At 70.4% G+C, this 226,673-nt stretch carries 207 protein-coding genes, 11 tRNA genes, 3 rRNA genes, 1 other RNA gene, 3 pseudogenes and 1 riboswitch (2 of these 226 cut by a window edge); of the genes and pseudogenes, 125 read left to right on the top strand and 100 right to left on the bottom strand.

Features of this window, described 5'->3' with window-relative positions; all coding sequences use genetic code 11:
• Positions 1 to 369 carry the end of an aldo/keto reductase gene (locus OG866_RS22660; protein WP_329344241.1) on the top strand. 696 nt of this gene lie to the left of the window's left edge, so only the last 369 of its 1,065 coding nucleotides appear in the window; the start codon falls outside the window, past its left edge; the stop codon is at positions 367 to 369.
• A 90-nt stretch (positions 370 to 459) separates the two neighbouring features.
• Here OG866_RS22660 and OG866_RS22665 read toward each other — a convergent pair whose 3' ends face one another.
• Complete coding sequence (locus OG866_RS22665) at positions 460 to 1,569, bottom strand: DUF6081 family protein (RefSeq protein ID WP_329337289.1); 1,110 nt, start codon at positions 1,567 to 1,569, stop codon at positions 460 to 462.
• A gap of 220 nt (positions 1,570 to 1,789) precedes the next feature.
• Between OG866_RS22665 and OG866_RS22670 the strand changes: the two genes are divergently transcribed.
• From OG866_RS22670 to OG866_RS22680, 3 genes are read left to right on the top strand one after another with little or no spacing between them, the layout of a single operon-like run.
• On the top strand, positions 1,790 to 2,722 hold the full coding sequence (locus OG866_RS22670; protein ID WP_329337290.1) for a pseudouridine-5'-phosphate glycosidase: 933 nt from the start codon (positions 1,790 to 1,792) through the stop codon (positions 2,720 to 2,722).
• On the top strand, positions 2,719 to 3,486 hold the full coding sequence (locus OG866_RS22675; protein ID WP_329337292.1) for an HAD family hydrolase: 768 nt from the start codon (positions 2,719 to 2,721) through the stop codon (positions 3,484 to 3,486). Before OG866_RS22670 ends, OG866_RS22675 begins: the two co-directional genes overlap by 4 nt.
• Positions 3,486 to 4,496 (top strand): DUF6081 family protein, encoded by a 1,011-nt coding sequence (locus OG866_RS22680; protein ID WP_329337293.1) that lies wholly within the window; start codon positions 3,486 to 3,488, stop codon positions 4,494 to 4,496. The genes OG866_RS22675 and OG866_RS22680 overlap by 1 nt, the downstream gene beginning before the upstream one ends.
• 54 nt (positions 4,497 to 4,550) lie before the next feature.
• On the opposite strand, the gene OG866_RS22685 is transcribed toward OG866_RS22680, so the two are convergent.
• Positions 4,551 to 5,738: an acyl-CoA dehydrogenase family protein gene (locus OG866_RS22685; protein WP_329337295.1), complete on the bottom strand. Its 1,188-nt coding sequence runs from the start codon at positions 5,736 to 5,738 to the stop codon at positions 4,551 to 4,553.
• A gap of 203 nt (positions 5,739 to 5,941) precedes the next feature.
• On the bottom strand, positions 5,942 to 7,483 hold the full coding sequence (locus tag OG866_RS22690; RefSeq protein WP_329337296.1) for an MFS transporter: 1,542 nt from the start codon (positions 7,481 to 7,483) through the stop codon (positions 5,942 to 5,944).
• Between the two features lie 189 nt (positions 7,484 to 7,672).
• Here OG866_RS22690 and OG866_RS22695 point away from each other — a divergent pair, with 189 nt between their 5' ends.
• From OG866_RS22695 to OG866_RS22705, 3 genes are all read left to right on the top strand, one after another.
• Positions 7,673 to 8,125: a MarR family winged helix-turn-helix transcriptional regulator gene (locus OG866_RS22695; protein WP_329344243.1), complete on the top strand. Its 453-nt coding sequence runs from the start codon at positions 7,673 to 7,675 to the stop codon at positions 8,123 to 8,125.
• Between the two features lie 125 nt (positions 8,126 to 8,250).
• Entirely contained in the window at positions 8,251 to 9,252 is a 1,002-nt protein-coding gene (locus tag OG866_RS22700; protein WP_329337297.1) for an NmrA family NAD(P)-binding protein, read from the top strand.
• The gene (locus tag OG866_RS22705; RefSeq protein WP_329337299.1) at positions 9,249 to 9,725 is read left to right on the top strand and encodes a nuclear transport factor 2 family protein; all 477 of its coding nucleotides are present in this window, start codon (positions 9,249 to 9,251) and stop codon (positions 9,723 to 9,725) included. Before OG866_RS22700 ends, OG866_RS22705 begins: the two co-directional genes overlap by 4 nt.
• A gap of 73 nt (positions 9,726 to 9,798) precedes the next feature.
• On the opposite strand, the gene OG866_RS22710 is transcribed toward OG866_RS22705, so the two are convergent.
• From OG866_RS22710 to OG866_RS22720, 3 genes are all read right to left on the bottom strand, one after another.
• Entirely contained in the window at positions 9,799 to 10,761 is a 963-nt protein-coding gene (locus OG866_RS22710) for a 3-hydroxyacyl-CoA dehydrogenase NAD-binding domain-containing protein (RefSeq protein ID WP_329337300.1), read from the bottom strand.
• Positions 10,758 to 11,543: an AfsR/SARP family transcriptional regulator gene (locus tag OG866_RS22715; RefSeq protein WP_329337302.1), complete on the bottom strand. Its 786-nt coding sequence runs from the start codon at positions 11,541 to 11,543 to the stop codon at positions 10,758 to 10,760. The genes OG866_RS22710 and OG866_RS22715 overlap by 4 nt, the downstream gene beginning before the upstream one ends.
• Before the next feature lie 126 nt (positions 11,544 to 11,669).
• The gene (locus tag OG866_RS22720; RefSeq protein ID WP_329337303.1) at positions 11,670 to 12,275 is read right to left on the bottom strand and encodes a response regulator transcription factor; all 606 of its coding nucleotides are present in this window, start codon (positions 12,273 to 12,275) and stop codon (positions 11,670 to 11,672) included.
• 331 nt (positions 12,276 to 12,606) lie between these two features.
• Between OG866_RS22720 and OG866_RS22725 the strand changes: the two genes are divergently transcribed.
• Entirely contained in the window at positions 12,607 to 13,515 is a 909-nt protein-coding gene (locus OG866_RS22725) for a beta-ketoacyl-ACP synthase 3 (protein WP_443063654.1), read from the top strand.
• Positions 13,512 to 14,045, top strand: a complete 534-nt coding sequence (locus OG866_RS22730; protein WP_329337306.1) for a flavin reductase family protein — start codon at positions 13,512 to 13,514, stop codon at positions 14,043 to 14,045. The genes OG866_RS22725 and OG866_RS22730 overlap by 4 nt, the downstream gene beginning before the upstream one ends.
• A gap of 227 nt (positions 14,046 to 14,272) precedes the next feature.
• On the opposite strand, the gene OG866_RS22735 is transcribed toward OG866_RS22730, so the two are convergent.
• The 10 genes from OG866_RS22735 to OG866_RS22780 all read right to left on the bottom strand — a co-directional run bounded on the left by OG866_RS22735 (position 14,273) and on the right by OG866_RS22780 (position 25,935).
• A complete protein-coding gene (locus OG866_RS22735; protein ID WP_329337307.1) occupies positions 14,273 to 17,086 on the bottom strand; it encodes a carbamoyl phosphate synthase preATP-grasp domain-containing protein in 2,814 nt (937 codons plus the stop codon).
• Complete coding sequence (locus OG866_RS22740) at positions 17,079 to 17,237, bottom strand: hypothetical protein (protein WP_329337309.1); 159 nt, start codon at positions 17,235 to 17,237, stop codon at positions 17,079 to 17,081. The genes OG866_RS22735 and OG866_RS22740 overlap by 8 nt, the downstream gene beginning before the upstream one ends.
• 44 nt (positions 17,238 to 17,281) lie before the next feature.
• A complete protein-coding gene (locus OG866_RS22745) occupies positions 17,282 to 19,207 on the bottom strand; it encodes a carbamoyltransferase family protein (protein WP_329337310.1) in 1,926 nt (641 codons plus the stop codon).
• A gap of 33 nt (positions 19,208 to 19,240) precedes the next feature.
• Positions 19,241 to 21,580, bottom strand: a complete 2,340-nt coding sequence (locus OG866_RS22750) for an iron-containing redox enzyme family protein (protein ID WP_329337311.1) — start codon at positions 21,578 to 21,580, stop codon at positions 19,241 to 19,243.
• 164 nt (positions 21,581 to 21,744) lie between these two features.
• Positions 21,745 to 22,776: an IopA gene (locus OG866_RS22755; protein ID WP_329337312.1), complete on the bottom strand. Its 1,032-nt coding sequence runs from the start codon at positions 22,774 to 22,776 to the stop codon at positions 21,745 to 21,747.
• 76 nt (positions 22,777 to 22,852) lie between these two features.
• On the bottom strand, positions 22,853 to 24,088 hold the full coding sequence (locus OG866_RS22760) for a sensor histidine kinase (protein WP_329337313.1): 1,236 nt from the start codon (positions 24,086 to 24,088) through the stop codon (positions 22,853 to 22,855).
• A gap of 264 nt (positions 24,089 to 24,352) precedes the next feature.
• A tRNA-Ser gene (locus tag OG866_RS22765) sits at positions 24,353 to 24,437 on the bottom strand.
• A gap of 55 nt (positions 24,438 to 24,492) precedes the next feature.
• Entirely contained in the window at positions 24,493 to 24,918 is a 426-nt protein-coding gene (gene tadA / locus OG866_RS22770; protein WP_329344244.1) for a tRNA adenosine(34) deaminase TadA, read from the bottom strand.
• Between the two features lie 56 nt (positions 24,919 to 24,974).
• Positions 24,975 to 25,520: a tRNA adenosine deaminase-associated protein gene (locus OG866_RS22775; protein WP_329344246.1), complete on the bottom strand. Its 546-nt coding sequence runs from the start codon at positions 25,518 to 25,520 to the stop codon at positions 24,975 to 24,977.
• Positions 25,521 to 25,752: 232 nt separating this feature from the next.
• Positions 25,753 to 25,935 carry a hypothetical protein gene (locus OG866_RS22780; RefSeq protein ID WP_329337314.1) on the bottom strand — a complete coding sequence of 61 codons (183 nt, stop codon included), beginning with the start codon at positions 25,933 to 25,935 and terminating at the stop codon, positions 25,753 to 25,755.
• Positions 25,936 to 26,063: 128 nt separating this feature from the next.
• Here OG866_RS22780 and upp point away from each other — a divergent pair, with 128 nt between their 5' ends.
• A complete protein-coding gene (gene upp / locus OG866_RS22785; RefSeq protein WP_059194583.1) occupies positions 26,064 to 26,699 on the top strand; it encodes a uracil phosphoribosyltransferase in 636 nt (211 codons plus the stop codon).
• Positions 26,700 to 26,813: 114 nt separating this feature from the next.
• On the opposite strand, the gene OG866_RS22790 is transcribed toward upp, so the two are convergent.
• Together OG866_RS22790 and OG866_RS22795 are read right to left on the bottom strand one after the other, a co-directional pair.
• Positions 26,814 to 27,473, bottom strand: coding sequence for a LytR C-terminal domain-containing protein (locus OG866_RS22790; protein WP_329337317.1), 660 nt, complete (start codon positions 27,471 to 27,473; stop codon positions 26,814 to 26,816).
• Between the two features lie 99 nt (positions 27,474 to 27,572).
• Positions 27,573 to 27,869 (bottom strand): type II toxin-antitoxin system VapB family antitoxin, encoded by a 297-nt coding sequence (locus tag OG866_RS22795; RefSeq protein WP_003999914.1) that lies wholly within the window; start codon positions 27,867 to 27,869, stop codon positions 27,573 to 27,575.
• Positions 27,870 to 27,973: 104 nt separating this feature from the next.
• Here OG866_RS22795 and OG866_RS22800 point away from each other — a divergent pair, with 104 nt between their 5' ends.
• Positions 27,974 to 29,572, top strand: a complete 1,599-nt coding sequence (locus tag OG866_RS22800; RefSeq protein WP_329337319.1) for a helicase HerA-like domain-containing protein — start codon at positions 27,974 to 27,976, stop codon at positions 29,570 to 29,572.
• Positions 29,573 to 29,596: 24 nt separating this feature from the next.
• On the opposite strand, the gene OG866_RS22805 is transcribed toward OG866_RS22800, so the two are convergent.
• The 5 genes from OG866_RS22805 to OG866_RS22825 form a co-directional block, all read right to left on the bottom strand.
• Positions 29,597 to 29,722: a hypothetical protein gene (locus OG866_RS22805; RefSeq protein ID WP_329337320.1), complete on the bottom strand. Its 126-nt coding sequence runs from the start codon at positions 29,720 to 29,722 to the stop codon at positions 29,597 to 29,599.
• 54 nt (positions 29,723 to 29,776) lie between these two features.
• Positions 29,777 to 30,070 (bottom strand): hypothetical protein, encoded by a 294-nt coding sequence (locus OG866_RS22810; protein ID WP_329337321.1) that lies wholly within the window; start codon positions 30,068 to 30,070, stop codon positions 29,777 to 29,779.
• A gap of 73 nt (positions 30,071 to 30,143) precedes the next feature.
• Positions 30,144 to 30,809, bottom strand: a complete 666-nt coding sequence (locus tag OG866_RS22815; RefSeq protein WP_329337323.1) for an HdeD family acid-resistance protein — start codon at positions 30,807 to 30,809, stop codon at positions 30,144 to 30,146.
• A gap of 55 nt (positions 30,810 to 30,864) precedes the next feature.
• Complete coding sequence (locus tag OG866_RS22820; protein ID WP_329337325.1) at positions 30,865 to 31,458, bottom strand: HhH-GPD-type base excision DNA repair protein; 594 nt, start codon at positions 31,456 to 31,458, stop codon at positions 30,865 to 30,867.
• A 25-nt stretch (positions 31,459 to 31,483) separates the two neighbouring features.
• Complete coding sequence (locus OG866_RS22825) at positions 31,484 to 32,188, bottom strand: siderophore-interacting protein (RefSeq protein ID WP_329337326.1); 705 nt, start codon at positions 32,186 to 32,188, stop codon at positions 31,484 to 31,486.
• 78 nt (positions 32,189 to 32,266) lie between these two features.
• Between OG866_RS22825 and OG866_RS22830 the strand changes: the two genes are divergently transcribed.
• From OG866_RS22830 to OG866_RS22900, 15 genes are all read left to right on the top strand, one after another.
• Positions 32,267 to 34,339 carry a penicillin acylase family protein gene (locus OG866_RS22830; RefSeq protein ID WP_329337327.1) on the top strand — a complete coding sequence of 691 codons (2,073 nt, stop codon included), beginning with the start codon at positions 32,267 to 32,269 and terminating at the stop codon, positions 34,337 to 34,339.
• Positions 34,332 to 34,925 (top strand): GNAT family N-acetyltransferase, encoded by a 594-nt coding sequence (locus OG866_RS22835; RefSeq protein ID WP_329337329.1) that lies wholly within the window; start codon positions 34,332 to 34,334, stop codon positions 34,923 to 34,925. Before OG866_RS22830 ends, OG866_RS22835 begins: the two co-directional genes overlap by 8 nt.
• Entirely contained in the window at positions 34,922 to 35,389 is a 468-nt protein-coding gene (locus OG866_RS22840; protein ID WP_329337331.1) for a cupin domain-containing protein, read from the top strand. The genes OG866_RS22835 and OG866_RS22840 overlap by 4 nt, the downstream gene beginning before the upstream one ends.
• 336 nt (positions 35,390 to 35,725) lie before the next feature.
• Positions 35,726 to 36,487, top strand: coding sequence for an SDR family NAD(P)-dependent oxidoreductase (locus OG866_RS22845; protein WP_329337332.1), 762 nt, complete (start codon positions 35,726 to 35,728; stop codon positions 36,485 to 36,487).
• Positions 36,488 to 36,587: 100 nt separating this feature from the next.
• Complete coding sequence (locus OG866_RS22850; protein ID WP_329337334.1) at positions 36,588 to 38,318, top strand: copper resistance CopC/CopD family protein; 1,731 nt, start codon at positions 36,588 to 36,590, stop codon at positions 38,316 to 38,318.
• 230 nt (positions 38,319 to 38,548) lie between these two features.
• On the top strand, positions 38,549 to 39,847 hold the full coding sequence (locus OG866_RS22855) for an ABC transporter substrate-binding protein (protein ID WP_329337335.1): 1,299 nt from the start codon (positions 38,549 to 38,551) through the stop codon (positions 39,845 to 39,847).
• Positions 39,844 to 40,824, top strand: a complete 981-nt coding sequence (locus OG866_RS22860) for a carbohydrate ABC transporter permease (RefSeq protein WP_329337336.1) — start codon at positions 39,844 to 39,846, stop codon at positions 40,822 to 40,824. The genes OG866_RS22855 and OG866_RS22860 overlap by 4 nt, the downstream gene beginning before the upstream one ends.
• A complete protein-coding gene (locus OG866_RS22865) occupies positions 40,821 to 41,699 on the top strand; it encodes a carbohydrate ABC transporter permease (RefSeq protein WP_329337338.1) in 879 nt (292 codons plus the stop codon). The genes OG866_RS22860 and OG866_RS22865 overlap by 4 nt, the downstream gene beginning before the upstream one ends.
• A 27-nt stretch (positions 41,700 to 41,726) precedes the next feature.
• The gene (locus OG866_RS22870) at positions 41,727 to 43,040 is read left to right on the top strand and encodes a glycoside hydrolase family 36 protein (RefSeq protein WP_329337339.1); all 1,314 of its coding nucleotides are present in this window, start codon (positions 41,727 to 41,729) and stop codon (positions 43,038 to 43,040) included.
• Between the two features lie 72 nt (positions 43,041 to 43,112).
• On the top strand, positions 43,113 to 43,319 hold the full coding sequence (locus tag OG866_RS22875; RefSeq protein ID WP_329337340.1) for a DUF4287 domain-containing protein: 207 nt from the start codon (positions 43,113 to 43,115) through the stop codon (positions 43,317 to 43,319).
• Between the two features lie 113 nt (positions 43,320 to 43,432).
• Complete coding sequence (locus OG866_RS22880; protein WP_329337342.1) at positions 43,433 to 44,176, top strand: SDR family NAD(P)-dependent oxidoreductase; 744 nt, start codon at positions 43,433 to 43,435, stop codon at positions 44,174 to 44,176.
• Between the two features lie 212 nt (positions 44,177 to 44,388).
• Positions 44,389 to 45,762, top strand: coding sequence for a phosphatase PAP2 family protein (locus OG866_RS22885; protein WP_443063655.1), 1,374 nt, complete (start codon positions 44,389 to 44,391; stop codon positions 45,760 to 45,762).
• Between the two features lie 79 nt (positions 45,763 to 45,841).
• The gene (locus OG866_RS22890) at positions 45,842 to 46,798 is read left to right on the top strand and encodes a GlxA family transcriptional regulator (RefSeq protein ID WP_329337344.1); all 957 of its coding nucleotides are present in this window, start codon (positions 45,842 to 45,844) and stop codon (positions 46,796 to 46,798) included.
• 128 nt (positions 46,799 to 46,926) lie between these two features.
• Positions 46,927 to 47,925, top strand: a complete 999-nt coding sequence (gap, locus tag OG866_RS22895; RefSeq protein WP_329337346.1) for a type I glyceraldehyde-3-phosphate dehydrogenase — start codon at positions 46,927 to 46,929, stop codon at positions 47,923 to 47,925.
• Positions 47,926 to 48,328: 403 nt separating this feature from the next.
• Positions 48,329 to 49,594 carry a TerD family protein gene (locus tag OG866_RS22900; protein WP_329337347.1) on the top strand — a complete coding sequence of 422 codons (1,266 nt, stop codon included), beginning with the start codon at positions 48,329 to 48,331 and terminating at the stop codon, positions 49,592 to 49,594.
• Positions 49,595 to 49,905: 311 nt separating this feature from the next.
• On the opposite strand, the gene OG866_RS22905 is transcribed toward OG866_RS22900, so the two are convergent.
• On the bottom strand, positions 49,906 to 50,973 hold the full coding sequence (locus OG866_RS22905; protein ID WP_329337349.1) for a TIGR02391 family protein: 1,068 nt from the start codon (positions 50,971 to 50,973) through the stop codon (positions 49,906 to 49,908).
• A 376-nt stretch (positions 50,974 to 51,349) separates the two neighbouring features.
• On the opposite strand from OG866_RS22905, the gene OG866_RS22910 reads away from it, so the two are divergent.
• The gene (locus OG866_RS22910; RefSeq protein WP_329337351.1) at positions 51,350 to 52,294 is read left to right on the top strand and encodes a pentapeptide repeat-containing protein; all 945 of its coding nucleotides are present in this window, start codon (positions 51,350 to 51,352) and stop codon (positions 52,292 to 52,294) included.
• A 46-nt stretch (positions 52,295 to 52,340) separates the two neighbouring features.
• On the opposite strand, the gene OG866_RS22915 is transcribed toward OG866_RS22910, so the two are convergent.
• From OG866_RS22915 to OG866_RS22930, 4 genes are all read right to left on the bottom strand, one after another.
• Positions 52,341 to 53,648, bottom strand: coding sequence for an SIR2 family protein (locus tag OG866_RS22915; RefSeq protein ID WP_329337353.1), 1,308 nt, complete (start codon positions 53,646 to 53,648; stop codon positions 52,341 to 52,343).
• A 486-nt stretch (positions 53,649 to 54,134) separates the two neighbouring features.
• Positions 54,135 to 54,512, bottom strand: coding sequence for a hypothetical protein (locus OG866_RS22920; protein ID WP_329344250.1), 378 nt, complete (start codon positions 54,510 to 54,512; stop codon positions 54,135 to 54,137).
• Positions 54,512 to 54,940: an ATP-binding protein gene (locus OG866_RS22925; RefSeq protein ID WP_329337354.1), complete on the bottom strand. Its 429-nt coding sequence runs from the start codon at positions 54,938 to 54,940 to the stop codon at positions 54,512 to 54,514. The genes OG866_RS22920 and OG866_RS22925 overlap by 1 nt, the downstream gene beginning before the upstream one ends.
• A gap of 46 nt (positions 54,941 to 54,986) precedes the next feature.
• Complete coding sequence (locus OG866_RS22930; RefSeq protein WP_329344252.1) at positions 54,987 to 55,394, bottom strand: NUDIX hydrolase; 408 nt, start codon at positions 55,392 to 55,394, stop codon at positions 54,987 to 54,989.
• A 107-nt stretch (positions 55,395 to 55,501) separates the two neighbouring features.
• On the opposite strand from OG866_RS22930, the gene OG866_RS22935 reads away from it, so the two are divergent.
• From OG866_RS22935 to OG866_RS22980, 10 genes are all read left to right on the top strand, one after another.
• Positions 55,502 to 56,290 carry a GntR family transcriptional regulator gene (locus OG866_RS22935; protein ID WP_329337355.1) on the top strand — a complete coding sequence of 263 codons (789 nt, stop codon included), beginning with the start codon at positions 55,502 to 55,504 and terminating at the stop codon, positions 56,288 to 56,290.
• A gap of 168 nt (positions 56,291 to 56,458) precedes the next feature.
• Positions 56,459 to 56,818, top strand: coding sequence for an SCO3933 family regulatory protein (locus tag OG866_RS22940; RefSeq protein ID WP_329337356.1), 360 nt, complete (start codon positions 56,459 to 56,461; stop codon positions 56,816 to 56,818).
• A complete protein-coding gene (locus OG866_RS22945) occupies positions 56,818 to 58,194 on the top strand; it encodes an FtsK/SpoIIIE domain-containing protein (RefSeq protein ID WP_329337357.1) in 1,377 nt (458 codons plus the stop codon). The genes OG866_RS22940 and OG866_RS22945 overlap by 1 nt, the downstream gene beginning before the upstream one ends.
• 89 nt (positions 58,195 to 58,283) lie before the next feature.
• On the top strand, positions 58,284 to 58,907 hold the full coding sequence (locus OG866_RS22950) for a DUF2637 domain-containing protein (RefSeq protein WP_329337359.1): 624 nt from the start codon (positions 58,284 to 58,286) through the stop codon (positions 58,905 to 58,907).
• A 12-nt stretch (positions 58,908 to 58,919) separates the two neighbouring features.
• Positions 58,920 to 59,111 carry a mobile element transfer protein gene (locus OG866_RS22955; protein WP_266825088.1) on the top strand — a complete coding sequence of 64 codons (192 nt, stop codon included), beginning with the start codon at positions 58,920 to 58,922 and terminating at the stop codon, positions 59,109 to 59,111.
• A 15-nt stretch (positions 59,112 to 59,126) separates the two neighbouring features.
• A complete protein-coding gene (locus tag OG866_RS22960; RefSeq protein WP_046260712.1) occupies positions 59,127 to 59,321 on the top strand; it encodes a hypothetical protein in 195 nt (64 codons plus the stop codon).
• 25 nt (positions 59,322 to 59,346) lie between these two features.
• A complete protein-coding gene (locus OG866_RS22965) occupies positions 59,347 to 59,592 on the top strand; it encodes a SpdD protein (protein WP_266825092.1) in 246 nt (81 codons plus the stop codon).
• Between the two features lie 142 nt (positions 59,593 to 59,734).
• Positions 59,735 to 61,033 carry a replication initiator gene (locus OG866_RS22970; protein ID WP_329344254.1) on the top strand — a complete coding sequence of 433 codons (1,299 nt, stop codon included), beginning with the start codon at positions 59,735 to 59,737 and terminating at the stop codon, positions 61,031 to 61,033.
• Positions 61,026 to 61,259 (top strand): excisionase family DNA-binding protein, encoded by a 234-nt coding sequence (locus OG866_RS22975; protein WP_329337364.1) that lies wholly within the window; start codon positions 61,026 to 61,028, stop codon positions 61,257 to 61,259. The genes OG866_RS22970 and OG866_RS22975 overlap by 8 nt, the downstream gene beginning before the upstream one ends.
• A 10-nt stretch (positions 61,260 to 61,269) precedes the next feature.
• Entirely contained in the window at positions 61,270 to 62,508 is a 1,239-nt protein-coding gene (locus tag OG866_RS22980; RefSeq protein ID WP_329337366.1) for a tyrosine-type recombinase/integrase, read from the top strand.
• A gap of 79 nt (positions 62,509 to 62,587) precedes the next feature.
• On the opposite strand, the gene OG866_RS22985 is transcribed toward OG866_RS22980, so the two are convergent.
• A tRNA-Ser gene (locus OG866_RS22985) sits at positions 62,588 to 62,675 on the bottom strand.
• A gap of 72 nt (positions 62,676 to 62,747) precedes the next feature.
• Here OG866_RS22985 and ffs point away from each other — a divergent pair.
• The 6 genes from ffs to OG866_RS23015 all read left to right on the top strand — a co-directional run bounded on the left by ffs (position 62,748) and on the right by OG866_RS23015 (position 71,576).
• An RNA gene (gene ffs / locus OG866_RS22990) (signal recognition particle sRNA small type) lies at positions 62,748 to 62,846 on the top strand.
• Between the two features lie 56 nt (positions 62,847 to 62,902).
• A complete protein-coding gene (locus tag OG866_RS22995; protein WP_329337368.1) occupies positions 62,903 to 65,233 on the top strand; it encodes a DNA polymerase III subunit gamma and tau in 2,331 nt (776 codons plus the stop codon).
• Positions 65,234 to 65,476: 243 nt separating this feature from the next.
• Positions 65,477 to 66,730, top strand: coding sequence for a phosphoribosylamine--glycine ligase (gene purD / locus OG866_RS23000; RefSeq protein ID WP_329337369.1), 1,254 nt, complete (start codon positions 65,477 to 65,479; stop codon positions 66,728 to 66,730).
• A 350-nt stretch (positions 66,731 to 67,080) separates the two neighbouring features.
• Positions 67,081 to 68,898 (top strand): hypothetical protein, encoded by a 1,818-nt coding sequence (locus OG866_RS23005; RefSeq protein ID WP_329344256.1) that lies wholly within the window; start codon positions 67,081 to 67,083, stop codon positions 68,896 to 68,898.
• A gap of 186 nt (positions 68,899 to 69,084) precedes the next feature.
• Entirely contained in the window at positions 69,085 to 70,584 is a 1,500-nt protein-coding gene (locus OG866_RS23010) for a N,N-dimethylformamidase beta subunit family domain-containing protein (protein WP_329337371.1), read from the top strand.
• A 92-nt stretch (positions 70,585 to 70,676) separates the two neighbouring features.
• Positions 70,677 to 71,576: a phosphoribosylaminoimidazolesuccinocarboxamide synthase gene (locus tag OG866_RS23015; protein WP_329337372.1), complete on the top strand. Its 900-nt coding sequence runs from the start codon at positions 70,677 to 70,679 to the stop codon at positions 71,574 to 71,576.
• 42 nt (positions 71,577 to 71,618) lie between these two features.
• Here the strand turns inward: OG866_RS23015 and OG866_RS23020 are convergent.
• From OG866_RS23020 to OG866_RS23055, 8 genes are all read right to left on the bottom strand, one after another.
• A tRNA-Gly gene (locus OG866_RS23020) sits at positions 71,619 to 71,694 on the bottom strand.
• 23 nt (positions 71,695 to 71,717) lie between these two features.
• Positions 71,718 to 72,326, bottom strand: a complete 609-nt coding sequence (locus tag OG866_RS23025) for a response regulator transcription factor (protein WP_329337374.1) — start codon at positions 72,324 to 72,326, stop codon at positions 71,718 to 71,720.
• 615 nt (positions 72,327 to 72,941) lie between these two features.
• Positions 72,942 to 74,147, bottom strand: coding sequence for a sensor histidine kinase (locus OG866_RS23030; RefSeq protein WP_329344258.1), 1,206 nt, complete (start codon positions 74,145 to 74,147; stop codon positions 72,942 to 72,944).
• Positions 74,148 to 74,161: 14 nt separating this feature from the next.
• Positions 74,162 to 74,941: an ABC transporter permease gene (locus tag OG866_RS23035; protein WP_329337375.1), complete on the bottom strand. Its 780-nt coding sequence runs from the start codon at positions 74,939 to 74,941 to the stop codon at positions 74,162 to 74,164.
• Positions 74,938 to 75,861, bottom strand: a complete 924-nt coding sequence (locus OG866_RS23040) for an ABC transporter ATP-binding protein (protein WP_329337377.1) — start codon at positions 75,859 to 75,861, stop codon at positions 74,938 to 74,940. Before OG866_RS23040 ends, OG866_RS23035 begins: the two co-directional genes overlap by 4 nt.
• Positions 75,862 to 75,986: 125 nt before the next feature.
• Positions 75,987 to 76,062, bottom strand: a tRNA-Gly gene (locus OG866_RS23045).
• Between the two features lie 79 nt (positions 76,063 to 76,141).
• Positions 76,142 to 76,213: transfer RNA gene (locus OG866_RS23050), tRNA-Gly, on the bottom strand.
• 123 nt (positions 76,214 to 76,336) lie between these two features.
• Positions 76,337 to 76,654, bottom strand: coding sequence for a histone-like nucleoid-structuring protein Lsr2 (locus OG866_RS23055; RefSeq protein WP_329337379.1), 318 nt, complete (start codon positions 76,652 to 76,654; stop codon positions 76,337 to 76,339).
• Positions 76,655 to 76,922: 268 nt separating this feature from the next.
• Here OG866_RS23055 and purS point away from each other — a divergent pair, with 268 nt between their 5' ends.
• The 4 genes from purS (at position 76,923) to OG866_RS23075 (ending at position 81,483) form a co-directional block, all read left to right on the top strand.
• Positions 76,923 to 77,186: a phosphoribosylformylglycinamidine synthase subunit PurS gene (gene purS / locus OG866_RS23060; RefSeq protein WP_015659417.1), complete on the top strand. Its 264-nt coding sequence runs from the start codon at positions 76,923 to 76,925 to the stop codon at positions 77,184 to 77,186.
• Positions 77,183 to 77,863 (top strand): phosphoribosylformylglycinamidine synthase subunit PurQ, encoded by a 681-nt coding sequence (gene purQ / locus OG866_RS23065; protein ID WP_329337381.1) that lies wholly within the window; start codon positions 77,183 to 77,185, stop codon positions 77,861 to 77,863. Before purS ends, purQ begins: the two co-directional genes overlap by 4 nt.
• The gene (gene purL, locus OG866_RS23070) at positions 77,860 to 80,118 is read left to right on the top strand and encodes a phosphoribosylformylglycinamidine synthase subunit PurL (RefSeq protein WP_329337382.1); all 2,259 of its coding nucleotides are present in this window, start codon (positions 77,860 to 77,862) and stop codon (positions 80,116 to 80,118) included. The genes purQ and purL overlap by 4 nt, the downstream gene beginning before the upstream one ends.
• A gap of 99 nt (positions 80,119 to 80,217) precedes the next feature.
• On the top strand, positions 80,218 to 81,483 hold the full coding sequence (locus OG866_RS23075) for a hypothetical protein (RefSeq protein WP_329337383.1): 1,266 nt from the start codon (positions 80,218 to 80,220) through the stop codon (positions 81,481 to 81,483).
• Here the strand turns inward: OG866_RS23075 and OG866_RS23080 are convergent.
• Positions 81,473 to 82,897 (bottom strand): MFS transporter, encoded by a 1,425-nt coding sequence (locus tag OG866_RS23080; RefSeq protein WP_329337385.1) that lies wholly within the window; start codon positions 82,895 to 82,897, stop codon positions 81,473 to 81,475. The two genes, OG866_RS23075 and OG866_RS23080, sit on opposite strands and share 11 nt — an antisense overlap.
• Positions 82,898 to 82,991: 94 nt before the next feature.
• Between OG866_RS23080 and OG866_RS23085 the strand changes: the two genes are divergently transcribed.
• The 5 genes from OG866_RS23085 (at position 82,992) to purM (ending at position 87,945) form a co-directional block, all read left to right on the top strand.
• On the top strand, positions 82,992 to 83,639 hold the full coding sequence (locus tag OG866_RS23085; protein WP_329337386.1) for a TetR/AcrR family transcriptional regulator: 648 nt from the start codon (positions 82,992 to 82,994) through the stop codon (positions 83,637 to 83,639).
• 19 nt (positions 83,640 to 83,658) lie between these two features.
• Positions 83,659 to 84,456 carry a maleylpyruvate isomerase family mycothiol-dependent enzyme gene (locus tag OG866_RS23090; RefSeq protein WP_329337387.1) on the top strand — a complete coding sequence of 266 codons (798 nt, stop codon included), beginning with the start codon at positions 83,659 to 83,661 and terminating at the stop codon, positions 84,454 to 84,456.
• A 53-nt stretch (positions 84,457 to 84,509) separates the two neighbouring features.
• The gene (locus tag OG866_RS23095; protein ID WP_329337388.1) at positions 84,510 to 85,253 is read left to right on the top strand and encodes an META domain-containing protein; all 744 of its coding nucleotides are present in this window, start codon (positions 84,510 to 84,512) and stop codon (positions 85,251 to 85,253) included.
• Positions 85,254 to 85,314: 61 nt separating this feature from the next.
• Positions 85,315 to 86,844 carry an amidophosphoribosyltransferase gene (purF, locus tag OG866_RS23100; RefSeq protein ID WP_329337389.1) on the top strand — a complete coding sequence of 510 codons (1,530 nt, stop codon included), beginning with the start codon at positions 85,315 to 85,317 and terminating at the stop codon, positions 86,842 to 86,844.
• A 33-nt stretch (positions 86,845 to 86,877) separates the two neighbouring features.
• Positions 86,878 to 87,945, top strand: coding sequence for a phosphoribosylformylglycinamidine cyclo-ligase (gene purM, locus OG866_RS23105; protein ID WP_329337391.1), 1,068 nt, complete (start codon positions 86,878 to 86,880; stop codon positions 87,943 to 87,945).
• A gap of 66 nt (positions 87,946 to 88,011) precedes the next feature.
• Here purM and OG866_RS23110 read toward each other — a convergent pair whose 3' ends face one another.
• A complete protein-coding gene (locus tag OG866_RS23110) occupies positions 88,012 to 88,269 on the bottom strand; it encodes a DUF3073 domain-containing protein (RefSeq protein ID WP_329337393.1) in 258 nt (85 codons plus the stop codon).
• Positions 88,270 to 88,563: 294 nt separating this feature from the next.
• The gene (locus OG866_RS23115) at positions 88,564 to 89,661 is read right to left on the bottom strand and encodes a Leu/Phe/Val dehydrogenase (protein ID WP_329337394.1); all 1,098 of its coding nucleotides are present in this window, start codon (positions 89,659 to 89,661) and stop codon (positions 88,564 to 88,566) included.
• 222 nt (positions 89,662 to 89,883) lie between these two features.
• On the opposite strand from OG866_RS23115, the gene OG866_RS23120 reads away from it, so the two are divergent.
• Positions 89,884 to 90,726, top strand: coding sequence for a hypothetical protein (locus OG866_RS23120; RefSeq protein WP_329337395.1), 843 nt, complete (start codon positions 89,884 to 89,886; stop codon positions 90,724 to 90,726).
• 525 nt (positions 90,727 to 91,251) lie between these two features.
• A complete protein-coding gene (bldC, locus tag OG866_RS23125; protein ID WP_003949541.1) occupies positions 91,252 to 91,458 on the top strand; it encodes a developmental transcriptional regulator BldC in 207 nt (68 codons plus the stop codon).
• Between the two features lie 460 nt (positions 91,459 to 91,918).
• Here bldC and OG866_RS23130 read toward each other — a convergent pair whose 3' ends face one another.
• The 4 genes from OG866_RS23130 to OG866_RS23145 form a co-directional block, all read right to left on the bottom strand.
• On the bottom strand, positions 91,919 to 92,110 hold the full coding sequence (locus tag OG866_RS23130; RefSeq protein WP_329337397.1) for a DUF6274 family protein: 192 nt from the start codon (positions 92,108 to 92,110) through the stop codon (positions 91,919 to 91,921).
• A 460-nt stretch (positions 92,111 to 92,570) separates the two neighbouring features.
• Positions 92,571 to 92,645 (bottom strand) — tRNA-Asp (locus OG866_RS23135).
• A 94-nt stretch (positions 92,646 to 92,739) separates the two neighbouring features.
• Positions 92,740 to 96,708 carry an ATP-dependent RNA helicase HrpA gene (gene hrpA, locus OG866_RS23140; protein ID WP_329337399.1) on the bottom strand — a complete coding sequence of 1,323 codons (3,969 nt, stop codon included), beginning with the start codon at positions 96,706 to 96,708 and terminating at the stop codon, positions 92,740 to 92,742.
• Between the two features lie 79 nt (positions 96,709 to 96,787).
• Complete coding sequence (locus tag OG866_RS23145) at positions 96,788 to 97,105, bottom strand: hypothetical protein (RefSeq protein WP_329337400.1); 318 nt, start codon at positions 97,103 to 97,105, stop codon at positions 96,788 to 96,790.
• A gap of 108 nt (positions 97,106 to 97,213) precedes the next feature.
• Between OG866_RS23145 and OG866_RS23150 the strand changes: the two genes are divergently transcribed.
• Positions 97,214 to 98,230 carry a toll/interleukin-1 receptor domain-containing protein gene (locus OG866_RS23150; protein ID WP_329337402.1) on the top strand — a complete coding sequence of 339 codons (1,017 nt, stop codon included), beginning with the start codon at positions 97,214 to 97,216 and terminating at the stop codon, positions 98,228 to 98,230.
• A 51-nt stretch (positions 98,231 to 98,281) separates the two neighbouring features.
• Here OG866_RS23150 and OG866_RS23155 read toward each other — a convergent pair.
• The 3 genes from OG866_RS23155 to OG866_RS23165 all read right to left on the bottom strand — a co-directional run bounded on the left by OG866_RS23155 (position 98,282) and on the right by OG866_RS23165 (position 100,642).
• Positions 98,282 to 98,355 (bottom strand) — tRNA-Phe (locus tag OG866_RS23155).
• 24 nt (positions 98,356 to 98,379) lie between these two features.
• Positions 98,380 to 98,454: transfer RNA gene (locus OG866_RS23160), tRNA-Asp, on the bottom strand.
• A gap of 88 nt (positions 98,455 to 98,542) precedes the next feature.
• On the bottom strand, positions 98,543 to 100,642 hold the full coding sequence (locus OG866_RS23165) for a CHAT domain-containing protein (protein ID WP_329337404.1): 2,100 nt from the start codon (positions 100,640 to 100,642) through the stop codon (positions 98,543 to 98,545).
• On the opposite strand from OG866_RS23165, the gene OG866_RS23170 reads away from it, so the two are divergent.
• Positions 100,628 to 100,837 (top strand): hypothetical protein, encoded by a 210-nt coding sequence (locus tag OG866_RS23170; RefSeq protein WP_329337406.1) that lies wholly within the window; start codon positions 100,628 to 100,630, stop codon positions 100,835 to 100,837. The genes OG866_RS23165 and OG866_RS23170 overlap by 15 nt on opposite strands.
• Here OG866_RS23170 and OG866_RS45260 read toward each other — a convergent pair.
• Positions 100,829 to 100,879 (bottom strand): annotated as a pseudogene (locus OG866_RS45260) (hypothetical protein); the annotation flags it as partial. The gene OG866_RS23170 and the pseudogene OG866_RS45260 overlap by 9 nt on opposite strands.
• On the opposite strand from OG866_RS45260, the gene OG866_RS23175 reads away from it, so the two are divergent.
• From OG866_RS23175 to OG866_RS23190, 4 genes are all read left to right on the top strand, one after another.
• On the top strand, positions 100,880 to 101,614 hold the full coding sequence (locus OG866_RS23175) for a hypothetical protein (protein WP_329337407.1): 735 nt from the start codon (positions 100,880 to 100,882) through the stop codon (positions 101,612 to 101,614).
• A 277-nt stretch (positions 101,615 to 101,891) separates the two neighbouring features.
• On the top strand, positions 101,892 to 102,482 hold the full coding sequence (locus tag OG866_RS23180) for a hypothetical protein (RefSeq protein ID WP_329337408.1): 591 nt from the start codon (positions 101,892 to 101,894) through the stop codon (positions 102,480 to 102,482).
• A 780-nt stretch (positions 102,483 to 103,262) separates the two neighbouring features.
• Positions 103,263 to 103,637: a hypothetical protein gene (locus tag OG866_RS23185; RefSeq protein ID WP_329337409.1), complete on the top strand. Its 375-nt coding sequence runs from the start codon at positions 103,263 to 103,265 to the stop codon at positions 103,635 to 103,637.
• Entirely contained in the window at positions 103,634 to 104,503 is an 870-nt protein-coding gene (locus OG866_RS23190) for a hypothetical protein (protein ID WP_329337411.1), read from the top strand. The genes OG866_RS23185 and OG866_RS23190 overlap by 4 nt, the downstream gene beginning before the upstream one ends.
• 50 nt (positions 104,504 to 104,553) lie before the next feature.
• Here OG866_RS23190 and OG866_RS23195 read toward each other — a convergent pair.
• The 3 genes from OG866_RS23195 to OG866_RS23205 all read right to left on the bottom strand — a co-directional run bounded on the left by OG866_RS23195 (position 104,554) and on the right by OG866_RS23205 (position 106,684).
• Positions 104,554 to 104,629, bottom strand: a tRNA-Glu gene (locus tag OG866_RS23195).
• Between the two features lie 48 nt (positions 104,630 to 104,677).
• Entirely contained in the window at positions 104,678 to 106,279 is a 1,602-nt protein-coding gene (locus tag OG866_RS23200) for a metallophosphoesterase family protein (RefSeq protein WP_329337413.1), read from the bottom strand.
• Between the two features lie 54 nt (positions 106,280 to 106,333).
• Positions 106,334 to 106,684, bottom strand: coding sequence for a metallopeptidase family protein (locus tag OG866_RS23205; RefSeq protein ID WP_329337415.1), 351 nt, complete (start codon positions 106,682 to 106,684; stop codon positions 106,334 to 106,336).
• Between the two features lie 149 nt (positions 106,685 to 106,833).
• Between OG866_RS23205 and OG866_RS23210 the strand changes: the two genes are divergently transcribed.
• The 5 genes from OG866_RS23210 (at position 106,834) to OG866_RS23230 (ending at position 114,060) form a co-directional block, all read left to right on the top strand.
• Complete coding sequence (locus tag OG866_RS23210) at positions 106,834 to 107,367, top strand: hypothetical protein (protein WP_329337417.1); 534 nt, start codon at positions 106,834 to 106,836, stop codon at positions 107,365 to 107,367.
• A gap of 231 nt (positions 107,368 to 107,598) precedes the next feature.
• Positions 107,599 to 109,812: a DEAD/DEAH box helicase gene (locus tag OG866_RS23215; RefSeq protein WP_329337418.1), complete on the top strand. Its 2,214-nt coding sequence runs from the start codon at positions 107,599 to 107,601 to the stop codon at positions 109,810 to 109,812.
• Between the two features lie 203 nt (positions 109,813 to 110,015).
• Complete coding sequence (locus OG866_RS23220; RefSeq protein WP_329337420.1) at positions 110,016 to 112,283, top strand: hypothetical protein; 2,268 nt, start codon at positions 110,016 to 110,018, stop codon at positions 112,281 to 112,283.
• Positions 112,284 to 112,331: 48 nt separating this feature from the next.
• Positions 112,332 to 113,888, top strand: coding sequence for an amino acid permease (locus tag OG866_RS23225; RefSeq protein ID WP_329337421.1), 1,557 nt, complete (start codon positions 112,332 to 112,334; stop codon positions 113,886 to 113,888).
• A 99-nt stretch (positions 113,889 to 113,987) separates the two neighbouring features.
• Positions 113,988 to 114,060, top strand: a tRNA-Lys gene (locus OG866_RS23230).
• 57 nt (positions 114,061 to 114,117) lie between these two features.
• Here OG866_RS23230 and OG866_RS23235 read toward each other — a convergent pair.
• Positions 114,118 to 114,789: a TetR/AcrR family transcriptional regulator gene (locus tag OG866_RS23235; RefSeq protein WP_329337422.1), complete on the bottom strand. Its 672-nt coding sequence runs from the start codon at positions 114,787 to 114,789 to the stop codon at positions 114,118 to 114,120.
• Between the two features lie 65 nt (positions 114,790 to 114,854).
• Here OG866_RS23235 and OG866_RS23240 point away from each other — a divergent pair, with 65 nt between their 5' ends.
• From OG866_RS23240 to OG866_RS23265, 6 genes and pseudogenes are all read left to right on the top strand, one after another.
• Complete coding sequence (locus OG866_RS23240) at positions 114,855 to 115,925, top strand: oxygenase MpaB family protein (protein ID WP_329337424.1); 1,071 nt, start codon at positions 114,855 to 114,857, stop codon at positions 115,923 to 115,925.
• A 40-nt stretch (positions 115,926 to 115,965) separates the two neighbouring features.
• The gene (locus OG866_RS23245) at positions 115,966 to 116,529 is read left to right on the top strand and encodes an NADPH-dependent FMN reductase (protein ID WP_329337426.1); all 564 of its coding nucleotides are present in this window, start codon (positions 115,966 to 115,968) and stop codon (positions 116,527 to 116,529) included.
• Entirely contained in the window at positions 116,526 to 117,245 is a 720-nt protein-coding gene (locus OG866_RS23250) for a leucine-rich repeat domain-containing protein (protein ID WP_329337427.1), read from the top strand. The genes OG866_RS23245 and OG866_RS23250 overlap by 4 nt, the downstream gene beginning before the upstream one ends.
• 99 nt (positions 117,246 to 117,344) lie before the next feature.
• A pseudogene (locus OG866_RS23255) lies at positions 117,345 to 117,776 on the top strand (GNAT family N-acetyltransferase); the annotation flags it as partial.
• A gap of 69 nt (positions 117,777 to 117,845) precedes the next feature.
• Entirely contained in the window at positions 117,846 to 119,000 is a 1,155-nt protein-coding gene (locus OG866_RS23260; protein WP_329337428.1) for a sensor histidine kinase, read from the top strand.
• On the top strand, positions 118,988 to 119,641 hold the full coding sequence (locus OG866_RS23265) for a response regulator transcription factor (protein WP_329337430.1): 654 nt from the start codon (positions 118,988 to 118,990) through the stop codon (positions 119,639 to 119,641). Before OG866_RS23260 ends, OG866_RS23265 begins: the two co-directional genes overlap by 13 nt.
• On the opposite strand, the gene OG866_RS23270 is transcribed toward OG866_RS23265, so the two are convergent.
• Positions 119,642 to 120,268 carry a GTP cyclohydrolase II gene (locus OG866_RS23270; protein WP_329337432.1) on the bottom strand — a complete coding sequence of 209 codons (627 nt, stop codon included), beginning with the start codon at positions 120,266 to 120,268 and terminating at the stop codon, positions 119,642 to 119,644.
• 107 nt (positions 120,269 to 120,375) lie between these two features.
• Positions 120,376 to 120,879 carry a MarR family winged helix-turn-helix transcriptional regulator gene (locus OG866_RS23275; RefSeq protein ID WP_329337434.1) on the bottom strand — a complete coding sequence of 168 codons (504 nt, stop codon included), beginning with the start codon at positions 120,877 to 120,879 and terminating at the stop codon, positions 120,376 to 120,378.
• Between the two features lie 68 nt (positions 120,880 to 120,947).
• Between OG866_RS23275 and OG866_RS23280 the strand changes: the two genes are divergently transcribed.
• The 5 genes from OG866_RS23280 to OG866_RS23300 all read left to right on the top strand — a co-directional run bounded on the left by OG866_RS23280 (position 120,948) and on the right by OG866_RS23300 (position 126,063).
• Positions 120,948 to 122,075 carry a dihydrofolate reductase family protein gene (locus OG866_RS23280; RefSeq protein ID WP_329337435.1) on the top strand — a complete coding sequence of 376 codons (1,128 nt, stop codon included), beginning with the start codon at positions 120,948 to 120,950 and terminating at the stop codon, positions 122,073 to 122,075.
• 64 nt (positions 122,076 to 122,139) lie between these two features.
• Positions 122,140 to 123,354 (top strand): alginate lyase family protein, encoded by a 1,215-nt coding sequence (locus OG866_RS23285; protein WP_329337436.1) that lies wholly within the window; start codon positions 122,140 to 122,142, stop codon positions 123,352 to 123,354.
• Between the two features lie 75 nt (positions 123,355 to 123,429).
• Positions 123,430 to 123,503: transfer RNA gene (locus OG866_RS23290), tRNA-Met, on the top strand.
• Positions 123,504 to 123,803: 300 nt separating this feature from the next.
• A riboswitch (cyclic di-AMP (ydaO/yuaA leader) is annotated at positions 123,804 to 123,961 on the top strand.
• 11 nt (positions 123,962 to 123,972) lie between these two features.
• Entirely contained in the window at positions 123,973 to 125,007 is a 1,035-nt protein-coding gene (locus OG866_RS23295; protein ID WP_329337437.1) for a M23 family metallopeptidase, read from the top strand.
• Between the two features lie 111 nt (positions 125,008 to 125,118).
• On the top strand, positions 125,119 to 126,063 hold the full coding sequence (locus OG866_RS23300) for an aldo/keto reductase (RefSeq protein ID WP_329337438.1): 945 nt from the start codon (positions 125,119 to 125,121) through the stop codon (positions 126,061 to 126,063).
• Between the two features lie 18 nt (positions 126,064 to 126,081).
• Here the strand turns inward: OG866_RS23300 and OG866_RS23305 are convergent, their stop codons facing one another.
• From OG866_RS23305 to OG866_RS23320, 4 genes are all read right to left on the bottom strand, one after another.
• On the bottom strand, positions 126,082 to 127,431 hold the full coding sequence (locus OG866_RS23305; RefSeq protein ID WP_329337440.1) for a PrsW family intramembrane metalloprotease: 1,350 nt from the start codon (positions 127,429 to 127,431) through the stop codon (positions 126,082 to 126,084).
• A 62-nt stretch (positions 127,432 to 127,493) separates the two neighbouring features.
• The gene (gene trmB, locus OG866_RS23310) at positions 127,494 to 128,306 is read right to left on the bottom strand and encodes a tRNA (guanosine(46)-N7)-methyltransferase TrmB (RefSeq protein WP_329337441.1); all 813 of its coding nucleotides are present in this window, start codon (positions 128,304 to 128,306) and stop codon (positions 127,494 to 127,496) included.
• Between the two features lie 170 nt (positions 128,307 to 128,476).
• Positions 128,477 to 129,688 carry an L-2-hydroxyglutarate oxidase gene (gene lhgO / locus OG866_RS23315; RefSeq protein WP_329337443.1) on the bottom strand — a complete coding sequence of 404 codons (1,212 nt, stop codon included), beginning with the start codon at positions 129,686 to 129,688 and terminating at the stop codon, positions 128,477 to 128,479.
• Positions 129,689 to 129,759: 71 nt separating this feature from the next.
• Entirely contained in the window at positions 129,760 to 131,184 is a 1,425-nt protein-coding gene (locus tag OG866_RS23320; RefSeq protein WP_329337445.1) for an MFS transporter, read from the bottom strand.
• Positions 131,185 to 131,866: 682 nt separating this feature from the next.
• Between OG866_RS23320 and OG866_RS23325 the strand changes: the two genes are divergently transcribed.
• Both OG866_RS23325 and OG866_RS23330 read left to right on the top strand, forming a co-directional pair.
• A complete protein-coding gene (locus OG866_RS23325) occupies positions 131,867 to 133,966 on the top strand; it encodes an asparagine synthase-related protein (RefSeq protein ID WP_329337447.1) in 2,100 nt (699 codons plus the stop codon).
• 250 nt (positions 133,967 to 134,216) lie between these two features.
• Positions 134,217 to 137,543, top strand: coding sequence for a BTAD domain-containing putative transcriptional regulator (locus OG866_RS23330; protein ID WP_329337449.1), 3,327 nt, complete (start codon positions 134,217 to 134,219; stop codon positions 137,541 to 137,543).
• A 12-nt stretch (positions 137,544 to 137,555) separates the two neighbouring features.
• Here the strand turns inward: OG866_RS23330 and OG866_RS23335 are convergent, their stop codons facing one another.
• Both OG866_RS23335 and OG866_RS23340 read right to left on the bottom strand, forming a co-directional pair.
• On the bottom strand, positions 137,556 to 139,445 hold the full coding sequence (locus tag OG866_RS23335; RefSeq protein WP_329337451.1) for a sigma-70 family RNA polymerase sigma factor: 1,890 nt from the start codon (positions 139,443 to 139,445) through the stop codon (positions 137,556 to 137,558).
• A gap of 292 nt (positions 139,446 to 139,737) precedes the next feature.
• Complete coding sequence (locus OG866_RS23340) at positions 139,738 to 140,508, bottom strand: TetR/AcrR family transcriptional regulator (RefSeq protein ID WP_329337452.1); 771 nt, start codon at positions 140,506 to 140,508, stop codon at positions 139,738 to 139,740.
• A gap of 378 nt (positions 140,509 to 140,886) precedes the next feature.
• On the opposite strand from OG866_RS23340, the gene OG866_RS23345 reads away from it, so the two are divergent.
• Both OG866_RS23345 and OG866_RS23350 read left to right on the top strand, forming a co-directional pair.
• Positions 140,887 to 142,266, top strand: coding sequence for an NAD(P)/FAD-dependent oxidoreductase (locus tag OG866_RS23345; RefSeq protein ID WP_329344260.1), 1,380 nt, complete (start codon positions 140,887 to 140,889; stop codon positions 142,264 to 142,266).
• A gap of 172 nt (positions 142,267 to 142,438) precedes the next feature.
• The gene (locus OG866_RS23350) at positions 142,439 to 144,079 is read left to right on the top strand and encodes an ATP-binding SpoIIE family protein phosphatase (RefSeq protein ID WP_329337454.1); all 1,641 of its coding nucleotides are present in this window, start codon (positions 142,439 to 142,441) and stop codon (positions 144,077 to 144,079) included.
• Positions 144,080 to 144,156: 77 nt separating this feature from the next.
• Here the strand turns inward: OG866_RS23350 and OG866_RS23355 are convergent, their stop codons facing one another.
• A complete protein-coding gene (locus tag OG866_RS23355) occupies positions 144,157 to 145,425 on the bottom strand; it encodes an MFS transporter (protein WP_329344262.1) in 1,269 nt (422 codons plus the stop codon).
• Between the two features lie 141 nt (positions 145,426 to 145,566).
• Here OG866_RS23355 and OG866_RS23360 point away from each other — a divergent pair, with 141 nt between their 5' ends.
• The 5 genes from OG866_RS23360 (at position 145,567) to OG866_RS23380 (ending at position 152,607) form a co-directional block, all read left to right on the top strand.
• Positions 145,567 to 146,136: a MarR family winged helix-turn-helix transcriptional regulator gene (locus OG866_RS23360; protein ID WP_329337456.1), complete on the top strand. Its 570-nt coding sequence runs from the start codon at positions 145,567 to 145,569 to the stop codon at positions 146,134 to 146,136.
• A gap of 683 nt (positions 146,137 to 146,819) precedes the next feature.
• A 16S ribosomal RNA gene (locus tag OG866_RS23365) occupies positions 146,820 to 148,345 on the top strand.
• A gap of 300 nt (positions 148,346 to 148,645) precedes the next feature.
• Positions 148,646 to 151,766, top strand: a 23S ribosomal RNA gene (locus OG866_RS23370).
• A 96-nt stretch (positions 151,767 to 151,862) separates the two neighbouring features.
• Positions 151,863 to 151,979: ribosomal RNA gene (rrf, locus tag OG866_RS23375) — 5S ribosomal RNA — on the top strand.
• Together the 16S, 23S and 5S rRNA genes form the textbook arrangement of a ribosomal RNA operon.
• Positions 151,980 to 152,058: 79 nt before the next feature.
• Entirely contained in the window at positions 152,059 to 152,607 is a 549-nt protein-coding gene (locus tag OG866_RS23380; RefSeq protein WP_329344263.1) for a GNAT family N-acetyltransferase, read from the top strand.
• 9 nt (positions 152,608 to 152,616) lie between these two features.
• On the opposite strand, the gene OG866_RS23385 is transcribed toward OG866_RS23380, so the two are convergent.
• The 6 genes from OG866_RS23385 to OG866_RS23410 all read right to left on the bottom strand — a co-directional run bounded on the left by OG866_RS23385 (position 152,617) and on the right by OG866_RS23410 (position 159,745).
• Positions 152,617 to 154,092: a TraM recognition domain-containing protein gene (locus OG866_RS23385; protein WP_329337458.1), complete on the bottom strand. Its 1,476-nt coding sequence runs from the start codon at positions 154,090 to 154,092 to the stop codon at positions 152,617 to 152,619.
• An 18-nt stretch (positions 154,093 to 154,110) separates the two neighbouring features.
• The gene (locus OG866_RS23390; RefSeq protein ID WP_329337460.1) at positions 154,111 to 155,538 is read right to left on the bottom strand and encodes an ATP-binding protein; all 1,428 of its coding nucleotides are present in this window, start codon (positions 155,536 to 155,538) and stop codon (positions 154,111 to 154,113) included.
• 14 nt (positions 155,539 to 155,552) lie between these two features.
• A complete protein-coding gene (locus tag OG866_RS23395; RefSeq protein WP_329337462.1) occupies positions 155,553 to 157,112 on the bottom strand; it encodes an SCO6880 family protein in 1,560 nt (519 codons plus the stop codon).
• Entirely contained in the window at positions 157,109 to 158,455 is a 1,347-nt protein-coding gene (locus tag OG866_RS23400) for a hypothetical protein (protein WP_329337464.1), read from the bottom strand. Before OG866_RS23400 ends, OG866_RS23395 begins: the two co-directional genes overlap by 4 nt.
• Positions 158,445 to 159,257 carry a hypothetical protein gene (locus tag OG866_RS23405; protein WP_329337465.1) on the bottom strand — a complete coding sequence of 271 codons (813 nt, stop codon included), beginning with the start codon at positions 159,255 to 159,257 and terminating at the stop codon, positions 158,445 to 158,447. The genes OG866_RS23400 and OG866_RS23405 overlap by 11 nt, the downstream gene beginning before the upstream one ends.
• A gap of 179 nt (positions 159,258 to 159,436) precedes the next feature.
• Positions 159,437 to 159,745: a hypothetical protein gene (locus tag OG866_RS23410; protein WP_003991275.1), complete on the bottom strand. Its 309-nt coding sequence runs from the start codon at positions 159,743 to 159,745 to the stop codon at positions 159,437 to 159,439.
• A gap of 333 nt (positions 159,746 to 160,078) precedes the next feature.
• Between OG866_RS23410 and OG866_RS23415 the strand changes: the two genes are divergently transcribed.
• Entirely contained in the window at positions 160,079 to 160,366 is a 288-nt protein-coding gene (locus OG866_RS23415) for a hypothetical protein (RefSeq protein ID WP_329337467.1), read from the top strand.
• A 33-nt stretch (positions 160,367 to 160,399) separates the two neighbouring features.
• Here OG866_RS23415 and OG866_RS23420 read toward each other — a convergent pair whose 3' ends face one another.
• Together OG866_RS23420 and OG866_RS23425 are read right to left on the bottom strand one after the other, a co-directional pair.
• Positions 160,400 to 160,672 carry a Scr1 family TA system antitoxin-like transcriptional regulator gene (locus OG866_RS23420; protein WP_329337470.1) on the bottom strand — a complete coding sequence of 91 codons (273 nt, stop codon included), beginning with the start codon at positions 160,670 to 160,672 and terminating at the stop codon, positions 160,400 to 160,402.
• The gene (locus OG866_RS23425) at positions 160,669 to 160,917 is read right to left on the bottom strand and encodes a hypothetical protein (RefSeq protein WP_329344603.1); all 249 of its coding nucleotides are present in this window, start codon (positions 160,915 to 160,917) and stop codon (positions 160,669 to 160,671) included. Before OG866_RS23425 ends, OG866_RS23420 begins: the two co-directional genes overlap by 4 nt.
• On the opposite strand from OG866_RS23425, the pseudogene OG866_RS23430 reads away from it, so the two are divergent.
• A pseudogene (locus tag OG866_RS23430) lies at positions 160,898 to 160,978 on the top strand (Uma2 family endonuclease); the annotation flags it as partial. The gene OG866_RS23425 and the pseudogene OG866_RS23430 overlap by 20 nt on opposite strands.
• Here OG866_RS23430 and OG866_RS23435 read toward each other — a convergent pair.
• The 4 genes from OG866_RS23435 to OG866_RS23450 all read right to left on the bottom strand — a co-directional run bounded on the left by OG866_RS23435 (position 160,975) and on the right by OG866_RS23450 (position 165,181).
• On the bottom strand, positions 160,975 to 161,262 hold the full coding sequence (locus OG866_RS23435) for a hypothetical protein (RefSeq protein WP_329337472.1): 288 nt from the start codon (positions 161,260 to 161,262) through the stop codon (positions 160,975 to 160,977). The pseudogene OG866_RS23430 and the gene OG866_RS23435 overlap by 4 nt on opposite strands.
• An 89-nt stretch (positions 161,263 to 161,351) precedes the next feature.
• Positions 161,352 to 162,635, bottom strand: coding sequence for a S53 family peptidase (locus tag OG866_RS23440; RefSeq protein WP_329337475.1), 1,284 nt, complete (start codon positions 162,633 to 162,635; stop codon positions 161,352 to 161,354).
• 350 nt (positions 162,636 to 162,985) lie between these two features.
• Positions 162,986 to 164,314 (bottom strand): S53 family peptidase, encoded by a 1,329-nt coding sequence (locus OG866_RS23445; RefSeq protein ID WP_443063554.1) that lies wholly within the window; start codon positions 164,312 to 164,314, stop codon positions 162,986 to 162,988.
• A 264-nt stretch (positions 164,315 to 164,578) separates the two neighbouring features.
• Positions 164,579 to 165,181 carry a TetR/AcrR family transcriptional regulator gene (locus OG866_RS23450; RefSeq protein ID WP_329337479.1) on the bottom strand — a complete coding sequence of 201 codons (603 nt, stop codon included), beginning with the start codon at positions 165,179 to 165,181 and terminating at the stop codon, positions 164,579 to 164,581.
• Between the two features lie 71 nt (positions 165,182 to 165,252).
• Here OG866_RS23450 and OG866_RS23455 point away from each other — a divergent pair, with 71 nt between their 5' ends.
• The 5 genes from OG866_RS23455 (at position 165,253) to OG866_RS23475 (ending at position 170,777) form a co-directional block, all read left to right on the top strand.
• Positions 165,253 to 166,167, top strand: a complete 915-nt coding sequence (locus OG866_RS23455) for an oxidoreductase (RefSeq protein WP_329337481.1) — start codon at positions 165,253 to 165,255, stop codon at positions 166,165 to 166,167.
• 156 nt (positions 166,168 to 166,323) lie between these two features.
• Positions 166,324 to 167,028: a trypsin-like serine peptidase gene (locus tag OG866_RS23460; protein ID WP_329337483.1), complete on the top strand. Its 705-nt coding sequence runs from the start codon at positions 166,324 to 166,326 to the stop codon at positions 167,026 to 167,028.
• A 22-nt stretch (positions 167,029 to 167,050) separates the two neighbouring features.
• Positions 167,051 to 168,811, top strand: a complete 1,761-nt coding sequence (locus tag OG866_RS23465) for a serine/threonine-protein kinase (RefSeq protein ID WP_329337485.1) — start codon at positions 167,051 to 167,053, stop codon at positions 168,809 to 168,811.
• Between the two features lie 48 nt (positions 168,812 to 168,859).
• A complete protein-coding gene (locus OG866_RS23470; RefSeq protein WP_329337487.1) occupies positions 168,860 to 169,867 on the top strand; it encodes a C40 family peptidase in 1,008 nt (335 codons plus the stop codon).
• Positions 169,868 to 170,069: 202 nt separating this feature from the next.
• The gene (locus OG866_RS23475) at positions 170,070 to 170,777 is read left to right on the top strand and encodes a phosphatase PAP2 family protein (protein WP_329337489.1); all 708 of its coding nucleotides are present in this window, start codon (positions 170,070 to 170,072) and stop codon (positions 170,775 to 170,777) included.
• A 15-nt stretch (positions 170,778 to 170,792) separates the two neighbouring features.
• Here OG866_RS23475 and OG866_RS23480 read toward each other — a convergent pair whose 3' ends face one another.
• Complete coding sequence (locus OG866_RS23480; protein ID WP_329337491.1) at positions 170,793 to 172,358, bottom strand: FAD-binding oxidoreductase; 1,566 nt, start codon at positions 172,356 to 172,358, stop codon at positions 170,793 to 170,795.
• A 793-nt stretch (positions 172,359 to 173,151) separates the two neighbouring features.
• Here OG866_RS23480 and OG866_RS23485 point away from each other — a divergent pair.
• A complete protein-coding gene (locus OG866_RS23485) occupies positions 173,152 to 173,976 on the top strand; it encodes a hypothetical protein (RefSeq protein ID WP_329337493.1) in 825 nt (274 codons plus the stop codon).
• A 119-nt stretch (positions 173,977 to 174,095) separates the two neighbouring features.
• Positions 174,096 to 174,269 (top strand): hypothetical protein, encoded by a 174-nt coding sequence (locus tag OG866_RS23490; RefSeq protein WP_329337495.1) that lies wholly within the window; start codon positions 174,096 to 174,098, stop codon positions 174,267 to 174,269.
• 15 nt (positions 174,270 to 174,284) lie between these two features.
• Here OG866_RS23490 and OG866_RS23495 read toward each other — a convergent pair whose 3' ends face one another.
• The gene (locus tag OG866_RS23495) at positions 174,285 to 174,623 is read right to left on the bottom strand and encodes a metal-sensitive transcriptional regulator (protein ID WP_329337497.1); all 339 of its coding nucleotides are present in this window, start codon (positions 174,621 to 174,623) and stop codon (positions 174,285 to 174,287) included.
• 200 nt (positions 174,624 to 174,823) lie between these two features.
• Between OG866_RS23495 and OG866_RS23500 the strand changes: the two genes are divergently transcribed.
• Entirely contained in the window at positions 174,824 to 175,444 is a 621-nt protein-coding gene (locus OG866_RS23500; RefSeq protein ID WP_329337499.1) for a DUF47 domain-containing protein, read from the top strand.
• 7 nt (positions 175,445 to 175,451) lie between these two features.
• Positions 175,452 to 176,450 carry an inorganic phosphate transporter gene (locus tag OG866_RS23505; protein WP_329337501.1) on the top strand — a complete coding sequence of 333 codons (999 nt, stop codon included), beginning with the start codon at positions 175,452 to 175,454 and terminating at the stop codon, positions 176,448 to 176,450.
• 108 nt (positions 176,451 to 176,558) lie between these two features.
• Here OG866_RS23505 and pstB read toward each other — a convergent pair whose 3' ends face one another.
• The 11 genes from pstB to OG866_RS23560 form a co-directional block, all read right to left on the bottom strand.
• Entirely contained in the window at positions 176,559 to 177,335 is a 777-nt protein-coding gene (pstB, locus tag OG866_RS23510; RefSeq protein WP_329337503.1) for a phosphate ABC transporter ATP-binding protein PstB, read from the bottom strand.
• Between the two features lie 41 nt (positions 177,336 to 177,376).
• Entirely contained in the window at positions 177,377 to 178,423 is a 1,047-nt protein-coding gene (pstA, locus tag OG866_RS23515) for a phosphate ABC transporter permease PstA (RefSeq protein WP_329337505.1), read from the bottom strand.
• Positions 178,420 to 179,424, bottom strand: a complete 1,005-nt coding sequence (pstC, locus tag OG866_RS23520) for a phosphate ABC transporter permease subunit PstC (protein WP_329337507.1) — start codon at positions 179,422 to 179,424, stop codon at positions 178,420 to 178,422. Before pstC ends, pstA begins: the two co-directional genes overlap by 4 nt.
• Positions 179,425 to 179,528: 104 nt before the next feature.
• Positions 179,529 to 180,653: a phosphate ABC transporter substrate-binding protein PstS gene (pstS, locus tag OG866_RS23525; protein ID WP_329337509.1), complete on the bottom strand. Its 1,125-nt coding sequence runs from the start codon at positions 180,651 to 180,653 to the stop codon at positions 179,529 to 179,531.
• 229 nt (positions 180,654 to 180,882) lie between these two features.
• Positions 180,883 to 181,305, bottom strand: coding sequence for an NUDIX hydrolase (locus OG866_RS23530; RefSeq protein ID WP_329337511.1), 423 nt, complete (start codon positions 181,303 to 181,305; stop codon positions 180,883 to 180,885).
• 51 nt (positions 181,306 to 181,356) lie between these two features.
• Positions 181,357 to 182,487 (bottom strand): CHAD domain-containing protein, encoded by a 1,131-nt coding sequence (locus OG866_RS23535; protein ID WP_329337513.1) that lies wholly within the window; start codon positions 182,485 to 182,487, stop codon positions 181,357 to 181,359.
• Positions 182,468 to 184,702 carry an RNA degradosome polyphosphate kinase gene (locus OG866_RS23540; RefSeq protein WP_443063555.1) on the bottom strand — a complete coding sequence of 745 codons (2,235 nt, stop codon included), beginning with the start codon at positions 184,700 to 184,702 and terminating at the stop codon, positions 182,468 to 182,470. Before OG866_RS23540 ends, OG866_RS23535 begins: the two co-directional genes overlap by 20 nt.
• Before the next feature lie 309 nt (positions 184,703 to 185,011).
• Positions 185,012 to 185,986 (bottom strand): hypothetical protein, encoded by a 975-nt coding sequence (locus OG866_RS23545; protein WP_329337517.1) that lies wholly within the window; start codon positions 185,984 to 185,986, stop codon positions 185,012 to 185,014.
• A 148-nt stretch (positions 185,987 to 186,134) separates the two neighbouring features.
• The gene (locus OG866_RS23550) at positions 186,135 to 187,127 is read right to left on the bottom strand and encodes an ABC transporter permease (protein ID WP_329337519.1); all 993 of its coding nucleotides are present in this window, start codon (positions 187,125 to 187,127) and stop codon (positions 186,135 to 186,137) included.
• Positions 187,124 to 188,026: an ABC transporter ATP-binding protein gene (locus OG866_RS23555; RefSeq protein ID WP_329337521.1), complete on the bottom strand. Its 903-nt coding sequence runs from the start codon at positions 188,024 to 188,026 to the stop codon at positions 187,124 to 187,126. The genes OG866_RS23550 and OG866_RS23555 overlap by 4 nt, the downstream gene beginning before the upstream one ends.
• Positions 188,023 to 188,469 (bottom strand): GntR family transcriptional regulator, encoded by a 447-nt coding sequence (locus tag OG866_RS23560; RefSeq protein ID WP_329337523.1) that lies wholly within the window; start codon positions 188,467 to 188,469, stop codon positions 188,023 to 188,025. The genes OG866_RS23555 and OG866_RS23560 overlap by 4 nt, the downstream gene beginning before the upstream one ends.
• Positions 188,470 to 188,580: 111 nt before the next feature.
• On the opposite strand from OG866_RS23560, the gene OG866_RS23565 reads away from it, so the two are divergent.
• The 5 genes from OG866_RS23565 to OG866_RS23585 all read left to right on the top strand — a co-directional run bounded on the left by OG866_RS23565 (position 188,581) and on the right by OG866_RS23585 (position 193,081).
• Positions 188,581 to 189,120, top strand: coding sequence for an RNA polymerase sigma factor (locus OG866_RS23565; RefSeq protein ID WP_329337525.1), 540 nt, complete (start codon positions 188,581 to 188,583; stop codon positions 189,118 to 189,120).
• A 58-nt stretch (positions 189,121 to 189,178) separates the two neighbouring features.
• The gene (locus OG866_RS23570; RefSeq protein ID WP_329337527.1) at positions 189,179 to 189,997 is read left to right on the top strand and encodes a zf-HC2 domain-containing protein; all 819 of its coding nucleotides are present in this window, start codon (positions 189,179 to 189,181) and stop codon (positions 189,995 to 189,997) included.
• Positions 189,994 to 190,857, top strand: coding sequence for an ABC transporter ATP-binding protein (locus OG866_RS23575; protein ID WP_329337529.1), 864 nt, complete (start codon positions 189,994 to 189,996; stop codon positions 190,855 to 190,857). The genes OG866_RS23570 and OG866_RS23575 overlap by 4 nt, the downstream gene beginning before the upstream one ends.
• Positions 190,854 to 192,374 (top strand): ABC transporter permease, encoded by a 1,521-nt coding sequence (locus tag OG866_RS23580; protein ID WP_329337530.1) that lies wholly within the window; start codon positions 190,854 to 190,856, stop codon positions 192,372 to 192,374. The genes OG866_RS23575 and OG866_RS23580 overlap by 4 nt, the downstream gene beginning before the upstream one ends.
• A 62-nt stretch (positions 192,375 to 192,436) precedes the next feature.
• On the top strand, positions 192,437 to 193,081 hold the full coding sequence (locus OG866_RS23585; protein ID WP_329337531.1) for an ABC transporter: 645 nt from the start codon (positions 192,437 to 192,439) through the stop codon (positions 193,079 to 193,081).
• 122 nt (positions 193,082 to 193,203) lie between these two features.
• Here the strand turns inward: OG866_RS23585 and mshD are convergent, their stop codons facing one another.
• Complete coding sequence (gene mshD / locus OG866_RS23590; RefSeq protein WP_329337533.1) at positions 193,204 to 194,130, bottom strand: mycothiol synthase; 927 nt, start codon at positions 194,128 to 194,130, stop codon at positions 193,204 to 193,206.
• 182 nt (positions 194,131 to 194,312) lie between these two features.
• Here mshD and OG866_RS23595 point away from each other — a divergent pair, with 182 nt between their 5' ends.
• From OG866_RS23595 to OG866_RS23605, 3 genes are all read left to right on the top strand, one after another.
• Positions 194,313 to 196,118, top strand: coding sequence for a bifunctional metallophosphatase/5'-nucleotidase (locus OG866_RS23595; RefSeq protein WP_329337535.1), 1,806 nt, complete (start codon positions 194,313 to 194,315; stop codon positions 196,116 to 196,118).
• A 428-nt stretch (positions 196,119 to 196,546) separates the two neighbouring features.
• Positions 196,547 to 196,693: a hypothetical protein gene (locus OG866_RS23600; protein WP_329337537.1), complete on the top strand. Its 147-nt coding sequence runs from the start codon at positions 196,547 to 196,549 to the stop codon at positions 196,691 to 196,693.
• 75 nt (positions 196,694 to 196,768) lie between these two features.
• Positions 196,769 to 198,544, top strand: a complete 1,776-nt coding sequence (locus OG866_RS23605) for an ABC transporter ATP-binding protein (protein WP_329337539.1) — start codon at positions 196,769 to 196,771, stop codon at positions 198,542 to 198,544.
• Here the strand turns inward: OG866_RS23605 and OG866_RS23610 are convergent.
• The 9 genes from OG866_RS23610 to OG866_RS23650 all read right to left on the bottom strand — a co-directional run bounded on the left by OG866_RS23610 (position 198,493) and on the right by OG866_RS23650 (position 208,276).
• Complete coding sequence (locus OG866_RS23610) at positions 198,493 to 199,212, bottom strand: response regulator transcription factor (protein WP_329337540.1); 720 nt, start codon at positions 199,210 to 199,212, stop codon at positions 198,493 to 198,495. The genes OG866_RS23605 and OG866_RS23610 overlap by 52 nt on opposite strands.
• Before the next feature lie 167 nt (positions 199,213 to 199,379).
• The gene (locus tag OG866_RS23615) at positions 199,380 to 200,351 is read right to left on the bottom strand and encodes an Imm49 family immunity protein (protein ID WP_329337541.1); all 972 of its coding nucleotides are present in this window, start codon (positions 200,349 to 200,351) and stop codon (positions 199,380 to 199,382) included.
• 77 nt (positions 200,352 to 200,428) lie between these two features.
• Positions 200,429 to 202,507 carry a pectinesterase family protein gene (locus OG866_RS23620; protein WP_329337542.1) on the bottom strand — a complete coding sequence of 693 codons (2,079 nt, stop codon included), beginning with the start codon at positions 202,505 to 202,507 and terminating at the stop codon, positions 200,429 to 200,431.
• A gap of 75 nt (positions 202,508 to 202,582) precedes the next feature.
• Positions 202,583 to 204,043 carry a sensor histidine kinase gene (locus OG866_RS23625; RefSeq protein WP_329337543.1) on the bottom strand — a complete coding sequence of 487 codons (1,461 nt, stop codon included), beginning with the start codon at positions 204,041 to 204,043 and terminating at the stop codon, positions 202,583 to 202,585.
• Positions 204,040 to 204,777, bottom strand: coding sequence for a response regulator transcription factor (locus OG866_RS23630; protein WP_329337545.1), 738 nt, complete (start codon positions 204,775 to 204,777; stop codon positions 204,040 to 204,042). The genes OG866_RS23625 and OG866_RS23630 overlap by 4 nt, the downstream gene beginning before the upstream one ends.
• 101 nt (positions 204,778 to 204,878) lie before the next feature.
• Positions 204,879 to 205,049 (bottom strand): hypothetical protein, encoded by a 171-nt coding sequence (locus OG866_RS23635; protein WP_329337547.1) that lies wholly within the window; start codon positions 205,047 to 205,049, stop codon positions 204,879 to 204,881.
• Positions 205,050 to 205,075: 26 nt separating this feature from the next.
• Entirely contained in the window at positions 205,076 to 206,236 is a 1,161-nt protein-coding gene (locus tag OG866_RS23640) for a S1C family serine protease (RefSeq protein WP_329337548.1), read from the bottom strand.
• 143 nt (positions 206,237 to 206,379) lie between these two features.
• Complete coding sequence (locus tag OG866_RS23645; protein ID WP_329337549.1) at positions 206,380 to 207,402, bottom strand: LacI family DNA-binding transcriptional regulator; 1,023 nt, start codon at positions 207,400 to 207,402, stop codon at positions 206,380 to 206,382.
• Positions 207,403 to 207,496: 94 nt separating this feature from the next.
• A complete protein-coding gene (locus OG866_RS23650; RefSeq protein WP_329337551.1) occupies positions 207,497 to 208,276 on the bottom strand; it encodes a winged helix-turn-helix transcriptional regulator in 780 nt (259 codons plus the stop codon).
• A gap of 118 nt (positions 208,277 to 208,394) precedes the next feature.
• Between OG866_RS23650 and OG866_RS23655 the strand changes: the two genes are divergently transcribed.
• The 9 genes from OG866_RS23655 to OG866_RS23690 all read left to right on the top strand — a co-directional run bounded on the left by OG866_RS23655 (position 208,395) and on the right by OG866_RS23690 (position 213,944).
• On the top strand, positions 208,395 to 209,276 hold the full coding sequence (locus OG866_RS23655) for an alpha/beta hydrolase (protein ID WP_329337553.1): 882 nt from the start codon (positions 208,395 to 208,397) through the stop codon (positions 209,274 to 209,276).
• A gap of 45 nt (positions 209,277 to 209,321) precedes the next feature.
• Complete coding sequence (locus OG866_RS23660; protein WP_329337555.1) at positions 209,322 to 209,576, top strand: MoaD/ThiS family protein; 255 nt, start codon at positions 209,322 to 209,324, stop codon at positions 209,574 to 209,576.
• Between the two features lie 3 nt (positions 209,577 to 209,579).
• A complete protein-coding gene (locus tag OG866_RS23665) occupies positions 209,580 to 210,683 on the top strand; it encodes a hypothetical protein (RefSeq protein WP_329337556.1) in 1,104 nt (367 codons plus the stop codon).
• Positions 210,684 to 210,862: 179 nt separating this feature from the next.
• A complete protein-coding gene (locus tag OG866_RS23670) occupies positions 210,863 to 211,591 on the top strand; it encodes an LmeA family phospholipid-binding protein (RefSeq protein WP_329337558.1) in 729 nt (242 codons plus the stop codon).
• 198 nt (positions 211,592 to 211,789) lie between these two features.
• Positions 211,790 to 211,870 (top strand): putative leader peptide, encoded by an 81-nt coding sequence (locus tag OG866_RS45265; RefSeq protein WP_350310325.1) that lies wholly within the window; start codon positions 211,790 to 211,792, stop codon positions 211,868 to 211,870.
• A 129-nt stretch (positions 211,871 to 211,999) separates the two neighbouring features.
• The gene (locus OG866_RS23675) at positions 212,000 to 212,839 is read left to right on the top strand and encodes a sulfurtransferase (RefSeq protein ID WP_329337560.1); all 840 of its coding nucleotides are present in this window, start codon (positions 212,000 to 212,002) and stop codon (positions 212,837 to 212,839) included.
• A 64-nt stretch (positions 212,840 to 212,903) separates the two neighbouring features.
• Complete coding sequence (locus OG866_RS23680; protein ID WP_007382995.1) at positions 212,904 to 213,191, top strand: DUF1416 domain-containing protein; 288 nt, start codon at positions 212,904 to 212,906, stop codon at positions 213,189 to 213,191.
• A gap of 101 nt (positions 213,192 to 213,292) precedes the next feature.
• Positions 213,293 to 213,553, top strand: a complete 261-nt coding sequence (locus OG866_RS23685) for a DUF3099 domain-containing protein (RefSeq protein WP_329337562.1) — start codon at positions 213,293 to 213,295, stop codon at positions 213,551 to 213,553.
• Between the two features lie 10 nt (positions 213,554 to 213,563).
• The gene (locus tag OG866_RS23690) at positions 213,564 to 213,944 is read left to right on the top strand and encodes a VOC family protein (RefSeq protein ID WP_329337564.1); all 381 of its coding nucleotides are present in this window, start codon (positions 213,564 to 213,566) and stop codon (positions 213,942 to 213,944) included.
• Here the strand turns inward: OG866_RS23690 and OG866_RS23695 are convergent.
• Positions 213,938 to 214,300 (bottom strand): DsrE family protein, encoded by a 363-nt coding sequence (locus OG866_RS23695; protein WP_329337566.1) that lies wholly within the window; start codon positions 214,298 to 214,300, stop codon positions 213,938 to 213,940. The genes OG866_RS23690 and OG866_RS23695 overlap by 7 nt on opposite strands.
• 151 nt (positions 214,301 to 214,451) lie before the next feature.
• Between OG866_RS23695 and OG866_RS23700 the strand changes: the two genes are divergently transcribed.
• The 6 genes from OG866_RS23700 (at position 214,452) to ygfZ (ending at position 219,228) form a co-directional block, all read left to right on the top strand.
• Complete coding sequence (locus OG866_RS23700; protein ID WP_329337568.1) at positions 214,452 to 215,192, top strand: hypothetical protein; 741 nt, start codon at positions 214,452 to 214,454, stop codon at positions 215,190 to 215,192.
• Positions 215,189 to 216,082 carry a hypothetical protein gene (locus OG866_RS23705; protein WP_329337570.1) on the top strand — a complete coding sequence of 298 codons (894 nt, stop codon included), beginning with the start codon at positions 215,189 to 215,191 and terminating at the stop codon, positions 216,080 to 216,082. Before OG866_RS23700 ends, OG866_RS23705 begins: the two co-directional genes overlap by 4 nt.
• The gene (locus OG866_RS23710) at positions 216,079 to 216,966 is read left to right on the top strand and encodes a hypothetical protein (protein ID WP_329337572.1); all 888 of its coding nucleotides are present in this window, start codon (positions 216,079 to 216,081) and stop codon (positions 216,964 to 216,966) included. Before OG866_RS23705 ends, OG866_RS23710 begins: the two co-directional genes overlap by 4 nt.
• Before the next feature lie 240 nt (positions 216,967 to 217,206).
• On the top strand, positions 217,207 to 217,782 hold the full coding sequence (locus OG866_RS23715) for an FABP family protein (protein ID WP_329337573.1): 576 nt from the start codon (positions 217,207 to 217,209) through the stop codon (positions 217,780 to 217,782).
• A gap of 32 nt (positions 217,783 to 217,814) precedes the next feature.
• A complete protein-coding gene (locus OG866_RS23720) occupies positions 217,815 to 218,252 on the top strand; it encodes a Fur family transcriptional regulator (RefSeq protein WP_194085150.1) in 438 nt (145 codons plus the stop codon).
• A 10-nt stretch (positions 218,253 to 218,262) separates the two neighbouring features.
• Positions 218,263 to 219,228, top strand: a complete 966-nt coding sequence (gene ygfZ / locus OG866_RS23725; RefSeq protein WP_329337576.1) for a CAF17-like 4Fe-4S cluster assembly/insertion protein YgfZ — start codon at positions 218,263 to 218,265, stop codon at positions 219,226 to 219,228.
• Positions 219,229 to 219,270: 42 nt separating this feature from the next.
• On the opposite strand, the gene dtd is transcribed toward ygfZ, so the two are convergent.
• The gene (gene dtd / locus OG866_RS23730; RefSeq protein ID WP_329337578.1) at positions 219,271 to 219,696 is read right to left on the bottom strand and encodes a D-aminoacyl-tRNA deacylase; all 426 of its coding nucleotides are present in this window, start codon (positions 219,694 to 219,696) and stop codon (positions 219,271 to 219,273) included.
• A 156-nt stretch (positions 219,697 to 219,852) separates the two neighbouring features.
• Between dtd and OG866_RS23735 the strand changes: the two genes are divergently transcribed.
• Both OG866_RS23735 and OG866_RS23740 read left to right on the top strand, forming a co-directional pair.
• Positions 219,853 to 220,410, top strand: a complete 558-nt coding sequence (locus OG866_RS23735) for an RsiG family protein (RefSeq protein ID WP_329337580.1) — start codon at positions 219,853 to 219,855, stop codon at positions 220,408 to 220,410.
• A gap of 181 nt (positions 220,411 to 220,591) precedes the next feature.
• The gene (locus OG866_RS23740) at positions 220,592 to 221,854 is read left to right on the top strand and encodes a GNAT family N-acetyltransferase (RefSeq protein WP_329337582.1); all 1,263 of its coding nucleotides are present in this window, start codon (positions 220,592 to 220,594) and stop codon (positions 221,852 to 221,854) included.
• Positions 221,855 to 222,073: 219 nt separating this feature from the next.
• Here OG866_RS23740 and OG866_RS23745 read toward each other — a convergent pair whose 3' ends face one another.
• Positions 222,074 to 222,256 (bottom strand): hypothetical protein, encoded by a 183-nt coding sequence (locus OG866_RS23745; protein WP_329337584.1) that lies wholly within the window; start codon positions 222,254 to 222,256, stop codon positions 222,074 to 222,076.
• Positions 222,257 to 222,444: 188 nt separating this feature from the next.
• Here OG866_RS23745 and OG866_RS23750 point away from each other — a divergent pair, with 188 nt between their 5' ends.
• Positions 222,445 to 223,353, top strand: a complete 909-nt coding sequence (locus tag OG866_RS23750; RefSeq protein WP_329337585.1) for a winged helix-turn-helix domain-containing protein — start codon at positions 222,445 to 222,447, stop codon at positions 223,351 to 223,353.
• Between the two features lie 45 nt (positions 223,354 to 223,398).
• On the opposite strand, the gene OG866_RS23755 is transcribed toward OG866_RS23750, so the two are convergent.
• Positions 223,399 to 223,587 carry a hypothetical protein gene (locus tag OG866_RS23755; RefSeq protein WP_329337587.1) on the bottom strand — a complete coding sequence of 63 codons (189 nt, stop codon included), beginning with the start codon at positions 223,585 to 223,587 and terminating at the stop codon, positions 223,399 to 223,401.
• Positions 223,588 to 223,754: 167 nt separating this feature from the next.
• Between OG866_RS23755 and OG866_RS23760 the strand changes: the two genes are divergently transcribed.
• The 3 genes from OG866_RS23760 to OG866_RS23770 all read left to right on the top strand — a co-directional run.
• Positions 223,755 to 224,633, top strand: coding sequence for a GntR family transcriptional regulator (locus OG866_RS23760; protein ID WP_329337589.1), 879 nt, complete (start codon positions 223,755 to 223,757; stop codon positions 224,631 to 224,633).
• Between the two features lie 29 nt (positions 224,634 to 224,662).
• A complete protein-coding gene (locus OG866_RS23765; RefSeq protein WP_443063556.1) occupies positions 224,663 to 225,370 on the top strand; it encodes an HAD family hydrolase in 708 nt (235 codons plus the stop codon).
• Positions 225,371 to 225,738: 368 nt separating this feature from the next.
• Positions 225,739 to 226,673: the start of a phosphotransferase gene (locus OG866_RS23770; RefSeq protein ID WP_329337592.1), read on the top strand. Its footprint extends 1,168 nt past the window's final position; 935 of the gene's 2,103 nt are visible here — the first part of the coding sequence; its start codon is at positions 225,739 to 225,741; its stop codon lies beyond the right edge, outside the window.

Here is a 226,673-nt window from a genome sequence, read left to right on the forward strand (position 1 = left end):
AGGGCCCGCGGCGCCGGTGACGACGTGGTGCGTGAAGTGGTGCGGATCGCCGAGGAGTTGGGCCGTCCGCCCGCCCAGGTCGCCCTCGCCTGGCTGCGCTCCCGCCCCGGCACCGTGATCCCGGTGATCGGCGCCACGACCGAGGAGCAGCTGCGCCAGAACCTCGGCAGCGTCGACCTCCAGCTCGGCCCCGGGCACCTGGCCGACCTGGACAAGGCCACCGCGGTGCCCGCCGGTTACCCCCATCTGTTCCTGCGCTTCCCGGCGATGACCCGCATGATCTACGGCGAGCACTGGGAGCGGGTCGACGACCGCCGGACGACGACCCGGCGCGCGGTCACCGACGACCTCTTCTCGACGCGGGACTGAGCACCGGACCGCCCCCCCCGCATCACGCGCAGCGCCCGGCCGGAATGTCCCGGCCGGGCGCTGTCCGTCGTACTCAGCTCGATCGCGCACTCACTCCGACGTCGTGATGCTGAACGACCGCACCTTCAGCGTCACGCCCTGCCCCCACAGCCGGTTGCTGAGCAGGCTCTTGTCGTCGTGGAACTTCTGCGGTGTCGGGGCGCCCTTGGCCGGGTCGTAGTAGAAGTCCGCGCTGTCCTCCAGGCGCACCAGGCCCGCCTTGTCGCGATCGTTGGCGCCGCCGCCGCCGTCCAGGAGGTTGCCGGTCGCGATGCCGCACTGCACGGAGGTGGCCGTCACCTGCTCGTCCGGGCCGCTGTGCTCGATGCGCAGGTACTTGCGGTCGAACGCATGGGTGCCGATCTTGTCCGTCGACAGCACTGTCTTGCCGTTCACCAGCCAGCTCACCCGCTTGCCGCCCTGGTCGTAGCGGATCCGCAGCTTCACGGGCTGGCCCGCGGTGCGCTTGAACACCGGCACCGAGTAGTGGAACGCGGCGTACTCGCCGCTCTCCACCGGGAGGCGCTCGTAGACGGCGTGCACCTCGTGATTGGTCACCGAGAAGTTGGCCACCGTGTGGGAGGCGTGGTCGACGGTGATCACGGTGGCGCTGGCCAGCCGCGGATCGGACTGCGGGTCGCTCACCGCCTTGCCGAACGGCTGCTCCTCGACGCCGTCGGCCTTGACGGTGACGTCCGCGTTGCAGTTCCAGGACCCGGTCGCGGGGACGGGGAAGCCGTTCGCGGAGGACACCCGGGGCTGGGCCACCCACTTGAGATGGTCACCGGTGCCGCCGCCGAAGCCGGTCGCGCTCTGGTCGGTCGTCGCGGCGAACGCGGGGCGCCCGGTGCGCGGGTTGCGGCCCGTCGGTACGACGGTGATGCCCTGGGCGTTGGAGGTGATGACGCCGTCACCCTGCGCCAGCTTGCCCTCGGGGGTGTTGGCCGAGCCGAGCAGCCAGGTCTGCTGCGCGTCGAAGCCCTTGCTGAAGTCGTCCGCGAACAGGATCTTCTCGGAGTGCGAGGCCCCGGTCCGCTCGGCGGCACCGGCGCCCGGGGTGAGCGTGAGGGCCGAGCACACGGTGGCCGCGGCCACCAGGGTCACGGCGGTGCGGCGGGAGCGGACCAGGGGACGGGTGCTGTGACCAGCCGCTGCGGGCATGGGGTCTCCTTCGTACATCGGTACGTCGACTGCGTGCATCGGTACGTCGACCGTGGTCAGCGCGGACCCGGTCGGACCGCGCGGCAGCACCGTGCTCACCACCCCTCGATTTCCACTCGAAGCACACCCGTGTCCGCGACGCCGGATCGAGCGGTCTTCGAGCCGCCGCTCCCACGCTGTGCGCGCAACCGGACAGATCCCCGACGCCAAGGGCAGGCACATGACGATCCCCGAGGAACTCCTCCAGGTCTCCGAGGAAGTGGCCACCGCGCTCGCGGAACAGCGGCCGGTGGTCGCCCTGGAGTCCTCCCTCATCACCGCGGCCCCCACCCTCGAACTCCCGCTGGCCATCGAGAAGTCCGTCCGCGACACGGGCGCCGTACCGGCGACGACCGGCGTGGCCGACGGACGCCTCCTCGTCGGTATGGACGCCGATCAGATCGAACGGATCCGCAGCGCCGAGCACGTCCAGAAGCTGAGCGCCCGCGACCTGGGCGCCGCCGTGGCGGGCGGCGGAGTCGGCGCCACCACCGTCGCCGGCACGATCGTCATCGCCGAGCGGGCCGGCATCGAGGTCTTCGCCACCGCGGGCATCGGCGGCGTGCACCGCGGCGCCACCCGCACGCTCGACATCTCGCCCGACCTCCTCCAGTTCACCCGCACCCGGATGGCCGTCGTCTCGGCCGGGGCGAAGAGCATCCTGGACGCCCGGCTGACCGCCGAGTACCTGGAGACCGCAGGCGTCCCCGTCCTCGGCTACGGCACCCCCTGGCTGCCCCGGTTCTACGTCCGGGGCGACGACATCCCGGTCACCCGCGTCGACGACCTGACCACGGCCGCCCGCGCCGCCCGCACCCACTGGCAGCTCAACGGACGGAGCACGGTCCTGCTCGCCGTCCCGGTGGACGACGCGGAGGCGGTCGACGGCGACCTGGTCGAGGCGGCCATCGCGGACGCGCTGGCCGAGGCCGAGCGCACCGGGGTCACCGGCAACAAGGTCAGCCCGTTCCTGATGCGCGCGGTCTCCCGCGCCACCGGCGGCCGCACCACCAGCGCCGGCCGCTCCATCCTCCTCGGCACCGCCCGCGTCGCCGGCGACCTGGCCGTCGCCCTCGCCGCGGAACGCACCAAGACCACGGGGGAGGAACGGTGAGCGGCGGCAGCGGGAACGGTGGTGCCGTGAGCGGTGGCGTGGCGACCGGCGGAGCGGTGAGCGGTGGTGTGTCGGGCGCTGGGCTCGTCCTGGATCTCGATGGCACGCTGGCCGACACCCCCAGGGCCATCACCGCGATCATGCTGAAGATCCTCGCCGACCGGGGCGCCCCGGCGGACGAGGCGGACGTTCGCCCGCTGGTCGGCCGGCCGCTGGAACAGAACTTCGCCCAGCTGCTCGGCCAGGCCCCCGACGGCCCCGAGATCGCCTCGGCGCTCGCCGCCTACCGGGAGCTGTTCCGCGCCCACCTGGAGGCGACCGGCCCGGCCGAACTGGCCTGCGCGGGTGTCGTCGAGGGGCTGCACGCCGCGCGCTCCGCGGGGCTGCGGCTCGGGGTCGCCACCTCCAAGCCGCGCCGGGCGGCCGACCGGGTCCTCGGTCTGATGGGTGTCGCCGGGCTGTTCGACGTCGTGGCCGGCGACGACAGCGTGCGGCACGGCAAACCCGACCCCGAGATGGCCCTCCTCGTCGCCGACGGACTAGGGCTGCCTCCGGCCCGCTGCGTGGTCGTGGGGGACGGGGTCGCCGACATGGAGATGGCCCGCGCCGCCGGGATGCGGTCGATCGGGGTCTCCTACGGGGTCGCCACCCCCGCCGAACTCCGCGCGGCGGGCGCCGAGGTGGTCGTGGACTCCTTCGCCGCCGTGCTCGCGCTCGTGACCGGGTCCACAGCGGACCGCACCACCGACGAAAGGGAGTTGTGATGACCCAGCCGACCACCGACCGCACGACCGACCGTGCGACCGTCCTGTGGCGGGACGACTTCCGGGAGGGCGTACGGACCGAGGGTCCCGACGCGCCCTGGCGGTTCGTCCAGGCCTCGGCCGAGCTCATCGCGAACGACGCCGTGATCGGTACCGGCCCGGACGGGCTGCGTCTGGTCGCGCGCGGCCGTCATCCCCGTACCGGCGAACCGGCCTTCACCCGCACCGTCGCCCGGGAGACCGGCGAGCCCGGGTCCATCCCCGGCTTCGCCGACCACGCCAAGTGGATCGCCTACGTCAACCGCCAGTCCACGGCCGGTTTCCAGGGGTTCGACACCGAGCCCGGACGGGTCCTGTCCGTCGAGGCCGTGATCTCGGGCCGCAGCTACGGCACCGCGGGCCACCCCTTCGGGGGCGCGGTCGCCGACCCGGACGACGACATCCGGCTCGCCGCCGCGATGCTCAACACCATCGACCCCGAGACCTCCGTGGCCTTCGACTTCCTGCTCACCAACAAGCACGTGTACGCTTTCTACGGCCGCACCAACTTCTCCCGCCGCCACCTCGGCGCCTACGGCTCCTTCGCCAACACCGTGCCGCTCGCCCCGCGTTCACCGGGCGACCGGCACCGGGTGCGGATCTCGCACGACCGGTCGGCGGGAACGGTGAGCTGGGTCCTGGACGGCGAGACCGTGCTGACGGTGGACCGGATCGGGCACCCGATCGACCGCGCCACCCTCACCCTCGACGAGGGCGGCAAGCTGACCGAGGTCGAACCGCGCCAACTGAGCTTCGGCATGGGCCTGATGAGCCTGCTCGACGGCTCCTGGCCCACCGGCCGCGGCCTGGTCAGGCTCTCCCGCGCCACCACCTACTACCGGCCGGACCAGGGGGCGCCGGCCGAGCAGCGCTTCGTCGACGAGGACAGCGCCGAGAGCAGCAGGCTCTTCGGCCAGGGCGCCGAACTCCGCATCGCCGACTACGTGGTGACGAGCCGACCGGCCGTCTGACCGCACACATGAGTGAGGGGCCGCCGATCGAGGCGGCCCCTCACTCATGCGCGGTCAGGACAGATCGCCGAGCGGCACCGCGAGCCGGGCCGAGCCGAACCGGCGGGCGGCCGGCTCCCACTTGAGGACGGCGTGCCCGGCCGCCGTGTTGGCGTCCCGCCAGAACCGCTGCAACTCGGCGCCGAGCGACTGGCCGCCGGTGCCGCCCGTGCGCTGGAGCCGGCCCACGGCGTCGAGCAGCAGGTCGACGGCGGCGACATGGTCGCGCTGGGCGCGGGCACCGGTCAGTTCCGTGCCGAGCAGCCCGCGGTCGGCGTCGCGCGCGGCCCGGGCCAGCAGCAGCTCGGCCGCGTCGGTCTGCGCGGAGCTGTGCGCCAGGTCGAGCTCGGCCGACACCGAGGGCGGCTGGGTGGACGGCGCCGCCGCCCGCTTGTGCGCCGTCGTCCGTGTCCAGGCGTCGAGGGCGCCGCGGACGGCACCGAGCACCGGTGCCGCGAACGTCAGACCGCTGACGTTCTTGTGCGGCACCTCCAGACAGGCGGGGCCCGCGCCGCCCGGGTCGCGCCCGGTGGCCAGCTGGCGCTGGAGGAACGTGTGGCCCTCCGGTACGAAGACCTCGTCCAGGACGACGGTGTCGCTGCCGGTCCCGCGCATACCGACCGTGTCCCACGTCCGCTCGATGCCGTACGCGGCCCGCGGGACCAGCAGGAAGCGCACCTGCGAGCGGCCCGAGGGCAGCGGGACCTGCGCGGCGAGCAGCGCGAAGTCGGAGAAGTGCACGCCGCTCACATACGGCCAGCGCCCGCTGAGGATCCAGCCGCCGGACGCCATGCGCGCCGCACCGCCGGGGACCAGGGCGCCGACGACGAGGGCGTCAGGGCCCTGCGCCCACACCGTGTCCCGGCCCTCCTCCGGCAGGAACGCGGCCATCCGGGAGAGCGAGGCGAGGATGGCGGCGCACCAGCCCGCCGAGGGATCGCGGCGCGACACCTCGGTCACGGCCGTCAGGTAGTCCTCGAAACCGCCCTCGTGCCCGCCCCACTTCGCGGGGACGAAGTGCCGCGCGAACCCGGCCTCGCGCAGCGCCTCGGCCACCTCGGGGTGGAGCACCTTCTCGCGCTCCGCGTACGCCGCGTGCCGCGCCGCAAGCTCGGGCAGCCGGTCCGGGAGCTCGGACAGGTGGGTCGGGCGCGGCCCGTTCGGGCGCTGGAGCGGCGCCTGGTACGTCGTTGTCTCCGGCACGGAGTCCTCCCCGCGATCGAGCCGCCACGCTGCTGCGACGGCAAGGGAGGGCAGCGTGGGCGCCCAGGGTCGAAGCTGCCTCGACGGTGGCTGGACGAACCTCCCGGACACGGGACGCCGGACGCCGGACCGGACGCCGGACGACGGACGGCCGTCTCTCCGGTGCGGGAGAGACGGCCGTACGGTCGTGCGGGCGCGGTGGCTCAGTCGGTCGTGCGCCGGGAGGTGAGGGAACCGGACGTCGCGTCGTCGTCCGTACCGCTCTTCTCCTCGGCGTCGGCCGGGCCCGCCTGCCGCGGCGGCTTGGCGTTGCCCGCGGCGGCGAACATCAGGCGGCCCGGGGGAAGGATGAGCGCGGCCGGGGAGGCCAGCAGATAGAGGATGACGACGGTCAGCAGCCCGGCCCCGGCGGCGTCCACGGCCTTGCCGTCGTCGTCCAGTGACCCGAAGAAGACCGTGCCCACCACGGCGATGCCGACGGCCACCCCGACCTGGATCGCGGTGTTGACCAGCGCGGCGGCGGAGCCGGCCAGCCGGCCCGGGGTCTTGGCCAGCACGGTGGCGATGAGCACCCCGGAGGTCATCGAGACGCCGAGGCCGGTGACGAGCATCCCGGGCACCAGCTGCCAGGAGTGCAGGTCCTCACCGGCGGAGCGCACGGCGAGCAGGTTGCCGGCCATGCCGATCGCCGCGAGCAGCGAGCCGACGACGGCGACGGGCCTGCCGTAGGGCCGGATCTTCGGCGCGAAGGGGCTGAAGAGCCCGACCCCCACGGCGAACGGGGCCATGGTCAGCGCGGTGTGCAGGGGGCTGTAGCCGAGGCCGGACTGGAGATGGACGGTGATCACCAGGGTGTAGCCGGTGCCGGCGAAGAAGAGCACGGCCACCGAGAGGCCGCCCATCGGCGCCCGCTCCCGCAGCAGCCCGGGGTCGATGAGCGGGGCGTGACCGCGCCGGACGACCGTCTTCTCGTACCGCCCGAAGAGCCACAGCAGGACGGGGCAGGCGGCCATCAGGACCCAGGTCCACCACGGCCAGCCCATGGTGCGGCCCTCCACCAGGGGGTAGAGCAGGGCCAGCACGGCGAGGGTGGCGATGGCGAGGCCGCGGACGTCGGTGGTGGCGGCGTGCTGGGCGCGGGAGTCGCGGCACAGGACGAACGTGCCGATCAGGGCGGCGATGCCGATGGGGACGTTGATGAAGAAGATCGGCCGCCAGTCGAGCCCGAACAGGTCGGCGTCGAGGATCACACCGCCGATGAGGGGGCCCGCGACGCCGCCGACCGAGAAGTTGAGGCCGAAGAGGGTGGCGGCCTTGTGCTGCTCCTCCGGGGGGAACTCGACCCGGAGCATGGCCAGCACCTGCGGCACCATCATCGCCGCGGACGCGCCCTGGGCGACGCGGGCGGCGACCAGCATCTCGGCGTTGACGGCGAGGCCGGTGAGCGCGGAGGTCACCACGAACGCGGCGAGGCCCCCCTGGAAGACGCGTAACCGCCCGAAGCGGTCGCCCAGTCGGCCCGCGGTGATCATTCCTGCCGCGAAGGCCATGACGTACCCCGCCACGGCCCATTCGAGCTGGGTGCTGGAGGCGTCCAGGTCTCGGCGGAGGGAGGGGAGCGCGACGTTGATCACCGTGGTGTCGACCAGGTCCATGAAGGCCGCGGACAGCGTGACGACGAACGCCGCCCAGCGCCGTGGGTTGTACGAGGTCGTGTCCGGTGCGGGTGGGGCGGAGAACGACATCGGCCGTCCCTTTCCTGATCAGTCCCGGAGCGGGGTGTCCGGTATCGTGGAGAACGGAGAGATGATTTGCTTTGAAAGCAAAGGTATTGGGGGTTGTGGCTGATGTCAACGCAGCGCGGGGCGCGGCGCGCCGAGGGGTCGGCGGGTGCCTCTGACGAGGCGGCTGGTGGCGGCGCCGGTGACGAGGAGATGAGCCGGGACGACGCCGTGCGCGCGATGCTCGTCCTGATGCCCCGCGTGGCCCAGCGGCTGAAGAAGACGACCGTCCCCGAGCGGCTGAGGTCGCTCAACCTCGCCCCCCGGCATCTCTCGCTCCTGTCGCACCTGGTCTTCGACGGCCCCGCGCTGGTGAACGAGCTGGCCGCCCGGCTCCAGGTGGCGCCGACGACGGTGAGCCTGATGGTCGCGGACCTCAGCCGCCAGGGAGTGGTCGAGCGCAAGCCGGACCCCGCCGACCGGCGCCGCACGATCGTCTCCATCTCGGACGACCCCGAGACCCAGGAGGCGATCAACGGCTGGCTGGCCCGCGGCGCCAGCTCCTGGGGCAAGGCCCTCGAACCGCTGACCCCGCGGGAACGGGCGGTGTTCGTACGGACCATGGAGGCCTACGAGCGCGGCGCCTCCGGCGAACCGGAGAGCTGACGCCCGTTCCCGGAGGGGTGCCGGGCCCGGCCTGAGTGGTCCTGGAGCGTTCTTCGAGTGGGGCCTGGTGTGTTGCGCGTCGGCGGCGGGCAACTCCGCCCGCCGCGCACTCCGGGAGGATGCGCATGCCCGAGACCGTGCTGGTCACCGGTGCCACCGGAACGGTGGGACGCCGCCTCGTCGCGGCGCTGAGCGGCCAGGGGAGCCAGGGAAGCAGGGGGAGCCAGGGGGGTGGGCGGTTCACCGTCCGCGCCCTGGTCCGTGACCCCGGGCGCACCGGGCCGCCCGAAGGCGCGGACGAGACCGTGCCCGGGGACCTGACCGACTCCGCCGCGATGGCCGAGGCCCTGCACGGCGTCTCCACCGCCTTCGTCGTCCTGGCCGCGGACGCCGGGGACGCGTTCGCGCAGGCCGCGGAGAAGACCGAGACGCTCCGTCATCTGGTCGTCGTCTCCGCGGACGCGCCCCCCGACTCCGCGGACCGCGGGCCGCTCTTCGCCCGCCATGTGCTCGGCGAGGCGCGGATGGCCGCCACCGGGGTGCCGGTCACCGTGCTCAGGCCCGCCCCGTTCGCGACCCAGGCGCTGGGCTGGGCCGCGGATCTGGCCGCCGGGGACACGGTGGGCGTCGTCCACCCCGACCTCGCCGTCCCGGTGATCGACCCGCGGGACGTCGCCGAGGCGGCCGCCGCCGCGCTGCGGGGCGTCCCGCCGGACCGGTCCCGGGTGCTGGCGCTCTCGGGGCCGCAGCTCCTCGACGTCCCCGAGCGGGTGCGCATCCTCGGGGAGGTGCTCGGCCGCGAGCTGAGCGTGGCACGGGTGGAGCCCGACGTCTGGGTGGACCGGGTCGCCCCGTTCCTGCCCGAGGCCTACGCCCGTGGCCTGCTGGACGTGGAGCGCCATCTGTACGAGCGCCGGCTGCCGGTCGTACCGGCCGTACGGGAGCTCACCGGCCGGGCGCCCCGCTCCTTCCGCACCTGGGCGGAGGACCACGCGGCGGCATTCGGTGCCCCCGGCCGGCGGCCGGCGCCGCAGCCATCACCGGCGCCGCAGCCATCGCACTCGCCACAGTCGTCGCCGTCATCGCCCTCATCGCCGTCATCGCCGTCATCCAAGGAGGCATCATGAGCACCGCCGCCGCCCGCCCCACCGCCTCGACCTCCGTCCGGCAGACCGCCCAGTCGGGGCTCTACGCGGAGGTCCAGCTCTTCTACGCCCGTCAGGTCCACCACCTCGACGCCGTCCGCGCCGAGGAGTTCGCGGCCACCTTCGCCGAGGACGCGCTGTTCGCGCACTCCCCGGACGAGCCCGCGGTCCGCGGCCGGGCCAACATCGCCAGGGAGGTACGGGCCTACAACGAGCGGCGCTTCCGGACCGACCCGGTGCAGCGCCGGCACTGGTTCACCATGCTCGACGTACGGGAGCAGGACGACGGCTCCGTCCACACCGAGTACTACGCCCTGATCGGCACCACCCGGCCGGGCGAGCCCCGCCCCGTGATCGCGCCGAGCTGCCTGGTGCGCGACGTGCTCGTCCGTGAGGACGGCGAACTGCGCACGCTGAAGCGGGAAGTGACGCAGGATCAGGAGATCGCGGGCTGACCGGACCTGACCGGACGCGGAAGCGGCGATGCGGGCCGGGCGACGTGCCCCGGCCCGCATCGTGGTCGTACGGTCAGGCCCCCGGTCCGTCGCTCTCCACCGGTCCGGACTCCCGGACCGCCGCGATGACCGCGTTCTGCCCCCGGTCGCGCCAGGCGGCGAGCCGTTGGTAGTCGTACCCGCCGAACGCCTCGTCGGCCTGGTCGAGGAGGGTCTCCTTGAGTTCCTCGTCGACCGCGGGATTGCCGAGCCCGGCCCAGCCGCGCTCCAGGCCGTCGCCCAGGTGTGCCATCAGATGGCGCAGCCCGCCCTCGCCGCCGCCCAGATGGAAGGCCCGGAAGGGACCGGTGACCGCCCACCGGGAACCGAGGGACGCGGTGACGATGTCGTCCAGCTCGCCCACCGTGACGACACCTTCGCGCACCAGGTGGATGCTCTCGCGCAGCAGCGCCGACTGAAGCCGGTTGGCGACGAACCCGGGTACGGCGCGGCGCAGCAGCACCGGTGTCTTGCCCAGACCGCGGTAGAAGTCCATGACCGCCTCGACCCGCGCCGGCTCAGCCTCCTCGGCGGCCACGACCTCCACCAGCGGCACGATGTGCGGCGGATTGAACGGATGCCCCACGATCACCCGCCCCGGCTTGTCGAGCGTGGCACCCAGGTCGGCCGGGAGCAGCGTGGACGTCGAGGACAGCAGCAGGGCGTCCGGCGCGGCTTCGGCGACCGCGCGGAAGACGTCCTGCTTCAGCGCCAGGTTCTCCAGCACGTTCTCCTGGACGACCTGGGCCCCCTCGGCGGCCTCCGCGGGGCTGCCCCAGAAGGTGAGCCGCGACGCCAGCCGTTCGGGGGGCAGCCGGCCGCCGGGCAGGGAACGGGCGTACAGCGGAAGGGCGCGTGTGACCTGTTCCTCGGCGTCCGGGCGGGTACTGCTGATCCGGACGTCGAGACCGGCGGCGGCGAACAGCGCCGTCCAGCCGAGGGCGATGGTCCCGGTGCCGAGGACGGCGACCGTGCGGGGGTTCTCGAAACCGGTCATGCCGCACTCCGCTCGTCGTCGCGGCCGGAACTGAGGATCTCCTGGTGCAGCCGCTGGATCCGGGTGCACGGCTCCACGCCGAGCTCCCGCATCAGCGTGCCGCGCAACTGCTGGAACGCCTCCAGCGCCCGCCAGGTGTGGCCGGAGCGGTGCAGGGCGGTCATCAGCAGCGCCCAGATGTTCTCGCTGAGTGGGTTGTGGGCGGCGACGGTCACCAGCTCCGCGAGGATCTCCCCGTGCCGCCCCATCCGGAGGTCGGCCGACAGGCACAACTCCAGGGCCCGGGTGCGGGCTTCGTCCATCGCGAGGATCTCGATGTCCAGGATGCGCCCGGCCGGTACGTCGGCCAGGGCCGGGCCGCGCCACATGTCCAGCGCCTGCCGCAGCAGGGCGGAGGCCTCGGCGGGTGCTCTGCGCTCCAGCGCGAGGGCGCCCGCGGCGGCCTTCTCGTGGAACCGCGCCATGTCGGACCGGCCGGGCTCGGCACCCAGCTGATAACTGCCGAACCGGGTGATGAGAACGTCTTTCGCGGTAAGCGGCGAGCCCGCCGGGAGCGCCTTCCTGATGAGCCGCCGTAATTGCATGACATAGGTCTGCAACGTGGTCTGCGCGCTGCGGGGTATGTGCTCACCCCACAGTTCCTCCATGAGCGTCGGGATCGGGACGAGATGTCCCGACCGCAGGGCGAGAAGTGCCAGGAGCTGACGGGGTTTTCCGGCGCTGGGCACCAGTGAGGTGCCGGCCAGGCGTACGTGCAGCGGACCCATTACCTCGATATCCATGACTCGGCCTTCGCTCGGAAATCAGGACGGCCTTGAGTCTGGCACGAGTAATTCGCGGTTCCCAGTGATCCCTTCATGACTCGACGGGATATTTTCATGCCTGCGGCAGGGAATATTGACAAGCTGTCAGATGAGCCCGTCCTCGCGCGCCATCCGGATGGCATCGACACGATTCCGGGCGTTCAACTTGCTGACGATCGCGGTGAGATAGTTGCGCACCGTACCCGCCGACAGATGGAGCTGGGCGGCGATGTGGCCCGCGTCGTGGCCGTCCGCCGCGCGCGCCAGCACCTCGGTCTCGCGCGGGGTGAGGATGCCGGAACCGAGGGTGAGCGCCTCCAGCGTCATGTCCTGGTCGTAGACCCGCTGTCCCGTCATGACGTCACGCACCGCGGCCGCGAGCCGGTCCGGCGGCGCGTCCTTGAGCAGCAGTCCCTCCAGTCCGGCGTCCAGGGCCCGGCGCACCACCGCGGGCCGTGCCGTGCTGGTCAGGATGAGGGTGCGGCACTCCGGCAGGGTCGCGCGCAGCTGTGCGGCGGCGGTCAGGCCGTCGGTGCCGGGCAGCCCCACGTCGATGAGGGCCACGTCGGGGCGGGTCCGCCCAGCGGTGGGCACGATCTCGTCACCGTGGCCGATCTCGGCCACCACCGTGAAGTCCGGTTCGAGATTCAGCAGGGCGACCAGCGCCCCGCGGACCATGTGCGCGTCCTCCGCGATGAGTAGACGTACCACGTCAGCGGCCTCCCCCGAGCTGCCCTTGGTCGTCGGCTGAAAAGAGCCTTGCCCAACAGTACGGCTGGTACTGACGTTGCCACAGACAACTATCAGCCAATCAAGCAAGTATGTGTTCGGGGTCGAGTCGCACTCGAGAAGTGCTCCACCGGTCGCGGTGAGGGTGCGCCGTGTTCTTTTCTCACTCCTGCGGAGTTTTCCTCGTCAGCACGGCGAAGTGGAGAAGGCGTTGACAAGAACGACAGGTATCAGGGTTTCCGATACGCCGCACCCGCGCACGAGTTCATACGGCAGGATTCTCGGCGTCGGCGGCTATCGCCCCCGCACGGTGATCGACAATGCGGAGTTGTGCCGGACGCTCGACTCCACGCCCGAGTGGATCGAATCCCGCTCCGGTATTCGTGAGCGACGCTTCGCGGCCCCCGACGAAACGCTGGAGCAGATGGCCGTGGCGGCGTCGGGCAAGGCGCTCGCCCAGGCCGGGATCGGCCCGGAGGACCTCGATTTCGTCCTGATCGCCACGATGACGAACCTGCGGCACGCCCCGCCGCTGTCGGCCCGTATCGCGCGCTCCCTCGGGGCCGACCGGGCCGCCGCGCTGGACACCTCGGCCGCGTGCTCCGGGTTCTGCCACACCCTGGCGATCGCGGCGGACATGGTGAGCGCGGGCAGTGCCCGCCATGTCCTGGTGATCGGCGCGGACCGGATGACGGACATAGTGCAGCGCACCGACCGGGGCAGCGCGTTCCTGTTCGCCGACGGCGCGGGCGCGGTGGTGGTGGGACCGTCGGACGAGCCAGGGTTCGGCCCCGTCGTACGGCGCACGGACAGCCGGTACGTCGACTCGGTCTGGATGACGGCCCCTTGGTCCGAGGGCGGTGAGCGGCCGTGGCTGCGCATCGACGGCCGGCGCATCTTCCGCTGGGCCATGGACGAGGTGGCGCCGGCCGCCGAGGAGATGCTGCGGGTCGCCGGTGTCGCCCCCGACCGGCTGGGCACCTTCGTCCCGCATCAGGCGAACGTGCGGATGATCGAGCTGATGGCGGACCGCCTGGGCCTTGGCCCGGAGACGGTCGTGGCCAGGGACGTCGTCCACACCGGCAACACCTCCGCCGCGTCGGTGCCGCTCGCGCTCGACGCCGTGCTCGCCGAGGGGCGGGTGGGCCGGGGCGACACCGCCCTGCTGATCGGGTTCGGCGCGGGGCTGAGCTTCGCCGGGCAGGTGGTGGTGCTGCCATGACCGAGCAGACCACCGGCGTTCCGCGTTCCGTGCCGGCGGAGGCGTTCCGGGCGGCCATGGCCTGTCACGCGGCCGGCGTGGCGGTCGTCACCACCAGGGACGCGACGGGGCGCCCCTGGGGACTGACGGTCACCTCGTTCAGCTCGGTGTCCCTGGAGCCGCCGCTGGTCGTGGCGTGCGTGGCCCGTCGCGCGGGCGGCTACCGGGCGTTCGCGGACTGCACGCGGTTCGTGGTGAGCCTGCTGGACGAGGAACAGGAGGAGATCGCCGCACGGTTCGCCCGTAGCGGCGCGGACAAGTTCCCCCCGCACGAGAACGAGCACGAGCACGACACCACCGCCCCCGGCATGCCCCCGGGGGTGCCGGGAGCCCTGTGCCGGCTCGACTGCCGCGTCCACGCCCGCCACCCGGCGGGCGACCACCTGCTCCTCGTCGGCCGGGTGACCGAGGCACACCACCGCGAGGGCACCCCCCTCATCCACCACCGCCGAACCTTCCACACCCTGCACCCGAACGCCGTACGGTCCTGAAGGCGGGGATGCCGAGCCGGCCACGGGCCGGTTCGCGCGGGTCGGCCGGGCCCGGGGACTCCGGGTCGGGCCGCCGGGGTCGTAGGGCTGGGGCGTGGCGGTTGGCCCGGCCCATACGCGCGGGGTCGTATCGACCGCGTCAGGGCCCGGCCGGCGGGGCGAGGAACCGGAATGGTTGCTCGCCCCGCCGGCCGGGCCCTGTCGGTGTGTCTGGTCGGTGTGTCTGATCAGTGTGTGGTGCGGGACTGCCGGGACTGCCAGTCCTGGAGCGGGCGGAGCCGGGTGCGCTCGCGTGGGCGCCGCAAGGCGTCGATGCCCTGGACTGCGGCGGCCAGGTCCCGGACCGTGGTCAGACAGGGCACTCCCTGCGCGAGGGCGGCGGCCAGGACCCCCTGGCCCTCGGCGGGAGCCTCCCCCCGGTGGTGCGTGACGACGACCAGGTCGATCTGCTCGTCGCGGACCAGTCGGGCGGCACTCGTCCGGCCGATCGCGTGGGCGACGCCGGCCTTGACGCCGTTACGCCGGAGCAGGCCCGCCAGACCGCCGGTGGCCAGCAACTCGAAGCCCAGGGCGGCCAGTTCACGGGCCGGGAAGATCACCGAGCGCCGGTCGCGGTCGGCGATGGACAGCAGGGCACGGCCCTTGGTGGGCAGCGGCCCCCCGACGGCCGCCCGGGACTTGGCGTAGGCGAACCCGAAGGCCTCCCCGACACCCATGGCCTCCCTGCCGCGGCCGGCGTTCCCGATACCGGCAGCAGCCTCCCCGCTGCCCGGCTCCGTTCCGATGCCCGTCGCCGCCCCGGTCCCCGGCAGGGTCTGGGCGACGGCGACCGGCGTGTCCGGGGGCAGGGTGGCGCCGTCGCCGGTGGGGCGCAGCAAACCCTCGGCCCGTAGCTCCGCCACGGAGGTGCCGAGCGCGATGCGTGCGGCGGCCCGCGCGAGGGGCACGCCGGTCGCCTGCGAGGTGAAGGGCACGGTCCCGGACACCCGGGGTTCGGCGCCGCGCACCTGGAGCACCCCACCGGCCAGAGCGCATCGCACGGTGAGCGCGCCGCGCACTCCGAGCGCCCCGGCGAGCACCCGGGTGGCCGCACGCACCCGTTCGAGGTCCTGGCCGCCGAGCGTGACGGCCGGCAGGACGTGCACCGCACCGGCATCCGACGCGTCGACCCACCCGAGGCGCTCCAGCACCCCGCCCAGATAGACCTCCTCCCCGTCGAACAGCGCGTCCACGGCGACCTCGACGGCATCACGCACCACCTGCCCGATCACCACGGGCCACGCACCACCGGCGCTTCCGGGCAGAGCGAGCAGAGAGGCCAACGCCCCTGCGTCCGGCACGAGTTCCGGGCTCCCGCCCCCCGTCCTGCCTTCCTCTCCCCCTCCCCATCCCCCACGCCCACCGGCCCACCCCACCGTCACCGGATACTCGACGCTCTCGGCCGCCGCCCGGGCCTCGGCCGGTGAGGACGCCGTCATGTACCGCACCGCGGAAAGCCCGGCGGTACGCAGAAGGCGCTGGAACGTGTCGTGTTCCTCGGTGGCGCGGACGGCAGACACCGGGGTGCCGAGGACCCGTACGCCCTGGTCCGCGAGGTCCCGCGCGAGCCGCGTCGCGTCCGCGCCGCCGAACTGCACGCACACCCCGGCGACGGGACCGCCGCGTCGCTCGGCGTGCACCACCTCCAGGACCGCCTCGGTCGTGAGGGGTGCGCAGTAGAACCGGTCGGCGGCCCGTTCATCCCCGTCCGGGGACGCCGGGGCGGAGCCGACCACGACGGTCTCGTGCCCCGCCGCGCGCAGGGCCGCGCACGCCTGGAGCCAGGCGTGCGCGGACCCGCCGCCGTCCTGCCCCAGGACGATCACCGCGGGCTTCGTACGCGTACGCCCGCCCGCCGGCCCCCGTCCGTCCCGGCACCGGTCCGGCCCCAGCAACGGAGGCACCGAGCGCACACCGAGGGCACACCGGATCTCCCGTACGACGTCTTCCCGCAGCCCGCGCAGCTCACCGATCCGGCGATCCCGGAACCCGTGCCGCTTGACCTCGGCGACGAGTTCCCGGGTCAGCTCGGGAGCGGCGACCAACTCGTCCGCCACTTTGCGGATCACGGAGAGCTGCTCGGCAAGCCAGGAATCGATCTCGGCGCGCCCGGCGCCGGTCACCTCAAGCGCGGCGCCCCCATGCAGACGGACCAGCGCCTCCTGGAGGGCCCCGGTGACGGTGTGGCCGACGGCCAGGGTCTCCGCTCCCGAGGGGGCGACCGCGCGGACGGCGACATGGCCGGGCGCGGGGCGGGAGCGTACCGGCGTCTCGTCGAGCGTGCGGCCGACGGCCAGTTCGGCACAGATCCCCGCCATCGGCAGACCGGTGGCGCAGGCCACGAGCGCCGCCTCGCGCGCACCCCGCGGGTCCACGTCGAGGACGGTCACGCGCCCGCTCTCGGGGTGCACCGCGCACCACAGGGTGCAGCCCCCGGCGCCCGCTCCGATCTCGCGGACCACGGCCCGGCCGACGTCGCGCAGCGTCTCGTACACCCGCGTCGTCGGTGTCCTCGCGGGCGCGACGGTGATCGTGCCGCCGCCGTCCGGCAGGTCGAAGGTCTCGAAGGCGCAGACGACCTCGATGTCGTCGTTCCGGTCGCGCACCAGTTGGAGCCCGTATCGGCGCCCGCCGGCAACGGCCGCGCCCGCCGCGACAGCCTCCGCGGCCCGGTGGAGCGCCCCGGCGTCGGCGCCGAGGAGCCGGACGCCGTACCGGTCGAGGGTGCCCGCCTCGTGCAGGGCCACGGCCGTGTCGAGGGCGACGCGTCCGTCGAGGGCCGGCAGCAGCGCGTCGGGGCGCTCCCTGGCGATGACGTTCTCGACGGACTCGGGGGTCACGGGTTCGGCGTAGGTGACGTCGGCGAACCCCGGGTCGGTGGTGACCGTCCCGGGGTCGGGGTCGACGAGGACGACCCGCAGCCCCAGGTCCGTCAGCGCCCGGCACGCCTGTGGGCCGGCCTCGAGGACCAGGACCGACCGCACGGTGCCGTGCTCAGGCACGAGGCCCGCTCCAATAGGTACGGGCGTCCGGTCGCAGCGCGCGGTTCAGGGGATCGCGCAGCAGCCGGGCGACCAGGCCGGCCGGCACGACGACGAAGAGATAGGCGACGGCGAGCAGCGCCAGGACGCAGGCGCGGCGAAGCGCATCCATGATGAGGCCTCTCAGAAGGGGGGTTCGGTCCACGAGCCCAGGGATCAGTCCAGCGGGATCAGTTCGCGCCAGTTGTCGTTCTCCGGCCAGGCCGGCTGCTCCGCCTTCTCGATGAGGAAGCCGCCGAGGGCCAGGGTGTCGATGTTGGTGCGCATGAAGCAGCGGTAGGCGTCCTCCGGGGTCGCCACGATGGGCTCGCCCCGCACGTTGAACGACGTGTTGACGAGGACGGGGCACCCGGTGAGCCGGTCGAACTCGGTCAACAGCCGGTGGAACGCGGGGTCTTGCTCCGCGTCGACCGTCTGCACCCGGGCCGAGCGGTCGACATGGGTGACCGCGGGGATGGTGGACCGGGGAACCTTCAGCAACTCCAGACCGGAGACCTGCCGGGAGCCCTGCCCGGACGCCTGCCCGTCGCCCTCCCCGGACGCCTGCCCGTCGCCCTGCCCGAGGTCGCCCTCCCCGAGGTCCCGCTCGGCGAGCTGCTGCTGGGCCGCGATCCGGGCGACGATCAGCATGTACGGGCTCGGCTGCCCCAACTCGAAGTACTCCTTGGCCCGTTCGGCCAGCACCGCGGGCGCGAACGGCCGGAACGACTCACGGAACTTGATCTTCTGGTTCATCGCGGACTGCATCGCCGGATCCCGTGGGTCGCCGAGGATGGACCGGGAGCCGAGCGCCCGCGGCCCGAACTCCATCCGCCCCTGGAACCAGCCCACGACCTTGCCCTCGGCGAGCTGCCCGGCCACCGCGCGGCTGAGTTCCTCGGCGCCGAGCCGGCGGTGCGGGATGGCGGAGGCGTCCAGATAGGCCTGGATCTGGTCGTCGTCGAACCGGGGGCCGAGGCGGGAGGCGCGCATCGCGTCGCGGCCCGTGCGGATGTGGGTCCGGGTGCGCGCCGGTCCCCGCTGGGCCAGCAGCGCCGCCCCGAGGGCACCGCCCGCGTCACCGGCCGCCGGCTGGACCCACAGTTCGTCGAAGATCCCGGCCTCGGCGAGCTTGCCGTTGGCGACGCAGTTGAGCGCCACCCCGCCCGCCAGGCACAGCCGGCTCTCCCGGGTCAGCCGGCGCGCCGTCCGCGCCAGCTTCAGCATGATCTCCTCGGTGACGGCCTGCACGGACGCGGCGAGGTCGAACTCCCGCTGGGTGAGCGGGCTTTCCGGTTCCCGGCGCGGACCGCCGAACAGCTCCTCGAAGCCGCGCCCCGTCATCACCTGGCCGTACTGGAACGCGAATCGGCGCATGTCGAGGCGGAAGGAGCCGTCGTCCTTGATGTCGACCAGCCGCTCCCGGATCAGGTCGGCGTGGACGGGCCGTCCGTAGGGGGCGAGGCCCATGAGCTTGTACTCGCCGGAGTCGACCTTGAACCCGCAGAAATAGGTGAACGCCGAGTAGAGCATCCCGAGGGAGTGCGGGAAGGACAGCTCGGCGACCGGGACGACCTCCCCGGCCACACCGTGCCAGATCGACGTGGTCGTCCACTCGCCCACCCCGTCCACGCACAGAACGGCCGCGGTCTCGTAGGGACTGGGCAGATAGGCGGACGCGGCGTGCGACTCGTGGTGCCCGAAGGCCCTGATCTCGGGGACGGGACCGGCGAACAGCGCGCCCAGCCGCTCCCGGACGGTGTCCGGCGCGCGCCGCTTCCAGCTCAGCCACTCGGGCATCACCTCCCGGAACGAGCTCCAGGAGCGCGGCGCCGTACCGAGGTAAGTCGCCAGCACCCGACGGAACTTGAGGTCCGAGCGCTCGTAGTAGGCGACAGTGTCGAGGTCGGCGAGGGAGAGTCCCGCCTCGTCCAGGCAGTAACGGACGGCGAGTTCGGGGAAGGACGGGTCGTGGCGGCGTCGGCTGAACCGCTCCTCCTGAGCGGCGGCGACGATCCCGCCGCCGTCGACCACGGCAGCCGCGCTGTCGTGGTAGTACGCGGACAGACCCAGGACGGTGGTGACGGGGGCATCAGATGCCATGGACCGAGCTCCTCGATTGTCAGTGGAGGCGGGTCAGTGGGAGGCGGGCGCGAGGCGCGCGAGGGGCGGGGTACGGCGTACGGTGCGCAGCGCTGCGTACAGTGCGGCGGCCCGGCCGGCGGGCGGGTTGAGGGAGCGCTGGCCGACCCGGACGCGTTCCCAGACCTCGGCCTCTCCGCCGGGTCCTGGGCGCGCGGGCAGCTCGTTGAGATGGCTGTCGATCGCGTCGGCCGCCCACGCCGAATGACCGGTGGCCACGTTGTCGATCGTGTTGTGGAGATCGACGAACTGGGTGCTGAAACCGTGGTGCCGCAACGCCACCCGGGCATCGCGGTAGCTGCCGCCGACCCCGGACAGCTCCATCGCCAGGTTGAGCCCGAGGATCTCCGGCATGAACTCCTCCGGGAACCGGGAGACGCTCAGCCAGAACACCGGCATGGCGAAGGCCTCGTCGCGCAGTTGGGGCCAGGCGATGAACTCGGGCGAGGCGGTGGGCGGCAGATCGATCCCCATCTGGCGCAGCAACGCACGGTAGATCCGGGGGTGGTTGAGCTCCGGCTCCCCGTTGCCCAGCTCGTCCCAGTAGGTACGGAAGAGGAAGTGCCCGGCGCGGGACGCGGCGAGCCGGTAGTCCGTGAACCCCTGGAGCCAGCCGCCGTCGATCATGATGAGCGGCGCCAACTGAAGGGTGGAGTCGATGAGTTCGTCCCGACTGGGCAGGTCCACCTGTTCCTCGTCGAAGCCCTCGGCATGCTGGTCGTGGGCCCGGGCCAGCCAGGGGCGCAGCCCGTTCTCCCGGTCCCAGCGCTCGGGCAGGGCCCCCTTCGCCGGCCGGTTGAGGGCGTAGCGGGAGCGGGCCAGCCAACGGGACGCGTAGGCGTGCGCGAACGCGCGCAGACCGGGCGAGTCGGCGCGGCTCAGGAGCAGCGGGTAGGCCTCGCGTGCGGCGCGGGGCGTGAGAGCGGGGCGCCGCACCGGAACCGGCCCGCGCGACCCGGGTGCCGCCACCGAGGCCGACGCCACCGCCTGTGACACCCCGCCCCGCCCGGGCCAGTCCGCCTGGGCCCGGTGCAGCCCGGCCTGACGGCTCGCGGTGACAGAGGGGCTCTCGGCTTCAGCCCCGTCCGGTGCGTCGGGATGCAGGACGGACCCCGGTTCGGGAAGCCCCCGTATCCACCGCCGCAGCACGGCGAGCTCCTCCTCGGTGAAGATCCGGAACATGGGCCCCTTGGGGCCGATGAGCCGCCCCAGCAGCGGACTGGACTCCGGCTTCCCGGGGCGTACGAGCCTGCTGCGGGCCAGCGCCGCGAGGAAGGGCGCGGGACCGGCGTCGACATCGGCGAACCACTCCGACAGGGGACGTCCCTCCAGCCGGAAACCGGAGTGGTAGACCGCCGCCTGCCGGGCCCGGGTGTGGATGAGCCTCCAGACCCCGTAGTCGGGGTGCAGGGACAGCGCGGTCTCCTGACGCAGCCGCTCGCTCCACTCCCGCACCTCACGCAACGCCCAGCGAAACCCCTCAAGCACCCCACCGACCGCCGCACCCGACGCCGATACGACACCGGCACCGGCATCGGCCGCGGGCGCTCCCGCCGCCTCGGCATCAGACCCCGCCGCCTCGGCATCAGACTCGGCCATCGCCGCCAACTGCGCCCGTACGGCGGCCCAGGACAGCTCGCGCCCCGGCGCCCAGCCGGCGGCCCGGGCCGCGCCCAGGTCGAGCGTCTCGTACGTCTCGTCCTTGGCGTCCGTGGCCCGCAGCGCGGCGGCCAGAGGCGGCAGCACGCCGACGTGCCGCAGGCACAGGTCGGCGCCGAGCAACTGGCAGCGGTAGGTGTCGGGCAGCCGGCTCATCGTCAGCAGCAGCGCGGGGAGCCGGAAGCTGAATCCGTCGACGGACTCGCTGCCCGCGAGCAGCACACCGGGCAGCTCCTCCGCGACACCGTGGCGCCGCAGCAGCTCACGGAAGTCGCTGCCGCGGTCGGCCAGCGGCAGCCCGACCCCGACGTCCGCGGCGTACAGGGTCAAGGTCCGCAGGACGGGTTCCGTCTCCGAGTTGCCGGGCCCCGACAGCCATTGCAGCCAGGCTCCGGCACTGAGCGCGAACGGCGCGCAGTTGCGCAGCACCCGGCGGACGGCCTCGTCGAGATCCTCCCCCGCGTCAGGGAGCACCGTGCCGAAGGCGTCGGCCTCCGCAGCGCTCCACCGGGCGGCTTCCGCGCACAGCGCGAGCAGCTCCCGTTCCGCGGTTTCGGGGTCGGGGTGGGCGTGGACGTCGGTGGACGGTAGGCCCCGGCCGTCCTCCGGGGTGAGGGGATCGGGAGCGCCCGGAGACAGGGCGCGCAGGTACAGGGTGCGATAGCGGGAGGACATGACGCAGCGGCACCTTCCCTCAGAACATCGGGTAGATGGTGTTGTCCTTGCGGCGCCTGCGGCGGTTCCTGCGCTGCTTGAACAGGGCGGCGAGCTTGCGGAACACAGTGATCACCTCACGGTGGGAGACAGGGGATCCAGCGGAAGCGAGGGCGAACCCGCGCTCAGGCGAGGGCGAACTCGGCGCGCAGAAGGTCGGCCACGACGCGCGAACCGTCGTCCGTGTGGTGCGTCTGGTCCACGAACAGCCACCCGTCCCGTTCCGGCGAAGCCCCCAGCGCCTCGTTGACGTCGAGGAACGGCACGCCGTGCTGCTTGCAGACGTCGGCGAGGCGCTGGGCGTAGGCGGTGTGCACGGCCGGGTCGAGGATCTGCTGGAACAGGTTCCACATCTGCGCGCGTTGGCTGTAGTTCTCCTCGATGAGCAGCCGCTCCTGCTCGGTGAGGCGCTTGCCGCTCCACGAGGCCGTGGCCTGGAGGGCGAACAGCACCCGGGCCCCGGTGGGGGCGGCGAGTTCGACGAGCCGGGCGAGATCGCGCCCGGTCGTGCGGGCCGCGATGTCGATCCGCTGCTCGGGATCGGCCAGCGCCCGGTCCTCCTGCCGGGCTTCCCCGCCCAGCCGCCGGGCCGCCTGGGCCAGCCGCCCCTGGGCCCACCCGGGCTGCTTGCCGCCCTGTCCGAGCGCGGGCACGCCGAGCTGCCGGAAGAACTCGCCGGAGAAGAAGAACTGGCCGTATCCGCTGTCCGCGGCGGGCAGCCCGCCGACCACGAGGTCGTTGAGGCCGGAGTAGACGACAATGTCCCGTACGGCGGGCAGTTCCCCCCGGTGCATCAGGAAGAGCAGGGTCTCCTGCGTGGAGTTGAAGGCGGGCGCGGCGAGGTTGAGCCAGGGCCGGGCCGCCGGCGCCTGGGAGAGCAGGGACGGAATGGTGTGCGCGTCGTCCGTCGCCCCGAGCCCGAAGGCGGGCGAGGCCCCCAGCATCAGGCTCACCGGACCGTCGGGCAGCTCACCCTTGAGCGAGAACGCCCCCCGCGCCGAGACCGAGTGCCGGAAGCCTCCGGCATCGGTGTTGATCACGGGGGAGCGGAAGCCGGGCCGGTTGAAGAACATGACGTACGGCGTCCAGCAGATGTCGCCGGTGGCGAACTCCTCGTAGTGGCGCATGTGCGGAGTCAGTCGTTTCTGCTGTTCCACTGGTTCCCCTCCGAGCAGACGGTGAGCCTTGACCGGCGGCCGGCCCGGAGCGGAGTCCGGCCCGGCCGCCCGGGGCTCAGAGACCGTGCTCGGGCCCGCTAGAGAGGTGCTCGAAGGTCGTCGGAGAAGTGGCGACGGTCACCGGGGGCGCGGCGGGCGGCCGCAGGGCGGGGACGCGGACGACGAGGACGAACCAGCCGTCGACGCTCTCGGTGCGCAGGCTGCCGCCGACCTGTCCGGCGCGCGCCGCCATGTGCTCGAGCCCGCTGCCGCCGTGCTGGGACTCGGAGGCGACATGGGGGCCGTCGGCGGCGGGACCGCTCACCCCGTCGTTGGCCACGGTGAGTTCGAGCTGCCGCAGCTGTCCGTCGCACGTCGTCGCCAGGGTGATCTCGCACCGGGTGGCCCGGCTGTGCCGCAGCATGTTGGTGACGGCCTCGCGCAGCACCACCGCGAGCACATTGCCGACCCGCGGTTCGATGTGCCGGAAGTCGCCCTCGGTCGTCATCTCGATGCCCGCCGAGTCGAGCACGCGCTTGCTGAGCTCGACCTCGTCGACCAGCCGTAGGGAACGCCTGCCGTGCACCACGGTGCGTACGTCGGCGAGGGCGGCGCGGGTGATCGCCAGTGACTCGGACAGCTCCTGGCGTGCCTGGGCGTCGTCCTTGCCGATCAGCCGGTTGGCCAGTTCGGTCTTCAGGGTGATGGCGGACAGGCTGTAGCTGAACAGGTCGTGCAGGTCCTGGGTGAACCGCACGCGTTCCCGGGACACCGCGACCCAGGCGGACTCCTCGCGCCGCCGGTGCAGTTCGGTGACGAGATCGACCAGCCGGCTCAGCGCGGTGGTGATCAGACCGATGGACGCGCAGGACAGCACCATGAAGGCGGCCGTGAAGAGGTCGTCCCCGGTTGCCAGGGCGGTGACGAGGACGGCCACGTTGATCACACCGAACAGCGCGTACGCCAGCTTGGCGCGCAGCAGCACCGTGCAGGCGCCGGCGAGAAAGCCGGCCAGGGCGCCCGACTGGTGGCCGAGGAACAGCACCGGGCTGAGGGAGAGCAGGGCCTGGAGGGCAAGCGTCCAGGGGAAGCGCCGGTTGACGACCTGGAGGCGGCCGCGGGCCGAGGGCGAACAGTGCGCCATCTGAAGGACGTAACAGCAGCTCACGACGGCGGAGGCGAGGGTGAGCCCCTGCGGGGTGTGCGAGACCTTGATCAGGTTTGCGACGCCGATGACGGCGAATCCGGCCAGGATGACCGACATGAGGGTCATGGCGTACTTCGGCGGCATCACCGCTGTGGACCGACGCACCGATCCTTGTCGGCGGAGGGTCTGGACGGCACCGGTGTCGCGGGGATCCGTATCCGAAGGGGACGTGGCAGCAGATCTGTCGTGGGGGACGTTCCTAACAGCACGTGGGGGGCCTCGCGTTTCTGGGGTGAGGAGTGCGGTGCGGACACGCCACTTACTTTTGCCCAAGCCGGAGACGCGACAAACGGAATTCGACCGCCCGGCGCGCTCCGTACACGCAACAGCCCCCGACCCGTTTTCCCTGGTCGGGGGCTGTTCCTCAAGCGGTAGCGGAGGGATTTGAACCCTCGGTGACTTGCGCCACACTCGCTTTCGAGGCGAGCTCCTTCGGCCGCTCGGACACGCTACCGAGGGAGACCTTACAGCAAGGTGGGGCATGGTTTGAAATCGGTATCCGGGTGCTCTCAGCGCTCCCGGAAGAACTCGGTGAGCAGGCTCGCGCACTCCTCGGCGAGGACGCCCTCGATCACCTCGGGCCGGTGGTTGAGCCGCCGGTCGCGGATGACGTCCCAGAGGGAACCGGCCGCGCCGGCCTTCTCGTCGCGGGCGCCGTAGACGACCCGGTCCACCCGGGACTGCACGAGCGCGCCCGCGCACATCGTGCAGGGTTCGAGGGTGACGACCAGCGTGCAGCCGGTCAGCCGCCACTCGCCGAGCCGGACGGCGGCCCGGCGGATCGCGAGGACCTCCGCGTGGGCGGTCGGGTCGCCGACCGCCTCGCGTTCGTTGTGCCCGGAGCCGAGGACGGTGGTGCCGTCCGGGGCCAGTACGACGGCCCCGACCGGCACATCGGGCCCGGCCTTCCCGGCCTCGTCCAGGGCGAGCCGCATCGCGGCCCGCCACAGGTCACGCACCGGGTCCGGGGGACCCCCTGAGGTCTCCCCGGTCAGCGGACGGTCTCCAGGACCTCCGAGGCGCCCAGGGCCTCGGCGATCTCGCCGAGCGCGTCCTGCGACAGGGACTTCAGCTCCTTCTCGCTGATGCCCAGGTCGTCGAGGACGCCGGGGTCGCCGACCGGGCCGTGCGGCACGGCCTCGGCGGAGCCGCCGCCCTTGTCGTCGTTGTCGTCGTTGTCGTCGTCCTCGTCCTCGCCGTCCTCGGTGCCGTCGAGGTCGAGGGATTCCAGGTCGGCGTCGTCGCCGCCGGGCTCCCTTCCGAGCAGTTCGTCGGTGAGCAGGATCTCGCCGTAACTGCTGCGGGCAGCGGCGGCGGCGTCCGAGACGTAGATACGAGGGTCGTCCTCGCCGTCGATGCGGACGACACCGAACCAGGCGTCCTCCTGCTCGATCAGCACGAGCACCGTGTCGTCCTCGGCCGCGGCTTCCCGGGCGAGGTCGGCCAGATCCGACAGCGTCTCCACATTGTCGAGGAGCTCTGTGTCGCTCGCTTCCCACCCGTCTTCGGTGCGCGCGAGCAGTGCGGCGAAGTACACCGTGACTCTCCCACTGGTCATAGGCGTGCCGGTTGGGGGTCCCCCCGGCGGAGGTCTGCGGGCGGGGAGGCATTGGCTCCGAGCCCCACCCACTCGGAATCGTGGCAGAAACGGAGCGTTCAGGGGACGTCTTCGGCACCCTGTGTCCGCCCGTTTTGATCGTCCACCAGCGGGATCGTACGCGGCTGACGGTGCGGCACACGCATCAGGCGGCCCAAGAACGGCCCAAGGCCTACCAGCGGAAGGTGCGCATGCGCATGGCGTGGCGCAGCCGTGCGGCCTTGGCGCGCCGGGGCTGGACACGGTCGCGCAGCTCCCGGGCCTCGGCGAGATCGCGCAGGAACTGGGCGCGCCGCCTGCGGCGCTCGGCGTCGGTCTCCTGTTGTGGGTCCTGCTCCGGCACAGGCACTGGCATAGGCACACCACCCCGTCACGTCCCTCCCACTTTCCCTCTGTCGGGGGGTTTGATGCCAGCGCACGGGTGAGGGGAGGTTTGCCGTTGCCGGGACGCCGGGCATGGCGGGCCCGGTTACTGTTGTGGACATGCGTCTCCACGTCGTCGACCACCCTCTGGTCGCCCACAAGCTCACCACGCTGCGCGACCAGCGCACCGACTCCGCGACCTTCCGCCGTCTCGCCGACGAGCTGGTCACCCTCCTCGCCTACGAGGCCACGCGCGACGTGCGCACCGAGCAGGTCGACATCAACACGCCGGTCGCCCGGACCACCGGCGTGAAGCTGTCCTACCCGCGCCCCCTGGTGGTGCCGATCCTCCGCGCCGGCCTCGGCATGCTCGACGGCATGGTCCGTCTGCTGCCGACCGCCGAGGTGGGCTTCCTCGGCATGATCCGCAACGAGGAGACGCTGGAGGCGTCCACGTACGCCTCGCGCATGCCGGAGGACCTCTCGGGCCGTCAGGTGTACGTCCTCGACCCGATGCTGGCCACGGGCGGGACGTTGGTCGCCGCCATCCGTGAGCTCATCAAGCGCGGCGCGGACGATGTGACGGCCGTGGTGCTGCTCGCGGCGCCCGAGGGCGTGGAGCTGATGGAACGCGAACTGGCGGGCACCCCGGTGACGGTGGTGACGGCAGCGGTCGACGACCACCTGAACGAGCACGGCTACATCGTGCCGGGCCTGGGAGACGCGGGCGACCGTCTTTACGGTGCTGCTGAGTAAGGGCGCGGTTTCGCCGTAGGGGTGCGGATGCGTTGCGACTGACGGCCGTATGTGGCTTGTCGCGCCCCGCGGCGGAGCCGCGTTTCGATACAGCCCCGCGCCCTTAAAAGCCTTTCAGCAGGCCTTCTTCGAAGAACTCGGCGCAGGCTGCGGGTTCCCCAGCGCGGCCAGCGCCTTGTCCGCCGCCGCCTTGGCCGTCAGGGACTTGAACCCGGTCCCGATGACCAGATCGACGTCGGCCCCCTTACGCCCGTCAGCCCGCGTCTCGGCCCCACCCAACTGCGTGCCCAGCACAGGCAACGACGTGCCCACAGCCGACGTACGCCCCACCAGCAGCCCCGCGCCCTTGACCTTCTTGTCGAACTCCGCGCTCGCGTTGCCCACGTCACCGATCTTGAAGCCGCGCTTCTTCAGCTCGTCCGCCGTCTTCTTGGCGAGCCCCGCGCGGGGCGTGGCGTTGAAGACGTTGACGGTGATCTGCGCCGGCTTGGGATAGTGCGACGCGGACGCGGACGCGGACGTGGACGCCGAGGCCGACGGGGACGCCTTCGTCGCGCAGTCCGCCTTGGGGCCCGCCGCGGATGCCTCGTCGTCGTTGCCGGTGAAGATGCCGATGAGCTGGAGCGTGCCCCAGCCGACGAGGCCGAGCGCGGCGACGGAGGCCACCAGCGCCAGCACGAGCCTGCCGCGCCTCCGGGGCCGGCGCATGCGCGGGTATTTGTCCCCCGTGATCCGGTACTTGCCGCCCATGCCTGGGGGAGTCAGCATGCTCATGGGCGCAGCGTAGTGCGCCGGGGCGGCGATGCCTACTAAATGATCATTGGATCCGGGTCAGGTGAACCCGAAAGGGCCAACCCTCTACAGCGTGGCCACTTAATCCAGCTCAAGCACACGCGCGTGCAGCACCTGGCGCTGCTGGAGCGCCGCCCGTACCGCGCGGTGGAGGCCGTCCTCGAGATACAGGTCGCCCTGCCACTTCACGACGTGCGCGAAGAGGTCGCCGTAGAACGTGGAGTCCTCGGCGAGCAGGGTTTCCAGGTCGAGCTGGCCCTTGGTCGTCACCAGCTGATCGAGGCGGACCGGGCGCGGCGCGACGTCCGCCCACTGCCGGGTGCTTTCCCGGCCGTGGTCGGGGTACGGCCGGCCGTTTCCGATGCGCTTGAAGATCACACGGAAAGCCTACCGGTCAAGACCTTCCGGGCGCAGCCATGGCGACGGAGTGTGATGCTGGAAAAGATGCCATGAACGGGGGCAAACCGGAACAGGTGCCTGAGATGAGTGACAGCGAGACCATGCCGCCGGCCACCGCTGCCGAGGCGCCGGGCAGTGCCCCCGCGCTTCCGAAGGAGGCCTTGGAGATCGCTTCCGGGTACGCCTTCGCCGGCCCCGCCCTCGATCTCGGCGCCCTGCTGTGGGACGGGGTGTGTCTGCCGGACGCGCAGGTCAGGATCCCGTTGCCGATGCTGAACCGGCACGGACTGGTCGCGGGCGCCACCGGCACCGGCAAGACCAAGACGCTCCAGCTGATCGCCGAGCAGCTCTCCGCGCAGGGCGTGCCGGTGTTCCTGGCCGACATCAAGGGTGACGTGTCCGGGATCTCGGCGCCGGGGCAGCCGGGTGACAAGGTGCGCAGCCGCTCGCAGGAGGTTCATCAGGGGTGGACGGCGACCGGCTTCCCGGCCGAGTTCTACGCCCTCGGCGGCATCGGGCACGGCATCCCCGTACGGGCGACGGTCACCGACTTCGGCCCGCTGCTGCTCTCCAAGGTGCTCCAGCTCAACCAGACCCAGGAGCAGTCCCTCGGCCTGATCTTCCACTACGCCGACACCAAGGGCCTCGAACTCGTCGACCTGAAGGACCTCAGGGCCGTCGTCACCTTCCTGACCTCCGACGAGGGCAAGCCCGAACTCAAGAACATCGGCGGCCTCTCCACCGCCACGGCCGGCGTGATCCTGCGCTCCCTCACCGCCTTCGAGGCGCAGGGCATGGCCGACTTCTTCGGTGAGCCCGAGTTCGACACCGCCGACCTGATGCGTACGGCGTCCGACGGGCGCGGCATGGTCTCCGTCCTCGAACTGCCCGCCGTACAGGACAGACCCGCGCTGTTCTCGACGTTCCTGATGTGGCTGCTCGCCGACCTCTTCCACGACCTGCCCGAGGTCGGCGACGCGGACAAGCCGAAGCTCGTCTTCTTCTTCGACGAGGCGCATCTGCTCTTCCACGACGCCTCGAAGGCGTTCCTCGACTCCATCACGCAGACCGTCCGGCTGATTCGCTCGAAAGGGGTCGGCGTCTTCTTCGTGACGCAGACCCCGAAGGACGTACCCGGCGAGGTCCTCGCCCAGCTCGGCAACCGCGTCCAGCACGCGCTCAGGGCCTTCACCCCGGACGACCAGAAGGCGCTGAAGGCGACGGTGAAGACGTTCCCCAACTCGGCGTACGACCTGGAGGAGCTGCTCACCGGACTCGGGACGGGTGAGGCCGTGGTCACCGTGCTCAGCGAGAAGGGCGCCCCGACCCCCGTCGCCGCGACTCGGCTGCGCGCCCCCGAGTCCCTGATGGGCCCGATCGAGCCCGCCGCCCTCTACGAGGCGGTCAAGTCCTCGCCGCTCCACGGACGTTACGCACAGGCTGTGGACAGAGAGTCGGCGTACGAGAAGCTGAACGCGACGCGGGGGGCCAAGGGCCCGGACGAGATGACGGAGCCTCCCAAGACGACCCCCAAGGCCACCCCGAAGGCCAAGGAGGACCCCTCCGTCGTCGAACAGGTCGTCGGCAGCGGGATGTTCAAGTCTCTCGCGCGCTCCGTCGGCACACAGATCGGCCGTGAGATCACCCGCTCGATCTTCGGTACGGCCCGGCGGAAACGGTAGGTCCGCGTCCGCCGGACGCGCGGCTCAGCGGCCCTGCTGCTCCTGCGGGGGCCGCTGCGGCTGCTGTTCCCGATCCTGCGGCTTGGGCGTGTTGCGGGCGGCCTCGGCGCGCAGCAGGGCGCGCAGGACGGCGTACGGGTCGACGGGCATGGCGGTCGTGCTCCTTGGGTTCGTTGCTGAAACGGCCTCTGTCGCGAGGGCCGGTCAGCAGCGCAGGACCACCGTGCGGAGGGTGAGCTGGGCGTACGACGGGCGCGGCGGCGCCGGGAGCGGGGGGCGCTCCGGGACGACGGGGGCCGGGGGCTCGGCCCGGGGCGCGGGACGCAGCGGGGCGACGGGATGCTGGGCAGCCGGTCGCAGGACCGTGTCCAGGACGTCGTACTCGGCGACCTCACTCGCCGCGACCGGCACCGCCGCGTGCGCCCCGGTGTGGGCGCCGGGCATGAGCAGCGCGAGCAGCAGGACGAAGGCGCGGAGCCAGGTTCGGGTGCTGCTCATGGTTGCTGGTCTGCCCCGGGGAGTACGAGGTTCCTCGCGTCGCCCGTCAGATCCGCCCGCACGGGTTACCCCGTCACACTTCGCGCGGCATCCGCTGGGCCCGCCCGCGCATCCGTACCGCCGTGACGATCTCGACGACACCCACGACGACCAGCCAGATCCCGCCGACCACGGTGAGGACGGCGACCGATTCGAAAGGGGAGTCGATGAGGACGATCCCGGCGATGAAAGTGACGATGCCGAGGAAGACCTGCCAGCCGCGGGCGGGCATCGACGGGTCGGAGGCGGCGGCCAGGGTCTGGGTGATGCCGCGGATCAGCCAGCCGATGCCGATCCACAGGGCGAGCAGCAGGATCGACTGCATGGGGCCGCGGAAGCAGAACAGGCCCAGCAGGATCGACAGGGCGCCGCTGATGAAGGCGAGCACGCGCAGCCCGGTCGTCTTGTGCGTGCCGAAGGCGGAGACGAGCTGGAAGACACCGCTGACGACGAGGTAGACGCCGAAGAGGATGCCGGTGGCGAGAAGCGTGGAGCCGGGCCAGACCAGTACCAGGACGCCCAGGACGAGGGAGGCGAGCCCGGTGACCAGGACCACTTGCCAGGCGGCCTTGGACAGCGCGTGCAGGGGGCCCTCGAAGGGTGGTTCCGGCTCATGGCCGCCGCGCGGAGCCTGCTGCGCGTGGACCTTGCGGTCGTCGTACTCCCGGCTCCAGGAGGAGCCGTGCGGTGCCTCGGTCATGGTCCATGCTTGGACCGCGTACGGCCGTGGCGCGCGGTGGGTTGGACCGTACGGCTTACTTCTTCGCGGCCTTGGCGGCCTTGGCGGCGGCCTTCATCTCCTGCTTGTGCGCCCGCACCTTCGTCAGCGACTCCGGTCCGGTGATGTCGGCGACGGACCGGAAGGACTTCGCCTCGCCGTAGGCGCCCGCGGCCTCCCGCCAGCCCTTCGGGGTGACGCCCAGCTGCTTGCCGAGCAGGGCGAGGAAGATCTGGGCCTTCTGCTTGCCGAAGCCGGGCAGCTCCTCCAGCCGGCGCAGCAGTTCGCGGCCGTCGGCCACGCCCTTCCAGACCAGCTCGGCGTTGCCGTCGTAGTGCTCGACGAGGTACTGGCACAGCTGCTGGACGCGCTTGGCCATGGAGCCCGGGTAGCGGTGGACCGCCGGCTTGTCGGAGAGCACGGCCGCGAAGGCCTCCGGGTCCTGGGCGGCGATCTCGTGGGCGTCGAGGTCGTCGGCGCCGAGCCGGTCGGCGATCGTCCGGGGCCCCTTGAACGCCCACTCCATCGGGACCTGCTGGTCCAGCAGCATCCCGACGAGCGCGGCGAGCGGGGAACGCCCGAGGAGCGCGTCGGCCTCGGGGTCCTGGGCGAGGTGCAGGGAGACGTCCATGTCTCCGATCATGCCGCGCCGCGGGTCAGGCCGCCCGCCAGTACCCCAGCGCGTGCAGGCGCTCCTTGGGGACGCCCAGGTCCTTGCGGACGTAGGAGGACAGGGTGCGGGTCGTCCTGGTGTCGCAGGCGATCCAGACGTACGCGTCCGGGTGGGCCCTGAGGAGGTCCGGGAGGTCGGTCTTCACCCGGGTGACCAGGTCGTCGCCGGTCCGGACGTCGTGGCGGGACGCGTCCGTGCGGAAGGGGAGGCCGTCGGTGGCGCCCTCGAACCAGATCGTCGCCGGGGACGGGTCGAGCGCGGCCAGCAGGGAGTTGATCGCGGGCAGCGAGGCCGGGTCACCGATCACGAAGACGTGCGTCGGAGAGGGGTCGGGGTGGGTGAACTCCGTGCCGTGGACCGTGGCCTCGATCGTGTCGCCGGGCTTCGCCGCGCGGGCCCAGTCGCTCGCCACGCCCTCATGGAGCGCGAACTCCAGGCTGAAGGTGCCGGCCGCCGGGTCCGGGTCGACGAGCGTGTACGCCCGCTGGTGCGGCTTGCCCGCGGCGGCGAACCACAGCCGCACCCACATCGTCGGATGCACACCGGTCGCGGCGAGCAGACCGCCGTCGGTGAGACGGAGCCGCCGGTAGTGCGGGGTGACGTCCTCGGCGCCGGTCACCGTGAGGACGAAGTCCTTCGCCCGCAGCAGTCTGAGGACCGCGCCCTCCCAGCCGTGCCCCTGCCCCATCGCCTCTTCACCCCTCGCGTACGATTTCACCACGACCTACTTAGGTGAGCCTAACCTAAAGCACAGGAGAGCCCCAGCGTGAGCGCCGAGATCTACCGAGATGCCTGGGGTGTCCCGCATCTGCGCGCCGACAGTGTGCGTGAACTCGCCCGCGCCCAGGGCCGGGTCACCGCCCGCGACCGCGCCTGGCAGCTGGAGGTCGAACGGCGCCGCGCCCACGGCACCTCGGCCGCCCTCCTCGGCGTCGAGGCCCTCCCCTGGGACCGCTTCGTCCGCCGCGCCCGCGTCGACGACACCGCGCGGCGCTGCTTCACCGACCTCGCCGCGAAAGACCCCGAAACGGCCGACTGGGTCCGGGCGTACGTCGACGGCGTCAACGAGGGTCTGGCCGAGACGGACCTCCCCCTCGGCACCCCCGGCCGCTGGGAGCCCTGGACCCCGCTCGGCGTCTGGCTCGCCACCCACATCCTCTTCGCGGGCTTCCCGGCGAAGCTCTGGCGCGAGCAGGCCGTCCGGCATCTCGGCGAGGCGGCCGTCGCACTGTTCGCCATCGACGGCCCCGGCACCTCCGGCAGCAACGGCTGGCTGGTGAGCGGCGAGCGGACCACGACCGGCCACGCCGTCATCGCCGGCGACCCGCACCGCTTCATCGAGGACCCCGGCGTCTACCAGCAGATCCACCTGTCCTGCCCGGAGTTCGACGTCGTCGGCCTCGCCGTCCCCGGCGTCCCCGGCATCGCCCACTTCGGCCACACCGGCACGGTCGCCTGGGCCATCACCAACGCCATGGCCGACTACCAGGACCTGTACAGCGAGAAACTGCGCCGCACCGGCGCCGGGGTCGAGGCCCTCGACCCGGACGGGAGCTGGCGGCGCGCCGCCCGGCACACCGAGACCATCGAGGTCGCCGGTGAGGAGCCGGTGGAGATCGAGGTCATCGAGACCGCGCGCGGGCCGGTGATCGCCGGTGGCCCGGAGGGCCTCGACGACGGATCCGAGGGGAGCGACGACGCCACCCCGCTCGCCCTCAGCCTGCGCAACCCGCCCCGGGTGACCGGTGACCTGGGCTTCAGCACCCTGCTGCCCCTCCTGCGCGCCCGCCGGGTCGCCGACGTCGACCGGGCCTTCGACCGCTGGGCCGAGCCGGTCAACGTCGTGCAGGCCGCCGACACCGAGGGCGGGCTGCTGCACCGGGTCGCGGGCCGGGTGCCGGTACGGTCCACCGCCAACCGCACCCGGATCGTCCCCGCCTGGGAGGCCGGGCACGAGTGGACCGGCTGGCACGAGATGCCGTACGGCGAACTCACCGACGGCGTCGCCGTGATGGCCAACCAGCGCGGGCCGGCCGCCCCGCTCGGCGTCGAGTTCGCCCCGCCGCACCGGGCGAACCGCATCGCCGCGCTGCTCGCGAAGAAGGAGAAGTGGACGGCCGCCGACATGCCGGCCATCCACATGGACGCCCATCTCGCCTCCGCCGAACCCCTGTTGGAGCACCTGGCGGCACTCGAAGACCTCAGCCCCGAGGCCGCCGAGGTCAGGGAGACCCTCCTCGGCTGGAACCGCCACATGGACGCGGACAGTACGGCCGCCGCCCTCTACTCGGCGGTGCGCGGCGCGGTCGTACGGCGGCTCGCGGCGCACCCCGCGTTCGCCGCGCTCACCACCGTGCCCGCCTACCCGGAGGTCCTCCTCCCCTGGCTCGGCCTCGTCCCGCGCATCGGCTACGCCCTCGAACACCTGCTGCGCGCCGAGGAGTTGTACGGCGTCGACCGGCCCGCGGAGGTGCGCGCCGCCGTCGAGGAGGTGGCCGCGGGGAACCCCGTCAAGACCTGGGGCGAGACCCACCGCCTGCTCCCCTGGCGGGCGTTGCCCGACCCGTCGTACGACGAACCGGGGCTCTCCGGCGACCACGACTGTGTGCTCTGCACCTCCGCGGTCCCGGGCCTCACCGACCTGGCCGCGCGCGGTCCCGCCGCCCGCTACGTCTGGGACCTCGCCCGGCGTGCGGACAGCCGCTGGGTGGTGCCGTTCGGTGCCTCCGGGGTCCCCGGCTCGCCCCACCACCGTGATCAACTGCCCCTGTGGCTCGGCGGCGACCTCGTCCCGGTCGTCACCGACTTCGAACAGCTCAGCAAGGAGAGCGATGTCTGACCTCTACGTCCACACGCAGGACGTCGACGACTTCGGCACCGTCCGCGTCCGGGTGCTCGACGCCAAGGCCGACGCCGGGCTGGTGCACGGCTGGGTCAGCGAGGAACGCGCCGCCTTCTGGGGCATGAACGGACTCACCGAGGACCAGGTCGCCGAGATCTACGCCCACATGGACACCCTCGACACCCACCACGCCTACCTCCTGGAGAAGGACGGCGAGCCGGTCGGGCTGCTCCAGACCTACGAGCCCGAGGCCGACCGGGTCAGCGAGTGCTACGCCGTGGAGCCCGGCGACATCGGCGTCCATCTGCTCCTCGCGCCCGCCGGAACCGACGGCGCGCGGGCGGGCTGGTCCTCCGCGCTGCTCGGCGCCGTCGCCTCGTACGTCCTGGTCGGCCTCGACCGGCGGCGGGTCGTCGTCGATCCCGACGTGCGCAACGAGAAGGCGATCGCCCGCTTCCTGCGCCAGGGATTTGTGGCGGGGGAGCGGGTGGTGCTGCCGGAGATCGACCTCCCGGACGTGTACCTGCCCGAGAAGCACGCCCAACTCGCCTTCCTGCGGCGGGAGGTAGCCTTCCCCGGGTGACCCCGGATGACCTCGTCGCCCACTACGGACTGGAACCGATCCCGCGCGAAGGGGGTCTGTTCCGCCGTACGTGGGAGGGACCCGAGCGGGCCGACGGCCGCCCGGAGGGCACCGCCATAGTCGCCCTCCTCACCGCGGCCGACCACTCCGCCCTGCACCGCCTGCCCGCCGACGAGATCTGGCACCACTACCTCGGCGATCCGCTGGAACTCCTCCTCCTCGCCCCCGACGGCACGTCCCGGACAGCGGTCCTCGGCCCCGACGTCCTCGCCGGACAGTCGGTACAGCTGACCGTCCCCGCCGGCACCTGGATGGGCGGCCGGAGCCTCGGCGCCTGGACCCTGTTCGGGTGCACGATGGCACCCGGGTTCACCTACGAGGGCTACGAACACGGGGACGTGACGGAGCTGGTGGCGCGTTATCCCGCCGAGGCGGTGCGGATCGCGGCACTGTGTCGGCCATGAGATTTGTCGAGGGGTGGGTGGTCCCGGTGTGGGGTGCGGGTCTGCGCTGCGGTGTTCACGCGGGTGATCTCCGCGGGTCTGTTTTTCTGCCGGGGGTCCGGGGGTTGTCCCCCGGGATGGTGCAGCATCCCGCCGAGGCGGCGCGGATCGCGGCACTGTGTCGGCCATGAGATTTGTCGAGGGGTGGGTGGTCCCGGTGTGGGGTGCGGGTCTGCGCTGCGGTGTTCACGCGGGTGATCTCCGCGGGTCTGTTTTTCTGCCGGGGGTCCGGGGGTTGTCCCCCGGGAAGGCGCAGCATCCCGCCGAGGCGGCGCGGATCGCGGCACTGTGTCGGCCATGAGACTCCTCGAAGGGCAGGTCGCCCTGGTCACCGGCGCGGGTGGCGGCATCGGCCGCGGCATCGCCCTGCGGTTCGCCGAGCGGGGTGCGGCGGGGGTCGTGGTGCATTGCCGTACCTCGGTGGCGGCGGCGGAGGAAGTGGCGGTGCGCGTCAGGGAGTTGGGGGCCCGGGCCACGGTGCTGCGGGCCGATCTGCGGGACGAGGAGGCGTGTCACCGGCTGGTGCGCGAGGCCGCCGAATGGGGCGGGCGACTGGACTCGTTGGTCAACAACGCCGGTGTGCAGCCCGTCCAGGCGCTGGCCGCCATGAGCGCGGACGAGTGGCGGGAGGTCGTGGACGCCAATGTGTCCAGCGTGTTCGCGTGCACGCAGGCGGCGGCCGAGGTCATGAGCGAGGGCGGGGGCGGCTCGGTGACCCACATCGCCTCCATCGAGGCCGGCCACCCCGCCGCCGGGCACGCCCACTACTCCGCCGCCAAGGCCGCCGTCGTCATGCACGCGCGGTCCGCCGCCCTGGAGTACGGCCCGCTCGGCCTGCGCGTCAACAGCGTCTCGCCCGGACTGATCGACCGGGAGGGGCTCACCGGCGACTGGCCGGAGGGAGTGGAACGGTGGCTCGGCAAGGCGCCGCTCGGCCGGCTGGGCCGCCCCGAGGACGTCGGCGACGCCTGCGCCTTCCTCGCCTCCCCGCTCGCCTCCTGGATCACCGGACAGGACCTCGTCGTCGACGGAGGAGTATCGGCGCGGCCGACCTGGTGAGTGTTCCGGCGCGCGCGTACGTACATGTTCCGGAGCGGCGGGACGGAGTACGGACGTGGAGCGTGACGGTGGCCGAGGTCGGCGACGGTTTCAAGGGCTGGTGCTGCTGGGCACCGTGCTGGTCCTGCTCCTCTTCGGCGGGGCGGGACCCGCGTCGGCCCACGCCGCCCTCCGCGCCACCGACCCCGAGGACGGAGCCGTCCTCAAGTCCGCCCCCCGCCAGCTCACCCTGACCTTCACCGAGTCCGTCGGTCTGCTCGACGACTCCTTCCGGGTCCTGGACCCGAAGAACCAGCGGATCCGCACCGGCGAGGCCGGGCATGTGCCGGGCCGCTCGGACACGGCCCGGGTGACCCTGCCGGCCGAGGGGCTCGGCGAGGGCACCTTCACCGTGGCCTGGCGGGTGGTCTCGGCGGACAGCCACCCCGTGTCGGGCGCGTTCACGTTCTCCGTGGGCAAGCCCTCGGCCACCACGGCGTCCGTGGACCCCGGCCCGGTCGAGAACCCGACGACGGCCGCCCTCTACAACATCGCCCGCTACCTGGCCTATCTCGCCGCCGCCCTGCTCATCGGCACGGCCGTCTTCCTCGCCGGCTGCCGCCCGGCCGACGCGAACATCCTGCCCCGGCTGCTGTGGGCGGGCTGGTGGACGCTGGCCGGGGCGAGTGTCGCTCTGCTGCTGCTCAGGGCGGCCTACGAGACGGGGACGGCCCCGACCCTCGACGGCTTCGGCCGGACCCTGACGACCCGCCCCGGCCAGGTGCTGCTGGCCCGGCTGGGACTGCTCGCGCTGACCGCCGGGTATCTGCGCTGGGTGCGCAGGGCGTGGAGCGCCAAGGGCACGCGGACCGTCGGCGGTGTCCTCGCCGTCGCCCTGGCCCTGACCTGGGCCGCCGGCGAGCACGCCTCGGCCGGTATCCAGGTGCCGCTGGCGATGGCCTCCTCCGTGCTGCACGTCCTCGCGATGGCGGCCTGGCTGGGCGGCCTCACCGCCCTGGTCACCACCCTGTACCGGGCGTCGGTGGTCGAGGCCGCCACGGTCGCCCGCTTCTCCCGGCTCGCCTTCGCCTGTGTGACCGTCCTGGTCGTGACCGGGGTGTACCAGTCCTGGCGAGGCCTCGGCTCCTGGGCGGCGCTGACCGGGACCTCGTACGGCCGACTGCTGCTCTTCAAGCTCACGGCGGTGGTCGTGCTGCTCGGGGCGGCCGGGCTGTCGCGGCAGTGGGCGGCACGGCTGGTGACGGTGGACGCCGAGAGCGTCGTACGCGCGTCGGAGCGGGTGCCGGAGCCGGCGGGCGGGCCGCCGCTGCCTCCGGCGGCAGAGGCAGCCCGCCCCTCGGAGGGGATCGGGTACCGGCGAGGGCTGCGGCGGTCCGTGGCCGTCGAGGTCACCGTGGGGGTCGTCGTGCTGGTGCTGACGACCGTGCTGACCGGCACGCTGCCCGGGCGGGCGGCGGAGGAGGCGAGCGACGCGGCCCCGGCCGGCGGGCTGCCCGTCGCCTCGGTCACCAACGTGCCCTTCGACATGGGCGCCGCCGGGCGCGGGACCGTGCAGATCACCCTCGACCCGGGCCAGGTCGGCCAGAACCAGATCCAGGCCGTGGTGTTCGGCGCCGACGGCGGCTTCGCGGCCGTCCCCGAGCTGCGGCTGACCTTCACGCTCCCGTCCCAGGACATCGGCCCCCTCGACGCCCGGCTCAGCGACCGGGGCGGCTACTGGGGCACGAACGACTTCAGCCTGCCCCTCGCCGGCACCTGGACCATGAAGACGACCGTGCGGATCTCCGAGACCGACCAGGTCAGCGAGACGGACTCGGTCGAGATCAGGTAGCGGGCCCGGAGGGCTTGTCCGACGGGTCGAAGGCTATTCGGGCCTTCTGGTCGATCTTGTATGTGTCGGTCACATTTCCACAAAGGTGCCCATCATCTCTTGACGCATGACAGGACATACGGCTGTCATTACGCAACCGTGTTCGGTCAAGTTGATTTCTGGTCGTTTACGACGGACTTCAGCATTCCCCTTCGCCCTGCCTGGCCGAACCCTGCCCTCAGGAGCCGTTCATGTCCGACCTCCACCTCCCCTCACCCAGCCGCCGGACCCTGCTGCGCGGCATAGGCGGCGCCGCCGTACTCGGCGCCGGCATCCCCCTGCTCAGCGCCTGCGGCGGCAGCGGCACGGCCGCCGACCCGAAGACCGTCACCCTCGGGTCCAACGGCTCCGACGCGGTGCCGAAGAAGGCGTACGCCGAGATCTACGCCGCCTTCACCAAGCAGTCCGGGATCACGGTCGACGTGAACACCAAGGACCACAACACGTTCCAGGAGCAGATCAACGCCTACCTCCAGGGCACGCCGGACGACGTGTTCAACTGGTTCGCCGGGTACCGCATGCAGTTCTTCGCGGCCAAGGGCCTCGCCACCCCGCTCGACGACGTCTGGGCGAAGATCGGGGACAACTTCCCCGAGGCGATGAAGAAGCTCAGCAAGGGCGCGGACGGCAAGTACTACTTCGTCCCGCTGGACACCTATCCGTGGGCGGTCTTCTACCGCAAGAGCGTCTTCCAGAAGCACGGCTACACGGTCCCCACCAAGTGGGACGAGTTCGTCGCCCTGTGCAAGCAGATGAAGAAGGACGGCCTGGTTCCGATCGCCTTCGGCGACAAGGACGCCTGGCCCGCCCTCGGCACCTTCGACCAGCTCAACTTCCGTACCAACGGCTACGACTTCCACGTCGACCTGATGGCCGGAAAGGCATCCTGGACCGACGCCAAGGTCCGCAAGGCCTTCGACCTGTGGGCCGAGATCCTCCCCTACCACCAGGACGGTGCCGTCGGCCGCACCTGGCAGGACGCCGCCCAGAGCATGCTCTCCGGCAAGGCCGGCATGTATCTGCTGGGCTCCTTCGTGGGCCAGCAGGCCACCGACAAGACCATCCAGGACGACCTCGACTTCTTCCCCTTCCCGGAGATCAGCCCCGAGTTCGGGCAGGACACCGTCGAGGCGCCGACCGACGGCTACATGATGAGCAAGAGCCCCAAGAACCACGCGGGCGCCGTCAAGCTCCTGGAGTTCCTCGGCACCCCGGAGGCCGAGGCCCTCTACCTCAAGGCCGACTCCAGTGTCGTCGCCGCGTCCAGCACCGCCGACACCTCCTCGTACACCGCCCTCCAGAAGAAGGCGTACGACATGATCAGCGGCGCCAAGAGCCTGACCCAGTTCATGGACCGCGACAGCCGGCCAGACTTCACGTCGACGGTGATGCAGCCCGCGCTTCAGAAGTTCATCCGGGACCCCAAGGGCATCGACGGCATCCTCTCCTCGGTCGAGCGCCAGAAGAAGACGATCTTCGCCTCGTCATGACGACCGGCACCGAGACCACCGAGACCCCGACGGCGGCGCCCCTCGCGTCGCCTTCGGGCGTTGCCCCGCGCAAGAGGCCGACGGGCCACCGCCGCCTCCTCACCCGCCGCGACCGGATCACCCTCGGTCTGATGGCGGGCGTCCCCACGATCCTGCACGTCGCCCTGGTGTGGCTGACGGCTCTGGCGTCCATCGCGCTGGCGTTCACCACGTGGGACGGCATCGGCTTCGACTCCATCAAGTGGGTCGGCCTGGACAACTTCCGTGAACTGTTCACCACCAACCCGCAGTTCTGGCCCGCGGTCCAGCACAACGTGATCTGGTTCGTGGTGCTGATCCTGCTGCCCACCCCCTTCGGCCTGTTCCTGGCCGTCCAGCTGGACAAGAAGATCCGCTTCAGCCGCGTCTACCAGACCGCGTTCTTCCTGCCCGTCGTCATGTCGATGGCCGTCATCGGCTTCGTCTGGCAGCTCATCTACAACCCCGACACCGGCCTGATCAACAGCGTGATCGGCGCCAACACCCCCGGCCACTACATCGACTGGATCGGCGACCCCGACCTCAACCTCTGGGCCATCCTCGTCGCCGCCTCCTGGCGCCACGCCGGCTACATGATGATCCTCTACCTCGCCGGCCTCAAAAGCGTCGACCCGGCCCTGCGCGAGGCCTCCGCACTCGACGGCGCCGGCGAATGGCAGACCTTCAAGAACGTCATCTTCCCCACCCTGCGCCCCACCAACACCGTCGTCCTGGTCGTCACCATCATCGAAGCCCTGCGCGCCTTCGACCTGGTCTTCGTCTTCAACAAGGGCGCCCAGGGCACCGAACTGCTCTCGATCCTGGTCACCAACAACATCATCGGAGAGTCCAGCCGCATCGGCTACGGCTCCGCCATCGCCGTCGTCCTCCTGGTCATCTCCCTCGCCGTGATCGTCCCCTACCTGATCGCGACCTTCCGGAAGGAGCGGCGAGCATGAGCGGAATCGCCCTGCGCGGGAAGCCGGTACGCCCGGCCCGGATCCTGCTGCACACCTTCCTCATCGTCACCTCCCTGGCGTGGCTCGCCCCGCTGCTGTGGGCCCTGTTCGCGGCCCTGCGCCCCTACGCGGAGACCAGCGAGAAGGGATATGTGTCCTGGCCCGACAAGCTGAGCCTGGACAACTTCAGCAACGCCTTCCAGCAGTCCGACATGCTCCACTACTTCGGCAACACCCTGCTCATCGCGGTCCCGGCGGTCCTGGTGACCCTGCTGCTGTCGTCGATGGTGGCCTTCTACGTCAGCCGCTTCGACTTCCGCCTCAACCTCGCCCTGCTCCTGGTCTTCACCGCCGGCAACCTGCTCCCCCAGCAGGTCATCATCACCCCGCTGTACCGGCTGTACCTGCTGGTGGACCTGCCGGGCATCACGATGAGCGGCAAGCTGTACGACTCCGCCCTCGGCCTGGTCCTCATCCACGTCGCCTTCCAGTCCGGCTTCTGCGCCTTCGTCCTCAGCAACTACATGCGCTCCCTCCCGCACGAGCTGACCGAGGCCGCCCTCGTCGACGGCGCCTCCGTATGGCGCCTGTACTGGCAGATCACCCTCCCCCTGTGCAAACCGGCCATGGCAGCCCTCGCCACCCTGCTCTCCATCTGGATCTACAACGACTTCTTCTGGGCCATCGTCCTCATCTCCACCGGCGAGAACATGCCCATCACCTCGGCCCTGAACAACCTCTCCGGCCAGTACTTCACCGACCCCAACCTCGTCGCCGCCGGCGCCCTCCTCACCGCCATCCCCACCCTGATCGTCTACTTCACCCTGCAACGCCAGTTCGTGAGCGGCCTCACCCTGGGCGCCAACAAGGGCTGAGCCCCTCGTACTTGAAAGAGAACCACCGTGCTTCACTCCTTCACCCCGGTCGCCTCCGTCCCGGTGGACCTGGCCAACGCCCGTGTCCACGAGGAGGGTTGGCAGTCCTGGAGCCCCAGCGGCGGCTACGCCCTCGGCGACCGGCCGTACCGCCCGACGAACGACAACTGGGCGACGGTCTGCTACCGGCCCGGCGTCACCGTCCCCGAAGGAGCCTTCCAGGGAGAGGGGTTGCTGGCCCTGGACCCCGGTGACGGCTCCCCGGTCCGCCTCTGGGCGGCCCCGGACCCGGTCCGCGAGGTCCCGTCCATCAGGCTCGTCCTGGCCGGGACCGTCGCGGAGGTGAGCGCCGACGGCCCGGTGAAGGAGTGGACGGGCACGGATGTCCAGTCGCTGCTGGGGGAGTGGGCGGAGACGCTCGGAGTGACGCCCCCGCGCCCGGCACCCACCGTCTGGTGCTCCTGGTACGAGTACTTCACCCAGGTCACCGAGGACGACATCCACGAGAACCTGCGCGCGATGGACACCCTCGACCTGCCCATCGACGTCGTCCAGATCGACGACGGCTACCAGAAGGCCCTCGGCGACTGGCTCACCCTCTCCGGCCGCTTCCGCTCCCGCCGGCACATCGCCGACGCGATCCGCGCCCGGGGCCGCCGGGCCGGCATCTGGACGGCACCCTTCCTGGTCGACCCGGCGAGCGACCTGGCCACCGAGCACCCCGACTGGCTGGTCCGGGACACCGAGGGCGGCTTCACCCACGCCGGCCGCAACTGGGGCCACGACCTGCGCGTCCTGGACACCACCCACCCCGAGGCCGCCGCATACCTGACGGACGTCTTCCGCACCCTCCGTACCGAGGGCTACGACTACTTCAAGGTCGACTTCCTCTACGCGGGCGCCCTGGACGGCGTACGCCACGCGCCGGTCGACGCGCTGGAGGCGTACCGCTCCGGCATCGCGCTGATCCGCGAGGCGATCGGGACGGACGCCTACCTGCTGGGCTGCGGTGCCCCGCTCCTGCCCTCCATCAGCCTCTTCGACGCCATGCGGGTCAGCCCCGACACGGCCCCGCACCGCCGCCCCGAGGCCGGCGACTACAGCCAACCCGGGCAGGATCCGGCCGAGTTCACCGGCGTCGGACGCCAGTGGCAGCACGGCCGCCTCTGGGTCAACGACCCCGACTGTCTGATGGCCCGCCCGGCCGTGGAGACCCGCGAGCGCTGGGCGGCGCACGTCGAGGCGACCGGCGGTCTGATGGCCTCCAGCGACCGGCTGCTGTCCCTGGACCCGTGGGGTGTGGCCACAACGCGCCGACTGCTGGGCGGAGATGACCGGTGAACCCCCGATTACTTCCGCCGCCGGCCGCGGTCGTAGAGGGTGACACGGACACAACGAAAGGACGTGAGTCACATGACCGAGCCGGTGAAGGGCCCCGCCAGCTACTTCCCCTCCATCGAGAAGAAGTACGGCCGCCCGGTCGAGGAGTGGCTGGAGCTGATCCGCAGCTCCCCGCTGACCCGGCACATGCAACTCGTCACCTGGCTCAAAACGGAACACGGCCTGGGCCACGGCCACGCAAACGCCCTGGTCGCGCACACACTCGCCGAGGGGAAGTAACGGGGGACCGACCGTGCCGCCCAAGGCCCGGAGCGTGGTGACACCGGGCCTACTGTGCGCTCGGGCCGCCTGGCCAACAGGGTCACCGGGCCCCGGTGGCAGGATCCAGCGGCATGGGAACTGAACAGCAGGACGACCGTCCCGTGGCCCTGGTCACCGGGTCCACCTCGGGCATCGGTGAGGCCGTCGCCCGGCGGCTGGCCGGGGACGGGGCGCGGGTCGTCGTGCACTCGCGCCGCAGCACCGACGCCGGCGAGGCGCTGGCGGCCGAGCTCGGCGGGACGTACGTACGGGCGGACCTGGAGGTGGAGGAGGAGACCCGGGCCCTGGTCGGCGCGGTCCTCGACCGGTACGGCCGCCTCGACGTCCTGGTGAACAACGCGGGCATCAGCTGGCCCATCCCGCACGCCGACCTGGCCGCCGCGACCCCGGCGGACTGGCGCCGGCTGCTGGAGGTCAACCTGATCGCGCCCTGGGTGCTGTGCACGGAGGCGCTCCCGGCGCTCCGCGAGTCACCCGGCGGCGGCTGTGTGGTGAACGTCACCAGCCATGCCGGGGTGCGCCCCAAGGGCTCCTCCGTCCCGTACGCGGCGAGCAAGGCCGCCCTGAACCATGTGACGCGCCTGCTCGCCGCCGCGCTCGGCCCCGACGTCCGGGTCAACGCCGTGGCGCCCGGCCTGGTGGACACCCCGATGACGAAGGACTGGACGCAGGCCCACGAACTCTGGCGCGACCGCGCCCCGATGCACCGCCCCGCCCAACCCGCCGACGTGGCCGACCTGGTGGCCGCGCTGATCGCCCACCGCTATCTCACCGGCGAGGTGATCGTGCTGGACGGTGGCCTGAATCTGACGTGAGCGACCGCGCACGCGCCTCGGGGCCGAACCAGATTCCTGGCTCGGCCCTCTGAACTGTGGGGGGTCTTTGAACTTACGATGATCGGCGTCCCAACGCCCGCCCAACGTGCCCTCAACGCCCGCCCGGCATCCGCCCAGTGACCACCTTGCACCCATATGTCTGAGAATCGGCCAGCCAATTGATACCTGGAGAGTCGCGGGACCTCTCGCGAATACGACGAAGATCGGCATCCGCCGCGTGGCGTCGGCCACAGGTCCTCCTGTGGGCCGCGGCCGGTGCGGTCACCCTCGGCTTCCTTGTCGCGCTGGAGATCACCGCCCGCCACTACGGCCTGCCGGGCCCGCTCACGACTCAGGTCAAAGAGGTGATATTCCCGCCTAAGTCAGGCTTCCTGCTCTACGGCAGCATGGCCCTGATGATGGTGGTGCTCACCCGGCGCGAGCGATTCATCGCGCTCGGCGTCGCACTCGGCATCGACGCGGTCCTGCTGTTGCTGCGCTGGGCGACCGGCACCGGACTGCACGGCGGCCACCCGTTCGGGAACGGGGCACTGTGGGTCATCCTGGGCTGCGCGGTCATCGCCGTCACCCGCCGCACCGGCCACGAACGCGTCCTGCTGCTCAAGGGCGTGGGCCTGGCCCTGCTCCTGGTGGCCGGCCGCAAGACCGGCGACACCTGGCTGCTCATCACCGCCAAGGCCCGCCCGACGGTCCTCGACCCGTATCTGGCGGTCGCCGACCACGCGCTGGGCGACCCGTCCTGGCTGGCCGGCCGCATGCTCAAGGCCACGGGCCCCGTCGGCGCCCACTTCCTCGACCTCGTCTACGGCCAGCTCGCCGTGGCCGCGGTCGTCGTCTCCCTCTACGGGCTGCGCAACGTGGCGGCCGAACGCCGCTTCCCCCGCCACCACCTGGTGCGCACCTTCCTGGTCATAGGCCTGCTCGGACCCGGCATCTACATGATCTTCCCGGTGGTCGGCCCGGTCTTCGCCTACGGCACGGGCGTCGAACACTGGCAGCCGGACGGCCTGTGGACCCACACGCCGGCCACCGCCCAGTGGATGGTGGGCGACTTCTGGCCGCACACCCCACCCCCGCTCACCGACCCGCAGCCCATCCCGTTCGACGAGCTCACCCCGCGCAACTGCATGCCGAGCCTGCACACCGCGTGGGCCACCGCGATCTTCATCCACTCCCGCAAGGGCCCCGCGCTCCTGCGCCACGGGGGCACGTTCTGGCTGCTCGCCACGCTCACGGCGACCCTCGGCTTCGGCTGGCACTACGGCACCGACCTCGTCGCCGGCGTGGTCTTCACCCTCACCATCGAGGCGGGCCTGCGCGCCCAGGCCCGCGGCTGGGACCGCACGGCGACCCACCTGGTCGGCTACGGCACGGCGGTTTTCACGGCGCTCCTGCTGTCGTACCGCTACCTCTCGATGGAGATGGCCCTCCACGCGTGGCTGTACGGGCCCCTGGTGCTCCTGGCGATGGGGTCGGTGATCTACGCCTACGTCCGCATCACACGGTCGTGGGAGCGGGAGGTCACCCCGGTACCGGAGAGGGAGCCGCAACCGGAACCGGTATGACACGGGGCGCCCCGACGCCGGAGGGTCCTGTCGTGGTGGGCCCGCCCGCGTCGTGGTGCGCCCCTCGTACCCTGTCCCCGTGCCGTCCTCCCGTCTGCATCGCGTCGCCGTCCTTGTGCTCGTGGGCGCGAAGCCGCTCGACGTCGGCATTCCCGCGCAGGTGTTCACGACCCGCGCGAGCATGCCGTACGAGGTGCGCGTGTGCGGGGCGGCCCCCGGCCTGGTGACCGGCGCCGACGGCCTGTCGTACCACGTCGCCCACGGCCTCGACGCGCTCGCGTGGGCGGACATCGTCTTCATCCCCGGCTACCGGTTCCCCGACCGCGAGGACCCGCCGCCCGCCGTCGTCGACGCGCTGATCGCCGCGCACACCCGGGGCACCCGGCTCGCCGCCATCTCGACGGGCGCCTTCGCCCTCGCCGCCACGGGCCTGCTCGACGGCCGCCGCGCCACGACGCACTGGCACTACACCCGGGCGCTCGCGGCGAAGCACCCGCTCGTCCAGGTCGACGAGAACGTCCTGTTCGTCGACGAGGGCAGCGTGCTCACGTCGGCGGGTGCCGCCTCCGGAATCGACCTGTGCCTGCACATCCTGCGCGGCGACCTCGGCGTGGCCGCCTCCAACCACGCTGCCCGGCGCCTGGTCGCGGCCCCCTACCGCAGCGGCGGACAGGCGCAGTACGTGCCGCGCAGCGTGCCCGAGCCGCTCGGCGAGCGGTTCGCCCGCACCCGGGAGTGGGCGCTGCACCGGCTGGGAGAGCCCCTCACCCTCGACATGATGGCGAGGGAGGCCGGGGTGTCGGCGCGTACGTTCTCGCGACGCTTCGTCGAGGAGACCGGCTACACGCCGATGCAGTGGGTGATGCGCGCCCGCATCGACGTGGCCCGTGAACTGCTGGAGCGTTCGGAGCGGAGCGTGGAGCAGATCGCCGCCGACGTCGGTCTGGGCACCGGCGCGAATCTGCGGCTGCACTTCCAGCGCATCCTCGGCACGACCCCGAGCGACTACCGGCGCACGTTCACCCGGGGCGAGTAGCGAACCCCGCGGGCCGCTGCCGCCTGGCGCGATCCTTTTGAACCATGGCGTTGTCGCCACTGTCCGGCCCGGACACCGCGCGCGACGCTGGAGTCGAACCCGCACCGCACGGACATCAAGGGGCATTCATGACTCGCATCGCGATCAACGGATTCGGCCGCATCGGACGCAACGTGCTGCGCGCACTCCTGGAACGCGACAGCGACCTCGAAGTCGTCGCCGTCAACGACCTCACGGAGCCCGCCACCCTCGCCCGGCTCCTGGCGTACGACTCGACGGCCGGCCGCCTGGGCCGCCCGGTGACCGCCGACGGGGACACGCTCGTGGTCGACGGCCGCCGTATCAAGGTGCTGGCCGAGCGCGAGCCCGCACAGCTCCCCTGGGCCGAACTCGGCGTCGACATCGTCCTGGAGGCCACCGGCCGCTTCACCTCGGCGAAGGCGGCCCGCGCCCACCTCGACGCGGGCGCGAAGAAGGTGCTCGTCAGCGCCCCGTCGGACGGCGCCGACGTCACCCTGGCGTACGGCGTCAACTCGGACGCCTACGACCCGGAGATCCACACGATCGTCTCCAACGCCTCCTGCACGACCAACGCGCTCGCGCCGCTGGCCGCGGTCCTCGACGAGCTCGCCGGCATCGAGCACGGCTTCATGACGACGGTGCACGCCTACACCCAGGAGCAGAACCTCCAGGACGGCCCGCACCGCGACGCCCGCCGCGCCCGCGCCGCCGGCGTCAACATCGTGCCGACCACGACGGGCGCCGCCAAGGCGATCGGCCTGGTGCTGCCGAACCTCGACGGCAAGCTGTCCGGCGACTCCATCCGGGTCCCGATCCCGGTGGGCTCGATCGTCGAACTCAACACGACCGTCGCCCGCGACGTGACCCGCGACGACGTCCTGGCCGCCTACCGCACCGCCGCCGAGGGCCCGCTGGCCGGCGTCCTCGAGTACTCGGAGGACGCGCTGGTCTCCTCCGACATCGTGGGCAACCCCGCCTCCTCGATCTTCGACTCCGCCCTCACGCGCGTGGAAGGCCGCCACATCAAGGTCGTCGCCTGGTACGACAACGAGTGGGGCTTCTCGAACCGAGTGATCGACACCCTCCAACTCCTGGCCACCCGCTGACCCACACCCCCAACACGACGAAGGGCCCCACCTTGCGGTGGGGCCCTTCGACATCGTGCCCGGTGAGGCACTGGCGGAGGATACGAGATTCGAACTCGTGAGGGGTTGCCCCCAACACGCTTTCCAACTGTGGTGGTGGGCTGCGGGGGTGTGTTCGGGGACGTTCACCTGCGGTCATGTTGGTCCGCCATCCGCCACGGGGGGGTGGCCACGGTCTGGCCTGAACAGCCGTGAACGAGACTGAATGAGACGGAAACTGAGACGGAAGGCCGATCGGCTGACGCACCTTGCAACCTCCGCAACGTGATCTTCTCGGAGGTGCTTCACCGGAAGAAAACACTGTTTTTCCAACACGGGCTGGTTGCGGGTACCACGATGTACGCACCACCGTGAGAGGGCAACTATGACCACCACCCTTGCCAAAGGCGGCAACGCTGTCTTGTCCGGAGCGGTCTGCCGCGTCACCCTCACTTCTCGCACTACGGGCATCGACGTGTCTGCTGTCTTGCTTGCGCAGGACGGAAAGGCGCGGAGTGATGACGATCTGGTCTTCTACAACCATTCGTCGCAGGATGGGGTCGTGCTGAACGGCCAGACGATCGTTGCGGATCTGACCGCAGTTCCTGCGACAGTCGACCGGGTTGCGATCGTCGCCAGCATCGACCCGGAACTGTCAGTCCTCCACTTTGACGAGAGCAATACCCCTCATGCCGCCATCGAGTGTGGAAGCGCACCGATCACGTTCGCGCCGCCGCCGCTGACACACCGAGAGACAGTAGCTGTACTCGTTGAGCTCTACAGACGAGCAGGCGGTTGGAAGGTAAGGGCAGTAGGCCAAGGATGGGACACGGGGCTGGCGGGACTGGCAACAGATGTTGGCATTGTGGTAGATGACCCCGGGCTGTCCGCGGCGCAACCTCCAACTGCTGCGACAGCCACGCACACTCAGCCCAGTCATGCTGCCCCACCACGCCCCATCTACGCACCGACCATCTCATCGCCAGTTCCACCGATCCCGCTGACGTCGCCCAATCGCCCTCTTGTCCCGCTGGGCAAAGTCGCTCTCACCAAGGCTGGTCAGGCGACTATTGACATGCGCAAGGACGACCCCAGCCTTGTCGTGACGGCCACGCTCGAATGGAACGGCGGAAGCGCGGCCCGAAGACGATCCGGCGCAGACCTCGACTTGTACGCGCTCTATGTTCCGGGGAGCCATGTCACCCCGCAGGGCAAGCGCCCGAACAAGTCAGAGCAGGTCATCTACTACCGTCAGCTCGGATCGCCCGTTGCGCCGCCCTACATCGCCCTGGACGGCGATTCCCGGGCGCCAGGCCGCGAGACGATTACCATCCGTCGCCCGGACCTACAGGGCTACGTATTTCTGTGTGCCTACAGCGCGGTGGAAAACGGTACGGGTTCATTCAAGTCCTACGGTGCTCGGGCAGTCGTCACCGACGGGCGGGGATCCACGGTGACGGTGCCCCTGTTCAACAACCGCAACTTGTCTTACTGGGTCGCCATCGCCTTGATCGACTTCACAGTTCCCGGTGGTGCCCAGATCCGGCACGTCGAGAAGTACAGCGGCAACCACGTCGAGGCTCGCCCCACCCTCTACTCGAACGGGAACTTTCGTATGAGCACGGGAAGGGTCGAATTCAAAACGAGATAGTCGTCAGCGCGTCTCAGAATCAGGCAGCAAGAGCCCGCCGGCCCTCAGCCTGCGAAGCTAAGGGCATTTGGCGCCTGGCCCCGGGGCTGACCTGAGGCGGAGCGGTATCGGCGCATGGTGGGCGGTGGGCTGGTTCGTAGGTGTTCTCGGCATGGTCGGGCACGGGTCTGGCACGCCGCAGTTCGGCTCCTCGTCCGAGCTGCGGCGTGCTCCATGCTTCAGGCGTTGACGAAGGAAGGCGGGGTACCGAGCCACATCGTTCCGGAACTCCCATCTGCCTGCGGCCTGGCCAGTTTTGAGCCAGCGTGCGATCAAGGCCCGGAAGCAATGGCCACGCGCTGCTCATCCTCAATGTCGAGGCGCCGCATTAGGAAGCTGGCGAAGACCAGCATCTCTTCGGCCTCATCGCGCGCGTCCTTCTCGTCCGGCCCGTGCATGCGAGGGTTACGCAAGGCGCCCATTGCGCCCTTGAACAGGAACTGCATGCCGTTCTGCTCGCTCTCCAGTGAGCTCCCCGTGGACCGGGTCACTGTGATCTGAGGGGCGGGTTTACCCAGGGCGATACCCATTAGCCTCTCACCGACCTCGTTGATGCCGATGAGCGTCGCGACACGGTGCTCCACCGCCTGGAAGGCGCTCCTGACCGCGTCGTAGTAGAGACCGACGTTGAACCGTACGGCCGCGACATCCGCGATCAGCGGATGCAGCATGCAGGTGACATACATGGCATTCGCCGACTCAGCGTCCGCGATCGAGATGGCGGGTATGGCCTCAGGGACGAGAGCGGAAACGGGATCCTGGCCTTTATGGAAGGGCGTGTTGTCGGCCTCAACCCGCGCAGGTCCCAGCACCTGCTCACGGATGCGCCAGTACTCATCCACTCGCGCCACATCCGCAAACGGGCGGATGTTTCGGTCGTAGCGCAGCGTCCAGTCGAGATCTTCTGGGTTGTGGCTGCCTCCGCGGAAGCAGGGCTCGTGCAGCCCGAGCGCGAAGGCGGCGAAAGTGACCTTCTTATTCAGAGCCGCCACATCGACGGCAGCCGTCACAGGCCCTAGGTCGACAGGCCGCAGATCTGGCAGCGCGCCGGGCTCCTTGGGCTGATAGTGAGGTTCGATCGAAGCCGCAGTCCGCACCATGGCAAGGAGGACCCGGATAGCGGGACCGGTGCCGACGCAGTTCGCAGCGCCAGCGACCGTCAGAGACAACTCCGTCGTGCCCTGCGGAAGTCGCCACAGGTCAGCATCTACGCCCCGGACCAGCGCGGGGGACAGCTGTTGAACGGCCTCTTCGAACTTCAGCCCTGACGCATATAGCCTCCGATCGACATAATCGAAGGTCGGCCAGCGAAGGAAGGCGGAGAAATGCTGCCAGACCACGTCGAGAAGGGCGTGGCCATCCTCACCGGTGGGCCGAGGCATTCCCTCAGGCGCGACAGTCCGAACGATCACCTGCTGTCCCCCAGCGTCCTAGTTTGAGCGGTGCACGCAGGCTACTACGGGACCCTGCCCTGCCAGTTGCGAGTTTCGTACATCTGATCACGAGCACTGTGCACCGCGAGCCGCGCTGCTAGGGAGTAGCGACGTCGGCGCAGGCGGGCATCCGCATCGCGTATCGCACTGATGCTGGCGGGCGAGCCATGACGATCACCACACCGACGACAGTGTCAGTCGGACTCACTTGAATACCTCAACTCTTCCTCTGAGCAACCCCGTACACCGAATCCGGAGCAACAGCGACAGACATAATGTCGCCATGAGCGACGAACAGCCAAAGGAAAGGCCACCCTTCCGTATCTGGGTGCTCGGAACACTCGCAGTAGTCGGCTTCGTGATCCTCTTCTGGCGTGGCCCCTGGTGGTTCGATGGTGCCCACATCCGTGATGCCAATCTCGAACCTGCTGATGGAGTCGTCATCACTGGCTTCCGGACTGGGCTGGTTGCACTGGCAGCAGGCATCATTGCCGGGATGGGCCTCTGGTACACACACAAGAGCCACCGGCACGCCGAAAAGCTCTACGAGCACGGGCAAGAACAGTTCAACCACGCCCGCGAGAAGGATCGCGAGCAAGCCGAGTTGACACGCGAAGGGCAAGTCACCGGACGCTACGTCGAGGCCATCAAGTTGCTGGCATCTCAGAATACAACTGAACGACTCGGCGGTATCTACAGCCTCGAACGGATTATGAACGACTCACCGAAGGACTACGCCACCGTGGTGAAAGTCCTCGCGGCCTTTCTCCGTCAGAAGCCATTGAAGCCGATGCGTCAGGCAATCCCCATTGATAAGCAGGCAGCCTTCACCGTCCTCAGCCGTCGCCCGAAGCACGAAGGGGTGCACCCCGAAAACATCGACCTGCGTGGTGCGTATCTTGTGGGTGCGGTATCCGAGGGAGGCAACTGGGAGAACGCCAACTTCAGCGGCGCCAACCTCACTGAAGCCTTCCTGGTCGATATCTTTGGGCCATACGCAGACTTCAGTGGAGCGATCCTCGACAGGGCCGATTTGCATAACTCGGCCATACCAGGTGCCAGGTTCAATGGCGCATCGCTACGCGCAACCACACTGCCAGGCAGCCTCGAAGGAGTCTGGCTCTGGGACACTGACCTCAGGGAAGTCACTAATTACAGGCCAGAGCTGATACGAAAAGCGTACACCAACGACGGTACACAGGCTCCCGCCAGAGAAGCCAGTCAGTAGAGACTCTGCCGGCTACCCGCTACTTGCAGCCGCCTGCGGCGATGTATTAGAGAAATGGCGTGTGTCGCGGAATCATATCGACTGCCATTTTGTCACTAATCTCCATGGCCGCCTGCCACACCTTTGGCCGACGCTTCCGGAGAGTTTTGATTGATTTCCTGGCGTCGTTGACGCTGGCCAGGTCTTTGCGAGTGAAGCAAAAGAAGGGAGGCAGGAGATCCGCCTGCTGTTCGTCTTCCAGCAGTAGTAGTGTCAAGCCGTTCAAATAGCCTTCAATATAGCTGACGTCCCAGTAATTCCGCTCCTTCTTCTTCTTTTTTCGCATTGTCTCATAGTTGTGCGCCAGTCGATGAACGCGTGCGCCATCAGAGTATTCACCAGTCTTGCGACGAGTCAGAATTCGACTGCAAGCGTCAAGTAGGCCGTCTTGATAGCTCAGACAGTAAATGACCCCAGGAAATTCTTTATGGTTCAACTCCTGCGCGTCTGCATGCGCTCGCGAGACCCTCGCATGCGCCTTCCTGACCCAATCATAGATATCATCGAAAAGGTAGTGGTCGTGATGACTTGTCACTGCCTCCTTGAGCTGATGGAGGAAATGGTCACCACCAGTCTGCAAAACACTAAGGTCAAAGTCCGAGGCGTTGGGGGGCGGGAAAGGGGAAACTGTGTAGGCGCGGGGGCGCATTTTTGACATTCCGGTAGTCAATGTTTTGTAGATTTCAATGAAATCTGAGTCGGACAATGAGTAACCAATAAATATCACAGTTTTCGTAGCAAGTAGATGGCGCAGCGTGCCTCCGATGGCGTTTCCCTTAAGGGATTCTAGAGCTCTTTGATAGTCATCAGAGGTGGCCACGAGTGAGGATAGAGAATCTATTGACCCATGAATCTTGTAGACTTTCCGGTTCGGTAGCGAGTGAAGTGCGTAGTCAGAATCCGCGACGATTGGTATAGCGCCGCAATCTTGCTCGAAGTAACGGTCCCAATTTGTGGTAATGATATCTGAAATATAGGGCATAGTGGCCAATTCGCGATGAAAGCGCGTTGCATCGCTCCGCAACCCTGGGAAGCTGTCTGCATAGTCGAATCGTTGCCAAATTTTCCGTACGAGATCTGGCCTCCCATTCTGGTCCTCATAGCGTTGCATGACGTCGGGAAAGGAGGGCCCCGGATCGATATTCAGTTCCTGTGCTACCTCCGTGTACATATTGACCGGGAAGACGGCTGGAACTTCCGTGCTGATCCCGGCTCCTGCAAAAATTGCAACGTCACCTTTCGCTGCTGCTTCTACCAGGCTCTGCGGCAGCTCTACGGGAGTGTCATGTTCGCAGAGGTAGCATGAGTGCTCCATGTCTCTCGCATCCTTCCAGCTATATACGCAGCGTAAGTCGTCTCGATCGCCTACGCCATGGCACTGGGGGCATGGACGCGCAGTTCCTCTCAGTAGGTAAGAGTGGTGCTTCGCGAGGATCACTACGCCAGTACGTAATGCTAGGTCGGCGGAGCGGCTTTGGGGTGGCGCTGCTTTGGCGCGAGTGATCATGGCCCCGTAAGCTTCCGGCGCGTCGGGCAGTCTGTGGACCTGCCCGGTAAAGCACGACGTTGGGGCCATGATCTTCGAGGCTCGCGCCAAAGTGGCTCCGTAAAGCCGTGGAGCCGACCGCCCCAGCCACGACGTACCCCCTTCTCTGGCATCGGGCGGCTGCATGCTTTGAGCGCGGCACGGGCGCCGGCCGGGCTGGAGCGGGGCGGAGACAGGAGCGCAGGCCCGGCCGGGGGCCGGGCCGCGCGCGGGGAGCGGAGCGAGCCGCCTTGAACCAGTAGAGAAAGTTGTAACTCAGTCGGGCGTGTGGGGCTTGAAGTCGTTTGTGCAGGCTGGGAGTTCGACGCCTTGGCGGTGGGCGAGCGGTAGGAAGAGCACTGGTCGGATCGTCCAGGTGATGCGGGTCTGGGCATGGGGGATCGTGACCGTGCAGGGTTCTGAGCGCAGCAGGGCTTGTCGGGTTGCGATGCGTCCCTGGGAGAGCCAGGCCCACGCCACGTCGGAAGCGTCGGAGTCCAGAGCTGGAGAGATCGTGCGGAGCGTTACCGCAACCCATCTGTCTGCCTGGGAAGCCGAGTAGGCGTCGAGGGATGCCCGGAGCGTCGGCCGTTCTTCCTCGGTGAGGCCCTGGGTCCAGCACTCGCACCAGTAGCCGTGGCGGGGTCCGTTCATCAGCACGGGTGGCCTTCCCTGCGTACGTCGGTGAAGAGCTCCGCGGTGACCGTGTGGCCGCCGTCGCTGTCGTGGACCACGACCCGGTGGGCGATCGCGGTGACCATGCCCAGGCCCCGGCCGTGCTCGGCCTCCTGGTCCTGGTGCTCGACCTTCGGGACCGCGCCAGCGCCTCCGCCATCCGTGACCGACAGGGCGATCACCTGTGCCGACACCGCCAGTGCCAGATGGAAGCTGCCGGAGTCCCGGCCGCTGGCCGTGTGCAGGATTGCGTTCGCGCTCAGCTCGCTCACGATCAGCTCGGCGTCCTCGACCAGCGGCGATCCGCGCAGGATGTCGCGGGTCCAGCGGCGAGCCCGGCTCACCTCTTCTGGAAAACCTGGGCAAGTGAGCCCCCAGACCCGGGCTGCACTCGTATACTCGTGCATACAAGTTCCTTCGTGCTGATAGGCCGCCATGTGCAGCGGGTTCGGGCTAGACGAGTTTCACGCCGTCGTGGGCGCGGATGGCCGGCGGGGACGTCGCGTCGAGTGCGTCCAGGACGCGGATGGCGTACGCCTCGTCGGAGAGATCGGAGACTTCTTCGCGGGTGGCCCAGCGCAGGGCGCGGGTTTCGTCGCCGGTGGTGGGCGTGCCGTCGGCGGCTTCGCAGCGGAAGACCAGCGAGACGATCAGGCCCGTCATGTTCTTGTAGACGCCGGTCAGGGTCGCGGGAAGTGCGATCTTGATGCCGGTTTCTTCGAGGACTTCGCGTTGGAGGGCCTCGGGGATGGTCTCCTCGCGTTCGAGGACGCCGCCCGGGGGTTCCCACTTGCCGTTGTCGCGGCGCTGGATCAGAAGGGCCCGGCCCTGGGCGTCGACGACCACTCCGGCAACGCTCACGGAGTGCGGTCGGTCAGTGCTCACGTTCCTCGGCCCTCTCGGCTGGCTAGGCTCTCCACCGTAGCAACAAGACTCGCCCACTCGTCTAGATACCTAAAGGAGTACGCGTGAGCCCTCTTTCTTCCGGCCTTCTCGGCGATCTCGACCCCACGAGCGATCGTGCGGTCTTCCGGCAGATCGCCGACCAGCTGCGTGAGGCCATCGACCGTGGGCGATTCCGCGAGGGCGACAAGCTGCCCTCGGAGGCTGACCTCGTCGATCACTACGGGGTATCCCGTATGACGGTCCGAAACTCCTTCTCCATCCTTCAGGGGGAAGGGCTCGTGCACGCCGAGCACGGCAAGGGCGTCTTCGTCCGGCCCCGGCCGCCCGTACGGCGTCTCGCCTCCGACCGGTTCGCGCGGCGGCATCGCGAGCAAGGCAAGTCCGCCTTCATCGTCGAGGCCGACGCCGCCGGCAGTCACCCCCAGGTCGACAGCCTTGAGGTGAAGGAAGAGAAGGCCAGCCAGGACATCTCCACCCGGCTCGGGTCCGTACGGCGTGTGCTCGCCCGGCGGCGCCGGTATCTCCTCGACGGACGGCCGGTCGAGTTCGCCACCTCCTACCTGCCCCTCGACATCGCCCGCGGCACTCAGATCGCCGAACCCAACCCCGGGCCCGGCGGCATCTACGCCCGCCTCGAAGAACTTGGCCACCGCCTCGACCACTTCGAGGAGGAGATCCGCGCCCGTATGCCCTCGCCGGCCGAGGTGAAGACGCTCCGGCTGGCCTCCGGTGTGCCTGTCATCCACCTGGTCCGCACGGCCTTCGACACCGAGGGGCGAGCCGTGGAGGTCTGCGACACCGTGATGGCGGCTGACGCATACGTGCTGTCGTACCAGCTTCCGGCGACCTGATCGTCATGGTTTGCGATGGTGCGCGAGGTCGGTTCTCGGACTCGTACACCCCAACAGGCATACTCGTATAGACGAGTGGGCAAGTTGAGTGGCAGAGTGGTCCGCGTGATCCCGAAGATCGGGTTCGCAGGGCGCATCATGTATAGACGAGTAGATAGGGGAACTCCCTTGCGCACCATCCGTGTTGAGGCCTCCGCCGCGACGATCCTGTTGACCGAGGCTCCGGAGCCGAAGGTTCGCGACCGTCAGACCGGCGAGCGGGCCATGGACACCGTCAGCGGTGAGCCGCTGATGACGATCGGCGTCGTCTACATCGAGGAGGGCGAGTCGTCGCTGATCAAGGTCACCGTTCCTGAGAGCGGTATCTCGGAGGGACTGGCGCTCGGGGCGCCGGTCTCGCTGCCGGGGCTGATCGCCCGGCCCTGGGAGAGCGTGTTCAACGGGCAGCAGCGCCACGGCATTGCCTTCCGCGCTGCCGCTGTCACCCCGGCCGCATTCCCGGCTGCTGCCAGCGGGGCCGCTGCCTGATGTCCGACCTGACGACACTCCTGGAGGTGGGTGGTCCTGTCGCCGCACTCGGCGGTGGGGCCGCCTACGCCCGGGCCAAGCACCCCGGGGTCTACTGGTCGACCGTCGGCCTGCCGATATCCACGGCCCGGCTGCTCAGCTCGTACAGCTCGGTCATGGAAGCGTGCGGTCTGACCGTCGCACCGTCCCGGCTGCGCATGCTGGCAGTCAAGGCCACCACCCGGCGCGAGATACGGCCCGTACCGCCGCGTCGCGGCATCATCCGTCCTACGTCGACCGGCCTCCGGCTGCGGCTCCGGCTCGCCCCGGGGCAGGAACCCGCCGACGTCGCCGCCTCCGCCGAACGACTGCGGCACGCCTGGGGCGTTCACGCCGTCTACGTCACCACCGTCAAGCCCGGTGTCGTCGAACTGCGGCTCGTCGGCTTCGACGTCCTGCGACAGGTTCGGATGCCTCGCAAGGTCGACTCCGGGTACCTGCGCATCCCGGTCGCGCTTCGCGAGGACGCCACCGCCTTCGTACGCGACTACCGCACCATGCCGCACCAACTCACCCTCGGCGCAACCCTGTCCGGCAAGTCCATGTACCTGCGCCACCTCATCACCGGACTCGCCCCGCAACCGGTCGCCCTGGTCGGCATCGACTGCAAGCGGGGCGTGGAGCTGGCGCCATTCGCGTCCCGGCTCTCGGCCCTCGCCACCGACCCGGAGCAGGCTGCCGAACTGCTTCCCGCGCTCGTCAAGGAAATGGAGGACCGCTACGACCTGATCAAGGCCCGGCAGGGCATTGCGCCGGACATCCCCGACGAGGAGATCACCTCCGACCTCTGGGGCCTGCCCGAACACGAACGCCCCACCCCCATCGTGCTGTTCGTCGACGAGGTCGCCGAACTCTTCCTCGTCGCCACCAGGAAGGACGAAGAACGGCGCGACGAGATGGTCACCCAACTCATCCGACTCGCCCAACTCGGCCGCGCCGCCGGCATCTACCTCGAAGTCTGCGGACAGCGCTTCGGCGCCGAACTCGGCAAGGGCGCCACCATGCTCCGCGCCCAGCTGACCGGCCGCGTCTGTCACCGCGTCAATGACGAGGCCTCCGCAAAGATGGCCCTCGGCGACATCGCCCCGGAAGCGGTCATGGCCGCGTGCGCCATCGCGCCCGAACGCCCCGGCCTGGCCGTCGCCGGTGACACCTCGGGCGGCTGGTCCCGCATCCGTACGCCGTACCTCTCCCGCGGCGACGCCGCCGAGACCTGCCGCGACTCCGCGCACCTGGTCCCCGACCTGCCCGCACTCAAGCCCTTCCGGCCCTACGTGCCCGTACGACCGGTCGAATCCCCGGCGCCGAAAGTCCAGCCGCGCCCGATCGCCGACTGACCTTCCTCCGCCTCCCCAACTCCGGTCGGCGTGACCGCCTCACGCCACGTCCCTACCCCTCCCATGCCTGAACCCGGAAGGAGCCGCTCATGCGCGCCCAACTGGCCCGCGTCGACGCGGTGCTCGTCCAGGCGCTGATCGCCGCCGCGCTGTCCTTCGCCCACATCCACGACATCGCCTCGGCGGCCGGACAGGACGGATGGAAAGCGTGGGCCTACCCCATCTCCGTCGACCTGCTGCTCGTCGCCGCCTGGCGCCGACTCCGGTCCGGTGAGGCGAAAGCGTCCGGGTGGTGCTGGTTCGTCATCGCACTCGCCGCATCCCTCGGCGCGAACGTCGCCACTGCTGGACTGCTCAACCTGGACCACGTGCCGGCCTGGCTGCGCATCCTCGTCGCGGGCTGGCCCGCGGTCGCCTTTCTCGGCGGAACACTCCTCGCCCACTCCACCCCGACGACACCGGCCAACGACACCGAGGTCATCGAGGACCAGGAGGACGCGCCCGAACCCACCCCCGAGCCACCCGCCCAACCAGCCATCGAAGCGCCGCCCGAGCGCCCCGCCGTACCCGTCCCGGCCGCCCTGGTCGACCACGCCCGCAAGATCGCCACCGAACACCACACCCGCACCGGCACCCCGATCGACACCCCAACCCTCCGCGCCCGCCTCGGCGTCCCCGCACCCATGGCCGAAGCCATCGCCGCCCAGCTCTGAGAGGAGATCCACATGCCCGCCAACCGCCGCTTCCGCAACGTCACCCGCATCGGCCCCGTCCAGGTCGCCACCTCGTACGACCAACGGGGCCGCGAGAAGCACACCGCCGCCTGCACCGCCCCGCGCTGCGGCTTCTCCTCCGACTACGACAGCCGCGCCGCCGCCGAACTGGCCGCCAACACCCATCGCTGCCCTGTCCGCTGAGAGGACCTCGCACCCGTGACCGTCAGCCTGCCGCTCGTCTTCATCCTCGGCTTCTTCGCCTGGGGAGCGGTCAAGTTCCTCGGCGTCCGTACCTGGGTCGTCGTACTGATCGCCCTCTTCGGCTTCCTGCTCTCCCGCACCTTTATGGCCCCCGCCGTGGAGTCCGGCACGCGCTCCGGCGTGGACATCATCAACGGCTCACACGACTAGACGAGTAGATAAGGAGAACGCCGCCGTGTTCCTGCCCAAGTACCCCGACAACCCGACCCCGCCGCCCGCGCACACCCACGCCCCGGCCGACCCGATGCCCGTACGGCGCTCGCTCCCGTCGGTCTCCATCGATCAGAAGACCGTCGTCGCCCTGGTCGTCGGCGGAGTCGTCCTCACCGCGCTCCTGGCGGCCGTCGCCGTCACGGCCATCTCCGTAGCCGTGGCCGCCGTGGTCCTGCGCTCCCTGCTCCGCGAGCAGCACCGGCGCTGAGCCCCCGCCAGACCTCCGGGGCGGCGTCGCTCGACCAAGCATCACGCCGCCCTGGGGCCTGTTCCTCCCGACCTAGCCAGCCAGAAGGAGAAACGCCATCTTCACCCGCACCACTCCGGCCCCACTCCCGGAACTCGCGAACCTGGCCTCGCAAGGCGCGCTCCCGGGTATCCTCCGCCAGCTCTCCACCCTCGGCGGCTGCACCCACCCCATCCGCCTCGACGGCCACCGCACCGAGTACGACGTCGACACCACGACCGGAGAGATCGGCGCCCTCGTCCACCACCTCGACTCGACCAGCCTCCCGGCCGGCCAACTCCTCGTCCGCTGCAACAACCGCCGTACGACCCGCTGCCCGGCCTGCGCCGAGGTCTACCGCCGCGACACCTTCCACCTGATCACCGCTGGACTGCGTGGCGGCAAGGGCACCCCGGAACACGTCGCCGCTCACCCCCGCGTGTTCGCCACCTTCACCGCCCCCGGCTTCGGCCCGGTCCACAACCGCCGCACCGACGGCCGCCCCTGCCGCTGCGGCGTTCACCACGACCAGGACGACGAAGCACTCGGCACCCCACTCAACCCGGACACCTACGACTACGAAGCAGCCGTTCTTTGGAATGCCCACGCGGGCGCCCTCTGGCGACGCTTCTCGACGTACCTGCGCCGTGAGGTCGCCAAGCGCGCCGGCCTCTCCCAGCGCAGGCTTCGCGACCACGCGCGCGTGTCCTTCGCCAAGGTCGCCGAGTACCAGAAGCGCGGTGCCGTCCACTTCCACGCGGTCATACGCCTCGACGGCCCTGGAGGCGGCGACACCCCGCCCCCGACCTGGGCCACCGCCGAGCTGCTCACCGACGCCGTAGGCGCCGCCGCCTCCAAGACGAGCGTGGACGGCCCGACCATCGACGGCCGCACCCACACCTTCACCTTCGGCCGCCAACTCGACGTCCGCACCATCCGCTCCGCCGACTTCAACGACGGCCAGGAGCTGACCGAGCGAGCCGTCGCCGCGTACATCGCCAAGTACGCGACCAAGGGAGCCGAGACAGCCACGGGAGCTCTCGACCGCCCGCTCAAGTTCGCCGCCGAGCTGGCCCAGCTCGACATCAGCGACCACGCCCGCCGCCTGGTCCGAACCGCCTGGACCCTCGGCGCCCGTAAAGACCTCGAACACCTCCGCCTACGCGCCTGGGCCCACATGCTCGGCTTCCGCGGCCACTTCTCCACCAAGTCCCGCCGCTACTCCACCACCCTCGGCGCCCTCCGCGACGCCCGCGCCGAATGGCGCCGCGCACAAGCCGCCCCGCCCACGCGCGAACCCGAGACGACGTACGTCCTCGCGCACTGGGTCTTCGCCGGAACAGGCCTCTCCGACGCCGAAGCCTGGCTGTCCGCATCCCTCGACCCCGCCCCCGGAACGGAAGGAGAGCCCACCCGTGGCTGAGCCCCGCGTCGTCGCTGTCGTGCCCGAACAGTTCGATCCGTCCTTGGCCCTGCTGACCGTCGAGGAAGCGGCCCGACGGCTCCGGATTGGTCGTACGACCTGCTTCCGGCTCGTCCTCGCCGGAGAGATCGAGTCCGTCATGGTCGGGAGGCTGCGTCGAGTCCCCGCCGATGCCGTGCCCGCTTACGTCGCGAAACTCCGCTACCGACCCGCCGAAGCTGCTTGAGGGGGAAGCCATGGCAGAGAACAAGCGCAGTCGTCAGCCCAACGGGGCCTCCTCCATCTACTTCGGCAAGGACGGCAAGTGGCACGGCCGAGTGACGGTCGGGGTCCGCGATGACGGCAAGCCGGACCGTCGCCACATCGAGCGCAAGACCAAGGCCGAGGTGACCAGGGCCGTCCGTGACATGGAGCGGGCCCGGGACGAGAAGAAGCTCAGGAAGCCGGGCCAGAGCTGGACCGTCCAGGCCTGGCTTGAGCACTGGGTCGAGAACATCGCCAAGCCGTACGTCTCTGAGAACACGTACGACGGCTACGAGGTCGACGTACGTGTGCATCTCGTCCCTGGCCTAGGCGCTCACAAGCTCGACAAGCTGGAGCCCGAGCACCTGGAGCGCTTCTACCGGAAGATGCAGGACGCCGGGAGCTCCGCCGGCACCGCTCACCACGCTCACCGAACGGTCCGGGTGGCCCTCGGTGAGGCCAAGCGGCGTGGGCACGTCGCCACCAACGTGGCCGAGATCGCCAAGGCTCCGCGTCTCGAAGAAGAGGACATCGAGCCGTTCACGATCGAGGAGGTTCAAAGCCTGCTCGTGGAGGCCGCCAAGCTCAGGAACAGCACGCGCTGGGTCGTCGCCCTGGCGCTCGGCCTCCGCCAGGGGGAGGCGCTCGGGCTCCACTGGGAAGACGTCGACCTGGACGCGGGATACGTCCGCATCCGCAAGAACCGTCTCCGCCCCAAGTACGCCCACGGCTGTGGAGACAACCCGTGCGGCCGGAAAGCTGGCTACTGCCCCCAGAAACAGCAGACCCGCCGCGAGCACAAGTCCACCAAGTCCCGCGCCGGGCGTCGCACGATCGGTCTGCCTGACCCGCTGATCAAGCTCCTCCGCCAACATCAGGACGTACAGGAGAAGGAAAGGATGGCGGCCGGTGCCGACTGGGAGGACAAGGGATACGTCTTCGCCTCCCCGACCGGCGGCCCTCTGAGCCCGAACACGGACTTCCACGTCTGGAAGCGACTGCTGCGAGACGCGGGCGTACGAGACGGCCGTCTCCATGACGCTCGCCACACCGCCGCGACCGTCCTCCTGATCCTCGGCGTCCCGGACGTCGTGGTCGACGCGATCATGGGCTGGGAGCCCGGGGGAGCGGCGAGGATGCGCGCCCGGTACATGCACGTCACTGGAACGCTGCTGCGGAAGGTGGCCCAGCAAGTCGGCGACGCTCTCTGGGAGCTCCCGAAGACGAACTGAGACGGAAACTGAGACGGACAACGACGAAGGGCCCCGCTGCAAGCAGCGGGGCCCTTCGACATCGTGCCCGGTGAGGCACTGGCGGAGGATACGAGATTCGAACTCGTGAGGGGTTGCCCCCAACACGCTTTCCAAGCGTGCGCCCTAGGCCTCTAGGCGAATCCTCCGCCGCAAACAATACAAGACGTTGAGGAGTGCTCGCGAACTCGTTCCCACCCCCGGCCATCGGGTACTGTTTGGGCAGCCCCTCACGCGGCGCTATCTGACTGAACTCCCCCAGGGCCGGAAGGCAGCAAGGGTAGGTCGGCTCTGGCGGGTGCGTGGGGGGCGCTTGCGTGGTCGGGGGAGTCTCCGCGGGCCCGGGTTGTCAGTGGGCGCCTATAACCTCGTATGCGTGTCGTCTCTCGCGCTGTACCGCCGCTATCGCCCGGAGTCGTTCGCCGAGGTCATCGGGCAGGAGCATGTCACCGACCCGTTGCAGCAGGCGCTGCGGAACAACCGGGTCAATCACGCGTACCTGTTCAGCGGTCCGCGCGGTTGCGGCAAGACGACGAGCGCGCGCATCCTGGCGCGCTGTCTGAACTGTGAGCAAGGTCCCACGCCCACCCCGTGCGGCGAGTGCCAGTCCTGCCAGGACCTCGCGCGCAACGGCCCCGGCTCCATCGACGTCATCGAGATCGACGCCGCGTCCCACGGAGGCGTGGACGACGCCCGTGAGCTGCGCGAGAAGGCCTTCTTCGGCCCCGCGAGCAGCCGGTACAAGATCTACATCATCGACGAGGCCCACATGGTCACGTCGGCGGGCTTCAACGCCCTGCTGAAGGTCGTCGAGGAGCCCCCGGAGCACCTCAAGTTCATCTTCGCCACGACCGAGCCCGAGAAGGTCATCGGCACCATCCGCTCGCGGACCCACCACTACCCCTTCCGGCTCGTGCCGCCGGGGACGCTGAGGGAGTACCTCGGTGAGGTGTGCGGGAAGGAGAACATCCCCGTCGAGGAGGGTGTGCTGCCCCTGGTCGTCCGCGCGGGGCAGGGCTCCGTGCGTGACTCCATGTCCGTCATGGACCAGCTCCTCGCCGGTGCGCGCGAGGAGGGTGTGACATACGCCATGGCCACCTCCCTCCTCGGCTACACGGACGGCTCGCTCCTGGACTCCGTCGTCGAGGCCTTCGCCACAGGCGACGGCGCCGCCGCCTTCGAGGTCGTGGACCGGATCATCGAGGGCGGCAACGACCCGCGTCGCTTCGTCGCCGACCTCCTGGAGCGCCTGCGCGACCTCGTCATCCTCGCCGCCGTCCCCGACGCCACGGAGACGGGGCTCATCGACGCCCCGGCCGACGTCCTGGAACGCATGCAGGCCCAGGCCGGCACCTTCGGCGCGGCCGAGCTCAGCCGCGCCGCCGACCTCGTCAACGCGGGCCTCACGGAGATGCGCGGCGCCACGTCCCCGCGCCTCCAGCTGGAGCTGATCTGCGCGCGCGTGCTGCTGCCCGCCGCCTACGGCGACGAACGCTCGGTGATGGCCCGCCTGGACCGCCTGGAGCGGGGCGTCAACTTCTCCGCCGGGGGCGCCGGTGCCGCGCCCGCGATGGCTTACGTCCCCGCCCCTGACGCCCACGCACCCATGCCCGCCGCCACCCCGCTCCCACCGGGCGGCGGCGCCGCGGCGGCACGGGCGGCGGTACGGGGCGGAGGCCCGGCCGGGGGAGCGCCGGCCCAGTCGATGCAGCAGGGCCAGCAGGGTCAGGAAGGTGAGCCAAGCCAGCCGGTTCAAGGGATGCCCGTGGCGCCTCAGCCCGCCGCCCCCGCAGCCCCGGCCGCCATGCCTCCGACGGACGCCACCCCACCCCCTCCCGCACCAGCGCCTACCGCTACCCCTGCCCCCACCCCTGCCTCCGGCCCCGCGCCCGGCGCCTGGCCCACGGCCGCGCCCGCGGGCGGCGGCCGACGCCCCGGCGGCTGGCCCACGGCAACCCCGGCGGGCGGCGGTGCCCAGCCCCCGGCCGCACCGAGCACCCCCGCCGCACCCCAGCCCGTCGCCGCCACCCCGGCACCCACCCCGCAGACCGCGCCCCCCGCGGCCGCGGCCGCCTACGCACCCCCGGCCGGTGGCCTCGACCCCCGCATGCTCTGGCCGAACATCCTGGAGGCCGTCAAGAACCGCCGCCGCTTCACCTGGATCCTGCTCAGCCAGAACGCCCAGGTGGCGGGCTTCGACGGCACCACCCTCCAGCTCGGCTTCGTCAACGCCGGTGCCCGCGACAACTTCGTGAGCAGCGGCAGCGAGGAGGTCCTGAAGCAGTCGCTGGCCGAGCAGTTCAGCGTGCAGTGGAAGATCGAGGCGCTCGTCGACGCGTCGGGCGGCTCCGCCCCACCGCAGACGGGGGGCGCGACACAGAACTTCGGCGGTGGCTACGGCGGTGGCGGCGCCCCGGGCGGCCCCAGCGGCTACGGCGCAGCCGCGTCGCCGTCCCCGGCCCCCGCCGCACGCCCCCAGGCGTCCCAGCAGGCCCCGGCATCCCCCGCACCGGCCCGGGCGACCCCCGCTCCGGCGCCCCCGGCCCCGGCGCCGCAGCCCTCCGCCCCGGAGCCGCCCCCGGTCTCCCCTGAGGACGACATCCCGGAGGACGACGACCCCGACCTCAACGAATCGGCCCTGTCCGGCCGTGAACTGATCGTGCGGGAGCTCGGGGCGACGGTGATGGAGGAGTTCACGAACGAGTAGGGCGCGGGCGAGCCGGGAGCGAACGAGTAGGGGCGCGAACGAGTAGGGCGCGGGCGAGCAAGGGCGCGAACGGGTAGGTGCGCGAACGCGTAGCCGGCCGGCATTCCTCCCGCGGTTCCCTCCAGGCAGAGGCCGCGGCTCCCTTCAAGCAGAGGGCGTTAGAGGAACGCACAAGGCGCCCACGCCCCCGCCCTCAGCAACCCGCACAAAGCCACGCCCTCCACGCCGGTTACCCTGAACCCCGTGAAGGTCCTTGTCATCGGCAGCGGCGCCCGCGAACACGCCCTGTGCCGCTCCCTGTCCCTCGACCCCGACGTCACCGCGCTGTACTGCGCCCCCGGCAACGCCGGCATCGCCGAGGTCGCCGAGCTGCACCAGGTCGACGCCCTGGACGGCGAGGCCGTCGCCGCGCTGGCCGGTGAGCTCGGCGCCGAGCTCGTCGTCGTAGGCCCGGAGGCGCCGCTTGTCGCCGGTGTCGCCGATGCCGTGCGCGAGCTGGGTGTCCCGGTCTTCGGCCCCTCGAAGGAGGCCGCGCAGCTGGAGGGCTCCAAGGCCTTCGCCAAGGACGTGATGGCCGGCGCCGGTGTGCCGACCGCCCGCTCCTACGTCTGCACGAACCCCGACGAGGTCGACGAGGCTCTCGACGCCTTCGGCGCCCCGTACGTCGTCAAGGACGACGGCCTCGCCGCCGGCAAGGGCGTCGTGGTCACCGACGACCTGGAGGCCGCCAGGGCGCACGCCAACGCCTGCGACCGCGTCGTCATCGAGGAGTTCCTGGACGGCCCCGAGGTCTCCCTCTTCGCCGTCACCGACGGCGAGACCGTCGTCCCCCTCCAGCCCGCCCAGGACTTCAAGCGCGCCCTCGACGGCGACGAGGGCCCGAACACCGGCGGCATGGGCGCGTACTCCCCGCTGCCGTGGGCGGACCCCAAGCTGGTGGAGGAGGTCCTCGACACCGTCCTCCAGCCGACCGTCGACGAGATGCGCCGCCGCGGCACCCCGTTCTCCGGCCTTCTCTACGCCGGCCTCGCGATCACCAGCCGCGGCGTCCGTGTCATCGAGTTCAACGCCCGCTTCGGCGACCCGGAGACCCAGGTGGTCCTGGCCCGCCTGAAGACCCCGCTGGCCGGTCTCCTGCTGGCCGCCGCCAAGGGCGACCTCGCCGACCTGCCGCCGCTGCGCTGGAGCGAGGACGCCGCGGTGACCGTGGTCATCGCCTCGCACAACTACCCTGGCACCCCGCGCACCGGCGACCCGATCACGGGCCTCGACGCGGTGGCCGCCGAGGACGCCCCGCACGCCTATGTCCTGCACGCCGGCACCAAGCACGACGGTGACGCCGTGGTCAGCGCCGGCGGCCGTGTCCTGTCCGTCACGGCGACCGGCGAGGACCTTCACGAGGCCCGCGACCGCGCGTACACCGCCGTCGGACGCATCCACCTCGACGGCTCCCAGCACCGCACGGACATTGCCGCGAAGGTGGCGTCCGGCGCCTGAACCGCCGTACCCGGCCACGGGATCCGATGAACCGAGCAGGCCCCGAATCCGTCTCTGGATTCGGGGCCTGCCCCTTCTGCGCCACTGTGAAAGGGACGAGGAACGTGACTGAATCCAAGTCAAGATCGAGGGCCTGATCCTCGCTGTCCGTCATCCACCTTTCCCCAAAGCCATTCCATCGAGTGACCGATGTCTTTTCCTGCTGACGGAGGCCAAGGGCCCAACTAGGGTGCGGCGCAAGCGTTCCGGCACTTGGCCCACCGGCATTGCGATGTCGGTGGTGGGTGCCACAGTGGGGGAATGAGCAACGCCAGGACAGCAGGGAGGGGGCGATTCCGGTCGTGACCGGTATGGGTGTGGAGGCGGGCGCACAGGCCGCCCGTTCCCGGGCGCTGGCCGTGCTGCGCATCCGCAGTCGCGCGCTGGCCGTCGCCCTGCTGCCCGCCGCGTTCGCCGTGGTGCTGTACGCGGGCGGGACCACCGGCCATCTGGTGGGCCCCGGCTGGCATGCCGCCCGCTGGACCGTCACACCACTCGCCGTCCTCGTCCTGACAGCCGCCGCCGTCATCGCCCTGGTCGTCGCGCGCGCCCGCCCCGCGGTGAGTCCGACGGTCCCGATCGCCGAGGAGTCCGCCCCGGACCTGTACCGCATGGTGCGCGACCTGGCCGACCGCCTCGACGTCCCCGCCCCCTCCGCGATAGCGCTCACCCCGGACTGCGACAGCTGGCTGGAGGACCGCACCCATCCGGCCCACGGCCCGCCTCCGCAGTCCGACCGGGACGAGCTCACCGGCGCCCGCGGCGCGAACCGCCGTACGACCGCGGCCCCCGTCCTCGTCATCGGCTCCCCGTTCCTGTGGTGGATGCGCGTGGGCGAGCTCCGCGCCGTCCTCGCCCCCGTCGTCGCCGGTACGGGCCCCTCGGCCCACCCCGACATAGCCGCGGCCCGCCGTTTCGTGCGGGGTCTGGACGCCGCGGTCGCCGTCTCCTCCACCTCCGGGCGCTGCCCGCTGACCCGCGCGGTCTGCGCGGGCGTCGGCTGGGTGGCGCGGCTGCTGCTGCGCAGCTGCCGGGAGCACGCGGCGCTGATGGAGCGCGGGGTGGCCGCCGCGGCGGCCGAGCGCGCGCAGGCGGTGGACTACGGCCTGCGGATCGTCGCGCAGGAGCAGGTGGGCCTGGCGTACGCGGGCTGGGACCGCCTCCTGACCCGCGTCGCGCTTCCCGCCTGGCGCATGGGCCGCTGGCCCTCCCGCCTCGACGCCGGAGTGGTGGCCGCGCTGACGGAGCTGTCCCGCCGCGACCGGCTGGCCGAGGGCTTCGCCTCGCGCCTGGGTGAGCGCCCGGCCTGCGACCTCCTGGAGGAACCCGGCGCGATCGACGAGGCGGCCTCCCTCCTCGCCGCTCGCCTCTTCCACGGCGGCCCGGCCGAGCGCGGCCCGGACTGGGCCCCGGTCGACTGGCAGGAGTACCCGGAAGAGGTGGTGGACCGGAAGTGGCGCCTGGACGCGGCCCGCCTCCACCGAGTCCTGGACGCCCAGGGCATCCACCACACCCCGCCTCCCATGGCCCCGGAACCGGCGGGCCCCACGTTGTCGCGGGTCCTGGACTACCTGGCGACCCCGGGCCTCCAGCAGCCCACACCGCCCCCTGATCCCGGGACCGGGACCGTCGAAGCAGAAGCAGAAGCAGAAGCAGAAGCAGAAGCAGGAACAGGAACAGGAACAGAAGCCGAGGCGGAGGCCGAAGCCGAAGCCGAGTTCGACAACGAACGCACCGCCACCCTCGCCGCGGCCCTCACCACCGAACTGGCCCGCGAGGAAGCCACCGCGCCCACGGCCCCCACGGCGCCCACGGCGAAGGCCTCCGACACCCCACCCCCCTGGGACGACACCACCCTCCCGCTCTTCCCGCTCCAACCCCCGCGCACCGCCCGCGAACTCCTCACCGACCACGTCACCGCGATGGTCTGCTGCGCCGCGATGGACACCGCCGGCGCCATCCCCGGCCTGGACTGGCTGGACGGCCCGACCCTCCTCATCGACGGCGAACGGGCCCCGGACCTCGCCCCCGGGGTCCTCAGCCTCATCGAGGACGGCGACCCCACCCCGCTGCGCCATTGGCTCACCCAGGCAGGCATACGCCCGGAGAAGCCGCTCCGCCTCGTCTGAGGCTCTGAGGCGCTGAGGCCGGCCGTATCGGAAGCCCGGATTCCACTTTCGGCCAATTCGCAACGAATAGTGACAGCCTGCGTGCGTAATGTGATGTGCTGGGACCGATCGCGCACATGGCAAGGGCTTACGACATAAGACAAACGCGCGCACGACCACACGGGGGCACGAGGGAGGGGAGCAGCCATGGGTTCGGAGCCGATCCGCCGCTGGGAGTCGGGAGCCCTGGCGCATGCCGTGACGGACCCCTTCGGCCAGGGCCCCCTCCCCTGGCTCCGAGGCAGCGAGACCTACTTCGACGACACGGGCCAGGTCGTCCCCTGGTATGTGGACCCCACCCCACCCCAGCCCCCGGCCGGAGCCACGGGCGCCCGGATCCCCGCCCCCCGAAGCGCCGGCGGCCCCCGCGCCGCCGATGACGTCCGCCGCCAGATCAAGGGCTTCGCCTCCACCGGCGCGGCCGCCCCCGGCGAGGCCATCGACTTCCACGTCACGGTCGACCCGCCCCAGGAATTCAGCGTCGACGTCTACCGCATCGGCCACTACGGCGGCGACGGCGCGGCGAAGATCACCACCAGCCCGCGCCTCTCGGGCATCGTCCAGCCCCCGCCCCTCACCGCGGACCGTACGGTCTCCTGCCACCACTGGTGGCTGAGCTGGCGCCTCCAGATCCCCTCCTACTGGAGCATCGGGGCGTACGTGGCCGTCCTCACCACCGCCGACGGCTACCGCTCCCACGTCCCCTTCACCGTCCGCCACGACCAGCCGGCCGACCTGCTCCTGCTCCTCCCGGACGTCACCTGGCAGGCGTACAACCTCTACCCCGAGGACGGCCGCACCGGCGCCAGCCTCTACCACGCCTGGGACGAGGACGGCCGTCTCCTCGGCGAGTCCGACGCGGCGACCACCGTCTCCTTCGACCGCCCGTACGCGGGCGCGGGCCTGCCGCTGCACGTCGGCCACGCCTACGACTTCATCCGCTGGGCCGAGCGCTACGGCTACGACCTCGCCTACGCCGACGCCCGCGACCTGCACTCCGGCCGCGTCGACCCCACCCGCTACCGCGGCCTGGTCTTCCCCGGCCACGACGAGTACTGGTCGGCGAACATGCGCCGCACGGTGGAGCGGGCGAGGGACCACGGCACCTCGCTGGTCTTCCTCTCCGCCAACACCATGTACTGGCAGGTGGAGTTGGGCCCGTCCCCGTCCGGCGTCCCCGACCGCCTGCTGACCTGCCGCAAACGCAGGGGCCCCGGCCGCCCGGTGCTGTGGCGCGAGATCGACCGCCCCGAGCAGCAGCTGGTCGGCATCCAGTACGCGGGCCGCGTCCCCGACCCCCACCCCCTGGTCGTGCGCAATGCCGGCCACTGGCTGTGGGAGGCGACCGGCGCCCATGACGGCGACGAGATCGAGGGCCTGGTCGCGGGCGAGGCCGACCGCTACTTCCCGCGCACCGCGCTCCCCGAGCACGACGACCGCATCCTGCTCGCGCACTCCCCGTACGCCGACAGCGAGGGCGCCCTCCGTCACCAGGAGACCTCCCTCTACCGCGCCCCCTCGGGCGCCCTGGTCTTCGCGTCGGGGACGTTCGCCTGGTCCCCGTCCCTGGACCGCCCGGGCCATGTGGACACCCGCGTCCAGCGCGCCACGGCCAACCTCCTGGACCGCATCTGCAAGCGCGACTGACACCACAGCCAGAGGTCTGACCGACCCCAAGTCCAAGGTCAGCCCCTTATAAGGGACAATCGACCCGTTGGACAGAACCACGGGGAGGAACCGTGTCCGGATTCGTAGAAAAGCCCGAGCCGATCCAGGTTCCGGGTCTGGTGCATCTGCACACCGGCAAGGTGCGCGAGCTGTACCAGAACGAGGCGGGCGACCTCGTGATGGTCGCCAGCGACCGCATCTCCGCGTACGACTGGGTGCTGCCCACCGAGATCCCCGACAAGGGCCGTGTCCTCACCCAGCTCTCCCTGTGGTGGTTCGACCAGCTCGCCGACCTGATCCCGAACCACATCATCAGCACCGAGCTGCCCGAGGGCGCCCCCGCCGACTGGGCGGGCCGCACGGTGGTCTGCAAGTCGCTTCAGATGGTCCCGGTGGAATGCGTGGCCCGCGGCTACCTGACCGGCTCCGGCTTGGTCGAGTACAACGACTCCCGCACTGTCTGCGGCCTCGCCCTCCCCGAGGGCCTGAGCGACGGCAGCGAGCTCCCCGCCCCGATCTTCACCCCGGCCACCAAGGCCGCGGTCGGCGAGCACGACGAGAACGTGTCGTACGAGGAGGTCGCCCGCCAGGTCGGCGCGGACACCGCCGCCCAGCTGCGCCAGGCCACCCTCGCCGTCTACACCCGCGGCCGGGACATCGCCCGCGACCGGGGCATCCTGCTCGCGGACACCAAGTTCGAGTTCGGCTTCGACGGCGAGACCCTCGTCATCGGCGACGAGGTCCTCACCCCGGACTCCTCCCGCTTCTGGCCGGCCGAGTCGTGGGAGCCGGGGCATGCGCAGCCGTCGTACGACAAGCAGTTCGTGCGTGACTGGCTGACCTCGCCGGCCTCCGGCTGGGACCGCAAGAGTGAGCAGCCGCCGCCGGCGCTGCCGCAGGAGGTCGTGGACCGGACGCGCGCCAAGTACATCGAGGCGTACGAGCGTCTGACCGGCATGAGCTGGAGCTGACCGCATGACAAAGGCCCCGGTCGATGACCGGGGCCTTTGAAGTGGAGCGAACGACGAGGTTCGAACTCGCGACCTCAACCTTGGCAAGGTTGCGCTCTACCAACTGAGCTACGTTCGCACTGCGCCGAAGCGCGAAGTCCACTATACCCAACCTCGCTCGCGCGCGAGACGTACGGCGGTGTGCCGGTTCTCCGCCCCGAGCTTCGAGACGGCCGACGACAGATAGTTCCGTACGGTCCCCTGGGACAGCGCGGCCCGCTCGGCGATCTCCGCGACGGGCGCCCCGTCGGCGGCGAGTTCCAGCACCTCGGCCTCGCGCGCGGTCAGCGGGGAGTCCCCGGCGGAGATCGCGTCGGCGGCCAACTCCGGGTCCACATACCGCTGTCCGGCATGCACCGTGCGGATGATCTCGGCGAGCTTCTGCGCGCTCACCGTCTTGGGGACGAACCCGCGCACACCCGCCTCAAGCGCCCGCTTCAGATGTCCGGGGCGACCATGACTGGTCACGATCAGCACCCGGCAGCCGGGCAGTTCGGTCCGCAGCGATGTGGCGACCTTCACACCGTCCGCCCCCGGCATCTGAAGATCGAGCACCGCCACATCCGGTTCGTGCGCCCGGGCCATCGCCAACGCCTCGGGCCCGGACGCGGCCTGAGCGACAACCGCCAGATCCTCCTCCAGCGACAGCAGCGCGGCCAGCGCCCCCCGGATCAGATGCTCATCATCGGCAAGCAGCAGCCGTACGGTCACAAGCCCACCTCCACCGACACCCGGCCCACCAGCCCCACCATCACGAGACCGCCTCCGCCCCCACCTGGGTCCGCCCGACCGTCACGAGTCCGCCTCCGTCCCCGCCTGGGCCCGCCCGCCCGACCGTCACGAGTCCGCTTCCGTCCCCGCCCGCCCGCCCGACCGTCACGAGTCCGCTTCCGTCCCCGCCTGGGCCCGCCCGCCCGACTGCCACGGGACCGCTTCCGTCCCCGCCTGGGCCCGCCCGCCCGACTGCCACGGGACCGCTTCCGTCCCCGCCTGGGCCCGCCCGCCCGACTGCCACGGGACCGCTTCCGTCCCCGCCTGGGCCCGCCCGCCCGACTGTCACGAGTCCGCCTCCGCCCCCGCCTGGGCCCACCCGCCCAGCTGCCACGAGACCGCCTCCGCCCCCACCCGGTCCCACCCGCCCGACCGTCACGAGACCGCCTCCGCCTCCACCTGGGCCGGCCCGTCCGACCGTCACGAGATCGCCTCCGCCTCCACCTGGGCCCGCCCGTCCGACCGTCACGAGATCGCCCCCGCCTCCACCTGGGCCCGCCCGTCCGACCGTCACGAGATCGCCCCCGCCTCCACCTGGGCCGGCCCGCCCGACCGTCACGAGACCGCCTCCGCCCCCACCTGGGCCACCAAGCGGAACACACCCTCCCGCACAGGTCCCGCCTCCAGCGTCCCGTCCACCGCCGCCAGCCGTTCCCGCAGCCCGGCGAGCCCGGATCCTCCCGGCCCGGACGGGCCGGCGGCCCCGTCGTTCTCCACCGTCAGCACCACACCTTCGCCCGACCTCTGTACGGCCACCGTGCACCGCTTGGCATCCCCGTGCCGCAGGACGTTGGTCGTCGCCTCCCGGACCACCCAGCCGAGCGCCGACTGCACGTCCAGTGGTAGCCCGGCCACCTCGCCGCTGACCGTGCACGAGATCCCGGCCGCCTCCAACACCCCTTGCGCCCCGGCGAGTTCGACCCCCAGGTCGGCCTCCCGATAGCCCCGTACGACCTCCCGCACCTCGCGCTGCGACTCCTGCGCGATGCGCTGCACCTCGATCATCTGCTCCTCGGCCTCGGGCCGCCCGCGCCGGGTCAGCTGTACGGCGAGTTCGCTCTTCAGCGCGATCACCGCGAGGTTGCGGCCCATGACGTCGTGCAGATCGCGTCCGAACCGCAGCCGCTCCTCGGCGACGGCGAGCCGGGCCCGGGTCTCGCGGGCCTCGTCGAGTTCGTAGACGGCGTTGAGGAGCCAGACGGAGAAGACGGAGGTGAAGGCGAGGAACCCGCCGCCGAGCAGCACCATCAGCATCGTCACCAGCGTGGCGGGCGCCGGCAGCCCCAGGGGGAGGGCCACGACCCCGGCCCCGGCCGCGAACCCGGCGACGACGGCGTACACCCGCCGCCGCTCGCGCACGCCCAGCGCGATGACCCCGGCGCCGAAGATCAGGACGACCCCGAAGACACCGCCGGCCGCGGTGTCCACGTCGTCCCCGCCGGGCCCGCGCTCGGAGACGCCGATCGCGGCGACGGCGACCGCGGCGGTGATCGCGCCGAGTGTCCACAGCATGTGGACGGGCTGCTCGCGCCGGCCACGCGTCCAGTCCAGCGCCCGCGAGGCGGTCACGGCACAGGCCACGGCGTGCGCGGCCACCAGCACCAGCAGCGGCGCCGCGAGCCAGGCCGTCATCGCCCCGACCAGCGGCAGCCCGATGGAGGCGACCTCGATCAGCGCGAAGAAGTGGAAGGACCACCGGGTGTACGTCTCGACCTTCGCCGGCGTGCTCTTCCGCCCCCACCAGCTCCCCGGCTCGCGCATGCTCTCCCCGTACGTCAGCGCCTCGGCTCCCACCGGAACCACCGCCCCACAGCAAACACCCCCGCAGCCGCCCAGGCCAGCGCGGTCATCACCGGCCCGATCGTCTCGTACGCGCCGAGTTCTCCGGTCCAGCCGCCGCGGATCAGCGTGATCACCGGGGTGAGCGGCAGCAGCTCGCACAGCGAGGCCATCCGGTCCGGCAGCAGCTCCAACGGGACGGTGATCCCCGAACCCGCCATGGCGACCATCACCAGCGGCAACGCCGTGACCTGAGCGCTCTCCACGGTCCGGGTGACGCCCGCGGTGACGGCGGCCAGTAGGGCACACACCGCCAGCCCCAGCAGCAGGCCCACGACGGCGAGCTGCGGCGCCTTCGGAGCCGGGACGTCGAGCAGCGCGGTACAGGCCGCGGCCAGCACCAGGGACTGCACGAACCCCGTCGTCAGGGCGGGCAGCGCGGTCCCGGCGAGGATCTCGCCGTCCCTCAGCTCTCCCGTCCGCAGCCGCTTGAGGACGAGTTCCTCGCGCCGCCCGACGAAGACACCGACCAGCGCCGAGTACACCGCGAACAGCAGCGAGAACCCGATCGCCCCCGGCAGCAGCACCATCCCGACGCTGAGCCCGGTGCCCGTCAGGTCCATGTCCTCGACCACGGCCCGCGCACTCAGCGGCAGCACCAGCGGCACGAACACCGCGGTGACGATCATTCCCTTGCTGCGCCCGAAGAGCGTCAGCTCGGCCCGCGCGAGGGCCTTCACCCGACCGACCACCATCCGGTCGACCACGACGCTCATGCCCTGACCTCCTGAGCCGCGATCCCCAGGAACGCCTCCTCCAGCGAGGCCGACCGCACATCGAGCCCCCGCAGCTCGACCCCCGCCCCCGAAGCCCACACCAGCACTTCCGTGGCCGCCCGCTGTAGCTCCCGCGTCCGCAGTCGTACGACCCTCCCGTCGACCTCGTGGGAGAGCACGCCCAGTGCGCCGAGCGGCGGCAGATCGCCGACGAAGTACCCCTCGGGCAGTTCGAAGGAGATCCGTGAGGGCTGCCCGGCCGTCACCTCGGCGGGCGTCCCGGTGACCGCGATCCGCCCCTCGTGCAGGATGGCGAGCCGGTCGGCGAGGCCCTCGGCCTCCTCCAGATAGTGCGTGGTCAGCAGCACGGTCGTACCGCCGTCGCGCAGCGCCCGCACCAACTCCCAGGTGTCCCGGCGCCCTTCGGCGTCGAGCCCGGTCGTCGGCTCGTCCAGGAACAGCACCTCGGGCCGCCCCAGCAGCGCGAGCGCGAGATCCAGCCGCCGCCGCTCGCCCCCGGACAACTGCTTCACGCGTACGTCGCCCCGGCGCGCGAGCCCGACCAGCTCCAGCGCCTCGGCCGGCGGTCGCGCCCCGCTCACGCATCCCGCCCACATCCGGGCGGTCTCGGCGACGGTGAGCTCGGACGGAAAGCCGCCCTCCTGGAGCATCACGCCGGTCCGCGGCCGTACGACGGCCCGCTCGGCGTGCGGATCGTGCCCGAGCACCCGCACCCGGCCCCCGGCCGGCGGCGCGAGGCCTTCCAGCAGCTCGACCGTGGATGTCTTGCCGGCCCCGTTGGTGCCGAGCAGTGCGAAGACCTCGCCGCGGGCCACGGAGAAGCTGATCCCGCGGACCGCCTCGAACCCGCCCCCGTAGACGCGTCGCAGGTCGGTGACCTCAATCACGTTCGTGTTCATGGGCCCAGCATCTCGGCGCTTCGGGACCGGAAGCAGTGCGCGCTGTCATCACTCGGCATGACAAATGTCAGATGCCTGATCGGGCATGAAAAAAGCCCCCCGGTTGAAGCCGGGGGGCTTTGATCTGGAGCGAACGACGAGGTTCGAACTCGCGACCTCAACCTTGGCAAGGTTGCGCTCTACCAACTGAGCTACGTTCGCATTGCCTCCGACCAGCTCTCACTGATCGGCGCGAGCACCATCCTACCTGATCCACAAGGGGACCAGACCGGCGATGCAGAGCGGGTGACAGGAATTGCACACTGCGCCTTCCCCCTGGAAGGGGGATGTTCTACTACTGAACTACACCCGCATGTACTCCGTGGGCTGGGCTTTTCCGTCCCCGCCCCTCGGCGTGCTCCAGACTCTAGCCGACCAGGAGGGGTGCAGCGCAAGTCGGTTGTCCTGAGGGGCGGGTGACCGGGCGTCGACGGGGCTACTGCGCCTCGGCGAACGCCTCGTAGACCCTCTTGGGGATACGGCCGCGGGCCGGCACGTCCATCTTGTTGGCCTGGGCCCAGGCGCGGACCGCCGCCGGGTCGGGAGCGACCTCGGTCTGCTTGTACGCCTTGCCGGACCGCGAGCGCTTCCGGCCGGCCTCCACGTAGGGCTCGAGCGCCTTACGCAGTTTCTTGGCATTCACCTGATTCAGGTCGATCTCGTACGACTTGCCGTCGAGTCCGAAGGCGATCGTCTCCGCCGCTTCCGAGCCGTCGATGTCGTCAAAGAGAGTGACCACGACCTTCTGCGCCACGAATATCGGTCCCTTCGTACGGCACTTTGCCAATTCATTTGTACAGTGCCCGACAATGCATTGTGAAGCCCGACTAAATCCTTTGGCGTGTCCGAGCGCAATAGGTATCGGGTGTCGATCGCTGATCTTTCCTGGAAATTTTGGTGAACATCGCTCCCGATACCGGATCGTGACAGCCGTCACGTAGCTTCCTACAAGTCAACGCGCGTAGAAATTTTGTGCGGGTAGTCTGAAGGAACCTGCTCAGCACCACACACCGGGAGTGCCAGTGGCACGCGTCGTAGTCGACGTCATGCTCAAGCCGGAGATCCTCGACCCCCAGGGCCAGGCGGTGCAGCGCGCACTGCCGCGTCTGGGTTTCGAAGGCATCTCGGACGTCCGCCAGGGAAAGCGTTTCGAACTGGAAGTTGACGGGCCGGTCGACGAGGCCGCCCTCGCCCGCATCCATGATCTTGCGGAATCCTTCCTCGCCAACACCGTGATCGAGGACTTCACGGTGAAGGTGGAAGAAGTCGCGGAGGCCGCGAAGTGACCGCTCGTATTGGCGTCGTCACTTTCCCGGGGAGTCTCGACGACCGTGACACCCAGCGCGCGATCCGCCTCGCGGGCGCCGAACCGGTCGCTCTCTGGCACAAGGACAAGGACCTCCGCCAGGTGGACGCGGTCGTCCTTCCGGGTGGTTTCTCCTACGGCGACTATCTACGGGCCGGCGCCATCTCCCGCTTCTCGCCGGTGATGGAGACGGTCATCGAGCAGGCCAAGGCAGGCCTTCCGGTCCTCGGTATCTGCAACGGCTTCCAGATCCTCACCGAGGCCCACCTCCTCCCGGGCGGGATGCTCGGCAACGACCACCTCCACTTCATCTGCCGCGACCAGAAGCTGCGGGTGGAGAACGCGGAGACCTCCTGGACCGCCGACTACGAGGCGGGCCAGGAGATCCACATTCCGCTGAAGAACATGGACGGCCGGTACGTCGCCGACGAGTACACCCTCGACAAGCTCGAGGCGGAGGGCCGTGTCGCCTTCCGGTACGTCGACTTCAACCCCAACGGGTCGCTCCGTGACATCGCCGGCATCACCAACGAGGCCGGCAACGTCGTAGGCCTCATGCCGCACCCGGAGCACGCCGTCGAGCCGCTCATCGGCTCCGGCCGCACCGACGGCCTCCCCTTCTTCACCTCGATCCTCAAGAAGCTGGTCAACGCATGAGCCGGACGCCTCTGGACACGGTCGAGCACGCGGCCGCGACCCCCGACGTCGAGCTGCCCTGGGCCGAACTCGGTCTGAAGAAGGACGAGTACGAGCGGGTCGTGGAGATCCTCGGCCGCCGGCCCACCGGTGCCGAGCTCGCCATGTACTCGGTCATGTGGTCCGAGCACTGCTCCTACAAGTCCTCCAAGGTCCACCTCCGCCAGTTCGGCGAGAAGGCCCCGCAGAGCGATGCGCTGCTCGTGGGCATCGGCGAGAACGCGGGCGTGGTGGACGTCGGTCAGGGCTACGCCGTGACCTTCAAGGTCGAGTCGCACAACCACCCCTCCTACGTCGAGCCCTACCAGGGCGCGGCCACGGGTGTCGGCGGCATCGTCCGCGACATCATCGCGATGGGCGCCAGGCCGGTGGCCGTGGTCGACCCGCTGCGTTTCGGTGCGGCCGATCACCCCGACACCAAGCGGGTGCTCCCCGGTGTCGTCGCCGGTATCGGCGGCTACGGCAACTGCCTGGGTCTGCCCAACATCGGCGGCGAGGTCGTCTTCGACGCCTGCTACCAGGGCAACCCGCTGGTCAACGCCGGTGCCATCGGCGTCATGCGGCACGAGGACATCCACCTCGCGAAGGCGTCCGGCTCCGGCAACAAGGTCATCCTGTACGGGGCCCGCACGGGCGGCGACGGTATCGGCGGCGCCTCGATCCTGGCCTCCGAGACCTTCGACGACGCCAAGCCGTCGAAGCGTCCGGCCGTGCAGGTCGGCGACCCCTTCCAGGAGAAGCTCCTCATCGAGTGCACCCTGGAGGCCTTCAAGGAGAAGCTGGTCGTCGGCATCCAGGACCTCGGTGCCGCCGGTCTCTCCTGCGCCACCTCCGAGCTCGCCTCGAACGGCTCCGGCGGTATGCGCGTCACGCTGGACGACGTACCGCTGCGCGACTCCACGCTCTCGCCCGAGGAAATCCTCATGAGCGAGTCGCAGGAACGCATGTGCGCGGTCGTCGAGCCGGCGAAGGTCGACCGGTTCCTGGAGATCTGCGACAAGTGGGACGTCATCGCGACCGTCATCGGTGAGGTCACCGACGGCGACCGGCTGGAGATCTACTGGCACGGCGGCAAGATCGTCGACGTCGACCCGCGCACGGTCGCGCACGACGGCCCGGTCTACGAGCGCCCGTACGCCCGCCCGTCCTGGCAGGACGAGCTCCAGGCGGACGACGCCAACAAGCTTCCCCGGCCCACGACGTCGGACGAACTGAAGCAGCAGGTCCTGAAGCTCGTGTCGTCCCCGAACCAGGCCTCCAAGAAGTGGATCACGTCTCAGTACGACCACTTCGTGCAGGGCAACACGGTGCTGGCCCAGCCCGAGGACTCGGGCATGATCCGCATCGACGAGGAGACCGGCCTCGGCGTCGCCATCGCGACGGACGGCAACGGCCGTTACGCCAAGCTGGACCCGTACCACGGCGCCCAGCTGGCGCTGGCGGAGGCGTACCGCAACGTCGCCACCACCGGTGCCAAGCCGCTCGCCGTCTCCGACTGCCTGAACTTCGGCTCGCCCGAGGACCCGGCCGTCATGTGGCAGTTCGCCGAGGCCATCCGTGGACTCGCCGACGCCTGCCAGCAGTTGGGCACCCCGGTGACCGGCGGCAACGTCTCGCTCTACAACCAGACCGGCGAGGTCGCCATCCACCCGACCCCCGTGGTCGCGGTGCTCGGCGTCATCGACGACGTCGCCCGCCGCACGCCCGTCGCCTTCCAGGAAGAGGGGCAGCTGCTCTACCTCCTCGGTGACACCCGTGAGGAGTTCGGCGGCTCGGCCTGGTCGCAGGTCGTCCACGACCACCTCGGTGGTCTGCCCCCGAAGGTCGACCTGGAGCGTGAGCGCCTGCTGGCCGAGATCCTGATCTCCGCCTCCCGCGACGGCATGATCGACTCCGCGCACGACCTGTCCGACGGCGGTCTGATCCAGGCGGTCGTGGAGTCGGCGCTGCTCGGCGGCAAGGGCGCGCGTCTGGTCGTACCGGACGGGCTCGACGCGTTCACCTTCCTCTTCTCCGAGTCGGCGGGGCGTGCGGTCGTCGCCGTGCCGCGCTCCGAGGAGGTCCGCTTCAACGACATGTGCGGTGCGCGGGGCCTGCCGGTCACCCGCATCGGTGTCGTCGACGGGGAGACCGTCGAGATCCAGGGCGAGTTCGCGCTCTCCCTGGAGGAGCTGAAGAAGGACCACGAGGAGACGATCCCGGCGCTGCTCGCGTAGCCGGTGACATGCCTGTGAAGGCCTCGGTCGTCTCAACGGCCGGGGCCTTCGGCCGTGTTAGCTTCGGCCGGTCATCAGTGATCAAGGGGGACGAGGGCGATGGAGTACTGGCGCATACCCGGCCGCGGCGGCAGGCTCAGTGACCGGCTCAACCAACTCGTCGTGATCACCGCGGTGTTCGGCATCGGGGCGGGCGGCTGCGGGCTGTGGCTGGAGACGGACGAGGCCCTCGACCGGGCCGGCAGCCGGGAGAAGATCACGCGGGCCTGTGCGGGGCTGGTCGACCCGGACCGGGTCCTCGGGCTGAACGGCGGTATCGACCGGGCCCGGCCGGGCGGTGACGCGGACGACGTGATGTTCGACTTCGACGCCGTCTCCACGCCGCTGGCCACGATGCCCACGGAGTGCGTGATCTACCGGGTCGGCGACCCGGGTACCTCGTACGACCACTTCGCGCTGTCGGTGTGGGCCACCCCGTCCGACGACTACGCGCAGGTCGTCGACGGCTGGGACGACCCGTTCGACGCGCGGGCCCGCGACGGGAGCGACGACGTCACGCGCGAGGCCTCCCGGAGCCCCGCGTACCCGCTCGGAGACGGGCGGCTCGGGACGTACGGGGACCGCAGCGTCTCCGTGAAGGCCCGCTGCGCCGACGAACCGGAGGACAAGACCTCGATCGACGTGCAGGCGACGGCCCTGTACGCCGACGACGAGACCCCCCTCTCGGACGCCGACCGCCGCACCCTCGCCGAACTGGCCCGCACCGCCGCCGAACGGGCCGCGGCGAAGACCGGCTGTACGACCGAGCTGCCCGCTCTCCCCGCCGAACTGCCTTCTCCCAGCGCGAAGTTGACGGCCGCCGGTACCGCGAAGGGCACCTGTGCCTGGTACGCCGGCCGGCTCGACAGCCGCCTCCCCGACCGTGCCCTCGACGCCCCGACGGGCGCCCGCGTCTTTGAGGAGAGCTGCCTGCTCGCGGTGAGCGAGAAGGAGGCGGGCGAGATCTGGTCCGCGCTGAGCGACAAGGAGCGCGGCGACAGCAGCGAGCCGTACACCCCCTGGTGGCTGAAGACCGAGTCGTTCTTCGGGGACGAGGCCGGCGAGGCCGTCGCCGAGGGCGTCGGCACCGACCAGCGCCGGCTCGACCCCGGCACTGCGGGCGTCGACACCGAGGCCAACGTCTGGTGGGCGTCCTCCACCTGCGCCGGCGAGCCCGCCCTCCACACCCTGAGCGTCCCGTACCCGTACGAGAAGTACATCCGCCCCCACCTCCGCGAGCTGTTCCAGGCGTACGTCGACGATGTCGCCGCCCGCCGCGACTGCACGGGCCTGAAGTTCCCCGGGGCCACCGACTTCAGCTCCTGACCGGTACCGGCGCCGCGGCGGGTTCCGTGGGCGCCGGGCCGGACTTCGGCAGCCGCAGCGCCAGCACCACCCCGAGCACCATCAGCGCCGCCCCGCACAGGAACACCGTGTCCATGGCGGAGACGTACGCCGTCATGTCCGTGCCGTCGCTCAGCCGGCTGATGAGGGTGCCGAACAGGGCGGCGCCCAGGGCCGTGCCAAGGGTCTGGAAGAAGCGGACGCCGGTCGTCGCGACCCCGAGCTGATGGCGGGGTGCCGCGGACTGGACGAGCTGGATGAGCTGGCCGATCAGCTGGCCGAACCCGGCGCCGACCAGGAGCAGTTCGGCGCGCAGCCACCACAGCGAGGTGTCGGTGCCGGTGGTGGCCAGGAGGAGGAAGGCCACGGCGGTGACGGCGGACCCGGTGACCACGAACGTCCGCTCGGACCAGCCGCGTTCGGTGAGCTTGCCGGTGACGACGCCGACCACGGTCATGCCGATGGCCATGGGGAGGAGGTACAGGCCCGCCGAGGAGCTCGCGATGCCCCGGACGACCTGGAGATAGACCATCACGTAGTACATCGAGCCGACCATGGCCGCGCCGACGAGCCCCTGGATGGCGAAGCCCCAGCGCAGTTCCGGGATCCGGAACATGGACAGCGGAAGGATCGGCTCGGCGGCGGTGCTCTGGCGGCGCAGGAAGAGGGCGAGAGAGGCCGCGGAGGCCAGCGCGAGGCCGATTACCTGCGGTGATGTCCAGTCGTACTCCTTGCCGCCCCACTCGGTGACCAGCAGCAGCGTGGTGGAGAAGGCGGCGGCGAGGGCCGCGCCGAGGAAGTCGATGCGGTGCCGTTCGGTGTGCCGGGGGAGTTTGAGGACCAGCGCGGCGAGGGCGAGGACCGTGATGCCGATGGGCAGGTTGACGTAGAAGATCCATCGCCAGCTCGCGTGGTCGGAGAGCACCCCGCCGATCCACGGACCGAGCGCCATACCGCCGCCCGCGACGATGCCGCCCATGCCGGCGCCCTTGCTGTCCTTCTCCTTGCCCGGCCCCTTGAGCTGGGCGATCACCACCATCGTCACGCTCATCAGGCCGCCCGCGCCGATGCCCTGGACCGCCCGGGCGGCGATCAGCTGGCCGATCGACTGGGCGGCACCGCACAGCGCCGAGCCGAACAGGAAGGTGCCGACGGCGCCGAGGAAGACCTGCTTGGCGCCGAGGGTGTCGCAGAGCTTGCCGTAGAGCGGGAGCACCGCGGCCGAGGCCAGCGAGAAGGCGCTGACCAGCCACGGGATCTTGTCGATGCCGTGCGCGGGGTCGAGGTCCCGGACGATCGGGACGGTCGCCGCGGACACGATCTGCATGTCCAGGACGGCCAGCACGATCGTCGCGAGGCAGACGAGGAAGCCGATCTTGCGCTGGGTTTCGGTCATGGGCAGAACCATGCCCGAGATTCGTGTACTGAGTCAATGTTTCATCCGGGATCAAACTTAGTCTTGGTACAGCGATGCTTGGTAAGGTGTCGCCATGGCTTTTGCTGAGGGCATGGGGCTGCGCGAGCGCAAGAAGATCCAGACCGGGATCCGGATCTACCGCACCGCGGTGGCGCTGTTCGACGAGAAGGGCTTCGACGCCGTCTCCGTGCAGGAGATCGCCGATGCCTCCGAGGTCTCCAAGATGACCGTCTTCAACTACTTCGGTACGAAAGAGGACTTGGTCTTCAAGCCCATGGAGGAGCACTTCCACGACCCGGCCCGTGCCGTGCGGGAGCGCAGGCCGGGCGAGTCCGCCGTGGACGCCGTACGCCGGCAGTTCCTGGAGATGATCGACGGCCGTGACCCCTCGATCGGCCTGCACGCCGAGCCCTTCGCCCGCCGGATCCGCTCGGTGATCATGGCCACGCCCGTGCTGCGGGACCGGGCCTATGTGTCCGCCGAGAAGGGCGCCCTCGAACTCGCCGACCTGCTCACCGAGGAGACCGGCGACCGCACCCTGGCCCTGATCGCCGCCTCCACCCTGACCTCCGTCCGGCAGGCCCTCGTCGAGGAGCACCATCTGCGCATCGACGCCGGCGAGAGCGTGGAGGAGGTCGCCGCCGACGCCGCCGAACGGGCCGAGCGGGCCTTCGCGTTGGTGGAGGGCGGCCTCGCCGGGTACGCCGTCAAAGAGCGCTGAGCAGCCCTAGGCTGCCCCCATGCCACCGGCCAAGAAACGCACCCGCAGCTACGACCCCGCCAAGATCCGCACCGCGGTGCTCACCCAGTTCGGGCATGTACGCCAAGCCGTCGGCACCCTCACCCCGCAGCAGCTCGCCGCCCCCACCCGCCTCGGCGAGTGGACCGTCCGCGACCTCGCCGCCCACGTCACCATGGCCGTCGGGGCCATCAGCCGCGCCCTCGATGCCGAGGAACCGCCGAAGCGCACGCTCGCCCTCCTGGACTGGCCCTTCACCACCGCCGGCCGCGCCGAGGGCATCTCCGACGACACCCAGGCCCTCGCCACCGCCGACCCCGACCTCGACGCCCTCTACGCCCGCACCGAGGAACGCTTCACCGAGAGCCTCGACCGGGCTCCCGACGACCGCCTCATCGGCAGCCGCACCGGCGCCATGACCCTCGGCGACTACCTGGTCACCCGGACCGTCGAACTCGTCGTCCACACCGACGACCTGAACGCCGCCGTCCCCGGCCTCGACATCCCCCACGACCGCCAGGCCCTGGCCGCCTGCACCCGGCTCCTCGCCGACGCCCTCGCCGTGAAGGCCCCCGGCGGCTCGACCGAGGTGCGGGTGCCGCCGTTCGCGGTGGTCCAGTGCGTCGAGGGGCCCCGGCACACCCGCGGCACCCCGCCCAACGTCGTCGAGACCGACCCGCTGACCTGGATCCGGCTCGCGACCGGGCGGCTGACCTGGAAGGACGCCGTCGAGGAGGCGAAGGTGAGCGCGAGCGGGGAGCGGGCGGACCTGGCCGGTCTGCTCCCCCTGATGGGCTGACCGGGGAACCGGCCTTCCGCCCCACCCGTCCCAGCGGCATGGACACACAGCGAATGACCCTCGCCGTCCTGACCGTCCTCCCGCTCGCCGCGGCCTGCGGAACGGAGCAGGCCGACGGCGGTTCGGTCAGCGCCGAGCGCTCCGTCACCGGCATCCAGTGGGCCGTCGACAGCGTCACCGTCGACGGCACCACCCACAAAGCGCCCGCCGGGGCGAACATGACGATCGAGGACGGCAAGGCGGCCGGCAACTACGGCTGCAACCACTTCACCGCCAAGGTCGCCTTCGAGGACGGAGCCCTCCGGCTCAGCGACACCACGACCACGGAGATGGCCTGCGAGGAGCGGCCCATGGCCTTCGAGAGGACCCTCGCCCGCACCCTCGCGGGCAGCGCCCTGAAGACCGACGTCACGGACGACCGGCTCACCCTCACCACCGACACCGGAGACACCGTCCGCCTCACCGAGGAACCGGACGCCCCGCTGTACGGCACGAAGTGGGACATCACGTCCCCCGGCCCCACCGGCGAGGCCCACCTCACCTTCGACAAGAGGACCGGGAAGGTGACCGGGAGCCTCGGCTGCAACAAGGTGACGGCGACCGCCACGGTCCGCGACGGACATATCACCCTGGGCGCCCCCGCCACCACCCGAATGGTGTGCGACACCTCACTCATGAAGACGGAGAAGGCCCTCCTGGGCTTCTTCGACAGCACGGTGAAGTACGAACTGGATCATCGTGCCCTCACGCTGACCAGCGAAAACGGAAAAACCACCAACGCGGTCGCGGCCGGGTGATCCCTTAAAGGTCCGTATCCCCAATTCGGACCAGTGGTCGACCTCGCCTACACTCGGGGACGTGCCACGTGGTGACGGTCGACTCAATCATGATCTGCTCCCCGGCGAGAAAGGCCCCCAGGACGCGTGTGGCGTCTTCGGTGTCTGGGCTCCGGGTGAAGAGGTCGCCAAGCTCACTTACTTCGGGCTCTACGCCCTCCAGCATCGGGGCCAGGAATCCGCGGGTATCGCGGTCAGCAACGGCTCCCAGATCCTCGTCTTCAAGGACATGGGCCTCGTTTCCCAGGTCTTCGACGAGACCTCTCTCGGTTCGCTCCAGGGTCATATCGCGGTCGGTCACGCCCGCTACTCGACCACCGGTGCCTCCGTGTGGGAGAACGCCCAGCCGACGTTCCGTGCCACGGCGCACGGCTCGATCGCGCTCGGCCACAACGGCAACCTGGTCAACACGGCGCAGCTCGCCGAGATGGTCGCCGACCTCCCCAAGGACAACAACGGCCGCTCGACCCGCGTCGCGGCCACCAACGACACCGACCTGCTGACCGCGCTGCTCGCGGCCCAGGTCGACGAGGACGGCAAGCCGCTGACGATCGAGGAGGCCTCCCCGAAGGTCCTCCCGCAGGTCCGCGGCGCGTTCTCCCTCGTCTTCATGAACGAGCACACCCTCTACGCCGCCCGTGACCCGCAGGGCATCCGCCCGCTGGTCCTCGGCCGCCTGGAGCGCGGCTGGGTCGTCGCCTCCGAGGGCGCCGCCCTCGACATCTGCGGCGCCAGCTTCGTCCGCGAGATCGAGCCGGGCGAGTTCATCGCCATCGACGAGAACGGTCTGCGCAGCTCCCGATTCGCGGAAGCGAAGCCCAAGGGCTGTGTCTTCGAGTACGTCTATCTCGCGCGTCCCGACACCGACATCGCCGGCCGCAACGTGTACCTCTCCCGCGTGGAGATGGGCCGCAAGCTGGCCAAGGAAGCCCCGGTCGACGCCGACCTGGTCATAGCGACCCCGGAGTCCGGCACCCCGGCCGCCATCGGCTACGCGGAGGCCTCCGGCATCCCGTTCGGCGCCGGCCTGGTCAAGAACGCGTACGTCGGCCGTACGTTCATCCAGCCCTCCCAGACGATCCGGCAGCTCGGCATCCGCCTCAAGCTGAACCCGCTGAAGGAAGTCATCAAGGGCAAGCGCCTGGTCGTCGTCGACGACTCGATCGTGCGCGGCAACACCCAGCGGGCGCTGGTGCGGATGCTCCGTGAGGCGGGCGCCGCCGAGGTCCACATCCGGATCTCCTCGCCGCCCGTGAAGTGGCCCTGCTTCTTCGGTATCGACTTCGCCACCCGCGCCGAGCTCATCGCCAACGGCATGACCATCGACGAGATCGGCACCTCGCTCGGCGCCGACTCGCTGGCGTACATCTCCATCGACGGCATGATCGAGGCGACCACCATCGCCAAGCCGAACCTGTGCCGCGCCTGCTTCGACGGCGAGTACCCGATGGAGCTCCCGGACCCCGAACTGCTCGGCAAGCAGCTCCTGGAGACCGAACTGGCCGCCGGTCCGGCCGCCACGGCCGCGGCCGACGCGATCCGTCGCCCGTAAGCCCAGCAGTACGACACGAAAGTTCTCACCGTCATGTCTGAGACAACTGGTGCCAGCTACGCAGCCGCGGGCGTCGACATCGAAGCGGGCGACCGCGCCGTAGAGCTCATGAAGGAGTGGGTGAAGAAGACCCAGCGCCCCGAGGTCCTCGGCGGCCTCGGCGGATTCGCCGGCCTCTTCGACGCCTCCGCCCTCAAGAACTACGAGCGCCCCCTGCTCGCCTCCGCGACCGACGGAGTCGGCACGAAGGTCGACATCGCGCGCCAGCTGGGCGTCTACGACACCATCGGCCACGACCTGGTCGCGATGGTCATGGACGACATCGTGGTGTGCGGCGCCGAGCCGCTGTTCATGACCGACTACATCTGCGTCGGCAAGGTCCACCCCGAGCGGGTCGCCGCGATCGTCAAGGGCATCGCCGAGGGCTGTGTCCTCGCCGGCTGCGCCCTGGTGGGCGGCGAGACGGCCGAACACCCCGGTCTGCTGGGTCCGGACGACTTCGACGTCGCCGGCGCCGGTACGGGCGTAGTGGAGGCCGACCGGCTCCTTGGCCCGGATCGCATCCGTACGGGTGACGCGGTGATCGCCATGGCGGCCTCCGGTCTTCACTCGAACGGGTACTCGCTCGTCCGGCACGTCCTGCTGAACCAGGCGGGCCTGTCCCTGGACGCGCGGATCGAGGAACTGGGCCGCACCCTCGGCGAGGAACTGCTCGAGCCCACCAAGATCTACTCGCTGGACTGCCTGGCGCTGACGCGCACCACCGACGTGCACGCCTACTCGCACGTCACCGGTGGTGGCCTCGCCGCCAACCTGGCCCGCGTGATCCCCGACGACCTGCACGCGATCGTCGACCGCTCCACCTGGACCCCGGCCCCGATCTTCGACCTCGTCGGCAGGACCGGCTCGGTCGACCGGCTGGAGCTGGAGAAGACCCTGAACATGGGCGTGGGCATGATCGCGATCGTCCCCGAGGAATCGGCGGACGTGGCGCTCACCACCCTGGCCGACCGTGGGGTCGAGGCATGGATCGCGGGCGAGATCACCGACCGCGGTGACCGCACCACGGGTGCGGAACTGGTCGGCGACTACGCGGTCTGACAGGCAGCGCAAAACCCGGTCCGGTGGTGTGGACCACATCGGACCGGGTGAAGCACAGCTGGAGCGTCAAGCGCCGCGGCGTTGCTGCGACGACGGACCGGACTGATCGTCCTCGTCCTCATCGTCGTCGTTATAGAGATCCGCGTACTGGGAGTACGGGTCGTCTTCGTCGTCGTCGTCCTCGAACGGCTCGCCATTCGGCGGCTGGCTCGAAGTCGAAGCGCCCAGCTCATTGGCCAGACGCGACAGGTCAGTCCCGCCGCTGCTGTACTTCAGCTGGCGGGCGACCTTCGTCTGCTTGGCCTTTGCCCGGCCGCGCCCCATGGCTCGACCCCCTCGGATACGGGGCTCGGTGGCCCCAGAGTCTTGACACGCGTTCATGATCTGGAACGGGCTCTCCGTGGAGAGACCCGTCCGTAGGGCTTCCACGGTACCTGAGCCCGCGCCCATACGGTACGTCGCCCGCAGGACGTGCCTGGCCCCAGAACCCTCGAGGTGCCCTGTCCTCGCTGGTCAACGGCGATTTTAACCACTTCTTGGCGGCCGACCCGCCGACGAACGTGAGAGTTCTCTCTAAGTGCCCGTCGGCGGGTACCGCTCACGGCCCGGCCGCGGCGATCAGCGGGCCCTGCGCGCCAGTGCCGCCTCGTGCATCCGCTGCTCGGCGATCCGGTCGGCCGCCGCGGCCGGCGGGATACCGTCCGTCTTCGCACGTGCGAATATGGCGAGCGTGGTGTCGTAGATCCTCGCCGCCTTGGCCTTGCAGCGGTCGAAGTCGAAGCCGTGCAGCTCGTCGGCGACCTGGATGACCCCGCCCGCGTTCACCACGTAGTCCGGCGCGTAGAGGATGCCGCGGTCGGCGAGATCCTTCTCCACACCCGGGTGCTCCAGCTGGTTGTTGGCCGCACCGCAGACGATCTTCGCCGTGAGCGCGGGCACGGTGTCGTCGTTCAGAGCGCCGCCCAGGGCGCAGGGGGCGTAGATGTCCAGGCCCTCGGCGCGGATCAGGGTCGCGGTGTCGGCGACGGCCGTCACGCCCTGCGGGTGCGCCGCGAGGATGCGGCCCACGGCCTCCTCGCGCACGTCCGTGATGACCACCTCGGCGCCCTCCTCGCGCAGGTGGGTCACCAGGTGGCGGCCGACCTTGCCGACGCCCGCGATGCCGACCTTCCGGCCCGCCAGCGAGGGGTCGCCCCACAGATGCTCGGCGGAGGCCCGCATGCCCTGGTAGACGCCGAAGGCGGTGAGCACCGAGGAGTCGCCCGCGCCGCCGTTCTCCGGCGAACGCCCGGTCGTCCACCGGCACTCCCGGGCGACGACGTCCATGTCGGCGACGTACGTGCCGACGTCGCAGGCCGTGACGTAGCGCCCGCCCAGCGAGGCGACGAACCGGCCGTAGGCGAGGAGCAGCTCCTCGCTCTTGACCGTGTCCGGGTCGCCGATGATCACGGCCTTGCCGCCGCCGTGGTCGAGACCGGCCATGGCGTTCTTGTACGACATCCCGCGCGCGAGGTTCAGGGCGTCGGCGACGGCCTCCTCCTCGGTCGCGTACGGGTAGAAGCGCGTGCCGCCGAGTGCGGGGCCCAGCGCGGTGGAGTGGAGAGCGATGACGGCCTTGAGTCCACTGGCACGGTCCTGGCAGAGCACGACTTGCTCATGACCGCCCTGGTCCGAGTGGAACAGGGTGTGCAGGACGCCGGCTGATACTTCGGTCACTGTGGTGACTCCTGGATGCGTAGCGGCGGTTGGGACCAGCTCCCGTAAGGGTGGCGGGCGCTGTGGGCACGAGATTAGAGCCTGGCTGCACCCGCCCACCTCGCCGTGCTCAGGATCACCTACCCACGGAGTACCCCCGTGCGACGATTTGCATAGATTTCCCGCGCGTTTGTCAGCGGGTTCCGCAGGTTTTCCCGGCAGTGGGCGGGGGAGGGAGCAGGCGTGCCCAAGGTGTCCTCGGTGGTCGTCCCGTACCCGACCTATCTCCGCGTGTACGAACCGCTGGCCGCCTTCCCGGAGCCGGAACGCGGCCACTGGGCCCGCTACGCCCGCCGCCCCGACCGTCCCTCGTACCAGGACGAACTGCGCCGCTCCCTGGCCGACTTGCTGCCCACCCCGCCGGTCCCGGTGCCGGTGCACGAGAGCAGCGACGCCTTTGTGCTGGACGTCGACGGCGTGGTCTGCGTCTGCCCCTGGCGGACCCGGCTGCGCGGCTGGCAGGCGCTGGGGGAGCTGGCCGAGGAGCTGCCGAAGCCGGTCCTTGAAGCGGTGCTGCCAGAGGTCGTACGGCTCCAGGCCGCCAAGGATTACGAGCGGTGGCTGATCCGGAACCCGGACGCCCGCCCCTGGATCCGCTCCTCGACCTGGCAGGTGCCGCTGCACTGGTTCGTGCTGGTCGGCGACGAGGAGCGGTCCTTCGACAAGGGGTCGGGGGACATCCCGCCGATGCTGCGCTACCGGACGCCGATGGTGCAGGCCCGGCGGCGGGTGGCGCGGGCCCTCAGGACCCTGAAGGACACCCTCGACGAGGGGCCGCTCATCGACGGCCTGGTGGACGTGGGGCGTTGGCTGGAGGAGTTCCATCCGCGCTCGCTGGTCGAGCTGGACTACGGCGGCCTCGTGCATGTGCTGCCGGCCGGCGAGCTGGAGGACGACCACTCGGCGGCGGACGTGGCCGAGGGCATCGAGGCGCTGCGGCAGGGGGACGGGGCGGCCGCGGGGGAGGCGTACGGGCGTCTCGTGGAGCGTTGGCGGTCGGTCAGGGACCGGCGCTCGGCGAACTGAGCGCGGCTCAGGTCACGAACGGATGTTTGACGTGACGCTCGTTTTGGGGTTTTGTCCTCGCACTGAGGTGCCTGTGTGCCTTGAGGCTCTCCCGACATGGGACGTACGTCACGATCCGGGCGTTCGCCTCAACTGAGGCTCAAGTGCGGTCAAGCGTGATGGACCGCACGTACCTGGCTCTTGCGTCTCTTCCCCCTCCTCATGCCAAAATAGGACAAGGGGCCCGGGGGAGGTTCCGCTTTGGGGGGTCTGGTGACTCCTGATCGCTCTGTGACTGATCGTCACAGCGGCGTGACTGTCCGCTATGGCATGGTCCATCGGCCTCTGTCGCCGATGAACATCCTGGGGGCAATTCCATCGGTTTGGCCGACGAGGCTGGACGGATGGTGTAGTTGTAGTGCCGAGGACAAGCCGTTCGTCCTATAACCGACTCGACTCGCGTCCGCCATTTCGGGCAACGCGGGTCAAGGTGCAGAATTTAGAGGAAAGAACCGAGAACGATCGGTTCTCCCGAGGAGGCCGCTCATGACCGCTCGCACCCCTGATGCCGAGCCGCTGCTGACCCCGGCTGAGGTCGCCACCATGTTCCGTGTGGACCCGAAGACGGTCACGCGGTGGGCGAAGGCCGGGAAGCTTACTTCCATCCGTACGCTCGGCGGGCACCGCCGCTACCGCGAGGCGGAGGTCCGTGCACTGCTCGCGGGCATCCCGCAGCAGCGCAGCGAGGCCTGAACCAACTGAATAACGGGCAAACCGGCAGGTCCCCAACGTGCCGATACGTCCGTGACAACGCTTCACAAGCTCCAAACGACGCGGGTTCCGCCCCAACGGGACCCACGCCCGAGCTCATCCCAGAACCTCACAGGGTGCGTCGTCGATCGCGCTGGACTCCGCCGAGTCCAGCGCGATCTTTTTTGTGCGCGGACCGTGGGCTGTCACCGGGCTCTGTGAGCGGGCTTGTCGGAGTCTGGGGAGGGGTGTCGGATCTCCTGTGGGCGGCCCCTCCAGGCTGGTGCAATTGCACATATTAAATTGACCAGTTGTAGGCCGGGTGTAAGTACCGCGCTTCCAGAAACTCATGCGGTGACACCCGTCACATGCCAGAGTCCTTGTTGCGTCTGACTCAGGTGCGCTAGAGGAGGTGCGCGTTCCACCGTCCCACGCGCGCACGGGTGTTGGGGGCCGCCGGTGGTCACGCGGTCGAGGGACTTTCGTCCTCGATCGCCTCCTCCACGGCCTCGCCGGCCCCCGGACCGGAGTCCATGGCCAGCCGCAGCAGCTGATGGCAGATCGGGCAGTGGCGCGTCAGATGGCGATAGGAGGAGGCGGCCGCCAGATGGGCACGGAGCAACGCCCGCGTCTCGTGCCTGACCGAAGCCGCCATACGCCACCTCCAGGGGCCACAGAGGGACCGGGCCCTGTCTTCTGGGTACCGACCGAATGTGACGCCGTCAAGACGGCGTGAGGCGACTTGGGGGCTGTGCGGGGAGACGTCCAGCTGGTCGACGCACGAAAAGAGGCCCGGATCCGAAGATCCGAGCCTCTCACCGCGGTCCTGACGGGATGTGCTGTACCCGATTGCGGCTGCGCCGCGGGCGCGGCCTCCGCCTTGACGGGGTGGCGAGTTGGCTTGGGGTGTGAGGTGAGTATGAAGAAGGCCCGCTTTCCCTGAAGGGTGCGGGCCCTGCTTCTCACCGCGGTCCTGACGGGATGTGCTGTACCGGATTGCGGCTGCGCCGCGGGCGCGGCCTCCGCCTTGGCGGGGTGGCGAGTTGAGTTGGGGTGTGAGGTGGGCATGAAGAAGGCCCGCTTTCCCCGAGGGGTGCGGGCCTTGCTTCTCACTGCGGTCCTGACGGGATTTGAACCCGCGGCCTCCACCTTGACAGGGTGGCGAGCACTCCAAACTGCTCCACAGGACCAGGTTTCGCGGCGCTTATTCCTGCGTTGCGCTGCGAGAAGGACTGTACAGGAGGGTGCGGGTCCTGCGCGAACTCACCCTGTGTGCAGGGTCGGTTACGGGACAGCCGCGTCGATCGCCTTCCCGATCCGCTTGTCCGAGACGGGGTACGCCGTGCCCAGCGCGTGGGCGAAATAGCTGACCCGGAGCTCCTCGATCATCCAGCGGATGTCCAGGACGGCGGCCGGGACCGGGCGGCCCTGCGGCAGCTGCTCCAGGAGCCAGGCGTACTCGTCCTGCATCTCGTGGACCTTCTCCATGCGGGTGGTGTCCCGCTGCACGGACGTCGGCATCTGCTGGAGGCGGCGGTCCGCCGCCACCAGGTAGCGCATGAGGTCCGGCAGCCGGCGCAGCCCCGTCGCCGTCACGAAGCCGGGCTTCACGAGGGCGTCCAGCTGCTTGCGCACGTCCGTCAGGTTCGCGAGGAGCGCGGGGCTCCGAACGGTCTTCAGACGGCGCTCACAGGCCTGCCAGGCGGCAAGGACCTGCTGCACCTGCCCGACGGTACGGACGGTGGTGTCGACGATCTCCGCGCGGACCTTGTCGTACAGCTTCCGGTACGACTCCTCGTCCCACGCCGGCCCCCCGAAGTCGCCGATCAGCTTGTCCGCCGCCGCCATCGCGCAGTCGTCGAAGAGGGCCTGGACCGTGCCGTGGGGGTTGGCCGAGAGCGCCAGCTTCTGGGCGTTCGTCAGGTGATCGCTCGCGAACTTCGCCGGGTTCACCGGGATGTTGCGCAGCACCAGCCTGCGCGTGCCCTTCCACATCGCCTCGGACTGCTCGGCCTCCGTGTCGAAGAGCCGGACCGAGACGGTGTCGCCGTCGTCCACCAGGGCCGGATACGCCTTCACCGGCTGGCCGGCGCGGCGGGTCTCGAAGACCCGCGTCAGCGTGCCGATCGTCCAGTCGGTGAGGCCCTTGCGCTCCAGGGACTCGCCGCCCTGGCGCTCCGCGGTGGCCGCGGCGGCCTGGGAGAGGGCCTGGCGTGCCTTCGGCCTCAGCTGGAGCTTCAGCGCCTCCAGATCCTTGTCCTCGGCCAGCTTGCGGCGGCGCTCGTCGACGATCCGGAAGGTGATGCGGAGGTGGTCCGGGATCTTCGACCAGTCGAAGTCCTCGGCCTCGAAGGGCACGCCGACCATGCGCTTCAGCTCACGGGCCATCGTGAGCGTCAAAGGCTCCTGGAGGGGGACCGCCGTGTCCAGGAAGCGCTTGGCGAAGTTCGGGGCCGGGACGTAGTTGCGGCGGATCGGCTTGGGGAGGGAGCGGATGAGCTCCGTGACGACTTCCTCCCGCAGGCCCGGGATCTGCCAGTCGAAGCCCTCGTCCGTGACCTGGTTGAGGACCTGGAGCGGGATGTGGACGGTCACACCGTCGGCGTCCGCGCCCGGCTCGAACTGGTAGGTGACCCGGAACTTCAGCTGGCCCTGCCGCCAGGAGTCGGGATAGTCGGCCTTGGTGACCGCCTCCGCCGACTCGCGGATGAGCATCTCCCGCTCGAAGTCGAGGAAGTCGGGCTGCTCGTGCCGCTTGCGCTTCCACCAGGAGTCGAAGTGGGCGCCGGAGACGACGTGTTCGGGCACCCGCTGCTCGTAGAAGTCGAAGAGGGTGTCGTCGTCCACGACGATGTCCCGGCGCCTGGCCCGGTGTTCGAGCTCCTCGACCTCGCTCAGCAGCCTGCGGTTGTCGGCGTAGAACTTGTGGTGCGTACGCCAGTCGCCCTCGACGAGCGCGTTGCGGATGAAAAGTTCGCGGGACGTCTCCGGGTCGATCCGGCCGTAGTTGACCTTGCGCTGGGCGACGATCGGCACGCCGTACAGCGTGACCTTCTCGTACGCCATCACGGCCGCCTGGTCCTTCTCCCAGTGCGGTTCGGAGTACGTCCGCTTCAGCAGATGCTCGGCGAGCGGCTCGACCCACTCCGGCTCGATCTTCGCGTTGACCCGGGCCCAGAGGCGTGAAGTCTCCACCAGTTCCGCCGACATGACGAAACGGGGCTGCTTCTTGAAGAGGGACGAGCCGGGGAAGATCGCGAACTTGGCGCTGCGGGCGCCCAGATACTCGTTCTTGTTGCCGTCCTTCACGTCCTTCATCCCGATGTGGGAGAGAAGGCCGGCGAGGAGGGAGACGTGGACGGACTGGTCGGCCGCGTCCTCCTCGTTGAGATGGATGCCCATCTGCTTGGCGACGGTACGCAGTTGCGTATAGATGTCCTGCCATTCGCGGATGCGCAGGAAGTTCAGGTACTCCTGCTTGCACATCCGGCGGAAGGAACTCGAACCCCGCTCCTTCTGCTGCTCGCGGATGTACCGCCACAGGTTCAGATAGGCGAGGAAGTCGCTGGTCTCGTCGCGGAAGCGGGCGTGCTGCTGGTCGGCCTGGGTCTGCTTGTCGGCGGGGCGCTCACGCGGGTCCTGGATGGACAGCGCCGCCGCTATGACCATGACCTCGCGGACACAGCCGTTCTTGTCGGCCTCCAGGACCATCCGCGCCAGGCGCGGGTCGACGGGCAGCTGGGCGAGCTTGCGGCCGGTGTCGGTGAGGCGCTTGCGTGCGTCCTTCTCGGCCGGGTTGAGCGCGCCGAGCTCCTGGAGGAGCTGGACGCCGTCGCGGATGTTGCGGTGGTCCGGCGGGTCGATGAAGGGGAACTTCTCGATGTCACCGAGGCCGGCCGCGGTCATCTGGAGGATGACGGAGGCGAGGTTCGTACGGAGGATCTCCGCGTCCGTGAACTCCGGGCGGGCGAGGAAGTCGTCCTCGGCGTAGAGACGGATGCAGATGCCGTCGGACGTACGGCCGCAGCGGCCCTTGCGCTGGTTGGCGCTGGCCTGCGAGATCGCCTCGATGGGCAGCCGCTGGACCTTGGTGCGGTGGCTGTAGCGGCTGATGCGGGCGAAGCCGGGGTCGATGACGTACTTGATGCCCGGGACGGTGAGGGAGGTCTCGGCGACGTTCGTCGCCAGAACGATCCTGCGCCCGGTGTGCTGCTGGAAGACGCGGTGCTGCTCGGCGTGCGAGAGGCGGGCGTAGAGGGGGAGGACTTCCGTGAACCGGTAGTTCTTCTTGTTCAGCGCGTCGGCGGTGTCGCGGATCTCCCGTTCTCCGGAGAGGAAGACGAGGATGTCGCCCTTGCCCTCGCCCTGGAGTTCCTCGACGGCGTCGCAGATCGCGGTGATCTGGTCGCGGTCGGAGTCGTCCGAGTCCTCTTCGAGGAGCGGGCGGTAGCGCACCTCCACCGGATAGGTCCGCCCGCTGACCTCGACGATCGGGGCGTCGCCGAAGTGCCGGGAGAAGCGCTCGGGGTCGATGGTGGCGGAGGTGATGACGACCTTGAGGTCCGGGCGCTTCGGCAGCAGCTGGGCGAGATAGCCCAGCAGGAAGTCGATGTTGAGGGACCGCTCGTGCGCCTCGTCGATGATGATCGTGTCGTAGGCGCGCAGCTCGCGGTCGGTCTGGATCTCGGCGAGCAGGATGCCATCGGTCATCAGCTTGATGAACGTGGCGTCCTGGTTCACCTGGTCGGTGAACCGCACCTTCCAGCCGACGGCCTCGCCGAGGGGGGTGTTCAGCTCCTCGGCCACGCGCTCGGCGACGGTGCGGGCGGCGATTCTCCTCGGCTGGGTGTGCCCGATCATGCCGCGCACGCCCCGCCCCAGCTCCATACAGATCTTCGGGATCTGGGTGGTCTTGCCGGACCCGGTCTCACCGGCCACGATCACGACCTGGTGATCGCGGATCGCGTCCGCGATCTCGTCCTTCTTCTGGCTGACCGGGAGCTGCTCGGGGTAGCTGACGGCGGGCACGCGGGAGCGCCGCCCCGCCATGCGTTCCTCGGCCTTCGCCACCTCGCCCTCGATCTCGGCGAGCACGGCGGCGCGCGCCTCCGGCTTGCGGATCTTGCGCGCGCCTTCCAGCCTGCGGCCGATCCGGTGCGCGTCGCGCAGGGACAGCTCGGTCAGGCGGGGGGCGAGAGCACCGAGGCTGGGGGCGTCGGAGGCGCCGGGGGCGGAGGCGGGATGCGTAGACATACGCGATCCAGGATCTCATCCCGGCCAAATTCATGGCGAACGCTTTTGCCTCCGGCGGCGCCGGGCGGGTGGGGCGGCCCTAGGAAACCCGGGAGGCGTCCCCCGGACCCTGTGCGGGCACCGCGGCCTCGGCCTCGCGTCGGCGGCGGTTCTCGTCGAGGACGATCGACTTCGCCGTGTTGGAGACCGCCTTGATCCCCAGGTAGGCCGTGGTCATGCTGCTCACCGCGGTGAAGGCCGCCGTGAGCACACCGACGACGACCGATGTGTCGCCGTCCAGCTGCCACACCCCGACGAGCGCGACCACTGCGATCGCCAGATTGCTGGACACCACCGCCAGCAGCCCGTACCGAGCCCGAGCGAGCTCCACCCCGTCCCCCTGCACAGCCTTGGCCATCGTCTCCCCCTGAGTGCCGCGTCGACCAGCCAGAACGTAGCGCCGGTCCGGATCCGCTGCCAAGCAAAACGCCTCCGCGGGATCCCTGCCGGGCGCTAGCCTCGGCCCATGTCTGCCGCCTCGGCCAAGAAGACGTACGACCTGTTCGTCAGTTACTCCCAGTCCGATCGCCCTCTGGTGTCGAAGTTCGCTGAGGATCTGCGTGCCCGCAAGGTGAGCCTCTGGTACGACCGTTGGGAGATGCGCCCGGGGGACACACTGCGGGAGCGGATCAGCGACGGCATCGCTCAGGCCCGCACCTTCATGGTGTTGCTCACCCCGGCCTCGCTCGCCTCGGACTGGGTGAACTACGAACTGAACGTGGGCATGCTCCGGGAGATCGAGGGGGCGAAGCTGCGGGTGGTGCCGGTGCTCGCCGGGGGCGTCGACGTGAAGGAGATCCCTGTCGACCTTCGTACGAAGTACTGCCTGGACATCTCCTCCCGGGACGGCTACGCCGCGGCGCTCGAGCAGCTGGTGGACCTCATCCACCCCGAGCGGCGGGAGCGGCAGGAGCTGTTGCGGGCGCTGCGTGCCGGAGAGGGGCAGTTCCGGTATGTGCCGGTCCTCCGGGAGTACGCGCTCACCGGTCACGACCAGACGATCCAGATCGCGGCACTGCGCGGGCTGGCGAAGAAGGACGGGGCGGACGTCACGCTGGCGGTGATCGAGCGCATGCTGAACCAATGGGGCGTGCAGGCTCTCGATGCCGCTTACAAGATCCTTGTCCGGCGCGGCCGTGAGGGGATCCTGGGGCTGGCGGCCACGTACTTCGACGACTCCCGCTACTACCACCAGAAGCTCGACCTATTCGCGGAGATGGAGCCGGCCCTGGCGGGGGTGCGCGACGAATACTGGGCCGCGCCCTTCAACTGGCACCTGCCGAAGGTCGCGGAGGCGCTCTTCGACGCGTCGGATGCGGACATCCGCATGGGGTCGCTGATCTCCGCGCACCATCACTTCGGGGAAGGGCTGGGCATCCCGATGCCGACACAGGCTCGGCTGGGCCTGGCGGAGTCGTATGCCGAGGTCCGGATTCCGGGGCTGCTGGCGGTGCTGGAGAGGTCCGCGCGGCGCTCGCGCTGACGGGGAACGCCGAAGCCCCTCCGGGATCACCCGGAGGGGCTTCGATCATTGTGGCTGGGGCCGGGGTCGAACCGGCGACCTATCGCTTTTCAGGCGATCGCTCGTACCAACTGAGCTACCCAGCCACGAGATTCCAGAAGGAACCTCAGCGGTCCTGACGGGATTTGAACCCGCGGCCTCCACCTTGACAGGGTGGCGAGCACTCCAAACTGCTCCACAGGACCAGGCTTTGTGTGCGACCTGCACTTTGTCGGTGCCCGATGTCGCTGGATCAGCATATCAGAGCTCGGATGGTGTCCCGCACCGCATATTTCAGGGCCCGGTGTGCACGTAGGCGGCCCACCAGAGGGGGTCGCTGACCGGGCCGCGGCGGAGTCGGCGGACCGCTTCGTGCAGGGCGTGGGCGGCGCGCGCGGGGTCGAGGCCGGCGCCGGGAGGGGAGGTCAGGCCCTCGTAGAAGGAGTCCGCGACCTGGAGCGCACAGGCGTCGTCCACCACCCATTGGGCCGCCACCACATGGGCGAAGCCCGCCAGTTGCAGGGCGCCCGCGAGGTGCACCGCCTCGTCGGGCAGGACGGCGGCGCCGCGGGCGGTCTCGCAGGCGGAGAGGAAGGCGAGCCGGGCCTCGCGCAGCCGCAGACGGGAGATGTCGGCGACGCTGAGCGGGCCGGCCTGCGCATGGTCGTGGAGGTAGAGCGCGCCGCCCGCCGAGTCGGTGGGGTCCTGGGTGCCGTGTCCGGAGAAGTGCAGGTAGGCGTGGTCGGGGAGGGCGGCGAGCAGGGTGTCCCGGGAGGCCTCGGGGCCGGTGAGGACGGTGGTGGGCGTCGTGGGGGTGGCGCGGGCGGCGAGCTTGCGGACCTCTTCGCGCGCGTGGGGGAGGCGGGGCAGGCCGGGGGTGTCCGACTGGTCCACGGCCAGCATGCGGGCGGCGGCTCCCTGGTCATGCTGCTGGTTCCGGGTGGCGGCGAGGGCTCTGAGCGTCGTCGTGTACGAGCAGACGTAGCGGTCGGGGAGGGCGCGGGCGTCGGGGGTGGTGGGGTCGGGCGGGTAGTGGCCCGCCGCGTGGAGCGGGAGCAGGGACAGGAGGCCGGTCGGGCACCACCACACTCGGGTGGCGTCCGGCGCCAGCTGTTCCAGCGCCGGCAGGACCGGCGCCGCCACCGTGTCCCACAACCAGGCCAGGGTGCGCAGCAGCAGCCGCTGGGCCCGCCAGGCGTCGGCCGGTGAGCGGCCCACGAGGGCGAGGGCGTCGAGGAGGGCCACCGCGCGGCCGGTGAGGCCGTCGTCCCCGGCGAGGTCGAGGTCGGGGAGCGGCACCGCGTGGAGGTCGTGGGCGGTGACGATCAGGGCGTCGCAGCGCAGCGCGCTCGTGTTCACGACGACGACCGGGCCATGGGCGGCGGCGGTGCGCAGCCGGTCGACGGACGGCAGCCGCAGAAAGTCCTCCAGGCCGGGCAGCCGACGGGCCTGGGCCGTCAACTCGTCCATCTCCTGGGCGAGTTCGCGGCGCTGTTCGGCCGCCGTGCGCCGGGCCCGCTCGGCGGTGTCCGACGGGTCGGGGGCGGCGGAGTCCAGGAAGGCGCGGATCTCGCGGATGCGGTCGGCGAGGTGGGGTGCGCGTTCCCGGAGTTCCGTCATCTCGTCGCGGGCCTCCAGGGCCTGTGCGAGCAGCACGCCACGGCCCTGCTCCAGAAGGCGCAGGGCCTCGTGCGGGCGGCCGCAGTTCAGGGCGACGGCGGCGGCCTCGCCGGCCAGGCCCGCGGCCCGGCCGAGGGCGTCGAGCCGGTCCCGGCGGTCCAGTCCGTGCCAGGCCATGAGCGGCAGATGGGCGAGGGCCGCGCGGTGCGCGTCGAGGGCCTCGGTCCAGTCGCCGAACTGCGCGGCGGCCCTGGCCCAGGTCTGCGCGGCGTGGAAGCGGGCGAGCGCGGGGGCGGTGGTGACGGTGGTGGCCTGCCGGAAGGCGTCGAAGGCGGCGTAGAGATCGCCCTCGGCTTCCTCGTACGCCTCCGCTTCCTTGTGTTCCTCTGCCTCAGCCTCCGCCGGCGTCCCCGCCCGTACCAGCAGCGCCGACCCCAGGTTGTTGAGGCACATGATCCGCTGCGGGTGGTCCTCGGGTACGGCGCGCAGGGCGGCGCGGGCCGCGAGGGCCGCCTCGTGCGCGTCGGCGGTGCCGTCCGTGGTGCGGGACGTCGCGGGGTCGAGGCCGCCGGCGCGGGCGACGAGGGCCATGGCGAGGTTGGAGAGGTAGATCGGGCGTTGCGGATGGCCGGTGGGGCACAGGCGCACCGCGTGCCGGAGCCGGTCCACCGCCTCGTCGGCGTCGACGCGCCGGCCCTGGCTGTCGTGCCGGTGGCCGAGGACGAGGCCCAGGTTGGAGAGGTGGACAGGGCGTTGCGGGTGCGCGTCGTCCACGCCGTCCGCCGCGATGCGGGCGGCGTCGACCGCCTCGTCGAGGTCGGTGGCGGCGCCGGTGCGTTCGTAGTGGGACAGCAGGGCGACGGCGAGGTTGCCGTGGTGCTGGGAGGTGTCGACGTGGCCCGGCGGCAGGGCGGCGACGGCGGCGCGGGCGGCCTCGATGGACTCGTCGAGGTCGGTGAGGGCACGTGACCACTCGTAGCGGCGGCGCAGCGCGATGCCGAGGTTGCACAGGTGGACGACCCGGGCGGCGGTGTCGGCGGGGGCCGTGGTGTCGACGGCCTGCCGGGCGGCCCGGACCGCGTCGGCGAGGTCCTGCTGGTCGCCTGCCCAGGTGTAGCGGACGAGGAGGGTGGTGCACAGGTTGGTGAAGTAGGTGGCCCGGTCGGGATGGTCGGCGGGCAGCGCGTCCGGCGCCTCGCGGCTCAGCTCGATGGCGCGGTCCAGGTCGGCGCGGCTGCCGAGGCGTTCGGCGCGTACGCGCAGGGCCGCGCCGAGGTTGGACAGACCGGCGGCGCGGTCGGTGCCGCTGTGGTGCCGGGAACCGGCGGACCGCTGGGCGCGCAGGGCGCCTTCGAGTCGTCGTACGGCCTCGTCGAGTGCGGTGAGGTCGTCGGTGCGCTGGTGGACGGCCTGGAGGGCGCGGCCGAGGTTGAAGAGGACCTGGGTGGCGTGCGGGCCTCTCTCGTCGGGGAGGTGGGCGAGGGCGCGGCGGTTCCAGAGGATCGCCTCGTCGAGGTCGGCGGGGTTGCCGCTGTCGGCGTGGCGCAGGAAGAGCGTGCCGGCGAGGTGGGACTCGTCGACGAGCTGCTGGGGGGCGTCGGGGTGGTGGTGGACGGCGGCCCGGAAGACGGTGATGGCCTCGTCGAGGTCGGCCGGGTGGCCGGTGAAGTGGTGGCGGCGGCCCAGGGCGAGGCCGAGTTCGGAGAGGCATTTGCTGACGGCGGTCGGGTGGAAGCCGGTCAGTAGGGTGCGCGCGTGGCGCAGGGCGGTGACGGCCTCCTCGTTGTCGGCGGGGGACGCGGTCCGTACCGAGCGGGCGTGCAGGGCCTCGCCGAGGTGGGTGAGCAGGACGCCCTCCTGCGGGGTGCCGACGGGGCAGACGGTGAGGCCGCGGCGGGCGGCGGCGACGGCCGCGTCGGCGTCGGCGAGGTCGTCGAAGGCGCGGAAGCGGGTCAGCAGGACGCCGCCGAGGTTGTAGAGGTGCTCGGCGCGGCTGCCGGGGTGGAGGGAGTCCCGCAGCAGGGTGACGGCCTCGTCGAGGTCGGCCCGCCGGTGCAGCCACGGGAAGCGGTCGCGCAGGGCGAGCGCCAGGCTCTCGGCCGCCCCGGACCGCTCCGGGGTGCGCCGCGGGTACGGCGGCCAGGGCCTCGCGTCCCGTGTCGACGGCGGCGTCCAGGTCGGCGGGCGCCCCGGTCACCCCGGCGAGCGAGCGCAGGACGTCGCTGAGGGCGGAGAGATAGCCGTGCCGCAGGGGGTGGCCCGGCGGGCAGGCGGCCACGGAACGGCGGGCGGCGGCGACGGCGGCGTCCAGGTCGGCCCGCCGCCCGTGCAGCTTGAACCGCTGGTGCAGCGCCCGCCCCAGGTTGGCCACGTACATCGGCCGCTGCGGATCCTCGGCCTCCGCGTTCTGTACGGCGCGTTCGAAGGCGTCGGTCGCCGCGTCCAGGTCGGCGGGCGCGAACGTCCGCTCGTACCGGATGAGCCGGGCGATCCCGGCGTTGGAGTGGAACAGGGCGTGCGGCACCGGGGTGACCCGGACCGCCTCGGCGCCGGTGTCGACGGCCGCGTCGAGGTCGGCGGGGTCCTGCCGGACGCCGTAGCGCAGGCTCAGTGATCCGGACAGGTTGGCCAGGTACATGCCCCGGTTGGGGTCGCCGGGCTCCGCCGAGCGCACCGCCTCGCGGCCGAGGGCCACCGCGTCCTCCAGGTCGGTCCGGTCGCCCCGCTGGGTGTACCGGAAGCGCAGCGCGCTGCCCAGGTTGGACAGCATCATGGCGCGGCCGGGGTAGGCGGCGGGCAGCACGTCGGCGGCCCGGCGCCAGCGCGCGATCGCCTCCTCCAGCGCGGCCGGGTCGCCGGTGGTCTGCCAGAGCGCGAAGAGTTCCAGGGCGCGGGTGGTGGAGACGCCGAGATCCTCCACGGGCGGAACGTCCAACTGGGCCACGGTCTCCCGTACTTCGGGCGGCACCTCGTCCGGGACCAGCCGCCAGACCACCGCGTACAGCAGCACGGCCAGCTGTAACTCGGCCAGGTTCTCGGGGGTCTCGGCCTCGTGCAGGGTGCAGCGGGCGTGGAACAGGAAGGCGATCGCCCGTACGACACCCCGCTCCATGACGTACAGCGGTCCCGTCGGCCCCTCGGGCGCCACCAGGGCGATCGCCCGTAACTCCTCCGCCTCCGTCACGGCGGCCGGGTCGAGCACCGCCTGCCGGTCGCCGCGGTCGAGGAAGGCCTCAAGCCGCTGCCCTAGCCGCTCGGCGAGCAGCTCCGACCGCTGCCACGCGCTGTCGTCCCGCATCGTTCGCTCGCCCCCGTCGGCTGCCGCGTACGCCCCAGATGCCTCATGATGGTCCCTCAGAGCCTGTGGCATGTCCCCGGGTGAGGAGAGGGATTCGTGGAGACCGCGGAGCTGTTGGGTGAGCTGTGCCGGCAGCTTCCCGTGCTGCGGGAGTACGCCCGGCAGACCGGTGACAGTGTTGCGCTGGAGGAGATTCTGGCGGCGGCCCGGCGGGGCGAGCCGGTCATTGAGGGGCTGCGCGAGCTCGGGCTGCTGAGGGTGCTGGCGATGGGCGAGAGGGTTGAGCCCCGCAACGCAAGCGAGTGGTCCGGGGGCGCCATGGTCGCCCTCCCCGGTGCAGATCACTCCGGCCGTCTCGCGTACGGCGACTACCGCTGCCCGGCGGGCAGTTGCTCGCGCGCGGAGCAGCCGCGGCCGGGTGACGACCTGCCGGTGTGCGCTCTGCACGGCCGGCCCCTCAGCTTCGGATGAACACCGTCGTCGCCGAGCTCGGCCGCAAGTACGTCGAGCGCTGGGTGGCGATGCTGGTGCTGCCCGGTCTGCTGTACGTCGCCGGCGCGGCGGCCGCCTACCGGCTGGGGCACACGCACTGGGCCGATCTGGGGCGGCTGACCGGCCTCGTGGAGGAGGACGGGCGCAGCGTCTCGTCGGTGTGGCTGCTCGCGGTCGTGGTGCTGCCGGTGCTGTCGGCCGCCGCCGGGCTGGCCGCGCGGGGGGCCGCCGCGATGCTCGGGCGGCTGTGGTTCGACCCGTGGCCCAGCGGTCTCGGGCGTGCGGCGCGGCAGCTGACCGCGGCCCGTGCCGCGCGCTGGGAGGCGGCGGAGGCGGCGTTCCGGGCGGAGCCGGACCGGACACCGGCCCGGCTGGACGCGCTCGCCGCCCGCCGCAACGCCGTGGCCCTGGTGCCGCCGGCCCGGCCGACCTGGTCGGGGGACCGGCTGCGGGCGGTCGATGTGCGGGTGTGGGGCTGGTACCGGCTGGACGTGGTGTTCGCCTGGCCCCGGCTGTGGCTGGTGCTGACCGAGTCCGAGCAGAACGCCCTGCGTGCCGCCCGCACCGAGCTGGACTCCGCCGTCGCACTGGCCGGCTGGGGTGTGCTGACGCTGCTGCCCGCGCTGTGGTGGTGGCCGGCCGTGCTGCCCGCGGGCGCCCTGGTCGCCGTAGGACTGCGGCGGACGCGGGCCGCCGTGGACACGCTGGCGCATCTCACCGAGGCGGCGTTCGATCTGCGGGGCGGGCTGCTGGCGCGGGAGCTGGGGTTCGCGGTGGCGGAGGGCGAGCGGTTGACTCCGGACGTGGGCGCGCGGGTGACCGCGCATCTGCGCAAGCACGCCTGAGACGCAGGAACCCGCTTCCTGGAGGAAGCGGGTTCCGGTACGTCGTTCGCTGGTGCCCCCAACGGGATTCGAACCCGTGCTACCGCCTTGAAAGGGCGGCGTCCTAGGCCGCTAGACGATGAGGGCGGAGACGGGAGAAGCATATGGGATGGCAGGAAGGATCGCCAAAACTGTTTAGCGGGTGCTCCCGGACGGGCTCGGCGAGGGGCTGGTGCCGGTGCTGGTGCCGCTGCTGGGGCTGGGGCTCGGGGTGGCTCCGGGCAGGTTCTCCTCCGGGAGATGACGGCTGACCTCCGCCGTCGTCAGGCCGAGGCCGCCCAGTTTGATCGCGTCCCAGGCTTGCAGATGCCGGGTGTCGCGGTCGAAGTAGAGGATCGAGGCCTCGATCGGGTCCGGGTACTTGCCCTCGACCGCGCGCAGCCCGCTGCCGCCGGTGGAGCCCTCGACGCGCAGCCGGGTGCCGTTGCGCATGACCTCCGTCTCCTGGTGGTGCAGATGGCCGGAGAGGACCAGCGGGACCGAGCCGTCGACCTCGCGGGCGGCCGAGGGCTCGTGGATCACGGCGACGTCGACCGGTTTCCCGGCGGTCGTCCAGTCGCGCAGCGAGGCGGCGAGCCGGCCGCCGGCCGCCTCCTGGGTCTCCTGGGCGCCGGACTTCTCGCTGCGGTCGGGGGTGTACTGGGGATCACCGAGCCCGGCGAAGCGCAGCCCGGCGACGGTCTCGGCGCGGCCGTCGTCGAGGACGTGGACGTTCTTCATGCGCTCCAGGTAGCGCTGGGTGACCTGGGAGTCGTGGTTGCCGCGGACCCAGACGTACGGCGCCCCGAGGTCGGCGACCGGGTCGAGGAAGCCGTTCTCGGCGGCCGTGCCGTGGTCCATGGTGTCGCCGGAGTCGACGATCACGTTGACCTGGTACTGCTTCACCAGCGAGGCGATGATCTTCCAGCTCGCCGGGTTGAGATGGATGTCCGAGACGTGCAGGACGCGGATGGTGGTGGGGTCCGGCTGGTAGGCGGGGAGCGTGGAGGTGACGTCGTACAGCTTGGTCACGTTGGTCACCAGGCGCGCCAACTCCCGCTGGTAGACGTCGAACTCGGTGACGATGCTGCGCGCGTTGCCGACCAGGGACGGGGCCGAGGAGAGCAGTCCGGAGAACTTCGGCTGGAGGACCGAGTCGGGGTTCCAGGTGGCGTACGCCGTCCCGCCGCACGCGGCCAGCAGGGTCAGGGCGAGGCCGCCGGCGGCGAGGGCGCGGCGCGGGCGGCGGTAGACGGCGAGGCCGAGGGCGGTGGCGCCCGCGACGACGGCGACACAGGAGCGCAGGGCCAGGTCGAGGGTGCCGTGCTCGACGTCCCGGGCGACCTCGTCCTGGAGGCCGGAGATCCGCTCGGGGTGGTCGACCAGGGCCTGGGAGCGGACCGGGTCGAGTTGGTCGACGTTGACGTCGAGGCGGACCGGGGCGTGATGGCTGTCCAGTTGCAGGGCGCCGAGCGGGGAGACGTTGATCTTCGTGCCGCCGGTGAGGGACGGGCGCAGGGTCATCGTGGTGTTCATGGGCCCGACCGGGGTGCGGACGTTGCCGACGATGAGCAGGCCCAGCCAGGCGCCGAGCAGCACGACCGCGACCAGACCGAGGGCGCGGCCCCACGGGTGCGGCTGGGGCACGAGTTCGACGGAGGGGTGCGGGCGGCGGGTGCGGTAGTGCCGGGCGAGGGCGCGGGGCGAGCGGCGTAGGCGGATCAGGACGTTCAGGGCGGCGACGGGGACGCGGGCCATTGGTCCCGTATGCCCAAGTGCGGGGGTGGCTATGCGGTGGTGTGGCGCACGGGATCAGCCCCAGCCGAGTTCGTGGAGACGCTCGTCGTCGATGCCGAAGTGGTGGGCGATCTCGTGGACGACGGTCACGGCGACCTCGTGGACGACGTCGTCGCGGGTCTCGCAGTAGCGCAGGGTCGGGCCCATGTAGATCGAGATGCGGTCGGGCAGGACGCCCGCGTACCACTCGCCGCGCTCGGTGAGCGGGGTGCCCTCGTACAGGCCGAGCAGTTCGGGGTCGTCCGCCGGGGGTTCGTCCTCCACGAACACCGCCACGTTGTCCATGACCCGGGTCAGCTCGGGCGGGATCTGGTCCAGGGCCTCGGCCACCAGCTCTTCGAAGGCGTCGCGCGTCATCTCCAGCACAGGGACATTGTCGGGGACGGGGGCGTGATCCGCGGGGTCGGGCACGGCTGGTGTGCGGTCGGGCCGTGCGGGGCACCGCGCGTGTCCTCTTGTGGGCGGCGGGAGTTGGACAGGTGGACTCCCTCACCCGCCCTCGGAGGTGGCTGCCCGTGCGCCCCAAGTACGTACCCGTCCGTCTGGCCGCCACGGTCATGGCCGTCGCCGCCGCCGCAGGCTGTATGAGCGTCGGTGACGACGACGGGGGCAAGAGCGCCAAGCCCTCGCACTCCGCGGGAGAGCGGGGCGGTGAGGCGCCGGACGGCGGGACGGCGGTGTCGGGCGGCGGCTCCGGGTACGGGGCGGCGGGCGCCGACGGCAAGCACGGCGAGAAGGGGAAGGGCAAGGGGAAGGGGAAGGACGGGGAGTCCGCGTCGCCCTCCGCCTCGGCGTCGGCCCAGGACGACGCGTCGCCCTCGGCGAAGCCCCAGCCCGGGAAGCCGGACAAGCCGGGGCAGCCGACGCCGACCAAGGCGCCGCCGACCCCGACGAGGACGGCCGACCCGGACCCGGTGACGCCGACCCCCGAGCCGCCGACGCCGGACCCGCCGACGCCGTCGGCCGAGCCCTCCTCCTCCGCCCACCCGGACACCGAGCCGCAACTGGTCCAGCGGGAGCCGGCGCCGACGGCGGGATCACCGGTGTGACGGCCGCGGCGATGTGACGTACGTCTAGTCCACGGGGATCGGTTTGCCTTGGGGGGTGGAGGGTGCGTATGGTGGTAGATCGTTTGATCCCATTGCCCGGCGCCATTGCAGAGAGCGCCGTGTGGCGCGTTCTCTCCCTTGCCGTGGCTGACCGCATAGAGGCGGTCGTATTGCGAAATCACGGAGTTGACGGGCGCGTGCCGACGAGACTCCGGAAGGTTTCGCTTACGCATGTCCATTTCCAGTTCTGATCACATCGTCATGCCCGAGAACGACGAGAACGAGGCCGTCGAGGCGCTCGAGACCGTCGACTCGGCCGACTCGCTCGACACCGCCGACACCGCCGACTCGGTCGACGAGACCCCCGGGGTCACCTTCGCCGACCTCGGTCTTCCCGAGGGCGTCGTGCGCAAGCTCGCGCAGAACGGTGTGACCGCCCCCTTCCCGATCCAGGCCGCGACCATCCCGGACGCCCTGGCCGGCAAGGACATCCTCGGCCGTGGCCGCACCGGCTCCGGCAAGACCCTCTCCTTCGGTCTGCCGACCCTGGCGACGCTCGCCGGCGGCCGCACCGAGAAGCACAAGCCCCGCGCGATCATCCTCACGCCGACGCGTGAGCTCGCCATGCAGGTGGCGGACGCCCTCCAGCCCTACGGCGACGTCCTCGGCCTGAAGATGAAGGTCGTCTGCGGCGGTACGTCGATGGGCAACCAGATCTACGCCCTCGAGCGCGGCGTCGACGTCCTGGTAGCCACCCCGGGCCGGCTGCGCGACATCATCAACCGCGGCGCCTGCTCGCTGGAGAACGTGCAGATCGCCGTCCTCGACGAGGCCGACCAGATGTCCGACCTGGGCTTCCTGCCCGAGGTCACCGAGCTGCTCGACCAGGTCCCGGCCGGCGGCCAGCGGATGCTGTTCTCCGCCACGATGGAGAACGAGATCTCCACGCTGGTCAAGCGCTACCTGAGCAACCCCGTCACGCACGAGGTCGACAGCGCCCAGGGCAACGTCACGACCATGTCGCACCACATCCTGATCGTGAAGCCCAAGGACAAGGCGCCGGTCACCGCCGCGATCGCCTCCCGCAAGGGCCGCACGATCATCTTCGTCCGCACCCAGCTGGGCGCGGACCGCATCGCCGAGCAGCTGTGCGACGCCGGTGTGAAGGCCGACGCGCTGCACGGCGGTATGACGCAGGGCGCCCGTACCCGCGTGCTCGAGGACTTCAAGAAGGGCTACGTCAACGCGCTCGTCGCGACCGACGTCGCCGCCCGTGGTATCCACGTCGACGGCATCGACCTGGTCCTGAACGTGGACCCGGCCGGTGACCACAAGGACTACCTGCACCGCGCGGGCCGTACGGCGCGTGCCGGTCGCACGGGTACGGTCGTCTCCCTCTCCCTGCCGCACCAGCGCCGCCAGATCTTCCGCCTCATGGAGGACGCGGGCGTCGACGCCGGGCGTCACATCATCCAGAGCGCCGGCGCCTTCGACCCCGAGGTCGCCGAGATCACCGGTGCCCGGTCGATGACCGAGGTCCAGGCCGAGTCCGCGGGCAACGCCGCGCAGCAGGCCGAGCGTGAGGTCGCCTCCCTGACCAAGCAGCTGGAGCGGGCGCAGCGCCGTGCGAGCGAGCTGCGCGAGGAGGCCGACCGCCTCGTCGCCCGCGCCGCCCGTGACCGCGGTGAGGACCCGGAGGCCGCCGTCGCCGAGGCGCAGGCCGCGGTCGTTGCCGCCGAGGCCGTCGAGGCGTCGGTGCCCGCGCAGCCGGCGGCCCAGGAGGCCGAGCGTGGCTTCGAGCGTCGCGACAACGACCGTGGCGGCTTCCGTCGTGACGAGCGTCGCGACGACCGTGGTGGCCGTTCCTTCGAGCGCCGTGACGACCGTGGTGGCCGTTCCTTCGAGCGTCGGGACAACGACCGCGGTGACCGTGGCGGGTTCCGTCGTGACGAGCGTCGCGATGACCGTGGTGGCCGTTCCTTCGAGCGCCGTGACGACCGGGGCGGCTTCAACCGGGACAACCGTGACCGCGGTGAGCGTGGCTTCGAGCGTCGGGACAACGAGCGCGGTGACCGTGGCGGGTTCCGTCGTGACGAGCGTCGCGACGACCGTGGTGGCCGTTCCTTCGAGCGCCGTGACGACCGCGGTGGCCGTGGCTTCGAGCGTCGGGACAACGAGCGCGGTGACCGTGGCGGGTTCCGTCGCGACGACCGTCCGGCCGGCCGTTCCTTCGAGCGCCGTGACGAGCGCGGTGGACACCGTGGCAGCGACCGCCCCTTCAACCGCGACCGCCGCGACGACCGTCCGGGCTTCCGCTCCGGCGGCCACGAGCGCCCCCACGGCCGCCGTGACGACCACCGTGGCACCGGCACCGGCACCGGCTCCGGTTCCGGCTCGTCCTTCGGCCGCCGTGACGACAAGCCGCGCTGGAAGCGCAACGGCTGACAAGTAGCTCAATGAAGGGCCCGTACGACTCCGGTCGTACGGGCCCTTCGGCGTTCCGGGGTTTCCGAGGGGCACGGGCGGCCGGTTTGCCGGACTCCTCATGATTAGTGAATGTGTTCGAATCCTGTGCGTGGCCTGTGTTAACTTCCGCGCCTCCCTAGCCAGTTGGAGGTGTCGTGGCCCCACGCCACAGGCCCCATCGCATGTGTTTCCTCGTTCCCGGCGCGCTCGTCGCCTCCGTCGTGCTCGCGCCCGCCGCCCACGCCGACACGACCCCCGCGCCCCTCACCATCGACGCCCCCGACCGCTATCTGCCGCGCGGCCTCAACCTGGAGTCGGCGGGCGGCGCCGGCGACCTCGGCCGGGTGGAGCGCGACGGCTCCGAGGACTTCACCGGATTCCGCTGGACCCCCACCTCCGGCGACCCGACGGCCATCGGCCAGGACCCGGCGGCCCCGTCCGCCGAGCGCGTCGGAGGCTTCGCCTCGGACGTCGTCGGCGTCCACACACCCGCCGACCGGTCCGTGGAGCTGAAGGACATGAAGGCGGGCACGTCGATCCGCTTCACGCTCCCCGAGGGCCAGACCTACCAGGGCACGTACGGCGACACGGTGCTGACGGCCACCTGGGCCGCGGACGGCTCCGTCGCCTCCCTGCACCTTCTGCGCCCCCGTGACGACGGGGAGTTGAAGGACACGGAGGTCACCGGCAAGGACGGTGTGAGGCCGGCGTCGTACAAGGTGCTCGGCGGCGACGCCGACACCCTCGCGATCTGGGTCTCCGGCGACCCGGCTGGCCAGGTCGGCCTGGTGGACACGACGACCGGCCGGATCACCGGCGTGCTCAAGGGCACCTGGGGCAGCGGGTACACGCAGGTCGCGGTCGGCGCGACGTACGTGGCCTGGTTCGACCCGGCGTACGGCGACCAGAAGGCGCACCTGCTGCGCCGGGACGCCCTCGACGGCACCGAGACCACGGTGGACGTGGCCTCGTCGTACGAGCAGCGGGCGTACATCGCGCTGGCCGGCGACTGGCTGGTCTCGCTGCGCCAGACCGAGTCCTTCCGCAACAGCGACGCCCCGAAGGACCGCGGCGAGCCCCTGCTGGCGGTCCCGGTGACCGGCGGTCAGGTGCGGACGCTGCTGCCGCACGCCCGCCTCGGCGGCACCTACGGCCTGAACCCGACGCCGGACGGCGGGATCCTGGTCGCGGGCGGCGCGTCGGCGGGCGACTGGGGCGTACGGAAGGTGACGGCGCGGCCCGACGGCACCCTCGCGGTGGCCACGGTGAGGTCCCTGACGCCGAAGGCGGGCACGTACAGCGCGGTGACCCTGGCCGCAGGCGACCTCGCGACGAGCGAGCCGGACACCAACTACCTGCCCTCCCTCTACAAACGCCACATCGACCTCGGGACCGCGTCCGCCGGCCCCCGCGCCCTCGTCGCCCAGCCGCCGCTGAGCACCGACGGCACGGGCGGTACGGCGGGCAGCGGGGCCTTCGCGCTCGGCGACGGCGCGTTCGCCTACCCGGCGGCCGGCGGCATCGATGTCCGTTCGGCCCCGGACGACGCGGTGAGCGTGGCGGTCCCGGGCGGCGGCCAGATCGTGGACGCGTCCGGCCGGTACGTCGTCTTCGGCTACGGCTACATGTCCGGGTTCGGCTCGTACCAGCAGTACGTCGTCGACCGCGAGAAGCCCGGCTCCGACAAGGTCCTCCTCACCCGGCCCGCGTCGGCCGCGGCCGTCTGGGGCAGCGACTTCTGGACGCCGGGCGACACCGAGGGGACGGTGACGTCGACCGATCTGAGGTCCGGCGCGACCGAGACCTTCGCGCTCGGCAAGGAGTGCACGCCGACCGACCTCCAGGCGGTGGGCCGCTGGGTCTACTGGACCTGCGCGGCCTCCGGCGACCCGGCGGGCTCCGGGGTCTGGGACCGCGACACCGGGCGCATGCTCGACGTACCGGCGGACGGTGAGCTGGGCGACGGGTACGTGGTCGTGCACGACGAGGGGACGGGCCAGCTCCGGCTCGTCGACTTCCACACGGCCGACACGGTCGAGACCCACGTCCTCGCGACCGACCTCCCCGGTTACCTCTCCCACGGCGCCTACGCCGTCGACCGCTTCGGCGGCGGTGTGGCCTGGCTCCCGGGGCGGGGGAAGCCGGGGGCGATGCGGGCGGTTGCCTCCGGGGTGCCGACGTCGGCGCTGACCGCGGTCGAGGCGCACGCGGACCGTTCCGCCGCCGGGTGGACCGCCACCTGGCAGCTCTCCAAGCCGGCCGCGCCGGGCGCGCATGTCGTCATCAAGGACGCCTCGGGGGCGACCGTGCGGACCCTGGACGCCGTTCAGCACGGTGCCGAGCTGGAGGTGACGTGGGACGGGGCCGACGAGGGCCCGTACACCTGGGAGTTGGCGGCGGCGCCCGCGGACGGGCAGGGGGCCGAGCTGCGGTTGACGGGCGGTATTTAGCCATCCTGTGACGTGTGTCACGCCCCCGGCAAGGGAATTGCTGGGGGCATGACAGATGACGCGATAGCGAGCGGGCCGTCCAAGGGGCCGAACGGCCTGTCGGACGAGGAACGGCTGGCCCAGCTCGGTTACACACAGGTCCTGGCCCGCCGTATGTCGGCGTTCTCCAACTACGCCGTCTCCTTCACGATCATCTCGGTCCTGTCGGGCTGTCTGACGCTGTATCTGTTCGGCATGAACACCGGCGGCCCCGCGGTGATCACGTGGGGGTGGGTGGCCGTCGGGCTGATGACCCTGTTCGTCGGGTTGTCGATGGCCGAGATCTGTTCGGCGTACCCGACCTCCGCGGGGCTGTACTTCTGGGCCCACCGCCTCGCCCCGCCCCGGACCGCGGCCGCGTGGGCGTGGTTCACGGGCTGGTTCAACGTGCTGGGGCAGGTCGCCGTGACCGCCGGCATCGACTTCGGGGCGGCGTCCTTCCTCGGCGCCTACCTGAACCTCCAGTTCGACTTCGAGGTGACGCCGGGCAGGACGATGCTGCTCTTCGCGGCGATCCTCGTCCTGCACGGCCTGCTCAACACCTTCGGCGTGCGGATCGTCGCCCTGTTGAACAGCGTCAGCGTGTGGTGGCACGTGATCGGCGTCGCGCTCATCGTCGGCGCCCTCACCTTCGCCCCCGACCACCACCAGTCCGCGTCCTTCGTGTTCGGCGAGTTCGTGAACAACACGGGCTGGGGCAGCGGGGCGTACGTCGTCGCCCTCGGCCTGCTGATGGCCCAGTACACCTTCACCGGCTACGACGCCTCCGCCCATATGACCGAGGAGACGCACGACGCCTCGACGGCGGGCCCGAAGGGGATCGTGCAGTCGATCTGGACGTCGTGGATCGCGGGCTTCGTGTTGTTGCTGGGCTTCACCTTCGCCATCCAGTCCTACGACGGTGCCCTGAACTCCCCGACCGGCGCGCCGCCCGCCCAGATCCTGCTGGACGCGCTCGGCGCGACCTCCGGCAAGCTGCTGCTGCTCGTCGTCATCGGGGCGCAGCTGTTCTGCGGGATGGCGTCCGTGACCGCCAACAGCCGCATGATCTACGCGTTCTCCCGGGACGGGGCGCTGCCGTACTCGCGCATCTGGCACACCGTCAGCCCCCGCACCCGCACACCGGTCGCCGCGGTGTGGCTGGCGGCGGGCGGCGCGCTGATCCTCGGTCTGCCGTACCTGATCAATGTGACCGCGTACGCGGCGGTGACGTCCATCGCCGTCATCGGCCTCTACATCGCGTACGTCATCCCGACCCTGCTCCGGCTGCGCAAGGGCGAGGAGTTCGAGCGCGGGCCCTGGCATCTGGGCCGCTGGTCCAGGGCGATCGGGGTGGTGTCGGTGGCGTGGGTCGGCGTGATCACGGTCCTGTTCATGCTGCCGCAGCTCTCGCCGGTCACCTGGGAGACCTTCAACTACGCGCCGGTCGCCGTCCTGGTGGTGCTGGGCTTCGCGGCGACCTGGTGGCTGGCCTCGGCCCGGCACTGGTTCCTCAACCCCGACCACGAGCGGACGCTGGCGAGGGAAGCGGCCCGCAAGGGTGCCCCCGAACCGGTCGATCCGTGATCTTTACGGCCCGTCTCCCGAGCCCGGCGCGGCCGTGTCCCCGATACCCGATCGGAGAGACGGCCGCGTCCGGCTATGCTCGGGGAGGCAACATCGCCTGGGCCCTTAGCTCAATTGGCAGAGCAGTGGACTTTTAATCCATTGGTTGTGGGTTCGAGTCCCACAGGGCCTACATGTGACGGCGCCCGAGCCGGCTTCGGTCGGTTCGGGCGCCGTCGTGTTCGCGGGGTCAGCGCGTCCGTGGCCACAGCGCCCCGAGGATCAGCCGTACCTGGTCGATCAGATGCGCGGGCTCGAACGTGCCGGGGTCGGTGAGGGCGAGGCGGCCGAAGTGTTCGGCGCAGGCGACCAGGGCGTGGGCGAGGATCCGCGGGTCGAGGGAGCCAGGGGACTCGCGGGTCGGGTCGTTCGGGTCGGTCAAGGCGTGGGAGAGCCACGTCTCGACGCGGAGCCGGAATCGTTCCCGGTCCGCCTCGATGCGGTCGCGGACCACCGTCGGCATGTTGCCGGGCGGCGCGAGGATCAGCCGCCAGGTGTCCGGGTCCTGACGGAGCATCGTGGACATGCGGCGCACGGTCTCCGCGGCGAATGCGGCCGGGTCGCCCCGTTGCGCGGGGTCGTCGGGGATCGTGGCGAGCAGGCGGTCGAAGGCGCGGGCCTGCTGGCGGTCGAGCAGTGCGGTCAGCAGGGCATCGAGGTGGTCGTAGGCGCCGTAGACCACGGACCGGGCGACGCCGGCCCGCTTGGCGATGGCGTCGATGGAGATCCGGTCGTAGCCGTCGCTGACGATCACGGCGAGGGCGGCGTCGAGGAGTTGCTCACGGCGCTGCTCGATCGGGACGCGCGGGGCGTAGGGGCGCCGCTTGCGGGGCTGGTTCTCCGAAGTCGTGTGGGTCGACACCTTGGCAGTTTACGACAGCCGTGTCTTAATTTAAGACACCAGTGTCGTAAGTGAGGGGCGGCTCCATGACGAAGCTCAAGAGGTTCCGGCGCGGCGAGGTCCGACCGCACGAGGACCACGGCTTCTTCGGGCCCGGCTCGGTCGTGTGGAAGGTCTGGAGCTATCCGACCGCCCCGACGGTCGGCTTCCAGCGGGCTGTCGTCGTCGAGGAGCTCGACCCGCCACTGGTGGCCGCCGTACACGCCACCCAGGGCATCTACCGCCGCTCCCGCACCCGTTACGACCGCACCCTGCGCTACTTCGCGATGGTGGCCTTCGCCGGTTCCCGTGAGGTGTGCAAGGCCGCGGACGTGCTGGTCAAGGTGCACTCCAAGGCGATCGGCGAGCTGCCGTACGGCGGCGGGACCTACGACGCCAACGACCCCGCCTCACAACTGTGGATCCAGCTCACCGGCTGGCACTCGATCCTCTACGCGTACGAGAAGTACGGCCCCGGCAAGCTCACCGAGCAGGAGGAGACGGAGTACTGGGAGGCCTGCGCCCTCGCCGCGGAGTTGCAGACCTGCTCCCCCGACGACGTCCCCCGCAGCAGGGACGGCGTCCGGGCGTACTTCGCGGAGATGCGCCCGCGGCTGTCCGGCAGCCCGATCGCCCGGCAGGCCATGCACCATCTGCTCAGGGCCGAACTCGTCTTCCCGCCGACGCCCTGGTGGGCGACGCCGGCGAGCCTGGCCGTCGCGCGGGCCCAGCGGATCGCCACGATCGCGACCATGCCGCGCTGGATGCGCGAGCTGGCGGGCATCCGGCAGTCCCGCCTCCTCGACACGCTCATCGTGCCGGTCATGAGGGCGGCCTTCGCGCTCGCCCATCTGAGCCCGCGGCTCGAACTGCTCCTGATCGGACGCCTCTCGCCCTCGACGGTCCCGGTGATCGCACCGATGAAGCTCGGCGTCCCGCCGCGCACGCAGGAGGTGCTGACGCCCGCCGAGGCCCGCGCCCGCCACGGCTACCCCAGGCCCGCCGAGGCCCATCTCGACCTCCGCGCCCGGCAGGCCGCCCGTGTCTTCGACGACGGCAAGGCCCCCAGCGACCAGGGCCTCATCGAGTCCCAGGAGATCCTCGGCCCGCTCGCGTAGCGGGCGCCCAACACCTGTGCCGACGGCGTAGGTTGGGCCCATGGCGACGTCACCGGTGATCCTGCTGCTGTCGGGGAGCCTGCGCTCCGGCTCCACCAACGAGGCCGTCCTGCGCACCGCGCAGGCCGTGGCGCCGTCGGCGGGGGTGCGGGCGGTGCCCTACGACGGTCTCGCCGGCCTTCCGCACTTCAACCCCGATGACGACACCGACCCGCTCCCCGCGCCCGTGACCGGGCTCAGGGAGGCGATCGGCTCGGCGGCCGGGATCCTGATCTGTACGCCGGAGTACGCGGGGACGCTGCCGGGCTCGTTCAAGAACCTGCTCGACTGGACGGTCGGCGGCACCGAGATCTGCGACAAGCCGGTTGCCTGGGTCGGCGCGGCGGCCCAGGGGCGCGGCGGAGGCGCGGAGGCCACCCTGCGCACGGTCCTCGGCTACACCGGCGCCGACATCGTGGAGCGGGCCTGCGTGAAACTGCCGGTGGACCGGGGGATGCTCGGCGCGGACGGGACCGTCACCGACCCCGATTTCCGGCGGCGGGTCGGCGAGACCCTCGGCCTGCTGGCCGCGGCGGCCGACGCGCTGATGCGGCCGGGGACATGACACAGGCGCTCAACCTCTGGCGCCGGCAACTGGGTCACGTGCCCGAGTCGGTCTGGGCGCGCACCGAACTCCAGGTGCTGATCCTCGCTGACAACGGCCTCACGGACCTCCCGCCCGCCATCGGCGGACTCCACCGGCTGACCACACTGGACCTCGGTCACAACCGTCTCACCTCGGTACCGCCCGAACTCGGCGCCCTGACCGGCCTCACCGGCTTCCTCTACCTGCACGACAACGACCTCACCGAACTCCCCGACGCCCTCGGCGCCCTCACCCGGCTGCGCTATCTCAATGTCGGCGAGAACAAGCTCTCCGAGCTTCCGGACGCCGTCGGCCGGATGACCGGGCTGGTCGAACTCCGGGCCCAGCACAACCGGCTGACCACCCTGCCGGACGGCATCGGCCGCCTCCGCGCCCTGCGGGAACTCTGGCTCCGCGGCAACCAGCTCACCGGCCTGCCGCCGTCCCTCTCCGGCCTGCGCGAGCTGCGCCACCTGGAGCTGCGGGAGAACTCCCTCACCGAGCTCCCGGACGCCCTCGCGGGGCTGCCCCTCCTGCGCCACCTGGACCTGCGCGGCAACCACCTCACCCACCTGCCGGACTGGCTCACCGCCCTGCCCGCGCTGGAGAAGCTGGACCTGCGCTGGAACGCCTGCGATCCGTCGTCGCCGCTGGTGGGGGAGCTGGAGCGGCGGGGGTGCGTGGTCCTGTCGTAAGGCAGCACGGTTCAACCACTGAGAGATGAGGTGCAGTGACCCACGAAAGGCCCGGGACAGCGACCGGCGTGGTCATCCGATCCGCCGCCCCCCACCGACCTCGACACCGTCGCCACCTTCGAGGAGACCCCTCGCTCCGCCGCCGAGTGGGAGCAGCGGCGCCGTGAACTCGCCGGGGCGGGGCTGCCGTTCCTGGTCGCCGAGGTCTCGGGAGTGGTCGCCGGGTACGCGTACGCGACTCCGTGGCGGCCCCGGCCGGCCTACCGGTTCACCGTGGAGGACTCGATCTATCTCGCCCCGGACGCCACCGGGAAGGGGCTGGGCAGCGCGCTGCTGGGGCCGCTCGTCGAGGCGGCTGCCCGGGCCGGGAAGCGGCGGATGATCGCCGTGGTCGCGGACACCGGCAGCGACGCCTCCGTCGCCCTGCACCGGCGCTTCGGCTTCACGGACGCCGGGCGGCTGACCGCCGTGGGACACAAGCACAGCCGGTGGATCGACACCCAGCTGATGGAGAAGGAGCTGAAGGTGTAGCCCGCTGCACCCCCGACAGGGGAGCCTGCTCGACCGTCGTCCCGCACCCCCGTGACCTAGCCTTCCCGCATGGGAAAGACCATGCGGCGGGCCGTGCGGGCGACGGGGCATCTGCTGCTCGCCGCGGCGATGGCGTTCGGCGTGTGGATCTTCATCTGTGTGCTGCTGATCACCGCCGTCGGCACCCTCGTGCTGGTCGGCGCCTGGCTGCTGCCCGAGACGGTGCTGCTGATCCGGCGGATCGCGGGCGCCAAGAGGAAGACGACCGCCGCGTGGACCGGCGTGCGGATCCCCGAGGCCTACCAGCCCCTCACCGGCACGACCCGCGAGCGGTTCCGGACCGCCGTGCACGACCCCGGCACGCTCACCGACTTCCGCTGGATGGTCGCGTACTACCTCTACGGCGCCCTCCTCTTCCTCGCCCTCCCGCTGTGGCCGCTCGCGCTCGTCGTCGACGGGGTGTGGAGCGGGCTGCTGCGGCAGCAGCCCGTCGTCCTTCCGCTCATCGTGCGGATCGCCGACCTGGAGGCCGACTGGTCGACCTCGTTGCTCAAGCCGTCCCCGAAGGCGGTGCTGGCCCGCCGGGTCGAGGAGCTGGCCGCGACCCGCGCCGACGCGATCGCCGCGCACGGCGCCGAACTCCGCCGTATCGAACGGGACCTGCACGACGGCGCCCAGGCCCGCCTGGTCGCGCTGTCGATGCGGATCGGCCTGGCGAAACGGGCCTACGACCGTGATCCCGAGGCCGCGCGCAGACTGCTGGACGAGGCCCAGGACCAGGCCGAGCAGGCGCTGACCGAACTGCGCCAGGTCGTGCGCGGCATCCACCCGCCGATCCTCAGCGACCGCGGCCTCGTGGGCGCGGTGCGCGCACTGGCGGCGAGCAGCGGGCTGCGGGTGAGCATCGAGGACGAGGGGCTGGACGAGGGGGTGCGCGCGCCCGCCGCCGTCGAGGCCGCCGCCTACTTCGTGGTCGCCGAGTCCCTCACCAACGCCGCCAAACACAGTGGCTCACCCCGCGCCGAGGTACGGCTGACCCGCGCCCGGCGCGGACTGCGGGTGCGGGTGAGCGACGTCGAGGGGCGGGGCGGCGCCGACGAGGGCGGCGGCTCGGGGCTGCTCGGGATGCGGCGCCGGGTCGCCGCGCTGGACGGGACCGTGGACGTGTCGAGCCCCGCCGGGGGGCCGACCGTGATCGAAGTGGAGCTGCCGTGCGTGTGGTGATCGCCGAGGACAACGCCCTGCTGCGGGAGGGGCTGGTGCTGCTGCTGACGTCCGCCGGGCATGAGGTGGTGGCCGTCGCCGGGACCGGGCCCGAGATCATGCCTGCGCTGGTGGAACACCGGCCGGACATCGCCGTCCTGGACGTGCGGATGCCGCCGGGCTTCCGGGACGAGGGGCTGCGGGCCGCGCTGGAGGCCCGGCGGCAGCTCCCCGGCCTTCCGGTGCTGGTGCTCTCGCAGTACGTCGAGGAGTCCTACGCCGCCGAGCTGCTCGCCGGCGGCACCAGCGGGGTCGGCTATCTGCTCAAGGACCGGGTGGGCCGGGTCGACGAGTTCCTCGACGCGCTGGAACGGGTCGCCGGCGGGGGTACGGCCCTGGACCCCGAGGTCGTCACCGAGCTGCTCACCCGCCGCAAGGACACTCCGCTGGACTCGCTCACCCCGCGCGAGCGCGAGGTGCTGGAGCTGATGGCGGAGGGCCATGACAACGCGACCATCGCGAAGGCCCTCGTCGTCACCGAACGCGCCGTCCACAAGCACATCGGCAACGTCTTCCTGAAGCTCGGCCTGCCCCCGAGCGACAGCGGCCACCGCCGGGTGCTGGCGGTGCTGGCCTACCTCGCCCACACGCCCCCGAAGTAGCTATCCGACGCTCAACTCGCCCAGCGGCAGCGTGTGCTGGGTCTGGAGCACCTTGGCCCGCAGGTAGCGGACGTTGTGGGCGGTGGTGAAGACCCCGGTGGGCACCCGGTCGCGGACTTCGATGCCGAGGTCGCGCAGCTGGCCCGCCTTGTCGGGGTTGTTGGAGAGCAGGTCGAGCGACTCGATGCCCAGGGCCTTCAGCATCTGCGCGGCGGCCGTGTAGTCGCGGTCGTCCTCGGGCAGGCCCAGCGCGGTGTTCGCGGCGTAGGTGTCGAGACCCTGGTCCTGGAGGGCGTACGCGTCGAGCTTGTTGTAGAGACCGATGCCGCGGCCCTCCTGGCGGAGGTACAGCAGCACGCCGCCGCGTTCGGCGATGCGCTCGACCGCCTCGCGCAGCTGCGGGCCGCAGTCGCAGCGGGCGGAGCCGAAGACGTCGCCGGTGAGGCACTCGGAGTGCAGCCGGACCAGGGGGTTCGGGCCCGGCTCGCCGAGGACGACCGCCAGGTGTTCCTGGCCGTCGACCAGTCCGTGGAAGGTGACCAGCTCGGAGTCGACGCCGTAGCCGTCACCGAAGCGCAGAGGCACGCGGACACGGGAGCGCTGGGTCGCGGCGGGGATCTCGGTCATGCGGGTACTCCGGTCCGTAGACATATCTGCTTCAGATTTGAATCAGATCTACGGTTCGAGACCCTACCCCATGCTTTAAATTTGAAGCAACAGGATTATGGCGCTCGTCACGAACAGGACGGGGACGACCGCCGCCGCCACGGAACCTCGTCCCCCGTGTCCTCCTGGAGCCCGTCCGCGATCGCCCTGGAGATCTCCTCCAACTGCCCCACCTGCTCCGGGGTGAGCCGGTCGAAGAGAGCGGAGCGGACCGTGTCGACATGCCCCGGCGCCGCCCGCTCCACCTCCGCCATGCCCTCGTCGGTCAGCACGGCGATGCTGCCGCGCTTGTCCCAGCGGCAGCTCTCCCGCCCGACCAGCCCGTCCTTCTCCAGCCGGGTCACGGCGTAGGTGAGCCGGGGCCGGGTGATCTTCAGCCCCTCGGCGAGATCCGTCATCCGCAGCCGCCGCTCCGGCGCCTCGGAGAGAGTGGAGAGGATGGAGTAGTAAAGGTGCGGCATGCCGGCGTCCTGCTGGAGCTGCCGGTCGATCGCGTCCTCCAGGAGGTGCGCCGCGGCGATGTACGCGCGCCAAGCGCGCTGCTCCTCGGGAGTGAGCCAGCGAGTCGTCATACGGCCAGTGTAAGTTTGTTTCAAACTTGAACCAAGAGCCGCACGTCACAGCGAGAGGGACCGCTCCGATGCCGCACCCGTACGTCCTCCTCTCCGCCGCCGTCTCCCTCGACGGCTACCTCGACGACACCGGGCCCGACCGGCTCCTCCTCTCCTCCCCGGCCGACTTCGACCGCGTCGACGAGGTCCGCGCCTCCGTCGACGCGATCCTGATCGGCGCCGGCACCATCCGAGCCGACAACCCGCGCCTCTTGGTGAACTCCGCGGAGCGCCGCGCGGCCCGGGTGGCGGCCGGCAAGCCGGAGTACCCCCTGAAGGTCACGGTCAGCGGCTCGGGCGACCTCGACCCGGAAGCGAGGTTCTGGCACACGGGCGGCGACAAGCTCGTCTATACGACGGACCAGGGCGCCCAGCGTGCCAAGGCGCACGGCCTCGCCGCCGAGGTGGTCGCGCTCGGCCCCGACGTCGACTGGCACCGCCTCCTCACCGACCTCGCCGCAAGGGGCGTGGACCGCCTCATGGTCGAGGGCGGCGGCCGTATCCACACCCAGCTCCTCCAGCAGGGCCTCGCCGACGAACTCCAGCTGGTCCTCGCCCCGCTGTTCGTCGGCACCCCGGAGGCCCCCCGCCTCTTCGGCCCGGGCGGCTACCAGGACGGACGCCTGCGGCTGGTGGAGACCCGGCAGATCGAGGACGTGGTCCTCATGCGCTACGAGCCCACGGCCCCCGGCACCGGTCCGCTCGCCACGCCCGCCGACCACCACTGGCTCCGCCTCGCCTGCGAACTGGCGGCCCTCTGCCCGCCCTCGCGGACCGCCTTCAGCGTCGGCGCGGTCGTGGTCGCCGCCGACGGCACGGAACTCGCCCGCGGGTATTCGAGGGAGGGCGCCGACCCCGTCGTACACGCGGAGGAGGCCGCTCTGGCGAAGATCGCCGCGGACGACCTCCGGCTGGCGTCGGCGACGGTCTACAGCAGCCTCGAACCGTGCGCCCGCCGCGCCTCCCGTCCGGCACCCTGCGCCCGGCTGATCCTCGACGCCGGGGTGCGGCGCGTGGTGACGACCTGGCGGGAGCCCGACACGTTCGTGACGGCGGCGGACGGGAACGGGTTGCTGGCGGCGGCGGGCGTGGACGTCGTCGTGGTCCCGGAGTACGAGGAGCGGGCGAAGGCGCCGAACAGGCACCTGCTGTCATAGCGTCAGCCGACCGATCGGCCCAACAGATCCTGCGCCCCCGCACCCCCCGGGCCACGCTTCCCCTATGAGGCCCCGACTCACCGCCGCTCTCCTGCTGGTCCCCCTCCTCGCCACCGCCTGCGGGACGACCGGCGCCGACACCCGCACCATGGCCCGCGCCCTCCCCGCGGACGCCGCCTTCACCCACCCCGGTGTCCTCGTCAGCGAGGCGCAGTTGGCGGCCGTGAAGAAGAACGTCACCGCCGGGAAGCAGCCGTGGCTGAAGGCGTACTTCGGGATGCGGGACAGCAAGTACGGGGCGTACAAGTACCAGCCCGAGCCGTACGCGAGTGTCGACTGCCCCGGTGGTGACCATGCCGACCGGCCCGCGCACGGCTGTGTCGAGGAGCGCGAGGACGCGATCGCCGCCTACACCCAGGCCCTTCTCTTCCGGATCACCGGCAAGCGGCAGCACGCCCTGAAGGCCAGGGAGATCCTGGACGCGTGGTCGGCGAAGATGCGTCGGCACACCGAGGAGGACGCCGGGCTTCAGACCGGGTGGGCCGGGTCGACCTGGGCGCGGGCCGCCGAGATCGTCCGGCACAGCCCCGGCGCGGGCTGGCCGGCGGACCGGGTGGCGCGGTTCGAGACCATGCTGCGCACGGCGTATCTGCCGACCGTGACCCGCAAGGTCCCCGACTACAACGGCAACTGGGACCTCGTGATGACCGACGCGGCCATCGGGATCGCCGTCTTCCTGGAGGACCGCAAGGCCTTCGACCACGCCCTCGAACGGTTCCGGGAGCGCGTGCCCGCCTACTTCTACCTGGCGAAGGACGGCACGCTGCCCCTCACCCCCAAGGGGTCGAGCGTCACCACACCGCAGAAGCTGACGGCGTACTGGTTCGGGCAGAGGACGTACAAGGACGGCATGTCCCAGGAGACCTGCCGCAACTTCAAGCACGTCGGCTACTCCATCGCCGCCACCGCCCACATCGCCGAGACGGCCTGGCACCAGGGGATCAACCTCTACGGCGAGATCAAGGACCGGCTGAAGAGCACCCTCGCCTTCCATGCCCGCTACCAGGCCGGCGAGTCCGCGCCCGCGTGGCTGTGCGGCGGGAAGGTGGACCGGACCATGGGCCCGGACCTGGAGGTCGCCCTCAACCACCTGGAGGGCCGCCTCGGCCTCTCCGTCCCGGCGGCCCGCAAACTCGCCGAGGAGACCCGCCCGGCGGGCACCGACAACCTCTTCGTCTCCTGGGAGACCGTGACCCACGCGGGCAATCCGGCCGCCTGAAAAAGCAGGTCAGCAGCGTCGAGGAGCAAGGCGTGCGCGAGCAGCCCCGCGGATGGCGTACTATTGAGTCATCGCCGCGGGGTGGAGCAGCTCGGTAGCTCGCTGGGCTCATAACCCAGAGGTCGCAGGTTCAAATCCTGTCCCCGCTACTGATGGCTCAGGGCCGGAATCCAGTCAATGGATTCCGGCCCTGAGTCGTTTTCCTGGCCGTCACGGTGGTTGTCACGGCGGGTGATCGTGCGACCCCCCTCCGCATAACAACTGACAAACCGTCAGCACCTGTGTGTTTCCTGAGACCGGGTCAACTCGCCCGTTTTTCACCGGTCATGACCCCTACGTCCTGCTGAAAAAGGTTAATGATCAAGCGGAACAGCTTGGAATCAGCACCCCGGGTCTATTAACGTTCGATAACGCAGCGCGGTCGTCCCAGCCGTCACAAGAGTCGGCTCCGTGCGCACGCGCCGAATCCCGCAAGGGAACCGGGGAACCACCAACTTGGGGTGAATCACGCGTAAGTCGCCGTGGCCACGCGGCGGTTATACGCGCGTAGGAGACCTTCCTGCTCCGAACCCGTCAGCTAACCCGGTAGGCGAGAAGGAAGGAAAGGAGCACGCCCACGTGGCGTCAAACCCGCCTGCCCCCGAGGCCCCGTATGTGCCGAGCCAGCGCAGCACCGATGCCTTCGGCTACGGCAGCTACCACCATGACGAGGGTGCGCAGGAGGTCTGGAATCCCACCGAGGACTCCCTCCGGCCGGCTCGCGGCAAGCACCGGGTGGCCAAGCAGCGCGGCGGGGGACTCGCCCGCAGCTCCACCGTCCTGGGCGTCGGTGTCATAGCCGCCGTCGGCGCGGGCGGCATGGCCAGCGCCAACACCGGCAAGTCGCCGGTCTCCATCTCGATGCCCGACCTGCCCTCCGTGGGCGGTGTCTTCGGCGGTGACGACGAGGCCCCCAAGGGTTCCGCCACCGCGCTCAGCAGCCTGGCCACCAGCAGCACGGAGACCGCCGAGAGCGGCTCGGACGCCGGTGAGGCGCTGCGCAACCGGATCATGGCGCAGGCCGAGAGCCAGCAGAACCAGGTCGACAACAAGGTCCAGCTCGCCGCCGAGGCCGAGGTCGCCGAGCAGTCCGCGAAGGCCGAGGCCGCCGCGCTGAAGCAGGCCGCCGACGACGCCGCCGAGGCGAAGAAGGCCGCCGAGGAGAAGGCCGCGAAGGAGGCCGAGGCCAAGCGTCTCGCCGAGCTCGCCAAGCAGTTCACGCTGCCGACCTCCTCGTACACGATCACCTCGACCTTCGGTCAGGCCGGTTCGCTCTGGTCCTCCGGCTACCACACCGGTCTCGACTTCGCGGCGCCCACGGGCACGCTGATCAAGGCCATCCACAGCGGCACCATCACAGAGGCCGGCTGGGCCGGCTCCTACGGCTACCGCACGATCCTCACCCTCGACGACGGCACCGAGCTGTGGTTCTGCCACCAGTCCTCGATCAGCGTCAGCGTCGGCCAGAAGGTCAGCACCGGTGATGTGATCGGACGCGTGGGCGCGACCGGCAACGTGACCGGGGCCCATCTGCACCTGGAGGTCCACCCCGGCGGGGCGGACACCGGCATCGACCCGATGGCGTGGCTGCGCAGCAAGGGCCTCACTCCCTGAGGCGGTTCCCCTTCTGAACCCCGGCGGTCCTGACGCTCACCCCCCGACGTCAGGGCTGCCGGTTTCCCGCGTCCGGAATACCGGCTTCCGGTGCGGGCGTTGATCCCCTACATGACTTCTCTTCGCAAGCTGGGCACGTCCGACCTCGAGGTCTTCCCGCTCTCCCTCGGCGGCAACGTCTTCGGCTGGACCGCCGACGAGGCGCAGTCCTTCGCCGTCCTCGACGCCTACGCCGCCGCGGGCGGCAACTTCGTCGACACCGCCGACTCCTACTCGGCATGGGTGGAGGGCAACTCGGGCGGCGAGTCCGAGACGATCATCGGCAGGTGGCTCAAGGCGCGCGGCAACCGCGAGGACGTCGTGATCGCCACGAAGGTCAGCCAGCACCCGGAGTTCCAGGGCCTGACGGCCGCCAACATCAAGGCCGCCGCGGACGCCTCCCTGCGCCGCCTGGGCACCGACCACATCGACCTCTACTACACCCACTTCGACAAGCCCGAAGTGCCGGTCGAGGAGATCATCGGCGCGCTGGACGAACTGGTCAGGGCGGGCAAGGTGCGGCACATCGCCGCCTCCAACATCTCGGCCGAGCGGCTGGAGAAGTCGCTGGCCTTCTCCGAGCGCGAGGGCCTGGCCCGCTACGTGGCACTCCAGCCGCACTACAACCTGGTCTCGCGTGACACCTACGAGGGTGAGCTCCAGGACCTGGCGGAGCGCACCGGCCTCGCCGCTGTCCCGTACTTCTCGCTCGCGTCCGGGTTCCTCACCGGCAAGTACCGCGAGGGCGAGGTGGTGGAGGGCGCCCGGGCGGCGGGCGCCGGCAAGCACCTGGAGACCGAGCGGGGCCGCGCGGTGCTCGCCGCCCTCGACGACATCGCCGAGGCCCACCGCGTGCCGGTCGCCACGATCGCCCTGGCCTGGCTCGCCGCCCAGCCGACGGTGGCGGCCCCGATCGCCTCGGCGCGGGTGGCGGAGCAGCTGCCGGCGCTGCTGCGGGTGGCGGAGGTGACGCTCACGGACGCGGAGGTGGAGCGGCTCACGCAGGCGTCGGCGTAGGACTGCCGGTCGCGCGTTCTACGACTGGTACGGGTTGTAGGCGGGGTACGCCGCCTGGGGGTAAGCCGCCTGGGAGTACGGGGCCGTCTGCTGCCCGTACCCGTACACCCCGTGCATCGGCCACGGCGCCGCCACCACCGGGACCGGCGGTGCCGTCATCCGGGCGGCGTGGTCCAGCGCGGGGCGGGCGACCTCGCGCCGGGCCCACAGCTCGTGCAGCAACTCCCGCTCCCGTACGACGAAGTCGGCGCCGGCGCGGCCACGGCGCCCGCGGTGCCGCAGGAACGCGAGGGACGTCGCGTACGCCTCGTACTGCGCCACCGCGCGCGCCGCGGGCCGTCCGGCGTGGTGGCGGGCGTACTGGCGGGCGATGCGGCGCGCCCGCATCGAGCCGAGCGCGAAGGGTTCGGCGGGGGTGAGCCAGCCGGTCACGGCGTAGGCGGGCAGCTCCTCGCGGACGGTCCGCAGCTCGCGCTGCCGGGTCCAGATGACCAGCCAGGTCAGCAGCCCGAACGCGGGGAGCATGAAGGCCGCGTAGACGGCGAAGAAGCCGTACTCCCCGAAGGTGGACGAGCCGTTCCAGACGGCGTGCATGCCCATCGCCAGCAGCAGGCCGGAGAGGGGGAGGAGGACCCGGCGGACGTGCTGCCGGTCGGCGGACAGGGCCGCGATGCCGAAGCCGATTCCCGTGAGCACCGTGAACAGGGGGTGCGCGAACGGGGACATGATGACGCGCACGAAGAAGGTCGCGGCGGTCACGGACGCGATGCCGCGGTCGCCGGTGAGCTGGTCGGTGCCGAAGGCGGTGCCGAGGTAGAGGATGTTCTCGGTGAACGCGAAGCCGGTGGCGGTGACCCCGGCTATCACCACGCCGTCGACGATCCCGGTGAAGTCCCGTCTGCGGAAGAGGAAGACGAGGAGGATCGCGGCGGCCTTGGCCGACTCCTCGACGACCGGCGCTATCACGGTCGCGCCGAGGGTGTCCGCGCTCGACGGGTCGGCCGTCGCCGTCGCTATCCATTTCGTCGCGAAGCTGTTGGCGACGATCGCTATCAGCGCCGCCGCGCAGGCGCCCCAGGCGAAGCAGAACAGCAGATTGCGCCAGGGGCCCGGTTCGACCCGGTCCAGCCAGCGGAACGCGGCTATCAGCAGCGGCACCGGCAGGATCGCGAGGCCGAGGCCGACGAGGAAGCCCTCGGTGCCGGTCTGTTCGCGCACCAGGGCGAGGATGACGAGCCCGGACAGCGCCAGCAGGGTGCTCAGCGCGCCGTACCGCACCCACTTCCGCTGCCACCAGTGTGCGTGCCGCAGCGCACCGCCGGCGGGGCCGGTGGGAGGGTGCGTCGGGTACGGGGGAAAGGTGGCCACGGCATCGACCTTAACGAGGGGGTGGCTGCGGTGCTTGTGTCTGTTGCTTCTCTGTCGCTTCTCTATCGCTGTACGCGGCGGAACAGCAGGTCGTTCACGACATGTCCCTTGTCCAGTCCCTGGCCCTCGAAACGGGTCAGCGGCCGGTAGTCGGGACGCGGCGCAAAACCGCCGTCCGCCTGGGTGTTCTCGAAGTCCGGGTGCGCCGTGAGCACCTCAAGCATCTGTTCGGCGTACGGCTCCCAGTCGGTCGCACAGTGCACGATCGCACCCGGCCTGAGGCGGGTCGCGGCGAGGCTGAGGAACTCCGGCTGGATCAGCCGCCGCTTGTGGTGCCGCTTCTTCGGCCACGGGTCGGGGAAGTAGACGCGCAGTCCGTCGAGGGAGTCGGGGGCGAGCATCTCGCGCAGCAGGATGATCGCGTCGCCGTTGCCGACCCGGATGTTGGGCAGGCCGCCCTGGTCGGCGAGGGCCAGCAGATTGCCCTGGCCGGGGGTGTGCACGTCGACGGCGAGGATGTTGGTGCCGGGGTCGGCGGCGGCCATCCGCGCGGTGGCCTCACCCATGCCGAACCCGATCTCCAGGACGACGGGGTTGGCGTTGCCGAACAACTCGCCGAAGTCGATGACCTGCTGCCCGTCGATGTCCAGTCCCCACTTGGGCCACAGCCGCTGCAACGCGTCGGCCTGCCCGGCGGTCACCCGGCTGCGCCGCGGCTGAAAACTCCGGATCCGCCGCTCGAAGTGCGACCCGGCGGGATCAGCCTTCGGACCGTCGGGGAACCGGGGCTCCCCCTTGGCCCGGGTGTGCCGAACGGGCACACCGGGGGTGTGAGGGGGCTGGGACGCGTCGGGGGCGTTGCGGGAGTCAGACACAGTGGGGTCGATTTTACGTGCGTCGCCGCCCTCCCCGCCGCTTCCTGGCTGCGGCAGCCGTCCATCCGCTGAGCTGCGGGCAGTCGTGCCGCTGGGGCGGCACCCGGCCCAAAGACAGGCGGCACCCCGCCGGCCGAGCGAAACCCACCCCCGCCCAGCCCCCACCCCGCTCAACCCTCGCCCAGCGCGGCCAACGCCCGCCGAGCCACCTCCCGCCCGATCGGCAGCGAGGCCGTCGCCGCAGGCGAAGGCGCGTTCAGCACATGCACCGTCCGCGCCCCCTCCTTGATCAGGAAGTCGTCGACCAGCGTCCCGTCCCGCAGCACGGCCTGCGCCCGCACCCCCGCCGCCGTCGGCACAAGATCGTCCTCCCGCACGACGGGCAGCAGCCGCCGCACCGCCCCGGTGAACGCCGCCTTGGACACCGACCGCCGCAGCTCCCCGGCCCCGTACCGCCAGTGCCGCCGCGCTATGCGCCACGACCCCGGCCACGCGAGCGTCGCGCCCAGCTCCCGCGGCCGTACGACACCCCACCCGTACCCCTCCCGGGCGAGCGCCGGCACCGCGTTGGGGCCAATGTGCACGCCCCCGTCGATCCCGCGCGTGAGGTGCACGCCGAGGAACGGGAACGCCGGGTCCGGCACCGGATACACCAGCCCCCGCACCAGCTCGGGGCGCGCCAGCTCGTAGTACTCGCCGCGGAACGGCACGATCCGCATCTCCGGGTCGTCCCCGGCCAGCCGCGCCACCTCGTCGCAGTGCAGTCCGGCGCAGTTCACCAGCACGCGCGCGCGCACCACGTCCCCGGCGGCGGTGCGTACGGCGACCCCCAGCTCGGGGCGCCGGTCGATCCGCTCGACCCGGGCGCCGTACCGGATCTCCGCCCCGGACGCCTCCGCGAGCTGCCGGGCGACGCCGACGAAGTCGCACACGCCGGTGGTGCCGACGTGTATGGCGGCGAGGCCCTCCACCTCCGGCTCGTACTCCGCGATCTGGGCGGCGCCCAGCTCCCGGACCGGAATGCCGTTCTCCCGGCCGCGCTGCACCAGGCCGTGCAGCCGCGGCAGCTCGTCCCGCTCGGTCGCGACGATCAGCTTTCCGGTGACGGCGTGCGCGATGCCGTACTCCGCGCAGAACTTCACCATCTCCGCGGCGCCCTTCACCGCGTACCGCGCCTTCAAAGAACCCGGGCGGTAGTAGATGCCGCTGTGGATGACCCCGCTGTTGCGCCCCGTCTGATGCCGGGCGGGCCCGGCCTCCTTCTCCAGCACGGTCACCCGCGTCCCGGGCGCGGCACGCGTGATCGCGAACGCCGTGGACAACCCGACGATGCCTCCGCCGACCACGAGCACGTCACAGTCGTAAGCGACCGCTGAACGCATGTGCACCACCTCCCACCTCGATAGTGCACTGCGCCACTGACAGTCCCTTCAAACGCGGGATACGACAGGGCCTAGGCGGGAGCCATCAGCAAGGGCCTCGCCCGCTCCCGCAGCTCCACCACCCGCGGCTCGTCGCCGTACGGCTCCAGGCGGTGCAGAAGATCCTTCACGTACTCGGTGGTGCGCGCCGACGAGATGCGCCCCGCGACCTCCACCGCCCGCACGCCCTGCTCGCATGCCGCGTCGAGATTGCCCGACTCGAGCTCGGCGACCGCCGAGACGACGAGCCGCAGTCCGTGCGAGCGCACGAACTCCTCCGTCGGCTTCGACAGGGCCTGCTCCGTGAACCTGCGCACCTGACGCGGCGCCTTCAGGTCGCGGTAGCACTCGGCCGCGTCGGCGGCGAACCGGTCGTAGGAGTAGAAGCCGAGCCAGGACGGGTCCTGGTCGCCGTCCCGCGCCCGCTCCAGCCAGCCCTCGGCGGCCCGCAGCGCGGCGCCCGCCGCATGCGCGTCACCCGCGCGTGCGTGTGCGCGTGCCTCGACCAGCCGGAAGAAGCTCATGGTGCGGGCCGTTGCCAGGCCGCGGTTGCGTTCCAGGGCGGCCTGGGCGAGGTCGACGCCCTCGTCGCCGAAGCCTCTGTAGGTCGCCTGGAGGGACATGGAGGCCAGGACGTAGCCCCCGAGGGGGACGTCGGCCGCCGCGCGGGCCAGCCGCAGGGCCTGGATGTAGTAGCGCTGCGCCGCCTCCTGCTGGCCGGTGTCGAAGGCCATCCACCCGGCGAGGCGGGTGAGTTCGGCGCTGGCACCGAAGAGTGCCCGGCCCACCTCGTCGGAGTAGGAGCCGAGCAGCAGCGGAGCCGCCTCCACCCGTAAGCACTCCGGCACCATGGACGAACGCCAGTCGCCGCCTCCGTACTTGGAGTCCCAGCGCCTGGCGTCCTCGGCGGCCTCCCGCAGCTTCTGCACATCGCTGTGGCCGACTTTGAGCGGTGCGCCGGAGTCCTCGGAGGTGTTCACCTCGCGCGCGACCGAGCTGTCGGCCGGGGTTATCAGCCACCGTGAGGCGGGCGTTGCGTACGCGCTTACTGCGAACGATCCGGCCAGCGACTGCCAGATGCCACCGGAGCCGGCCCGGCGGCCCGCGAGGTCGAGGCGGTACAGCTCCGTCGCCGACGTCACCGCCTGTCCGACGTCCCGGGGGAAGGCGAGGCCCACTTCGGGCGCGGGATCCGCGTCCGCCAGGCCGATCTCGTGGAGCGGTACCGGGCGGCCGAGCTTCTGGCCGATCGCGGCGGCGATGAGGTGCGGCGCGGCGCCCTGCGGCACCATGCCTTTCGACACCCAGCGCGCCACCGACGTCTTGTCGTAGCGAAGAGTCAACCCGCGTTGAGCGCCAAGATCGTTGACGCGACGCGCGAGTCCTGCGTTGCTGATTCCCGCGAGGGCGAGAACGGCGCCGAGTTTTTCGTTCGGCCCGCGTTGCTCCCTGGACATGCGCCACCCCTCGACACAGACGGCTGCCGCGCTGGCATAACCACCCGGCATTCGTAAACCCAGCGTAGTTCGCCGCATCCCAAGCGTTAAGGGGCATTCTTCCGGATGGCGGGATTGTGGCCCGTACGCGCGTGCGGGCCCCACACGCACCGTCGCGGCGTGCTCCCGCTGTGTGGCCGTGCGCCTGCGTGTGCGCTCTTCTCCGGCCATCGGGGGAGCGGTTCCATGGATCGTGCGTGGGTCGGCCCGCTGTACTGGATCCAGTGGGCTGGGGGATTCCGCCGCCTCCATCCCCGCGGGCGGCGGAACGGTCCGGGGGGCGAACTCCGTTCCCCGGACTGCGCGTTGTCGAGGCGCTGCGCAGAGCCTGTACGGAGCGTGTGCGCGCCTGTCGCCGCAGCGCCAATTTGGCTGAAAACCGACCCCGCTTTCCGCAGGTAATTACCGCTCCCACCACGGAAGTTGGCGGCGCTAAGGGCGTTCTGGGGGAGCGTATCGGGGGCGCATTCAGGTCGCAGACCCCTCCCCTGTGCGGGTGTTCGCTTCTTCACGGGCACGCGCGTGGGGGCGCGTTCAGCGGAGCTCAAGCCGCTCCACCGTCCCTCCGGTGCGCGTCCTTCATGGCAGCATGGTGAACCGATTCGTACGGTGCACTGGTTGTCCACAGCCTGTGGAGGCGTCCATGCGGTGGTTGGTGGGGTGGAGCAGCACCGCAGCGGGAGCAGTCGAGATCGGTTCCGCCGGGGCCACCGGCGCGGACGGCGAGACCGTGCACCCGGTGGGGTCCCAACTGCTGTGGGGAGATCCCGATCCGCTGTGGGCGGTCGGCGACTGGCGCCCCGACGAGGTGCGGGTCGTGACGGCCGACGCCCAGACCCGGATCGCCGTCCTCGGCACCTGCGGCGCGACCGACGAGCAGTTGCGGGTCGGCCTGTTCGCCGCGCGCGGAGGGGCACTTCGCCATCTGACCTACTGGCCCGGCAGCTACACGGCGGTCGTCCAGGTGGGCCGTCGCGTCACGGTCTGCGGCGATCTCGCGGGCGCCCGCCCGGTGTTCTACACCCCCTGGGCCGGCGGTACGGCCTACGCGACGGCCGCGCTCCCGCTCGCCGACCTCATCGAGGCCAACCTGGACTTCGGCCACCTGGCGGCGCTGCTGGCCGCCCCCGACGTACCGGCGGCCCTGCACGACTCCACCCCCTACGACGGCGTACGGCGCATCCCGCCAGGACACGCGCTGATCCTGCGCGCCGGGGCACGCGAGATCGCCGGGTACGAGCCGGTGGCCTCCCTCGCGGTGGCGGCGCCCACGGCCGATCCCGACAGCGCGGTGGACGCCGTACGGGACGCGCTGGTCGATGCGGTACGCGCGCGCTTGTCGGCCCCTCGGCATGTGCCCGGCGCCGACATCGACCCCGGCCCGGTCCCTGGCATGGGCCCCGCCGAACGCCGTGCCGCGCGCGGCATGCCGGTCCCGGGGATCGGCGCCGACCTCTCCGGCGGCCCCGCCTCCGGCACCCTCGCCCTGCTCGCCGCCGGCCTCCCGGGCATGCCGGGCACGGTCCTGGGCCACGGCACGGGCGCGGGCGAGCGTCTGCTGGCGGTCACCTTCAACGACCTGGCGGTGGGCGGCCGCGAGGCGGAACTGGAACGCGCCGGCAACCTCGCCGCCAACCCGCGTCTGCACCACGTGGTGGTGGCCGGCGGCGAGGAGACACTGCCGTACGCCGACCTGGACGGCCCGCTGACCGACGAGCCCGGCGCGAGCCTGGTGACGGCCGCCCGCCACCGTGCCCGCCTGGCCTCCGGCAGCGCGGACCACTTCACGGGCTACGGCGCCCGCCAGGTCCTGGACGCCCACCCCGCACGCCTCGCCGACCTCCTGATGGACCGCAAACGCCGCCACCTCGTCCGCCCGGTCGCCGCGCTGGCCAAGGCGGACGGCTCGGTGATGGTCCCCGCGCGCGTGTACAGCGCGGCACGACGCCTGTCCCGTACGCCGTACCGCACCGGCCTGGAGGTCCTGGCCGACCGCCTGATGGACCGCCGCTTCGACGAGCCGGGCGGCGCGGTCGGGGCCTCCCTGGCCGCGCTCACCTGGGCCAGACCGGGCCCCGCGGCCCGTTGGCTGACCGGTGAGGCGCTCGCTGAAGTATCGGTTCGCCTCCAGGGCGCCACGAGCCGCTCGGGGGTGGGCCCTGGCCAGCGTCCCGGCGACTACCGCGCGCGTGCGGCGCTGGCGAGGCACGCGGCGGACATCAGGGTCCTGGAGCAAGCGGCCGAGATCCGTTTCCAACGCCTGCACGCCCCGTTCCTCGACAACCAGGTCGTCCGCGCCTGCCGCGCCCTCCCCGAGGCCCTCCGCGTCCAGCCGGGCGCCCGCGCCGCGATCCTCCGCACGGTCCTCCAGGGCGCCGGCGTGGCCGACCTCCCCCCGGGCTGGGGCGCCCCGTCCCACGCCTCCGCGGCGGTGGCCGCCCGCACGGGCCTGCGTGTCGCCGCGGACTCCCTGATGGCCCTCTTCGGCACCCCGTTGCTGGCGGAAGCGGGCCTGGTGGAGGCAAGAGTGGTCCGCAAGGCGCTCCGCGCGGCAGCGGAGGGCGAGCCGTTGCCCTTGGACGGCCTCGCCGACCTCGTCTCCCTGGAACTGTGGCTGCGCCGCCTCCTCTCCCGCCGAGGAACCTGCTGGACCGGCACCCCGGCCCGCGCCCGCGCGGTACCGGCGGGGATCACACCGCAGAGGGGGGCGCTGGGGGCGGGGGCGACGGCGAGGAGGGGGTAGGGGCTTGGTCCGCGTCTTTCAGCCCGTCCGGCGTTTGAGGACGAAGCCCCTTCCGGGCCGACAGCGGGGGTCTGGGGGGCGGGAGCCCCCAGAGACGCGGGGTCGAACGGGCAGCAGCCCCTGGGATGGGAACGGGTAAGGGCGGCGGGGGCGAGGAAACCCCGACCCGAACCCCCACCCACCCGTCACCCGACAGCCCACCGCCCACAAACCAAGTGCCCCCCACAGCGTCCCCGGCGACAATGACCCGGTGCGGTACAGAATTCTGGGCGTCACCCAGGCAGCGGACGACCACGGCACCGTCGTACCCCTGGGCGGACCCCGAGTCCGAGCCCTGCTCACCGCCCTGGCCCTCCGTCCGGGCCAGACCCTCACCCCCGACACCCTCATCGACGACATCTGGGCCGCCGATCCGCCCCAGGACGCTCACGCCGCCCTCCAGGCCCTCGTAGGCCGCCTGCGCCGAGCCGTCGGCAAGCCCACGATCGTCTCGACCCCCGGCGGCTACCGACTCGCCGCGACCAAGGCGGACGTGGACCTCTTCGTCTTCGAACGCCTCGTGCACCACGGCACCGAAGCCCTCCACCGAGGAGACCCCGGCGCCGCGGCGCACACCTTGGACGAGGCCCTCACCCTGTGGCGCGGCCCGGCCCTCGCCGACCTCCCCGACCGCACCGCCGCGACCCGCCCGGAGACCCTCCGCCAGGAGGCGACCAGGACCCGCGCAGAAGCGTTCCTACGTCTCGGTCGCGCCCAGGACGTCGTACCGGAACTGACCGAGCTGACCACGGCCCATCCGTACGACGAGAGGCTGCACGCCCTCCTGGTCCGCGCCCTGCGCGACACCGGACGCCCGGCCGACGCCCTGGTCGCGTACGAGACGGCCCGCCGCGCCCTGTCCGAGGGCCTGGGCACGGACCCGGGCCCGGAACTCCGCGCCCTGCACACCGAACTCCTGTCGCCGCCGCCCGAGCCGCCGGCGGCACCTTCGCCCAAGACGTCACCCCACCTCGCCCGCACCGGCAACCTCCGTCCCCGTCTCAACTCTTTCGTGGGCCGGGAACCCGAACTCGACGCCATCCGTTCCGAATTGCACAGGGCCCGGCTCGTCACCCTCACCGGACCGGGAGGCTCTGGGAAGACCCGTCTCGCCGAGGAGGCCGCCGCCGGCCTGCCCCAGGCGTGGCTGGTCGAACTGGCCCCGCTGGACCGCCCGGACGCGGTGCCCGGCGCGGTGGTCAGCGCGCTCGGTCTGCGCCAGACCGTGCTGATGGCCACCGAGCTGTCCGCCCCGCAGGAGGACCCGGTCGCCCTGCTCGTCGAGTACTGCGCCCCGCGCAGCCAACTCCTGATCCTTGACAACTGCGAACATGTCATCGAGGCCACGGCCCACCTCGCCGAAACCCTCCTCACCCACTGCCCGGGGCTCACGATCCTCGCCACCAGCCGTGAACCCCTGGGCGTCCCCGGCGAGTCCGTGCGCCCGGTCGAACCCCTCCTCCCCGACCAGGCGCACCGCCTCTTCACGGAGCGCGCGACGGCCGTCCGCCCGGACGCGGCCGACCTCGTCCTGCGCGACGTCGACGCCGTGGCGGAGATCTGCCGCCGCCTCGACGGACTGCCGCTCGCCATCGAGCTGGCGGCGGCCCGCCTGCGGCTGCTCACGCCCCGGCAGATCGCCGACCGCCTGGACGACCGCTTCCGCCTGCTCACCTCCGGCAGCCGCACGGTCCTGCCCCGCCAGCAGACCCTCCGCGCGGTCGTCGACTGGTCCTGGGACCTGCTCGACGAGCGGGAGCGGACGGTGCTGCGCGAGGCGTCCGTGTTCGCGGGCGGCTGGGACCTCGCGGCCGCGGAGGCCGTGTGCGGCGACCCCGCCGCCGAGCTGATCGGGGCGCTCGTCGACAAGTCCCTGATCGTTGCGGCCCCGGGCGAGCTGTCGGACAGCGGCGGCGCCATGCGCTACCGCATGCTGGAGACGATCCACGAGTACGCCGTGGAGCGCGCCGCCGAGGCCCCGGAGCTGCGCGCCGACGCCGAGCGGCGGCATCGCGCGTGGGCGGGCGCACTGGTCGCGGAGGCCGAGCCCGAGCTGCGCTCGGACGGTCAACTCCCGTGGATCTCCCGCCTGGAGACCGAGCTCGACAACATCCGCGCGGCGCTCCACCGGGCCGTGGACGACGGGGACGAGGAGGCGGCCGGCGCCATCGCCCTGGCCATGGGCTGGTTCTGGTGGCTGCGCAACTACCGGCGCGAGGGCGCGGACTGGGTCGACCGGATCCTGCGTCTGGGCGCTGCCCTGGACACGACCTCGACGACGACCGGCGCCCCCCTGCCTCCGGACCCCAGGGCCCGCTGCTCGCTCATGGAGGCCCTGGACCCCGTGGATGCCCTGCTCTCCGCCCCGGACGGCGAGGCCGGGCACCCGCTGCACGCGCTCCGCATGGAGCTGCGGATGCTGCACATCCTCCTCGTGTCGGAGATCGAGGCGCGCACCCGGGAGCCGGACGAGCGGCTGGGGCGGTACGTCGCCCTGGTGCGGGCGTACTTCGAGAAGGGCGGCCCGCAGGCGGCCCGGATGCCCGGTCTGGTCTGGCCGCTGACCTCGTTCTTCATGGGCGACCGGGTGGACGCCAGAAGCGTCCTGGACGCCGCGGTCGCCAACTCCCGTGAGTACGGCGGCGCCTGGGAGCTGGGCGTCACCCTGATGTTCCGCACGCACATGGTGGTCGACTCCCCGGGCGGTATGAAGGGCGTCGACGACGACCTCGCGGAGCTGCGGTTCCTCAGCCGCAGCGTCGGCGACCGCTGGCTGCGGGCCCAGGTGTACAGCGCGGCGGGGGAGACGGCCATGGCCCGCGGCAGGCTGGAGGAGGCCAAGGGGGAGTACGAGGAGGCGCTGCAACTCGCCTACGAGGTGGGGGCGTACACGGAGACGCCGTTCCTCATCGCCCGCCTCGCCGAGATCGCCTACCGCGCGGGTGACCGCTCGGCCGCGATCATGGCCCTGGACGAGGCGAGTGAGGCCGCCGAGCGCTACAGCGTCGGGGACAGCCGGGCGTTCGTCCTGCTGCTGCGGGCGCATGTCGCGCTGGACGACAAGGACACCGCCACCGCGCGTGAGCTGCTGGAGGAGGCCCGCGTGGAGACCGCGCGGGGCACCCCGCCGCCGCAGTTCATCGTGATGCTGAACTCCGTCGAGGCCATGGTGACGGTCGCCGAGTCGGGCCCGGGGCACGGGCTGCCGAAGCTGGCCGCCACCGTCCGGGAGGCGGTGGACAAGCAGTGCGCCGACCTGATCGTGGCGACGCTCGTGGACGCCACGTCGGCCCTGCTCGCCGATCTCGGGGACCTTCCGCGCGCGACCCGGCTGCTGGCCGCCGCCGGACACTGGCGCGGCGGCGACGCCCGCTCCATGCCGGAGGCCGCGCGCGCCGAGCGGGCCGAGGCCACGGCCCGCACCGGGCTCGGTCCGGTGCGGTACGGGGTGGAGTACGCGCGCGGTGTCGCCCTCACCCCGCACGACGTGCTGCGCGAACTCGACGAGATGCTGAGCGAGGGCGTGACCGGCCTCTGAGACGCGGCAGGCCTACGCGCAGCGGAACTTGGACTCGGCCCAGTCCGCCAGCAGCAGGTCGTCGTACTCACTGTGCGGCTCGACGACCAGCCGTACGGTCTTGCGCCCGGTGAGGTCGACATGGACCGGGACCGCCGCGTCCCCGCCCTGGACCATGCCGGACTTCCACAGCCGGACCCCGTCGGCGTAGACGGAGAAGTACATCTTGCCGAGCCCGAGGGTCATGTCGTCGACCCCGACAGATGCGTCGTAGGACGTGCACTCGCGGTTGAGGTCGATGGTGACGGAGGACCGGCCGTGCACGGTCACGCCGTGCGTGTAGCTCTTGTCGGCGATCGAGACGCCGTACCGCTGCCACACCCAGCTGCTCTCGGCGATGCGCATCTCGGGCTGGGTGCCGTCGCCGTTGACGTTGTACGCCAGCTCGCTCCACTGGTAGACGGCCGGAGCGGGCGTGGGCGTGGGCGTCGGAGTGGGGGTGGGGGTCGGCTTGGGGGTCGGCTTCGGAGTGGGTGTGGGCGTCGGGGTCGGGGTCGGGGTGGGCTTCGGGGTGGGCGTGGGTGTCGGTGTCGGCGTCGGCGTCGGTGTCGGTGTCGGGGCGATGACCGGCGGCGCGGGCACGGGCTTTTTCTTCGGCGGCGCTGGTGTCGGCTCCGCGGACTCGACCACCGGCGTGGACGCGGGCGGCTTGGCCTCGGGCTTGTTGTCGACCGGCTTCTCGCTGCCGGCCAGGGCGAGCGCCGCCGCCACGCCCGCCGCGACGAGCACACTGGCCGCGATACCGACCTTGACCGGCGCGCCCAGCCCCTCGGAGGCCGCCGCACCGCCGGCCGCGCCCGCCCCGCCCGACGAGCCGCTGCTCGCCGCCGCGGCGCCCGCGACACCCGCCGCGCCCACTCCGGTGCCTCCGGCGATGAGCGCGGCCACCTTGGCGTACCCGGCGGCACCGAACCAGCCGATGACCGCGACCGGCACGACGGCCGGGATGCTGCTCGCGACCTCGGAGACCTGCGCGGCCGCGAGGCGGCACTTGGCGCACTCCTCCAGGTGCTTGCGCAGGCCACGCTCGGCGCGGGTGCGCAGCCGGCCGCGGGCGTAGGTGCCGAGCTGGTCGGCGTAGCGGGCGCACTCCTCGTCGTCGGCGAGGGTGGCGCTGACATGGGCCTGGAGGTAGGCCTGCTTGAGGCCCTCGCGGGCCCGGGAGGCCAGCACGCGCGTCCCGTTGGCGTCGAGGCCGAAGAGCGTGGCGACGTCGCTCGGCGACTCGTCCTCGACCTCGGTGTGCCACAGCACGGCCTGCCAGCGCTCGGGCAGCGACCGGAAGGCCTGCATGGCCATGGACTGCTCGGCCTCGTGCATCGCGCGGACGTCCGCGCCGAGGTCCAAGGTGTCGTCGTCGGCGACCTCGCCACCGCGCGCGGACTGCGCGGCGAACAGCGCGAAGTCGTCGACCAGTTGCTCCCGCTTCGCGGACTTCGTCCAGTTCGCCGCGACCCGGCGGACGGTTGTCAGGAGATACGCGCGTACGGCGTGCTCGGGCCCCGAGCCGCCGCGCACCGCCTGGAGCATGCGGGCGAAGACCTCGGCGGTGAGGTCGTCGGCGGTGTGGGCGTCCCGGCAGCAGGTGCGGGCGTACCGGCGCACCGCCTCCGCGTGGCGCCGGTACAGCGCCTCGTAGGCCGTATCGTCGCCCGAGCGCATCCGGCCGATCAGGTCGGCGTCGGAGGGCGGCAGGAGCGCGCCGTCGTCACGCCGGTCGCGCTGCGTCGGGACACTGCCCTCGGCCGGGTCGCCGGCGTTCAGCGGGCGTCCCGCCCGTCCGCCCTGGCTCGGCACCTGGGGCGACCCGAGACCGTCCGCCTCACCGTCACCGGGTGACTCGTCGCGCCCGTCAACACTCATCGCGGAAAGCCCCCGCCGCCTGCCCTACCGGTCCCGAACACCGGGTCAGAGTGCCATACCCGCTTTTGGGTGGGCCCCGGCTGTACCGGGCATCCACTCGTCCGTGGGGATTTGCGGCACGGCAGTACTAGCCGTCACCCCTGCGGGGAAGGCTCAACTGTCGGTGTCCTCACAGGAGTTGGGGGACGTATCCGAAGAGGGCGGAATGCGCACGGGGTGTGAGCGGCACAGCACCCACACCCCGGCGTCACCTCTTCGAGTCACCGCGCCACCCGGCGTTGACAACCCGGGTTCACGACGGCCGTGACCGCAGGCCCTCCAGCAGGATGTCCAGCAGCCGCGCCGAGGCCGCCGCCTGCTGCGCCGCGTCCGGCAGCGAAGGCGCCGCCGTCGCGATCACCAGCAGCACGTCCGACACCGACACGTCGGCCCGCAGTTCACCCGCCGCACGCGCCCGCTCCACGAGCTGGCCCACCACGTCGAGCAGCGCCGCCGCCCCCGTGTCGTCGGCCGACAACGGCTCCTCGGACACCAGCCGCAGCTCACCCGAGCCGGGCTGCGTCCGCTGCGCCGGCACCCGCGCCTCGTCGAACACGGCGCCGTCGGAGTGCTCGGCCCGCTCGTCGGGAACCCCGACCCGCAGCACCTGCGGCGGCAGCAGCCGCCCGGCACCTGAGGCCACCGACGTCCGCAGGAAGCGCGACAGCGCCGACCACGGCTCGTCCTCCTGCCCGAGCGCCGTCCGTGCCTGGTCCGTCAGCCGGGAGGTCTCCTCCTCGGCTATCCGCCGCACCAGGACGTCCTTGCTCGGGAAGCGCCGGTACACCGTGCCCACACCGACTCGGGCGCGGCGCGCCACGTCCTCCATCGGCGCGCCGTACCCCAGCTCGCCGAAGACCTCGCGCGCCGCCCGCAGTACGTGCTCCAGATTGCGCTGTGCGTCCACGCGCAGCGGCGTCGACCGCGACGCGTCGCCGCGTCCGTTCCCCGCCGCCGCGCTCATCGCTCCGCCACCGGATGCGATGGCGGACGCGGAAGACCAATGAGAGTCCTGAACATGCATAAGCGATCCCCCGGTAATGACGTCTCCCCCCGGAGACTCTCCCCGCCACTGAAAGGCCGGGGCGACACAGGGAACGAACCCGGTTCACGGACCGCCCGTCGCGGACCCGATGAGCGCATCCCCTACACCCCGTCGACACACGAACATAGTTGAGAGGGAGTCAATTCAGAAGGGGCAGGTTCCGCACGGAGCGCCCCCCGAAAGGAGTACGGATCACATACGTCCCGATTGCACCCCTCGAGTGCCCCCAGCGCACACCCGCTGACCTGCGAACCTTCCCCGCACGCCGTCGATTCGGCCAACCCCGCGCCCGCCGCACCGCCGGTCACACAAATTGTCGGGGCTGTGGACAAACTCAAGCGTCGGGTGCGTCATGGGGTGGTGAAGGAACGCGCGCGCATTCTCGTTGTCGGTGGCGGCTACGTCGGGATGTACACGGCCCTGCGTCTCCAGCGGAAGCTGAAACAGGAACTCAGGCGCGGAGAAGTCGAGATCACGGTCGTCACCCCCGACCCCTACATGACCTATCAGCCGTTCCTTCCCGAGGCGGCCGCCGGCTCCATCTCGCCCCGCCATGTCGTCGTTCCCCTGCGCCGCGTCCTCGACCGGTGCACCGTGATCATCGGCGAGGCGACCGCCATCGACCACGCCAAACGCACCGCCACCCTGACCACCCTCGCCACGGAGGAGGAGGGAACGGGCGCCCGGCAGCTGACGTACGACGAACTCGTCCTCGCCCCCGGCTCGATCTCGCGCACCCTGCCCGTCCCCGGCCTCGCCGACCACGCCATTGGCTTCAAGACCGTCGAGGAGGCCATCGGACTGCGCAACCACGTCATCGAGCAGATGGACATCGCCTCCTCCACCCGCGACCCCGCGATCCGCGACTCCGCCCTCACCTTCGTCTTCGTCGGCGGCGGCTACGCGGGCGTGGAGGCGCTCGGCGAGCTGGAGGACATGGCCCGCTACACCGCGCGGTACTACCACAACGTCCGGCCCGAGGACATGAAGTGGATCCTCGTCGAGGCCTCCGACCGCATCCTGCCCGAGGTCGGCGAGGAGATGGGCCGCTACACCGTCACCGAACTGCGCCGCCGCAACATCGACGTACGCCTGAACACCCGCCTCGAATCCTGCGCCGACCGCGTGGCCGTCCTCAGCGACGGCGCCCGCTTCCCGACCCGTACGGTCGTGTGGACGGCGGGCGTCAAACCCCACCCGATCCTCGCCGCCGCCGACCTCCCGCTCACCGGACGAGGTCGGCTGAAATGCACCCCGGAACTGACGATCGAGGGCGCCACGCACGCGTGGGCGGCCGGAGACGCCGCGGCCGTCCCCGACGTGACCGCCGCGGAACCCGGCAAGGAGACCGCCCCCAACGCCCAGCACGCGGTACGCCAGGCCAGGGTCCTCGGCGACAACATCGCGCACGCGCTACGGGGCGAACCCCTGGAGACGTACTCCCACAAGTACGTCGGCTCGGTCGCCTCCCTGGGCCTCCACAAAGGCGTCGCACACGTCTACGGACGCAAGCTCAAGGGATACCCTGCCTGGTTCATGCACCGCGTCTACCACCTCAGCAGGGTGCCCACCTTCAACCGCAAGGCCCGCGTCCTGGCCGAATGGACCCTGTCCGGGCTCTTCAAGAGGGAGATCGTCTCGCTGGGTTCGCTCGAACATCCCCGAGCGGAGTTCGAACTCGCGGCCGGTGGAAAGCCTCCTCACGACCCCACGAACGACCCGAAGGGGTCGTCCTGACCGGACCGCGGAACTCCACCGGCGGGGCAGGCGTCTGACGGATGTCGGCCCGGTCGGTCACACTGCCACACTGATGCCCGACCCAGGACGGGTGCACGCCCGCCCCTCGAACCCGCGAGGACCCAGGACGGGTCCGGAGCCGGCCGAAGACGACGACACGAGGCAAGGATTCGTGAACTTCACGCGCTGGAGCGCCCGGCTCCCCGGAACGCAGCGCCGCGCAGCCGCGCGGACCGACCACGAGCTCACCCCCGAGCGACTCGGGGAGGGCGCCGTACCCGCGGCCCGCGCCGAACAACTCACCGACGACACCCCACCCGTGCCCGCCGTCGACGAACTCCCTGTGCGCGAGGTCCTCGACCGCGTCCCGGCCCTGGTGGCCCTGGTCCACGGCCCCGACCACCGCCTCGCCTACGTCAACGACGCCTATGTGACCGCCTTCGGCCCACGATCCCCCGGCGCATCCGCGAGCGAAGCCCTCCCCGAGCTCCACGAGACGGGCCTCCTCCCGCTCCTCGACCAGGTCCTGCGCAGCGGCAAGCCCCGCACCGTCAAGTCCCGCAAGGCACCCGACGGCCGCTCCTACACCTTCACCTGCACCCCGGTAACCGAGGGCGACACCGCCGGCGTCCTCGTCTTCGCCACCGACGTCACCGACCACGCCGAGGCCGCCGAGCGCCTCAGAGCGAGCGAGCGCCGCCAGCGCGAAACCGCCGTCACCCTCCAGCGCTCCCTCCTCCCCCAGGTCCTGGAGGAGCCCGACGACCTCCGCATCGCCGCCACCTACCAGCCCGGCGGCACCGAAGCCGCGGTCGGCGGCGACTGGTACGACGTCATCACCCTCGGCGGCGGCCGCACCGCCCTCGTCATCGGCGACGTCATGGGCAGAGGCGTCCGCGCGGCAGCCGTCATGGGCCAACTCCGTACGGCGGTCAGGGCCTACGCCCGCCTCGACCTCCCGCCGCACGAGATCCTCCAGCTCCTCGACGGCCTCGCCACCGAGATCGACGCCAACCAGATCGCCACCTGCGTGTACGCCATCCACGACCCCAACGAGGGCAAGCTGGTCTACGCCTCCGCCGGCCACCTCCCGATCCTCGTCCGCGACGAGAGCGGCGCGGTGCTCCGCGCGGACGAGCCCACGGGCCCGCCCCTCGGCACCGGCGGCTGGATCCACTCCTCGGGCTCGATCCCACTCGGCCCCGGCTCCACGGCGGTCCTCTACACGGACGGCCTGGTGGAGCGCAGGAACGAGGACCTGGACGAGGGAATCGCGTCGTTGGAGCGCGCGCTGTCCGGTGCGACCGGCACACCCCAGGTCGTCTGCGACCGCCTCGTCCGCTCGGCAGGCGTCACCGCCGACCACGACGACGACGTGGCCGTCCTGGTCCTCCAGCATCCGTCCCGCACGGGCCCCGACAGCGACCTCTTCCGCAACGCCGCGCTCGAACTCCTCGGCGGAGTGGAGGCGGCCCCACGCGCGCGTGCCTTCGCCTCCGGCGTGCTCACCAGCTGGCGGTTCCCCGCGGAGCTGCATGACCTGGGGGTGCTGGCGGCGAGTGAACTGGTCGCGAACTCGTTGCAGCACGGAACACCACCGATGCGGCTGCGGCTACGCCGCACCGACCGGCGGCTGATCATCGAGGTGACGGACGGAGACGACCATCTGCCTCGGCGCCGTAAGGCCGAACCCGGGGACGAGTCGGGGCGGGGGATCGCGATTGTGGCGACCATTGCTTCGAACTGGGGATCGCGTCGGACGCCGGGTGGCGGGAAGGCCGTCTGGTGCGAGTTTGTGTTGCCTAAGGGGTAGGGGCGCAGGGCTGTGTTGCGGCTGCGGCTGCGCTGTGGCTGGTCGCGCAGTTCCCCGCGCCCCTTAGGGCGTTGCGGTTACGCGGCGACAGATTCCTGCTGTGTGCCGCCGTGGGCCACCACGCGGCTCCTCGCCCGCCACGGATGGTCCTGTACGTCGGTCAGCTGACGGCCCAGCCTCAGCGCCAGATACGTGATGCCCACCGAGAACAGCAGGAACGTCACGACGTACGGCGCGTGCAGGGAGGCGCCCATCGGGCCGCCGACCGCCGGGCCCACGGCCAGCGCGAGCTGCTTCACCAGGGCGAAGGCCGAGTTGTACTGACCGGCCATGCCCGTCGGGGCGAGGTCGGCCACCAGCGGGGCGACCGTCGGCGACAGCATCGCCTCACCCAGACCGAAGAGGGCGTACGTCGAGACGAACGCGGCCGTGGCCATCGCCTGGCTGCCGTGCCCGAGACCGGCGTACCCCGCCGTGACCCACGCCAAGGACCAGATGATCCCGACCGCGGCGATCACCCGGGACCGCCGACGCCGCTCGACGAACTTCAGCACGGCGAACTGCGCGATGACGATCATCGCGGTGTTCGCGGCCAGGGCCGACCCCAGCGCGGAAGTCGAGATCCCGGCGGCCTCGACTCCGTACGCGGCCAGGCCCGACTCGAACTGGCCGTAGCAGGCGAAGAACAGGACGAAGCCCAGCACGCACAGCTGCACCATCGCCCGGTTCCCGAGCAGCTGCTTCCAGCTGCTCTTGCCGGAAGCGGTCGGCGCGCCCTCCATCCGCGGCGCGCGCGGCATCCGCACCGTCGTCATCACCACGGCCAGCAGCAGGAACATCGCCGCCTCGATCGCGAAGAGGAGGGTGAAAGAGGAGACGTTCGTCGTGTCGACGAGGTGACCACCGATGAGCCCGCCGACGCCGAGCCCCAGGTTCTGAAGGAAGAACTGCATCGCGAAGGCCCGCGAGCGGGTCTCCGCCGTGGAGCAGTCCACGATCATCGTCGCCAGGGCCGGCTGCATCACGGCCTGTCCGGCGCCCAGCGCGGCCGCCGACAACAGGACGGTGGTCGCGTTGCTCGCCAGCCCCAGACTCAGCGCGCCGAGCGCTGCCGTGACCAGGGCGGCGAGCAACACCGGAAGCGGGCCCCGCCGCACGATCGCCCGGCCGGCGAACGGCAGCACGATCAGCGCGGCCACGGCGAAGACGGCGAGGACGAGCCCCGCCGTCACGGCACCCAGTCCCCGCACCTGCGCCACATAGACGTACAGGTAGGGGACGGTGAAGCCGAGCCCGAACGCGCTGAGTGCGTTACCCACGTGAATCCGGCGCATCGCTGCGCCCATCGCCCTGGTCACGTTCACCTCAATCAGGTAGTTGGAGTCCCTCAGTACTTAGAACCGAAGACTTCGAAGCTAAATTTCAGAGCTAAAGAGTACACAGAGAAGGACTTCAACGCCAAGCGGCCGCGTGCGATACTGACGCCCATGGCTGACACCCCCGGCGGTCCCGGCAGTCTCCACATCGGCAGCGAGCCGACACTGGAGGAGCAGATCGCCGCCTACCAGCGCGAGTTCCAGGACCTCGACCCCCAGGTCGAGCAGATCGTCTCGGCCCTGTCGCGACTGAACCGCCGTATGAACGTCGCCTACGGCCGCCAGACCTCCGCCCTCGGCATCAGCAACACGGACTGGGAGGTCCTCAAGGCCCTCGTTCTCTCCGGTGCCCCCTATCGGATGGGCCCGGGAGACCTCGCCAAGCGCCTCGGTCTGACGCCGGCCGCCATGACCCACCGCATCGACCGGATGGTCACGGAGGGTCTGGTGAACCGGGAGCGCGACGAGTCCAACCGCGTCCGCGTCATCGTGGAGCTGACCGCGGAGGGCCGTGAGAAGTGGCTGGAGGCCATGCGCCTCGCCACGGTCTTCGAGGAAGACCTCCTCCAGGACCTGTCTCCTGAGGAGCGGACGGCGCTCGGCGACGTCCTCACCCGCCTCCTGCGCAGGGTGGAGCACGCCCAGCCGGACGCGGGCGGACGCCTCAGTGACCTGGACTGACGGCACCGCTGCCGTCGCCCGCTGCCTGTCACCCGAAAAGATCTTGACAGGGGTGGTTGACAGCCCCCTCCGGGATCCGTAGAGTTCTTCGGGTTGCCGCGGAGCCGTAACGGTTCTTCGACAACACCTCCGCCGCATCAGCGGCACAACAAACCATCAGCACGATCTCCCAGCCGGGATGAATTCGGCGTGCCCGAATTCAATTCGATTCGGGTACGGCAGCTCGATTAGGAACTGCCGAGAGGATCCGCTAAGGTTTGAGACGTCGGAACGGCCCAACGGCCGGGAAGACAAGCCCCGCTGACTGGGAGTCAGGCCCGAAAGGATCTGATAGAGTCGGAACCGCCGGAAAGGGAAACGCGAAAGCGGAAACCTGGAAAGCACCGAGGAAATCGGAACCGGAAACGGTCTGATAGAGTCGGAAACGCAAGACCGAAGGGAAAAAGCCCGGAGGAAAGCCTGAGAGAGTCTCTCGGGTGAGTACAAAGGAAGCGTCCGTTCCTTGAGAACTCAACAGCGTGCCAAAAATCAACGCCAGATTTAGTTGATACCCCGTCTCCGACCGGTTTCGGTTGGGGCGAGGTTCCTTTGAAGAAACATACAGCGAGGACGCTGTGAACGGTCGGGCTTATTCCGCCTGACTGTTCCGCTCTCGTGTGTGTGCACCGGATTACCGGTAAACATTCACGGAGAGTTTGATCCTGGCTCAGGACGAACGCTGGCGGCGTGCTTAACACATGCAAGTCGAACGATGAACCACTTCGGTGGGGATTAGTGGCGAACGGGTGAGTAACACGTGGGCAATCTGCCCTTCACTCTGGGACAAGCCCTGGAAACGGGGTCTAATACCGGATACCACTACCGCAGGCATCTGTGGTGGTTGAAAGCTCCGGCGGTGAAGGATGAGCCCGCGGCCTATCAGCTTGTTGGTGAGGTAATGGCTCACCAAGGCGACGACGGGTAGCCGGCCTGAGAGGGCGACCGGCCACACTGGGACTGAGACACGGCCCAGACTCCTACGGGAGGCAGCAGTGGGGAATATTGCACAATGGGCGAAAGCCTGATGCAGCGACGCCGCGTGAGGGATGACGGCCTTCGGGTTGTAAACCTCTTTCAGCAGGGAAGAAGCGAAAGTGACGGTACCTGCAGAAGAAGCGCCGGCTAACTACGTGCCAGCAGCCGCGGTAATACGTAGGGCGCAAGCGTTGTCCGGAATTATTGGGCGTAAAGAGCTCGTAGGCGGCTTGTCACGTCGGGTGTGAAAGCCCGGGGCTTAACCCCGGGTCTGCATTCGATACGGGCTAGCTAGAGTGTGGTAGGGGAGATCGGAATTCCTGGTGTAGCGGTGAAATGCGCAGATATCAGGAGGAACACCGGTGGCGAAGGCGGATCTCTGGGCCATTACTGACGCTGAGGAGCGAAAGCGTGGGGAGCGAACAGGATTAGATACCCTGGTAGTCCACGCCGTAAACGGTGGGAACTAGGTGTTGGCGACATTCCACGTCGTCGGTGCCGCAGCTAACGCATTAAGTTCCCCGCCTGGGGAGTACGGCCGCAAGGCTAAAACTCAAAGGAATTGACGGGGGCCCGCACAAGCAGCGGAGCATGTGGCTTAATTCGACGCAACGCGAAGAACCTTACCAAGGCTTGACATACACCGGAAAGCATTAGAGATAGTGCCCCCCTTGTGGTCGGTGTACAGGTGGTGCATGGCTGTCGTCAGCTCGTGTCGTGAGATGTTGGGTTAAGTCCCGCAACGAGCGCAACCCTTGTCCTGTGTTGCCAGCATGCCCTTCGGGGTGATGGGGACTCACAGGAGACCGCCGGGGTCAACTCGGAGGAAGGTGGGGACGACGTCAAGTCATCATGCCCCTTATGTCTTGGGCTGCACACGTGCTACAATGGCAGGTACAATGAGCTGCGAAACCGTGAGGTGGAGCGAATCTCAAAAAGCCTGTCTCAGTTCGGATTGGGGTCTGCAACTCGACCCCATGAAGTCGGAGTTGCTAGTAATCGCAGATCAGCATTGCTGCGGTGAATACGTTCCCGGGCCTTGTACACACCGCCCGTCACGTCACGAAAGTCGGTAACACCCGAAGCCGGTGGCCCAACCCCTTGTGGGAGGGAGCTGTCGAAGGTGGGACCAGCGATTGGGACGAAGTCGTAACAAGGTAGCCGTACCGGAAGGTGCGGCTGGATCACCTCCTTTCTAAGGAGCACTTCTTACCGGGCTTGCCCGGTCAGAGGCCAGTACATCGGCGAATGTCCGATGCTGGTTGCTCATGGGTGGAACGTTGATTATTCGGCACTTTCAGTCATCTCGGGCTGCCAGTACTGCTCTTCGGAGCGTGGAAAGCTGATCATGAGTGGCGAGGGTGTCGGGCACGCTGTTGGGTGTCTGAGGGAATGAACCCCCTCGATGCCGGCCCCAGTGAACTCCAGCTTTTGGTTGGGGGTGATGGGTGGCTGGTCGTTGTTTGAGAACTGCACAGTGGACGCGAGCATCTGTGGCCAAGTTTTTAAGGGCGCACGGTGGATGCCTTGGCACCAGGAACCGATGAAGGACGTGGGAGGCCACGATAGTCCCCGGGGAGTCGTCAACCAGGCTTTGATCCGGGGGTTTCCGAATGGGGAAACCCGGCAGTCGTCATGGGCTGTCACCCATACCTGAACACATAGGGTATGTGGAGGGAACGCGGGGAAGTGAAACATCTCAGTACCCGCAGGAAGAGAAAACAACCGTGATTCCGGGAGTAGTGGCGAGCGAAACCGGATGAGGCCAAACCGTATGCGTGTGAGACCCGGCAGGGGTTGCGTATACGGGGTTGTGGGATCTCTCTTTCACAGTCTGCCGGCTGTGAGACGAGTCAGAAACCGTTGATGTAGGCGAAGGACATGCGAAAGGTCCGGCGTAGAGGGTAAGACCCCCGTAGTCGAAACATCAGCGGCTCGTTTGAGAGACACCCAAGTAGCACGGGGCCCGAGAAATCCCGTGTGAATCTGGCGGGACCACCCGCTAAGCCTAAATATTCCCTGGTGACCGATAGCGGATAGTACCGTGAGGGAATGGTGAAAAGTACCGCGGGAGCGGAGTGAAATAGTACCTGAAACCGTGTGCCTACAAGCCGTGGGAGCGTCGGAACAAGGCTTGCCTTGTTCTCGTGACTGCGTGCCTTTTGAAGAATGAGCCTGCGAGTTTGCGGTGTGTTGCGAGGTTAACCCGTGTGGGGAAGCCGTAGCGAAAGCGAGTCCGAATAGGGCGATAGAGTAGCGCGCTCAAGACCCGAAGCGGAGTGATCTAGCCATGGGCAGGTTGAAGCGGAGGTAAGACTTCGTGGAGGACCGAACCCACCAGGGTTGAAAACCTGGGGGATGACCTGTGGTTAGGGGTGAAAGGCCAATCAAACTCCGTGATAGCTGGTTCTCCCCGAAATGCATTTAGGTGCAGCGTCGTGTGTTTCTTGCCGGAGGTAGAGCACTGGATAGGCGATGGGCCCTACCGGGTTACTGACCTTAGCCAAACTCCGAATGCCGGTAAGTGAGAGCGCGGCAGTGAGACTGTGGGGGATAAGCTCCATGGTCGAGAGGGAAACAGCCCAGAGCATCGACTAAGGCCCCTAAGCGTACGCTAAGTGGGAAAGGATGTGGAGTCGCACAGACAACCAGGAGGTTGGCTTAGAAGCAGCCACCCTTGAAAGAGTGCGTAATAGCTCACTGGTCTAGTGATTCCGCGCCGACAATGTAGCGGGGCTCAAGCGTACCGCCGAAGTCGTGTCATTCATACAATAGGGCCAACGCCTGTATGGATGGGTAGGGGAGCGTCGTGTGCCGGGTGAAGCCGCAGCGGAAGCTAGTGGTGGACGGTTCACGAGTGAGAATGCAGGCATGAGTAGCGATACACACGTGAGAAACGTGTGCGCCGATTGACTAAGGGTTCCTGGGTCAAGCTGATCTGCCCAGGGTAAGTCGGGACCTAAGGCGAGGCCGACAGGCGTAGTCGATGGATAACCGGTTGATATTCCGGTACCCGCTGTGAAGCGTCAAACATCGAACCCATTAATGCTAAGGCCGTGAAGCCGTTCCGGACCCTTCGGGGAAAGGAAAGTGGTGGAGCCGCCGAACCAAGGTGGTAGTAGGTGAGTGATGGGGTGACGCAGGAAGGTAGTCCATCCCGGGCGGTGGTTGTCCCGGGGTAAGGGTGTAGGCCGAGTGGTAGGCAAATCCGCCGCTCATTAAGGCTGAGACCTGATGCCGAGCCGATTGTGGTGAAGTGGATGATCCTATGCTGTCGAGAAAAGCCTCTAGCGAGTTTCATGGCGGCCCGTACCCTAAACCGACTCAGGTGGTCAGGTAGAGAATACCGAGGCGTTCGGGTGAACTATGGTTAAGGAACTCGGCAAAATGCCCCCGTAACTTCGGGAGAAGGGGGGCCATCACTGGTGAGGGGACTTGCTCTCCGAGCTGGGGGTGGCCGCAGAGACCAGCGAGAAGCGACTGTTTACTAAAAACACAGGTCCGTGCGAAGCCGTAAGGCGATGTATACGGACTGACGCCTGCCCGGTGCTGGAACGTTAAGGGGACCGGTTAGTGCGCTTTCGGGCGTGCGAAGCTGAGAACTTAAGCGCCAGTAAACGGCGGTGGTAACTATAACCATCCTAAGGTAGCGAAATTCCTTGTCGGGTAAGTTCCGACCTGCACGAATGGCGTAACGACTTCTCGACTGTCTCAACCATAGGCCCGGTGAAATTGCACTACGAGTAAAGATGCTCGTTTCGCGCAGCAGGACGGAAAGACCCCGGGACCTTTACTACAGTTTGATATTGGTGTTCGGTTCGGCTTGTGTAGGATAGCTGGGAGACTTTGAAGCGGCCACGCCAGTGGTTGTGGAGTCGTCGTTGAAATACCAGTCTGGTCGTGCTGGATGTCTAACCTGGGTCCGTGATCCGGATCAGGGACAGTGTCTGATGGGTAGTTTAACTGGGGCGGTTGCCTCCTAAAGAGTAACGGAGGCGCCCAAAGGTTCCCTCAGCCTGGTTGGCAATCAGGTGTTGAGTGTAAGTGCACAAGGGAGCTTGACTGTGAGACCGACGGGTCGAGCAGGGACGAAAGTCGGGACTAGTGATCCGGCGGTGGCTTGTGGAAGCGCCGTCGCTCAACGGATAAAAGGTACCCCGGGGATAACAGGCTGATCTTCCCCAAGAGTCCATATCGACGGGATGGTTTGGCACCTCGATGTCGGCTCGTCGCATCCTGGGGCTGGAGTCGGTCCCAAGGGTTGGGCTGTTCGCCCATTAAAGCGGTACGCGAGCTGGGTTTAGAACGTCGTGAGACAGTTCGGTCCCTATCCGCTGCGCGCGCAGGAATATTGAGAAGGGCTGTCCCTAGTACGAGAGGACCGGGACGGACGAACCTCTGGTGTGCCAGTTGTTCTGCCAAGGGCATGGCTGGTTGGCTACGTTCGGGAGGGATAACCGCTGAAAGCATCTAAGCGGGAAGCCTGCTTCGAGATGAGTATTCCCACCCACTTGATGGGGTAAGGCTCCCAGTAGACGACTGGGTTGATAGGCCGGATCTGGAAGCCCAGTAATGGGTGGAGGTGACCGGTACTAATAGGCCGAGGGCTTGTCCTCAGTTGCTCGCGTCCACTGTGTTGGTTCTGAAACCACGAACGGCCCCATGCCCATGGTCACGGGTGTGGTGCGGCATGTTTGACAGTTTCATAGTGTTTCGGTGGTCATAGCGTGAGGGAAACGCCCGGTTACATTCCGAACCCGGAAGCTAAGCCTTACAGCGCCGATGGTACTGCAGGGGGGACCCTGTGGGAGAGTAGGACGCCGCCGAACAAAATTTGAGAAAACCCCCGTACCGGTTAATCGGTACGGGGGTTTTCTGCGTTCGGCTACCGTAATCAGCATGAGCAGCATGAACTTCGAGATCCGTTCCATACGCGCCGACGAGTGGCCCGCCGCGAAGGAGCTGCGGCTTCTCGCGTTGCAGGACCCCGCCGCGCCCGTTGCTTTTCTGGAGACGTACGAGGATGCCGTTACCCGCCCGGACTCCTTCTGGCAGGAGCGGGCTGCCGGGGGATCGGATCCGGCCGGTGGGGTTCTCCAGTTTGTTGCCGAGGCTGCTGACGGAACCTGGGTCGGGTCCGTCGTCGTACTCATTGAGGAGGCCGGCTCCACCGACTGGGCCGGGTTCCCTGTGGAGCGGCGGCAGGGGCATGTCGTCGGGGTGTTCGTGCGGCCCGAGTGGCGTGGGGGCGGGGTGACCAAGGCGCTCTTCGACGCCGCTCTGGAATGGGCCTGGGGGCGTGGGGTCGAGGCTGTGCGGCTCATCGTGCACGAGGACAATCCGCGGGCTCAGGGGTTCTATCGCAAGGCCGGGTTCGTGCCGAGCGGGAAGGTCGTGCCCTTGGAGGGGCATGACGGGGAGAACGAGTTGGAGTTCGTGCTGGAGAACGCAGTCTGACCTTCAGGTTCAGACCGGTAGTTCGTCGTGCGGCCAGCGGGATCTTGCCTGTTCCCGGGAGCGGAGCAGGGCCAGGGTCGGCAGGCCGCGGTCCGCTCCGGTGGCCAGGAGCTCCGGGAGTTGGGGAAGCGGGGCCACGGCGGCGACGTCGTCCAGGACGAGGGTCAGTGGTGGGTCGAGGCGACCGGAGGATGACCGTTCGGCCATGCGCCGGCCACGCTCGACCACGCTGGAGACGAGGGCCGTCAGGAGGGGCATCGCGCCCGGGTTGGTCCTGGGGTCCTCGATGGACTCCCCCACTACGAAAAGCGTGCCCCCTTCGTCGACGAAGGAATCCAAGGCGAGGGCATCAGTTCGGTTTGGAGTGCAGGCCTCGCGGATGTTGACCGTGAAGAGCGCGGAGAGGGCTCGGCCGGTCAACTCCTGGGCGATGTCCCGGCGTTCCGGGTGGGCGGTGAGGGTGGCTTCCAGTTCGCCCGCCGCGCCGGGGGCCGCCTTCGGATTCGTACGGAGGATGCGGACCGCGTCCTGGATCTGGGTGCCCTGGGACCAGCGGTGGACGTGGCGGATGGTGCGGCCGTCTATGGCGGCGGCGTGCAGATAGCTGCGAAGGAGCGTTTCCGCGGTGTCGCTGACCGCCTGGTCGAGGCGGGCGGTCGGGCGGACCGGGGTGAGGAGCGCCGCGGCTCTCGCCTTCGCCGTCTCTCTGTCCTCGCAGCCTGCCGTGGGGGACCAGTGGAGGCGGGCCGGGGTGTCGCAGAGGTGGGCGGGGTCGTAGAGGTGGACGGGGCCCAGTTTGGCGCGGGCGTCCTTGGTGTCCGACCAGACCGCGGGGTTCGAGGTGACGACGAGGGTCGGGCCCTCCGCGTCGCGTACCGCCTGGATCGCCGTGAGGTGGCGGGTTTCCCTGGGGGCGACCAGTACCTTCTCCACCCGCGCGGGCACGGCGACCGGCGCGGGAGCGGGCTCCGGGACCGGCTCCGTCCTCGGTGTCGGCACCTCGTGGTGCGTGACCCTCTCGACGGCGGGCTCGGGAGCCGTCGGCGGCTGCTCCACGGCCACGGTTCGCGGCGCCATCTGAGGCTCCGTCCTCCGCGCTCGTCGTACCGCCTTCCAGCGGGCGACCGTCCCCAGTACGAACACGGTGAGGACGACCAGCACCATCAACTGCCCGATGAGCAGGCCCCAGAACAACCCGTACCCGGAGAGCTGGGCCGCCGGGGTCTCGGGCCACGCGCCCGGCATGTCATGGGGGCGGCCGATCAACTGGCGCATGGCCAGGGGCGTACGGGTGAACGTGACGCCGTCCGGCCAGCCGCCGTGGGCGAACAGGCCGGCGAGGCCGGTGGCCGACCAGACGAGCAGGGTCATGCCGATGAGGAAGGCGAGTATGCCGACCAACAGCCCGTCAGGGATGCCTCCCTGGCCTCCCTGGCCTCCTCGACTCCCCTGGCCTTGCTGCCGACGGCGGTCGTCCGGTCTCACCACTGCCCGCCTCCCTGCCTATGCCACCGTCGACTCGGAGTCGCCCATGTGCTGTTCCATGTGCTGTTCCATGAAGGCCGCCGCCCGCTCCTCCGCCTCCAACTCGGCCGCGCGCAGGGCGTCGTCGGTGAGTTCGCGGTCGGCGGAGGACTCGGTCATCGCGCGGTCGGTGAAGACGAGCGGGCGTTCCGTCTCGGTGATCAGGTGTTTGACCACCTGGACGTTGCCGTTGACGTCCCACACCGCGATGCCCGGTGTCAGGGACGGGATGATCTCCACCGCCCAGCGGGGGAGGCCCAGCACCCGTCCCGTTGACCTCGCCTCGTCCGCCTTCTGGGCGTAGATCGTCCTGGTCGACGCCATCTTCAGGATCGCCGCGGCCTCCTTGGCCGCCGCTCCGTCCACGACGTCGGACAGATGGTGGACCACCGCCACGAACGACAGGCCCAGCCGTCGGCCGAACTTCAGCAGCCGCTGGAAGAGCTGGGCCACGAAGGGGCTGTTGATGATGTGCCAGGCCTCCTCGACCAGGAAGATGCGCTTCTTCCGGTCGGGGCGGATCCAGGTGTGCTCCAGCCACACGCCGACGATCGCCATGAGGATGGGCATGGCGATGGAGTTGCGGTCGATGTGGGACAGGTCGAAGACGATCAGCGGGGCATCCAGGTCGATGCCGACCGTCGTCGGGCCGTCGAACATGCCGCGCAGGTCACCGTCGACCAGTCGGTCCAGGACCAGGGCGACGTCCAGGCCCCAGGCCCGCACATCCTCTATGTCGACGTTCATCGCCTCGGCCGACTCCGGCTCGGGGTGCCGTAGTTGCTCCACGATGTCCGTGAGGATCGGCTGGCGTTCGACGATGGTCTCGTTGACGTAGGCGTGCGCGACCTTCAGGGCGAAGCCGGAGCGCTCGTCCAAGCCGTGGCCCAGGGCGACCTCGATGATGGTGCGGAGCAGCGCGAGCTGGCCCGTCGTCGTGATCGCGGGGTCGAGGGGGTTGAGGCGGATCCCCATGTCCAGGGCGGCCATCGGGTCCAGGCGGATGGGGGTTATGCCCAACTCCTGCGCGATGAGGTTCCATTCACCGACGCCGTCCTCACCCTGGGCGTCGAGGACGACGACCTGTCGGTCGCGGAAGCGCAACTGCCGTAGGACATACGTCTTCTCCAGCGCCGACTTGCCGTTGCCGGACTCGCCGAGCACCAGCCAGTGGGGTGCCGGGAGCTGTTGGCCGTAGAGCTGGAAGGGGTCGTAGATGTAGCCCTTGCCGGAGTAGACCTCGCGGCCGATGATCACGCCCGAGTCGCCCAACCCGGGGGCCGCCGTGGGCAGATAGACCGCTTGGGCCTGGCCCGTGGAGGTGCGGACGGGCAGGCGGGTGGTCTCGACCTTGCCGAAGAGGAAGGACGTGAAGGCGTCGGTCAGGACGGACAGCGGATCCCGCATCGGCGACTCAGCCCCTACCTTCGGATTCCGGTGGCGAACGGGAGTGTGTTCACGAAGGCGCGGTGATGTTCGCGGTCACACCACTCCAGCTTCAGGTACGACTTTCCGGCCGAGGCCCGGATGGTCCGTTTGTCGCGGGCCAGCGCCTCGGGGTTGCGGGAGGAGACGGTGATGTAGCCGACCAGGTTGACGCCGGCCGCGCCGCTCGCGAGGTCTTCGCCGCGCTGGTCGAGACGGTTGTGGGAGGCGACGTCGCGGGGGTCGACGGTCCGGTTCATCTTGGCGGCGCGGCTGGCCTCCGCCTCGTCGTTCGTCTTCTCCGTCAGCATCCGCTCGATGGCGACCTCGGTGGGTTCGAGGTCCATCGTCACGGCGACCGTGCGGATGACGTCCGGGGTGTGGACCAGGAGGGGCGCCAGGAAGTTCACGCCCACCGGGGTCATCGGCCACTCCTTCACCCAGGCCGTGGCGTGGCACCAGGGCGCGCGGGTGGAGGACTCGCGGGTCTTCGCCTGGAGGAACGTCGGTTCCATGGCGTCGAGTTCGGCCGGCCAGGCGTTGCGCCTGGTCATCGCCTGGATGTGGTCGATGGGGTGGTCCGGGTCGTACATGGAGTGGATGAGCGAGGCGAGCCGGCCCTGGCCGAGGGGCTGGCGGACCCTGATGTCCGCCTCCTGGAGGCGGGAGCAGATGTCCGTCAGCTCGCGCGCCATGACCACCGCCAGGCCCGCGTCGCGGTCCAGCTTGCGGCCCGACTGGGGGCGCGCGGCACGGGCCATCGCGTGGGCCTCGGCGGAGAGTTCGCGGGTGTAGTGCATACAGGCGACCAGGTACGCGCGGTGCTGCTCGCTGCTGGTGGAGACCATGGACTGCAACTGGTCGTACGACTGCATGAGCCATCCCGGTGCCTTCTCGTCGCCGCGGACGGCCACGTCCTTGGCGTGGGCGTCCGGGTCGGCGGGGAGGGTGCGGGCGAGCATCTGGAGGCGGGTGACGAAGCCGTCGCCGTTGGCCACGTGCTTGAGGAGCGTGCCGAAGCGGTCTACCAGCGCCTCCTGGTCCTCGGAGTCGCGCAGACCGACGCCGGGCCCCTCGATCTCGATGGCGGCCGTCACCGTCCTGCGGTCGGCGTGCAGGAGTACGGCGATCTCGTCGGGGCCGAAGGGGGCGGCGAGCCAGTTGATGCGGCCGATGCCGGGGGGCGGGCCGATCTCGACCTCACGGCCGTCGGTGCGGATGCCGGCCTCCATGACACCCGAGCGGTACACGGTCCCCTGCTTGAGGGTCCGCTTGTAACTGCGGTTGATCTCGAACCACTTGTAGAACGTGCGGTGCTTGTACGGCACGTAGACCGCCGCCAGTGCGAGCAGCGGGAAGCCCATGAGCAGCACGATGCGCAGGGACAGCACCGGGACGATGAGCCCGCACATCATGCCGAGGAACGCGCCGCCGATGATGAGCGCGATCTCGCCGGTCTCACGATTTCTGCCGACGATCGCGTTCGGCCGGGCGCGGCCGATCAGATATGTACGGCGGGGCGTGACCGGATGGGACACGTGGGACTCGGTCGTCAACGCCCTTCACCTCCCGAGCGGTTGTTACTGCTGTTGCGGGTGTTGCTGGCATGGGGTGTGTTCACCGGGCTGCCCGAGCGGGGCGAGGGGGCGGCGGAGGGGACAGATCCGCCGCCACCGACGCCGCCGTTCGAGCCGCGCGTGCTGTGGGCGGCGACGCCGCCGGAGGCCGGGTTGGAGGGGCGGGCACCGCCGCCGGAGGACTGGCCGCCGCCGTTGTTGTCGGCTCGGGTGCTGTGGGTCTTGATGCCCTGGGCGACGAGGGTGGCGGGGCTGCTGATGACGGCCGCGGCCTTCCCTTCCGCGCCCTGCATGATGCGGTTGTTGCGGGAGCCGGCGATCTCGTCGCCGAAGCCGGGGACGAAGCGGTAGATCATCGCCGACGCGAAGATGGCGAGCAGGATGATGGCGAGGCCGGAGACGACGGCGGAGAACGCGTCGGGGCCGTTGTCGGTGGACAGCGCGCCGGCCAGGCCGAGGACGATGACGATCACCGGTTTGACGAGAATGACGGCGATCATGATGCCGGCCCAGCGGCGGACGTGGCCCCAGAGGTTCTTGTCGACGAGGCCGGCGTAGACGACGGTGCCGAGGAGTGCGCCGACGTAGAGCAGGGCGGCTCTGATGACGAGCTCCAGCCACAGGACGCCGGCGGCGAGGATGCTGACGAGTGAGACGACGATCAGCATGATCGGGCCGCCGCCGATGTCCTCGCCCTTGTTGAGGGCGCCGGAGAAGGTGCCGAAGAACGTGTCCGTCTGGTCGCCGGTCGACTTCGCGAGGACCTCGGTGATGCCGTCGGTCGCCGATACGACGGTGTACAGGATCAGCGGGGTGAAGGCCGAGGCCAGGACGGTGAGCCAGAGGAACCCGATCGCTTCGCTGATGGCGGTGGTGAGGGGGACGCCTCGCACCGCGCGCTTGGCGACGGCGAGCAGCCACAGCAGCAGGGTCAGGACCGTGGACGCCGCGAAGACGACCGCGTACTGCTGGAGGAACTTGGGGTTCGTGAAGTCGACGTTCGCGGTGTCCTTCACGGCCTCGCTGAGCTTGTCGACGGTCCAGGAGGCGGCGTCGGCACAGCCCTTGGCGAGGGAGGAGAGGGGGTCGAGGGAGGAGGTGGGGTCGAGGGTGGTGGATCCGCCGGAGCCGGTGCCCTGGCCTTTTTCGCAGTAGTCCTTGGCGGGGCCGTGGATCAGGTCACAGGGGTTGTTGCTGCCTGAGGGTGACGGCGTGGGCGAAGGCGTGGGTGCGGCGAATGCACGCGTGGTCATGAGAACGGCTGTGGTCTGCACGGCCGTGATGACAGCAGCGAGCCTGAGTACGCGTCGGCTACCGGGCATAGGTGAACCCTCCGTACTCTTCGACGGCCTTCGCCATCTCGTCGGCGCTGGAGGCCCTGTCGTCGCCGGGGACCGGCGAGGGGCCGTCCTTCTGGGAGTGCGTCACGATCTTCCAGTCACCACCGGTCCACTGGAGTTGCATGGTGATGGTGAACCAGGTGCTGGTGACCGGGTTGGTGGAGTTCTCGCCTGCCAGGCCGAGGAGGCCACTGCACCAGACCTCGACGGTCGCGTTGTCGGCGGATGCCTGCGTGGCCTTGGTGCCGATCGGACTCGTACGGGATACGAAGGTGTAGCCCTGGGGTGTGGAGCCGTCGTCGTTGAGTCCGACGTTCTTGTTGAACTGGGGTGTGTATGCCTTGTCCAAGGTCGCTTCGAACTGTGCGACCCGGGAGGGCGTGATGATGGCCTTCAGGATGGCGTCACGCTGGGTCTTGTTGAACATCTCGGCCGAGCCCAGCGACACCGCATAATTCGCCGCCGCACTCTGCGCCCCCTGCTCATCCCGCGCGAACCCCGACTTCACCGGTGTCGTCCCGCTCGCCGCCGTAGGCGAGGTCGCCGGCTTGTCGGCGGTCCCGGACTCCGTGGGGGAGTCGTCTCCTCCGCGGTTCGCGAAGGCGATCGCGGCGATGAGGACCACCACCACGCCGACGACCGTGACGAGGCTTCGGGACGACGAGCGGCCGCCTCTCCGCGTCCCGCCGTACAGGTCACCGCCACCGCCCTCCGGCAGCCGCGTGCGGGTCTGGCCCGTGCCCCCGTAACCGCCGGAGGTCTCGCGTTCGTCCCCGAGACTCATGCCGCGTACGCCCCCTCGACGTCGTGCGGAAACTCGTAGGCATACGACGGTAGCCGTGCTGGTTCCCGCGCGGGCGCGGTGTGGTGACTGGACATCAGGGAAACGCAACCTCAGCCGGTGGGCACGACGGGCGGGTGGTGTTGGGGACGAGGTGAAGGGGCCGGGCGTGCCCGGAGTGGCTACACGGCCATGCCGTACACGATGGTGAACAGCGTGCCGAGTGAGCCGATGATGAAGACTCCGGTGAGGCCGGCGATGATGAGGCCCTTGCCCTGTTCGGCGCTGAAGGTGTCGCGGAGCGCGGTCGCACCGATGCGCTGCTTCGCGGCGCCCCAGATGGCGATGCCGAGGCAGAGCAGGATGGCCACCGCCATCACGACCTCGATCATCACCTTCGCCTCGTTGCCCAGGCTGCCGAAGGGGCCCCAGTCCGGAGCGATCCCGCCGATGATGGTGTTGATGTCTCCCTTGTCGGCCGCAAAGAGCATGTAAGTCACCGCCCCTGGTGGGTAGTTCCGCTTCCCCTGCGGGTGCGCAGAGGTCAGGCCTCATTGTCGCCGACAAATCCGCCGCCGTATGTCGACTTGGCGTCATTGATTGGCGGGTTTCGTACGAATGCTTGTCTGGTACTTGTCCGGTTACTCTGTGTATCACGGCAGGTCACGCCGGGCAATGAGGCCTGAGCGGAACCTGTCGTGTGGTTCCGTCGTTAGCCCCTCTTACGAGCTGGTGCGCTTGTGGCACCCATGTTCTGCGGGTGAAGGCTATCTCCGGGGGGCGGAGCACGACGAACGGGTGCCGTTCCCCCTACTGTTCCCGTCATGGCGCTGAGTGACATAACCCGCTCCGAGGTGGAGAAGGCGATCGAGGAGTGCGATCGGCTGGGACGTGATCTCTTCCTTCAGCGGTACGGCTTTCGGCGAGCCCGTCGGTACCTGCTGTCCCATGAGGGCAGGCAGTACGACTCCAAGGCCGTCGTCGGCGCCGCGCACGGCTTCCTGCCGGGGCGGGCCCGCGAGGCGCTCCGCGAGATCCTCCTCCGAGTCGCCGCGGAGCGGCACGACGCGGTGAGAGACGCGACCAGGGAGCCTTCATCGGCGTCACCCTGACCGCCCTCGACTCCGGCGTCCGCCATCGGCCGATCAGACGCGGTTGATGCTGAAGCGGGTGACGCAACGAAGTCCGTAAGCGTCCGGGCCGTGGGACTGGTCGAGGCTTACGGTGTCGAGCTGAGGCACAGCGCCGTAGGCGTAGTAGATGGCCTGGCCGGATCCGGCAAAGGTGCCCGCGGCGAAGGGGATGACCTGGATCGCGATGTCGTCGCGTGCCGCCGTGTCCAGCAGGTACTTCAGCTGGGCGCGGGTGACGTCGGGGCCTCCGAACCGCATGCGCAGGGCGGCCTCATGGGTGATCACCTGCTGTGGGTCGGTGAGTCCCGGTAGAGAACGGCTTGGCCCGGGACGTGGACGGTGAGGGCGGTCCGCAACCGGGTGGCGTGGTGCTCGACCTGGGCCATGTCCAGCAGGACGGTCGGCAGGATCTCGCGGTACTCCTCCCACCAGCCGCGCGTCCGATCGGCCGCCATGTCGCTGAGTGCCTCGACGAGCGCGTTGTCCCCGCAGTCGTCATGGCAGGCCAGATACGGCACCGAGGTCACCATTCCCGAAGGGCCCGCGAAGGGTTTCGTGATCGGGGAGGCGATCACAGGCCCTAAGCGCTAGCGCGTCGTGCACTTGGGGTAGGTCGCTCCCTCGGTGCAGGAGTTGTACGCGCTGCTGCTGACGTCCACCTCTTCCTCGTCCCCGCTCTTCGTGCGGACCGTCAGTTCGTATTCGGTGTGGCAGCTGCGGGTCTTTTTGCCGTTCCTCTTCTTCGTCTTGCACTCGTTGTCCGTGTCCTTGCCGATGACCGTGCCGGTGACGGGCTTTGAGTCGCTGCCGCAGGCTGTCAGCAGTGGTGCGCTGAGGACGGCGACGGTGGCAAGGGCTGCGAGTGTGCGCTTCATGTGAGTTCCCCCGTGGGTATCGGCCATGACGAACGAACGAACGGGCCGCGGCGCGTCGCCACGGCCCGTTCCCTCAGTATCAGTGCCGCTCAGCCGGTGAAGGCGGCCAGGCCCTCAGGAGTTCCCCAGCCGGTCGGGCCGTCGTAGCCCGACCTGGCGGTGCAGTAGTAGCTCGTGGTGCAGGTGCCGTTGTTGCCGGACGTCACGTCGTTGAGGGCTGAGGTGCCCGCTGACGCGTAGGGGTAGGAGGCCGGGTAGTCGGTGGTGCCGGGGGTGCCGGCCAGGGCGTAGACGCCCGCGATGATGGGGGCCGAGGCGCTGGTGCCGCCGAAGGTGTACCAGCCCGCCGTGATGCCGTAGGAGTCGTAGACCGAGACGCCTGTCGCCGGGTCGGCCACCGCCGAGACGTCGGCGATCATGCGCTTGGTGCAGCTCGTGTCGGTCTGCCAGGAGGGTTTGGTGTCGTACGAGGAGCAGCCCGAGCCCGTTCCCTCCGTGCTGCTGGTCTTCCAGACCGTTTCCGTCCAGCCGCGGGTGGTCGAGGCCGCCTTCGACAGGGCCGTGCCGCCCACCGACGTCACGTACTTCGAGGCGGCCGGGTACTCGGCGCCGTAGCCGCTGTCGCCGGCACTGACCGTGATGGCGACGCCCGGGTGGTTGAAGTAGGAGGAGTCGTACGAGGTGTCGCTCGACGATTCGCTGCCGCCGTAGGAGTTGGAGACGTACTTCGCGCCGAGCTTGACGGCCTCGTTCACCGCCGTGCCCAGGTTGGCCATCGTGGCCGACTTGGCCTCCACCAGGAGGATGCTGCACTTCGGGCAGATGGCCGAAGCCATGTCGAGGTCGAGGGAGATCTCCTCGGACCAGCCGGTGTCGCTGGAGGGGAGGGAGGTCGTGGAGCCGGTCTGGCTGACCTTCTTGAAGCAGCCGTTGGCCGTCGTGCAGGCCGACAGGCCGTAGTACGAGCGGTAGGTGGCCAGGTCCGCCTCCGCGTTCGGGTCGTTGTAGGCGTCGACGATGGCGATCGTCTCGCCGGAGCCGTTGGAAGCCGCCGCGGAGGTCAGGCCGTAGGCGCTCTGGAGGTCGGTGGGGCCGTAGCCGGAGGGGGTGGTGGCGTCGGCGGCCTTCGGGGTCACGCCGTTCGCCCGCTGGAACGCCGTGGTGCCGCCCGTGACGCGGAGGGAGTCACAGGCCAGCTCACCCGTCTTCTTGGGGGTCGAGCAAGGAGTCGCGGCCCAGGTGACCTTGGAGGGGACGGCCGCGTTCGCGTGGACGGCCGCGGTGCCGAGGCCGGCGAACATCAGGGCCGCCGCGGCGGCCGCGGTGCCGATCCGGCGCCATCTGAGACGTATGTCGGTGGGGGTCGTGCGCATCGTGCAGCCTCCTGAAGGTGGTGGAACAGGAGCAGTGCGGGTGCGTACCGCCGGTGCGGTGTCCCGGCGGCGGGCGGCGGCCCGGAACGACGGTCTCTTGTTGAGTACGCGACAACAAGGCGGGTGGTGGAATCCTGACTTCCGCCATACCGAACGGGGGCGGGGGCTTACTTCCCGATGGCCGCTCGATGGACTGTGTACGGCGGTCGCTTGACCTGATTCACAGGTGTACGGCGAACGGGCCGCGGCTGGATGCCACGGCCCGTTCTCTCATCCATGCCGTCGAGGGGACCCCACGTCCCCCTCTGCCGACGGCTTCCCGGTGACCCGACCGGGAGGTTGACGGGGGCTCAGCCGGTGAAGGCGGCCAGGCCCTCCGGGGTGCCCAGGCCGGTCGGGCCGTCGTAGCCCGACTTGGCGGTGCAGTAGTAGCTGGTGGTGCAGGTGCCGTTGGTGCCGGATGTCACGTCGTTGAGGGCCGAGGTGCCTGCCGCCGCGTAGGGGTAGGAGGCGGGGTAGTCGCTGGTGCCGGGGGTGCCGGCGAGGGCGTACACCGACGCGATGATGGGGGCCGAGGCGCTGGTGCCGCCGTAGGTGTTCCAGCCGGTGCCGTCGGAGCCGTAGGAGTCGTAGACCGAGACGCCCGTGGCGGGGTCGGCGACGGCCGAGACGTCGGCGATCATGCGCTTGGTGCAGCTGGTGTCGGTCTGCCAGGTCGGCTTCGCGTCGTACGAGGAGCAGCCGGAGCCCGTTCCCTCGGTGCTGCTGGTGTTCCAGACGGACTCCGTCCAGCCGCGGCTGGTGGAGGAGGTGGAGAGCTTCGTGCCGCCGACCGCCGTCACGTACTTCGAGGCGGCCGGGTACTCGGCGCCGTAGCCCTCGTCGCCGGCGGAGACGGTGATGGCGACGCCGGGGTGGTTGAAGTAGGAGGAGTCGTACGAGGTGTCGCTCGACGATTCGCTGCCGCCGTAGGAGTTGGAGACGAACTTCGCGCCGAGCTTGACGGCCTCGTTCACCGCCGTGCCCAGGTTGGCCATGCTCGACGAACTCGCCTCGACGAGGAGGATCTTGGCGTTCGGGGCGATCGCCGACACCATGTCGAGGTCGAGGGAGATCTCGCCCGCCCAGCCGCTGTCGGCGGTGGGCAGGGAGGTCGTGGAGCCGGTCTGGCTGACCTTCTTGAAGCAGCCGTTGGCCGTCGTGCAGGCGGAGAGGCCGTAGTACGAGCGATAAGTGGCCAGGTCCGCCTCGGCGTTGGGGTCGTCGTACGCGTCGACGATCGCGATGGTCTCGCCCGAGCCGTTCGAGGCGGCGGCGGACGTCAGGCCGTAGGCCTTCTGGAGGTCGCTCGGGCCGTAGCCGGTGGGAGTGGCGGAAGTGGCGTTCGGCTTGAGGGACTTGGGGGTCACGCCCTTCAGCGCGGCCTGCTTCTCCATGAACGCGGTGGTGCCCGCGGTGACGCGGAGCGCGTTGCAGGCGGCGTAGCCCTTCTTGGGGGTCGCGGCGCAGGAACTCTCGTACTGGACATGGGCCTTGGCGACCTGGGCCGCGATGGCCGAGGGGCTCACCTTGTGGGGGGTGGTGTCCGCGTGGGCCTGGGCGGCGGTGCCGAGGCCGGCGAGCAGGAGAGCGGTGGTGGCCGCGGCGGCGGAGCCGGCCTTGCGCCATCTGCCGGACATGTGGGGGGTGTTGGGCGTACGCAACGTACAGCCTCCTGTAAGTGGGGTTGCAGAGGCCTGCGGTGGGGGGACCACCGGTGAGGTTCCCGGTGGGGGCGGCGACCCGCGTAGACCATCCCCTTGTTGAGTACGTGACAACAAGACGGGTTGCGGAATCCTGACTTCCGCATGACTTAGGGGTGTGGGGGCTTACTGATCAATGGCGGCCCGATGGCCTTGAGTTGGCTGTGCCTTGACTGTGGGCACAGCCGACTCACAAGTGGGCTATCGAGGCAGCAGGCCGTGCAGCAGCAGGTGTACGAGGGTGTCGACGGCGTCGACGGCCGCCTGGGCGTCGGTGTGGCCGTTGGCCGCGAAGGTCGCGATGCCGTGCAGCGCGGCGCCCACGGTGAGGGTGAGCACGGCCGGGTCGCCCTCGATGATCTCGCCGCGCTTCTGGGCCGCCGCGACGATCGCCGCCAGGGATCCCACCGTGCGCTCGGCCGCCGCGGCCATCTGCTCGGAGGCGTCCGGGTCGTGCTTGAGGGAGTACATGAGCTCGATCAGCGCGGCGTTGTCGGTGGCGAACCGCAGATAGGCCAGGGTGAGCGCGGTGAGGCGGGGCTGGAGCGGGAGCGTGGGGTCGTCGGCGGTGGTGAGGGCCTGGAGGAGGCGGTCGTAGCCGTCGAGCGCCAGGGCGTCGAGCAGGGCCTGCTTGTCCTTGAAGTGCCGGCCGGGCGCGGCGTGGCTGACGCCGATGTCCCGGGCCAGCTCGCGCAGTGACAGCGCGGCGGCGCCCTTGTCGCGCAGGGTGCGTTCGGCGGCGGTGAGCAGCGCTGAGCGCAGGTCTCCGTGGTGGTAGGGGCGGCTCGTGGACATGGGCATCATCGTATCCGTATGTTGGCGCCGTCATCATTGTTGTCATTGACAGCATTGTTGGCGACGTCTACATTGAGGCCATGGCTGAGAAGCAGAACGCATGGAACCTGACCGACCTCCCTGACCTCACGGGCCGGACGGCCGTCGTCACCGGAGCCAACAGCGGCCTCGGGCTCCGTACCGCGGAGGGGCTGGCCGGGGCGGGCGCGCACGTCGTGTTCGCCGTACGGGACGTGGAGCGGGGGCAGGCCGCGGCGGCGGGCGTGCGGGGCAGCACCGAGGTGCGGCGGCTCGACCTGGCCGACCTGTCGTCCGTCCGTGAGTTCGCGGACGGCTGGGAGGGGCGGCCGCTGAGCCTGCTGATCAACAACGCGGGCGTGATGATGCTGCCGCAGCAGCAGACGCGGGACGGCTTCGAGATGCAGTTCGGCACCAACCACCTGGGCCACTTCGCGCTGACGAACCTGCTTCTGCCGTACGTCACCGATCGGGTGGTCACCGTCTCCTCGGGCCTGCACCGCGGTGGCAGCGGCGTGATCGACTTCGACGACCTGAACCAGCGGGCGAACTACAGCCCCACCCGCGCCTACGCCCAGTCGAAGCTGGCGAACCTGCTGTTCACGCTGGAACTCCAGCGCCGGCTGACGGAGTCGGACTCCGCCGTCCGCGCCACGGCCGCCCACCCCGGTTACGCCGCCACCAACCTCCAGAGCCACGCGGCCAGCCCCCTCTCCCGGGCCTTCATGAAGCTCGGCAACCGGTTCATGGCCCAGGACGACCAGGCGGGCGCGCTGCCGACGCTGTACGCGGCGACACAGGACCTCCCCGGCGCGAGCTACGTAGGCCCGGACGGCTTCCAGGAGATGCGCGGCGCGCCCGCCCTGGTGGGCCGGAGTGCGGCGGCGAGCGATCCCGAGGCGGCGAAGCGGCTGTGGACGGTGTCGGAGGAGCTGACGGGCGTGCGGTTCCCGCTGGAGGCGGCCGTACGGGGTTAGGACCTGTCCGGCGGATCATGCCGCAGACGCGGGGGCCGGCACGCCGGCGTCGATGAGGCGCCGCTACTTCCCTGCGACCTGATCCGCCGGACAGGCCCTGGCGAGCCGGAGCGGTCCTGATGCTGCTCTCACCTTTGTCGGTCACAGTGGTTTCTGATGAAGCACATGTCCCTCTGTGTCGCACTCGTGCTGCTCGCCGCCACCTCCGCCTCCGAGGCGGCCGCCGACGACGGGCCGGGGCCCCTTGGTGTCACCGTCGTGGCGGAGGCGAGTGTGGAGACGGTGAGAGTCGGGGCGTTGTTCGCGGGCGGTACGCATTTCTGTACGGCGTCCGTGGTGCACAGCGCGCACCGGGATCTCCTCGTGACCGCCGCCCACTGTCTCGACGGGGACGAGGACGACCTCGTGTTCGTGCCGGGCTACCGGAACGGCGGGGCGCCGTACGGGAGATGGCGGGTCACCCGGCGTTTTCTCCCCGACGGGTGGGACGAGGACAGTGACGTGGCCTTCGCGACGGTGGCCGAGCGGCAGGGCCGTGCCATCGAGGACGTCGTCGGCGGGAACCGCTTCACCACCGGCACCGCCACCGGCGCCACCGCCGTGACCCTCACCGGATATCCCCACTCCCGTGAGGTGCCCGTCCGCTGTACCAACAAGCCGGTCGCGCACAGCCGTACCCAGCAGCGCATCGCCTGCCCCGACTTCAGCGGCGGGACGAGCGGCAGTCCGTGGGTGAACGGGGACGGCCAGGTCGTCGGGGTGCTGGGCGGGCATGAGGAGGGCGGGGTCACGGACGACATCTCGTACAGCGTCGTGCTGGGGCGCGAGGCCGCGGAGTTGTACCGCCGAGCAGCCAACTGATCGATGTGGCAAGGTCACTTCGGTGGACGCACTGAGGGAACGGGACCCCGCGCACATAGGCGCGTACACCTTGCTCGCACGGCTCGGGGCCGGTGGCATGGGGCAGGTGTATCTCGCGCGGTCGCCCGGCGGACGGCTCGTCGCCGTCAAGGTCATCCGGGACGAGATCACCGACCATCCGGAGGCGCTGGCGCGGTTCCGGCGGGAGGTGGAGACCGTGCGGGCGGTGCGCAGTGCGTACACCGCGCATCTCATCGACGCCTCGCTGGACACCGCGCCGTACTGGCTGGCCACCGAGTATGTCGCCGGGCCCACCCTGAGCGCGGCCGTCGGTACGCACGGGCCGCTGCCCGCCGACAGCGCCCGGCGGCTCTTCGCCGCGCTCGCCGAGGCGCTGGCCGGCGTGCACGCGTACGGCGTCACCCACCGGGACCTCAAGCCGCAGAACGTGCTCCTTTCCCCGCAGGGACCTCAGCTCATCGACTTCGGTATCGCGCGGGGCGCCGCCGACACCGCCCTGACCCGGACCGGGCTCGCCCCGGGGACGCCCGGATACACCGCCCCCGAGGTGCTGATCAGCAACCAGGTCGGCCCGGCGGCGGACGTGTTCGCGCTGGGCGCGACCCTCGCGTACGCCGTCAGCGGGCGGCCGCCCTTCGGGAGCGGGCCCGCGCACGCGGTGTCGTACCGCGTGGTGCACGAGGACATCGACGTCGCGGGGGCCGAGCCGGGGATTGCCGCGCTGATCCAGGAGTGCGTCGCCAAGGAGCCGGCGGCGCGGCCGGGGCTGGACGCCGTCATCGCGCGCTGTGCGGTGTCCTCCGCGCTCGCCGAGGATCCCTTCTACGGCCGCCTGGCCGCCGACTCCGTGGCCGCGCCGTCCGACCTCCGGGCCGCGGTGGCGGCGGGCCTGGTGCCCCCGGGACACGGCGCCCCGGCCGCACCCGCGCACCGGCCGACCGTCGGCCCGGGCTACGTCCCGACCTACGTCCCGACCCATGCGCCGACGACCGCGCCCGAGCCGCCGCACCGCTCCCGCCGTAGACCCTGGTTGGTGGCCGTCTCCGTCGCGGCCGTGCTCGTCGCCGGGTCCGTGGTGGCGTGGCGGATGCAGGACGGGCAGGGCGGGCAGGGCGACGGTGGGGCGGAGGCCCGGGGCGGGGGTACGGCGTCGGCGTCGGCGTTCGCGAGCGGATCGGCCACGGCGTTCGAGCCGCCCGCCTACATCGTGGACAACAAGGTCTCCAACGACTTCTGGAAGCTCTCGACCGACCCCGGCGAGGCCGCCGAGGGCAGAGGTGCCTGCACGGTGATCGATGCCCAGAGCACGCCGCTGGAGTTGCAGTACAGCGCCACCGACGCGGACAGCCCGGACGGCGCGAGCGGCGGGAACGTCGGGAAGCGGGCGAAGATCACCTTCCGGTTCAAGTACGCGGAGATGCAGAAGACGAAACCGGCGCCGTACTACGTCTCGGTCGGCGTGAAGTCGCCGCGCGACTTCGATCCGGAGACCGGCAGGCCGTACGGGGAGGACGTGAACAAGACCATCGGCGCCACCAGCAGGCCGGTGGACATCTTTACGCACTGGAAGGAAGGCGGGGACGTCGAACTCGTCTACCCCGACGACTTCCAGGAGCACTTGCCGACCGGCAAGGCCTACGACGCCGTACCCGTCGCCGACGACCCCGGTGACTGGACCGTCGTCTTCTACCACGTCACCGGCAGCGCCCCGACGGATTTCAAGTCCATCGGTTGCGGCGGATTCCACGGGGGAAGCTCCTAAACTGACCCGGGCGGACTCCCCGGTGGACTCCCGGGCGGCGAGGGGCGGTTGACGGTGCGTAAGGCGTGGATCGTGGCGGGTGCCGCTCTCGGAGCGGGGCTGAGCTTCGTGATGCTGCTCGTCGTGGGTGTCTACGTCGCCGCCGGAAACCTCGCCAACGGGGTCGGGGGCGCGACCAAGGCGCTGGCCAAGGGGGCCGTGCCGGCCGCCTATTCGGGGCTGGTCCAGAAGTGGGGCAACCTGTGCACCGCCATCAACCCGGCCCTGCTCGCCGCCCAGCTGTACCAGGAGAGCGGGTTCAACCCGAAGGCGCAGAGCGGCGCGGCGGCGCAGGGGATAGCGCAGTTCATCCCCGGCACCTGGGCCACGCACGGCATCGACGGTGACGGGGACGGCGACCGCGACGTATGGGATCCGAATGACGCGATTCCATCGGCCGCCTCCTACGACTGCAAGCTCGCCTCGTACGTGAAGGACGTCCCCGGGGACGCCACGAGGAACATGCTCGCGTCCTACAACGCGGGCGCCTACGCGGTCATCAAGTACGGGGGCGTACCGCCGTACAAGGAGACCCAGAACTACGTGAAGACGATCACGACGCTGGAGGAGAGCTTCGCCGCTCCCGTCACCCGCGTCGACCCGTCCGAGCAGGCCGCCGCCGCGATCACCTACGCGCAGAACAAACTCGGCACGCCCTACCTCTGGGGCGGTGACGGTACTGCTCAGGACGGGGGCCGGTTCGACTGCTCGGGGCTGACGAAGGCCGCGTACGAGAGTGTCGGGGTCACGCTGCCGCGGGTCGCCAACGACCAGTGGAACGCGGGCCCGCATCCGGCCAGGGACGAGCTGCTGCCGGGCGATCTGGTCTTCTTCTCGGACGACCTCACCAACTCCCGCGCCATCCGGCATGTGGGGATTTATGTCGGCGGCGGATACATGATCGACGCCCCGAGAACGGGTGCTGTGATCCGGTTCGACCCGATCGACACCCCCGACTACTTCGGTGCCACCCGGGTCACCGAAGATGGCGCGAAAGCGCTCCCGACGACGGTCTGAACGGGCTGTGAACCTACCCCCTGAGCTGCTGCGATGTGTCTCTCTTCGATAACGTCTGCGTGATCATTCAGTGGAGTGTGGAACGTATTAACGGGGACCGTGCGTTCCTGTTGTCGTAGAGGCGATCTACACACCACGGGGGTGGGACAGCGGCGCGCGAGAGTCTGCGCGCCGGGAGAGACGACGAAGGGGCCGCAGCACCATGGCTGGACTCGCCGCATCCGGGTCGAACCCCGACGTCGAGCTGCTCTACGACATCAACGGCCTGGCCAAGGACGCACCGCACTGGTTCGACCGGGTCATGGAGTTCGTGGGTGAGTACGGCATCCTGCTCGCCACCGTCCTGCTGGTGCTGTGGTGCTGGCTGTCCGTGCGCCGGCGCGGCGGCGAGGACGCCGCACCGTCCGTGGCCGCCCTCCTGTGGGCGCCGCTGGCCGCGGGCGTCGCCGTCCTGATCAACGTGCCGATACGAGGATTCGTGGAGCGGCCCCGGCCCTTCGTCGACCACGACGGCCTGGAGGTCCTGGTCTCCGGCAAGACCGACTACTCCTTCGTCAGCGACCACGCCACGATCACCATGGCGCTCGCCGTCGGACTGTTCGTCGCCAACCGGAAGTTCGGCGTCGCCGGCCTCCTGCTCGCCCTGCTCGAAGGCTTCTGCCGGGTCTACATGGGCGTCCACTACCCGACCGACGTCCTTGGCGGCCTCGCCCTCGGCACCGCCGTCGCCCTCCTCCTCTCCCCGCTGGCCATGGCCCTGCTCACCCCCCTGACGAAGGCGATCGAGCGATCGCCGCGGGCCGGCCGGCTGATCCGGTCGAGGAAGGCTCCGGCGTACGGCGGCCAGGGCGCCGTCGTCCCCGGCGCGCGCAAGGACTCCGGCGCCGAGGAGCGGGACCTCGCGGCCTAGGCCGTTCTTGGGGGACTACAGGGCTTGCGGGAACGTGAAGAAGCCCTGGGGGTCGTACTGCTTCTTCAGCGTCGCCAGCCGGGTCGCCGCGTCGCCGTAGTACGCCTTCCGCCAGTTCGTCAGCGTCGGGTCCGTGTAGTTCTGGTACGCCGCTCCCGACGCGTACGGCTTCATCGCGTCGTGCGCCGCGGTCAGCCAGGACTGGCCGGTGGCACCGGACGTGCCCGCCCGCCAGGACACGATGTACTGGGCCAGCATGCGGGAGCGGCGGTGGACGAACGCCGTGGCCGTCGGGGAGACGCGGTTGACCGCTCCGCCGAGCGCGGTCAGCGCGATGCTGCCGGAGCCGCCGCGGACCGTCTCCATCTGCTTCAGCAGGGCCCGGATGCCGGCCGTGGAGAGCGAGCGGTCGAAGAAGTCCGACTTCGCGGCGTACGTCTCCCGGTTCAGCGCGCCCTGCGGGGCGCGGCCGGGGGTCTTGCCGGGCAGATGGCACTGGGCGTCGGTGGCGAAGGAGGAGCAGCCGGCGTAGATCTCCATCGCCTCCTCGTAGGAGCGGCGGCGCAGGGAGACGTTGCTCGCGGGGGCGCCGACCTTGTCGGCGAGGCGGTCGACCGCGTTCTGGAGCTCGCCGTAGGTGCCGAGGGAGAAGGCGGCGACGTTGACCGTGGTGTAGCCGCCGGTCGTGCCCGCCAGATGCAGGGACGACCAGATCTCGTCCGGCTGGTCCGGACCCCACTCCTGCCAGGCCTTGATGACCGCGGCGGCCTTCGACCAGGGCCAGGACAGATAACCGGTCACCGCCTGCGGGGCCGGGTGGGTCTTGAACTGGAGTTCCGTGACGATGCCGAAGTTGCCGTTGCCCGCGCCGCGCAGGGCCCAGAAGAGGTCCTTGTTCGTCGTGGCGTTCGCGGTGAGCTGCTTGCCGTCGGCGGTGACGAGCGTGGCCTGGGTGAGGCTGTCGCAGGTCAGGCCGTAGGCGCGGGAGACGACTCCGTGGCCGCCGCCGAGGGTGAGGCCGGAGACGCCGACGGTGGGGCAGGAGCCGGCGGGGATGGTGACGCCCTTCGCGGTGAGGGCGCGGTAGACGTCGATGAGCTTGGAGCCGGCGCCGACGACCGCGGTGCCGCCGCTGGACCTGATCTTGTTGAGCTTCGACACGTCGATGATCAGACGGCCGGTGCCGGAGGACCAACCCGCGTAAGAGTGGCCGCCGTTGCGGATCGCAACCTTGAGGTGGTGGGCGCGGGCGTAGGCGAGGGTGGTGCGGATGTCGTCGGTGTGGGCGACGTAGGCGACGGCGGTGGGCTTCAGGGAGTCGAAGCGGGTGTTGTAGAGCTGGTGGGCCGCGGGCCAGTTGGTGTCGCCGGGGCGCAGGAGGGGGCCGTCGAGGTCCTGGGCGAGGGCGGTCCAGTTGGCGGGGGCGGTGGGGAGGGCGGCGGACTTGCCGGAGGCGGAGACGGATTTCCCGGTGGCCGTGGTGGTCTGGGCCGCGTTGGCGGAGTCGTTGCCGGTGCAGGCGGCTGTGGTGACCGTGGCTAGTGCGGCTACGCCGCCTGCGACGAACGTACGGCGTTCCATGGTGCGTGCCCTCCGTGGCCTCGGGTCGGCTGTCGTGGCTGTCGTGGAACGAGACGGGGTGGGGGTGGTCGGGGTTCCATGGTGCACGGAGTCGGGGCCGGCGTGCCGGGGTGTCGCTTGCCCGCACGTGCGGGGTGCCGCTGCGCCCACCCGTGCCGCCCTGCGGCACGACTGCCCGCAGCGAGGGCGGATCGAGGGTGCTGCTGCTTGGGTGGGCGCCGCCCTGCGGTACGACTGCCCGGAGCTAGGGCGGATTGAGGGTGCTGCTGCTTGGGTGGGCGTCGCCCTGCGGTACGACTGCCCGCAGCTAGGGCGGATTGAGGGTGCTGTTGCTTGGGTGGGCGCCGCCTTGCGGTACGGCTGCCCGGAGCTAGGGCGGATTGAGGGTGCTGTTGCTTGGGTGGGCGTCGCCTTGCGGTACGGCTGCCCGGAGCTAGGGCGGATTGAGGGTGCTGTTGCTTGGGTGGGCGCCGCCTTGCGGTACGACTGCCCGCAGCGGGGGAGGGAAGCCGGGCGGCTATGCGGGGGGCAGGTGGTTCTGGGCGTCTGTTCGTGCCTGGCTTCTTGCTCTTCTTGCCGGGCCGCGCCAGCCGCAGGTGCAGCGGGCTGTGCAGAAGCGGCCCTGGTCGACCGTTGTCGTGAGGTGTTCCGGGGAGTCTTGGGGTGGGGGGACCCTGTCCTGCTGCGCCACGGCGACAACGTTACCGAGCCCGGGTAAAGGGGCGGTATGCGTGACGGCCCCACGGACCCGTCGTTAAGGGGAGCGACAGGGGGTCCGTGACGGAGGCAGGCGATGGCGGAGCGGCAGCACAGGGTCGGCGGGGCGGTCGTCGCGGGGGTCATGGTCTGGTGCGGGGTCAGTGGGTGTGCCGGGAGTGACACCGACCAGGACGCGCGGGGCGGGGATCCCGTCGCCGTGCTGCACGCCGCCGCCGGCCGCCTTGTGGAGGCCGGGAGTTCGAAGGCCAGGACGTCCATGGAGATGGCCACCGGCGGGACCCGCGTCACCATCCGGGGCGAGGGTGTCTATGACTACCGGCGGCAGATCGGGCAGCTGAAGGTGCTGCTGCCGCAGGATCCCGCGGGGCAGAGTGAGCACCGGCCGATCACCGAACTGCTGGCTCCCGGCGCCCTGTTCATGAAGAACCGGGGTGCCGGTGTCCCCGCGGACAAGTGGGTGCGCGTCGACACCGCGGGACTCTCCGACGGGAACCTGGTCACCGGCGGCGCCACCGACCCGTTCGCCGCCGCCGAGTTGCTGCGCGGGGCGCGGACGGCGACGTACGTGGGGGAGACGGACGTGGCCGGGATCGCCGTACGGCACTATCGCGGGGTCGCCGATCTCGCCGTGGCCGCGCGGGGGGCGACCGACGGGAACAGGGAATCGCTGGGGGCGGCGGCGAAAGGGTTCGCCACGGCGCGCGTTCCCTTCGACGTCTACCTCGACGACGAGGGACGCATCCGCAAGGTCCGGCACCGGTTCAGCTTCGTCAACGGGCAGCGGCAGGGCACCGTCGCCGTGGCGTCGACGACCTTGCTGTTCGACTTCGGCGTCGCCGTCGACGTACGCCTGCCGGACGGCGATGACATCTACGCCGGGAAGATCGCGGAGGAGTGAGCCGGGGGCCGGCCGGGGGCGAGCGGTCGTGACGGGCGTCAAGAACTAGCCCGTCCGTGCCATGCGCGGTGTGTAGACCGCTCCCTACTCTAGGAAGCGGTGACGGCAGAGAAGAGGTGATGCACGTGGCTCCGGTCGGCGGTACGGCAGTTCAGGACCACGTGGCCCTCGCCGAGATCGAGCTGTGCGGAGAGCTGATCATCGCGGCGTCGGCCGCCCCGGACCGGCTCAGCCTGGAGAGCATCGACGAGGTGCTGAAAGTGGCCGAGGAGCGCGAGGCCTGCGGCGACTGAGCAGCCGCAGACAGGTCAGGTCCGCATCATGCGGGCGATCGCCTTCGTGGCCTCTTCCACCTTCGCGTCGATCTCGTCGCCGCCCTTGAGGGCCGCGTCGGCGACGCAGTGGCGCAGGTGCTCCTCCAGCAGTTGCAGGGCGAAGGACTGGAGGGCCTTGGTGGAGGCGGACACCTGCGTGAGTATGTCGATGCAGTAGACGTCCTCCTCGACCATGCGTTGCAGGCCGCGGATCTGGCCCTCGATGCGGCGCAGGCGCTTGAGGTGTTCGTCCTTCTGCTTGTGGTAGCCGTGGGTGACGTTTTCGGTCACCGGCTCGGAGGGCGCCGTGGCGCCGGCCTCGGTCGTCGTCATCGCGTCCTCCACAGTTCCGGACAGGTATATACCCCTACTGGGTATATCGTACCGAACTTTGCTGGGTATAGGGCAGGCGGAAGGCCCCCGTGCCGACCACTCTGCCTGATGGGCGACACTGGGGGACGGCCCATTAGCCGTGGCCGGATGATGCACTTAGCATCAGCCTGACCGAAACCGATGCACCCCGAGGACCCCTTGTGCGCTTTCGTCTGACCCCCAGGGAGACGAGCTTCTATGACATGTTCGCCGCATCCGCGGACAACATCGTCACGGGCTCGAAGCTCCTCATGGAACTGCTCGGGGCGGACACCGCCGGCCGGGCCGAGATCGCAGAGCGTATGCGGGCCGCGGAACACGCTGGTGACGACGCCACACACGCGATCTTCCACCAGCTGAACTCCTCGTTCATCACGCCGTTCGACCGTGAGGACATCTACAACCTCGCGTCCTCCCTCGACGACATCATGGACTTCATGGAGGAGGCCGTCGACCTGGTCGTCCTCTACAACGTCGAGGAACTTCCCAAGGGCGTCGAGCAGCAGATCGAGGTGCTGGCGCGGGCGGCGGAGCTGACCGCCGAGGCCATGCCCAGTCTGCGGACCATGGACAACCTCACCGAGTACTGGATCGAGGTCAACCGCCTGGAGAACCAGGCCGACCAGATCCACCGCAAGCTGCTGGCCCAGCTCTTCAACGGCAAGTACGACGCCATCGAGGTGCTGAAGCTGAAGCAGATCGTGGATGTGCTGGAGGAGGCGGCGGACGCCTTCGAGCACGTGGCCAACACGGTGGAGACCATCGCGGTCAAGGAGTCCTGAGCCCTTCATGGACACCTTTGCGCTGATCGTGACCATTGGCGTCGCGCTCGGATTCACCTACACCAACGGCTTCCACGACTCGGCGAACGCGATCGCGACCTCGGTCTCGACCCGGGCGCTCACGCCCCGGGCCGCGCTGGCCATGGCGGCCGTGATGAACCTCGCCGGTGCCTTCCTGGGCAGCGGGGTGGCCAAGACCGTCAGCGAGGGGCTGATCGAGACGCCGGAGGGCTCGAAGGGGATGGGCATCCTCTTCGCGGCCCTGGTGGGTGCGATCACCTGGAACCTCGTCACCTGGTACTTCGGGCTGCCCTCGTCCTCCTCGCACGCGCTGTTCGGCGGCATGGTGGGGGCGGCGCTCGCGGGCGGTACGACGGTCTACTGGCACGGGGTGCTGGAGAAGGTCGTCATCCCGATGTTCGTGTCGCCGTTCGTCGGTCTCATCGCCGGTTACCTGGTGATGACCGCGATCATGTGGATCTTCCGGCGGGCCAACCCGCACAAGGCCAAGCGCGGTTTCCGGATCGCGCAGACCGTCTCGGCGGCCGGCATGGCGCTCGGTCATGGTCTCCAGGACGCGCAGAAGACCATGGGCATCGTGGTGATGGCCCTGGTCATCGCCGATGTCGAGGACTACGGCGATCCGATCCCGGTGTGGGTGAAGATCGTGTGCGCCGTGATGCTGTCGCTGGGTACGTACGCCGGTGGCTGGCGGATCATGCGGACGCTGGGGCGGAAGATCATCGAGCTGGACCCGCCGCAGGGGTTCGCCGCGGAGACGACCGGTGCGTCGATCATGTTCACCACCGCGTTCCTCTTCAAGGCGCCGATCTCCACGACCCATGTCATCACCTCCGCGATCATGGGCGTCGGCGCGACCAAGCGCGTGAAAGCCGTGCGGTGGGGTGTCGCGAAGAACATCGTCCTCGGCTGGTTCATCACCATGCCGGCGGCGGCGCTCGTGGCGGCGGCCTCCTTCGGCATCGTGAACCTGGCGTTCCTGTAAGGCAGCACGAAACGGGCCCGCCCCCTGATGAGCCAGGGGGCGGGCCCTTTTGCGTCCTCGCGGTGGCACCGCCATGCAGCACCGCGAGGGGTCTTGTGGGGTGTCGGCCTAGCCGAAGCGGCCCGAGATGTAGTCCTCCGTCGCCTGGACCGACGGGTTGGAGAAGATGCGCTCGGTCTCGTCGATCTCGATCAGCTTGCCGGGCTGGCCGACGGCGGCCAGGTTGAAGAAGGCGGTGCGGTCCGAGACGCGGGCCGCCTGCTGCATGTTGTGCGTCACGATGACGATCGTGAAGCGCTCCTTCAGCTCGCCGATCAGGTCCTCGATCGCGAGGGTCGAGATGGGGTCGAGGGCCGAGCACGGCTCGTCCATGAGCAGGACCTTCGGCTCCACCGCGATCGCCCGCGCGATGCACAGACGCTGCTGCTGGCCGCCCGAGAGGCCGGAACCCGGCTTGTTCAGACGGTCCTTGACCTCGTTCCAGAGGTTCGCGCCCTTGAGGGACTTCTCGACCACGTCCGCGAGCTCGGACTTCTTGTAGCTGCCGTTCAGCCGCAGGCCCGCCGCCACGTTGTCGAAGATCGACATGGTGGGGAAGGGGTTCGGACGCTGGAAGACCATGCCGACCTCGCGGCGGACGGAGACCGGGTCGATCCCGTTGCCGTACAGGTCCTCGTCGTCCAGCATCACCTTGCCCTCGACCCGGCCGCCGGGGGTGACCTCGTGCATCCGGTTCAGGGTGCGCAGGAACGTCGACTTGCCGCAGCCGGAGGGGCCGATGAAAGCCGTCACCGAGCGGGGCTCGACGGTCATCGAGATGTCCTCGATCGCCTTGTGGGCGCTGTAGTAGGCGGTCAGTCCGCTTACGTCGATTCGCTTGGCCATGATTACGTCACTTCCAGAGATTCAGTCGCCGAGAGGCCGCGTCAGCGACCGGTCTTGGGGGCCTTCCAGCGGGCGATGCCGCGGGCCACCAGGTTCAGGATCATCACGAAGGCGATCAACGTCAGAGACGCCGCCCAGGCGCGGTCGTACGCCGCTCCGGAACCCGCGCTGTTGGCGTACTGCTGGTAGATGTACAGCGGCAGCGACGCCTGCGCCCCTTCGAAGGGGTTGGTGTTGATGAACGGGTTGCCGAAGACGAGGAGCAGCACCGGAGCCGTCTCGCCCGCGATACGGGCGACCGCCAGCATGATGCCGGTCGTGATGCCGCCGATCGAGGTCGGCAGGACCACCTTCAGGATCGTGCGCCACTTCGGGATGCCCAGTGCGAGGGAGGCCTCGCGCAGCTCGTTCGGGACGAGCTTGAGCATCTCCTCGGTGGAGCGGACGACCACCGGCATCATCAGGATGGCCAGGGCCAGCGAGCCGGCGAAGCCGAAGGGCTGCATCTCGAACTGGAGCATGAGGCTGAGGATGAACAGACCCGCGACGATCGAGGGGATGCCGGTCATGACGTCGACGAAGAACGTGATGGCCTTGGAGAGCTTGCCCCGCCCGTACTCGACCAGGTAGACCGCGGTGAGCACACCGATCGGGGCCGCGATCAGGGCGGCGAGGCCGACCTGCTCCAGGCTGCCGATGATGGCGTGGTAGATACCGCCGCCGGGCTCGGTGTCGGCGACCACACCCATGGAGTGGGTCAGGAAGTAGACGTCGAGGACCTTCACGCCGCGCGCGACGGTCACCCAGACCAGGGAGACCAGCGGGACGACGGCCAGCAGGAAGGCGACCCAGACGAGCGAGGTGGCGATCCGGTCCTTGGCCTGGCGGCGGCCCTCCACGCGGGCGGCGATGCCGTAGGTCCCGGCGAGGAAGAGGAGCGCTGCGATCAGGCCCCACTGGACCTCGCTGTCGAGGCCGGCGCCCAGACCGATGCCGACCGCGACGGCGAGCGAGCCGGCCGCGATGGCGTACGGGGACCACTTGGGCAGACGGGCACCGCGCAGGGTGCTGACGGTTGCGGTGCTCATGCGTTGGCCCCCGAGTACTCTGCGCGGCGGGCGATGATCGCGCGGGCCGCGCCGTTGACCAGCAGCGTGATGACGAACAGGACCAGACCGGAGGCGATCAGCGCGTCCCGGCCGAACTCGGTGGCCTCGCCGAACTTGCTGGCGATGTTCTGCGCGAAGGTGCCGCCGCCCGGGTCGAGCAGGCTGGCCTGGATGTCGAAGGTCGGGGAGAGCACGGTGGCCACGGCCATCGTCTCGCCGAGCGCGCGGCCGAGGCCGAGCATCGAGGCGGAGATCACGCCGGAGCGGCCGAAGGGGATCACCGACATGCGGATGACCTCCCAGCGGGTGGCGCCGAGCGCGAGGGCCGCCTCCTCGTTCATCCGCGGCGTCTGCCGGAAGACCTCACGGCTGACGTTGGTGATGATCGGCAGGATCATGATCGCGAGCAGGATGCCGACGGTCAGCATCGAGCGGGCCGCGCCGCCCTGCCAGGAGAAGATGCCGGTCCAGCCGAAGTAGTCGTCCAGCCAGCCGAACAGGCCGTTCATGTTCGGTACGAGGACCAGGGCGCCCCACAGGCCGTACACGATGGACGGTACGGCGGCGAGCAGGTCGATCACGTAGGCGATGGGACCGCTCAGCTTGCGCGGGGCGTAGTGCGTGAGGAACAGCGCGATGGCGACCGCGATCGGGACCGCGATGGCCATGGCGACGATCGAGGAGACGACCGTGCCGAAGGCGAGGACCGCGATGCCGAAGACCGGCTCTTGCAGGTTGGTGTTCCACTCGAAGGTGGTCAGGAAGTTGCCGTGGTCCTTGCTGATGGCGAGGGACGCGCGGTAGGTGAGGAAGACCGCGATCGCGGCCATGATCACCAGCAGGAAGATGCCCGAGCCGCGGGAGAGGCCGAGGAAGATCCGGTCTCCGGGGCGGGTGGCGCCGCGGGCGGCGCGCTTCTGCTCGGTCGCGGTGGGCGGGGCTGCGGGGGGAGGTGTGTCGGTTATCTGTGTGGTGTCCATCGGGTTCTCCGGTCTGCGAAGACGCGCGGCGTGCGCGGCTCCTGGCGGCGGTGCACCGGACGGTGCGGCCCGGCCCCGGTGCGGGGACGGGCCGCACGCTCAGATCAGCTCAGGCCCTCGATGGTGGTGCGGACCTTGGCGATGATGTCGTCGGGGATCGGGGCGTAGCCGGCCGTGGAGAGCTGGCCCTGGCCGTCCTCGGAGGCGATGTAGCGCAGGAACGCCTTGGTGCCGGCGAGGGTGTCCGACTTGTTGCCCTTGTCGCAGACGATCTCGTAGGTGACCAGGGTGATCGGGTAGGCGCCGTCGGCCTTGGTCGCGTAGTCCAGCTGGAGCGACAGGTCCTTGCCGGTGCCGACGACCTTGGCGGCCGCGATCGCCTTGGTGGCGTTCTCGACGGTGGCCTCGACCGGGGCGGAGGCGCCGGTGTCGATGGTGACCGGGACGATGCCGTCCTTGGCGTACGACAGCTCCATGTAGGAGATGGCGCCGGAGGTCTGCTTGACCTGCTGGGCGACACCGGAGGAGCCGGACGCCGACTGGCCGCCCTTGGCCTGCCAGGCCTTGCCGCCCTCGTACTTCCAGTTCGCCGGGGAGGCGGCGATCAGGTACTTGGTGAAGTTGTCCGTGGTGCCGGACTCGTCCGAGCGGTGGAACGCCTGGATCTTCAGGTCGGGGAGCTTGGCGTCGGGGTTGAGCTTCTTGATCGCCTCGTCGTTCCAGTTGGTGATCTTGCTGTCGAAGATCTTGGCGAGCGTCTCGGCGTTCAGGACCAGCTTGTCGACGCCGGGGACGTTGAAGCCGACCGCGATCGGGCCGCCCACCATCGGCAGGTCGATGCCCTGGCCGCCCTTGCAGACCGACTTGGAGGCGGTGACCTCTTCGGGCTTCAGCGCCGAGTCGGAACCGGCGAAGGCCACCTGGCCCTGGGTGAACGCGGTGACACCGGCGCCGGAGCCGGAGCCCTTGTAGTTGATCTGCACACCGGAGCAGGAGGCGGTGAACGACTTCACCCAGGCGTCGATCGCGTTCTTCTGCGCGGAGGAGCCGTCGGCGAGCAGCTGCCCCTTGGCGTCGTCGCACTTGATGGAGCTGTTGGCGGCGGTGGACGAGCTGGCGCCGTCCGAAGCGCCGGTGTCGTCGGAGCCGCACGCCGTGAGGGCCAGGGCGCCGGAGACGGCGAACGCGCCGAGAGCGAGAGCCCGCCGGTTCTTGCGCTGAAGCTTCACTGAGGGAGTTCCTTCCGAGAGCCGCCGTCCTGAATCCGGCGGCGTGCGAAGAGTGGGTGGCGCGGGTGCGTCTTCGAGGTGTTCATCCGACGCGCGGTCCGCACCGCGTAAGGCCGAAATTAGGCAGATCAGGTGAAGGCGCCGACTGGCGGAAATGAACGGCGGGTGAACCCCTGCGGAAGGTGCGGTTAGGTCACGGAACGGTTGCATTCCATGGGGCGCACCGGTCCTAGGTGAGGTGCAGTACCGCCAGGAGATCGTCGACCAGCGCGCGGTCCCTCGGCTGGGTCAGCCGGTTGCGGGCCGCCGTCGGGGGAAGCCAGAGGATGCGGTCCACCTCGGTATTCGGGGTGAAGGCCCCGGCCGTGGCCTCCGCCGCCCAGTACTGGACCTGTTTGGGGCGGGCATTGGCCAGGTAGCGGGCGGTGGGGAGCCGGGCACCCGGGGTCGCCTCGTAACCGGTCTCCTCCTCCACCTCGCGCAGCGCGCCGGCGAGCGGGTCCTCGCCGCGTTTCAGCTTGCCCTTCGGGTGGGACCAGTCGTCGTATTTCGGCCGGTGGACGAGGCAGATCTCCAGCTCGCCGTCGACGGGGGAGCGGCGCCACAGGACGCAGCCGGCCGCGTGGACGGTGGTCGTGTCGGGAGAGCTCACTGGGCGCTCACCGTTCCTTCCCGGCTGTCTCCGCTGTCTCGACTGTCTCGGTTATGCGGTGCTGACTGTTTCCTTCTGCCATGCCTTCTGGAAGGCGAACCTCGCGGCCTCCACCTCATGGCGCTGGTCGGCGTGGAGCACACCGAGGGCGTACGCCGTCGCGGGGGCGATCCGCGGGGTGCGCGCCGCCTGCGCCGCGGCGGCCGCCGCCTCCGACGCGTCGCGGTGCCGGTCCAGGGCCTCGCCCGTGGCCAGCAGGCGTACGTCGACGCGGTCGCCGTTCCGGAGGACCTCGCGGGCGTAACGGTGCAGGCGCAGCAGCAGGCGGACCTGGTGCCAGGGGGCGTCCTGGGGGTGGGGGGACGGGTCCGGGGAGAGGCCGTGGATGAGGGCCTCGGCGTTGTAGGGGTGGCCCGCGGTGACCAGGGGGAGGGCGGTCACGGCGTCCTTGAGGCGGTCTTCGGCCGCGGCCGCGAGGGGGTGGAGCGGGATGCTGGTGGCCGTGGGGGACAGGGGGACTTCGCTGGCCAGTACGGCGATGTTGTCGGCGACCGCGTGGAAGCGGCTGGAACCCAGGGCCTGGAGGGCGGTGCTGTGGGCTCTTGTGCGGGCGAGGGTGAGCTGGCGGTCCAGGAGGGCGCCCGCTTTGGCCGCGCCCACGGTCAGGTTGCCACGGTCCGGTGTGGGCGTACCGGGGTGCCCGCTCGCCGCGCCGGCGGGTGCCGTTGCGCCCACCCGTGCCGCCCCAGCGGCACGACTGCCCGCAACGGCGGCGGATCCATCGACTGCGCCGGCGGCTGGGGCGGCTTGGAGGGGCAGCATCGCGCCCGACAGCCTGTGCAGGGCCAGCAACAGGCGTTCCAGCCTTGCCTCGTACGCGTGCTCCAGCGCCAACGTGCCCGACAGCCAGGCCAGTTCGGGTCGGATGCGTTCCGACCAGTCCGGATCCAGGAGCGGGCGGAAGGTGTGCAGGCTGGCGCTGATGCGGCGGGCCGAGCGGCGCAGGGCGCGGGCCGCGTCGACGGACGCCTCCGAGCCGCCCGCCGCCGCACCGCCGTTCTCGCGGTGCTGGCGCAGGGCTCGGAGGAACTCCGTGGCCTGGGCGCGGAGATAGCCCGCGAGGGCGTCCGCCGTGACCGCCCCGGCCGTGGGGTCCGTCGGGTCAAGGTGTTGCTGTGCCACGCCGGCGCCTCCGGGCGTCTATGAGCATCTCCTGGACGTTGCGCAGGGGCTGGCCGTCCGCGTCGGTGGCGTGCCGCTCCCAGTCGCCGTCCGGGCCCAGATGCCAGGAGGCGGTGGTGTCGGACATGCCGGTTTCCAGAAGGCGGTTGAGGGCTGCGCGGTGGGCCGGGTCGGTGACCCGCACCAGCGCTTCGATACGGCGGTCGAGGTTGCGGTGCATCATGTCGGCGCTGCCGATCCAGACCTCGGGCTCGCCGCCGTTGCCGAAGCCGAAGACCCGGGAGTGCTCCAGGAAGCGGCCGAGGATGGAGCGGACCTTGATGTTCTCCGACAGGCCCGCCACGCCCGGGCGGATCGCGCAGATGCCGCGCACCCAGACGTCGACCGGCACGCCCGCCTGGGAGGCGCGGTAGAGCGAGTCGATGAGCGCCTCGTCCACCATCGAGTTGACCTTGATGCGGATGAAGGCCGGGCGGCCCGCGCGATGGTGCTGGACCTCCTTGTTCACCCGCGAGATCAGGCCGTCGCGCAGGGACTTGGGGGCCACCAGGAGACGGCGGTACGTCTCGCGGCGCGAGTAGCCGGAGAGACGGTTGAAGAGGTCGGAGAGGTCCGCGCCGACCTGGGGGTCGGCGGTGAGCAGGCCGAGGTCCTCGTACAGGCGGGCCGTCTTGGGGTGGTAGTTGCCGGTGCCGACGTGGCTGTACCGCCGTAGCGTCTCGCCCTCCTGGCGGACCACCAGGGACAGCTTGCAGTGGGTCTTCAGACCGACGAGGCCGTACACCACATGGCAGCCCGCCTCCTCCAGCTTGCGCGCCCACTTGATGTTGGCGTGCTCGTCGAAGCGGGCCTTGATCTCGACCAGGACGAGGACCTGCTTGCCGGCCTCGGCGGCGTCGATGAGGGCGTCGACTATGGGGGAGTCGCCCGAAGTCCGGTACAGGGTCTGCTTGATGGCGAGGACGTCCGGGTCCTCGGCCGCCTGCTGGAGGAAGGCCTGCACGGAGGTGGAGAAGCTGTCGTACGGGTGGTGCAGCAGGACGTCACGGGCGCGCAGGGCCGCGAAGATGTCCGGCGCGGACGCCGTCTCGACCTCGGCCAGGTCGCGGTGGACGCCGGCGATGAACTTCTTGTACTTGAGCTCGGGGCGGTCGAGCGAGGCGATGCGGAAGAGACCGGTGAGGTCGAGCGGGCCCGGAAGCGGGTACACCTCCGCCTCGCTGATCTTCAGCTCCCTCACCAGCAGGTCGAGCACCTCGCGGTCGATGGACTCCTCGACCTCCAGGCGCACCGGCGGGCCGAAGCGGCGCCGCATGAGCTCCTTCTCCAGCGCCTGGAGCAGGTTCTCGGCGTCGTCCTCCTCCACCTCCAGGTCCTCGTTCCTGGTCAGGCGGAAGGCGTGGTGCTCCAGGACCTCCATGCCGGGGAAGAGCTCTTCCAGGTGGGCGGCGATGACGTCCTCAATGGGGACGTAGCGGCCGGGGGAGCTCTCCAGGAAGCGGGACAGCAGCGGCGGGACCTTGACGCGGGCGAAGTGGCGGTGGCCGGTGACGGGGTTCCGGACGACGACCGCGAGGTTCAGGGAGAGGCCCGAGATGTACGGGAAGGGGTGCGCCGGGTCGACCGCGAGGGGGGTCAGGACCGGGAAGATCTGGTGCCGGAACAGAGTGAACAGGCGGGCCTGCTCCTTCTCCTGCAATTCGTTCCAGCGGACCAGGTGGATGCCCTCCTCCGCGAGTGCGGGGGCGACGTCCTCGTGGTAGCAGGCGGCGTGCCGGGCCATCAGCTCGCGGGAGCGGGCCCAGATCATCTCCAGCACCTCGCGCGGCTGGAGGCCGGAGGCGGAGCGGGTGGCGACACCGGTGGCGATACGGCGCTTGAGACCGGCCACCCGGACCATGAAGAACTCGTCCAGGTTGCTGGCGAAGATCGCGAGGAAGTTGGCCCGTTCGAGCAGTGGGGTGTTCGGATCCTCGGCGAGTTCGAGGACGCGCTCGTTGAACGCGAGCCAGCTGCGTTCCCGGTCGAGGAAACGACCCTGCGGCAGCTGGGCGCCGTCGTAGGGCGCCTCTTCATACGCGTCGAGGTCGGCGTCGATGTCGGGTTCCAGGTCGGAGACCGCGGCCGCGATGGTGTGCGGGCGGTGCGCGGCTATGGAGCCCACGGAGGGCTGCGCGTGCTGGACCTGTGCTGCCTGGGTGTTGGGCTGGCTCATGGACCCATTCTTCCGCGCCACGGGCGATACGGGCGCGTCGGACAGCGCGGGCGGGAGCGCGGCGGCGAGGCGGAGGTCCCCGTTCCCCGCGGACCCCCCGGGGGGCGGCGAAGGCTCTGGCACGGCGGGCGTCATTCGCCGAGCGTCGCAAGCCCGTCTGAACCAATGGTTACGGAGACATGGCGTGTGGGATATCGCGGGACGGCTCCCGGGCATCCACGGCTCCGGCCGGGCGGCCGGGGACATGCCCGGGCCGCACGTCCCCCACCCCCGTGGGAGGACGTGCGGCCCGGAAGCCGTGCCCGGATGTCAGGCGGTACGGCGGCGCAGCAGAAGGAAGGCGGCGGCGGTCGCGGCGACGGCGACGGCGAGGAGGATGCCGGTCTCGATGAGCTGGAGGGGCCAGAAGTGGGAGGCGGGGTGGTACTCGGCGTAGAAGGCGACCGCGTGGTGGTCGGCCATGCACCGGGCGAAGTCGTCGCCGCAGTTCGGGTAGGGGATGTGGGCGCCGGTGGAGGTCAGCATGCCCTGGTCGCCGTAGAGCACGTCGCCGCTCATGGGCGGCCACTCGGCATCCAGGGGCGCGGTGGCGTTCTTCCACGGCCACAGGTCGGGGGTCACCAGGGCGGCGAGGTGGACGACGCCCCAGGTGACGGCGGTGCCGACGGCCAGCGCGGGCAGGGTGCGGCGCAGCAGCAGGCCGGACAGGGCGCCCAGGGCGAGGCCGCACAGGGGCAGGGCGAGGGCGACGGTGCCGTTGGCGACGAAGGTCTCGGAGTCCATCCACTGGAGGAACACCGGGAACGGGTTCGCCTCGTAGACCAGGCGGTGCAGCAGCACCAGCACGGTCGTGCCGGCGGTGAGCAGGGCGGCCGGCACGGTCAGCTTGGTGACCAGCCAGCGGGCCGGGGTCACGGACTGCGTCCAGGCCAGCCGCGCGGTGCCGTTCTCCATCTCGCGGCCGATGAGGGCGGCTCCCGCCCAGGCGGCGACGGGGAGACACAGCCAGGCGAGGGCCATCTCGGGCAGTCGTACGGCCCGGTAGTAGCCGTTGACCGTGGTGTCCCACATGCAGGCGTCGATGTCGTCGGGGCACTGGCGTCGCCAGTTGGCCCAGGCGTCGGTCACGGCGGGGCCGTACGCCCACAGCAGGCAGCCCGCGGCGGCGGCCACGACGAGCAGCCAGACGATCAGCGCGCCGCGGTGCAGGCGCAGCACGGTCCGGCCGGTGGCGGCGGGGCGCGCGGGTCTCGCCCGGGCGGTCTCCGGGGCGGTGAGGGTCATACGGGGGCTCCTGGCGGGGACGGGTGCGGGGCGTGCGGGCGGGGACGGTGCGGTGTCTTTTCAGAAGGAGCGTGAGGGCGGTGCGGTCGTGGTGCCGGCGGTGCTCATGGGGTGCGTGGGGGCGGTGCGGTCGTGGTGCCGGCGGTGTTCATGAGGTGCGCTTGCGCGTGCCGGTCTCGCGGTGCAGCAGCCGGAAGGCCAGCAGGGTCAGCAGGGCGGTGAGGGCGAGGACCAGCCCGGTCGCGATCAGTTGCATCGGCCAGTAGTGGGAGGCCGGGTGGTAGTCGCGGTACCAGCCGACTGCGTCGAACTTGTCGTAGAACGCGAGGCAGGCGTCGTTCTCGGAGTTGGCGCAGGTCGCATTGGAGATGTGCGCTCCGGTGGCGGTGACGATGCCTTCGTCGACGCCGAGGCCGCCGCCGGTCGGGACGAAACGCTTCAGACCGACCACGCTGGTGGACGTGGTCCACAGGTGGGGCATGACCAGCTGGACGGCGTACCAGAGCAGGCCGGTGAAGCCGAGGCCCGCGACCAGGGCCGGCAGGGAACCGCGCCGGAGCAGGCCCGCGAGGGCGCCGCCGACGAGGCCGGCCAGGGCGAGGGCGACCACGACCGGGCCGTTGGCGTAGAAGGTCGGCAGGTCGTACCAGCTCTTGAGGCTGCCGATCCGGCCCTTGCCCGCCGACCACGCCAGGTGGTGCAGCAGGACCAGCAGGCCGGTGCCCGCGGTGACCACGGCCGCCGGAAGCGCCAGCCGGGAGGCGAACCAGCGGAGCGGGGAGGTGCTCTGCGTCCACGCCAGCCGGGCGGTGCCCGTCTCCACCTCGCGGCCGGTGAGGGCGGCGCCCGCCCAGGCGGCGACCAGGAAGGGGGCGGCGAGGACGGCGTAGGTCGTATAGCCGTAGATGTCCTTGTAGTGGATGATCGCGGCCTGGTCGTACGCGCACGTCGCTTGCTGGCAGGCGTCGTACGCCCGCCAGGCCGCCGCGGACGCGTTCGCGAGCGGGCCGCGCAGCCACAGCAGAACACCGGAGACGGCGACGACCACGGCCGTCCACAGGAGGAGGGCCGGGCGGTGCAGGCGGATCAGCCAGCGGGTGAGGTGCGGGGAGCCGGCCGTGGGCGGGGTGAGGACGGTCACGCGACGGACTCCTCACGGCACTTCACCGCGGTGGCCGGCGTCGGCGCCCCGGGGTTGCGCAGATAGGACAGGACCAGCTCCTCCAGGGTGGGCGTGCCGGTGCGCCAGTCGGTGGGGAGCGGCGCGGCCGGGCGGATCAGGGCGGTGAGCTGGCGGCCCGTGGTGCGGGACTCGACGACGGTGTGCGGGGCGAGGTCGGTGTCGGCGGTGGTCGACACGCGCGCGTGGGTCTCCAGCAGTGCGTCGATCTCCCCGGCGAGCCGGACCCGGCCGCCGCCGATGAGCAGGAGGTGGTCGCAGGAGTCCTCCAGCTCGGCCACCACGTGCGAGGACATGACGATCGTGGTGCCGTGCTGGGCCGCCTGGGACATCAGGACGCCCATCAGCTCGTGCCGGGCCAGTGGGTCGAGGTCGGCCATGGGCTCGTCCAGGAGCAGCAGTTCGGGCCGTTTGCCGAGGGCGAGGGCGAGGGCGACGCGGGTGCGCTGGCCGCCGGACAGGGAGCGGACGCGGGCCTTCGGGTCGAGGTCGCCGCCGGCCACGATGGCCTCGGCGGCGCGCGTGTCCCAGCGCCCGGGGTTGAGGTCGGCGCCCATGCGGAGCGTCTCGGCGACGGTGAGCTGCGGGTAGAGCGGCTTGTCCTGGGCGACGAAGCCCACGCGTGCGCGTGCCTCGCCCACGGGGCCGCCGAGGACGGCGAGGCGGCCCTCGGTCGGCGCCATGAGGCCGGCCGCGAGGGCGAGCAGGGTGGACTTGCCCGCCCCGTTGGGGCCGACGACGGCGCAGACGCGGCCGGCGGGGAGCGTGAAGGAGCAGTCCCGCAGGGCCCATCCGGCGCTCCGCCGCAGCCGGCCGAAGCGCTTGCCCAGCGCGGCTGCCTCGAGGGCGGTGTCGGTCATGAGGGGTCTCCCTGGCTGTGCTTGGTCGAGGCGGGCTGCTTGGCCGAGGCGGACTCTTCGGAGAGCCGAGCCGAGAAGTGCTTGTCGAGTACGGCGGTGAAGAGTGCCGCCACGTCGTCCCGGTCGAGGCCGGAGTCGAGGGCCTTGGCGGTCCAGTCCTCCAGCTCGGTGTGCAGGGGCGAGTCGGCGGGGGCGGCGCCGAGGCCGCGGCGCACGAAGGTGCCGAGCCCGCGGCGGGCCTCGACCAGTCCCTCGCGCTCCAGCTCTCGGTAGGCCTTGAGCACGGTGTTCGGATTGATGGCGGTTGCCTCGACGACCTCACGGGCCGTGGGCAGCTTGTCGCCGGGTTCCAGCAGGCCCAGGCGTAGCGCTTGTTTCGTCTGTTGCACGATCTGCACGTACGTGGCGACGCCGGAGTGCCGGTCGATGCGGTACTCGAGCACCCGTACAACCACCCTTTCACTAATTGAGTAGTGAAAGGGTGGTTCAAAGGTGGCCACAAAGTCAAGCCCGATTCCGTGAACCGATCGGTGGGGCTCGTGCGATGAGGGGGTGTGAGCGAGACGAGAAGCGACGGAGATCTGCTGCGGGCCGCGGCGGACGGGGACCGGCGCGCCTTCGAGGAGCTGTACCGGCGGTTCGCGCCCTGGCTGACCGCGCGACTGCGGGGCCGGTGCGCCGACGCCGGGATAGTCGACGACGTCGTGCAGGAGACGTTCCTCGCGATCTGGCGCGGCACGGCCCGCTACCGGGAGGACGGCGACGTGACCGGGTGGCTGTGGCGGATCGGATCACGGCGACTGGTCGACGCGCTGCGCGGCGACGGGGCGCGGGGCCGGATGCGGCAGGCGCTGGCCCGGCTGCGGCATCGCCACGAGGCGTCCGCGGAGGAGCGCGTGCTCGCGGGGGTGGAGCACGGGGACCTCGCCGGCGCCCTGGTCCGGCTCTCCCCCGAACTCCGCGCGGTCCTCCAGGCGACGGTCATCGACGGACTGACCACCCGCGAGGCCGCCGTCGTCCTGGGAATTCCGCCCGGGACGGTCAAGACGCGGGCGCTGCGGGCCCGCAAGCAACTGCGGGAGGCGCTGGCATGAGCGGGCGGATGGACGGACGGGGACTGCGGGGCCGTGCGAGGACAGCGGAGGTGACGGCATGACGTGGCATGTGGATGCCGAGGATCTACGGGCCTACGCCCAGGGCGAGCTGGCGGCGCCCCGGCTCTGGTCCGCCGACACGCACCTGATGTCCTGCGCGGACTGCCGAGAGGCGCTCGCCTCGGTGAGCGACCCGGTCGCCCTCGACACCGGCTGGGAGCGGCTCGACGCCGAACTCGACGTCCCCCGAAGGGGGCTGTTCGAGGCGCTGCTCGTGCGGCTCGGCGTCGCCGACCATGTCGCGCGGTTGCTCACGGCGACACCCGTGCTGCGCCGCTCATGGCTGGCGGCGGTGGTGTTCCTGCTGCTGACGACCGTGGGCGTGGTCTACACGGCCGACTCGCCGACCCTCTTCCTCGCCCTGGCCCCGCTGCTCCCGCTCGCCGGTGTCGCGCTGTCGTACGGCCCCGCGCTGGACCCGACGTACGAGATGGCGGTCGTCAGCCCGGTGCACGGCTTCCGGCTGCTGATGATCCGCACGGTGGCGGTGCTCGCCGCAGGCCTGGGCCTCAACGGCCTGGCGACTCTCGCCCTCCCCTCCTACGGCCTGCGCGCGCTGGCCTGGCTGCTGCCCGCGCTCGCCCTGACCGCGACCGGCCTCGCGCTCACCCCGCGCCTGGGCCCGGTGCTCGCGCCGTCCCTGGTCGGCGGGGCGTGGATCGCGCTGCTCGTCGCCGCCGACCGGGCCGGCGACGGCCCGCTCGTGCCGTTCACCGCGGCCGGCCAGGGCGCCGCCGCGGCGGTCGCCGCCCTCGCGGTCGGCCTGCTCTTCCTCGTACGCGACCGTTTCGACGTCTTCCACAGGAGTGCCGTATGACACCCACCGTCTCCGCCGAGGGGCTCAGCCTCCATTACGGCGGTACCCGCGCCCTCGACGACGTGTCGCTGCGGCTGACCCGGGGCGTCACCGGGCTGCTCGGCCCCAACGGGGCGGGAAAGACCACCCTGTTGCGGGTGCTGGCCACGGCCGTCCCCGCCGACCGCGGCGCCTTCACGGTGCTGGGGAACGACCCGGGCACCGCGCGCGGCCGGCAGGAGGTCCGGCGGCGGCTCGGCTATCTGCCCCAGACCCCCGGCTTCCACCCGGACTTCACGGCCTTCGAGTTCGTCGACTACGTGGCGATCCTGAAGGAGCTCACCGACCGCGGCGCCCGCCATCGCGAGGTGCGGCGCGTGCTCGACGAGGTCGACCTGGGCGACGTCCGCGCCAAGCGCATCAAGAAGCTGTCCGGCGGCATGCGACAGCGGGTGGCGCTGGCCGCGGCGCTCGTCGGCGACCCCGGTTTCCTCGTCCTGGACGAGCCGACGGTCGGCCTCGACCCCGAACAGCGCATGCGCTTCCGGGAGTTGATCGCCCGGGCGGGCGAGGGCCGGACCGTGCTCCTGTCCACCCACCAGACGGAGGACGTGGCGATGCTCTGCCACCGCGTCGTGGTGATGGCGAGCGGTCGGATCCGCTTCGACGGCACCCCGGCCGAGCTGACCGCGGTGGCCGCCGGACGCGTGTGGCACAGCGCGGAACGCGACCCGGGCGCGAAGGCGGGCTGGCGCACCGGCACCGGCTCCTTCCGCAACGTGGGCAGCCCGCCCGCCGGCGCCGACCTAGCCGACCCCACCCTGGAGGACGGCTATCTGCTCACCCTCGACGACGCGGGCGTGGAGGTGGCGGCGGCATGAGCGCGGTCATGGAGGCGGCCCCGACCGCCACGCGGACACCGTCACAGAACTCCTGGGCGGCCGTGTTCGCCCTGGCGCGCTTCGAGGCGCGCCGGCTCCTGACGACCGTCCCGGTGCTCCTCGGCTTCCTCGTCTACGCGGCCTGGATCGTGTGGCGCGCCCTGGACTACGCGGACGGCTACCCGGCCCTCCAGGACGCCGACCGCGCCACGCAGGGCGGCCCGCTCTTCGTCGGCCTCGCGGTCCTGCTGGCCGTGAACCAGACCGTGCTGAGATCCCGCCGCCGCGACACGGAACGGCACTTCACGGTGCTGGTGATGAGCACGGCACACCGGACGGCCGCGCATCTGCTCTCCGTGGTCCCGGCCGTCCTGCTCACCGCGGTGTGCGTGGCCGGCCAGTTCACCTGGCAGGCGCTCAAGCCGGGCGCGCTCGGGCACGGTTCGCCGGGCGAGCTGCTGGTCGGGCCGCTGACGGTGCTGGCGTTCGGGGCTGCCGGGGTGCTGCTCGCCCGCCTGGTGCGGACGGCCTTCACGGCACCGCTGGTCGTGGTCTTCTTCCTGTTCCTCTTCCTCCTCAGCACCGGCGGGGGCGTCGACGACGGCTGGACGCGCTGGCTGACCCCGGTCATAGGCGTGGCCAGCAGCAACACCCTGCCCTCCGACCTGATCGGCCGCCCCGCCGCCTGGCACGCCCTCTATCTCGCCGCGCTCGGCCTGACCGTGGCGCTGCTCGCGGTGCTGGTCGGCGGCGGCCTCCGGGCGCGGTCCGTGCAGGCCGGGTTCGCCGGGGCGCTGGCGCTGACGGTCCTCGGCGCGGTCGCCCAGGGCCAGGGTGTCGCCCCGGACGTGACGGCAGCCCGGGAGCGGGCCTCGCTCCACCCCGAGCAGGTGCAGACCTGCGTGGAGCGGGACGGGTCGCGCTACTGCGCCTTCCCCGAGTGGCGGGGCCGGACCGCGGACTGGGCACGGACCGTGGCCGAGGTGCAGTCCCTCGCCGGCGGCACGGCCCACGACCAGAGCCTGCTCGTCCGCCAGCGGATCGACGCGCGCTACGGCCTCGACGGCGACTCCGCCCTCGAACCCGCCGCGACCCCGGGCCAGGTGACGGTGGGCACGGCCTGGGGCGGCAACCGCGTCCCGGAGTTCTCGGTCGCCGTCGCCGGGGTCCTGGTCACCGGCGACGAGAAGACGACCGGTGACCTGTGCGACGGCCGCATGGTCACCCTCATGTGGCTGGCCCTGGCCGGGCGGTCCGACCCGATCGGCGCCCTCAAGAACGTCCGTCTGGACGACAGCGCGAGCGGCTCGGCGATCGTCCTGTCCCAGACGAACCCGCTGCTGATGACGGCCGGTCAGACGACCGTCGTGCGCAAGCTGCTGGAGCAGCCGCGGGACGGGGTGGCGGCGAAGGTGAAGGCGAACTGGACCGACCTGACCTCGCCGAAGGTGACGACGGCCCGGGCGGCCGAACTGCTGGGTGTGAAGGCAAAGGTGGGGGCGGACAAGTGCGAGTGAGTGAAGGGCTGGTGCGGCGTGTCCCGCCGCGCCCCACCCAAGGCGAAGGCGGGGGTGGACGGATGAGAGTGACCGTGGCGCTGGTGGCGCCCGTCCTGCGCACCCTTCCCTGGCGGGCGCTCGGTGCCGCCGGTGCCGTGGGGCTGCTGATCGTCTCGATGGCGCGGCTGACCACCGGGGTCGACGAGCTGCTGGCGCTGAACCTGCTGCGGGCCGGCGTCCTGGCCTTCGCCCTCGGCCTGGCGTTCGTACTGGACGACCCGGCCCGGCACACCACGGCTCCGGTACCGACCCGCAGACCCGTCCGTCACGCCCTGCGGCTGGCGCTGGTCGCGCCGTTCACCGCGGTGTGGTGGACGGCGGCGCTCCTGCTCGTGCCGGACGGCATACGTCCGTCCGTGGGCGACGTGACCCTGGAGGCGGGCGCCGCCTTCACCCTGGCGCTCGCGGCGTCGGCGGCGGCGATCCGCTTCACCCAGGCGGCGGAGCCGGGACAGGCGGTGGCCGGCGCGGTGCTCACGACGGCCGTCCTCGGGCTGCTGCTGTTGCCGGGGCGCTGGGCGCTGTTCGTGGGGCCGGAGGACCCGCGATGGGGAGCGGCACATGACCGGTGGGGGATGGTGCTGGCCGGCGCGGTGGTGATGTGGGGGGTGTGCGGACCGGAGCCGTTGAAGCGGAGAGCGCCTTTCAGCACGTCCGGCGTTTGAGGACGAGGCCCGTTCAGGGCCGAAGCGGTGGGCTGGGGGCGGCAGCCCCCAGGCGGATGACACGGACGCCGGGCGCGGCGCAATCCCACGCCGCGTCACATCGGCTCACGCCAGCGCCCGCGTCACGTCTCCGTGCGGTACATCAGGTCCGTCTCATGCGTCACGAACCCGAGCCGCTCGTACACCGACACCGCGGCCTTGTTGTCCGCGTCCACGTAGAGCATCGCCGTCGGCAGCCCCTGTGCGGCGAGGTGCCGCAGCCCGATGGTGGTGAGGGACTTGCCGAGGCCGCCGCCCTGGACGCCCGGCTTCACCCCCAGCACATACACCTCGCCCAGCCGCTCCATCGCGTGGACCTTCGTCCAGTGGAAGCCGACGAGTTCGTCGCCGCGGAAGGCGAGGAAGAAGCCGGCCGGGTCGAACCAGGGCTGGGCCATCCGGTCGTCGAGGTCGCGCTGGACGAGCGAGCCCTGCTCGGGATGGTGGGCGAACGCGGCGGCGTTCACGGCGAGCCAGGCGGCGTCATCGGTGCCGGGGACGAAGGGCCGTACGGAAACGCCCTCCGGGAGCACCGGGTCGGGCAGGTCCAGGTCGGTCAGGGACCGCCGCATCTGCCGTAGCTCACGGAACAGGGTCAGCCCGAGGACCTGCGCGAGATGCCGGGCGGCGGAGTGACCGCCGTGGGCCCACACCCGCAGCCGCTTGCCGGAGGCGGCGAGGAGGGCGGAGCCGAGCGCCCGGCCGTGGCCGCGACCGCGGTGCGCGGGGTGGACGACCAGCTCGGCGGCCGGGGCCTCCACGGGATCGGTGTCCTCCAGCTGGGCGTAGCCGACGAGTTCGTCGTCGACGGTCAGCAGCAGATGGTCCACGCCCTCGCGGGCGCCACCGCGCAGTTGCAGCCGGCCCTGCTCCGAGACCGCCTGCTGGCCGTCGGCGCGGGCGGCCTCCGCGAGGAGCGCGAGGACGGCGTCGGTCTGGTCCGGGGAGAGCGCCGCGTGGTTCTGGATGGAGCGAGTGCTGCCGGGCCGCACGGTGTCGTCGCTGGTCATGCGTACGAGGGTACGGGGGAGAGCGCGCAAAGTGGCGGCACCGTAAACCCCGCAAAGCGCCTGCAAAGGAGAGGGCAAAGGGAAACCAGGATGTAACCAAGAAACCCCTGTCGCGCTACGCGCGTTGACTTTAGGCTGCGCCGGACGGGGCCCACTTGCTCAGCCGACCCACAGGGGGGCGTATGCCAGCCATATCCCAGCCGCACCACCGCCGCAGACGGACCGTCCGACTGCTCGCCGCAGCCGCCGGTCTCGCCACCGCCGGTGCCCTCGCCGCCGCGCTGCCCTCGTCGGCCGCCCCGGTCGAATCGGGCAAACCGGGTAAGGCGCCCAGTCGTTACCAGGACGTCCAGCTGCTGTCCTTCAACGACCTGCACGGCAACCTGGAGCCGCCGTCCGGCTCCTCCGGCCGGGTCACCGAGCTCCAGGCGGACGGCACCACCAAGACCATCGACGCCGGTGGTGTCGAGTACCTGGCGACGCACCTGCGCGAGGCGCGCGCGGGCAACAAGTACTCCATCACCGCGGCCGGTGGCGACATGGTCGGCGCCTCCCCGCTGATCTCGGGTCTCTTCCACGACGAGCCCACCATCGAGGCGCTCAACAAGCTGGACCTGGACGTCACCTCGGTCGGCAACCACGAGTTCGACGAGGGCGCCAGGGAACTGGCCCGCCTCCAGAAGGGCGGCTGTCACCCGACGGCCGGCTGCTACTCGGACGAGGAGTTCGAGGGCGCCGACTTCCCCTACCTGGCCGCCAACGTCCTGAGCGAGAAGACCGGCAAGCCGATCCTCAAGCCGTACTACGTCTGGCAGAAGAACGGCATCAAGGTCGGCTTCATCGGCGTCACCCTGGAGGACACCCCCGGCGTCGTCTCCGCCGAGGGCGTCAAGGGCCTGAAGTTCAAGGACGAGGTCGAGACGATCAACAAGTACGCCAAGGAGCTCCAGCGCCAGGGCGTGAAGTCGATCGTGGCCCTCATCCACGAGGGCGGCGCGCCGGCCTCCGGGTCGTACAACTACAACTGCGACTCCCCGGGCGCGGGTGACGGTATCTCCGGCCCGATCGTGGACATCGCCAAGAACATCACCCCGCAGGTCGACGCGCTGGTGACGGGTCACACCCACGCCGCGTACGCCTGCACCATCAACGACCCGGCGGGCAACCCGCGCACGGTCACCTCGGCCGCCTCCTTCGGCCGTCTCTACACGGACACGACGCTGACGTACGACCGTTGGACGGGTGACATCGCCCGCACGTCGGTGAAGTCGGCGAACCACGTGGTCACCCGGACCGTCGCCAAGGCGCCGGACATGACCGAGCTGATCGGCCGGTGGAACACCCTCGCGGCGCCCATCGGCAACCGCGCGATCGGCTACATCTCCGCCGACATCACGAGCACCGGCACCGAGTCCCCGATGGGCGACCTCATCGCCGACGCGCAGCTCGCCTACGGCAAGCAGCTCGACCCGGAGACCGACCTCGCGCTGATGAACCCGGGCGGTGTGCGGGCCGGGCTGACGTACGCGCAGAAGGGCACCGAGGGCGACGGCGTGGTGACCTACGCCGAGGGCTTCACGGTCCAGCCGTTCTCCAACACCGTGAACCTCCAGGACTTCACCGGCGCCCAGCTGATCAAGGTCCTCCAGGAGCAGGTCAGCGGTTCGAACGCGGCCTCCCCGAAGATCCTTCAGCCGTCCTCGGGTCTCACCTACACCCTGGACCTGACGAAGACGGGCGCGGACCGGATCGTCGTCGACTCCGTGAAGCTGAGCGGCGTCGCCCTCGACCCGACGGCCACCTACCGTGTCGCCACCAACAGCTTCCTCGCGGGCGGCGGCGACGGCATCACCACCCTGGGCCAGGGCACCAACGACCTCGTCGGCACCGACGACCTCGCGGCCCTGGAGCAGTACCTCCTGGCCAACTCCTCGGCCACCAGCCCGATCGCGCCGCCGGTGACGAACCGGATCACGATCGTGCAGTAGCGGTTTCCGCAGTACCGAAGAGGCGGCCACGTCACCGACGTGGCCGCCTCTTCGCGTATTAAAACCTGTGTGAGACGAGGTTTGGTTCCGGGTTTCCCCTGAAAACTTGTCTCAGTCGCAATTCATCGAGGTCTAAGCGGAATTGGCCTTTTCCGGGTTCGGGGTCCCGTAGTGTTTTCCATGTCGAAACCGAACGGCGAAGGAGAAACCGATGAGCTTCCACAAGGTCACCCCCGTCAAGGCGGCCCGCAAGCCCGCTCCGCAGAAGAAGGCCCAGGTGAAGAAGGTGACCCCGCGGCGACGCCCGGTGTCCCATAAGCACTGAGCAATAAGCGCTGAGCAGCAAACGCTGAGCAGCAAGCGCTGACCAAAAATAACCGGCATAAGCTGCCCGTAATCCGTACCTGATAATCACCGAGGAGAATTCCATGAGCTTCCACAAGATTGCCCCCGTCGCCAAGAAGAACACCAAGCCCGCCGCCCCGGCCCCCAAGAAGAAGGCCGCGCCGAAGAAGGCCACCGCCGCCGCCACGTCGCGCCGCCGCCCGGTCGGCAACAAGAACCAGGGCTGCTGACACCCGAAACGACGAGGCGGGGCCACCGACAGGGACTCGGTGGCCCCGCCTCGGGCATGTCCGAAGGGAGGGACGATGAAAGAGATCCGTGCGGCCTTCCACCGGTTCTGGCCGCTCACCCGCGGCGACCGTAAGTGGCTGCTGGCGATCATCGCCTGTGTGGTGGTGTCCGCGCTCGCCGAGACCGCCTCGATCCTGCTGTTCGCCGAGCTGACCGACACCGCGCTCAAGGCCGGTTCGCTCGCCGCCTTCTGGGGCCCGGCCGGTGCCTGGCTCGCCGTCGCGGCGCTCGGTGCGCTCGTCGGCTACCTCGGCAACTCGCTCGCCACCTGGACCGCCGAGAGATTCGTGCTCCGGCTGCGGGCGAAGGTGTTCCGGCATGTGCAGGACCTGCCGCCGCACTTCTTCCAGCAGCACCGGCAGGGCGACCTCGTCGAGCGGCTCACCGGTGACGTCGAGGCCATCGAGCAGATGGTGGTGTCCGGGGTCGTCGGCACCGTCTCCGCCGCCTTCGCCGCCGTCTTCTACTCCGCCGCCGCCCTCTGGCTCCGCTGGGACCTGGCCCTTGCCACCTTCGTCCTCGCGCCGCTGTTCCTGCTCGCCGCCCGCCGCTTCGCCGGGCGCATCAAGAGCGCCTCCCAGGACGAGCGCGTCGCCGACGGCGCGATCACCTCGGTGGTGGAGGAGTCGCTCGGCAACGTGGTCCTCACCCAGGCCTACAACCGCCACCGGGACGAGGAACAGCGCCTGGACCGCGAGGCCAGGGCCTGGATGCGGGCCAGCGTCCGCGGGGCCCGGCTCAGCGAGATGTACGAGCAGTTCGTCGAGGTGGTCGAGACGATCTGCGTGCTCGCCGTCATCGGACTCGGGGTGTGGGAGATCTCCGCCGACCGTATGACCCTCGGTCAGCTTCTCGCCTTCGCCGCCTTCATCGGCTACCTCTACCCGCCCGTCCGCAACCTCGGCGGGCTCGGCCTCACCCTCACCGCCGCCACCGCCGGCGCCCAGCGCCTCAACGAGATCCTCGATGCCGAACCCGCCGTCACCGACCCCGCCGAGCCCGTGCGGGAGTGGCCGGTGCGCGGGTGGGTCAGCGTGCACGGCGCGAGCTTCGGCTACCCGGGCGCCGCGCACGCCTCTCTGAGCGACGTCACCTTCACCGCCGCCCCCGGCGAACTCGTCCTCGTCACCGGCCCGAGCGGCGCCGGCAAGTCCACCCTCGCCAAGCTGCTGCTGCGCTTCTACGACCCCTCGTCCGGCGTGCTCTGCCTGGACGGCGTCCCGCTGACGGACGTACCGCTCGCATTCCTGCGCGAGAACATCGCCCTGCTCCCTCAGGAGACGCTGATCCTGCACGGCACCATCCGGGAGAACATCGCCTGCGGGCGTCCGGGCGCGACACAGGAGGAGATCGAGAAGGCCGCCGCGGCAGCCGCCGCCCACACCTTCGTCGCCGAACTCCCCGACGGCTACGACACCGTCATCGCCCCCGGCACCGCCGCCCTCTCCGGCGGCCAGCTCAAGCGCATCGCCATCGCCCGCGCGATCCTGCGCGCCGCGCCCGTCCTGATCCTCGACGAGCCGACGGCCGGCCTGGACGCGATGGCCGCGCGGCGGATCGTCCAGCCGCTGCGCCACCTGATGTCCGGCCGTACGACGATCATGATCACGCACGATCTGAGCCTGGCCCCCGACGCCGACCGCATTCTCGTCGTGGACGGCGGACGGCTGGTGGAGGAGGGCACGCACGACGAACTCGTCCGGCGCGGCGGGACGTACGCGCACCTGGCGTACGCCGGTCAGCGGGAGGTGCGGCCGACCGGGAGCCCCGCCGGACTCCTGAGCGTGTAGCCCAGTCCCCGCACGGTCTGGATGAGCCGCGGTTCGCCGCGGCTCTCCAGCTTGCGCCGCAGATACATGACGTACACGTCCAGGGTGTTGGAGGCGGGCTCGAAGTCGAAGCCCCACACCTCCTTGTGGATCTGCGCCCGGCTGAGCACCTTGGCCGGATGCCGCATGAGGTAGGCGAGAAGCGCGTACTCGGTCCGGGTGAGGTCGAGGGGACGGCCGCCGCGGGTGACGGCACGGGTGCGCAGATCGATGGCGATGTCCTGGAACGACAGCCGCTCACTGGCTTGCGGCGGCACCACACGCGGTCGGCTGCGCCGCAGCAACGCCCTGACCCGGGCGAGCAGTTCCTCGGCGTCGAAGGGTTTGGCGAGATAGTCGTCGGCGCCGTTGTCGAGGGCGACGATCCGGTCGCCGACCGCGGCCCGTCCGGTGATCATCAGGATCGGGACGGTGGAGCCGGAGGCCCGGATACGGCGGGTGGCGGCCAGCCCGTCGAGTCCGGGCATGGTGACGTCCATCAGCACCAGGTCCGGGCCGTCCGCCATGAGTTCCAGGGCACTGCGCCCGTCCCCGGCGAGGACGGTCTCGTACCCCTCGAACCGCAGCAGCCGCCCAAGCCCTTCTCTCACGGCCTCGTCGTCATCGGCCAGCAGAATCTTCCGCGCCATCCGAACACGGTGTGACGAGAGCCTGTGGCAGAGCTGGCAAGGCGATGAGCGTGGCCTTTAAGGCTCGCAGCCGGCCTGGCTACCGGGCCGCAGGGCGTGGGGCATCGCCGCGATGAGCCCGAGGGCCTTCAGCCGTGCGCGTCGGTCGGTGTGGTACTCCCGGCAGGTCACACCCCTGCCCCCGCCGTCCCGAGCAGTCCGTGCGGCAGATAGCCGGACCGGACGCCGAGCTCCCAGCCATGGACCTGGACGGCGAGACAGGCCAGGGCGAGGGCGCCGAGGGGGAGGAGGGAACGGGGCGCCGGATCACCGGCAGCGGCCTCAAGGCACTCCCGGTGGGCGATCAGCCGGGCCGCGAGAGCCTCCTCGAAGGAGGCCTGGTCGTCGTCGAGGAGCACGCGCAGCAGGCGCTGGTCCGCACTCAGCGCATCGCCGATCTCGCCGATCTCGCCGATCTCGCCGATCGCGTCGAGCCGCCGGGCGGACTCCGCGCGCTCCCCGGTGTCGGGCTTGCGCAGTGCGACGGCCGGCCAGTCGCGGGGCAGATGCCCGGCCGGCTCGGTGAGATAGCGGCACAGGGCGTCCATGGCGGCGAGGTCGGCGGGGGCGGAGACGGAGGTGTACGGGTTGTAGGGCGACCCGTCCCGGACGGCGGGCGCGTAGTCCCCGCGCAGCAGCAGCCCGACGATCCGCTCCCGGTCCCGCACGAGCCCGCTGACGACAGCCACCTCGAACAGATCGAGCCACGTCCGCGCGGTGGGCGCCTCCTTGACGACATCCCGGAAGGTGAGGGGCCCGTCCCCGAACTCGTCGTCATCGGGGTCCGTGCTGATCCGTTCCCCGACGAGGGGGAACCGGATCTCCTGGTCCCCGTTCGGGAAGCACAGGACGCTCAGCACTCCGTGCACACACTCCGCCGCGGTGACGGCGACCACGCGCGCCTGGTGGTCGAGCCCCGGGTCCGCGACCGCACGGGCGGCGACATGGTCGAGGAGTTCGTCCGCCATGGCCTGTATCAGTGCCGGCGAGATGCTGTCGTACCGCAGGGAGTGCCAGTGCGAGAACGCCCGCCCGTGGATGTCGTCGAGCGCCTCGGCCAGCCGCTGGTCACTGACCTGATGGCATGTCACGTCCCGCACGTGCCCCGTCCCTTCACACAGCTGATGAGTGGACGAGGCACGTTATCAACGGGCACCGACAGCGCTTGTACCCGGCGTCAGGAAGCCGTCGGCGTCCAGTCGCCGAGCCAGTCCGCGACCTCCTGGTTCGCGGCCTGCGCGTCGGTCAGCTGGGGCCGGTCGCCGCTCGCGGCGCCCGATCCGGCGCCCGTGTTCTTGTACTCGGCGAACCGGTCGGCCTTCCAGGAGAAGCCGCTCATGTCGGTCCACGGGGTGGACTTGATCGCCGCGCTCAGGCTGGTGTTGCGGACGGTCGTCTGCGGGTCGAGGGTCGCGTCACCACCGGCGTGCCAGGGGCGGCCGAGATAGAAGCTCGCGGCCGAGACGTCGCCGTTGACCGTGGAGTTGGCGATCAGGAAGCCCTTGCGGTCGGCGGCCGTGCTGGGAGCGGTGACGTACCCGGCGGAGGTGCCGTTGTAGCGCTTCTTCAGCGTGATGACGGACTTGTCGATCACCGCGGTGGCGCGCCCGAAGATGAAGTCGACGTTGCCGATGACGTAGGAGTTGGTCATGTAGACACGGCCCAGCTTCTCCTTGGCGGCCGTGTCCACCAGCAGCGTGTCCTGGTCGCCGCTGACGATGACCCCGTCCAGGAACACCTTGTCGGCGCTGGTGCGCAGGGCGACGGCCTGCTGGGCGATGTCGGTGTGGGCGGCTTCGTCGAAGTCGTTGGAGATGGTCAGGTTGCGCGCCTGGAAGTCATCGGCGTCGACGGCGACGGTGGCGCTGCCGCCGGTGCCGTAGGTCCCCGAACCGTCCGGCTTCTGCGTGCCCGAGGCGTTGTTGTAGACGATCACCGTGTCCTTACGGCTGCCGCCCGTGCCCTGGATGGTGACGTGCGGCTTGTTGGACGGCACCTTCACCAGCTCGCGGTACGTCCCCGGCTTCACCTGGATGACGACACGCGAGGCGTTGTTGGCCGGTACGGCGTTCACCGCGGCCTGCACGGTCGTGTACTGCCCGCTGCCGTCCTTGGCGACGGTGAGGGTGGTGGCAGCGGCGGCCAGCGTGGCGGCGGACGCGGACGTGGACGCGGTGGTGCCTATCGAACTCCGCGGCCCCGCACCGGACTTGAGGAGCGAGGGCACGTTGGCCGTCGCGTCGAGCGTGTACGCGTAGTAGCTCTTCGGATCGAAGGCGGTACCCCCGCTCTCGTTCCTCCCGCTCGTCCCGACGAAGGTGTTGCCCTTCTGGACGATGGTGGCGGTGCTGTCCTTGATGACGGGGTTGTTCATGCCCTGGAAGTACGAGTTCTCCAGCACCATCTTGGTGGCGCCGCGCGAGTAGTTCCCGTACGACGACGTGATGTCGGTGCCGGCGACGTCCTCCAGGAAGTTGTTGTAGAGGTGGGCGTGGGCGGCGTTGTCCGTGGACGGGTTGCGCTGCTCGGTCTCCCGGATCCAGTTGTGGTGGATGGTGATGTCGGTGACGACGTTGTCGGTCCACCCGATGCCGAACGCCTTGTTGTCCTGGCTCATCTTGTTCCAGGAGACCGTCACGTACGTGCTGTCCTTGCGCACGTCGATGAGCCCGTCGGCCATGTGCCGCAGATCGTTGTGATCGATCCACACATGGTGGGCGCCGTCCATCTGGATGCCGTCGAAGTCGTGCTCCTTGTCGTTCCACACGCCTTGATAGGCATCCCGAATGGTCAGGTTCCGGATGATGACGTTGTGGACGCCGGTGCCGAGGAAGAAGCCACCGCCGACGATGTGCCCGGACGTCCCGGACCCGACGATGGTCTTGTTGGACTGCACCTTGATCTCTTTGCCGACCGGGTCCATGTTGATGGTCGCGGCGACGACGATGACGTACGGCTCGGCGGCCGTCGCGTACTTCTCCAGGTCGGCCAGCGTCTTCACGGTGACGATCTGGCCGTCCCGGCCGCCGTAAGTGCCGTTCTGGCCGAGGGCGTTGACCGAGGCGAAGCCGTCGGCGGTGGCGGTGGCCCAGGCGGGCGCGGCGGCGGCGGTGGCGGCGGACGCGGCGTTCTCGGCGTCGTCACCGAAGACGGGGCTGTAGGCGAGAACACCGGCCGCCGTCAGGGCGAGGGGGGCGCCGACGACAAGAGCGGTCTTGCGCCGGCGATGGCGGGGCTTGCTGCGGGTGTCGGTCATCCGTACGGCTTCCGTTCCGTGGGGGTGCGGGACGGAACGTGGTTGCCGCGCGGGGCGGAAAGGTTGCCGGGGCTCTCAGACCGTTTCCGGCGGCGGCGTCGCGGCCCCCGGCAGACGTACGGTCGCGATCGTGCCGCCGCCGTCCGCGTGCCCCAGGGTCACCTGACCGCCGGCCTGCTCCACGGTACGGGCGACGATGGACAGGCCGAGGCCGGAGCCGGGGAGGGCGCGGGCGCTGGGGGAGCGCCAGAAGCGGTCGAAGACGTGCGGGAGTTCCTCGGCGGGGATGCCGGGGCCGTGGTCGCGGACCGTCAGCTCGCCCTGGCTCAGCCGTACGTCGATCGTGCCGCCCTCGGGGCTGAACTTCACGGCGTTGTCGAGGATGTTGACGACGGCGCGTTCCAGCGCGGCGGGCTCGGCACGGGCGAACCAGGGTTCCAGATGGGCGTTGATCGTCAACTCCGGCCCACGGAGCCGGGCGCGGCGGAGCGCCGACTCGACGGTGTCCTCCAGCGACACGACCTGCACGCGCTCGCCGCGCTGGCCTTCCGAGCGGGACAGCTCCTGCAAGTCACCGATGAGAACGGCCAGTTCGGTCATCTGTGCCTTCACGGAGGCGAGCAGCGCCTTGCGGTCGGCCTCAGGGATGGGCCGTCCCGTCTCCTCACTTCGGGTGAGCAGCTCGATGTTGGTCCGCAACGAGGTCAGGGGAGTACGGAGTTCATGACCGGCGTCCGCGATGAGCTGCTGTTGCAGCTCGCGGGAGTTGGCGAGGGAGGTGTTCATCGAGTTGAAGGAGCGGGAGAGACGGGCCACTTCGTCATCGGCGTCGTCCTCGACCGGGATGCGCACGCTCAAGTCCTCGGTACGGGCCACATGTTCGACGGCCTCGGTGAGCTTGTCGACGGGGCGCAGTCCTGCGCGGGCTACGGCGAGACCGGCTGCGCCGGCGCCGAGGACTCCGATGCCGGAGACGAGGAGGAGGATGAGGGCGAGTTCGTTGAGGGTGGACTCGGTGCTCTTCAGAGGGACGGCGGCGACGACTCCGACGGCGGGGCCTGCCTGGCCGGTGCCGGTGGTGGTGGGGCCCAGATAGCGGGTCACCACGCGGACCGCGTTGCCGTTCTCGTCGGTGCCGTTGCGGAAATGGAGCCGGTTGCTGTCGGCTTCCTTGATCACGTCCTTGTCGGCCTGGGTGACCTTGATCGTGCCCGTGGAGCCGTCGAAGACACAGACCTTTCCGCTGTCCGTCACCACCTGCGAGTAGTTGTTGCGGAAGTTGAAGCCGGTGCTGTTCGTCGGGGTCGTGGTGCAGGAGTTGAGGGCGGCCTCGGCATCGCCGATCTGCTGGATCTGCCGCGGTCCCTGCATCAGCTTCTGCAAGTCGCTGTCCACCTGGTCGTACAGTTTCCCCTGCACGATGAACCAGCACGTCACCGAAACCGCCGCCACCGCGAACGCCACCGCCGCCGCCACCAGCAACGACAGCCGCGCCCGGATCGGCAGGGTCTGGAAGCGGCGTAGAGGCTTCCTCACTCCGCGCCGCCCTGTCGGAGCACATAGCCCACGCCCCGCACGGTGTGCACGAGGCGGGGCTCGCCGCCCGCCTCGGTCTTGCGGCGCAGGTACATGACATACACGTCGAGGGAGTTCGACGACGGCTCGAAGTCGAAGCCCCAGACCGCCTTCAGGATCTGCTCACGGGTCAGGACCTGGCGCGGGTGCGCCATGAACATCTCCAGCAGCGTGAACTCGGTGCGGGTCAGCTCCACCGGGCGCCCGGCACGGGTGACTTCCCGCGTCGCCAGGTCCATGCGGAGGTCCGCGAAGGTCAGCGCCTCGTCCTCCGGCACGGCACCCGCACCGGAAGCCGCCGCGTACGAGCTGCGCCGCAGCAGCGCACGGACCCGCGCGAACAGCTCGTCCAGCTCGAACGGCTTGACCAGGTAGTCGTCGGCGCCGGCGTCCAGGCCGGTCACCCGGTCACCGACCGTGTCCCGTGCCGTCAGCATCAGGATCGGCGTGGTGGTGCCCGCGCCGCGCATCCGGCGGGCGGCGGTCAGACCGTCCATGCGGGGCATCTGGATGTCGAGGACGACCAGGTCGGGCTGGTACGCGGTCGCCTTCTCCAGCGCGTCCGCGCCGTCGACCGCGACCTCCGTGTCGTAGCCCTCGAAGGCGAGGCTGCGCTGGAGTGCTTCGCGCACGGCCGGCTCGTCGTCGACGATCAGGATGCGCTGGGGGTCACGGTCGCCATCGGCGGGGCTCATCGCTCGCGGTTCCTCGGGGTGCGGTGGGACGTGGGCGCCTTCAGCGTCGCACGTCGGCCGGCGGTCGGGTCAAGCACGGGGCGGGTCGGGCGCGGGCCGGGTCAGGCGCGCACCCGGCTGCGCCGGGCGGTGCGGCGGGCGGCCACTGTCGAGATCTCGGGGGCCCGGACCGCGGGCGCCGTCGGCGCGTGCAGCTCGTACGCCACTTCAAGGGCCAGGGTGAGGCCGGCCGGGTCGGTGGCGGCCACCGTGTGGGAAACCTGCTTGATCATGACGTACTCCCTACGCGCTCAGTGGTTCAGCTGTCGGTGCCGCCGGCCCGCAGCTTCGCGAGGTCGGCCTTGACGGTGTTGATCGGGATGGCGAAGCCGAGGCCGACGCTGCCGGCGCTGGAGGAGGACGTGGAGTCCGCGGCCGAGTACATCGCCGAGTTGATGCCGATGATGTTGCCGTTCATGTCGATCAGCGCGCCGCCGGAGTTGCCGGGGTTCAGCGAGGCGTCCGTCTGGAGGGCCTTGTACGTCGTCGTCGACGAACCCGTGTCGCCGTTGAACTGCTGGCCGCCGAACTCGAACGGCCACTGACCGCTGCCGCCGCTCTGGCCCTGGTCCTGGCTCTGGCTCTCGTCCGTCGAGACGGTCACGTCACGGTTCAGGGCGGAGACGATGCCGCTGGTCACCGTGCCGGTCAGGCCCTCGGGGGAGCCGATCGCCACGACCTCGTCGCCGACCTGGACACCGTCGGAGTTGCCGAGGGTCGCGGTGGTGAGGCCGGAGGCGTTCTCCAGCTTGATCAGGGCGAGGTCCTTGGCGCTGTCGGTGCCGACGACCTTGGCCGTGTACTCCTTGCCGTCGCTCGTCGAGACCTTGACCGAGGTGGCGCCGGAGATGACGTGGTTGTTGGTGATGATCTCGCCGTCGCTGGTGATGATCACACCGGAGCCGGTGGAGGAGCCGTTGCTGAGCGTCGCGTTGATCTCGACGATGCTCGGGCTGACCGCCTTGGCGACCCCGGAGACCGTGCCCTTGTCGGCGGACGGCACCACATTGGTGCTGGTGCTGCTGCTGGAGGCGACCGTGTCGTTGCCGGTCAGCTCCTGGATGCCGTAGGCCGTACCGCCGCCGATGGCCGCGGCGACGATCGCGACGGCGGCCAGGAGGGCGAAGGGACCGCGGGCGCGCTTCTTCTGCGAGGGCGAAGGCGCGGGAGCCACCGGCTCCGCCGCCACCGCCGTCAGGACAGCGGTACCGCCGCTGCCGTTGCCGTCACCGCCGGCGACCTGAGTCTGCGCCGGCCACACCGTGGTCCCCGGCTCCACCGTCACCGGCTGCGGCGCGGGGGGCTGGGCCGGCGGGGCCGGCCACTCGGGGTTGACGGGGGAGGAGGCGTGCTGCTGGGCGCCCTGGTAGGGGTTCGCGTACTGCTCGTACTCGCCGTCGCGGCGGAAGCTCTCGGTCATGACACTGAGCTTGTCGCCCGACCATGAGAGCTCCCTGAGTGCTCCCTGAGAACGCCGCCAGAACCTTGTTTGCCCGATATAAAGACCGCGCTGGCCCCACCGGGAAACCTCTCAGAGAGGCTTAATAAAGGGCCCGCGAGCCCTCATCCACAGCCGCAGGACCGTCGTACGACGAGCTTCGACGGGAACAGCTTCAACCGCTCCCGCCGCGACCCCGCCACCCGCAGCCCGTCGTCCAGTACGAGGTCCACCGCGGCCCGCGCCATCGCGGAGCGGTCCGATGCGATCGTTGTCATCGGCGGATCCGCGAGCGCGGCTTCCTTGATGTCGTCGAAGCCGATGACCGCCAGCTCGCCCGGCACGTCGATGCGCAGCTCGCGCGCCGCCCGCAGCAGGCCGATGGCCTGGTCGTCGGTGGAGCAGAAGATCGCGGGGGGGCGGTTCGGCCCCGACAGCAGCTCCAGCGCCACCTGGTAGGCGTCGTAGCGGTTGTACGGCGCCTCGAAGAGCCGTCCCTCGGTGGTGAGGCCGGCCTCCTCCATTGCCCGTCGCCAGCCCTCGACGTGGTCGGAGACCGGGTCGCCGACGGAGGGGGTTTCGGCGGTGCCGCCCATACAGGCGACGTAGGGATGGCCGTGGTTCAGGAGATGCTCGACGGCCGTCTTCGCGCCGGTGAGGTCGTCGAGGACGACGGCGACGTCGTCGATCGCCTCGGGCCGCTCGTGCAGCAGCACCACGCGCGCGTCCCAGGCCTCGATCTCCGCGGCGGCCAGGTCGTTGAGAGCGTGGCTGACGAGGATCAGGCCGGAGACCCGCATGCCGAGGAAGGCCCGCAGATAGTGGGTCTCGCGCTCGGCGACATAGTCGGTGTTGCCGACCAGGACCATCTTTCCGCGCTCGGCCGCGGCCTGTTCGACCGCATGCGCCATCTCGCCGAAGAAGGGCTGACGGGCGTCCGGGATGATCAGGCCTATGAGGTCCGTCCGGCGGGACGCCATCGCCTGGGCGACCCGGTCGGGCCGGTACCCCAGCTCCTTGATCGCGGCGAGAACACGCTCGCGCGTGGCCGGGGCGACCGGCCGGGGTCCGTTGTTGATGACGTAACTGACGACGGCAGTCGACGTCCCTGCCAGTCGCGCCACGTCATCTCGAGTCACCTTGGCCACGCGCGGAGTCTACGCGGATGGACCCGCTCTGGGCAGGGCGTAAGCCGTCTTCGCTGTGCTCCGCCTGAGCGACCCCTGTGCACGCCGGGCCCCGTCAGACGTCGGCGTTGACCTCGGTGGCGTCCAGAGCGGCCGTCTCGTCCGCATCCTCCGCCTTTGGCCGGTCGCTCCGGGCCTTGGCGTCGTCGGTCGCGCGCTCGCCCTTCTCCGGAGTAACGAATCGGTAACCGACGTTCCGGACGGTTCCGATCAGCGACTCGTGCTCGGGGCCGAGCTTGGCGCGCAGTCGTCGTACGTGCACGTCCACGGTCCGGGTGCCACCGAAGTAGTCGTAGCCCCAGACCTCCTGGAGCAGCTGGGCGCGTGTGAAGACGCGGCCCGGATGCTGGGCCAGGTATTTGAGGAGCTCGAACTCCTTGAAGGTCAGGTCCAGGACCCGGCCCTTGAGCTTGGCGGAGTAGGTCGCCTCGTCGACCGACAGGTCGCCGTTGCGGATCTCCATGGGGGAGTCGTCGTTGACGATCTGCTGCCGGCCCATGGCGAGCCGCAGTCGGGCCTCGACCTCGGCCGGTCCGGCGGTGTCGAGGAGTACGTCGTCGATGCCCCAGTCGGCGGTGACGGCGGCGAGGCCGCCCTCGGTGACGACGAGGATGAGTGGACAGCCGGGCCCCGTGGAGCGCAGGAGCTGGCACAGGCTGCGGACCTGCGGGAGGTCGCGGCGGCCGTCGATGAGGATGACATCGGCACCGGGGGTGTCGACGAGGGCTGGGCCTTCCGCCGGAGCCACGCGCACGTTGTGCAGGAGCAGGCCGAGAGCGGGGAGCACCTCCGTCGACGGCTGGAGTGCGTTGGTCAGGAGCAGCAGAGAACTCATACGGCTGGTTCCTCCTCGGTCCCGGCGAGGTCGTAGCTTTCGTATACAGGTGATCCGAAAGCACAAAAGGACCCGGGGGCTGCATTGCCCGAGTCCTCTGTTCAGGAGAATAGCCCACATGCGCATGGAACCGGCAGGTCGTGTCGTGCGATCCACCTCGATTCCGCACTCTGAGACGAACAGAGGCACACCTATACGGACGTTTCTGCACACCGCGGACGGGGTGGCGATCGATTCCGTATACGATCCGCCGGCCTTCGTATACGACGCCTCCGCGTCACCCTCCCGTGGTCCCGTGTTCGTCGTCGCGCACGGTTTCACGGGCGACGCGGATCGTCCTCATGTTCGCCGGGTGGCGGAGGCGTTCACGCAGTACGGCGCCGTGGTCACGTTCTCCTTCCGCGGCCATGGGGCCTCCGGCGGGCGGTCGACGGTCGGCGACCGTGAGGTGCTGGATCTGGCCGCCGCGGTGGAGTGGGCGCGCTCGCTCGGGCACGCGCGCGTGGTGACCGTGGGGTTCTCGATGGGCGGGTCCGTGGTGTTGCGGCACGCGGCGCTGTACCGGGAGGAGCGGGACGACCGGAATGAGCACGAGGGGCGCACGGGTGCGCAGACCGACGTGGTGGTTTCGGTGAGTGCTCCCGCCCGGTGGTACTACCGGGGGACGGCGCCTATGCGGAAGCTTCACTGGCTGGTAACGCGGCCCGCCGGGCGGCTGGTGGGGAGGTACGGCCTCCGTACCCGCATCCACCACAGGGAGTGGGACCCGGTCCCGCTGTCCCCGGTGGAGGCGGTCCCGAGGATCGCCCCGACCCCTCTCCTCATCGTCCACGGCGACCGCGACGGCTACTTCCCCCTCGACCACCCCCGCATGCTGGCCGACGCGGCCCCCGGCCACGCGGAACTGTGGGTGGAGCATGGAATGGGCCATGCCGAGAACGCGGCCCCGGACGAGCTGCTGCGGCGCATCGGGGACTGGGCCGTCTCACAGGAGAGCTAGCCTGACGGTGTTCAACACGGTCGAGTGAGGAAGCAGCGGAAGCAGATGCCAAAGGTCACGGTGCGCTACTGGGCCGCCGCGAAGGCCGCGGCCGGGGTCGCCGAGGAGGCGTACGACGCCGCCACCCTCGCCGAGGCGCTCGACGCGGTGCGGGGGCGACACCCCGGTGAACTCACGCGCGTGCTGCAACGATGCTCGTTCCTCATCGACGGTGACCCCGTGGGCACCCGCGGACATGAGACGGTACGGCTGGCCGACGGCGGCACGGTCGAGGTGCTCCCGCCGTTCGCAGGAGGGTGAGCGATGACGAACCAGCCGTATGAGGGTCAGCAGTACGAGGGCCAGCAGTACCAGGGGCAGCAGGGGCACGACCCCTACTGGCAGCAGGCGTACGAGGACCCGCAGGCCGCTCAGCAGTACACCCAGCAGTGGCAGGGGCAGACCTGGGAGACCCAGATGTCCGCGCCGGTCGCGCCCGCGGACACGGCGTATCTGCCGCCGCAGGGGTATGAGCCGGCCGGCTATCAGGACCCCGGGTACCAGGAGCCTGTGTATCAGGAGCCCGTGTACGAGGAGCCGGTCTCGGCTCCGGCCGCGGAGCCGGTCGCGGCTGCTTCCGGCGACTACGGCCCCGCCACCCTCGGCGGCAACGCCCGTGTCACCGACGCCCAGCGGGCCCGGCTCGAAGGCCGGTCGCCGATCATCGAGCCCGGGATGCAGCCCGCCGCCCTCACGGCGGTTCTGGGGCTGCTGCTCGCGGGTGCGGCGACCGTCGGGTCGTACGCGCTGCTCGTACCGCTCGTTCTTCTCCAGGCCGTGACGGCCGCGGGCTGGTTCCGGCTGAACGGCATGTGGCCCGCCCGGCAGGGCATCGCGCTGGCGTTCCTCGGGGCGGTCGTCGCGGACGTGGCGCTGCTGGCCGCCGACCGGTCGCCCGCGGCGATCCTCGGCACGCTGGGGGTGTGGGTGCTGCTGTGCCTGGTGCTCCAGCTGCGGTCGCACGCGGACCCCGACACCCGGATGTACGGCCTGATGGCGACCGTCGCCTCGTCGGCGCTGGCGATCGTCGCGGCGGGGTATCTCGCGGCGTCGGCGGACGCGGTGTCGGTGGGCGCGGCGTCGGTCGCCGTGGCCGTGCTGGCGCGGGCGCTGCCGCTGCCCACGGCCGCGTCGGTGGTCGTCTCGCTGCTGGCCGCCGCGGGTGCGGGTATCGCCGTCGGCGGGATGACCGGGGTGGGTGCGCAGGGTGCGCTGCTCGGGGTCGGCGCGGGGGTGTGCGCGCTGGTCGGGCACCGGGTGGCCAGTTACGACTATCCGTCGCGGTTCGTGCACTTCACGGCGGGCGTCGCGCTACCACTGGCCGCCGCCGCTCCGGCCGTGTACGTACTGGGACGCGCGCTCGGCTAGTCCGCGGGCGGTTCGTCGTGGGTCGGGGCCGCGCCGGGGGGGTGTCCGTCCTCGGAACGGCGCGGTGCCGGGGGCGCGCGTCCACGTGTCACAGGTGATCGACAAACCGGCGGGCCTCTTCGTCCGTGGCGTTACCGTTTGCAGCGACGTAGACCGCCTAGGTGGGGGAACACCAAAGAATGCGCGCACTGCGAATACTGCTGATTGTTGTTGTTGTGCTGGGTGGGCTCTTCGTCATCGCCGACCGGGTTGCCGTGCACTTCGCCGAGGGTGAGGTGGCGGACAAGCTGCGGAGCAGTGAGAACCTCGCCAGTACGCCCGATGTGTCCATCAAGGGCTTTCCGTTCCTGACCCAGGTCGTGTCCGGGGAGCTGGACGATGCCGAGGTCGGGATCAAGGACTACGAGGCGGCCGCCGGGAGCGCCGGCGAGACCATTCGGATCGATGACATCAAGGCGAACTTCAAGGGCGTCTCGTTCTCCGGGGACTACAGCTCCGCCACGGCCGCCACGGCGAGCGGTACGGCGTCCATCTCCTACGACGAGCTGCTCAAGGCCGCCAAGTCCGACCCGACGGAGATCTTCACCGGGGTGACCGCCGAGGTGGTCGGGCTCTCCGACGGGGGCAACGGCAAGATCAAGGTGAACGTCAAGGTCACGGCGCTGGGCAAGTCGACCACCTACCCCGTGCTCAGCACGGTCACCGTGGCCGGCGACACCGTGAAGGTGCACGCCGACAACCTGCCGAACCTGGTCGTCGAGGTCGCCGAGGGCAAGGTGCGGTCGATCACCGACTTCGAGCAGAAGATCGACGATCTGCCCGGCGGCATCCAGCTCGACAAGGTCGAGGCCGCGCCGGACGGTGTGGAGGTCACGGTGAAGGGTTCGAACGTCGAGCTGGCCGGGTAGGACCGCGTTCGGCGGACGGCGAGTGTCCGAGGGGCGAGACGGGCCGTCCGTCATGGTGGGTGTGATGACGGCCACCGGCGTCCGGAAGCCGTGCGAACACGGTCCGGGCGCTGATCCAATCCCACATCGCGGACGATCGCGTCTCAAAATACGACACGCCGGTGACATGGCTGGTAGTCCGTCCCTACGATCGACGGCATGAAGCGACAGGCGGATCTCACAAAGCGGCGGGCAGTGGACCTGTGCCGCGTTGCCGCCATGCTCTGTCGCACTTTCTGAGCGGAAGCGCCGAGCGCCGTCCGCATCCCCTCGCCCTGATCCCAGGGCATCCGTGCGCCGAGGCCCCGTCGGCCCGCGCACGCCTCACAGCCGTATGCCCCGCCGTAACTGCCCCGGAGGAGAAAGAGCATGAGCCGCAGCGACGTCCTGGTCGACGCCGACTGGGTCGAGGCCAACCTCGACAACCCGAACATCGCGATCGTGGAGGTGGACGAGGACACGTCCGCCTACGAGAAGAACCACATCCGCAACGCGATCCGTATCGACTGGACCAAGGACCTCCAGGACCCGGTCCGCCGTGACTTCGTCGACCAGGAGGGCTTCGAGAAGCTCCTGTCGGCCAAGGGCATCGGCAACGACACCCTGGTGATCCTCTACGGCGGCAACAACAACTGGTTCGCGTCGTACGCCTACTGGTACTTCAAGCTGTACGGCCACGAGAGCGTCAAGCTCCTCGACGGCGGCCGCAAGAAGTGGGAGCTCGACGCCCGCGAGCTGGTCGAAGAGGTGCCCGAGCGCCCGACGACCGACTACAAGGCCAAGGCCCAGAACACCGCCATCCGCGCCTTCCGCGACGACGTGGTCGCCGCGATCGGTTCGCAGAACCTGGTCGACGTGCGCTCGCCCGACGAGTTCTCCGGCAAGCTGCTCGCCCCGGCCCACCTGCCCCAGGAGCAGTCGCAGCGTCCGGGTCACGTCCCGTCCGCCCGCAACATCCCGTGGTCGAAGAACGCCAACGACGACGGCACCTTCAAGTCGGACGACGAGCTCAAGGAGCTCTACGCCGAGGAGCAGGTCGACCTCGCCAAGGACACCATCGCCTACTGCCGCATCGGCGAGCGCTCCGCGCTGACCTGGTTCGTGCTGCACGAGCTGCTCGGTGTCGAGAACGTCAAGAACTACGACGGCTCCTGGACCGAGTACGGCAGCCTCGTCGGCGTCCCGATCGAGCTCGGCGCCAACAAGTAAGCAGACCCCGTCCCACCCCGACCGGCCTTCCTTCCGGTCAGACCTTCTGAATCTGGAGAAAGACATGTGTGGAGCGAAGGCCGGCGGCCCCGACGCCTCGACGATCAAGCCCGGTGAGACCACGATCCAGGGCCAGGTGACGCGTGACGGCGAGCCTGTGGTGGGCTACGTCCGCCTCCTGGACTCGACCGGCGAGTTCACCGCCGAGGTCCCCACCTCCGCGACGGGCCAGTTCCGCTTCTACGCGGCCGAGGGCACCTGGACCGTCCGCGCGCTGGTGCCGGGCGGGACCGCCGACCGTACCGTCGTCGCCCAGCAGGGCGGCCTCGCCGAGGTCGCGATCGCCGTCTGAGCAGGCGTGACCGAACGGCCGAAGGGCCGCACCCCCCAGGGTTGGACTCCAGGGGGTGCGGCCCTTCGGCCTTTCCGGGGCCCCCGGCCTACGCTGGAGTCATGCTGGCGCGTCGACGGCACGTCTATTTCGCCATGATGGGCACCTGCGTCGGGCTCTTCGTCCTGGCGTGGGGTGTCGTACGGCTGTGGTCGATCCCGGTCGCCGTGGGGATGTGCGTGGTCGCCATGGTGATCCCGCCGGTCGCCGCCATGGTCGCCAACCGGCGCGGACCCGACGACCGTTGGTGGGACGACCCCTCCGGCGATCCCAAGTCCGACGAGTGGTGGGACGAGCTGGACGGGAAGAAGCGGCGGCAGTAGGAAGGGGCCCATGTCGCCCATGAGGTTGTCGACCGTCGTACTCGACGCACCGGACGCCCGTCAGCTCGCCCGCTTCTATCAGCGCCTGCTCGGGTACGTGGTGCGCGAGGCGGAAGCCGACTGGGTGCTCATCGGGCCGCCGGGCTCAGGGGTGGGGCTCGCCTTCCAGACCGAGCCCGCGTACGTGCCGCCGGTCTGGCCCGGCCGGGAGCCCGGTGCGCAGCAGATGATGCTGCACCTCGACATCGAGGTCGACGATCTGGACGGTGAGAGCGCGCGAGCGCTGGCCGAGGGGGCGACGCTCGCCGCGTACCAGCCGCAGGACGACGTACGGGTGCTCCTCGACCCGGCCGGGCACCCGTTCTGTCTGTGGACGCCGGAGGCTCAGTAGACGAGCGCCTGCGTCTCGTCGCCCAGCGCCTCCTGCACGAACACCTGCGCGCCCGCGATCCGTACGCCCTCGATGACGTCCTTCTCCGTGATGTCCCGGCGGGCCGCGCACTGGGTGCACAGGGTCAGCGTGCCGCCGGCCAGGACCGACTCGATCAGGTCGGGGAGGGGGGCCGCGTGCGGCAGCTCGAACTCGGCGGCCCGGCCCGGCAGCGCGAACCACGCGGACTCGCCGGTCAGCCACAGGGAGACCTCGACCCCGCTGGCCACGGCAACCGCCGCCACCGTGAACGCCTGCGAGCAGCGTTCGGGGGCATCGGCCCCCGCCGTCACCTTGATCACGAGCTTCTTCGCCATGACTGAATCGTAATCAACGCGGCTACAACCCAGGTCGCGGGCCGTGAGTCTCCTGTGCGCACATATGGAATGTGCACTTCACGTTCTGTGGGGGGACGTCTTGGAAGTACCTGAAGTTCAGGAAATCCCGGTACCTGACGAGGTGCCGGAAGTGCCGGAACAGCTCGAGGCGGCAGTGGCGCCCCGGCCCCGGCGGCGTGGCCGCACCACGCTGATCATCGCCGCGGCCGCCGTGCTCGGCGTCGTCGCCGGCACCTGCACCGGGTTCGTCGTGCAGGCGAACCGCGAGCCCACCGCGCTGCCGCCGCTGTCGCAGCCGGTCGTCAAGCAGGCCAAGGGCGAGGTCGAGCCGCTGTCCGCCGCCCAGGACCGGCACGTCAAGGTGAACGGCGATCTGCGCAAGCTGCTGCTCAAGAAGCCCAAGGGAGCCCGGGAGCCCGACTTCGCGGCGGGCGTCGACGGCTGGATGGACATCGCCGAGTACGCGGACCTCTACGAGAAGCCGCAGAACGCCTTCGGCAACCTCGCGACCGACGAGTTCCGCCGGGCCGCCGTCACCGACTGGCTGGTCGGCGGCACGTACAGCGTCGAGATCGTGCTCACGCAGTTCCGCCAGGAGCGGGGCCTGACGGCCGCCGACTACACCGCGAACGAGCAGGACTTCGCCGGTGACGAGGACGACACCGACAGCTGGCCGGTGCCCGGGACCGGTGACGGGTGGGCGTACGTCCACAACAAGCCGGACACGAAGCCCGGTTATCTGCCGCTGTACTCCGCCGAGGCGATGGCCACGCGCGGCGACATCGCCATGACCGTCTGGGTCTACGACACCAAGCCCATTCCCAAGAAGAAGATCATGGACCTGGCCAAGCGGCAGATGGAGCGGCTGTGAGCACCGACAACCCCGAGGTCCTCCAGAGCCCTGACAACCCCGAGGTCCTCCAGAGCCCCGTACCGGACGGGACACCGGTGCCGGACGCGCCGCCCGTACCAGATGTGCCGCCCGTACCGGACGAGCCGCCCGCGCCCGTCGCGAAGAAGCGTTTCCCCCTTCGCCGCGTCGCCACCCTCACCGGCTCCGTCCTTCTCCTCGGCGCCGTCGTCGGAGGCACCGGCTACACCGTCGTGACCGTCCAGGACGCCGACCGGGACCCCGGGAAGCCGAGCTGGAAGTTCCCCAAGGCCGCCGCGGACAAGGACGCCCCGGAGGCGAAGGGGCTGCGCGGAATGCTGCTGCCCTACGAGGCGAACGGCTTCTCCCAGGGCCCCGACATCGACGAGTTCGGCGCCGACGCCGAGCTGAGCGGCCGGCAGGCCACCGCCCTGCGCAAGGAGTCCCTCAAGGGCCTCCCGCCCGCCGACCGGCGGAAGCTGGAGAAGCAGATCGACCGCCAGCGCATCAAGGGTGTCGTGATGCGCAGCTACCTCAACGCCAACGGCTACGCGGTCTACGACGACAAGGTGTCCTCGGTCAGCGTCACCCTGACGCAGATGGAGAGCCAGGCCGCCGTGCGCAACAGCTCGACGTCCGAGATCGAGTTCTTCGAGGCCCTCGGCATCATGCGCAAGGGCCCGAAGATCGACGGCCACAAGAACGCCAAGTGCTTCCTCGCGCCCAAGGACAAGGACGAGAAGATCGACTGGATGTTCTGCTCCGCCTACGTGGGTGACGTCCTGGTCGCCGTCAACGCGTCCGGGGTCGCCCCCCTGGACAAGGACGGGATCTCCACCTTCGTCGGCGCCCAGCTCGACCGCATCGACGACCCGGGGAAGGCCGTATGACCACCGAACAGCAGCCGATCGGGGAGATCTCCGAGGTCACCGACGTCACCGAGGTCACCGGGGCCGCGGAGGCGGGCGCCGAAACCACCGAGGGGGCCCCGGCCGCCCCGCCCGTCAAGAAGGACCGCCGGGTGCTGCGGGCCGTCCTGCGGTGGACCGCCGCCGTCGTGGTCTTCGCCGCGGCCGGGGCCGGGACGGCGTACGGGATCACGCGGATGGAGCGGACGGACGTACCGGGACTCGCGACCGAAACGGACGGACGCTGGGAGTATCCGCCGATCGTGCAGCCGCCGCTGCCCTCCGGCAGCCCGAGGCCCTTCGGCAAGGCGAACTCGGCCAACTCCCACTACGCCGACCTGCGCGCACTGCTCCTGCCCGCGCCCAAGGGCGCCAAGGCCGACAAGGCGCTCGACGGCGAGGACGGCTGGCTGGCGCGGAAGGACTTCCTCGCGGTCTACGAGGACAAGGACGACCGGGACGCCATCGGCCAGCTCCTGACCGACCAGGGGTTGCGGCACGTCGCCGCCCGGGGCTGGACCACGGCCGACGGCACCCACACCCGGATCTACCTGCTTCAGTTCGACACGGCGAGGGTCGTCGACTCCCTCCAGGAGAACAGCTTCACCGGCTACGACGCCCCCCAGTTCGCCCTGAAGGGCGCCTCCGAGGTGCACATCGACGAGGCGTTCCCGGAGAAGGCCGAGGTGGAGAACGTACGGCACTACGCATACGGCGAGGCCAAGCCGTACGGGGCGGAGCAGGTACGGGAGGCGTATCTGGTCTCCGGCGACGTCCTCGGGCTGGTCGTGCAGTCGCGGAAGGGCTCGGCGGCTGCCGTGCCGTTCCAGCAGACGGTGGTGCTCCAGAGCCAGCTGCTGGGCTGAGGCGTGCGTCGGGGAGCCGTGAGGCCTACCTCGCAGAGAAGGGCGGGCCCCGGCCGACTAAGCTGGGGCCCGGCTCTAGTACCGCCCATAACCGCTCAGCAAGGAGCACCCCGTGCTTGAGGCATTCTTCGAAGCCCTGCTCGTCCTGGTCTGCGTCGGCGTCCTCGCCTTCGCCGGGCTGACGGTGAAGAAGCTGTACCAGGGCCAGCGCTGACCCGAAGCTAGGAACTGTAGAAGCTCATGATCGAGATCCCGTCCGACCTCCACAAGGACCTCGTCCCCCTCGTCTTCCTGCTCGGCAACTGGGCGGGCGCGGGTGTGCACGACTTCCCCGGCTCCGAGAAGTGCAACTTCGGGCAGGAGGTCACCTTCAGCCACGACGGCCGTGACTTCCTGGAGTACCAGTCCCACACCTGGGTCCTGGACAACGACGGGAACAAGGTCCGTCCGCTGGAGTCCGAGCACGGCTTCTGGCGCGTCGACGCCGACCGCAAGGTCGAGGTCACGATGGTCCGCGACGACGGTGTCGTCGAGATCTGGTACGGCGAGCTGGCCAAGCAGAAGCCGCAGATCGACATCGTCACGGACGCGGTGGCCCGTACGGCGGCCTCCGGCCCCTACAGCGGTGGCAAGCGCCTCTACGGCTACGTCAACAGCGACCTGATGTGGGTCGGCGAGAAGCAGACCCCCGAGGTCGAGCTGCGCCCCTACATGTCCGCGCACCTGAAGAAGGTCGTCACCCCGGAGGACGTCGAGCGCTGGGCCAAGGCCCTGCCCGATGACATGCCTGACGACGGCATCGCCTTCTTCAAGTAAGCATTCGCTCAAGTAGTCATACACTCGTCGGTGTGGTGAGCACCGACTGGAAGAGCGACCTCAGGCAGCGCGGCTACCGGCTGACGCCGCAGCGGCAACTCGTGCTCGAAGCCGTGGACACCCTTGAGCACGCGACCCCCGACGACATCCTCACGGAAGTGAAGAAGACCGCGTCGGGGGTCAACATTTCCACCGTCTACCGGACGCTGGAGCTCCTGGAGGAGCTGGGCCTGGTCAGCCACGCCCACCTGGGCCACGGCGCGCCGACGTACCACCTGGCCGACCGCCATCACCACATCCACCTGGTCTGCCGCGACTGCCAGAACGTCATCGAGGCCGACATCAAGGTGGCGGCGGAGTTCACCGCGAAGCTGCGCTCGACCTTCGGTTTCGAGACGGACATGAAGCACTTCGCGATCTTCGGCCGCTGCAAGGACTGTTCCCTGAAGGCTTCAACTACCGAGTCGTAGGCTTAGGCGTATGAAGAGCCCTCTGCTGTCCCTGCCCGGCGCCGTCCCCGGCGAAGGCGTGGACGAAGACGTCGCCGCCCACTACGGCGACCTGTTCCGCGAGCAGCGCGCCCTCGCCGAGGGCACCGGATTCGTCGACCTCTCCCATCGAGGGGTCATCGCCGTCACCGGCGACGACCGGCTCAGCTGGCTGCATCTGCTGCTCACACAGCATGTCGCCGAGCTGCCCGTCGGAGAGGCCACTGAAGCGCTGGTGCTGTCCGCCAACGGCCATATCGAGCACGCGCTGTATCTGGTCGACGACGGCGCGACGGTCTGGATCCACGTGGAACCGGGCACCCAGGAGGCGCTGCTCGCCTACCTGGAGTCCATGAAGTTCTTCTACCGCGTCGAGGTCACCGACCGCACCGCGGACATCGCGGTGGTCCACCTCCCGGCGGGCTCCATCGCCGAGGTGCCCGAGGGCGTCGTGGTCCGCGAGACGGCGTACGGCCGCGATCTGTTCCTGCCCCGCGAGGACCTGGAGTCGTACGCGGCGAAGACCGGCCCGGCCGCCGGCCTCCTCGCCTACGAGGCGCTCCGCGTCGAGCAGCACCGCCCCCGCCTCGGCTTCGAGACCGACCACCGCACCATCCCGCACGAGCTGGGCTGGATCGGCACCGCGGTCCACCTCCAGAAGGGCTGCTACCGCGGCCAGGAGACGGTGGCCCGCGTCCAGAACCTGGGCAAGCCCCCGCGCCGCCTGGTCTTCCTGCACCTGGACGGCAGCGAGGTCCACCTCCCGCCCGCCGGCACGGACCTCCGCCTCGCGTCCGACGGCCCCGACGGCCGCAAGATCGGTTTCATCACGACGTCGGTACGGCACCATGAGCTGGGGCCGGTGGCGTTGGCGTTGGTGAAGCGGAACGTGGCCGTGGACGCGCCGTTGGTGGCGGGGGAGACGGCGGCGGCACAGGAAGTCGTGGTCGAGCCTTAGGGCTTGGCCGGCCCAGGGCTTTGGGCCCCTGGGTTCCCGACCTCAGATCTCCAGCAGGACCGTGAACGGGCCGTCGTTCGTCAGGGACACCCGCATCTGGGCGCCGAACCGGCCCGTCGCCACCGTCGCGCCGAGGGCGCGGAGCTGGGCGACGACCTCCTCGACGAGGGGCTCGGCGATGTCGCCGGGGGCGGCGGCGTTCCAGGTGGGGCGGCGGCCCTTGCGGGCGTCCCCGTACAGGGTGAACTGGCTGATGACAAGCAGGGGAGCGTCGGCGTCACTGCACGACCGCTCCTCGTGCAGCATGCGGATCGACCAGAGTTTGCGGGCGAGTTGGGCCGCCTTCTCCTTGGTGTCCTCGTGCGTCACCCCGACGAGGACACAGAGCCCCTCGCCGCTGATCTCCCCGACCGTCTCGCCGTCGACCACGACACTCGCGCCGTCGACCCTCTGCACCACTGCACGCATGGCCCCATGATGCCGTGCGGGCGGCGGCCCACCCGCACGGGGCTTCTCAATGATCCTTACCCCCCATCTGGGCCGTTCGGGGGCACTCGGTCACATAGCGGCCACTTGGGGTGGCACGATGCTCACACACGGCGGTCGAGGGGACGGTAGAGGCACATGAGCACACCGAGTACCGAGCAGCCACCCGAGTCCGCGGTCAGACCACCCGCGCAGCGGCTGCCCGTGGACCCGCCGGAGCCCGACCTGGCCGTCCTGAACCTGCCCGCGCTGCGCACGCTGCGCCGGGACGCCCAGCGTGACGAGGCGGACCTCAGCTATGTGCGGCGTCTGCTCCAGGGCCGTATCGACATCCTGCGCGCGGAGCTGGCCCGGCGTTCCCCGGCGGGCGAGGGCTCGGTCGTGGACCGGCTCTCGGAGATCCTCACGGACGCTCCGGCCCGCCAGCGCTCCTCCGCCCGCCACGTCACGCTGGGCACCCCGCACAACGAGGAGTACCGCCGCCTGGCCGCCGACATGCTCGCCGAGGTCGAACTCTCCGACCTCGCCGCCCGCACGGACGCCGAGCTGAACGAGGCGATGGGCCGCCTGGTCCGCTACGAACAGCAGGTCTCCCGCCGCCGACAGCACCTCCAGCGCACGACGGACGAGTGCAGCGGCGAGATCGCCCGCCGCTACCGGGAGGGCGAGGCGCAGGTGGACGACTTGCTGATGTGAGGGGGAGCAGGCTCGCCGACGCCGCTCCCTATCTCTCAGCCCGTCCGGCGTTCGAGGACGAGGCCCTTTCGGGGCCGACAGCGGGGGTCTGGGGGCGGCAGCCCCCAGTGATGGGACGGGTAGGGGCGGCGGGGGCGAAAACTGTTGTGGCCCGCACCCACCACCCCCCTACCGTGACCCCATGACCACCCGCCGCCCGCACTCCGCCATCGACGTCCGCCCCCTCACCGAGGCCGACATCCCCGACTGGACCCGCGCCCTCCACACCGGCTTCCTCCGCAGCCCCACCCCCACCCAGCAGGAGATCGACTCCCGCACCGGCTACCTCCTGGCCCACCGCACCCAGGGCGCCTTCGACACCGACCGCTGCGTGGCGACGTTCCGCTCCTTCGACCAGCAGCTCACCGTCCCCGGCGGCAACCAGATCCCCGCCGACGCCATCTCGAACGTCGCCGTCACCGCCACCCACCGCCGCCGCGGCCTCCTGACCCGCATGATGAGCAAGGACCTCACCGCCGCGAAGGACCGCGGAGACGTCGCCGCCACCCTCATCGCCGCCGAGTACCAGATCTACGGCCGCTACGGCTTCGGCCCCACCACCTGGATGACCGAGTGGACCGTCGACGTCCCCCGGGCCGGCCTCGACCCCCGCTGGTCCACCCCGGACGACGGCGGCCGTATCGACCTCGTCGACGCCGAGGACGTCCGCAAACTCGGCCCCGAGCTGCATGAGCGCCTGCGCCGCGTCCAGCCCGGCGCGGTCAGCCGCGACGACCGCTGGTGGCAGGTCAACACGGGTGTCGTCCACCTGGAGCCCACGCCGTGGGCGGAACCCTTCTACGCCCTGTACCGCTCCCCGTCCGGTGAGCCCGAGGGCCTGGTGTCCTACCTCTGCGACGACACCTGGCACGACAAGCAGCCGCACGACACGGCCCAGGTGAAGTGGCTGATCGCGACGACCCCCGCCGCCGAACGCGCCCTGTGGCACTACCTCTGCTCGATCGACTGGGTCACCCAGGTGAAGACCGGCTGGCGCGCCCCCGACGACCTGCTCCCCTTCCACCTCCCCAACCCGCGGGCCGCGAAGGCCACCACGCAGGCGGACTGGCTGTGGGTGCGGCTGCTGGACGTCGTACGGGCGCTGGAGGCGCGGGCGTACGACGGGGAGGGCTCCCTGGTTCTGGAGGTGGCCGACGCGGCCGGGCTGGCCGGGGGGCGTTACCGGCTGGAGGCGGCGGCGGACGGCGCGTCCTGCGTGCCGACCGGAGAGAGCCCCGAACTCACCCTGGACGTCGCCGACTTGGCGGCCCTGTGGCTGGGCGACGAGTCCGCCGTACGGCTCGCGGCGCTGGGCCGCGTCCGGGAAGAACGAGTGGGCGCCGCCCAGGTGGCCGACGCCCTACTGCGTACGTCCAGGCGACCGTGGTGCCCGGACATGTTCTGAGACCTCCCTCCGACGACGGACGACAAGGACGAATCCGTAGCTGTTGCTGTTGAGTTGTGAGGCTGTGCTTGTGGAGTTGTGGCTGTGCTTCAGAAGCCGATGTTCAGTTGTCGATGTTCAGTTGTGACTGTGCTGTCTTCCGCTGACCGAGCGGGCTCCCGGCTCCCCTCCGGAAGGGAGCCCGATCGGCCGGACTGACGTCGGACGTGGGCGGTCCGGTCAGCCGGACTGGGCGAGCAGCATCACGAGGATCGCCGCTCCGAGGCCGCCCACCATGGTGTTCCTGGCCTTGACGCCGACCGTGAGCAGCAGGAAGGCGATGATGCCCATCGGCCCCCATTTCCACTGCACGAGCTGCTCGAATCCGATGGCTAGGGCGGCGATGGCGATGGCGAACGGCATGACGATCCCCCCTGGGCGAAGCATGGTGTCGTGCTGCGTGTCGTGCGCGGTCGGCTGGCGCCAACCCCCTTGAAGCTTGACCATGTTGTGCAAGTTGGTAACCAACTTCACTGTACTTATCTCCGCTTGGAAGCGTCTCATAACCACCTTCCCTCGAACTGCCCAAAGATGGCGGGAAGTTGTAGTGTTTGGTCGTGGACCCGAAACCCGTCTCCGTCAATGGGCCGGAGAAGGCGCAGCGGTCACAGAGGTCACCCCGCGAGGTGGCCGACGAGCTGCGTTCCCGCATCCGGTCCGGTGAGCTGCGGCCGGGTCAGCGCATGCCCACCCAGGCCAGGCTGGCGGACGAGTTCGAGGTGGAGCGCGGAGCCGTACGGCAGGCCCTGCGCATCCTTCAGTCGGAGCAGCTGCTCACCAACGTCTCCAAGGGCAGCCCCGCGACGGTCGCCACCGACCTCGGCAGGGCGCTGACCGGCCCCGGAGCCCCGCCGCTGCCGACGATGGTCGCCCTCGCCCCGCGCGTGGCCGCCGCCTTCGCCACCCCGCACGTCGAGATAGACGCCCTGTGTCTGACCTCGGTCTCCTTCAACCTCGCCCTCGGCGAACCGCTGCGCCAGATTCACGCCGGACGACTGAAACCGGCCAAGGTCGACGTCCGTGTCCTGCTGCCGAGCCGGGACATCGAGCTGGCCTTCCCGATCCCCGTGGACGCCTCGACGGACGGCAGGGTGCAGCGCCGCTGGCTGTCCCAGCGCAACGCCCAGGGGCAGGTGCTCCGGCACAACCTCCTGGCCCTGCGCGCCACCCACGGCATCGACGTCAAGGTCACCTTCCGGGCCCTGCCCTTCACCCCGCCGGTGAAGCTCTACCTGCTCAACAACACGGAAGCCCTCTTCGCCTACTACACGCTCACCAAGCGCGAGGAGGAGATCGACCACGAGCAGCTGGTGATGTACGACGCGGAGGGCACCCAGTCGATGCTGTTCGCCTTCGAGCAGGGTGCCGGGCTGCGGGACACCACCTTCGTGGAGCAGTCCCATCTGTGGTTCAACGCACTGTGGGAGACGATCAGTTCGGAGCTGACGCTCACGAGCTGAGGTCTCCCACAGGGGTGGATCCAAGGGGACCCGGGTGGTTCCTCTTCATAGGGCGGGCCCCGCGACGAGGAGGGCGAGCATCACGGCGCCGACGGAGCTCAGGGCCGGACTCTTGGCCTTGACGCCGACGCTGAGCAGCAGCAGGCCGAGGATGCCGGCGGCGCCGTACTTCCACTGGACGGTCTGCTCGACGCCGACGGCGAAGATGGCGGAGAGGAGGTAGATGGCGGGCATGTGGTTCCCCCTTAGGGCGTGAGGCGGGGCGGTTGGGCTACAAGGAGGCAAAACTTCCGCCAACTTGGAGAAGTTGGCAACCATCTCTGATGTAGTTGTCCCCACTTGGTACCTACTCCGAAACAACTCTCAAGCAACTCCCCATAGATGGACGAGAGTTGTAGCGTTTGGTCGTGACCCAGGAGAACGTGGCATTGAACGGCAGCAGAAAACTCTCGCCCCAGGAGATCGCCGACATCCTCCGGGACCGGATCCGCGCCGGCGATCTGAAGGCGGGCGACCGCCTGCCCACCCAGGCGGAACTCGCCGAGGAGTTCAACGTCGAACGCGGCACCGTCCGCCAGGCCCTGCGCGCCCTCCAGGAGGACGGCCTCCTCAGCAACGTGAGCAAGGGCAGCCCGCCCCGGATCGCGCAACCGGCACCGGTCAGGGGGGCGCCGCAGCCGACGATGGTCTCGCTCGCGCCCAGGATGACCGAGGCCTTCTCGGCGGCACGGGTACGCGTGGACGTCGTGAGCCACACCTCCGAGACCCTGATGCTGGCCCTCGGCGACGCACTGCGCCAGATACACGAGGACAGGATCCGCCCCCAGTCCATCGAGTTCCGCGTCCTGCTGCCGTCCCGGGACATCAACCTCGCCTTCCCCGTCCTGGTCGAGCGGGACGGCGAGGAGGACCCGGTCCACCAGCGCTGGCTGAAGATGCGCAACGCCCAGGCCCACGTGCTGAAGCACAACCTCAACGCCGTCCGCTCCACCCACGGCATCGACGTCACGGTCACCTTCCGCGCCCTGCCCTTCACCCCGCCGGTGAAGATGTACCTGCTCAACGGGGACGAGGTACTGCTCGGCTACTACATGCTCGAACGCCGCGAGGAGGAGTACGAGAGCCAGACCCTGGAGATGTACGACGTCCTCGGCTCCCGCTCCGTCCTCTTCTCCTTCGTGAAGGAAGCGGGCCAGCGCGACGCGGCGTTCGTGGAGGAATCCCAGAAGTGGTTCGACGCCCTCTGGGAAACCATCACGACGGACCTGACACTCTCCTAGTGACTCCTGATACGGCGCAGACTGATTCGGTGGCAGAAGAGACAGCGGAACTGCGAGAAGTGATCAAGCAGGCCAAGGTCGTGCTGTGGGACTTCGACGGCCCGATCTGCCAGCTTTTCGCGGGGCATTCGGCGGAGCGCGTGGCGACGGAACTGGTCGAGTGGCTGGAGAGCCGCGGCCTGCACGGTCTGGTGACGGAGGACGAACGGAAGTCCCTCAATCCTCAGGTGATCCTGGCAGCCGTCGACCGACGGCACCCGGACAGCGACCTGGTCGCGGAACTGGAGGAACGTCTCACCAGGGAGGAGTTGCGCGCCGCGTCCTCGGCCCGGCCCACCATCTACGCCGACCCGCTGATACGCACCTGGACGGCCGTGGGCGCCCGGTTGGCCGTTACGACCAACAACTCACCCAAGGTGGTCCGCGCTTACCTGAACGGCCGCGATCTGCTTCCGTGCTTCGCCCCCCACATCTACGGCCGTACCCAGGACCTCAACCACCTCAAGCCCAACCCGCACTGCCTCAATCGCGCGCTCAACGCGACGGGTACGGCCCCCTCCGAGGCCCTGATGATCGGCGACTCCTCCTTCGACTACGTCGCCGCCCACAGGGCGCGCGTTCCGTTCGTCGGCTACGCGCGTAACGAGGACAAGGAGCGGGAACTGAGGGCGGCGGGAGCCATGGTCGTGGTGCGCTCGCTGGACGTGATCCAGTCCATGGTGAAGAGCCGGCCCTGAGTCATCGGAGCCGGGCCCAAGACACATCGAGTGCGTTGGAAGCACCTCGCCAGGTGACTCCCCGGACTGGCCGGAAAGACCGGCCGCATGCGATAGCATCCCCGAACCGCTTGAGCCAAACGCTCGGTCCCGCGCGTGTAATGGGTGAGAACACCTCATCCTCGGCCGGCCTGACGAGGTAGAGAATCCACCACCCGTAGTGGCTACTCGAGCTCGGCTCTGGTCGTGCCTGATAAAAACGGCAATTACTGTTGCCTTGCCGTACCTACCTCCCTCGCGCGAGTCATCCGGAGCGGCCCGTGGGCCCATCACCCCGTCCCCGTCCTCACCACGGGGGACGCGTCAAGCCTGGCGTCGTCGAGGCCTTCGTGGCCCTGGCCACGCGCGGAACCCCGGTTGCCGACGGACCGCACGGGCGGGTGTACGAACTGCCGTTGTCGCACGCGATGGCGCCCCTGGCGGGTCTCGCGGCCGGCACCCCCGTGATCGTGCGGGTCCGGCACCCCGAGACGCGGTCCACGAGCATCAGGACCTGGCCCTACGAGGCGCAGGTCGTCCGAGCGGTCCGTGCCGTGCTGTCCGGTGTGCCGGAGCGCCTTTTCGGGGCCGAGGACTTCGTCGTCCACACCGCTGTGGACGGTCTCCCGCTCTCGGAACTCTGCGGTGACGACAAGCACGTCGACTCCCCGATCGTCGACTCCCTGACCGAGCAGCTCGCCCGGCTGACCCAGGTGCGGGGCACCGCGCTGCCGTCCCTGCCGGCGGACTGGCCCGGCAACCACACGGACCGTCAGGGGTTCCTGCGCATCCGCGCCCTCATGGCGCACCGGCAGGTCGTCCAGCCCCATTGGACCGCGTTCGGTGGCCTGTTCACCGCCCTCGGTGTCCCGGCGGACGCCATGCTGCGGCTGGCCGAGCAGGCTCCGGTCATGTCCCGGCGGCCGTACAGCGTGCTCCACACGGCCCTGAGCCGGGACAGTCTGATCATGCCCGGCGACGGCGGTCCGCCCGTCCTCGTCGACTGGGAGTCGGCGACCTACGGCGATCCGCTCTACGAACTCGCCGCCCATCTCGTGCGCATGCGCTACCCGACGGAGCAGTGGGACGAGGTGACCGAGTCGTGGGCCAAGGCGATGCGGTCGCCGCGCCCCGCGGCCGTCAACGGCCTGAGCAGGGATCTGCGGCACTACATCGCCTTCGAGCGGGCGCTGTCCGTGTACCAGACGGTGATGACGGCGGCGCGTTCCCTGCTCGACGCCGTCGGCGAGCAACGGCTGGACGAGGCGACGGGGCGGGTGAGCCG

The organism is Streptomyces sp. NBC_00663 (genome assembly GCF_036226885.1).
Lineage (GTDB): Bacteria > Actinomycetota > Actinomycetes > Streptomycetales > Streptomycetaceae > Streptomyces.

Excerpts from the sequence above, each read along its gene's own strand:
- OG866_RS22665 (WP_329337289.1), bottom strand. The coding sequence starts at position 1,569 with ATGCCCGCAGCGGCTGGTCACAGCACCCGTCCCCTGGTCCGCTCCCGC.
- OG866_RS22670 (WP_329337290.1), top strand. The coding sequence starts at position 1,790 with ATGACGATCCCCGAGGAACTCCTCCAGGTCTCCGAGGAAGTGGCCACC.
- OG866_RS22680 (WP_329337293.1), top strand. The coding sequence starts at position 3,486 with ATGACCCAGCCGACCACCGACCGCACGACCGACCGTGCGACCGTCCTG.
- OG866_RS22690 (WP_329337296.1), bottom strand. The coding sequence starts at position 7,483 with ATGTCGTTCTCCGCCCCACCCGCACCGGACACGACCTCGTACAACCCA.
- OG866_RS22695 (WP_329344243.1), top strand. The coding sequence starts at position 7,673 with ATGAGCCGGGACGACGCCGTGCGCGCGATGCTCGTCCTGATGCCCCGC.
- OG866_RS22700 (WP_329337297.1), top strand. The coding sequence starts at position 8,251 with ATGCCCGAGACCGTGCTGGTCACCGGTGCCACCGGAACGGTGGGACGC.
- OG866_RS22705 (WP_329337299.1), top strand. The coding sequence starts at position 9,249 with ATGAGCACCGCCGCCGCCCGCCCCACCGCCTCGACCTCCGTCCGGCAG.
- OG866_RS22710 (WP_329337300.1), bottom strand. The coding sequence starts at position 10,761 with ATGACCGGTTTCGAGAACCCCCGCACGGTCGCCGTCCTCGGCACCGGG.
- OG866_RS22715 (WP_329337302.1), bottom strand. The coding sequence starts at position 11,543 with ATGGATATCGAGGTAATGGGTCCGCTGCACGTACGCCTGGCCGGCACC.
- OG866_RS22730 (WP_329337306.1), top strand. The coding sequence starts at position 13,512 with ATGACCGAGCAGACCACCGGCGTTCCGCGTTCCGTGCCGGCGGAGGCG.
- OG866_RS22740 (WP_329337309.1), bottom strand. The coding sequence starts at position 17,237 with ATGGATGCGCTTCGCCGCGCCTGCGTCCTGGCGCTGCTCGCCGTCGCC.
- OG866_RS22745 (WP_329337310.1), bottom strand. The coding sequence starts at position 19,207 with ATGGCATCTGATGCCCCCGTCACCACCGTCCTGGGTCTGTCCGCGTAC.
- OG866_RS22750 (WP_329337311.1), bottom strand. The coding sequence starts at position 21,580 with ATGTCCTCCCGCTATCGCACCCTGTACCTGCGCGCCCTGTCTCCGGGC.
- tadA (WP_329344244.1), bottom strand. The coding sequence starts at position 24,918 with ATGCGGCTCGCCCTGGACGAGGCCGGGAAGGCCGGGCCCGATGTGCCG.
- OG866_RS22780 (WP_329337314.1), bottom strand. The coding sequence starts at position 25,935 with ATGCCAGTGCCTGTGCCGGAGCAGGACCCACAACAGGAGACCGACGCC.
- upp (WP_059194583.1), top strand. The coding sequence starts at position 26,064 with ATGCGTCTCCACGTCGTCGACCACCCTCTGGTCGCCCACAAGCTCACC.
- OG866_RS22790 (WP_329337317.1), bottom strand. The coding sequence starts at position 27,473 with ATGAGCATGCTGACTCCCCCAGGCATGGGCGGCAAGTACCGGATCACG.
- OG866_RS22800 (WP_329337319.1), top strand. The coding sequence starts at position 27,974 with ATGAGTGACAGCGAGACCATGCCGCCGGCCACCGCTGCCGAGGCGCCG.
- OG866_RS22805 (WP_329337320.1), bottom strand. The coding sequence starts at position 29,722 with ATGCCCGTCGACCCGTACGCCGTCCTGCGCGCCCTGCTGCGCGCCGAG.
- OG866_RS22810 (WP_329337321.1), bottom strand. The coding sequence starts at position 30,070 with ATGAGCAGCACCCGAACCTGGCTCCGCGCCTTCGTCCTGCTGCTCGCG.
- OG866_RS22815 (WP_329337323.1), bottom strand. The coding sequence starts at position 30,809 with ATGACCGAGGCACCGCACGGCTCCTCCTGGAGCCGGGAGTACGACGAC.
- OG866_RS22820 (WP_329337325.1), bottom strand. The coding sequence starts at position 31,458 with ATGGACGTCTCCCTGCACCTCGCCCAGGACCCCGAGGCCGACGCGCTC.
- OG866_RS22825 (WP_329337326.1), bottom strand. The coding sequence starts at position 32,188 with ATGGGGCAGGGGCACGGCTGGGAGGGCGCGGTCCTCAGACTGCTGCGG.
- OG866_RS22835 (WP_329337329.1), top strand. The coding sequence starts at position 34,332 with ATGTCTGACCTCTACGTCCACACGCAGGACGTCGACGACTTCGGCACC.
- OG866_RS22845 (WP_329337332.1), top strand. The coding sequence starts at position 35,726 with ATGAGACTCCTCGAAGGGCAGGTCGCCCTGGTCACCGGCGCGGGTGGC.
- OG866_RS22855 (WP_329337335.1), top strand. The coding sequence starts at position 38,549 with ATGTCCGACCTCCACCTCCCCTCACCCAGCCGCCGGACCCTGCTGCGC.
- OG866_RS22860 (WP_329337336.1), top strand. The coding sequence starts at position 39,844 with ATGACGACCGGCACCGAGACCACCGAGACCCCGACGGCGGCGCCCCTC.
- OG866_RS22865 (WP_329337338.1), top strand. The coding sequence starts at position 40,821 with ATGAGCGGAATCGCCCTGCGCGGGAAGCCGGTACGCCCGGCCCGGATC.
- OG866_RS22875 (WP_329337340.1), top strand. The coding sequence starts at position 43,113 with ATGACCGAGCCGGTGAAGGGCCCCGCCAGCTACTTCCCCTCCATCGAG.
- OG866_RS22880 (WP_329337342.1), top strand. The coding sequence starts at position 43,433 with ATGGGAACTGAACAGCAGGACGACCGTCCCGTGGCCCTGGTCACCGGG.
- gap (WP_329337346.1), top strand. The coding sequence starts at position 46,927 with ATGACTCGCATCGCGATCAACGGATTCGGCCGCATCGGACGCAACGTG.
- OG866_RS22900 (WP_329337347.1), top strand. The coding sequence starts at position 48,329 with ATGACCACCACCCTTGCCAAAGGCGGCAACGCTGTCTTGTCCGGAGCG.
- OG866_RS22910 (WP_329337351.1), top strand. The coding sequence starts at position 51,350 with ATGAGCGACGAACAGCCAAAGGAAAGGCCACCCTTCCGTATCTGGGTG.
- OG866_RS22915 (WP_329337353.1), bottom strand. The coding sequence starts at position 53,648 with ATGGAGCACTCATGCTACCTCTGCGAACATGACACTCCCGTAGAGCTG.
- OG866_RS22920 (WP_329344250.1), bottom strand. The coding sequence starts at position 54,512 with ATGAACGGACCCCGCCACGGCTACTGGTGCGAGTGCTGGACCCAGGGC.
- OG866_RS22925 (WP_329337354.1), bottom strand. The coding sequence starts at position 54,940 with ATGCACGAGTATACGAGTGCAGCCCGGGTCTGGGGGCTCACTTGCCCA.
- OG866_RS22945 (WP_329337357.1), top strand. The coding sequence starts at position 56,818 with ATGTCCGACCTGACGACACTCCTGGAGGTGGGTGGTCCTGTCGCCGCA.
- OG866_RS22950 (WP_329337359.1), top strand. The coding sequence starts at position 58,284 with ATGCGCGCCCAACTGGCCCGCGTCGACGCGGTGCTCGTCCAGGCGCTG.
- OG866_RS22955 (WP_266825088.1), top strand. The coding sequence starts at position 58,920 with ATGCCCGCCAACCGCCGCTTCCGCAACGTCACCCGCATCGGCCCCGTC.
- OG866_RS22980 (WP_329337366.1), top strand. The coding sequence starts at position 61,270 with ATGGCAGAGAACAAGCGCAGTCGTCAGCCCAACGGGGCCTCCTCCATC.
- OG866_RS23005 (WP_329344256.1), top strand. The coding sequence starts at position 67,081 with ATGGGTGTGGAGGCGGGCGCACAGGCCGCCCGTTCCCGGGCGCTGGCC.
- OG866_RS23010 (WP_329337371.1), top strand. The coding sequence starts at position 69,085 with ATGGGTTCGGAGCCGATCCGCCGCTGGGAGTCGGGAGCCCTGGCGCAT.
- OG866_RS23030 (WP_329344258.1), bottom strand. The coding sequence starts at position 74,147 with ATGCGCGAGCCGGGGAGCTGGTGGGGGCGGAAGAGCACGCCGGCGAAG.
- OG866_RS23035 (WP_329337375.1), bottom strand. The coding sequence starts at position 74,941 with ATGAGCGTCGTGGTCGACCGGATGGTGGTCGGTCGGGTGAAGGCCCTC.
- OG866_RS23040 (WP_329337377.1), bottom strand. The coding sequence starts at position 75,861 with ATGAACACGAACGTGATTGAGGTCACCGACCTGCGACGCGTCTACGGG.
- purL (WP_329337382.1), top strand. The coding sequence starts at position 77,860 with ATGAGCCGGACGCCTCTGGACACGGTCGAGCACGCGGCCGCGACCCCC.
- OG866_RS23075 (WP_329337383.1), top strand. The coding sequence starts at position 80,218 with ATGGAGTACTGGCGCATACCCGGCCGCGGCGGCAGGCTCAGTGACCGG.
- OG866_RS23080 (WP_329337385.1), bottom strand. The coding sequence starts at position 82,897 with ATGACCGAAACCCAGCGCAAGATCGGCTTCCTCGTCTGCCTCGCGACG.
- OG866_RS23085 (WP_329337386.1), top strand. The coding sequence starts at position 82,992 with ATGGCTTTTGCTGAGGGCATGGGGCTGCGCGAGCGCAAGAAGATCCAG.
- OG866_RS23090 (WP_329337387.1), top strand. The coding sequence starts at position 83,659 with ATGCCACCGGCCAAGAAACGCACCCGCAGCTACGACCCCGCCAAGATC.
- OG866_RS23095 (WP_329337388.1), top strand. The coding sequence starts at position 84,510 with ATGACCCTCGCCGTCCTGACCGTCCTCCCGCTCGCCGCGGCCTGCGGA.
- purM (WP_329337391.1), top strand. The coding sequence starts at position 86,878 with ATGTCTGAGACAACTGGTGCCAGCTACGCAGCCGCGGGCGTCGACATC.
- OG866_RS23110 (WP_329337393.1), bottom strand. The coding sequence starts at position 88,269 with ATGGGGCGCGGCCGGGCAAAGGCCAAGCAGACGAAGGTCGCCCGCCAG.
- bldC (WP_003949541.1), top strand. The coding sequence starts at position 91,252 with ATGACCGCTCGCACCCCTGATGCCGAGCCGCTGCTGACCCCGGCTGAG.
- OG866_RS23130 (WP_329337397.1), bottom strand. The coding sequence starts at position 92,110 with ATGGCGGCTTCGGTCAGGCACGAGACGCGGGCGTTGCTCCGTGCCCAT.
- hrpA (WP_329337399.1), bottom strand. The coding sequence starts at position 96,708 with ATGTCTACGCATCCCGCCTCCGCCCCCGGCGCCTCCGACGCCCCCAGC.
- OG866_RS23145 (WP_329337400.1), bottom strand. The coding sequence starts at position 97,105 with ATGGCCAAGGCTGTGCAGGGGGACGGGGTGGAGCTCGCTCGGGCTCGG.
- OG866_RS23150 (WP_329337402.1), top strand. The coding sequence starts at position 97,214 with ATGTCTGCCGCCTCGGCCAAGAAGACGTACGACCTGTTCGTCAGTTAC.
- OG866_RS23190 (WP_329337411.1), top strand. The coding sequence starts at position 103,634 with ATGAACACCGTCGTCGCCGAGCTCGGCCGCAAGTACGTCGAGCGCTGG.
- OG866_RS23200 (WP_329337413.1), bottom strand. The coding sequence starts at position 106,279 with ATGGCCCGCGTCCCCGTCGCCGCCCTGAACGTCCTGATCCGCCTACGC.
- OG866_RS23215 (WP_329337418.1), top strand. The coding sequence starts at position 107,599 with ATGTCCATTTCCAGTTCTGATCACATCGTCATGCCCGAGAACGACGAG.
- OG866_RS23220 (WP_329337420.1), top strand. The coding sequence starts at position 110,016 with ATGTGTTTCCTCGTTCCCGGCGCGCTCGTCGCCTCCGTCGTGCTCGCG.
- OG866_RS23225 (WP_329337421.1), top strand. The coding sequence starts at position 112,332 with ATGACAGATGACGCGATAGCGAGCGGGCCGTCCAAGGGGCCGAACGGC.
- OG866_RS23240 (WP_329337424.1), top strand. The coding sequence starts at position 114,855 with ATGACGAAGCTCAAGAGGTTCCGGCGCGGCGAGGTCCGACCGCACGAG.
- OG866_RS23245 (WP_329337426.1), top strand. The coding sequence starts at position 115,966 with ATGGCGACGTCACCGGTGATCCTGCTGCTGTCGGGGAGCCTGCGCTCC.
- OG866_RS23250 (WP_329337427.1), top strand. The coding sequence starts at position 116,526 with ATGACACAGGCGCTCAACCTCTGGCGCCGGCAACTGGGTCACGTGCCC.
- OG866_RS23260 (WP_329337428.1), top strand. The coding sequence starts at position 117,846 with ATGGGAAAGACCATGCGGCGGGCCGTGCGGGCGACGGGGCATCTGCTG.
- OG866_RS23270 (WP_329337432.1), bottom strand. The coding sequence starts at position 120,268 with ATGACCGAGATCCCCGCCGCGACCCAGCGCTCCCGTGTCCGCGTGCCT.
- OG866_RS23275 (WP_329337434.1), bottom strand. The coding sequence starts at position 120,879 with ATGACGACTCGCTGGCTCACTCCCGAGGAGCAGCGCGCTTGGCGCGCG.
- OG866_RS23280 (WP_329337435.1), top strand. The coding sequence starts at position 120,948 with ATGCCGCACCCGTACGTCCTCCTCTCCGCCGCCGTCTCCCTCGACGGC.
- OG866_RS23285 (WP_329337436.1), top strand. The coding sequence starts at position 122,140 with ATGAGGCCCCGACTCACCGCCGCTCTCCTGCTGGTCCCCCTCCTCGCC.
- OG866_RS23300 (WP_329337438.1), top strand. The coding sequence starts at position 125,119 with ATGACTTCTCTTCGCAAGCTGGGCACGTCCGACCTCGAGGTCTTCCCG.
- lhgO (WP_329337443.1), bottom strand. The coding sequence starts at position 129,688 with ATGCGTTCAGCGGTCGCTTACGACTGTGACGTGCTCGTGGTCGGCGGA.
- OG866_RS23320 (WP_329337445.1), bottom strand. The coding sequence starts at position 131,184 with ATGTCCAGGGAGCAACGCGGGCCGAACGAAAAACTCGGCGCCGTTCTC.
- OG866_RS23325 (WP_329337447.1), top strand. The coding sequence starts at position 131,867 with ATGCGGTGGTTGGTGGGGTGGAGCAGCACCGCAGCGGGAGCAGTCGAG.
- OG866_RS23335 (WP_329337451.1), bottom strand. The coding sequence starts at position 139,445 with ATGAGTGTTGACGGGCGCGACGAGTCACCCGGTGACGGTGAGGCGGAC.
- OG866_RS23340 (WP_329337452.1), bottom strand. The coding sequence starts at position 140,508 with ATGCATGTTCAGGACTCTCATTGGTCTTCCGCGTCCGCCATCGCATCC.
- OG866_RS23355 (WP_329344262.1), bottom strand. The coding sequence starts at position 145,425 with ATGGGCGCAGCGATGCGCCGGATTCACGTGGGTAACGCACTCAGCGCG.
- OG866_RS23360 (WP_329337456.1), top strand. The coding sequence starts at position 145,567 with ATGGCTGACACCCCCGGCGGTCCCGGCAGTCTCCACATCGGCAGCGAG.
- OG866_RS23380 (WP_329344263.1), top strand. The coding sequence starts at position 152,059 with ATGAACTTCGAGATCCGTTCCATACGCGCCGACGAGTGGCCCGCCGCG.
- OG866_RS23390 (WP_329337460.1), bottom strand. The coding sequence starts at position 155,538 with ATGCGGGATCCGCTGTCCGTCCTGACCGACGCCTTCACGTCCTTCCTC.
- OG866_RS23400 (WP_329337464.1), bottom strand. The coding sequence starts at position 158,455 with ATGCCCGGTAGCCGACGCGTACTCAGGCTCGCTGCTGTCATCACGGCC.
- OG866_RS23405 (WP_329337465.1), bottom strand. The coding sequence starts at position 159,257 with ATGAGTCTCGGGGACGAACGCGAGACCTCCGGCGGTTACGGGGGCACG.
- OG866_RS23410 (WP_003991275.1), bottom strand. The coding sequence starts at position 159,745 with ATGCTCTTTGCGGCCGACAAGGGAGACATCAACACCATCATCGGCGGG.
- OG866_RS23415 (WP_329337467.1), top strand. The coding sequence starts at position 160,079 with ATGGCGCTGAGTGACATAACCCGCTCCGAGGTGGAGAAGGCGATCGAG.
- OG866_RS23425 (WP_329344603.1), bottom strand. The coding sequence starts at position 160,917 with ATGGTGACCTCGGTGCCGTATCTGGCCTGCCATGACGACTGCGGGGAC.
- OG866_RS23435 (WP_329337472.1), bottom strand. The coding sequence starts at position 161,262 with ATGAAGCGCACACTCGCAGCCCTTGCCACCGTCGCCGTCCTCAGCGCA.
- OG866_RS23440 (WP_329337475.1), bottom strand. The coding sequence starts at position 162,635 with ATGCGCACGACCCCCACCGACATACGTCTCAGATGGCGCCGGATCGGC.
- OG866_RS23445 (WP_443063554.1), bottom strand. The coding sequence starts at position 164,314 with ATGTCCGGCAGATGGCGCAAGGCCGGCTCCGCCGCCGCGGCCACCACC.
- OG866_RS23450 (WP_329337479.1), bottom strand. The coding sequence starts at position 165,181 with ATGATGCCCATGTCCACGAGCCGCCCCTACCACCACGGAGACCTGCGC.
- OG866_RS23455 (WP_329337481.1), top strand. The coding sequence starts at position 165,253 with ATGGCTGAGAAGCAGAACGCATGGAACCTGACCGACCTCCCTGACCTC.
- OG866_RS23460 (WP_329337483.1), top strand. The coding sequence starts at position 166,324 with ATGAAGCACATGTCCCTCTGTGTCGCACTCGTGCTGCTCGCCGCCACC.
- OG866_RS23475 (WP_329337489.1), top strand. The coding sequence starts at position 170,070 with ATGGCTGGACTCGCCGCATCCGGGTCGAACCCCGACGTCGAGCTGCTC.
- OG866_RS23480 (WP_329337491.1), bottom strand. The coding sequence starts at position 172,358 with ATGGAACGCCGTACGTTCGTCGCAGGCGGCGTAGCCGCACTAGCCACG.
- OG866_RS23485 (WP_329337493.1), top strand. The coding sequence starts at position 173,152 with ATGGCGGAGCGGCAGCACAGGGTCGGCGGGGCGGTCGTCGCGGGGGTC.
- OG866_RS23490 (WP_329337495.1), top strand. The coding sequence starts at position 174,096 with ATGCACGTGGCTCCGGTCGGCGGTACGGCAGTTCAGGACCACGTGGCC.
- OG866_RS23495 (WP_329337497.1), bottom strand. The coding sequence starts at position 174,623 with ATGACGACGACCGAGGCCGGCGCCACGGCGCCCTCCGAGCCGGTGACC.
- OG866_RS23505 (WP_329337501.1), top strand. The coding sequence starts at position 175,452 with ATGGACACCTTTGCGCTGATCGTGACCATTGGCGTCGCGCTCGGATTC.
- pstB (WP_329337503.1), bottom strand. The coding sequence starts at position 177,335 with ATGGCCAAGCGAATCGACGTAAGCGGACTGACCGCCTACTACAGCGCC.
- pstA (WP_329337505.1), bottom strand. The coding sequence starts at position 178,423 with ATGAGCACCGCAACCGTCAGCACCCTGCGCGGTGCCCGTCTGCCCAAG.
- pstC (WP_329337507.1), bottom strand. The coding sequence starts at position 179,424 with ATGGACACCACACAGATAACCGACACACCTCCCCCCGCAGCCCCGCCC.
- OG866_RS23540 (WP_443063555.1), bottom strand. The coding sequence starts at position 184,702 with ATGAGCCAGCCCAACACCCAGGCAGCACAGGTCCAGCACGCGCAGCCC.
- OG866_RS23545 (WP_329337517.1), bottom strand. The coding sequence starts at position 185,986 with ATGACCCTCACCGCCCCGGAGACCGCCCGGGCGAGACCCGCGCGCCCC.
- OG866_RS23555 (WP_329337521.1), bottom strand. The coding sequence starts at position 188,026 with ATGACCGACACCGCCCTCGAGGCAGCCGCGCTGGGCAAGCGCTTCGGC.
- OG866_RS23570 (WP_329337527.1), top strand. The coding sequence starts at position 189,179 with ATGACGTGGCATGTGGATGCCGAGGATCTACGGGCCTACGCCCAGGGC.
- OG866_RS23575 (WP_329337529.1), top strand. The coding sequence starts at position 189,994 with ATGACACCCACCGTCTCCGCCGAGGGGCTCAGCCTCCATTACGGCGGT.
- OG866_RS23580 (WP_329337530.1), top strand. The coding sequence starts at position 190,854 with ATGAGCGCGGTCATGGAGGCGGCCCCGACCGCCACGCGGACACCGTCA.
- OG866_RS23585 (WP_329337531.1), top strand. The coding sequence starts at position 192,437 with ATGAGAGTGACCGTGGCGCTGGTGGCGCCCGTCCTGCGCACCCTTCCC.
- mshD (WP_329337533.1), bottom strand. The coding sequence starts at position 194,130 with ATGACCAGCGACGACACCGTGCGGCCCGGCAGCACTCGCTCCATCCAG.
- OG866_RS23595 (WP_329337535.1), top strand. The coding sequence starts at position 194,313 with ATGCCAGCCATATCCCAGCCGCACCACCGCCGCAGACGGACCGTCCGA.
- OG866_RS23600 (WP_329337537.1), top strand. The coding sequence starts at position 196,547 with ATGAGCTTCCACAAGATTGCCCCCGTCGCCAAGAAGAACACCAAGCCC.
- OG866_RS23605 (WP_329337539.1), top strand. The coding sequence starts at position 196,769 with ATGAAAGAGATCCGTGCGGCCTTCCACCGGTTCTGGCCGCTCACCCGC.
- OG866_RS23610 (WP_329337540.1), bottom strand. The coding sequence starts at position 199,212 with ATGGCGCGGAAGATTCTGCTGGCCGATGACGACGAGGCCGTGAGAGAA.
- OG866_RS23620 (WP_329337542.1), bottom strand. The coding sequence starts at position 202,507 with ATGACCGACACCCGCAGCAAGCCCCGCCATCGCCGGCGCAAGACCGCT.
- OG866_RS23630 (WP_329337545.1), bottom strand. The coding sequence starts at position 204,777 with ATGAGCCCCGCCGATGGCGACCGTGACCCCCAGCGCATCCTGATCGTC.
- OG866_RS23635 (WP_329337547.1), bottom strand. The coding sequence starts at position 205,049 with ATGATCAAGCAGGTTTCCCACACGGTGGCCGCCACCGACCCGGCCGGC.
- OG866_RS23640 (WP_329337548.1), bottom strand. The coding sequence starts at position 206,236 with ATGACCGAGAGCTTCCGCCGCGACGGCGAGTACGAGCAGTACGCGAAC.
- OG866_RS23650 (WP_329337551.1), bottom strand. The coding sequence starts at position 208,276 with ATGAGTTCTCTGCTGCTCCTGACCAACGCACTCCAGCCGTCGACGGAG.
- OG866_RS23655 (WP_329337553.1), top strand. The coding sequence starts at position 208,395 with ATGCGCATGGAACCGGCAGGTCGTGTCGTGCGATCCACCTCGATTCCG.
- OG866_RS23660 (WP_329337555.1), top strand. The coding sequence starts at position 209,322 with ATGCCAAAGGTCACGGTGCGCTACTGGGCCGCCGCGAAGGCCGCGGCC.
- OG866_RS23665 (WP_329337556.1), top strand. The coding sequence starts at position 209,580 with ATGACGAACCAGCCGTATGAGGGTCAGCAGTACGAGGGCCAGCAGTAC.
- OG866_RS23670 (WP_329337558.1), top strand. The coding sequence starts at position 210,863 with ATGCGCGCACTGCGAATACTGCTGATTGTTGTTGTTGTGCTGGGTGGG.
- OG866_RS45265 (WP_350310325.1), top strand. The coding sequence starts at position 211,790 with ATGAAGCGACAGGCGGATCTCACAAAGCGGCGGGCAGTGGACCTGTGC.
- OG866_RS23675 (WP_329337560.1), top strand. The coding sequence starts at position 212,000 with ATGAGCCGCAGCGACGTCCTGGTCGACGCCGACTGGGTCGAGGCCAAC.
- OG866_RS23680 (WP_007382995.1), top strand. The coding sequence starts at position 212,904 with ATGTGTGGAGCGAAGGCCGGCGGCCCCGACGCCTCGACGATCAAGCCC.
- OG866_RS23685 (WP_329337562.1), top strand. The coding sequence starts at position 213,293 with ATGCTGGCGCGTCGACGGCACGTCTATTTCGCCATGATGGGCACCTGC.
- OG866_RS23690 (WP_329337564.1), top strand. The coding sequence starts at position 213,564 with ATGTCGCCCATGAGGTTGTCGACCGTCGTACTCGACGCACCGGACGCC.
- OG866_RS23695 (WP_329337566.1), bottom strand. The coding sequence starts at position 214,300 with ATGGCGAAGAAGCTCGTGATCAAGGTGACGGCGGGGGCCGATGCCCCC.
- OG866_RS23710 (WP_329337572.1), top strand. The coding sequence starts at position 216,079 with ATGACCACCGAACAGCAGCCGATCGGGGAGATCTCCGAGGTCACCGAC.
- OG866_RS23715 (WP_329337573.1), top strand. The coding sequence starts at position 217,207 with ATGATCGAGATCCCGTCCGACCTCCACAAGGACCTCGTCCCCCTCGTC.
- ygfZ (WP_329337576.1), top strand. The coding sequence starts at position 218,263 with ATGAAGAGCCCTCTGCTGTCCCTGCCCGGCGCCGTCCCCGGCGAAGGC.
- dtd (WP_329337578.1), bottom strand. The coding sequence starts at position 219,696 with ATGCGTGCAGTGGTGCAGAGGGTCGACGGCGCGAGTGTCGTGGTCGAC.
- OG866_RS23735 (WP_329337580.1), top strand. The coding sequence starts at position 219,853 with ATGAGCACACCGAGTACCGAGCAGCCACCCGAGTCCGCGGTCAGACCA.
- OG866_RS23740 (WP_329337582.1), top strand. The coding sequence starts at position 220,592 with ATGACCACCCGCCGCCCGCACTCCGCCATCGACGTCCGCCCCCTCACC.
- OG866_RS23745 (WP_329337584.1), bottom strand. The coding sequence starts at position 222,256 with ATGCCGTTCGCCATCGCCATCGCCGCCCTAGCCATCGGATTCGAGCAG.
- OG866_RS23755 (WP_329337587.1), bottom strand. The coding sequence starts at position 223,587 with ATGCCCGCCATCTACCTCCTCTCCGCCATCTTCGCCGTCGGCGTCGAG.